We start from the raw sequence: 227561 nt of genomic DNA on the forward strand, positions 1-227561 counted from the left end.
GAGGGCGTAGCCCGAGCGGGGGTCGCCAACACCCGGATTGTCATTTCTGTCAGGGGTTGGGGCGTGCTTTTCGTGCCTGGCTCTGGGCCAGACGATAGCTCTCGCCATTCATTTCCAGGATGCTGACGTGGTGGGTAAGCCGGTCGAGAAGCGCGCCGGTCAGGCGCTCGGAACCGAACGTTTCGGTCCATTCGTCGAACGGCAGGTTGCTGGTGATCAGCGTCGAGCCACGCTCGTAACGCTGCGAGATCAGTTCGAACAGCAGTTCCGCGCCGGTCTTTGACAGGGGAACGAACCCCAGCTCGTCGATGATGAGGAGCTTGTATCCGGCCATCTGCTTTTGCAGGCGCAGCAGGCGGCGTTCGTCGCGTGCTTCCATCATTTCGCTGACCAGCGCGGACGCGGTGGTAAAACCGACTGTCAGACCCTTCTGGCAGGCCGCGAGGCCCAGGCCGATCGCGACATGGGTCTTGCCGGTTCCTGACGGGCCAAGGGCGATGACGTTCTCGCGCCGGATGATCCATTCGCAGCGCGCCAGTTCGAGCACCTGCATCTTGTTGAGCTTCGGGATGGCGGTAAAATCGAAGCTGTCGAGGCTCTTGGCCGCCGGGAACCGCGCGGCCTTGATCCGGCGCTCGACCATCCGCCGTTCCCGGTCGATCAGTTCCAGTTCGACAAGCCGGGCAAGATAGCGGACATGATCCACGCCCTCTGCCGCGCATTGCCGGGCCAGCTTGTCATGCTCACGCAGGAACGTCGGCAGCTTGAGCGTCTTGAGGTGATTGGTGAGCAGCAGTTCGGGAGCCGGGCTGCTCATGCCGCGTCCTTCGTCTCGCCCGACAACAGCCGCATGTACGAGCGCGCCGATGTCGTCTCCACCCTCGTCCTGGGCAGGTAGGGATAGATCGCCATATCCAGTCTGGGCACCCGGCGTTCAACCCGGCACAATACAAGGTGCTTCACCGCATCGAAGCCGATCGCGCCCATATCAAGGGCCTGCTTCACCGCGGCATGCAGATCGGCAAGCGTGAAGCTTTCCAGCAGGCGCAGCACCTGCACATACTCGCGCCGGCCATGCTTGCCCCCATGACGGTTCAGGCGCGCTTCCATCAGCCGGCGCAGCGTCACAAACGCCTCGGGCAGGTTCCAGCCTTGCAAGGGCGCGGCCTGATCGAGGGCATTGATCTTCTGTTCGATCAGGGGAAGGTAATGGACCGGATCGAAGGTCACGTCTTCGCGGCTATAGCTGCGGGGATGACGGGCAATGACCTCGCCCCGGCAGCCGATCACCACCTCGCCGACATAGCCCCTGATCCATACTTCCTGGTGGCCGAAGCGTACCGGTACCGAGTAATCATTGGTCCGGTAGCGCACCAGCGCCTGCGACGAGACCTGGCCGCTGGTCTGGTCACAGGCCTCGAACGGCGATGCCGGAAGGTCCTGCATCGCCGCCAGATCGCGTTGCAGTCTCTCGCCGATCGTCTCGTTCTCGCCGCGCAGCCGATCGTTCTGCCGTTTGCGGCATTGCTCCTCGAGCCACAGGTTGAACGCCTCCCATGTCGCGAACCGGGGGATCGGGACCATGAAGTTGCGGCGGGCATAGCCGACCAGACCTTCCACGCTGCCCTTGTCGTTCCCCTTGCCAGGGCGGCCGTAACGATCGCGGATCAGGTAGTGCGACAGAAAGGCGCTGAACAGCCTCGCGCGCCGCCGCGTGCTGTCAGGAAGGATCTTAGAGACCAGGCAGCGATCGTTGTCGTAGACGATCGAGAGCGGTACCGCGCCGAAGAACGCGAAGGCATGAACGTGGCCGTCCATCCACGCCTCGGCAACGGCCGCCGGATAGGCCCGCACGTAGCAGGCATCGCTGTGCGGCAGATCGAGCACGAAGAAGTGCGCCTTCTGCTCCACACCGCCGATCTCAACCAGAGCCTCGCCGAAATCAGCCTGTGCGTGGCCGGGGGCGTGCGCCAACGGCACGAACATCTCCCGGCTGCGCTGAACCCGCTCCCGGATGTAATCCTTGATGATCGTGTAACCGCCGGTGAAGCCATGCTCTGCGCGAAGGCGGTCGAACACACGCTTCGCCGTATGGCGCTGCTTGCGCGGAACCGACCGGTCCCCTTCCAGCCAGCCATCGATGATCGGTATGAACGCTTCCAGCTTCGGTCGCCGCACCGGGGCGCTGCGACGGTAACCGGGCGGCACCGAATACGACAGCATCTTGCGAACCGTGTCGCGCGATATGTTGAAATGCTTCGCTGCCTCGCGCTGGCTCATCCCTTCAGAACACGCCAGACGAACCCTCAGGTAAAGTTCCACGGTGTAAATCCCTCATCCCTCCTCGCCAGCTTCGCGAAAAGGGAAAAGTGGACGACTTTTACGCCGCCCGCAGCAGCACTGCGCCGCCGCTACCGTGGCCTAATTTTGCACCGCCGTTCTCACCCGCATCGAGGCCATGGACCTTGATGCGCTTCGTGCGGAATGGAGGCAGCGCTACGGCGCGCCTCCTGCACTCCGGTCCGAACCGAGCCTGCGCATGCTGCTTGCCTGGCGCGTCCAGGCCGAGACATTCGGCGGGCTCGACAAGGAGACCCGGCAAGCACTGTCGCGCTCTGGCCCTGTTCAGGCCGAAGGCCGGCATCTTGGCATCGGTGCGACACTGACCCGCAACTGGAAGGGCCGAAAGGTTACGGTAGTGGTCGAAGAGGACGGTTTCAGTTGGGAAGGCCAGCTCTTCCCCAGCCTGTCAGCTGCCGCAACCGCGATCGCCGGGAGCCGCTGGAACGGTCCGCGGTTCTTCGGGCTGAGGCAGGAACCATGAGCGCTAAGCCAAAAATCCTGCGCTGCGCGATCTACACCCGCAAAAGTTCGGAGGAAGGGCTCGACCAGTCCTTCAACAGTCTCGATGCCCAGCGCGAAGCGAGCGAGGCCTATGTGAAGAGCCAGGCCAGCGAAGGCTGGACCGTCCTGCCTGCCCATTACGACGACGGCGGTTATTCTGGCGGGACAATGGATCGGCCCGGGCTGCAGCAGCTGCTGTCCGATATCGAGGCCGGCCAGATCGACATCGTCGTCGTTTACAAGATCGACCGGTTGACCCGCTCGCTCACCGACTTCTCGCGTATCGTCGAGATATTCGAGAAGGCCGATTGTAGCTTCGTCTCGGTCACCCAGTCCTTCAACACCACAAACTCGATGGGTCGCCTGATGCTGAACGTGCTTCTCTCGTTCGCCCAGTTCGAGCGCGAGGTCACCGGCGAGCGCATCCGTGACAAGATCGCAGCGTCCAAGGCAAAGGGCTTCTGGATGGGTGGCAATCTGCCCTTGGGCTATGACCTCCCGGTGGCCGGAACACGTAAGCTCGTCGTCAACGAGGCGGAGGCCGGAACGGTCCGCCATATCTTTCGGCGCTATCTCGAACTGGGATCGGTCCACGCGCTGCAGCGCGATCTGGATGCAGCCGGCATCCGCTCCAAGCAGCGCGTGACGATCTCCGGCAAGACGGTGGGCGGCAACAGCTTTACCCGTGGCCCGCTCTTTCATCTCCTGCGCAACCGCATCTACCTCGGCCAGATCGTGCACAAGACCAAGATCCATGAAGGCGAGCACGCCGCCATTGTTGGTGCCGATCTCTTCGAGCAGGTTCAGGCCAAGCTCGATGCCAATGCGCGGCGGTTCCACAAGGCGGCGCAGCATCGCATGGTGAGGGCGCCGCTTGTCGGCAAGCTCTTCGATGCCGGCGGCGATGCGATGAGCCCGACTTTCTCACGTGGGAAGTCGGGACGCTCTTACCGCTACTATGTCTCCGCTTCGCTGCAGAAGGGTGCGGCCAGCAACCGCGATGGCAAGGTTCTGCGGCTTCCTGCACCTGCCATCGAAGCTATCATCGCCGGCCTTCTGCATCGCTGGCTGCCGTGTGAAGACAAGCCAAACGACAAGCTGCGCCAAGTGCGGCTTTGCGACGGTGGGCTTGCAATCACGCTTGCGGGCGTGAAGGTGTCCGATCTGGCGATCCACCTCGATGAGGAGGAGCGGCTTATTCACCAGGAGCGATCGGGGTGCACGATCCAGCTTCCGATCGCACTGCCATTGCGCGGTGGGCGCAGCCGCATGACGTCCGGGACCAAATCCAGCAGTGCGCCGAACGAGAAACTGATCGCAGCGCTGCGGCGTGCCCATGGCATGCTAGGGCGCGATCGGGGAATGCCGATCTTGCAGTCCGCGCCCGTCTCTCCCTACGAGCGCAAGATCCTCCGGCTTGCGTTTCTGGCTCCCGACATCCAGCGCGACATCATCGCCGGCCGCCAGCCTCCGCACGTAAACCTGGAAAGACTGGTCAAGACGGACATCCCGCTTGCCTGGTCCGAGCAGCGCAGATCACTCGGTTGGCCGGGTGCCAATTGATCCCTGTTATGGCTGATTAGCTCCCCTGATATCGCCGATAGAGGCCCCTGTTACGGCGATTAAATACCCTGTTCCGTCGAAGAACAGGAAAACGGGCAATAGATGCCCCTAACCCACGGAAAACCGCAGACTATATCCAGGCACCTTCCCTTCAGATCGCCTCACGTGGTCTGTTTTTCGCCTCGAATTCGCAATTTTCCCTGTTCCTGCCCTGTTATGCAGGGAAACCGAACCGATGCTGGTTCGCGCAGAGACGCCCTGCGCAAAGCCGGCCTGTTCCCGAGGATGAGACACACAGATCACGCGCCCCACGACGGATTGGGCCGCGCAAAGCCGCTTGTTCCGCGGGGTTGGCGCGGGGCCCTGTTCCTAGAGACAAGTGCTGGGGGTAGGTGGCGGAGCGAGAGGGATTCGAACCCTCGATACGGGTTACCGTATACACACTTTCCAGGCGTGCGCCTTCGACCACTCGGCCACCGCTCCGCATGCCTGACGGCAGAGGGGCGAACTAGCGCTACGCGCGAGACAAGGCAAGGCAATCATGACGCTTTTTGCGCCATGCCCTGCCCCGCCCCCGATCCGTCCTAATCAGATCACCGCAGCGCCGTTGTCGAGACGGTCGAAATAGGCCGCCATGGCGGACGCAGCCAAGTCGCTCAGTTCGATGAAAGCGCGGCGGCGGTCCTGCGGATCGCGGACGCGGTCGAGCAATCCGGATTCGGTCATCTGCCCGATCCAGCGCAGCGCCGTGGTCGGCGGCACGCAGGCCGCGATGCACAGGCTGGACACGCTGACCTGCTGACCCTCGCCCTTTGCCGCGGTAAGGTCGAGCAGGATATCCCAGGCAGGATCGGCAAAAAGTTCGCCTTCGAAGAATTGAGCGCGAAGCTGACGCTGGCGAATGATTTCACGGACGAGGACCGGCGAAGGAAGTGCCGGGTTGGTACCGGCAGCTGGCGCCCTCTTTTGGCTTGGTGGTGCCATATAAGACAGAACCGGCGAACGGACGCTGAAACTTTCATCCTCAAACTCGTCGGCGAGCTTACCGCCCTGTGCGACAAAACCGTCCATCTTGCGTGCCAGCATCTGAACCTGTTCGGTGAGGCGGAGCAGCGCAAGGCGGTCTTCCCCGCTCAATTCGTTGACGGTGCCCACCGGCATCCGCGCCAAGGCATTACCGAGCGCCAGTGCCCGCTCCGCCTCGGAAGGCGACACGAGGATCTGGGCCGAGGACTGGTCCACGCAGCCGAACACGCTGTCGAGTGCCTCTGCCGAAGTCGATACGATCATCTCGCACCCGCTGCGCGCGGCGCGCATGTCGAGGCGAGCAATCGTGGCGAGAAGCTCGGCATCAATCACCGGCGCATCGATGATGACGATATCGCCCAGCACCAGTGCTTCCCCGCCCGTCAGCCGCGAAAGCGGTTCTGACTGTCGCAGGACGAGGCCCACTTCCAACGCGTGATCGCACAAGGTCGAGCGAAGCGCATCGCGGCTGGCGAAAATGGAAATGCTGGCCGCGGCGGAACGCGAAGGGCGCTCAGCCGGGGACGCATCATCGAACCGGAACGCTTCTACAACTTGTGCCATGGACCTGTTTTCCCCTGCTCCATACGCGGAACAAGGTGAGAACAAATTGAAAACAAGTCAAGTATGTTTCTGATCCGTTCCGGATCGAAAGCTCCCTTCCTCAGTCCATGAACGGATCCCGCACGAGGATCGTGTCCTCACGCTCGGGGCTGGTCGAGACCAGTGCGACGGGTGTTTCGATGAGTTCCTGCACGCGCTGGATGTACTTGATCGCCTGTGCGGGAAGCTCGGCATAGGAACGCGCACCCGCCGTCGTCGCCTGCCAGCCTTCCATCTCTTCGTAGATGGGCTCGACCCGTGCCTGATCGCCGGCGTGGCTGGGCAGGAAGTCGAGAATCTTGCCGTTGAGGCGGTAGCCGGTGCAGATCTTCACGGTCTCGAACCCGTCGAGCACGTCGAGCTTGGTCAGCGCGATGCCGGTGACGCCCGAGATCGCGCAAGTTTGGCGCACCAGCACGGCATCGAACCAGCCGCAGCGACGCTGGCGGCCGGTGACGGTGCCGAATTCATGGCCGCGCTCGCCAAGGCGCTGGCCGTCGGCGTCTTCCAACTCGGTGGGGAACGGGCCCGATCCGACGCGGGTGGTGTAGGCCTTCACGATGCCCAGTACGAAGCCGGTCGAATTGGGGCCAAGGCCCGAACCGCTCGCCGCCGTGCCCGAAACCGTGTTCGAGCTGGTGACGAAGGGATAAGTACCGTGGTCGACATCGAGCAGAACGCCCTGCGCGCCTTCGAACAGGATGCGTGCGCCGGCCTTGCGGACCTTCTTCAGACGCTTCCACACCGGTTGCGCATATTGCAGCACGAAAGGCGCGATTTCCCTGAGGTCTGCGATAAGCTGCTCGCGGTCGATCGGGTCCTGCCCGAAGCCTGCGCGCAGAGCGTCGTGATGGGCGCAGAGACGGTCGATCTGGGGTGCCAGGTCGTCAACATGATCGAGATCGCAGACGCGGATGGCGCGTCGACCGACCTTGTCTTCATAGGCAGGGCCGATACCGCGACCGGTCGTACCGATCTTGCCCTTGCCCGCGGCCTGTTCGCGCAGTCCGTCGAGGTCGCGGTGCAGCGGCAGGATCAGCGGGCAGTTGTCGGCGATGGCGAAATTCTCGCCATTGATGTCGACGCCCTGGCCTTCCAGCTTCTCGATCTCCGCCTTCAGGGCCCAGGGGTCGAGCACGACGCCGTTGCCGATCAGCGAAAGGGTGCCGGTGACGATGCCCGAAGGCAGCAGCGAGAGTTTGTACACCTTTTCGCCGACGACGAGCGTGTGGCCCGCGTTGTGGCCGCCCTGGAAGCGGACGACGGCGTCGGCGCGGCTGGCCAGCCAGTCGACGATCTTGCCCTTGCCTTCGTCGCCCCACTGGGCGCCGATCACGGTCACATTTGCCATGGATAGAGTCCTTCCCCCTGCCCGGTGGATCCGCTTCGCGCCCTTCGACAGGACTCGGCGCGAGGGATGGACGGTAGGAGGCAAAAAAGAACGCCTCCGGATGCGCCGCGCGCGTTAGAGGCAGGGGGCGCATCTAGTCAAGCAGCAAGCGCATGATCGCCTCGTTCGGGAGCGGTAAAGCTTTGCCCTTCTATCGAGTGCGCCATGCGTATCGCTGCACTCACTCTCGCCCTCGGCGCGCTTGTCGCTGCCCCGCTTGCCACCTCGATCCCGGCGCGACCCGCCGCTGCGGCCACTGCGACGACGATGCCGGGCGAAGTCATCGAATACGGCTCGCACCCGTTGCAGGCGATGGATTTCTATCCCGCGTCAAAGGATTTCTCGGGGCCCCGCCCGCTCATCGTCTTCGTCCACGGCGGCGCTTGGGCGGGCGGTGACAAGTCCGATTCGACCGGTGCGGCGAAAATCCGGCACTACACCCAGAACGGCTATGCACTGGCCAGCATCAATTACCGACTGCTGCCCGAAGTCGACATCGAGGACCAGGCCCGCGACGTTGCCGCCGCCATCGCGCGGCTTCGCGACAGTTCGGCAGACTTGGGCGTCGACAAGCGCCGCATCGTGCTGATGGGGCATAGCGCGGGTGCGCATCTGGCTGCACTGGTGGCGACCGATCCGCAGTGGCTCGACAATGTCGACATGCGCCCCGGCGACATCGCGGGCGTCGTCCTGCTCGATGGTGCAGCCTATGATGTGCCGGTTCAGATCCGCGATGCCGGGCCGCTCTTGGGCTTTGCCTACCAGATCGCGTTCGGCAGCCGGCCTGCGCGCCAGGACCAGCTTTCGCCGACCTATCACGCGGGCGGAGAGAACGCGCGCAGGTTCCTCCTCCTCCACGTCGAGCGCGCCGATGCGAAGCGGCAGGCGGAGATGCTGGGCGAGGACCTGAAAGCGGAGGGCACCGACGCGCAAGTCATGGCTTTTCCCGGTCGCGGAATGGAGGGGCACAACCTCATCAACGCCATGCTGGGCCGCAGCGATTCCCCTGCGACCGTGCCGGTTGACGAGTGGCTGGCCGCCACGGTTGGGAAGGCGCACTGATCGTCGCCATCGGGCCGATCTTGGCTTCGAAGGCGGTAAAACGGTTGAAATTCAACGATCGAGGGCCAGCTAGAAAAGCGAACCCGGCGTTTCAGGCGGCAATCGCCCCTGCGCCACCTATCCACGATCCATTGGAGTCTTGATGCCTCAGCCAGTTCAGACAGCTTTTCCCACTGCAATCCTCAACGACGGTCGCGAGATGCCGCAATTCGGTTTCGGCACCTCCGGCATCGACAATGATCAAGCCGAAGACAAAGTCGGCGAAGCCATCAAGCGCGGCTATCGCCTGATCGACACCGCGGCGATGTACGACAACGAGGAAGGCGTAGGAAAAGGCGTCGGTTCGCGACACGACATCTTCCTGACGACCAAGATCTGGAACGACCGACAGGGCCATGCCGAAGCCAAGGCCGCATTCCGCGAGGCACTGGCCCGCATGGGTCGTGACGAAGTCGATCTCCTGCTCATCCACTGGCCCGCGCCGGGCAAGGATCTTTACGTCGACACGTGGAAGGCTCTGATCGAACTGCGCGAAGATGGCCGCGTGAAGTCGATCGGCGTGTCGAACTTCATGCCCGAGCACATCGATCGCCTGATCGCCGAAACCGGCGTGACGCCGGCGGTAAACCAGATCCAGGTCCACCCGATGTGGCAGCAGCGCACCGTGCGCGCCTACAACCGCGACAAGGGCATCATCACCCAGTCGTGGAGCCCGCTTGGTTCCGGGCAGCTGTTGCGCCATCCGGTGCTGACCCAGATCGCAGAGGAGCTGGAAGTGCCGGTGGCCTCGGTGATCCTGCGCTGGCATCTGCAGCACGGCCTTGTGCCGATCCCGAAGACGGAAACGCCCGAGAGGATGAGCGACAACCTCGATGCCATGCGCGTCGTGCTGAACCGCGATCACATGGCGCGGATCGACGCGCTCGATCATCCCGAAGGCAGACTTGGCCCGGACCCGATGGTCCACGGCAACGACGCCTGATCCTGCAGACACGAAAAAGGGGCCGTTTTCTCGGCCCCTTTTTTCTTGTGCCGCCGGTGCAGCGCGCGTCACAGAGCGCGCGGTTCCTTGCCGTCGAGAACGTGGGTGCAGCCCAGCGCCCTGGCATCGTCCGATGCGTCCAGCGCGGCCACGGTCTGCCAGCCGATAGTGCGCAGGCGCAAAGCCGCGTCGCGGTCGTGGCCCAGTGGCAGGAACAGGCGTTCGATCTTCGCGCTGCCCGCCCCGCGCGCAATGAGGGGATCGGGGTATAGCGAGAAGCCGGTCGCGACCTCGTCGTGCCCGCCCTCGCTGGTGATCCGATAGGTACCGCCACGGCCCAGCGCGCCGCGCACGCCCGAGGCGTAGATCGTGAAGCCGAACCACGACTGATATTCGAAACCGTGACGCTCGGTCGGATCCAGCGTCAGGCGCGCCGCACCATCGATGTGGGCGGCGATTTCCTTCAGGCCTTCGATACGCGATGCAACGGCATCGCCCGCGTCGAGAGCGGCCAGCTTTTCGATCGCGGTCGCGAATGGCCCGGTAGCATAGAGCAGCGGCAGGTAAGCTTCGCCCCCTGCGGCGACCAGCGAACCTGCGTCTTTCGCGTCGAGCTCGCGGCGCACGGCCGGAACGGCTGCCTCAGGTAGCGGCAGGCTGCTGGCGGCCAATGTGTCGACAAGGTCGGGCAGCGTAAAGTCGACCGAAATATCGCGCGCGCCTGCGGCCTTCAGCGCCTCAATCGCAAGCGAAACCGATTCGGAAGCGGCGGCGACGGTGTCGTTGCCGATGATTTCCGCGCCTACCTGCAGCCGCTCGCGTTCGGGTTCCAGCCCGTTGCCCTTCAGGAACAGCACCTGCCCCGCATAGGACAGGCGCAGCGGGCGGGCCGCATCCTTGAGACTGGTGGCGGCGATCCGGCCGACCTGCACGGTCATGTCCGAACGCAGCGCCAGCGTGCGCAGCGAAGCGGGATCGACGAAGCGGACCATTCGGTTGCGCTTCGTCCCTGCCATGCGGCTGGCGAGCGAACGTTCGAATTCCACCATCGGCGGCTGGACCGGATCGAAACCGTGACCTGCCAGAACATCATTCATCGCGCGCGTCACGCGCAAAGCTTCGGCCGCCAACGGCGGCAGGCGGTCTGACAGCCCCTCGGGCAGCAGGTCGGGATCGGCCTCTTCGAACATCGCGGCTTCGCCTAGATGGCTATGGGGGGAGAGGCAAGCACCCCTCCCCCGATTTGGGTCAGAACGGTTGTGGTTAGAACGAAAGAGCCTTCACGGTCTTCACGCCCGGGCAGTCGCACGCGGCCTTCAGGACTTCCTGCGGGATTTCCTGGTCGACCGAGAGCAGCAGCACCGCCTCGCCGCCGGTTTCGCGGCGGCCAAGGTGGAACGTGCCGATGTTGATGCCCGCTTCGCCAAGAAGCGAACCGATGCGGCCGATAAAGCCCGGCGCGTCCTCGTTCACGATGTAGAGCATATTGCCGTCGAGGTCGGCCTCGATACCGATGCCGAAGATGTCGACGAGACGCGGCTGGCTCTTGCCGAACAGGGTGCCGGCAACGGTGCGTTCGCCCGCATCGGTATCTACCTTGATGCGGATGAGGGTGCTGTAGGCGCCTTCACGCTCGTTGCGGATTTCGCGAACTTCCATGCCGCGTTCCTTGGCGATGAACGGTGCGTTGACCATGTTCACGGTGTCCGAATAACGGCGCATCAGGCCAGCCAGCACCGCGCCGGTGATCGGCTTGATGTTGAGCGTCGCAGCATGGCCTTCAACCTCGATGCCGATGCGCTTGAGGTTGCCGTGCGCCAGCTGGCCGACAAGGCTGCCCAGCTTTTCGGCCAGCGCCATGTAGGGCTTGAGCTTCGGGGCTTCCTCTGCCGACAGCGACGGCATGTTGAGCGCGTTGGTGACGCCGCCATTGACGAGGTAGTCGGACAGCTGTTCCGCCACCTGCAGCGCGACGTTGACCTGCGCCTCTGTCGTCGAAGCGCCGAGGTGCGGGGTGCAGATGAAGTTCGGCGCGCCGAACAGGACGTTTTCCTTGGCCGGTTCGACAGCGAACACGTCCAGCGCGGCACCGGCGACGTGTCCGTTGTCCAGCATTTCGCGCAGCGCAGCCTCGTCGATCAGGCCGCCGCGAGCGCAGTTTACGATGCGGACGCCCTTCTTCGTCTTGGCGAGGTTTTCGGCAGACAGGATGTTCTTCGTCTCTGCCGTCAGCGGCGTGTGCAGCGTGATGAAGTCGGCACGGGCGAGAAGCTGGTCAAGCTCGACCTTCTCGACACCCATTTCGACGGCGCGTTCGGCCGACAGGAACGGATCGAAGGCGATGACCTTCATCTTGAGGCCCTGCGCGCGGCTGGCGACGATCGAACCGATGTTGCCCGCACCGATGAGCCCAAGCGTCTTGCCGGTCACTTCGACACCCATGAAGCCGTTCTTCGGCCACAGGCCCTGCTGGGTCTGCGCGTTCGCTTCGGGGATCTGGCGGGCCAATGCCATCATCATCGCGATCGCGTGTTCGGCCGTCGTGATCGAGTTGCCGAACGGCGTGTTCATCACGACGACGCCTTTGGACGAAGCGTAAGGGATATCGACATTGTCGACGCCGATACCGGCGCGGCCGATGACCTTCAGGTTGGTCGCGGCGTCGAGCACTTCCTTCGTCACTTTCGTGGACGAGCGGATGGCAAGACCGTCATAGTCGCCGATGCGGGCGATAAGCTGTTCGGGGGTTTCGCCGGTGATGACGTCGACGTCACAGCCGTTCTCTTCGAAGATACGGGCGGCGTTGGGGTCCATCTTGTCGGAAATAAGAACGCGGGGCTTGCTCATGGTAGCCTCCTTCAATCGAATAGCGTTTGGAAAATGTGGGCGGACCCCGCGCGCACGAGGTCCGCTCCTGTCAGCGGATCAGGCCGAAAGTTGGGTGTATGCCCAGTCGAGCCACGGGCCGAGAGCCTCGATGTCCGCTGTGTTAACAGTCGCGCCGCACCAGATGCGCAGACCCGCCGGGGCATCGCGGTAACCCGCGATGTCATAGGCAGCGCCTTCATCCTCGAGCAGCTTGGCGAACTTCTTGATGAAGTCCGCGTCCGCACCCGCGACGGTGAGGCAGACCGAGGTGTTCGAACGGATCGAGGGATCGGCCACAAGGTGCCCCAGCCACTCACGCTCTTCCACGATCTTGTTCAATGCGGCGGCGTTGGCGTCGGCACGGGCGCGCAACGCGGCGGCACCGCCAATTTCCTTGCCCCATTCCAGTGCGAGGATCGCGTCCTCAACTGCCAGCATCGACGGAGTGTTGATCGTCTCGCCCTTGAAGACCCCTTCGACCAGCTTGCCGCCCTTGGTCAGACGGAAAACCTTCGGCAGCGGCCACGCAGGCGTGTAGCTTTCAAGACGTTCGACAGCGCGGGGACCGAGGATGAGCACGCCGTGCGCGCCCTCACCGCCCAGAACCTTCTGCCAGGAGAACGTGGCGACGTCGATCTTGGTCCAGTCGATGCTCTGCGCGAAGACCGCGCTGGTCGCGTCGGCGAAGGACAGGCCTTCGCGGTCCGCTGCGATCCAGTCGGCATTCGGGACGCGGGCGCCCGAGGTCGTGCCGTTCCAGGTGAAGAGAACGTCGCTGCCCCAGTCGACCTGCGAGAGGTCGGGAATTTCGCCATAGGGCGCTTCCATCACGGTCGGATCGACCTTGAGCTGCTTCACGGCATCCGTGACCCAGCCCGAACCGAAGCTTTCCCACGCCAGCGTCGTCACCGGACGCGCGCCCAGCATCGTCCACATCGCCATTTCGAAAGCGCCGGTATCCGAACCCGGCACGATGCCGATGCGGTGCGTTTCGGGCAGTTCCAGCAGTTCGCGCATCAGGTCGATGCAGTACTGCAAACGTGCCTTGCCGATCTTGGAGCGATGCGAGCGCCCAAGCGATGCGGTATCGAGCTTTTCGGGAGTCCAAACCGGGGGCTTGGCGCAGGGACCGGACGAGAAATAGGGACGCTCCGGCAGCGTCGGTTTTGTATCAGTCATTTAAGACTCTCCTTGCAGAGAGCACGCGCGGCGTTGGGACCGCGTGGCCCGCCGGCCGCTCTAAAGATGGCGCGCGCAGTGTCAATCGATCTTTGGGTCCAATCGCGCAACTTTCGAAAAAGGTTGGACGATTTCGTGAAGGGATATGTGCCGCCTGCCATTTGGCGACGGCGGCACGGACCCGTAGAGTGCATATATGTCGAACCGAATCCGGCGCCTTCCGTTCCACCGCCTGCCGCGGTGCAGCACCGCAGTGACGGTTCCGGTGCTTGCCCTGATGCTGGCGGCCTGCGCATCGGACCGTCCCACCCCGCCCCGCACTACGACCAGCGCGCCCGCCGCCCGCCCCGTCACCACGGCAGAGGCGCGGATATGCCGGCGTGAACTGGCCGAACAGGGCGCGGATTTCGTGCCGCTGGACGACCTGCTGACAGGCGGCGGGTGTTCCAGCACCAATGCGGTCACGCTGTTCCACCTTGCGGGCGATAATGGCCGTTTCGAAGTGACGAACGCGAAACGCATCGCCTGCCCGCTGTCGCAGACGGTGGCGGCTTGGGCGCGATACGGCGTGGATCGCGCCGCGCGCCAAATGCTGGGCAGCGGGATCGTGCGGATCGAGACGTTCGGATCGTACAACTGCCGCAACGTCGCCGGATCCTCGCGCCGGTCGGCCCATTCCAACGCCAATGCGCTCGACGTATCAGGCTTCGTGCTGGCCGACGGGCGCCGGATCACGGTGAAGGACGATTGGGACGGCGGGACCGAGATGGAGCGCCGTTTTCTCCGTGTCGTGCAGGCCAGCGCCTGCAAGCGGTTCGGCACCGTGCTCGGCCCCGAATACAACGCCGCGCACGAGGATCACTTCCACGTCGAACTGGGCGACGGAAGCTTCTGCCGCTAGGTCAGCAGGGTTCTTCCCACGTCCGCGAATGATCGTCCGACTGGTTGAGCATGACGCAAGGCTCTCGCGTCAGGTCCAGCACCAGATCGGCCGAGGCCAGCGTGATGCGATCCTTTCCCGAGCGGTAAACGGTTGGACTGCTGGCAAGGAGATCGGCCAGTTCAGTGCCCGAAAGGCCCGGCATTGAAAATCCTCCCGTCAGATCGCCGCATGCCTTGCGGATCGCCGCAGCATCGGCGCCGCCGGTCCGTTCCAGCCGTCCATCTTCGGTGTAGCGCGTCGTAACGGTGGCCTCGGCACAGCCGGACAAGGCAAGCCCGGTATCGCCGATCACGACCCTTTCCGCCAATCCGGACAGCCCGATGCCACGGATTCCGCCATTATCCATCTTCATGAAGCTTTCGGCCCGCCATGGCCCTGAAATGTCGTCCATCGTCGGCAATGTCGCGATGCGGACCTCCTCCACTCTCGCCAGCAGGAGTTCACTATCCCCCGCCCGCATAAGAAGCCTTCCGTCGGGCCTGATCTCCATCGTGGGGTTTTTGCGGAAAAAGCCGAAATAGGCGCTATCGCGCTTGTTCTTTTCGGGACCGCAACTCATCGCCGTCTGGCCTTGCGGAGGCGCATCTGCGGGATAATTGAAACGACCGTCCGCAACCTGGCCCGCCGCGCCCGACCAGTTGCACTCAAGCCTGAGGCCCACCCCGCCTTCAAATGCGAAGCTGGCAAAGGCATGGGGTCGCGGATGGACATAGACAGGCGGCTCATAGCCGTCGAACGACAGGACCTGCCAGTCGCCGAGAACCTGCATGACATCGGTAACTGGGATCGGGTCATCCGAGACTGCGACCGGCGTGCCGGCCTGCGATGACGCCGGTGTTTCGGCCGTGCCGCAACCGGTCGCAAAGGCAGCCAGCATCAAGGCCGAGATCATCAACAGCCGCATCGTCGTTTCCCCCGCCCCGTCTTAACCTGGCGCCTGATACTTGTCTCTTGATCGACCGCACCGAGTTAATCGTGCTTGAATAGCGCGCCTGCCCCCGCTACCTCCCCCACGTCATCCGGGGAGTAGCCACCCGCGCTTCATAGCGCGGGCCCGCCGTCGACATACTGGGCCGAGAGGCTCCGGCGCGTGGGGAATGAATTCCGGCGAGACTGCGTGACACCGAACCCCCTGTCCGGCCGGGCGGGGGTGCGGTGTTGCCCATGTCTGCTGCGAATGCCCGGCCCGGAGAATTTTTTATGGAAGCCCTCCTAACCTCCACCGCCGTCGTCGCGCTGGCCGAAATCGGCGACAAGACGATGCTGCTCGCCATGTTGCTGGCCGCGAAATATCGCCAGCCGGTGCCGATCGCGTTCGGAATCCTATTGGCGACGCTGGCCAACCATTTCCTTGCTGCGCTGATCGGCGCGCAGGCGGCAGCATGGTTTGACGGCGATCTGTTCCGCTATCTCGTCGCGGCGGGTTTCGTCGTAATGGGGCTATGGACGCTGATCCCCGACAAGTTCGAGGAAGACGACAAGCCCAGGTCGCGCGGCGGGGCTTTCCTGACAACGCTGGTCGCGTTCTTCCTGGTCGAGATCGGCGACAAGACGCAGGTCGCGACGATTGCGCTGGGCGCGCGGTTCTCCGACGCGGTCATGGTCACCATCGGGACGACGATCGGCATGATGCTGGCCAATGCGCCGGTCCTGTGGCTGGGCGACAGGCTGGCCAACCGGTTGCCGCTGGCGAAGATTCGCATCGCGGCGGCGGCGCTGTTCGTGATAGTCGGCCTGTGGCTGGCCGCGGAAACGGCAGGACTGCTGGGCTGAACCGGATCGGGGCTGAAAGAACAGGGGAATGCCCGCCGCGACTTGGACACAGTGTCGCGACGGGCCCCCACCAGGTCCCAACCGGACCATCTGCGAAATCAGTGCAACCAGTCGCCTATCGATGCTTCGAGGCGCAGGCGAACCGCCTCTGCCGCGTGGCGCGCACCCAGCTTTTCCATCATGTTGCCGCGGTGGATTTCCACCGTGCGCGGGCTGATGTCGAGGTCGCGGGCGATTGCCTTGTTCGAACAGCCTTGGGCCAGCCGGTCCAGCACTTCGCGTTCGCGGTTCGACAGCATCGAAATCCGCGTCCGTGCATCGAGCGACCGCTTGCGGATTTCCACCTGCGTCGCCGCTTCGCGCGCGACGCGTTCGATTGCCAGTTCGAGCGCCGGGGGGTGTAGCGGCTGCGGCAGGTAATCGAACGCGCCCGCGCGCATCGCGGAAACGACGTGATCGATGCAGGGCCGGTCGGCCATGGCAATGATCGGCAGCCACGCGCCCTTTTCGGCCATGGCATCCATCAGTCCCGCGATGCCGCCCGTCGACTGGTCGTCACGGGCAAGGACGATCCCCTTACGCGGCATGTGCGAAGTCAGTTCGAAGACGTCGTCGTAGACTTCGGCGTGATGCCCCATCTCGAACACGGCGCGGGCATATTGCGCCCGATTGCGCGGATCGACGTCAACGATGTGGATGATGCTGCGCTTTGCCATGGGCGCGACAATGCCCCGGAAAACTGCGTAAGTGCCATTAAGGACGATTCCGAAACGGATATATTGAAGTCGTTAACCAGTTGAATCCGCAGCGATCTTCGGAGGAATAGACCCATTTTGGAGCTAGGACACCTGGCCCTTTACCCTAAGAGTCATTCCGCAGTCGTGGTCTTGTCCAGCGAATAGGACGGCAGCGAATGGAACGCGGTGCGCAGCGCCTCGCTCCACCCAGTAGAGATCGACTGGAAGAACGGATCGCTGGCGTGAATGCGCCTCTCATGCAACGGCTCGAAGTTGTCGCGTTCAATCACCATGAGGTCGAGCGGCATACCCACCGACAGGTTTGCCGCGAGCGTCGAATCCATCGACACCATGAGCAGCTTCACCGCATCCACGAAATCCATGTCGCGGTTGTAGGCGCGGATGATGATCGGGCGGCCGTACTTCGTCTCGCCGATCTGGAAGAAAGGCGTGTCCATCGACGCCTCGATGAAGTTGCCTTCGGGGTAGATCAGGAACAGGCGCGGCTCCATCCCCGCGATCTGGCCGGCGACGATGATCGATGCGGTGAACTTGGGCCCGCCCGACATGTGATCGTTCGATTCCTGACGCTTGCGGATGGTTTCGGACAAAAGATCGCCGATCATCGTGGCAACGCGGAACATCGTGGGCGCGCGAAGGATCGATGGTTCGCGGTCTTCGGGTGCCTTGGTGCGTTCTTCCAGCAGGCTGATCACCGCCTGCGTCGTGGCGAGGTTGCCCGCAGTCATCACGGCGATCACCCGCTCGCCCGGTACGGACCAGCTGTGCATCTTGCGAAAGACGGAGATGTTGTCGACGCCCGAATTGGTGCGGGTGTCGCTCATCAGCACCAGCCCCTTGTCCAGCATCATGCCGACGCAATAGGTCAAGAATTTTGCCCCTTCATGGCTTGTCCGCGCAGGTTCGAAGCTGTTCGCTCCACCGCGATTCCGCCTCGCTTAGCGCAAGTGGCGCCTATTGTTCCACTGTCTGCTGCGAAACTTCGAGTTCGACGCTCAGGCTGTCGCCAGATCCGCCGAAGCTGATGCCGGTGATCGGCGCCGCTTCGGAATAGTCCTTGCCCGTCGCGACGCGGACATAGCGGGCATCGGGACTGATCCCGTTCGATATGTCGAACCCGACCCAGCCGAGATCCTTGATGAACGCCTCGGCCCAGGCGTGACCGGCCTCTTGCATGACGCGGTCTTCCATCATCAGGTAGCCCGACACGTACCGCGCCGGAATGCCGAGATGGCGCGCGCAGCCAATGAAGATGTGCGCGTGATCCTGGCACACGCCGTGCCCCGCCTCTGCCGCTTCCTCCGCAGTCGTTTCGCTGGTCGTGCGGCCCGTTTCGTAGCGGACCTTGTCCAGCACCTTGGCGGACAGTTCGTGAAGCATGTCCAGGCGGTCGTCGCTGTCAGCCATGCCGGAAACGATTGCCTTCATGGCAGAGCCCGGCTTCGTCATCTTCGACTGGCCTGCGAAATGCCAGATCGGCAAATGTCCTGCATGGCGACCGATCACGCCGGCGTTGTCGTTGGTATCGACCAGCCCGCGGCATTCGATTTTCACCTGCTGGATGCCGGGTTCGACAGCGACCAGCGTGGTCGTGTTGCAGTTGTGGTCTTCATACTCCAGTTCGCGGTGTGCGCCTTCCATGTTCATCGACCATTCGATGATGGACTGCCCGCTGGTGCTCTTGGGCGTGAGGCGCAGGCGTTGTAGCGCGTGGACGACCGGCTCTTCGAAATCGTACCGGGTGCGATGGGTGATTGCGATGCGCATGGGCAGCTCCGGTCAGTCGGTAAAGCGGTAGTCGGTTTCGACGGCGCGGGCGATGTCGTTGTTGCACGCGATGAAGTCGCTCAGAAACTCGTGCAGCCCCATGTCGATGACGAAATCGATATCCCTGTCCTGCAGCTTGAGATCGGCATTGCGCATGACCTCGTGCGCGCGGACTTCCCCGCCGTATTGTAGCGCCAGGCTATGCAGGTTCGAACGGATCTTCGAATAGCAGAACGACAGCGAGCGCGGGAAACGTCCGTCGAGGATCAGGAAATCGGCAATACCGCGGGCATCGAGTTGCCCTGCATTGAGCCAGCGATAGGCCCGCTCCGCCCCCAGCGAGCGCAGGATGGTTTCCCACTGCACGTTGTCGAGGCTGGACCCCACGTACGACAGCGAGGGCAAGAGAACGTAGTATTTCACGTCGAGGATACGGGCCGTATTGTCGGCACGTTCGATGAAACTGCCGATGCGCGCGAAGTTGTAGATGTCATTGCGCAACATCGACCCGTCCATCGCGCCGCGCACCAGAGTCGATTCGCGCTTCACGGTGTTGATCGCGTCGGCAAGGCCGGACTGGTTGACGGGGCGGGCCAGCAGGTCGTTGAGCTGGAGATAGCTCTCGTTCACCGCCTCCCACAGCTCGCTGGTGATAACGTTACGAGCCGATCGCGCATTGCTGCGCACCGCCCCGATCAGAGAGCGGATCGAGTTGGAGTTTTCGCGATCGCGCAAGATGTGGTTCCACACCTGTATGCCGGTGTAGGTGCCGTGCTGTTCCTGATAGGAATCGCGCATTCCCGCAGTTTCGATGACCGACCGCCATTCCTCTTCGGCAGTAAGGTGGTCGCGGGTAAGTGCCATGCGAAAGCCGGTATCGAGCAGGCGGGCAAGATTCTCCGCCCGCTCAAGATAGCGGAACATCCAGAACACGGCGTTGGCTGAGCGTCCGAGCATCGTCCTTACTCCTCCAGCACCCAGCTGTCTTTCGTGCCGCCGCCCTGGCTGGAGTTAACCACCAGGCTGCCGCGTTTCAGCGCGACGCGGGTGAGGCCGCCGGGGGTAATCTCGATACCGTTGGGGCTCATCAGCACGAAGGGACGCAAGTCGACATGGCGCGGGGCGAGTCCCTTCTTGGTCAGGATCGGAACGGTGGAAAGCGAGAGCGTGGGCTGCGCGATGTAATTATGCGGGTTGGCCTTCAGCTTCTCGGTGAAACTGGCAATCTCTCGCCGCGAGGACGTGGGACCGATCAGCATCCCGTAGCCGCCCGAACCATGCACTTCCTTCACGACCAGATCAGCGATGTTGTCGAGGACGTACTTGAGCGCGTCCTCCTCCATGCAGCGATAAGTCTCCACATTGGGGAGCAACGGTTTCTCGCCCGTATAGAACTCGACGATTTCGGGCATGAAGGAATAGAGTGCCTTGTCATCGGCAATGCCGGTGCCCGGCGCGTTGGCGATCGTGATGCCGCCTGCGCGATAGACGTCCATGATGCCGGGCACGCCCAGCATGGAATCGGCCCGGAACGTAAGCGGATCCAGGAAATCGTCGTCGACTCGGCGATAGAGCACATCGACCGGCGTGAACCCGCGCGTCGTGCGCATCTGCACCCGCCCGCCCATGACGCGAAGGTCCGATGCCTCGACCAGTTCCGCACCCATCTGGTCGGCAAGGAAGGCATGTTCGTAATAGGCCGAATTGTAGATGCCCGGCGTCAGCACCGCGACGACAGGGCGGCCTTCGCAAGCCGGCGGGGCGCAAGCGGCAAGGCTGCGGGCAAGGCGGCGCGGATAGTTCGAAACCGGCGCGACCTTTACCCGCGTGAACAGTTCGGGGAACATCGCCATCATCGTTTCGCGGTTTTCCAGCATGTAGGAAACGCCGCTGGGCGTGCGGGCATTGTCTTCCAGCACGTGAAAGTCGTTGGGGCCGGTGCGAACAAGGTCGATGCCGGTGATGTGGGTATAGACGTTACCGGGCGGGGTGAAACCGCTCATGTGCGGCAGGTATGCCGGATTTCCGCGCAGCAGCCATTCGGGCACTCGGCCCGCCTTGATGATTTCCTGGCGGTGATAAAGGTCGTGAAGGAAGGCGTTGAGCGCCCTCACCCGCTGCTCGATCCCGCGCGACAGGCGGCGCCATTCCTGCGCGGTGACGATGCGGGGCACCGGGTCGAACGGGATCAGCCGTTCCTCGGCATCTTCCTGGCCATAGACGTTGAAGGTGATGCCGGTCTTGCGAAAGAACGCCTCGGCTTCCTGGTGCTTGCGCTTCAGCCCTTGCGGATCCTGCTCGTCATACCAGTCCCTGTACCCTTTGTAGGCAGCGCGTACCCCCCCTTCGGCGTCGATCATCTCGTCGAAATTGTCGGGGCTATGTGCGCTCATGCCTTGTCCGTTTGCTGAGTGTCGGGAATGTCGGGATTGTCGAGCTCGCAGGGCGGATCGGCGAGAACGCCGGCCACCGCCTCGATCGCGGCGGGGTGCCATGCAAAACCCATGTGCGTGCAGCGCACGTGGAGCGCGAGATCGCGCTCACCCGGGCGGCCGCAGGCGCAGTGGCGATGGACGATACCGTCCTGAGCGCTCCACAACGCGACAGTCGGCACAGCGGGCTTGGCCGCGAAATCCTCGCCCACGGGCGGTTCGTCGACCGGGTGGCCGACCAGCCAGTGATAGATGCGCCATGCATTGTTGCCGTGCATGTCGCCGGAGAAGGGCGAGCCCATCGTCACAACCATTTCGACATGATCGGGCAGCCGCTTTGCCACTTCGCGCGCGAATACGCCACCAAGGCTCCACCCCACGAGGGTTATCTTGCGGCCCTCGGCGCGCGACACGCGCTCGATACGGGACAACAAGCGGTCGAAACGGTCCTCGCTCGCTCCCAGGTTCCAGCCTAGGCCCCAGTCCGTCACCGAGTGCCCCGCCTTCTTCAACGCGTCGCGCATAGCGGCCATACGCCACGGGTGCGACCCGAAGCCGGGCAAGAGCATGACCGAGCGCGGGCTGGTCACTTCGGCGATCTTCGGCTTGCCGTGGATCGCGGAATAGAGATGGGGAAAGGCCAGTGAGGCGAATTCGGAGATCAGCAGGCGCGAAGGCGGCGTCGACACGCCATCGGGCTGCGGGCGCGAGGCCAGCGAATGACGACGGCGGAATTCGGCGAGGAGCAGGCTGAAACCGCGGCCCGGCTTCTTCGGCCCCTTTGCCGTGTCCAGAGCGGGGTTCCGACCATCGGGCAGCCGAGCTTCGATCACGGCCTGTGCGCCGTGTTCAGAAACCTTGCTGTCATGCGTGGTTGCCATGGTCATCCCGTCAGTCTTAGCAAAACACTTCGCAGGTGCAAAATGATTGAACTGCAGTTGCGAAATTGCCGCCCTGTCCTCCCAACGCGCCGGATTGGCAGTGGTTTCCGCTTTTCCCGATCAGCCCGCTTCCAATCAACCGGGGCAGTCACCCGTCCGCTTGCTGGTCACGTGCATTTTCATGGCCATGCGGCCGCCCGGCAGATTCGACGACGTCATGTCCATCGCCATGTCCATTTCCGAGCCCGTTTCCGTGCCGGTCCCGCTCATCGTCATCGTGCCGCGGGCATCGTCGTTATCGCAGCTCATCTTGCCGACGAACTTGCCGCCGTCGACCTTGAAGCTGTCTACCGTGCAGCCTTCCTGCTGCGCCTTGGCCAGTTCCTCGAAGCCTTTTTCAGCCTCGTCCGGCGTCAGGCACCGACTGGTGGTGCGCGACAGCGAGGCGACCATCATGTCCTTCATCTGCTTGGCCTGCGCTGCCGGAATGCCGGGAACGTCAAGTTCGACGAGTTCAGCGCTCGACGTGTACTGCCCGGGTTTCGGCCGGACCGCCTTTTTCATCTCGGCCTCGATCTCATCGTTGCTCATGCCTTGGGGCGCGGTCAGCGCGTCTTGCGCTGCTGCATCGGACTGCTCTGCCGGTTCGTCCGAACCGCAGGCGGCCAGCGCAAGCGGCGCAAGGCACAGGACGGCAAGCCTCGACACGGGGCGGATGTTCATTTCGTTTCTCTCCGAAAGACGAGACTGTCTTTGATGCTGAATTTGACCGGGGTGCACGCTAGACCACGCCCCCGCGATTGCAACAGTCGGCAGGTAAAGTCGCGCCAGGGAGAGAGGGAGGAAGGCTGCGCAGCGCCCGATCAGGAAAAACCCGGCCCCGACGTCACGATCGGTTTCTGCTGAAGGAGCAGCGTCTCCGCCTCACGCGAACGCGACATCGAGATCACGTGGTCGACGCCCGCGATGGTCACCGCGATCGTGCCCTGCTCGGTCACTTCGATGAAGCCCTTGTTCTTCAGGTACCAGACGTGGAATTCGAAGTGGTCCTCCGAACAGCCGAGCATTTCCTGCAGCAGCCAGCCGATCACACCCGCGTCGGACGCGTGTTCGCGGCGGCGCTTGTACAGGAATGAAAGGATCTTGGCGTGCGTCTCCGCATCGGAGAGAGCCGACTTCTCGTCAATGGCCAGCTCGTCGCTTTGCGGAAACTCGTACGCCGGACCCGCGCCGCGCTTGTAGGTGCGGTCGTAGGCCGCGCGCTTTTCGGGGTCGCGCAGGACACCATACGCCTCGATCGTTTCTGCAAAGCGGTCCGGATCGGCGGTTGCCGAATTGTCCGGGTGGTACATCTTGGCAAAGTAGTGGTACGCAAGTTCAAGTATTCTTGCGTCGCAATCGGGGTTTACTTTCAGAACCTTGTAGTAATCGGTATATCGGTGCCCATGCTCCATGGCCTGAAAACCCCCTTGGCACCCATCGACGATCGGCGAAAAATCGACGGATGCGCTGCCCCACCAGCCCCGTCAACCACAACGGGAAGCGTTACGCTTAACGCACAGTAATTGTCACTTTATTAAGCCCGTCTGTCAAAGCGCCCTCCGCAGGAATTCGGCGGGTGTGGGCAAGTAAATGACAACACGTTAAAAGCCGGCGACTGCCGCGCCAGCCCGCGATTGAATCCGCGAAGCTTCGCACCCATATTCGCGCCCATGGCAGAACTCGTGATCCGTCGCGGCCTTGAAGAGCCGGATACTTCAGAAGGCTTCGTCCCCCACAAACCGCAGCGCCCCGAAAAATCCATGCCGGGCAAGCGGTTCCAGCTTGTTTCCGAATATCAGCCCGCCGGCGACCAGCCCACCGCCATCGCGGAACTGGTGCAGGCCGCAAAAGAGGACGAGAAGACACAAGTCCTTCTGGGCGTCACGGGTTCGGGCAAAACCTTCACGATGGCCAAGGTGATAGAGGAGATGCAGCGCCCCGCGCTCATCCTTGCGCCGAACAAGATTCTTGCCGCGCAGCTCTATGGCGAATTCAAGAGCTTCTTTCCGAACAACGCCGTCGAATATTTCGTATCCTACTACGATTATTACCAGCCTGAGGCCTACGTCCCCCGGTCCGACACCTATATCGAGAAAGAAAGCTCGGTAAACGAGGCGATCGACCGGATGCGCCACTCCGCCACGCGCGCCCTGCTCGAACGCGACGACGTCATCATCGTCGCCTCTGTCTCGTGCCTCTACGGCATCGGCTCGGTCGAGACGTATTCGGCCATGATCTTCGACATCAAGAAGGATGAGACCGCCGACCAACGCGAGATCATCAGGAAGCTGGTCGCCCTTCAATACAAACGCAACGACGCCGCCTTCGCCCGCGGAAATTTCCGCGTGCGCGGTGACAGTCTGGAAATTTTCCCTTCGCACTATGAAGACATGGCCTGGCGCATCTCGTTCTTCGGAGACGAGATCGAGGAGATCAGCGAGTTCGACCCCCTGACGGGCAAGAAGGGTGCCTCGCTGGACAAGGTCCGCATCTACGCGAACTCGCACTACGTGACCCCCGGCCCGACGATGAAGCAGGCGAGCGAGGCCATACGGTTCGAATTGTCGGAGCGGCTGAAGGAGCTGGAGGCGGAGGGCAAGCTGCTGGAACACCAGCGCCTTGAGCAGCGCACCAATTTCGACCTCGAGATGATCGCCGCCACGGGCAGCTGCGCCGGGATCGAAAACTATTCCCGCTTCCTGACCGGCCGTCTTCCGGGCGAGCCGCCGCCGACCCTGTTCGAATACTTGCCCGACAATGCCCTGCTGTTCGTCGATGAAAGCCACCAGACCGTGCCGCAGATCGGTGCGATGGCGCGGGGCGACCACCGGCGCAAGCTGACGCTGGCCGAATACGGATTCCGCCTGCCCAGCTGCATCGACAACCGCCCGCTGCGGTTCAACGAATGGGACGCGATGCGCCCGCAGACCATCGCCGTATCCGCAACGCCCGGCGGTTGGGAGATGGAGCAGACCGGCGGCGTCTTCGCCGAACAGGTCATCCGGCCCACCGGCCTCATCGACCCGCCGGTCGAGATCAAACCGGTCGAGGACCAGGTCCAGGACTGCATCAACGAATGCAAGGCGACCGCGGCCAAGGGCTACCGCACGCTCGTCACAACGCTGACCAAGCGCATGGCTGAAGACCTGACCGAATTCATGCACGAGGCAGGCGTGCGCGTGCGCTACATGCACAGCGACGTAGAGACGCTGGAACGTATCGAGTTGATCCGTGATCTCCGGCTTGGCGTATATGACGTGCTGGTCGGCATCAACCTGCTACGCGAAGGGCTCGACATTCCCGAATGTGGCCTCGTCTGCATTCTCGATGCCGACAAGGAAGGCTTCCTGCGCAGCGAAACATCCTTGATCCAGACCATCGGCCGTGCCGCACGTAACGTCGACGGGCGGGTGATCCTCTATGCCGACCGCATGACCGGTTCGATGGAGCGCGCGATCGCCGAAACCGACCGCCGCCGCGCCAAGCAGGAGGAATACAACCTCGAACACGGCATCACGCCGCAGACGATCAAGCGCAACATCCACGACATCGTGGCCGACACCGCCAGCAAGGACGGGGTCACGGTCGATACCGGCGATGACGAGCGCAACAATCTCGTCGGGCACAACCTGCGCGCCTATATCGAGGACCTTGAAGCGCGGATGCGCGCCGCGGCCGCCGATCTCGAGTTCGAGGAAGCGGGACGCCTGCGCGACGAGATCCGCCGGCTGGAGAACGAGGAACTGGGCCTGCCCGATGGCGAGAAGAAGGCTCCGATCGTGGGCCGCTCGAACGAAGGCAAGCCGGGCACGCGCAAGACGCGCTATGGCAAAGTCCAGAAGAAGTGGAAGCGTTAAGCCGGTTGCCGCGAATGTAACGGCTTGGCATATCGCGCCGATGCGATTTCATCTGAAACCGGTTTGCACCGCGCCCGCACTGGCTTTGGCCCTTGGCATCCTTGCCGCTCCCGCCGCCGTATCCGCCGCCGACAAGGATGATGAGAAGGCCGCAAAGCCTGTGACCGACTATACGCCGCTTTCTTCGGAAAGGCAGCTTAGCGGTACGTTCGGCGGCCAGCGGATCGACTATACCGCGCGCGTTGCCGAAACCGTCCTCAAGGCCGAAGACGGCACACCCAAGGCCGCGATCGTCACCACCAGCTATGTCGCCAAAGGCAATGACCGCAATCGCCCCGTGACCTTCCTTTTCAACGGCGGGCCGGGTTCGGCCTCGCTCTGGCTGCAGATGGGCGCTTTCGGACCCAAGCGCGTCGACACGCCATCCGATGCCACCGACGACGGCGCACCGCCCTTCCCCATCGTCGACAATCCGGATTCGCTGCTCGACGTAACCGATCTCGTCTTCATCGATCCCGTCGGCACCGGTTTCTCGCACACCATCGGCGAGACCGAGGGCAAGGAATACTGGGGCCTGCAGCAGGATGCGAAGTCGATCGCCGAGGTCATTCGCAAGTGGCTGACCGAGAATGGCCGCTGGAACAGCCCCAAGTATCTGGGCGGCGAAAGCTACGGTACGACCCGCTCGGCCCTTGTCGCGTCGGAACTGGAAAGCGGCTGGAACGACGTTGCACTGAACGGGGTGATCCTGATCTCGTCGATCCTCGACTTCCCTACCGTCTGGGGCGGCGGTGAGGACGGGAACGAACTGACCTACCCGATGTACATCCCCTCGATGGCCGTGACCGCGGCCTATCACGGCAAGCGCACCGGCGGGTCGCCCGCCGAGGTTGCCGAGGAGGCGCGGCAGTGGGCGCTTGGCCCCTACATGACGGCTCTGCTCAAGGGCCAAGACCTGCCCGCCGACGAACGCGCGAAGATCCGCGCGGAAATGTCGCGCCTGACGGGACTTTCGGAAGAGTACATAGAACGGGCGAACCTGCGCGTGACGCCGGGCCGGTTCTACAAGGAACTGCTGCGCGACCGCGGGCAAGTCGTGGGGCGGTTCGATTCCCGCTATCTCGGCGACGATTTCGACGACGCGGGAGAAACGCCCGACAACGATCCCTCGGGCTTCGGCATCGACGGGGCCTATACGGCCGCCGCGAACGACTGGCTGCGCCGGTCGCTCGGCTTTGACACCGAGCGCGACTACGTGCCGCTGGGCGGAGTGACCGAATGGGACTGGCGGCCCGAAGGTGAAGGCAGCGTCGCGCCCTACCTCAACGTCGCGCCCAAGCTGGCGCGGGCAATGCGCGAGAATTCGCAGATGCGCGTATTCGTCGGTCAGGGCTGGTACGATTTCGCAACGCCCTTCTTCGCGGCGGAATATTCCATGAACCGCCCCGGATTCCCGCAGGACCGCATGACGTGGAAGTACTACGACGCGGGTCACATGATGTATCTGCGCGACGAAGACAGGACGAAGCTTTCGCGCGACGTACGGGCGTTCATAAAGGCGCGATAGGGCTACCCCCGCGCGCGGGGCGGTGTTAGCGCATCGCCCCATGATCCGGTCGCTTCCCCGAACCGCCGCGATGGCGGCCATTGTCCTTGCCGCCAGTGCCTGTTCCTCGAACTCCGAACCGGAGGGCGCGCCGAACGAGCCGGTGACCAAGTTCTCCCTGCCGCACCACGACCAGGCGGAGCTGGATGTCGAACGCAAGATCACCGAGGCCATGCCCGGAAAGATCGACCCGCCCGACGCCACCTGGCGCGAAACGAAGTCGGGCGCGATCTATGGCGAGCCGGATCGGAAGCCGCTGATCGAGATGGCCTGCAATGACGGTATGGTCGACGTGACGCGCAACGTCGCGTCCGACGACGGGGCCAAGGCGCTATTCGCCTTCGTCGGCTATCGCGGGATCCTGCGGCTCAAGGTCGAGAACGACGGCGCGGCATGGCACGGCAGCCTGCGCAGCGACGATCCGCTGTGGATCGCGGTGACCGGCGGCCCGTTCTACGCGACCGTCGCGGGCGGCGGCAAAGTGATCTCGCCGGCAAGCTCGATCGCCTCGTCGGTCATTACCGGCTGCAAGCCGGAGGCCGACGCGACGATCAAGGGCGCGGCAGTCGATACCGACGAGACCGCCTGACGCGCGTTAAAGCTTTCCGAACCTTTCCTCGTACCCAGCGGCATCACCCTCGGCGAGGAACTTTGCCTGCGTGCGCCAGTCGTCGCGCGTGATACGGCCCTTGAAGCGGCCCAGCCGCTCGTCGATTTTCTGTACGTCGTCATCGCTCCACGCCGCGATCTGGTCGAAACGCGAAATGCCCATGTCGCCCAGCATGGCGACCAGCTTCGGCCCAAGCCCCTTGATGCGCGAGAGATCGTCCAGCCCTTCGCCGGGGTGATCGGCGGCATCGATCTTCACCGCGGCGGCCACGGCCTGCGCATCGCGCGCATTTCCGGGCATGTGGTCTTCCTCGGCCACCGCAGCCTTTTGCATTTCCTCGTCATGCTCGAGCGCGGCAGCCGCAACCGCGATGCCGACCCCGCCCATGCCTTCGGGCGTCGCGGGCGGTTCGTGTTCGTGAGTGACGCCAGAAGCCGCAGGCGCCGAATCGATCAGCGCCTGATTGCGCTTGGCCGGGCCAACCCCTTCGTCCAGCACGTCGGGACGGTGGCTGCGCACGCGTTCCTTCTTCGGGCGGGCCAGCAGCCACAGCGCGATGATAACGGCCAGGACCGCGACGATCGCGAAGGCCACCCAGTTCGCCTGGATCAGTTCCACCATTTCAGCTTTCCTCTTCTAGTCTTTCCGCCCGGCGAGCGGCGCGCAGATTGACGAGGTTGCGGAACCTCACCCTGCGCGAAAACCAAAGCAACGCCAGCGACAGGACCGCGCCATAGACGATCAGCAACGCGACGAGCAATTCGATCCAGAGCGGCATGTCCGTCTCCCTACCCTGCGTCCGGCGTATCGACCGGCGTCGGCACTTGCGGCGCGATCGAGATGACCGAGAACTCGATACGGCGGTTGGCCGGATCGGTCGGGTCCAGGCCTTCGACCGGCCGGGCCGAGCCGTAACCTTCGGCGCGCAGCGATGCGCGCGGTAGCCCGCGTTCCACCAGCGCATCGCGCACGGCATCGGCGCGTTCGCGGCTGAGGCGCAAGTTCACTTGTGCATCGCCCACGGAATCGGAATGGCCGGCAACCGCGATGATCGATCCGCGGCACGGCTTGAGGGCCTCTGCCACTTCGTCCAGCAGCAGATCGCTATCGTCCTCGATCTTCGCGCTGCTCTGCGCGAAACGGATGACGCGCACGGCAAGCAGTGCTTCGACATCGCGCTGGCAATGATAAGGGCCGGGTTCGACTGTTTCCACGGTTTCGACCGGTGGGCGCGAGCCCTTGGCCCAGTGGACTCCGCCGACACCCCGAACCGCGGCAACGGCGCGGGCAACGCGCCGGCGGGTGTCATCGTCCAGCGTCTCGCCCCCGCTCAATTCCGGGTGCCTTGTCGGCCAGCCCTGATCGGTGCGGAAATCGGCAACGATGCCGGTGCCGCCCTGCCGCTCGATCGCGGCTTTCGCCTCGTTCTCCAGCCGTGCGATCGTGTTCTCGCTCGTCATGTCCGAGGCGATCAGCGCGATCACGACAACGCAGGCTGCGCCAATCAGCACCTTGAGCCACGGGGTAAGCGAGAGAATTGCCTTCATGCGCAAAGTCGATAGCGAAGCTAACCCTCTGGCGGAAGGGCGGCTGTGTCCTTCTTGCCCGCCTGCCGGAAAAGCACACGATCTTCCTCGCCAAAGCCGCGCTTCCAGATGACGTAGCCATAAGTCGCGAGGATGGCCGGAATGCCGATGGCAAGCTCCATCCATTCGGGCAGGTAAGTGAAGGCGAAACCGACGACGACGGCCGGCGCAATCGCCCAGACAAGCGGCCAGCGGAAGTTGTTGATCCGCTCTCCCAGAATGCCCGCGAGCACGCGCGACTTGGTAAAGCTGGCAAAAGCGAGCGCGAGACACAGCGAAATTGCAGCGCCCGCTGCCTGGAACAGTTCGCTGAACCCCAGTTCCTTGATCGCGAAGATCACGCCGACCGTCAGCAGCCCCTGCAGCGTGATCGTCGCGAACGAGATCGCGAGGTTCTTCAGCCGAGCCAGATAGATCAGCGCCGCTTCCGAAACGACCGCGGTCGACGCGACCACTTCCGCCAGCAAGAGGAACGCCAGCGCGCCGTTGCCGTAAATGAACTGCGGCCCGACAAGGCCGAGCACGCCTTCGCCCGGAATGCCCAGCGCCAGCCCGATGCCGGTCTGCGCGGCGATGATCCAGAAACCTGCCTGGCAGACCTGCCGGGCGATCGCGGCATAGTCCTTTTCCTTCAGTTTGCGCACGATGACGGGGCCAAGGATCGGCTCGAAACTGGTCTTCAGCTTTTGCGGCAGGCTCGCCACCTGCACCGCGACGTAATAAATGCCGACTGTCGCCGGACTGACGAAAATACCCAGGATCGCAATGTCGAGGCGGCGTGTCCCCCACTCGATCGCGTCGGCCAGCGCGAGCGGGAAATTGTCGCGAGCAATGGCGGCAAGGTGGATCAGGTGCGGCTTCCATCCGTGCGGCCAGCCGTAACTGCGCAGTAGCGGGATCAGCGCGGTCAGCGCCGCCGCGATGACCGAGAACAGGTACGACAGCGCCAGCCCGCCTTCCTGCGTCGCGGGGATGAAATAGAACACGCCCGCCATGATTGAGAGCGACCACGGCTCCACGATGGAACGGCTGCGCACGGTGGCCGCGATGTTGTATCGGTAGGCGAGCGCAGCCAGCATCACTTCGGTCAGCGCCAGCATGACGATCGCGATGGGTAGATAGAGGTCCCACCCGCTGTTCATCCCGTTGGGGAACATCGGGGCGGGAAACACGAACAGGATCGCGGCAAACAGCGAACTGGTGATCAGCGAGAGCAGCAGTCCGTCGGTGATGACGTGGGTCTCGTCCCGCTTCTCGTTATGCAGCTCCTTGGCAAGCCCGCGCTTGAGGCCCAGCGTCGCGATCTGGCCCGCGATCTCGATGACGATCAGGGCCGAGGCAAAGCGCCCCAGCTGGTCCGCGCCGTAAAGGCGGCCCGCGATGAACAGGAACGGCAGACGCGCGGCAAGACGCAGCAGGAAGCCGAGAAAATTGGTCCTGCCACCCTTGGCAAGAGCGGCAAGATCCTGACCCGGCTGTCCGGAGCCATCCGGCGCGGGCTGGCCACCCGATGCGGGCGGCGCGGGGTTTGTCACCGGGGCTGCTCCGAAATCTCTTCAGGTACTTCCTGCTTCAGCGGGCGGGCCAGCAGCGCATCGACCATTTGCGAGGCGGTGACCTTGCCTTCCAGCAGCGCGCATACCGCGCCGGTGATCGGCATTTCGATGCCCATGTCGTGTGCAATGCCCTGAAGCACGGGCGCGGTATGCGCGCCTTCGGCCACGGTGCGGCGATTGGCCATCAGGCCGACAGGATCCTCACCCTGCCCCAGCGCGGTGCCGAGCGAGAAGTTGCGGCTGGAAGTCGAGGAACAGGTCAGCACCAGATCGCCCAGCCCGCAAAGGCCCGAAAGCGTTTCGGCCTGCGCGCCGCGGGCAAGGCCGAAGCGGAGCATTTCCGCAAATCCGCGCGCAATCAGCGAGGCGCGGGCGTTCTGGCCAAGCTCCATCCCGTCTACCACGCCGCAGGCGATGGCGAGAACGTTCTTCACCGATCCGCCGATCTCGGCCCCGACGATGTCGTCGGAATAATAGGGGCGGAACTCGGTGCGGGCGACGGCTTCGGAAAGACGCTCCCACTGCTCCTCGCCGCCCTCGCAGGCGAGCGTCACGGCGGTCGGCAGACCTGCGGCGACTTCGTGCGCGAACGTCGGACCCGACAGCACGGCAAGCGTGGCGTTCGGGCAAGCGTCGCGCGCGACTTCGGCCATCAGGCGGTTCGTGCCCTTCTCGATCCCCTTGCAGCACAGCACCAGATCGCCCGAAAACTGCGGAAGCCCAGACATGACGCGGTCAAGATGCTGGGCAGGCGTCACGGCCAGCAGCACGTCGAGATTGGCGAAATCGGCAAGATCGCTGCTCGCGCGGATCTTTTCCGACAGATGCGCGCTGGGCAGGTAAGTCGCGTTGCGGTGTTCGTCGTTGATGCCGGTGACGACGTCCTCCTCGAACGCCCAGATCAGGACATCGCGTCCGTCGCTGGCCAGCATCTGCGCAAGGGCGGTGCCCCATGCGCCAGCGCCGATCACGCCGACGGTCGATATCTTGCTCATGCTTTCACTCCTGCTCCGCGTGCGGGTTCGGCATCTGGGTCGAGCGGCCAGCGCGGCCGCGCCGCGACGTCCAGCGGATCGCCACCTTCGGCCACCAGCCCCGCGGCCAGCCGTTCCTGCCCTGCCCATGCGATCATTGCGGCATTATCGGTACAAAGCTTCATCGGCGGTGCAACGAAGCCGAGACCGTTTTCCTCAGCAAGTGCCTCCAGCGCTGTGCGAAGCGACTTGTTCGCCGCGACACCGCCAGCAACGACCAGCGCGCCGACCTCGCCCGCATCGGCCAAGGCGCGTGTCGTGCGGTCGATCACGCAGTCTAGCGCGGCCTGCTGGAAACTGGCAGCGATGTCGGCCTTTTCGTACTGCCCGCTTTCGAAAGCGCGCAGGACCGCGCTTTTCAGTCCCGCGAAGGAGAGATGCGGTTCGGCAGAGCCTTTGAGCGGACGCGGCAGCGGCACGGCTTTCGGGTCGCCTTCTGCTGCCAGCCGCTCGACCGCCGGGCCGCCCGGATAGCCGAGACCCAGGATCTTCGCGGTTTTGTCGAACGCCTCGCCCAGCGCGTCGTCGATCGTCGTCGCCAGCCGCCGGTATTCGCCGACGCCGCGCACTTCCAGAATCTGGCAATGCCCCCCGCTTGCCAGGAGCAACAAATAGGGAAAGGCCAACTCGCGGTCAGCAAGACGCGGGCTCAGCGCATGGCCTTCAAGGTGGTTAATCGCAATCAGCGGCCTGTCGCCCGCCATGGCCAGCGCCTTGCCGGTGACGAGACCGACCATGACCCCGCCGATCAGCCCCGGCCCTGCCGTCGCGGCAATCGCATCGAGATCGGCCAGTTCCATGCCCGCCTCGGCCAGAACCTGTTCCACCATCGGGCCCAGCACTTCGACATGCGCGCGGGCCGCAATTTCGGGCACTACGCCGCCGAACGGGCGATGCGCTTCGTCCTGAGAGGCGATGGCCTGCGCGACGATCGTCCCGTCCGCAGCCACGACCGCAGCCGCGCTTTCGTCGCAGCTGGACTCGATACCGAGCACCAACGGGCGCGAAAACTGTGAAACCTTCGGATTTGTGGCACTCATGGCGGGTTTCCCTGAACGCTTTGCGCCGCTAGCACAACCCGCGATGCCCGACGTCACGCAAAACCCGCTGCCCGCCCCTGAACGCCCGCTTCGCCTCGGCACGCGCCGTTCCCCGCTCGCCATGGCACAGGCCCACGAGGCCCGCGACCGCCTGTGCAAGGCGCACGAGTGGCGCGAGGACGCTGTTGAGATCGTCCCCGTGCTGGCCAGCGGCGACAAGGTGCAGGACCGCCCGCTTGCCGAAATCGGCGGCAAGGCGCTGTGGACCAAGGAACTCGACGGCTGGCTGATCGAGGGGAAGATCGACTTCTCCGTCCACTCGATGAAGGACGTGGAGACGATCCGCCCCGAACAGATCGCGATTGCCGCCCTGCTGCCCCGCGCCGACGTGCGCGACGTGCTTGTGGGCGCAAGTTCGGTTGCCGCGATCCCGCCGGGCGCGCGTGTCGGCACAAGCGCGCCGCGCCGTGCAGCCCAGATGTTGAGCTTGCGCCCCGATCTTACCGTCGTGGGCTTCCGCGGCAATGTCGCGACGCGTCTTGCCAAATTGCAGGCGGGCGAGGCGGATGTGACGCTGCTTGCCGCCGCCGGTCTCGAACGCCTTGGCGAAACGGGTGTCGGCCACCCGCTCGAAGCGGCCGAGTGGTTGCCCGCGCCGGCGCAAGGCGCGATCGGCATCGAATGCCGCGCCGACGACGCTTTCGTTAAGCAGGCGCTGTCCGCCATCGACCATGCGCCGACGCGCGCGCAGATCATGGCCGAACGCGAACTGCTGCTGGCACTGGGCGGCAATTGCCATAGCCCCATCGCGGTGTGGACGCGGGGCGACAGCGAACTGACCATGACCGCACGGCTCTACAGCCCCGACGGATTGGTGAAGGTGGAAGGCGAAGCCACCTTTTCCGCCAACTCCGACGGGGCCAGCGTCCTGGCCCGCCGGCTTCTGGCCGATGCGCCCGAGGCGGTTGCCGTCCACTTCGCAGGCCCTCCGGCTTGAAACCCATCATCACCATCCGTCCCGCGCCCGGCGATGCCCGGACAGTGGCGCTGGCGAGGGAAATGGGCATCGAAGTCGCAAGCCACCCGCTTTTCGCGGTGGAGCCAGTGGCATGGGCCTGCCCCGATGCAGGCGCGTTTGACGCGATCCTGATCGGTAGCGCCAATGTCCTGCGCCACGGCGGTGATTGCCTGTCCGGCCTGACCACACTCCCCGCATGGTGCGTAGGCGAAGCCACTGCCAAGGGTGCGCGCAAAGCGGGTTTTACGGTCGCGGGCAGCGGCACGGGCGGCTTGCAGTCACTTGTCCCGATGGCCGAAGCCGCAGGTCACCGCCGCCTGCTGCGCGTGAGCGGTGAAGCGCACGTCCCGCTCTCCCTGCCAGCGGGGATGAGCGCCGATACCCGCACCGCCTATCGCGTCGCGGCCTACCAGATCCCGCCCGAACTGGCCTGCATGCTGTGCGAACCCTGCGTGGTCCTGCTTCATTCGGGCGAGGCCGCCGCCCATTTCGCGGCCGAAGTCGACCGGCTGGGCATCGCGCGCGGCAATATCGCGCTTGCATGTCTTGCGCCGCGGATCGCGGACAGCGCGGGTTCAGGGTGGATGTGTCTATCCACCGCTCCGCTTACCGACGACGGGGCACTGCTGGCCTTGGCCAGGCAAATGTGCCAAGCCTGAAGCTGAAAAACTAACCAGAGATGTAATGGAAGCGACAACCCCCAACGCGACCTCGATTTCGGATCGTTCCGGCAGCACCAACCGCATGCGCGCGATGGCGACTGCCGTCCTGATCGCGTTCAGCGTCGGCTGCGCGCTCGCCTTATATCTGGCGTGGAGCTACGGTTTGACTTCTTCTGAAGAGGCACCCACCGAAACCGCGCAGACCGCCGCCGCGCTTCCCGGCGATGCCGAACTGGCCGCTGCCGTCCCCACCAGCATCCCGACAACCGCGAACGAGACGACGATGGGCATGCGCCTCGAAGATCTCGAACGCCGCTTGAACCGGCTGGACCTGCAGGCCGAGGCCGCATCGGGCCACGCCGCCCGCGCCGAAGGGCTGCTGGTCGCTTTTGCCGCCCGCCGCCTGATCGAACGCGGCGCGCCGCTCGGCTATCTCGAGAATCAGCTGCAGCTTCGTTTCGGCAATGCCCAGCCGAACGCGGTGCGCACGATCATCAACGGGTCGCGCAATCCGGTCACGCTCGACGCCCTGCGGCTGGAGCTTGAGGAAATCGCCAACGAGGCGGTGAACGAGCCGGACAATGCCACCGGCTGGGAACGCGTGAAAGCGGAAGCCTCGCGCCTGTTCGTGCTACGCAAGTCGAGCGCGCCTTCGCCACAACCGGAACTGCGCGTCGACCGGGCCCGCACCCTGCTGGACGATGGCCGCGTCGAAGCCGCCGCCGCGCTGGTAGAACGCCTGCCCAACCGCGAACGTGTCGAACCGTGGCTGGCCGAGGCCCGCCGCTATACCGCGATGCACGATGCGCTCGACCTGATCGAGACCGCGGCCCTGCTCGAACCACGCCAGCTCATCGACGGTGAAGGACAACCCGTGCGCCAGCGCAGCCCTGCCGCGCCGACGCCGACGCCGTCACCCGAACAGACGGCTGCTGCCGAATAATCAGTCCTGAAGCAGGGCGGGAAGCGCGCCGGATACGCCGCGCGCTTCGTCCATGAAGAAGGTCTTCAAGGGGGCGAACTTCTCGATCGCGCTCATCCCTGCGCGGCGCACCAGGCTTGCCGTCTTTCCGGGGACCCCGAAGATCCAGGTCAACCCGTCAGTCGCCAGTGCCACGCTGAAATCGTCGAGCGCGCGCCAGTCCTGATACCGCTTCAAAAGCTGCGCATCCCCCGGCTCCAACCCCAGCCGCATGCCATCGCCCAGCACTTCGGCCAGTGCCGCCGCATCGCGCAGGCCAAGGTTCAGTCCCTGCCCCGCGATCGGGTGAATGCCGTGCGCCGCATCGCCGACCAGCGCCAGCCGCTCCGCGATGATCGTCGGCGCGTGATGGAAGCCCAGCGGGAAAGACGTGCGCTGACCGTCGAGAGCGATTTCGCCCAGCACGCCGCCCATGCGCTTTTGCGCTTCGGCCACAAAAGCCCGCTCGCCCAGCTTCAGCCAGGCATCGGCTTCCTTCTCGGCCACGGTCCAGACCAGCGCGGTGCGGTGGCGCCCCTGATCGTCGTCAAGCATCGGCAGCAGTGCGAAGGGCCCTGCCGGATAGAAGATTTCCCAAGCGACGTTGCCGTGCGGCTTTTCATGGGTCAGCCCGCAGATCAGCGCGCGGTGGCGATAGTCCCACTTGGCGACCGTCAGTCCAGCCTCTTCACGCGTTGGCGAACGGCGTCCCTCGGCAGCGACCAAAAGGCTGCCCTCGAAACGGGCACCGTCCTCGCGGATGGCGGCGACACCGAATTCGCCGCGTTCGCGTGCGACGATCCGGCTCTTGGGATGGAATGCGATTTCGGTACGTTCCTTCGCCGCTTCAAACAGGGCGATGCGAAGCTGGCGATTGGCGAACATGCGGCCGAGCGACCCTTCGCCCGGTTCGGGGCGGAAGTGCAGTTCGCCCGGCTTCAGCTGGTCCGACACGGCGATCGCGTCGATCGGACAACCGTACTTTTCCAGCCGGTCGGCGATGCCGATGTTGGTGAACAAGTTCCAGCTTGCCGTCGAAATGGCAGAGGCGCGGCCGTCGAAACCTGCGGCCATCTGCGCTTCGGGATCGGCGGCGTCGAGGACGTGGCTGGTAATGCCCAGTTCCGCCAGTGCGAGGGCGAGGCTCATGCCCACCAGTCCGCCGCCAAGGATCACCACGTCGCGCCGTTCCATCTCGATCTCGCCGCTCACCCGATAATCTCCGCCTGCTTGCCGAACCGGCCCTGATCGCGCTGTTCTGGACAGCACCTGTTGCTGCCCCTAAACGCTTCAACCATCAGATGGCGGTGCGGCGCCTGCCATGCAAGCCCCGCCTGCCCGCAAGCGAACCGGACACGATGCCCCGCGCCTTCAATCCCGCATTCCGATACAGCCGCACCATCGCCGCCCTGCTGCTGGCGATACTAGCTGCTTTCGCCGCACTTCCCGCGCTGGCCAACAACATCGAGACGCGGCTTGTCGTCGAAGGGCCGGTCGCGCCGGGTGGGACGGTGACGCTCGCCATCGCGCAGCAGCCCAAGCCCACGTGGCACGGATACTGGCTCAATCCGGGCGATGCCGGTTTTGGCATGGATACGATCTGGACGCTCCCCGAAGGCTGGTCGGTGGGTAGGGCGGAATACCCCGTCCCCGAACCGCTCGTCATCGGCAATTTGATGAATCACGTCTACGAAGGGCCCTACGCCATTCTCGTGCCCCTGACCGTTCCGGCCGATGCGAAAGCGGGCGAGACGATGCAGATCGGTCTCGAAGCCAACTGGCTGGCCTGCACGGACGAGATATGCGTACCCGAAAAAGGCACGTTCACCGCGCAAGTGACCGTCGCCGATGCGGATAGCGAACCGCCGTACGATCCGCAGTTCGACGAATGGCGCGCGCACCTTCCCGCGCCCCTCGCTGAAAAGGGCCGCTATGCCCTTAACGGAGAGACGCTGCGCATCGCGGTTCCGGTCGCGCCCGGCGCGGACGTGACTTCGCCGCATCTGTTTCCGGCCGCCGACGGGTTTGCCAAATACATCGCGCCGCAGAGCTTTTCGCGCAACGGCAACTGGCTGATTGTCGAAACCGGCGCGGACGACGGCGCGGCCTCGGGTGAACCTTACGATGCCGTCCTGCGCCTTGGCGACGGCACCGGCCTTGCCGTCACGCTGGAGGCTGGCGACGTGCCTGCCGCGGGCGAGCCGATAGCGGGCCTTCCCGCATCGGGCGGTGCGCTGCCGGGTCTCGCCTGGTTGCTGGTGCTGGCCTTTGCGGGCGGCGTGATCCTCAACGTCATGCCATGCGTATTCCCGATCCTCAGCCTCAAGGCGATCTCGCTGGCCAAGGCGAACGAACAAGGCGCGCACAAAGATGCGCTGGCCTATACGGCGGGCGTTATGGTCGCGGTCCTGCTGCTGGGCGCGGTGCTGCTGGGCCTGCGCGCGGCGGGCGAGGAAGTGGGCTGGGCCTTCCAGCTTCAGGAACCGGCGACGATCGTGCTGCTGCTGATTCTTGCCTGCGCGATCACCGCCAACCTTGCCGGCCTGTTCGAAATGATGCTGCCCATCGGCCGGTCCAGCCACGGCAGCGGCGCTTTCCTGACAGGGCTTCTCGCCGCCTTCGTCGCGACCCCGTGCACCGGACCGTTCATGGCTGCCGCGATGGGTGCGGCACTGCTGCTCCCCGTGCCCGATGCCTTGCTGCTGTTCGCGGCGCTTGGACTGGGCCTTGCCTTCCCCTTCCTGCTGATCGGCTTCGTTCCCTCGATCCGGCGCCTGCTGCCCAAACCCGGTGCGTGGATGAACACGTTCCGCCGCATCATGGCTGTCCCGATGGGTCTCACCGCGCTGGCGCTCGTCTGGCTGACCTGGCGCATCGGCGGAGAGGCGCTGCTTGCGCTCGGCCTCGTTGCCACCGCGCTTGTCCTGATGCTGTTGTTCGAAACCGGGCGCAGGCAGAAGCTCGGCCTCTATGCCAAGGGCGCGGTCCTTGCCGCATTCGCGCTGGCACTTGTCGCCACCGCGATTGCCGCGTCGATGCAAACCGATGCCCCGGCGGTCGAGGACGAGCTTGGCGCGACCGAATACAGCGAGGCCGCGCTCGCCGAGGCGCGGGCCAGCGGCAAGCCGGTTTTCGCCTATTTCACTGCCGACTGGTGCGTGACCTGCAAGGTGAACGAGGCGACCGCCATCAACCGCGAGGATACGAAACTGGCCTTCGAAAAGGCTGGTGTCGTCGTGATCCGCGGCGACTGGACGCGGCGCGATGCGACGATCACGCGCTATCTGGAAAGCCAGGGCGCGGCGGGTGTGCCGCTATACGTTTGGTACGCGCCGGGCAGGGATGGCGAAGTCCTACCGCAGATCCTGACCGTCGATGCACTGACCTCGCTGGCATCCGGCGATTAGATGCAAGACTATCATTTGTCATAATGGCGGGAACCCGATCGGACCCGCGCGGTTCTCGCTATGGATAAGCGGTCGATGTCGATCGTATCTGGTTATTAACCAAACGACTGTAGGATCGGACTAGCAGTTCGCAAGGGTGCAAAAAGGCATGGCAGACTGGGGCTATGAAAAGGCGGGTTTCGAGACGGCGGGAAGTACGCCCGTGGTCCTGCTTGTCGAGGACGAGATGATCATCGCCTTCGACATGGCAGATCAGCTTGCCTGCAACGGGTTTACCGTCGACGGCCCCTATCCCAGCAACGCCAAGGCACTTGCCGCGCTCGACGGTGACAAGCCGAATGTCGCGATCCTCGACGTTCAGCTTACCGACGGCGACGTCTATCCCGTCGCTGACAAGCTTCGCGATATGGGCGTTCCCATCGTTTTCCATTCGGGCCACGCCGATCCTCAGGAATTGCGCCGCGACTATCCCGAAGCCATCGTGTGCACCAAGCCCTGCCCCAACGACCAACTAGAAGACGCGATCCGGCAGGTCCTCCAGGCCCACGCCTGATCTCCGCTCACCGAACCGATCGGCGACCACCGATCCCTACGATATTGCCATGAGAGTCCGCTGCCCCTAATCCCTTGGGCGTTGGCGCACCTTTGCGCGATAGGGGAACACCGGCGCGCGATGGCCTTGATCACGATTCTGAACGGACCGAACCTCAACCTGCTCGGCAAGCGTGAGCCGGAGATTTACGGTCACGCCACGCTGGACGACGTGAAGGCGCTCTGCGGCGCGCGGTGCGAGGCCTTGGGCCACGACATGCGCTTCCTCCAGTCCAATGCCGAACATGAGCTGATCGACTGGATCCACACAGCGCGAGACGAGGCCGCGGCCATCGTCATCAACCCCGCCGCCTTCACGCATACCTCGGTTGCGCTGCGCGATGCGCTTTCGGCGTTTGAAGGTCCGATTGCGGAAATCCACATCTCCAACGTCCACGCTCGCGAGGAATTCCGCCACCACAGCTATGTCTCGGCAATCGCCGACACGGTGATCTGCGGGGCAGGCATCGCCGGTTACGGCTTTGCGATAGAGGCTGTCGCCGCGAAGATCTGAGCGGCCATTTACCTCTCGTCGCGCGCGGATTTCGCGCCGCCGCAGAAGGCGGAACCAAACGATTGCAGGACCGTCGGTCGAGCAAAGAGGCAGCGCATCTGGCGCACCCAAAACACTCGAAAGACAGGATTTATAATGCAACGTTTTCAGGACAAGACCGTCATCGTCACCGGCGCAGGCTCGGGTATCGGCAAGGCCACGGCCAAGCGCTTCATCGACGAAGGCGCGACGGTCGCGATGTTCGGCAACAGCGACAAGGTGGAAAAGGCGGCCGGGGAATTCCTCGAGGGCAAGGCGATCCCCGTCCGCGTAGATGTCCGCAATTCCGAAAGCGTGAAGGCTGCGATCGACATGATCGCGGAAAAAACCGGCCGCATCGACGTGCTGTGCAACAATGCAGGTGTCGCCGTCATGGCCGACCCGGAAGACCACAGCGATGAAGACTGGCACAAGGTGCTCGACACTAATGTCGACGGCATGTTCTTCTGCGCCCGCGCCGCGATCCGGCATCTTGAAAAGACCGGGGGCAGCATCGTGAACACCAGTTCGGTTTCCGGCACCGGAGGAGACTGGGGCATGGTGGCCTACAACACGTCGAAGGGCGGCGTTTCGAACATGACCCGCGCGCTGGCGCTCGACCTTGGCAAGAAGGGTATCCGCGTCAACGCGGTTGCGCCCTCGCTGACCGACACGAACCTTGCCGAGGGGATCATGGAAGACAAGGACAAGCTGGCGAAGTTCGAAGAACGTATGCCGCTCGACCCGCCGGAACAGCCCGAAGATATCGCGGCGGTCATCGCGTTCCTGGCGAGCGACGATGCCCGGATGGTGACAGGCGCGGTCCTGCCGGTCGACGGCGGCGTCACGGCATCGAACGGCCAGCCACCCATCGGCTGATCCCGTTCCCTTCTGACCGGAAAACGCTCGCGGCTATCCCGCGGGCGTTTTCGTATCCGCTTTAGCCGGGGTTTGCCCGGAATTCGACATAGATAAGATCGGATACGGATACGACTTGCCTAACCGCCTGCCCGCTCCCGCTCCTAGAATGGGCGGGGAAAAGGCAGGGGACGGACGAGAATGAGCGCGCAGCGCAGCTTGGCAATCGTTATCGCGGCATTGGCCCTGCCGTGCTCCACACCGGCGCTGGGCCAGTCGGTCACGCGCGCGATCTCGTTGGAGGAGATCGGCCTTCGCAATGGCGTGGAATTTTCCGGCATGGACGGTTCGCGCACTTTGCACTTTCCGATCGGCGATCCCTCCGACGTGCAAAGCGCGGCGCTGACGCTGCCGTTCGAGACGCAGACCGCCTTTCCCGCCAACCGGCAGGTCACCTTGCGCGTTGGAGGGCGCGCGCTTGCGACGAGGCGCTTTGCTGATAGCGAAAGCGGCGTCTGGCGCGTGCCGGTTCCCGCCTCGCTGATGCAGGGCCGCTACCTTGCCGCGACTCTCGAATATTCCGGCTCTCGCATCGGGGCGCAGTGTGTCGACACGCGGATCGGCGGCGACTGGATCCGGTTCGGCAGCGCGGCAGAGGCGAAGATCGTCTATGCCCGTTCAGCCATGAAAGGCGCCGCCCGTGCGCTTGGCCATGCGCCGGGATCGCTGGTCATCGAACTGCCCGCGCTGCCCAGCGAGGCGCAGGTCGCGGGCGCTTTGCTACTGTCCGCAACCCGCCCGTCTCGCTTCGGACCGTCCGACGACACCGGCGACTGGCGCGAAACGCGGGTCGTTTTCGCAAACCGTTCGAACTCCGCCCTCTCCGTCATCAACGGCCCCCGCCCTGCATTCGCGATCGGCGACCCGCTGGCTGCTCCGCGCCTCTTCGCCCGCACTACCGACTATCGCGGCGGCGCGATGCCCACCGCTACTGCCGCATTGGGCGAAACCTCTACTGACGACCGCGCGGCCATCTCGCTCGGCACTCTCGATGCCGACCTTGCTCCACGCCTGATATCCGACCGAGGGGGGTTGACTGTCCCTCTCCCTGCCACCCGCGTCCCTTCGGGTCGGGCGCTCTCCGGGCTCGTGGCCGATCTCGTTCTCGCTGACGATGGGGAAGATGCCCCCGCCATTGTCACGATCGCGTTGAACGGTCTCCTGCTCGCAAGCCGGCCAGCGATGCCCGGAGAGCGCAGCCACCTTTCCGTCTCCATTCCCGAGGGGCTGGCGACGACCGACAACCGCATCGATGTCAGCGTCCTGCGGCAGGAACGCGGCAGCGATTGCAACACGCTCCCCATCCGGCAGGAAGCCCGCCTCCTGGGGTCGAGCCACGCGGTTCTTGCCAAGGCCGATGCCGTGGCGGATTTCCATGACCTGCCCGCCACCTTTGCCGGCGGAGTGACCCTAGTCCTGCCGGCGCAGCCAGACAGCGAGAAAGTCGCGGCCATCGCGGGCCTCCTTGGCGGAATGCTGTCTGCTACCACGCCCCTGTCGGTACAGTTCGGCGGCGCGATGCCGGAGGGCTCCGTTATCTGGCTCTCGGACTCACCGCCACCCGGAACCCGCGCACCACTCGACCCTTCATCGAGAACACGGATCACGGCCGTCGACGGGACGCCGATGGTCGATGCGGCAACGCTTGCCGATGCCTCTGTCGTCCAGCTGCTGGCGCAAGGCGGTCGTCCGGTGCTCTGGATCCGCCCCGGACGCGAATTCACAAAGCTTGCCGGAATGAGCTCTGCCGCACGCCTCGGCTATGGCGACATCGCGCTTTACGACGGATCGGGCCGCCTGTTCGCCATGCATTCGGAGCGCGAGAAACTGGTCGACATCCAGACCGAGGGCGATGTCGACCTTGCCGACTGGATGCGTGAGAACCGCATCTGGCTGGTGCTGGGGGCATGGCTGCTCGTGTCCGCCCTGTTCGCATGGTTGCTGCGCCAGACCTACCTCTCGCGCGATCGCGGCGACGACGGCGATGGCTGACATTTCGAACACCGATGCGTGGACGGGCGATCACCTCGTCGATCAGGGGATCATCTCGCTTGCAGAGCTTGACGCGGCGTGGGCGCTTTCGCGGCGCTGGCAGATGCCGCTGCCCGACGTCCTCATCGCGCGCAGCTCGGTCGATAGCCGCACGCTTTACCGCTCGCTCGCCGATCGCTTCGGGCTCGACCATGTCGACCTGATCGAAAATCCGCCCGACCTCGCGCTGCTTAATGAAAGCGAGGCGGAGGAATATATGCGCGAGCTGACGGTGCCGTGGCGGGTCCGTGACACCGCGAAAGGCAAGCGGCTGACCGTCGCAACCGCGCAACCCGGCCCGCAGGCCATGCTGCATATCCGCCGCCGGTGGGGCAGCGAAGTCGAAGTCGTCATCACATCCCGACGCGCGCTGCGGCAGGCGGTGCAGCACGCCTTTTCGAAAAGCTGGACCCATCGCGCCGTTTATGACCTCGACGACCGCGATCCGGTGATGAGCGCGCGGACGGTTTTCACCCCGTTCCAGCTCCTCGTCCTATGGGCCCTGGCCAGCGCCTGCGCCATCGGCGCGGTGCTCGCCCCCATCGTGACGCTGATCGTGCTGAACGCTTTGATGAGCGTGTTCTACCTCGGCAATTTCGCATTCAAGGGACTGGCCATCTGGGCTGGCGGCGTGGACCTCGTCGCGCAGCGGAGGGAGATCGACGCGGCCATCGGGTTGCTTTCGGACGAGGACCTGCCCGTCTATACGATCCTCGTCCCCATGTTCCGCGAACCCGACGTGCTGCCGATCCTGGCCGGCGCATTGCGGCGGCTCGACTATCCGGCCGCGAAGCTCGACATCAAGATCGTACTGGAAGAAGGCGACACTGCGACAATCGAGGCGGCCCGCGCTTTGAAGCTGGAAGAAATCTTCGAGATCGTTCTCGTCCCGCCATCACACCCGCAGACAAAGCCCAAGGCCTGCAATTACGCCTTCCGCCTCGCGCGCGGCGAATTTTGCGTGATCTACGACGCGGAGGACAAGCCCGAGCCGGACCAGTTGAAGCGCGTCGTAGCCGCCTTTGCCCGCGCGCCGCAGAACGTGGCCTGCGTGCAGTGCCGCCTCAACTATTACAACCGGGACGAAAACTGGCTGACCCGTCTCTTCACGCTCGACTATTCGCTCTGGTTCGACCTGATGCTGCCGGGGCTGGAGCGGATGGGCGTGCCGATCCCGCTGGGCGGAACGTCTAACCATTTTCGCACCGATGTCCTGCGCGAACTGCACGCGTGGGACCCGTTCAATGTGACCGAAGATGCCGATCTCGGCATTCGCATGACGCAGAAAGGCTATCGCACCAAGCTGGTGGAATCGACCACGTTCGAAGAAGCGAACGTCAGCGTCGGCAACTGGATCCGTCAGCGTTCGCGCTGGATCAAGGGCTATATGCAGACGCTGCTGGTCCACTTGCGGCGTCCCGGACAATTCGCGCGGCAGGTGGGTCCGCTGGGCGTGCTAGGATTCTTCATGTTCATTGGCGGAACAATGACGTCGGGACTGATAAACCCGGTGTTCTGGGCAGTGTTCGTGGTCTGGGCGCTGACGCAGGCGGCGGGTTTCGACATCTTCTTCCCGCCGGTTCTGCTGTACGTGTCGCTATTCAACCTCCTGCTTGGCAACGGGATGCTGATCTTTCTGATGATGCTGGCGCCGTTCCGTCGCAACTGGCTGGAACTGACGATCTGGGCGCCGACGGTGATCGCATACTGGGTGCTGATGTCGATTGCGGCCTGGAAGGGACTGTTCCAGCTGATCACGCGGCCGTTCTATTGGGAAAAGACGACGCATGGGTTGTCGAAAATGACCGCGTTGGAACGGGCACAGGCCGACAGCCACGGTGAAGCGGCATGAACGCGCCTGCCTGGCCGCTGGTAAATGTCCGCGCACTCGTCTCGGCGCCGGTGCCTGCTGCGACAGGGCAGGCCCACCCCTCGGCTACGCTTGCCGCGTTGGCCATGACATCGGCTCTGCTGTGCCTGTTGCTGTGGCTGCAGGATGCCGGTTATGCCTCGCAGGCTTCGCTGGAGCTTTGGGGACAGGCGCTGCTGGCATCGGACGGCGCGGTTGCCGCGCCCTCGATCATCGCCGCCTCGCCGCCGCTCCCCTATTTCGCAACGATCGTTGCCGAACTGGCGATGCCTTCGTTCGGGATGCGTATCCTGCCGCTCATCACAGCTCTGTTCTTTGCGCTGATGATCGCGGGATGGCTGCGCGCGTTCCGGTCGGCGCGACTGTCGTGGTCCGTGGCGCTGGGGGCGGCGATGCTGCTGGCATCCAACCCTGTCCTGATGCGCAGCGTTGCCGAGGGGCCGGGCTGGGCCAGCCTCCATGCGGGACTGTCGATGCTGGCGGTGGGCCTGTTCAACTTGCGCCGCGATCACCGGATCACCGATGTCATCCTCGTCGCGCTGTCGCTGCCGCTGATCCTCATGTCGCAGCCAGTGGGCCTCGTCTTCGTGGTCGCCGCGGTACCGTTCATCGCGCTCTGCGTGCCCGAGGCGCAGATGCGCCGCTCGATCAGCGGGGTGATGATAACGCTGCTGTTCCCCGCAGCTTTCGTGTTGGGCGGGTTCGCTTACGTGAACTGGATCTTCAACGGCGATGCCTTCGCTTTTCTCGGCCAGTTTGCCGACATTCCGATCACGCCGCCGCTACCACCTTCCGCACTGCTGATCGCGCTGGCAGGCATGGTGGCGAGCGCGCCTATCCTGCCCGCCATCGTGGTGCGCGCACGCAGGCAAATCGGCGTGCGGCGCGCGTCAATGGCGATCGGCGGATTTGCGCTTGCCTGTGCGGTTCTTTGCTGGCTGACGCAAACGATGCCCGAACCGGTGCAGGTTGCCGCGCTGGCGATCCCGATGGCAATGGCCGCGGCAACGCGCTGGCCGCGCAATCGCGCGCGTTCGGAAACGCTGGTCCTTGCCATGCTCGCGCTCGGCTGGGTCGGCGGCGCGGTCACCTTGTGGCAGGCCCGCGATATCGAAAGCGCGAACTTGCGCGCCGTGCTGACGGGTCGCCCGACGGTCGCCGTAGATGGCGAACTCGCCGCGCTGGGCCTTGCGCTTCAAGGGCGCGACGACATCCTGTTCGACGCCGCTGCCGCCCCTGCCGCCATTGCTCACCGCGGCAGCGCAAAGGGTATCGCAGCGGCCAGTTCCATCCGCTTCCGCCTTGCCGGAATGCGGCAGGATGCGAACGCAACGATACAGGTCGTGCGCGATACGCGCTCGCCGCGCGGGGCCGATGCGATGGGCCGCACGTTCCCGGATCTCTACGAACGCGGCCTGCCCGGCTACCGCATCCTGCACGAAGGTCCGCACTGGCGCGCATGGATCAGGGAGAACCAGCCATGAACCAGCTATCCAACGCCTCCGCCATCGAACACGGCAACAACGAGGGGCCGCGAGTCCTCATCGTCGACGACGATGCGGATTCGGCAGAGATCACGGCCCGGATGCTCACCAATGGCGGCGAAGATTTCCGCATCCGCTGCGTCGCAAGTGCAGAAGAAGCCTATGTCGCGCTCTCGCTCGTCGGCGGTACCGGGCAAAGTGCCCGCATGGCCTATGACATCGTTATCATGGACATCATGATGCCCGGCGTCGACGGGATCGAGGCAACCGCCGCCATCCGCACCACAAAGCGCGGGTCTTTCGTCCCGATCCTGATGCTGTCGGGTCGCCGCGATCTCGACGCGCTGGGACAGGCCTTCATGGCAGGGGCCAGCGACTTCGTTACCAAGCCCATCGAGCCGGTCGAACTGCAGGCCCGCGTGCGCACCCTCCTTCGCCTGAAGCGCGAACAGGAACGGCGACAGGCGCGCGAAAGGCAGTTCGAAGAAAGCAACCGCGAACTGCAGCAGTCGGTGATCGACGGCACCCTGATCGACCGCGCGACCGGAATGCCGTCGCGCGCATGGGCCGAAATGGTCCTGCGCGAATGTCGGGGCAGCGGTGTTCCGCTGGCCGCCGCGATGGTGCAGATCGAAGAACTGGACGCCTATTCCGCCCTTCACGGCGTGCGTGGGGCCGAACGGCTTCATGCCGACATCATGCGCCGCCTGACATCCGTCCCCGCCCCGCTGGGTGCGACCCTGGCCTCTTGGGATGAAGGACGCTTCATCGTCCTGCTCCCCGGCATGAAGGATAGCGCCCGTGTCGCGGCGCTCTGCACCGGGCTGCAACGCGCGGTCGAATATCCGGCAATGCCCCACGGCAATGCCCTGCACCATGACCGCGTCCGCGTATCGACCGCCAATGGCTGGCGCCCTGCCCCGCAGGCGGCGGAGCTGCCGTCGGCCCTGATCGCCAGCCTTGCCGAAGAAAACTTCCGCGGCCACCGCAACGTCGAAAACGCCTGACAAGAAAAGGGCCGGGCCTCCCATGCGGAAGCCCGGCCCCTTTTGTTTCCGATTTACGGCGTCAGAACTCGCTGGCGTCGCGGTATTCGATCGGCATGTCGATTGTCTTCAGCTGATCGTCGATCTTCGAACGGTCGCCGACGACGATGATCGTCAGGTTGTCGGGCGTCAGATATTGCGCCGCCGCCCCGTTGATCGCTGCGGCATCGACGCCGCGATAAATCGTGGGAAGCTGCTTCTGATAATCCGCCGGACGGCCCAGACGCTCGTTCGCGAGCAGTGCGCCCAGCACCTGACCGTTGGTCTGGAAGCTGTTGGGCAACCCGCGAATGTTGCCGTCGGTGACGCGCTGCAGTTCGACATCGTCGACCCCGCGCGAGCCGTCGGAAAACTCCTTGACCCGATCGAGGATCAGCTTGATCGAATCGGCAGTCCGGTCGGTCTGGACGGGCGTGTAGATGGAGAACGTGCGCGGTCCGACATCGCCTGCCGAAACCGAACTGCGCACGCCGTAGGTCCAGCCCTTGTCTTCGCGAAGGTCGCTGTTGAGACGCGACAGAAAGCCTGAGCCGACCACCTCGTTCGCGATGTCCAGCGCTTCCATTCCCTGCGCCGTGCCTTCGAGCGGAAGGACGCGGGCAAGCAGCAGGTAGGACTGCGGCGAGTTGGGACGGTCGATCACGACGATCCGGCTCTTCGCCTCGGGCACGGCGGCGTCGAGGGTCTTGGCCGGAACTGCGCTGGCAGGCGCGCTCCAGTTGCCGAAGGCAGCCTCCAGCGCGGGCTTGAGCTGTTCCATCGTGATATCGCCGACAACCGTGATCGCGGCATTGTCGGGCCGCAGCCACGTCTCGTGAACCGATTCCAGCGCCGCCGGGGTCAGCGGCTCGATCGCGGAGACGAGACCTGCCGAACCGACCGAACCGTAAGGGTGGTTCTCGCCAAAGATCAGCGGGCCGATCGCGCGCGATGCGATACTGCCCGGTGTTGCCTGCTGCTGTGCGATGGCGGCAAGGCGCTGGCCTTTCACGCGCGCGACCTCGGCCTCGTCGAAGGCGGGATTGCGCACGATGTCGGAGAACAGATCGAGCGAGGGTGCAAGGTTCGCGGTCAGTGCGGTAAGGTAGACGACGCTGCTATCGGTCGTCGTGCCCGCGTTGATCGAAGCGCCCAGACGTTCCTGCTCGGTCGCGATGTCGAGCGTGGAGCGCGTGTCGGTCCCTTCTTCCAGCAGGCTCATCATCAGCGACTGCGTACCGGCATTGGCGCTGCCGTCGGCGGCGTTACCGGCATCGAACGTCATCGCCATGCTGATCTTCGGGATAGAGGTGCGGCGCGCCAGCGTGACCGGAATGCCGTTCGACAGCGTCGCGGTCTCGACCGTCGGGAAAACGAGTTCGCCGACCGGCGCGACCGGCGGGAATGCGCGCGGCGGGCCCTGGTCAATAGCGGCAACGGGTTTCTTCGCGTCGGGCGCAGGCGGCGCGACGGTGCCTTCATCACCCCAGCCGCCCATCAGCGCGCCATCCTCGGTCCGCTCACCCGGCTTCACCACGAGCGTATAGCTGGGGCGCGAGAGCCAGGTGTTCATCGCACTTTGCACTTCGGCGGGGGTGAGTGCGGCGATTTCGGCAAGGTCTTCCTTGTAGGTCGCCGGATTACCCGAATAGAGCAGCCCTTCGGCCAGCGTCGACCCCTTGCCACCGAACCCGCCGACCGCTTCGAGAGAGCCAATCTGCGAAGACACGAACTGCGTCGCGGCGCGGGTCAGTTCATCCTCGCTCGGCCCTTCGGCCATGAGCTGTGCGATCACTTCGTCAAGGCGCTTTTCCGCGACTGCGGTGTCCACGCCCGGCTTCACGTCCATCGTCGCCTGCAGGAACGAGGCATTTTCGAACGGCAGCATGTAGGCCGAAACGCTGACCGCAAGCTGTTCGTCCCGCACGAGGATATTGTCGAGCCGCGAAGAGCTGAGCCCACCCAGAACGGCCATGCCCATGCCCAGATCCGCCGCCTGCGCGTGGTTGAGGCCAGGGCCGCTCCACACCTTGTAGACGCGCGTCACCGGCACCTGGTCGGTCATTTCCTCGCGCACCGGCGCGGCCAGCGTTACCAGCGGGGCGTCGGGCTGTACGACTTCGGGGCCGCGCGGGATGTCACCGAACCACTTTTCGACCATCGGGCGCGCGGTCGCGGCATCGATGTCGCCGGCAAGCGCCAGCACGACGTTGTTGGGCGCGTAATTGTCGGTGAACCACTTGCGCACGTCGGTCAGGCTGGCCGCGTCGAGGTCGGCCATGGAGCCGATCGTCGCGTGGCGGTAGGGATGGCCGATCGGGTAGAGCGCGTCGGCGATCTTGTAATCGGCAAGGCCGTAGGGCTGGTTGTCGCCTTGGCGCTTTTCGTTCTGGACGACGCCGCGCTGCTTATCGAGCTTGTCCTGCGTGACCGCGCCGAGCAGGTGGCCCATGCGGTCGCTCTCCATGAAGAGCGCCAGGTCGAGCGCCCCGGTCGGCACCGTTTCGACATAGTTCGTGCGGTCGTACCACGTCGAACCGTTGGTCGAGGTCGAACCGGCCGCTTCCAACGGAATGTCGAAGTTCTCGACGTTTTCGGAACCGCCGAACATCAGGTGTTCGAACAAGTGAGCAAAGCCGGTGCGGCCGCGCGGTTCGTGCTTCGAGCCGACACGGTAATAGGTCGTCACACCCACGATCGGCGACTTGCGATCGGTGTGGACCAGAACGGTAAGCCCGTTGTCGAGCGTGAAGCTCTCGTAAGGGATGTCGACTTCGGAAACGAGCTGCGAAAGCGGGGCCACGGTCGCAGCAGGAGCGGGGGCCGCGACTTCTACCGGAGCGGGCTGGTAGGCGCAGGCAGCAAGGGCGAGAGACAGGGAAAGCGAGACCGGAACGGTTATACGGCGCATAGAATTTCCAGCTGATCTTTAAGGATGCAGCAAGGACTAGCACGGCGTTTGCCGCTTGGCACTACCTTGATATCGCTGACTTATGACACAGGCGCGAAGGCGCGCGGACAGCCAAGGTCCGGCGCAGATTCCAGCCGATTTTCCAGGGAGGATGGTGGAGCCGAGGGGAATCGAACCCCTGACCTCGTCATTGCGAACGACGCGCTCTCCCAACTGAGCTACGGCCCCGTTCCATCCGTTCGCCCGCCACCGGGCGAGGCGGGTGGTTAGCAGCGAGACCGCAGGCTTGGGAAGAGGGAAATTGCGTCCCCCCTTCCCCGCAAGCCTCAGCTGCCGGAAGCAACCACGCCGGTGTCGGTCGACGCCGAAGTCTGCGGCAGGCTCAGCGTCTGTTCGGGAGCCAGCGGATCGGTCGCCTCTGGCGCGAGCGGGTTGCCGCCCGGACGGCGATAGGGAACCCCGTAAGTCGCAAGATAACGCGCATCCCACGCGGTCGCGGCAACGCGGTATGCCTCGTATTCCGAGAAGAACTGGAGGAACACGCTTTCGAGCTGCGGCAGGAGCGTTGCCGCGGCAACGTCGAGGTTGCCCTTCTCCACCGTGGTCAACTGGTTGCTGACCGAAAGCGCAGCGGCACAGAAGCGGTCCAGCGCGGGCGGCAGCGCGAAGTAGTTGTAGACCTGCGTCATGTACTTGTCGCGCACGTCCTTGTAGCCCGGCCCGTACTTCTGGCGGAACTCGCTGTCGAGCGCGCGGTTCGTGGCCGAAAGTTCGCGCGTGTGGGTCTTCAGGAATTCGCCGTACTGAGCGGCCATGGCGGCATGTTCCGGCCCCTGGCAGTTGAGCGCGGCGACGTTGTAGGCAGAACGCAGGTTCCACGTCGTCTGCGCCGAAGTCAGGCCGGTATTCACCGTCTGGCGAATGCCCATCGCGTCGGTTGCCGGGACGGCGAGATTCTCCTGCGCGTATCCGGGCGCGAGCGGGCGCGCGGGGAATGCCTCGACTACCGGCGGCGGCGGCGGCGGGGGTGCCGGCGGCGGCGGTGGCGTACAGCCCGCCAGTGTTGCCACGCCCACGATGGCGCATGCCTGCACGATTTTCACGACTTTAGAAGTCACCGACCCGAACCCTCTTTCCCGATGTTCCAAACTGATTGCGCGCAGTCTGCATGAACCCGGCTTTCGGCAGGATTAAGGCGGCGCGGCAAGCAGGCCCCTTCATGCCCGCACGTTAACCACAGCGCATCCCGGCATTGGGGACAGTCCACAAGGAATGCGACGAGCGGACCATGCGGCGTGGACGAGCCGAAAACGCGAAACGCCCGATGCGGGGATACCGCACCGGGCGTTCGTATTCGTAGCGGGCCGGGCGGGGAGTTACTCCCCTTTTGGCCCTGCCCTGTCTGGTCAGTCGCGCTGGCCCATGAAGGCGAGCAGGAACTGGAACATGTTGATGAAGTCAAGGTACAGCGACAGTGCGCCCAGGATCACGGCCTTGCCGATGAACTCGGTGCCGGCGAGGTGATAGTACTGGGCCTTCAGGCGCTGCGTATCGTAGGCGGTGAGGCCTGCGAAGATCAGGACGCCGAGGAAGCTGATCGCCCAGTAAAGCGCGCTCGACTGGATGAAGATGTTAATGACCGAAGCGATGATCAGGCCGATCACGCCCATGATCAGGAAGCTGCCCATGCCGGACAGGTCCTTCTTCGTGGTGTAGCCGAACAGCGAGAGACCCGCAAAGGCGCCTGCGGTGGCGAAGAAGGTCGCGGCGATCGATCCACCCGTATAGACGAGGAAGATCGTCGACAGGCTCATGCCCATCAGGACCGCAAAGGCCCAAAACAGGATCTGGAGCGTGCCCTGCGAGAAGCGGTTGGCACCAAAGCTCATCGCGAAGACGATAGCGAGAGGCGAGAGCATCACAAGCCACATGACCGGCGAGCCGATCATGCCCTGCGTCATTCCACTGTTCGCCATCAGCACCGCCACGATGCCCGAAAGCAGCACGCCCGAGGCCATGTAGTTGTAGATCGACAGCATGTACTTGCGCAGGCCCGCGTCGAAACCGGCCCGCGTGCTCGGCACGCTCGGATTAAGGCCCGGAGCCGCGCCGAAGCCCTGTCTCGTGGGCTGGGGGTCGTTCCAGTTTGCCATTGTCTTTCTTAACTCCTCTTGGCCCTCACCATGCGGGGCCGTCCAAGGCAATATCGCGATTGAATCGCATCAATTCAAGCAAAACCGGCCCGTCAGTCCACGGACAGGCCGGTTGCGACAAATTGTTACAATGCGCGGCAGACGTACAAGGCGCGGCAGACAGGGCGTTCAGCCCTTGGCGCGGGCCTCCTGCGACATTTCGGCGCTGCGGGCAGCCGCATCGCGCAAGGTGTCGGTCATTAGCTTGAGCAGGCGATCGTCCGCATCCAGCGTGTCGAGCCCGGCCTGTGTCACGCCGCCCTTTGATGCAACGCGCCGTGCCAGTTCGCCCGGCGAATGTTCGCTACGCATGGCAAGCGCGGTCGCGCCGTCGACAGTCGCGACGGCAAGCCGGTTGGCCTGTTCCTCGGGCAGGCCGAGCGAGGCCGCGGCCTTGCCCAGCGCATCGATGAAGCGATAGACGAATGCAGGACCCGACCCGGCCAGCGCGGTGGTGAGGTCGAACGTATCCTCACCGATCCACTCGCCCTGACCCAGCATGTCGGCCAGCGTCTTGACGGTGTCCTTCTGCGCATCGCTCAGGCCCTTTCCGGCCAGCGCCACGGGCGATTTGCCCAGCTTGGCCGACAGGTTGGGCATTACGCGTACAACGCCGCCCGCACGCGGGAACCGTTCGGCCAGCGTGTCGAGCTGAACCCCCGCCAGAAGCGAGAGCAGCACCGTATCGGGACCGATGATGGGTTCGATGGCGGGCGCCGCCTCGGCAAGGCCCTGCGGCTTTATGCCGAGCAGGACGACATCGAATTGCTCGTCAGGTTGGGTGCGGGTCAGGCGCACGCCTTCCGGTACGGACGGGATCATGGGATCGAGAACGGTGAAGATGGCAGGGTCCGCGGCTGCGGCCAGCCAACCATCCAGCATGGCGCCTCCCATGTTACCGCAGCCGATCAGCAGCATCTTGTTCGGCAATGTCATTCTAGGCTTCTCCGGCAGCGTCGATGAGCGCGGCGTCTAACGCGTCCTGAGGCTGACGGCCACCCCACAGCACGAACTGGAACGCCGGATAGAAGCGGTCACACTCTTCAACCGCGTGTTCGACGGCCATCTGGGCCTGCATGATGGACAGCAATCCGTCGTCACCCAGCATCATGCCGTGACGGTACAACAGGACCGAGCCCGACGACCAGAGATCGAAGTGGCCCAGCCAGATCTGTTCGTTGACGAGGCTCAGCAGTTCGAACATCGCCGTGCGCTTGTCGTCACCGACCCGCACTTCGGGCAGGCAGAGCAATTGCAGAACATTGTCCTCACGCCGCCAGATCGCGCGCATCTGGTATTTGGCCCAGGCGCCCTGGACTTCGCCCGAAAGCTCGTCCTCTCCGATCAGTTCGTAAGGCCAGCCCCGCGCCTCGAACAGCGCGACCAGCGTATCGACCGGTGCGGAATCATCTTCGCCCGTGTCGGTGTGCCGGTCTGTTATCATGTGCGTGTCCGTCCAGCGTTTGGGGTTGATTGTCCTTTGGCACCCCTGATGAATCTTTTCACCCCCGTGACACAATCACCCCCGCCCCCGCTTGCTGGGCATAAGTCGACACATTTGTGCAGAGCTTGTGGACAAGCACGGGACAGCCTGTGGAAGCCGCTGTTCGCGCTGCTTCGGGCCAGTTCACTCGCCGGCTCACTCGCCCGGTCAGTCCCCGGGTCGGCGGCGCTTGGCGCGCTGTGCTTCGGCGGCGGAATTGCCGGCCTGTGCAAGCGAGGGAAAGATGCCCAGATTGGCCGCCGCAGCCTGCTGCGCGCGGGTCAGGTTCGGCATCTGCAACAGGTAGGGTGTCAATTCGGCGGCGACGTCGGATGGCAGGATGCGGTTCAGCACTTCAACCGCCTCGTCCCCGCGCCCGTTGATCGCCAGCATGAAGGCCTGCATCCGCCACGCCGGACGATCGCCGATATTGAGCAAAGGCTTCAGCATCGCCGCGCCCGTGTCGTAATCACCGATGATCGACAGGCTGAGCGCATAGCGGCGCAGCGTTTCGTCGTTCGGGTTCAGGCGGTTGGCTATGGCGTAGTAGTACTGTGCCGAAGGCTGGTCGCCGAGGAGATCGTAGCCGAGCGCACGGTCCGAAACGAAGACGTTTTCGGGCAATCCCGCCATGTCGGCCTGCTCGAACAGAGCCAAGCCCTGCCGCGGGCGGCCACGGTGAATCTCGATCGCGCCGCGCGCGGCGGTGATATGCGCGTCGCCCGGCGCAAGCTGTTGCGCCCGTTGGGCATAAGTGGCGGCAAGGTCGATGCGGCCCAGTCGCATGGCGGCCTGCACCCCCTCGCGAAGGGCACGCAAGTCCGAAGGATCGCGGCTCAACTGGTCGCGGGCGCGTTCAAGGGCGCGTTCGTTCGCATCCATCGCGGTGCGAACCGCCTGCGCGGCGGCGGGCGGAGAGTGCAGCTGCACCCCGCCAGCAAGCAGAACCGCCGCCGCGACGAATGCGCGACGGCGGTTCTTCGACTTCGTGTTCCGGTTAACGGTTATGCCGTCCCAGGAAACGCGGGATGTTGAGCTCCGCGCCGTCGTCATCATCATCCTCGCGGGTTGGCTGCTCGTCACGCGGGCGCGACAGGCTGGCCATGCGTTCGAACAGCGTGCTGCCGCCCGAAGAAGCGGGCGCCGCCGGAGCGGGTGCTGCCGGACGGGGCGTCGGCGCGGGCTGCTGCCAGCCGCCGGTCACGACCGAATCGGACTGTGCGGCAGGGCGCTGCACGAATTCGTCGCCCAACACCAGTTCGTCCGAATTGTCCGATACCTCTTCGCTCAGTTCCAGGGGCAGGTCGAGCGGTTCGTCGTTGGCCGAACCGAAGCCCCCGCCCACGATCTTGTGCTCGCTGTCATCAGCCGGATCGTCGATGCCGCCGCGCGGATCGGTGGTATGGTGATCGGGCGTCGGAGCGGCTGCGGCAGGCGCCATGCCCGGGCGCATCGGCGCGCGGCCCGAACCGAGCGAGAACGGCTGCGCACCGCCCTGCGGCTGCACCTGTTCGGTCGACTGGTCGATGCCGGTGGCGACAACCGAGACGCGGATCTTGCCCGCAAGGTCGGGATTGAAGGCCGACCCCCAGATGATGTTCGCATCGGGATCGACAAGTTCGCGGATGTGGTTCGCGGCTTCGTCGACTTCCATGAGGCGCATGTCCTCGCCGCCGATGATCGAGACTATGACGCCCTTGGCGCCGGCCATCGAAACACCGTCCAGCAGCGGGTTGGCGATTGCCTTTTCCGCCGCTTCGAGAGCGCGGGAATCGCCTTCGGCCTCGCCCGTGCCCATCATCGCCTTGCCCATTTCGCCCATCACCGAACGCACGTCGGCAAAGTCCAGGTTGATGAGACCCGGCATGACCATGAGGTCGGTGATCGAGCGCACGCCCTGCTGCAGCACTTCGTCGGCCAGCGCGAAAGCTTCCTTGAAGGTGGTATCGGGGCTGGCGACCAGGAACAGGTTCTGGTTCGGAATGACGATCAGGGTGTCGACGTGCTTCTGCAGTTCCTCGATGCCCGCATCGGCATTGCGCATGCGGCGGCTGCCTTCGAACATGAAGGGCTTGGTCACGACGCCGACGGTCAGCACGCCCTTTTCGCGCGCGGCCTTGGCGATGACGGGGGCCGCACCGGTGCCGGTGCCGCCGCCCATGCCGGCAGCGATGAAGCACATGTGGACGCCGTCGAGCATCCGGTCGATCTCGTGCAGGGTTTCCTCTGCCGCGGCGCGGCCAACCTCTGCCCGCGAACCCGCGCCCAGACCCTGCGTGATTTCAGGGCCGAGCTGGATGCGATCTTCGGCGATCGAATTGTTGAGGGCCTGCGCGTCGGTATTCGCGACGACGAAATCGACCCCCTCGATCTCCGCCTGAATCATGTTGGCGATGGCGTTGCCACCTGCGCCACCGACACCAATTACGGTGATGCGCGGCCGCAGTTCCTCGACTGCCGGTGGACCGATATTGATGCTCATGAACGTCTCCGCAAAATCGCTGCGTCCAGCGTGCCCCTGAATTTGACTCTCTTTGTGCCACAGAACGAATCACCGGAGCAAAGCATTCTCATAGATTTCCACACCTCGGTTAGGGCAGGAAATCGGCGATTCGCGACGAAGCGGCCCGCTTTGCCGACCAAGCGAAAAATCAGCCGTGCGCGGCTTTCCACGCGCCCATCGAGCCCAGGTAGATATCCAGCTTTTCGAACCCCTTGGAGGCAAGCAGTCCAGCCGCGACGCTCGCTCGCATTCCGCTGGCGCACATGACGGTGTAATGCGTGTCCTTGTCCAGGTCGCGCCACTTTTCACCCAGTTCGCCGACGTAGATGTGCTCAGACCCCTCGATTGCGGCCTGCTCCCGCTCGTCCGCGTCGCGCACGTCGAGCAGTTTCCAGCCCGTCTCGCCCTCGTTCAGACGTGCTTCGACTTCTTCGGTGACAACTGTCGGCACCCGCGCCATGTCGCGACCTTGCGCGGCGGCAGGGACGATGCCGACGTAGCCGCCGACCACGTTGTCGAGCGCGATGCGGACCAGATGCTCCATCGCGGTCGCGATCTGGCTGTGATCCGATCCGACGAGCGCAATGCTTTCGCCCTCGCCCACGAACCACCCTGCGAAGGCCGATATCATGCCAACGGGAAGGCACAGCGCACCGGGGAAATGCGCCGAAGCCCATGCCAGCGGCTCGCGCACGTCGATGACGTGATCGACATCCAGCGCCTTGAACCGGTCTAGCGACAGCACGGGCGGGGCGATGACAGGCGGGGCCGGATCGCCGCCTTCGAGGTTCAGCCGCTCCATCAGCCGGAAATAGGGCGGCTGGTAATGGTTCTCGGCAACCTTGGCCTCGACGAAGGCCTCGCGGTTCAGTTGCAGGCGCGGGTTGTTCGCACGCTCGTGCCCGATGGTCGAGAATTCGCGTTCCGCCATGCCCGATCCGCAGACCGAACCTGCCCCGTGGGCGGGATAGAGAAGCGTCTGGTCGCCCAGCGCCAGCAGCTTCTGCAGGCTGTCATAGAGCATGCCCGATACCTCGCGCGCGCGGTCGGGGAAGAAGTCTGTCCGCCCCACGTCACCGATGAACAGCGCATCGCCGGTAAAGACGGCGACCGGCCCCTCGGGATAGGCAGTGTCGTGCAGGACATACGCAAGATGGTCGAGCGTGTGGCCCGGTGTTTCCAGCACCTCGATCCGCAACTGCCCGATATCGAAGCAATCGCCCTCGCCCGCGATTTCTGCATAGGCGACCTTGCCCGCCGCATTGGGGCCGTGGAGCACTTTCGCGCCGGTCATCGCGGCAAGGATCGGCGCGCCGGAGACAAGGTCCTCGTTCCGATGGGTTTCGAAGATGTGTGTGACCTCGAGCCCCTCTGCGCGGGCCTTTTCGACATAGATCGCGCAATCGCGACGCGGGTCGATCACCGCCGCCTTACCGCCCGCGCCCAAGATGTAGGACAAGTGCGAAAGGCCGGGCGTCCTGATTTTCTCGAGCAGCAATTGATCCTCCTTCGTACCTTTAAGATACGTGGAGGATCAGCGCGGGTTCCGGATCAGAAATACTCGCGGATCGCCCGCATGACGCGCGCGGGCAGATTCATCCTGCCAAAGCGCGATGTCGTCTGCCATGCCGAACCGTGGGTGCGGATGTCGACCGGATCGGCCGCGGCATAGAGCACCAGTCCTGCCAGCGCTGCAAAACCGGGGCGCGCGTGCGCTTCGGGAAGGCCGGTCATCTGTGGCGGGCGACCGGTTCGCACCGGCTTGGCCAGCGCCTGCTGGACATAATCGGCAAGACCGGCGAGTTCCGCGCCGCCGCCGGTCAGTACGATCTGCCGCCCGCTGCCGCCGCGCCCGGTTACGAAACCCATGCCTTTCAAAGCCTTGGCCACGTCCTCGGTCCAGCGGCCAAGCTGGCCGTTGATGACGCTGATCAGTTCCGCGCGCTGCACTTCTTCGCCGCCGTGCTTGCCTTCCGCGCCCAGCGGGATCATCTCGCGGTGGTCGGTCGGGCTGGCGATGGCAGAGCCATAGACGCACTTCAGCCGTTCCGCCTGCATCCGGCGAATACCGAAGGCAGAGGCGATGGCATCGGTCACGTCGTTCGAGCCGTAAGGCAGGACCGAGACGCCCACCAGCATCCCGCCGACGTGGACCGAAACGTGCGTCACTTCCGCGCCGAAATCGACGACCGCGACGCCCAGTTCCTTTTCCTCGTCGCTAAGGCAGGCATGGCCACTGGCCACCGCCGCGCCGACGACACCCTCAACCTCCAGGTGCGCGTTCTGCACCGCTTCCATCAGGTTGCGGAGCGGGCCTGCCTCGGCCTCCATCACGTGGACGGCAACGGCAAGACGCTGCGCGTGAAGGCCGCGCGGGTTCGACACGCCCTGCGCGCCGTCAAGGATGTAGTGCGCGGGCTGGGCGTGCAGCACGACGCGCGGTTCGCCCACTTGCGGCACAATACGGTCGCGGGCTTCTGCCAGCAGGTATTCGACGTCGTCCTGATCGATGCGCCGGCCGCCGGTCTCGATATCGACTTCGCGGATTTCGCTCATCAATCCGGCGTTCGCACAGCCGATCCAGACGGAAGAGACCTGCGTGTCGGCGGCCCGTTCGGCGCGTTCGATCGCGTCGCGGATGGCGTGGCTGGCCGCGTCCATGTCGGTGACATAGCCGCGCCGGATGCCGTCCGCCGCGCGGTGCCCCGAACCCAGCACGATCATCTCTCCGTCCGCCGTCAGCCCGGCGATCATCGCCGAAATGCGGAAAGACCCGATGTTGATCGCGCCGAAAACCTTTTCGATCCTGAGGTTCGCCATAACCCTTAGCCCCCGTTGTCCCGCGCCGCTTCGGCGGCGAGACGCTTTGCTTCTTCGCGTGCCTTCGCCTCGTCCTGCGCGCGTCCGGGAACGCGCATGTAGACGCGGCTGGGATCGCGCATGTCGAACACCGCGACCTTGCCGCCCAGAAGGCGGTTCATGCCGTCCATCTGCGCGAAGGCCACCAGCGCCTCTGCCGACTGGTCCTCACCTTCGGGCAAGGCCACGACTTGCCCTGTCGAGAACGTCAGGTTCCAGCGGCGATTCCCGATCCATTCGGCCCCGCGCACCTGATTCTTCAAGGCAGGCGCAGCTTCCAGCAGGATGGCAAGATCGGCGGCCCGTTCGGCCGCGCCGTCGCCCTTCAGCACCAGCATCTTTTCCGCCTTGGCAGGCGCGACCGGTTCCAAACGATGGCCGGTCGGGTCGATAAGGACGAAATCCTCACCCTGCTGCAGCACCGCGTGGGGCGTGCGTTCGATGATGTCGATGACCAGCGTGTCGGGTAGCTGGCGCGACACGCGCGCGTCGGACACCCATGCCAGCGAGACCAGCTCTTCGCGCAGGTTCGCCACATCCAGCTGAGTTATCGGTTGGGCCTGTGCTGCGATGGCTCGGCTGTAGATCTCTTCCTCGTCCATGCGCTCCACGCCGTGGACCTCGACACGGCGAACCGCAAAGCCGGTGTCGGCGGCAAACTTGCCGATCGTCTCGTCCGCGAAAGTCGGGAAGCCTGAAATGACCGCAATGCCCCAGATCGCCGCGCCCGCAACGATGACGATGAGGCCGGTGAACGTCTTTTGCAGCGCGCTTTCGGATAGCCCCAGTGCGCCGATCATGCGCGAAAACAGGCCGCCGGTCCTTGCCTTGGCTCCAGCGACTGCGCGCTTCTTGCCTTTTGCCGATGCCGCGCGGCGAACCCCCTTGCCTCCGCGCTTGATCGTGGTGCTCATACCCCCGGCTCCACCTTGGTCGCGCCGAACTTGCCGACGCGGCGGATTTCCCATTCGAGCGTCACGCCCGACTTGTCCTTAACCCGGCGGCGTACTTCCTCGCCCAACATCTCGATGTCCGCGGCGCTCGCCTCGCCCCGGTTGATGAGGAAATTGGTGTGCTTTTCGCTGACTTGCGCGTCGCCGACGATCAGGCCGCGGCAACCGGCTTCGTCCACCAGCTTCCACGCCGATGTGCCGTCGGGGTTCTTGAAAGTCGACCCGCCCGTCTTGGTACGCAACGGCTGCGATGCCTCTCGCGCCTCGGAAATGCGGTCCATCTCGGCCTGGATCGCGGCAGGTTCGCCCGGTTCACCGCGCATCGTGGCCGATACAACGATCGCACCTTCGGGCAAGTCGGAGTGGCGATAGGTATAGCCCATGTCGGCCAGGCCAAACGTCTTGCGCGTCCCGTCGCGCAAGACGACGTCGCATTCGGTCAGGATGTCCTTCACCTCGCGGCCATAGGCGCCGCCGTTCATCCGCACGAAACCGCCGACGGTGCCGGGGATGGACTTAAGGAATTCCATGCCGGCAATGCCCGCATCGCGCGCGGTGGAACTGGCCAGCACGCCCGGCGTGCCGCCGCCGAAGCGCACGGTCGTCTTGTCCAGAACCTCGGTATCGAAGAACGGCTTGCCGAGGCGAATGACCACGCCCGCAACGCCGCCATCACGCACGATCATGTTGGAGCCAAGCCCCAGCCCCATGACGGGAACATCAGCAGGAAGCGCGGCAAGAAATGCGGCCAGATCGTCGGCGTCCTCGGGCTCGAACAGCAGTTCGGCAGGACCGCCGGTCTTGAACCAGATCAGCTTCGCCAGCGGCGCATCGGCAGTCAGGTCGCCCCGCGGCGCAGGCATTGTGAAGGTCCCGCTTTCCAGCGTGACCTCCAGCGTGTCGCCATTCCGGACGATTGCCGCCATCAGCCTGCGGTCCGTCCGTTCACGGCATCGGCAAGGCCCGCCGCCCATTTGGTGATGTCGCCGGCACCAAGGCACACGACCTGGTCGCCCGGTTCGACCACTTGCGCCAGGGTGTCGGCAAGATGGTCGACATCTTCGACCACGCTGACGGTGCGGTGTCCGCGATCCTTCAGCCCCGCGACAAGCGCGTCGGCATCCACGCCTTCGATCGGCTGTTCGCCCGCCGGATAGACCGGGGTGACATAGACGATGTCGGCATCGTTGAATGCCTGCTGGAACTCGCTCATATGGTCGCGCAGGCGAGTGTAGCGGTGCGGCTGCGCCACGGCGATGACGCGCCCCCCTCTCCCGCTACTGCCCGCCCCTTCGCGCGCGGCGGAAAGCACGGCGCGGATCTCTACGGGGTGGTGGCCATAGTCGTCGATGACGATCGCCGGCTCGGCTCCCGTCGCGATCTCGCCCACCTTCGTAAAGCGGCGCTTCACGCCCGAGAAGCGCGAGAAGCCATCAGAAATCGTCCCGTGCGGGCACTGCATTTCAAGCGCGACGGCAATCGCGGCCAGCGAGTTCTGCACGTTGTGGCGGCCCGCCATCGGCAGGTCGACGCCCTCGATCTTGTCGACATGGCCATCGCGGTGGCGGATCGACACGTCGAACCTGTTGCCACCGGGATAGGGCTGCACATTCTCGCCGCGCACGTCGGCCTGCGCGGAAAAGCCGTAAGTGACCACGCGCCGGTCGCGGATTTTTGGCAGGATCGCCTGAACCTCGGGATGGTCGATGCACAGCACCGCCGCGCCGTAGAAAGGCACGTTCTCGATGAATTCGACGAAGGCGTCCTTCACCGCATCGAAGCTGCCGTAATGGTCGAGATGTTCGGGATCGATATTGGTGACGACCGCGATCTGCCCGTCGAGACGCAGGAAGGACCCGTCGCTCTCGTCCGCTTCGACGACCATCCAGTCGCTCTCACCCACGCGCGCGTTCGAACCGTAGGAATTGATGATGCCGCCGTTGATGACCGTCGGATCGACCCCGCCCGCGTCAAGCAGCGCAGCGATCATCGAGGTTGTCGTCGTCTTGCCGTGCGTGCCCGCAACCGCGACCGTGCGTTTGAGGCGCATCAGTTCGGCCAGCATTTCCGCGCGGCGCACTACGGGGATGCGGTTTTCCAACGCATAAACCACTTCGGGATTGTCGCGCTTCACCGCGGTCGAGGTGACGAGGACGGCGACCCCTTCGAGGTTCTCGCCCTTCTGCCCGATCATCACCGGGATGCCCTTCTTGCGAAGCCCCTCCACGACGTAGCTTTCGTTGATGTCCGACCCCTGCACCGAATAGCCCAGGTTGTGCATCACTTCGGCAATGCCGGACATGCCGATGCCGCCGATGCCGGCGAAGTGGATCGTGCCGATGTCGGTCGAAACGCCCTTCATGCGCCTGCTCCTGCGGTCTGGGTGGAAGTTTCGGGCGCTGCCGACTTGCCGACGCGGATCACGTCCATCAGCGGCGCGCCGCCGAAGCTTTCCACCAGGTCGGCCAGGTCCTTTGCCGCATTTGGGCGGCCGCAGTTCCAGGCCATGTGCGCGGCATTGCCCAGCGTTTCGGGATCGGCTGCCATCGCCTCGATCTGGCGGGACAGTTCCTCGGGCGTGAACCTGTCCTGCCGGATGGATCGCGCGCCGCCCGCTTCTGCCATGTCGCGCGCATTGGCGGACTGGTGATCGTCCATGGCACTGGGCAGCGGGATCAGGATCGCGGGGCGGCCCACGGCGGTCAGTTCGGCAATGGTCGATGCGCCCGCGCGGCCGATGAACAGGTGCGCGTCGGCAAGGCGTTCGGCCATGTCCTCGAAATAAGTGCCCAGCTCGGCGGGAATTTCGTGACGCTGATAGGCCTCGCGCACCGTATCGATGTCAGCGGCGCGGCACTGCTGCGTCACCTGCAACCGGTGCCGAATGCTCTTGGGCAATTGCGCCAGGCCGTCGGGAACGACCTTGGACAGCACCGTCGCGCCCTGGCTACCGCCGGTGACGAGCACGCGCAGAAGGCCATTTTCGCTGAACGCCGGATAAGGGCGGTCGCGCAGCTTGAGCACTTCGGCACGGACGGGATTGCCGACGAGGTGGATCTTATCCGCCGTGCCCGCAGGCATTCGTTCGATCTTTTCGTAGGCTGTGGCGATCGCCGCGACGCTACGGGCAAGGAAACGGTTCACGCGGCCCAGCACCGCGTTCTGTTCGTGGATCACCGACGGCACTTTGGCGGCGCGCGCGGCAAGCAGCGTGGGAAGTGCGGGGTATCCGCCGAAACCGACGACGGCGCTCGGCTCGATCTCTTTCAGAAGGCGCAGCGCCATGCTCCGCCCATTCCAGATCGCGATCAGGGCCTTGACGCGGGCCAGCAGTCCGCCCTGCATCCGGCCCGCGGGCAGGACGTGGACCGACAGGCCGTCGGGCACGCCGGGTATCGCCTCGCCCCGGCTGTCGGTGACAAGCGCGACCTGGTGCCCGCGCGCGAGCAGCTCGCTCGCCAGCGCGAATGCGGGGATCATGTGCCCGCCGGTGCCCCCGGCGGCTAGTACGTAATGGCGCGTGACGCTCATCGCCTCAGCTATCGTCCTTCTATCGTCTCGGCCCCTTGGGGAGCCCATCGCGCGTCAGATACGGGTTGCGCCGCGTAACCGCCAGTAGCAGCCCGACGGTAAGGCACAGCGCGATCATCGAGGAACCGCCGTAGGAAATCAGCGGCAGGGTCATGCCCTTGGACGGGAACAGTTGCAGGTTCACCGCCATGTTGATGAAGGCCTGCCCGCCAAGCAGCGCCGCAAGACCCGTACCGGCCAAAAGGGTGAACAGGTCGTCCTCCCCCGCAAGCCGCCACAGGACGCGAACAACCAATGCGCAAAACAGCAGGGCGATCCCGGCAACCGCGATCAGGCCGAATTCCTCGCCGATGACCGACAGGATATAGTCGGTATGCGCCTCGGGCAGGGCGTTCTTGCGTTCGCCCATCCACAGCCCCCGTCCGAACCAGCCCCCGTTGGTCAGCGTCTTGTTGGCAAGGTCGACCTGGCTGTACGCCTCCGTCCCGCCGAGGAAGTCGTCGATACGGCGGCGCGCGTTGTCATAGAAGAAGTAGGCCGCCACGATCAGAGCGACGATCCCGCCCATCGCCCAGCCCACGCGCTGCAAAGGCAGGCCGACGGTGACGACCAGCACGAACCACACGCCGCACAGCAGCATCGCGGTGCCGAAGTCGGGCTGAAGCATCAGCAGGCCGACCGACACCGCAAGCACCGCGCCCGAAAGGACCATGACCGGAAGCTGCGGATCGCGCACGCGCCACGACAGGATCCACGCCATCATGATCGTGAAGGCGGGCTTGTAGAATTCGGACGGCTGGAAGGATGCACCCAGCCTGATCCAGCGGCGCGCGCCGTTGATTTCAGAACCTACGAAGGGCACCGCGATCAACAGGATGAACATTCCCGCCCCAAGCAGGATCGATAGCCTGCGCGCGGATTCGCGCGGCAGCAGGCTGGCCGCGAACATCGTGGCGATGCCCATGACCAGCCAGGTCAGGTGCATCCAGAAAAAGTGCAGGTCCGACAGTTTCGTTTCCGCCGTCGACAGGCGATGCGCGCTGGCCGCGCTGCCCGCGGCGACGCCGATGATACCCGCCGTCATCAACAGGGCGACGATGGACAGCAGGACCTTGTCGATCTCGCGCCACCAGACGGTGAGTTCGTGCCAGCGGCCATTGCGGCGGGTGGTCGAGCGGCGGGCGATATGGACGCCGCCCGCGCCGCTCTGGAAATTGCCGCCTTCGAATTGCGGAGCAAGGCTCACGATGCGTCTCCCCCCAATGACCGGACGATGCTGACAAAGGCCTCCCCGCGCTTTTCGTAGTCGCGGAACTGGTCGAAACTCGCACACGCGGGGCTGAGCAGGACGACATCGCCCTCACCCGCAGCGGCGGCAGCGGCGCACACCGCCTCTGCCATCAGTTCGGCACGTACGACTTTGGGCACGCGGCCGTCCAGAAGCTGCGCGAACATGGGCCCTGCCTCGCCAATGGTGTAGGCGGCCGCGACATTGCCAAGGTGCGGTTCGATTTCGGCAAGGCTGTCGCCTTTGGGCAAACCGCCGACGATCCAGTGCACGCGCGGCTTGCCGGCGATCGGCGGAAACGCGGCCAGCGCGGGGGCGGCGGAGGCGGGATTGGTCGCCTTGGAATCGTTGACGAACAGCGCGCCGCCGACAGTATCCACCCGCTCCATCCGGTGCGGGAGACCGGGGAAGCTTTTCAGCCCCGCCTCGATCTGGTTGTCGGTCAGCCCCATGCGCCGCGCGGCGGCGACGGCGGCGGCTGAATTGCCCATGTTGTGGGGGCCTTGCAGCGCGGGCCAGTCGGCCTGGTTGCCGGGGATCGTCACGTCCTCGATCACCACGGGCGCGCGGCCATCAAGCGCGCGGGCGACGGGGCGGATCTGTTTAAGCGAGTGCCGGTCGACGATGGCAAGCCCGCGCCCGTGCTGCATCTCGAACAAACGGGCCTTCGACGCGGCATAGCCGGGGAAGCCCTCGTCGTAGCGGTCGAGGTGATCGGGCGAAATATTCAGAAGGATCGCGATGTCGGCTTCAAGGCTGCGCGTCAGGTCGATCTGGTAGCTCGATAGTTCCAGCACATAGACCCCGCCCTCGGGCAGCGGCTCGGTACCCAGGATCGGAATACCGATGTTCCCGCCAAGCCGCGCCACGCGCCCCGCGTTTTCCAGCAGGTGGTGGATCAGCGCGGTCGTCGTCGACTTGCCGTTGGTGCCGGTGATGGCGACCACACCATGCGCGGGCAGCGCCTTGCGGGCCGCGGCGAACAGTTCGATGTCGCCGATCAGCGGTACGTTGGCGGTGCGCGCGATGTCGGCGATGGGGTGGCGGTTTATCGGCACGCCGGGCGATACGACGATGCCCTTGCAGCCCTTCACCGTTTCCGGCGTCAGTTCTGCGACGGTGCAGGCGCCGAGGGCATCGGCGAATATCGTCTCCGCCTCTTCGCGCGCGCTTTCGTTGCGGTCCCACGCCACGACGCTGGCGCCTGCGGCGCACAGCGCACGCACGGTGGCAAGCCCGCTGCGTGCCAGCCCGAGCACCGCGTAGCGCGATCCGTCGAAGATCGCGCGCGGCAGGATCGAGGCCGGCTGCCCGTTCACCGCAGTTTCAGCGTGGCAAGGCCGATCACCGCAAGCACGATGGCGACGATCCAGAAACGGATCACGACAGTGCTCTCGGCCCAGCCCTTCTGTTCATAGTGGTGGTGGATCGGCGCCATGCGGAAGATGCGCCTGCCCGTCCGCTTGAACCAGAAGACCTGCACGATGACCGACACGGCTTCCAGCACGAAAAGCCCGCCGACGATGGCGAGCACGACTTCGTGGTGCGCGGCGACGGCGATCACGCCCAGCGCGCCGCCAAGGGCCAGCGAACCGGTATCGCCCATGAAGACGGCGGCGGGAGGTGCATTGAACCACAGGAAGGCAAGCCCCGCCCCGATGATCGCGGCGCACAGGATCGCCAGTTCGCCCGCGCCCTCGACATAAGGAATGCCCAGGTATTCGGCAAAGTCTGTGCGACCGACCAGATAGGCGATGATCGCGAAAGTGCCCGATGCGATGATGACCGGCATGATCGCCAGCCCGTCGAGCCCGTCGGTCAGGTTCACGGCATTGCCCGCCCCTACGATCACGAAAGCGGCAAATACGTAATAGATTGGCCCCAGCGGGATGCCGAAAGTCATGAAGGGCAAATAGAGCGTGGTGTCATCGACCACGAGCCACGCGGCCAGCCCTGCAATCAGGAATTCGAAGAACAGGCGCACCTTGCCCGACAGGCCCTTGTGCGAACGCTTCGTCACCTTGTCGTAATCGTCCAGGAAACCGATCAGGCCGAAACCGACCGTCACCGCGATGCAGGCCCATACCATGAAGCTGGTAAGATCCATCCACAGCAGCATCGAGATCAACAGCGAGGTCATGATCAGCAAGCCCCCCATCGTGGGCGTACCGCGCTTGGCAAGGTGCGTCTGCGGGCCGTCGGCGCGGATCGGCTGGCCTTTGCCTTGGCTGACCCGAAGGTAACCGATGAAGCGAGGACCGATGATCATGCCGATGGTCAGCGCCGTCAGCAGGCAGGCGCCTGCGCGAAAGCTCTGGTAACGGACAAGGTTTGCCAGTCCCTCGAACTCGAAAAACTGGGCAAGCAGGTAAAGCATCGGCGCTCCTCAGCGGTGCTCTGGACAATGGCGGGCGGGCGCGAAGCCCGAACCGGAAAACGCGTAGTCCTGCCATGCGCGAAGCGGCCCGCCTTGTGAAGCGGGCCGCTGTTCATTTCCCCAGTGGGGCCGGGGAAACGGCGGCCTCAGACTGCGACCGTCCCGGGCAATGCACGGTCCGTCGAACCGGCGGATTGCAGCACGAGCGCGGCGCATCCCATCGAGGCCCCTGCGGCACGCATCGCGCCGAACACGGCAAGCGAGGCGCAGGCGTCGCCGAAATGCTGGCCGAGCGAGAAGCACATGCGCTGACCCATGATCTCTGCCGTTACCAGCCATCCACCGTCGAAACCGCCAACGGCATCGAGCAAGCAGATGTCGGCGCTGGCCTTGCGGCCATAGCCGAAAACCTGCGCGCCGGCATCGAGTGCTGCGGCGCGCCAGCAGGCGAAGTCGGGATGGTCGGCGGGAAGCACGGCGGCACCGCCCGACTGGAGCGCTGCGCCTGCGCGCATGCCCTCGGCCCGCGAAAGTTCGCGTCCGCCGACAAAGATATGCGGGCGAAGGCGTTCGATCGAGGCGCATTCGTCGATGTTGAAGACCGCGTGGCTGCGATCGGCGGCAAGGCCCGAAAGCGCGGCATCAAGGCCGTCTGCCATGTTAGCCTTCAGCGCAAGACCGCGGCTTGCCATGTTGAGCGCGGTGAAGATGGAGCGGCCGACCGGCGTTCCGGCCATACCGGCATGCGCGACGATCGTGGCGCGGGCGCGCGACCGGGCGGCGCGGGCAAGGCGGGCCAGCGCCTCGTCGATGTCGGCGACCAGGATATGGGGACCGCGCACCGGGCGCGTAGTGACGACGCCGACCGCGCCGCGCGCAAGGGCGGCAACCGCGTCGACTTCGCCGCGCGCGAAATAGAGCGCGCCGGGTTCGACTTTCGCGGGACTCATCGCGATGGAATGGGCCGCGAAGTCGCCATGCGCTTCGCCGCCTGTGGACAGGGCGACCGTGTGGGCGCGCCACAAGGTGCGATAGGCGGTGCCGTCGCTTTCCTCGATGATGGCGCGGCGGGTGGCGGTAGGTACTGGCTGAGCGCTCATGCTGCACATTCCCTGGCTACGGTTACGTCGTCGAAAGGATGGACCCGGGCATTTTCCCCGCGTCCGATGATCTGCCCCTGTTCATGCCCCTTGCCGGCGAGGAGGACGATGTCGCCCCGGCCCGCCTGCTTTATCGCGGCGGCGATAGCGTCACGCCGGCCCGCAATTTCCGTGATGTTGTCCGCGTCGCCTGCCCCGGCGACGATGGCTGCCCTGATGTCCGCAGGGTCTTCGCCGCGCGGGTTGTCGTCCGTCACGATGGCGACGTCCGAGTGGGCGGAAACGATCTCGCCCATGGGCGCGCGCTTGCCAGTGTCCCGGTCTCCGCCCGCGCCGAATACGGTGATGAGCCTGCCCTTCACATGCGGGCGCAACGCGAAGATCGCGGCCTCCAGCGCATCGGGCGTGTGGGCATAGTCGACATAGACCGGCGCGCCCGCGCGGTTGATCGCGGCACGTTCCAGACGCCCGCGCACCGGCTGAAGCCGGGAAAGCGCGTCGAACACCTCTTTGGCGCCCGGCCCGGCCTCTTCCGCCGTCGCCAGCACGAGACCCGCCGCGACAAGCGCGTTCGCGGCCTGATAGGCCCCGATCAGCGGCAAGGAGACCTTGTATTGCTCTCCCATGAAGGAAAGCTTCAGCACCTGACCCAGCTCGGTCGGTGTGCGTTCGAGCAGGCGGATCCCGTAATCCGCGGCATCCGCCTGCTCGCCCACTTCGAACACGCGAAGACCCCGCCGTTTCGCATGTTCGCAGGCCGCGCCGGAGCGCGGATCATCCATCCAGATCACGGCCGATCCACCATCCGAGACGACCTCGTCGAAGAGGCGCATCTTGGCGGCGAAATAGGCCTCCATGTCGGCGTGATAATCCAGATGGTCGCGGGAAAGGTTGGTGAAGGCGCCGGCTGCGACCTGAAGGCCTTCGTTGCGATACTGGGAAAGACCGTGGCTCGACGCTTCGTAGGCGACGTGGGTCACGCCTTCGCGCGCCAGGCCGGTCATGTTCGAAAGGAACGTCACGATGTCGGGCGTGGTAAGTCCTGTCGAAACGCTCGCATCGGGCGTGGTGACGCCCAGCGTGCCGATGGACGCGGCGGAGTTGCCGCACATGCGCCAGATCTGACGGGTCATTTCGACCGTGCTGGTCTTGCCGTTGGTGCCGGTGACGGCCACCACGGTGCGCGGCGTGGGGGTGAAGAACTGTGCGGCCAGCTTGGCAAAGGCGCGGCGCGGATCGGCATCGGCGATGTGGATCGCGCCCTCGACCTTCGCTGCGGGGCGTGCGACGACGGCGATCGCGCCGTCCTTTATGGCGGCAGGAATGAAATCCTCACCGTTCACCGTGCTGCCCTGAAACGCGCCGAACACGGTGCCGGGCGCGACCTTGCGGTTGTCGATGGCAAAGCCGGTGACATCGGCATCGCCCGATACGGTCAGGCCAGCGCGCTGAGAGAGGGTGGAAAGCTTCATCAGTGCGCCCCACCCTTTTCGATCAGGGGGCGTACGTCGGACAGGTCGATCTCGCGGTTTTCGTCCGGATAGACACCCAGCATCGGGCCGATGCGCGGGACGATGCGGCCGACGGCGGCTGCCGCGTTCCATGCGGCGGTACGCTGATAGCTTGTGGCCGCGGTGCCCTTGGGCTCGTCATACATCGTGATGACGACATAGCGCGGATTGTCCATCGGGAAGGCCGATGCGAACGTGGTGACAAGCGAAGTGCGCCTGTAGCCGCCTTCGCCCGGCTTTTCGGCCGAACCGGTCTTGCCGCCAAGTCGGAAGCCCGGCGCGTCAGCCTTGCGGCCCGTGCCGTCGGTGACGATCAGGCGCAGCAGCTGGCGCATGCGGGCGCTGGTCGATTCCTTGAAAACGCGTCGGCCTTCGGGGACTTCGTTCGGAGCCAGCTTCTTCAGCGTTGCCGGACGCCACACCCCACCATTGACCATCGCGGCATAGGCGCTGGCAAGATGCAGCGGGGTCACCGCGATGCCGTGGCCATAGGACACCGTCATCGTCGTCAGGCGCGGCCATTCGCCGCTGCGCCAGATCGGGAAACCGCGGGCGGGCAGTTCGATATAGGGACGTTCGTTGAAGCCGAGCCGCTCCATCGTCGCCTTCATCCGCTTGCTGCCCAGTTCGTCGGCGATCTGCGCCGTGCCGATGTTGGACGAGTGAATCAGGATTTCGGGAACGTTGATGTTCTGGCCGATGGTGTGGCTGTCGCGAATGCGGAACCGACCCACCTGCAGCGGCTTGCCGGCGGGGTAGGTCTTGGCAAGGTTGGTCACCACGCCTGCATCGATCGCGGCGGCAACGGCCAGCGGCTTGAACGTCGAACCGAGTTCGTAGACCTGGTTGGTCACCCGGTTGAACATCAGCTCCATGCCCTTTTCGTCGATGTGATTGGGATCGAAGCTGGGCAGCGAGGCAAGCGCGACGACTTCGCCGGTATCGACATCGAGCACGATGCCGCCTGCGCCCTTGGCCTGCGAAAGGCCCATACCGCGCAGCAGTTCGTCTTCAAGCGCGGCCTGAACGCGCGAATCGATGGCAAGAACCTGTTCGGTGCCGCGGGTCGACGGGTCGGTGAGCGAGGTGTTGAACACCTCTTCCATGCCGACGCGGCCCTTCCCGTCCGCCCCGACATAACCGAGGACGTGGGCGGCAAGGTTGCCTTCGGGGTAATAGCGGCTGGGCTCGGCAGGGGGCGACAGGGCCGGTTCGCCGATCTCGAAGACGCGGTTCGCCTCTTCAGGTAGGATGCGGCGGCGCAAGTACTGGCCCTTGCCCGATGCAAGGCGTTTTTCCAGGTCCGCCTCGTCCATGTCGGGGAAGATCGCAACCAGCTTCTTCGCCACTTCGCGCGGAGACCGGGTCAGCGGGTCGCCGCCTTCCATCGCCTTGGGATTGAACCACAGGGCATAGGACTTGAAGTCGCGGGCCAGCGGCACGCCGTTGCGATCGACGATCATGCCGCGATCGGGCAGCAGCGCGTCACCAGCCGGCGTCAGCCCGCCCGAACCGCCGAAGACGCCCATCATCGCGACGCGCAGCACCAGGACGGCGGTCGCCAGCGCAAAGACGAAAGCGATCAGCGCGACGCGCTTGCGCGCCATCGTCAGGGTAGAAGCGCGAAGATCCGCACGGCGCCCGGGCGATGCCTGGGATGCCTGCGGAGTTGCCTGCCGTGCGCGGTGCCGGTGGGCGGGCCCGGTCAGGCCCTGGGCCGTTCCGAGCGGTATCGATGCCATTAGCGCTTTTCCCCGATCACGGAGTCGATATCGAACCGCTCTGCAAAGGAAGCGGCGCGTTCGGCCTTAACTTCCTTGGCGGCGGGTTTTGCTGTTTCCCGAGCCGTGTCGCGAGCGACGAGCTGGCGCATCATCCTGGGCGCTTCGGCAGCGGCAAGGCGGACAGGAAGATCTGCTTTCGCCTTTTCGGGATCACCCTTCAGCTTGACTGGCCCTGCAACCTCGGCGCTGGCCATGCGGACGGGAGCGGGTGCTTCCTCGCCCTCGGCCACGACTTCGGCGGCATCGGCCATGCGGATCGGCGCACTTTCGATGATGTCGACCGGCTTGCCCAACATGGCAAGCTGTGCCTGGCCGTCGAGGAACTGGCTGGCCTTGGGGGCAACATAGCCGAATTCGACCTCGTTCCAGCGGACCAGCTGCTGCTGACGCGCGCGGGTCTGGAATTCGGTTTCGAGCACCGCGATGCGCTGTTTCGTGGCAAGGATCGACTTCTCCGTCTCCGCGATCTGGCTGTTCACGGCCTTGACTTGCAGCGTCAGCGCCAGCGCGAGTGCAAGGGCAAACGCCACCGCACCTGTCCAGAGCAGGGAATGCAGGCGGGCGCGGTTGGTCATGCTGAGATCCTCTCGGCTTCAGGGCGGGCGGGTGCGGCGGTGCGGATGGCGGAGCGCAGCACGGCAGACCGTGCGCGCGGATTGCGGTCGAGTTCGGCCTTGCCGGCGCGGACCGCCTTGGCAGGCTTGCGGAAGACCGGCTGATGCGCGGTGCCGACATCGGGCATGTGGCGCGAGGGCGCCGCGCCCGAATTGGACGCATCGCGCAGGAACCGCTTCACGATGCGGTCTTCAAGACTGTGAAAGCTGACGACGGCAAGGTGGCCGCCGTCCTTCAGGAGCGCTTCGGACGCGGACAGCGCGGCTTCGAGTTCGTCGAGTTCGCCGTTCACGTGGATGCGGATTGCCTGAAAGCTGCGGGTCGCCGGATCCTTCGGCGCGCCGGGACGATAGCCGAGTGCCTTGCGAACGACATTTGCCAGCTGACCGGTCGTTTCCAGCGGCCGCGCGGCGACGATGGCGCGGGCGACGCGGCGCGACTGGCGTTCCTCGCCGTACTGGAACAGGACGTCGGCGATCGTTTCCTCTGCCGCCGAGTTCAGGAAATCGGCCGCGCTCTCGCCTTCCTGGCTCATCCGCATGTCGAGGGGGCCGTCGGACGAGAAGGCAAAGCCCCGTCCGGCCTGGTCAAGCTGCATTGAGGAGACGCCGATATCCATGACGACTCCATCCACTGCCGCCACACCAGATTCGTGCATTGCGTCCAGCATTTCGGAAAAGCGACGGGGATGGAGCACCAGACGCGGGTTATCCCCGGAGGTTTCTTCCCACTGGCGCGCGGCGGCGATCGCGTCGGGATCGCGGTCGAAGCCGTGGACGGTGGCCCCGGCATCCAGCAGCGCGCGGGTATAGCCGCCCGCACCGAATGTCGCGTCGATGATGACGCTGCCGGGTTTCGGATTGAGCGCCTCGACCACTTCGTCGAGAAGCACGGGAATGTGCGGCGCGCCGGTCACTTGCGGCCTCGCTTCGGCTTGTCGGCATCGGCCATCAGCGCCTTGCACGCAGCCTTTGCCGCCGCCCAGTCGTCGCCCATTTCCATGAGCTTTGCCGGGTTCCAGATTGTGAAGAACGCGCCGCCGCCCTGAAAAAAGACCTGCTCGTCCAGCGCACCAAGTTCGGCGAGGTATTCGGGCACGATGAAACGGCCCGAATCGTCGAACGGCACTTCCATGAAACCGTAAAGCTGGGCCGAACGGGTATCGCGGTCGAAGTCCTTGTCGAGGCGGATCGCGCGTTCCTCCTCGCGGTCGAGCTGTTCTTCAAGCTCGTCCATGCGGGACAGACCAAATCCGGTCAGGCAGTCCCAGCGTTCATGCTTGGCGATGCAGAGGATCTTGCTGTCGTGCGAGCTGTCGCGGACGACCTTGCGGAACGCGGGAGGCAGCACGAGACGACCCTTTTCGCCGCGAAGCGAAAAGCCCTGCCCCCGATAGCTGAATGGCCGTCCCGCCACGTGATCCCCAAAGGTCGAAGTTGGTCCCCGCGGAACACACGTCTCCCCCGCACCGGGCCGCGTTCCAGCGCTGCCCGGCACGCCCCCTGCGGGCGCGGCAAATCATGCGTTCCATGAATGATGGAAGTAATACCTCGGTCTTATCGGGGATGAAAGGGGAAATTACGGGAAAATGCGTTTCAACCTGTGGAACCGGTGGAAATCCGTAGTTCGCGTGCCCTTTTCATGACGGCAGAATCGCCCATCGAGGCCCCCGATTCAAGCGCAATCCCGTGTTTTCCCGTGAGAATCACCGCGCTTACCCGCTCTATTCCCGCATCGTCCCCGAATCGTGGGCCCCGGCCCGCGCATTCCCCGGATCAGGGTGCCTTGGGCGGCGTCGCGGCGGCTTCGATCAGGCCGAGAAGCAGCGCATCCCCGCCCTCTCCCGCATGATCCCCGTCGGCAAGGAAAGTCGCATCGGCCAGCAGCATAATCTTGCCTGTTCCGACATTGCACCTTGCGACCAGCCCTTCGCCATCGAGGTGGCAGCGGCTTTCGTGACCCGTATCGGTCAGTTCGAACAACCCGCCTTCCTCCACCGGGAAAGTGCGGCCTTTCCATTGGCCCGCGTAAGCCTCGCGCCCGTCATGGACCAGCTTCAGCCCCCAGCGACCAAGGATCGGCGACAGCATGGCAATCGCCTCGGGCCGCCGCCTGTCGCCAAAGCCGTAGGAGGAATGAACGTCCAGCATCGGATCGACGATCAGCACGACCCTGCCGCCGCCCCGCACGAAGTTGTCGAGCGCGACGTTTTCGTCACCCGACAGCGCGCGTGGCTGCGCCATCAGCAAGACGCCGCTTTCGGGAAGCGAAGTCAGCGTATCGAGCGGCTTGAGATCATACCGCGTTTCCAGCGCGGTCCGCGCCCAGTGCGTTTGCGCATTACCCGACAGCATGTCTCCCACGCCGCCTTCCGACCAGTAGATCGGCAGGCTGGTGAACAGCAGCAGCTCCTCACGCTCGGAAACCGGCGTGCTCGTTTCGCTCGCATTCGGGGACCGCGCGGGATCGTCCGGCTGGGCCGAACAGGCGACCAGCGCGAAAGCGGCGAGAACGGGCGTCAGCTTCACGTGTTGTAACCCGATTTCACTGGTCGGCTTCGGGCATGGTCTCGTCAATGGCCTCGGGCGGCATCTGCTCTGCCGGAAGGTCGGGGACGATGATCGGCTTGGCCTGATCGCCGGAAAGTTCGGGCGCGACACCGATATCGACCAGCGGATCCTTGGCCGGTTCGTTGCCTTCGTCCTGCGCCATCTGTCGGGCGGGATCGTCGGCCTGCTGCGCGGTCTGCAATATGGAACTGGCAATCGCGACGATCAGCAGCACGATCAGCAATCCGCCCACACCCACCTTGAGCCGGTACATCGCTTCTTCCCGCGTACCCATCAGGCCCGACGGCTGGGGAGTGGTAATGCGTGCCACGGTCCTTCCCCTTACGCCTTCAGCCAGGGAAATACGGGCAGGCCCTTCTTCTCCAGCCACTCGGCATTGTAGAGGCTCGACAGATAGCGGAAGCCGGTGTCGCACAGGATCGTGGCGACGCGCGCCGGGCGGCCATGCTTCTCGGTCAGCATGCGGCCCAGCATGACTGCGCCCGCGACGTTGATGCCGCTCGACAAACCGAGGCACAGACCTTCTTCGGACAGCAGGCGGCGGACCCACTCAAGCCCTTCCTCGTCCGAGATGCGGAACTGTGTGTCGACCGGCGCATCTTCGAGGTTCGCGGTGATGCGCCCCTGCCCGATGCCCTCGGCCACCGAAGACCCTTCGGACTTCAGTTCGCCATGCGCGTAATATTCATAGAGCGCCGCGCCGTGCGGGTCGGACAGGGCGATGGTGACGTTTTCGTCCTTTTCCTTCAGCCCCATGCCCACGCCCGCCAGCGTGCCACCCGTGCCGACCGCACAGGTAAAGCCGTCGATGAGGCCTTCCATCTGCTCCCAGATTTCGGGCGCGGTGGAATCGATGTGCGAACGGCGGTTGGCGATATTGTCGAACTGGTTGGCCCAGACCGCGTTCTCCGTTTCCTCGGCAATTCGGCGCGAGGTGTGGACGAAGTGGCCCGGATTGGAAAACGGCGCGGCTGGCACCGTGACGAGCTCCGCACCAAGGGCACGCAGCGTGTCCATCTTCTCGCGGCTTTGCGTTTCGGGCATGACGATGACCGTCTTGTAGCCCAATGCATTGGCGACGAGTGCGATGCCGATGCCGGTATTGCCGGCCGTGCCTTCGACGATAGTGCCGCCGGGCTTCAGCACGCCGCGCTTTTCCGCGTCGCGCACGATCCACAGCGCCGCACGATCCTTCACCGAAGCGCCGGGGTTAGCGAATTCGCACTTGCCGAAGATGTCGCAGCCGGCAGCTTCGCTAGGCCCTGCAAGACGGACGAGCGGCGTATTGCCGATAAGGGAAAGAGTATCAGGTAGCGTGTTCATTATGCCGCGAGAGGTAGGACGCCAAACCTGTCGGGGCAATGAAGAAAAGCTTGGGATGCCTATTCGGCGCTTACTCCCGGGCCGCGCGCAGCGCCGCGCCCGCGGCAAAGGGGCTCAATGCCACGAGCACGAGACTGGCCGCACCGGTGAGGGCAAGCCCGCCCTCACCACCCGTGGACAGGCTGCCCGCCCCGAAGATCAGCAGCGGCACGGCCAGCGGCAAAATGAGCAATCCCGCCAGCGCCGCCCCGCCGCGCAGGCCCGCGGTCACGGCCGCGACCGCCACGCCAAGCGCCGCCAGCCCCGGCGTGCCCGCCAGAAGGCCGAGTTCGAGCGTCAGCAGCTGCTCACCCGAAAGCCCCAGCAGAACCGCCGCGATGGGCGTCGCCAGCATCAGCGGCACGGCAAAGCACAGCCAATGCGCGAGGATGCGAATCGCGCAGATCCATTCCTCGGCCAAACCGCGCAAGGCCCACTGATCGAAGAACCCCGCCTCCAGATCAGGCTCCACCAGCCGGTCCAGCGGCAGGATCGCGGCCAGCAGCGCTGCCACCCAGACCACGCCGCCGCCCGTGCGCGCCAGCAATTGCGCATCCGGCCCCACGGCAAAGGGATAAAGCATGGCGACGGCAAGAAAGAACAGGATCGGCAAGAGCGCCCCGCCCCTGCGGCCACCTCCGAGCAGGAGCACTACGTCGCGTTTCAGGATCGCCCAGATCATACGACGAACTCGGCCAGTTCGAGCCTTTTGAGCCCCGGCACCGCGACCGGCTGGTGCGAGGCGAGCACGCAGACCCCACCATCGGCGCAGTGCTGCGCCACCAGCTTCTCCACCACGGCGACCGACGCGGTATCGAGCCCGTTCAGCGGTTCGTCCAGCAGCCAGATCGGCGAACCTTGCGCGATCGTGCGGGCCAGCGCCGCGCGCTTCCTCTGCCCCGTCGACAAATACCGCACCGGCACGTCGAGCAGGTCCTGCAGACCCACGGCGGCCAGAACCGTGTCCAGCCGCTCTGCCGGTGTCGCATCGACCTCTCGCCAGAAATCGAGAGCACGGCCAAGCGGCAGATGCGTGTCGAGCGCGGGCCTTTCGTCCAGCAACGCCATCGCGCCTTCGCGCTCCACCTCGCCTGAAAAGGGGCGCATCAGGCCGGCAAGGATGCGCATCAGGCTGGATTTGCCGATGCCGTTCGCGCCTGCAAGGTGCAGCACCTCGCCCGCCTCGACCGCCAGCGACAGGCGCGCGAACAGCAGCCTTTCGCCCCGGCGGCAGGCAATGTCGGTGGCCCGAAGATAGGCGTGGCTCGCATTCATCGAAACGCTGCCCTATGGGATCGCGCGAGGCCTGCCAAGTTGCAGGATGGAACAAGAAACAGCGGAGCAAGACCATGGTGGCACGGATCGAAGGCGAAGCACTGCACGCGGCAGTGGCGGACCTTGACGGCTGGGAACTGCGCGAAGACCTGCTGGCGATAGAGCGCAAGTTCAAATTCGCCGACTTCGTCGAGGCTTTCGGCTTCATGACCCGAGTCGCGATCCTGGCCGAAAAGGCGGACCATCATCCCGAATGGTTCAACGTCTACAACCGCGTCGAAATCACGCTCACCACGCACGATGCCGACGGCGTTTCGCAGCGCGACATCGACCTTGCCAACGCAATCGAGGGCCTGCTCTGATCGGGCGCGATTTGCGCGAAGGCCAGTAATCTGTTCCACTCACCCCTGAATAGGGGGGAAGTGGACCATGCATCGCATCATCATCGCATCGCTATTGGCGCTGTGCCTGGCCGCTTGCAGCGCGCCTGCGCCTGAGCAGGACGAGCCTGCACAGAACGTCCTTGAACTGGATGTAGAGGGGCTGAAGTTCGTCGGTCCCGACACGATCAAGTCTGGCTGGACGACGGTGCGGATCAACAACGGCGGCGGGATGACGCACCATGGGCTGGTCTATCGCCTGCCCGATGGCGTGACAGCGCAAATGTTGGACGAAGAGGTCGTGCGCCCGATCCAGGCCAGCCTGACCGCGATGATCGAAGGCGACGGCGAAAAGGCCGCGCAGATCGCCTCGACCTTCCCCGCGTGGCTGGGCGACATCAAGTACCTCGGCGGGCCGGGCATGATGTCCGACGGAGTGACCGGAGAGGCGACGATGTTCCTTGAGCCGGGCAACTACATCGTCGAATGCTACGTGAAGTCGAACGGGGTGCAGCACAATTTCAACCCCACGCCGGGCGAACTCGGCATGGTCCTGCCGTTGACGGTCCTTCCAGAAGACGGCGGCATGGCGGAGCCGCAAGCCAACGTGACGCTGGCGATTTCGAATCAGGGTTACGAGATTACCGACGGCGCTTTCGTACCGGGCAAAAACACGGTGCGCGCCGAATTCGTGCAGCAACAGCTTTACAACGACTTCGTCGGCCACGACGCGCACGTGTTTCGCATCGATGCCGACACCGATGTGGATGCCGCTGCGCGCTGGCCCGACTTCTTCCCCGTCGATGGCCAGCAGACGCCTGCGCCCGCGAAATTCGTGGGCGGCATTCACGACATGCCCGAAGGCTCGACCGCCTATTTCACCGTCGTTCTGGAAGAAGGCGAATACGGGATCACCGCCGAAGTACCGGATGCGCAGGCGAAGGGCCTGTTCACAAGGATAACGGTAGCTGGAAGCTGAGCGCGTGGCCGGGCCTTGCGGGATTCAGTTCCTGTGCACTCTCCCTGCGCACTCTCAAGGCGAGCGGAGTGACATGATGTAGGCCGTAGCAATCTCGGCCTCGTCCTCTTCAAGCAGGATCGTCATCGCAAACGGATCGTCGTGCCCGTCGAGAAAGAACTCGCGCAGCCTTTCGGGAGTGAAGTCCATCTCGTTTGCGACCGCCACGAAGCTGGGCGCCTGCGGATTGGGCGGTTCGATGCCCGGCTCTACCGCATGGCATCCGCTGCATTTCGCAGCAACAAACGCATGGCCACGCGCAATCTGTGTCTGTTCGGCCTTTGCAGGAGCGAGTTGCGAGTTTGCAGCAGGAGGATCGCTGACGGTGTGCCCGCACGCGCACAACAGGGCGGTGGTCAATGCAGCGATCGATCGGCAAAACGGCATGGCGGGCCTTTCTAAGGTCGAGGGCACCGAAGCCAGATTAACCTACATCCCGCATCAAGGCCAACCTTGCCGCGCCCGACCCTTTCGCCAATACCAAAAAAGGCGCCGCCCATGGGCAGCGCCTCTTTATTGCGTCGGTAACGCGGGTGCGGCTTAGCAGTTGCCTTCGACGCCGTCAGCGCATTCGCCGACCGATTCCACGTCTTCGCCAAGACCCTTGACGGTGTTGCAGGCCGAAAGGAGCACCATCGAGGTGCCGAGGGCCATGACGGTCAGAAGTTTCTTCATAGTCTTTCTCCGGTGCAGCGGCCTGAGAGGGAGCCCGCCAGGATGTTGATAATGAACGCAACGTTACCGGTCACAGTTGGTTCCGGAAGGCCCGCGCGGAACGCGACAAGACGAGGCTGGATGCCGAGCTTGTTCGCCACCATCACAACCGATGTTCTGGCGAAGGCCGGGCAGCGTCTCGCCCACACCCAGCGAACCGGCCCCGAATGCGAGGCGAGAGACGACAAGGCCGCTGTTGCCGAGGGTGGTGTACTGCAAGCGCGCTCTCCGAACCGGTTGATGGTGTCGGGGCCATGAGAACACAGGTTAACGCGCCCGTCGGATGCGAAGCGCGCAATGGCCGCTTGTCGGGGACAGAAGGAGCCGTAGAAAGCCCTGTCCTACATCGCGGCACGTCGTCATGGTGCGCGCCGCTGTTTCAGATCGTCGTTTCCCGCCGCAATGCGTCACCCTGACCGATGACTCGCGAATGGCTCAACTCTGCGCTTTTTCGGGAATAGCGCAGGGTGACAGGGTGTCACCTTTGTAACCCGCGGCAATATCAGATCCCTGTCAGGGTTCGCCGAAAAACGTGGCGCGATGAGACCCGGAGCGCAGCGTACTTCAGTACGTGAGCACCGGAAGCGCGCCGCGACGCGATTTGCAGGCCACCATGACGCGGATCAGAGATCAGAGCGCCGGGTTCTGGTAGTAGTGCCAGATGAACACCGCCGCCGCGCCGCGATGGGGGCGCCACGGTTCGGCCAGCTCGCGCGTTTCCTTTTCGCTCGGCCTGTCGGGAAGGTCCAGCAGTTTGCCCATGCCGACCTGCACGGCGAGGTCTCCGGCCGGCCAGATGTCCTCTCGCCCCTCGGCGAACAACAGGTAGATTTCGGCCGACCAGCGCCCGATGCCCTTGATGCGGGTCAGCGCAGCAATCGCTTCCTCGTCATCGGCGGGCAGGTTTTCGAAATCGACCTCGCCCGCCGTCACCAGCTCGCAGAGCGAACGCGCATAGCCCTGCTTCTGCCGCGACAGTCCGCAGGCGCGCAGGGCGTCGAATTCGCTGGCCAGAAGCTCCTCGGGCGGGATCGTCTCGCCCAGCAACGCTTCGAGTTTGCGCCATACCGAATCGGCTGCCGCGACCGACACCTGCTGGCCCACGATTGTGCGCAGCATGGTGCGATAGCCCCGGTCGCGGATGCGTTCGTCGGGATAGCCGACCGCCTCGATCGCCTGCGCCATCGCGGGTTCGTGTGCGGCAATCGCATCAAGGCCGGCCTTCAACTGCTTTCGAGATAATCCCAAGATCGCACCCTTTGCTTGCCGGATATTTCACTGACCACTTGCCAATTGCACTTCCAGCCAGTAGCAGCCCCGCCAGAGTTTAAACGGATATGCCCGCCAGGCGATCCGTAAGCGAAGGACAAGCGAGAACCAATGCCCAAGCTGATCGTCGTGAACCGCGAAGGAACCGAGTCCACCGTAGAGGCGGACGATGGCCTGACGGTCATGGAAGCGATCCGCGACAACGGTTTCGACGAACTCCTCGCGCTGTGCGGCGGCTGCTGTTCGTGTGCGACCTGCCACGTCTATGTCGACCCCGCATTCAAGGACAAGCTTCCGGAAGTGAGCGAGGACGAGGACGATCTGCTTGACAGTTCGGACCATCGCAACGAGAACTCGCGACTGTCCTGTCAGCTGCCGCTCAACGCGGAGACTGACGGCCTTAAAGTTACCATCGCGCCGGAAGACTGAGCGCGACGCGGCAAACTGGCCGCATACGAGTTCGGAGAGGAGAGAAGCCCCGGTGCCGCGCAGCGCCGGGGCAATCTCTTTTCTGGGGCCCGGAAAACGCCTTACCCGGCCCCATTTTCATCACATGTAGGGCGGGCTGTGCAGGCCCTTCGGACTCTCGGTAAAGATCTCGCAGCCGTCTTCGGTAATGCCGATCGAATGCTCGAACTGGGCCGAGAGCGAACGGTCCCGCGTCACGGCCGTCCAGCCGTCTTCCAGCAGCTTCACCGACGGCTTGCCGAGATTGATCATCGGCTCGATCGTGAAGAACATGCCGGGCTTCAGTTCGGGGCCGGTGCCGGGGCGCCCTGCGTGGATCACTTCGGGCGCGTCGTGAAACAGGCGGCCAAGGCCATGCCCGCAGAAATCGCGCACGACGCCATACCGGTGGCTTTCGGCGTACTTCTGGATAGCTGCACCGATATCGCCCAGCCGGTTGCCCGGCTTTGCCTTCTCGATGCCGATCATCAGGCATTCGTAAGTCACCTCGACAAGGCGCTTTGCCTTCAGCGGTGCCTCGCCCACGATGTACATCCGGCTCGAATCACCGTGCCAGCCATCCAGCATCGGGGTGACATCGATGTTGAGGATGTCCCCTTCCTTGAGCGTCTTGGCCCCCGGAATGCCGTGGCAGACCACGTGGTTGATCGAGATGCAGCACGAATGGGCATATCCGCGATAACCCATCGTTGCCGGCACCGCCCCGCCCTGAAGCGTCAGGCGGCGTACTTCGTCATCGATCTGCGCGGTGGTGACGCCCGGCTTGATCAGCGGGACCATCGCGTCGAGGATTTCGGCCGCAAGGCGCCCGGCCTTGCGCATCCCTTCAAAGCCCGCCGGGCCGTGCAGTTTGATCGTGCCGTCGCGCGGCAGCATGTCGTGTTCGTCGACTGTCATGTATTCGGTCATGACAGTGCATGTAGCGCCCCTTCCCCCGATTTACGAGGGGGAGCGAAGCATATCAGCGCAACTGGCCGAGCTTATCAGCGCACTTGGAATGCGCGGACATATTCGGGCTTCACCGTGTCGAGCAGCGCAGGCGTGACCGGCAGCGTCACTTCGTAGGTCCCTTCCGCATAGGGCCCCGCATTATAGGCCGGGATCAGGAAGCCCACGCGGTCGAACCCCTGCTTGCCGGCAGAGCCCAGAATGACGGTCGAATTGGCGACCGGCGCGATGCAGTCGTAGAAGGGATCGCCATTGCGCTTCACCGGCCCGCCACGCTTTCTTGCCCGCGCCTTGTCGAGATGGTCGCAAAAGTCGTCCTGCACCGCCGCATCCAGAACCTGCGTGTTGCGGAACATGTCGATCGGCTTGATCGCGACCTCTTTCTCGCGGTCCCAGACAAGCGCATCGTAAACGGTCATCCCATGCGCGCCGCCGGTATAGGAATAGACGCTGGCCGAAAGCGAGAGATAGCGCGGCAGGTCGGTCACGACGCTCCACTCCTTGTCATAGCCACGACTTCTGCACGATACGCAGTCGGCCATGACGGTGTCCTCCTGCGCCTCGTCCCATTCGCCCCGCCAATTGGCATAGGCGGCCGCGCGCTCGGCATCGAAGCGGGCGACAAGCGATGGAACGGCCGAGACTTGCGCGGGCCACGAATATTCGAACTGGAACCGGCCAGTCTCGCCGCCCGCGTTAACCTTCTGCGAAAAGCCTTTCGCGTCCGCGCTGTCAGCAGTCGCTTCTGCGGTCGGGCCGCCCTCGCCCGCATCGGCCATTGCGACCGCGCCGGCAGCAGGCTCCTCAGGCGGAGCCTCGGACGACGGGCCGCAGCCACCAAGGAACAGGAAGGGGGCCAGTGCCGTTCCGATGAGCACAGATTTCACTCGCATATCTCTTTCCCGAAAGGCTACTGCCACGGTCATGACCGACAAAGACGCACTTATTCAGCCCGATCGCGGGCAGGACGCAACCCCGATCCACCTCGTCGACACAGATGGCTTCGACGACTGGTCGAAAAAACTGACCGCTTCGCAGCGCGCAAACCTCGCCGCGCAGAAATTCACCGGCAAGGGATACCAGACGGCGGTCGTCCCCGATGGCGATGCATGGTTTGCGGTCGGCGGCGTTGCCGACACCGAAAAGCTTTCCGCCTGGTGCCTTGCCAAGCTGGCCGAAGTGCTGCCTGCCGGAACCTACCGCCTTGCCACTGGCGATGCGGGCGCGGCGCTTTTCGGCTGGCAGAGCGCGCAATATGCCTTCACCCGCTACAAGGACGACAAGGACGCCGAAGGCCCGCGCATGCTCCTTACCAAGGACGTCGCCGCGATCGACGGCATGATCGCCGAGGCCGAGGCGGTGAACTTCGTTCGCGACCTTGTGAACACCCCGTCCGAAGATATGGGGCCCGAAGCGCTTGAGGCCGAAGCCGCGCGCCTTGCCAAGAAGTTCGATGCCAAGCTGACCGTCACGCGCGGCGACGCTCTCGAAAAGGGTTATCCCATGGTCCACGCCGTGGGCCGCGCCGCTGCGCGCAGCCATGCCCCGCGCCTGATCGAGCTGGAATGGGGCCCTGCCGATGCGCCGCGCATCGCCATCGTCGGCAAGGGCGTCTGCTTCGATTCGGGCGGGCTCGACATCAAGCCGACCAGCGGAATGGCGCTGATGAAGAAGGACATGGGCGGTTCGGCCCATGCCTTGGCCCTCGCCTCGCTCATCATGGGTCAGCGGCTGAAGGTCCGCCTGCACCTGTTGGTCCCCGCTGTCGAGAACGCGATTTCGGGCAACGCCTTCCGGCCCGGCGACGTGCTGGCCACGCGCAAGGGTTTGACGGTCGAGGTGACAAACACCGACGCCGAAGGCCGCCTGGTGCTGGGCGACGCCCTGACGAAGGCGAGCGAGGACGGCGCAGGGCTCATCATCGATTTCGCGACGCTGACGGGTGCTGCTCGCGTTGCGCTGGGGCCCGACTTGCCCGCGCTGTTCACGCGGCAGGACGACACGGCAGATGCGCTTCTCGAAGCGGGCCTTGCGTATGACGATGCCTGCTGGCGCCTGCCGTTGCACGACGGGTACCGCGAGATGCTGAAGAGCGACATCGCCGACATGGTGAATTCTGCCAGCGGCGGTTTCGCCGGTGCAACGACGGCGGCCCTGTTCCTCGACCGATTTGTCGCAGAGGGCATAGAATGGGCCCATTTCGACACGTTTGCATGGCGTCCGGCGGCAAAGCCGGGCCGTCCCAAGGGCGGCGCGGCGCTTGGCCTGCGCGCGGCGTGGCAGATGCTGAAGAAGAGGTACAACGGTTAAGGCGTGCCAGTCGGCAGCTGCGGCCAACGCTAAAGCGCGACCCAACGGTCGAAGGTCGCGGCCTGCCCCATCCTCACGCCACCCTTATCCACAAGGTTCCAGACCGTCGCTGCCTCGATGCGGAAGCGCTGGCCGGTGGATGCGATGCGCACGCCTCTATAATCGTCGATGAAGCCCCGGTCGCGAACTTGTGCCAGCAAGCTCTCCCGCTCGCCCCTCTCCGGCATTTCGGCGGACAGGCGCGAAGGCATGTCCAGCAACTGTTCACCGGTCAGAGCGAACAGGTCGAGCGCGGCGCGATTGGCATAGAAGAACAACGGATCGTCCTCGGTCCCATGTGCCAGCACGACGGCAGGCAGATGCCACAGCGCATGGGCGAAGTCGGTGCCGTCCGGCACGAGCGGCTTTCCCGTCACGCGCAAGTGGCTCGCCGCGATCAGCGCGATGCGCGGCAGGCCCGCGTTCGCCTCGATCACGCGGCGATCCGCATCGCGGTCGTAATTGCACTCCATCGTGTTTCAATCGCCCCTTAAGCTATTTCTGCGACCATCTGCCGGGTTGCCCTTCCCGATCACGCGGTTTAAGCGCCGCGGTTCGAACCACACAAGAATTACCAGACCATTGTCCAGCCAGTATACCGATAGCCCCGCGATCCAGAGCTTCGCCCTTGCCGGTCCGTCGCGCCACGAGCGCGGCACGGTCCTGCCTGTGCGCGGCGATCTTGCGCATATCCGGCTGGCTGGCGAAGTCTTCGTGCCGCACTACGCGGTGCCGATGCCGCACAAACTGGCATCGGATTGCGCGCTGCTGTCGGCCGCGCGGGACGATGCCGAAGTGCTGGGTCAGCTTTTCGAAGGCAGTGCCTTCGACGTGCTGGACATGGCAGGCGGATGGGCCTGGGGCGTTGTCGATGGCGACGGCGCCGTGGGCTATGTCGCGCTCGATCAGCTGACGCAGGCCTGAGGTCATGGGCGCCCGCGTTTTCATCGACGGCGCTGCCGGTACGACCGGACTGGAAATCGCCGAACGGCTCGAAAGCCGCGACGACTTTTCTGTCATCATTCTTCCCGACGAACTACGCAAGGACGACAGTGCCCGCGCCGACGCGCTGAACGCGGCGGATTTCGCGATCCTGTGCCTGCCCGACGATGCCGCACGCGCCTCTGTCGATATGCTGCGCGACGACAGCACGCGCGTGATCGACGCATCGACCGCGCATCGCGTTGCGGAGGGATGGACTTACGGCTTCCCCGAAATCGTCGGCGCCGAGAATGTGCGTAATGCTCGCCTCGTCTCCAATCCGGGGTGCTACCCGACTGGCTTCATCAGCCTCGTCGCGCCGCTGGTGCGGGCAGGGCTGATCCCTGCCGACTGGCCCTATGGCTGCCACGCGGTCTCTGGCTATTCTGGCGGCGGCAAAGCCATGATCGCCAGGTACGAGGGTGAAGAACCGGCCCCGGCCTTCCTCGGCTATGCGCTGCACGGCGGGCACAAGCACTTGCCGGAAATGGCGGCGCACGCAGGGCTGGTACGCCCGCCGCTTTTCTCGCCTGCCGTCGTGCCGACGTTCCGCGGCATGATCGTCGAAGTCGCCCTGCCGGCGTCGGCCTTCCTCGGCTCGACGCCAGATGACCTGCGCGATGCGCTGGCCAGCTTCTACGAAAGCAGCGCGATCGTAACGGTAAAGCCCGAGATGGCAGAGATGACCGAGATCACCCTTGCCGGCGATACGCAGCCTTGGGACGGGCTCGACATCCATGTCTTCGGCGGCAAGCAGGGCGAACAGGCCCGGCTCGTCGCCGTGCTCGACAATCTCGGCAAGGGGGCAAGCGGTGCGGCGCTGCAGAACCTCAACGTCATGGCAGGCCTGCCGGGCGCGACCGGGCTTCGTCTCGACCGCTGAAAATCGTGCCTGATTTTTGGGCAAAGCCTCAATTTTGGGCACGAAGTTGCCGGTTTCGCGCAACTAGCTGACGGATCGTTTCGCACCAGCGGCAAAACGCGCAGCAAAAACCTTCGCAATCGCCGCAATACCCCTTTCGCCCCCCTATTCCATCGCCTAGGTTGCCGCACATCAGAGAGGTGGCACGATTCTTGTTTAACGGCTCGGTGCATGTTGCGCGCCGCTCCGTTCTGGCGGGAACGACCACCGGCGTACCGGATGGAATGAAAGTTACCGGTCGCGCCATGCACACGGATCGAAGCGCGGGGGCGTAAGAAGTACAGACGTGAAAAAGATCGAAGCGATCATCAAGCCGTTCAAGCTCGACGAGGTGAAGGAAGCGCTGCACGAAGTGGGCGTCACCGGCATCACCGTGACCGAGGCGAAGGGCTTTGGCCGTCAGAAGGGCCACACCGAACTCTACCGCGGCGCGGAATACGTCGTCGACTTCCTGCCGAAAGTGAAGCTTGAAGTCGTCGTCACGGCAGACCTTGCCGAACGCGTGATCGAAGCGATCGCTGGCGCTGCCCAGACGGGCCGCATCGGCGACGGCAAGATCTTCGTCTCCCCGATCGAGACCGCAATCCGCATCCGTACCGGCGAACGCGACGCCGACGCGGTCTGAGTTAACCCACGGGCCTGACAGGGCCCGATCCGTATAGTGCCATCCCCCGGAAATGACACCGGGACACACCAATCGAAAGGGATGAAAATGGCCTCTGCAAAGGACATCCTCAAAAGGATCAAGGACGAAGAGATCGAATGGGTCGATCTCCGCTTTACCGACCCCAAGGGCAAGTGGCAGCACCTCCAGATGTTGGCCGAGCCGCTTGGCGAGGACGAGCTGGAGCAGGGCCTGATGTTCGACGGTTCGTCGATCGAAGGCTGGAAGGCCATCAACGAATCGGACATGATCCTCAAGCCCGACCTTGACGCTGCCTACATCGATCCGTTCTCGGCAACGCCGATGATGGTTCTGTTCTGCGACATCGTCGAACCCTCGACGGGCGAGCTCTACTCGCGCGATCCGCGTTCGACCGCAAAGCGTGCAGAAGAATTCCTCAAGTCGACCGGCCTCGGTGACACCGTGTACGTCGGCCCCGAACCGGAATTCTTCATGTTCGACGACGTGAAGTTCTACGACGGCTACGACGGTTCGGGCTTCAAGATCGACGACATCGAACTGCCCGGCAACACCGGCAAGGACTACGAAGGCGGCAACCTCGGTCACCGTCCGCGCGCCAAGGGCGGCTACTTCCCCGTCCCGCCGGTCGACAGCTGCATGGACATCCGCGGCGAGATGGTTTCCACGCTGGTCGAAATGGGCCTGCCGATGGACAAGCACCACCACGAAGTGGCCGCTGCCCAGCACGAGCTTGGCATCACTTTCGGCACACTGACCACCACGGCCGATCGCGTGCAGATCTACAAGTACGTCGTGCAGATGGTCGCCCAGGCCTATGGCAAGACCGCGACCTTCATGCCCAAGCCGATCCGCATGGACAACGGTTCGGGCATGCACACGCACATGTCGATCTGGAATAACGGCAAGAACACGTTCGCGGGTAACGGCTATGCCGGCCTTTCGGACACCTGCCTCTACTACATCGGCGGCGTCATCAAGCACGCTAAGGCCATCAACGCCTTCACCAACCCGACGACGAACAGCTACAAGCGTCTCGTCCCGGGCTTCGAAGCGCCGGTTCTGCTGGCCTACTCGGCCCGCAACCGTTCGGCTTCGTGCCGCATTCCGTATGGTGCAGGCGAAAAGGCGAAGCGCGTCGAATTCCGCTTCCCCGATCCGCTGGCGAACCCCTACCTCGCTTCGGCTGCCCTGCTCATGGCAGGCATCGACGGGATCAAGAACAAGATCCACCCCGGCGACGCCATGGACAAGAACCTCTACGACCTTCCGCCGGAAGAGCTCGCCGAAGTTCCCACCGTCTGCGGCTCGCTGCGCGAGGCCCTGGAATCGCTGATGGCCGACCACGACTTCCTTCTCGAAGGCGGCGTGTTCACCAAGGATCAGATCGATGCCTACGTCGAACTGAAGTGGGAAGAAGTCTACCGCTTCGAACAGACGCCGAGCCCGGTCGAGTACGACATGTACTATTCGTCCTGATCCTTCGCGATCAGACGACAGCGAAAGGGCGTCCGGGAAACCGGGCGCCCTTTCTCTTTGGCGGTACGCAGGCGTGTGTTGCAATGCAGCATGAACGCGCCATATTGCAGGCATGGCAAAGGCTGAACCGAGCGCCGAAGAAAACGTCCTCGTCCTGCAGGGCGGCGGCGCACTCGGCTCCTACCAGGCGGGCGTTTACGAAGCACTGGCCGAATGCGGCACCACCCCGAACTGGGTCGCAGGGATATCGATCGGGGCGATCAACTCCGCGATCATCGCAGGCAACCCGCCAGAGCGCCGCGTGGAACGGTTGCGCGCCTTCTGGGACCTTGCATCCTCGCGGGTCACGTTCCCCTCCCCCAGCCGGGATGGCGAAGCTCGCCGCTGGTTCAACGAATTCTCCGCCGCAGTCGTCGCCGCAACCGGTATTCCCGGCTTCTTCCACCCGCGCCTGATCCCGCCCGGCGTGTTCTGGCCCGACGAGCCACAGTCGCTCAGCTATTATGACACCGCGCCGCTGAAAAAGACGCTGCTCGAACTCGTCGATTTCGACCTCATCAACGAGCCCAAGGGGCTGCGTCTCAGCGTCGGGGCGGTCAATGTGCTGACGGGCAACTTTGTCTATTTCGACAACCGCGAACGCACGATCGGGCCCGAACACATCATGGCCAGCGGCGCACTGCCGCCCGGTTTCCCGCCAGTCTTCATCGACGGAGAACCGTACTGGGACGGCGGCATCGTATCCAATACGCCGCTGCAATACGTGCTGGACACGACGCCTTGCGGCGGGCTCACCATCTTCCAGGTCGATCTGTTCAGCGCGCGCGGGCGGATGCCGGTCACGATGCCCGATGCGCTCCAGCGCGAGAAGGACATCCGCTTTTCCAGCAGGACGCGCCTCAACACCGATCTCAACAAGCATCTGGAGGAACTGCGCGACGCGGCCCGCCGCCTGATGGCGAAGCTCCCGCCAGAGCTTTGCTCCGATCCTGATGTGCAGATGCTGGCGCAGTTGCCCACGCATGGCGGGGTCTCGGTGATGCACCTCATCAACCGCAGCGAAATGAGCGAGAGCCATTCCAAGGACTACGAGTTCTCGCGCTACACGATCGACGAACACTGGCAGACCGGCCACCGCGATGCGCACCTTTCGCTGCACGATGATCGCTGGACGGGGCGTGAGCGTGGGGTCGGGGGTATCAACACTTTCGACCTGACCTCCGAACTCTACTGAACGGCAGCTAAACGGCCGGTTAAGGCCCCTCTGCCCGTCGTCTCAACTCTTCGCCCTGTCCCGCCTTGGTGCACCGCTTGCCGCGCGTCAGGAACGGCGCAGCGTCAGGGCCGTTGGTGGCGAAAGGAGTTTTGACATGCGAAATTTTGTGATGGGCGTTGCTGCTATCGCTCTCGCGGCCGGCGGGGCCTATGCCCAGCCCGGAAATGGCAATGGCGGCGGCAATGGTAATGGCAAGGGCGGCGGTAATTCCGCCGCTGCGGCCAAGAACAACGGCGGCGGTAATGGCAATGGCCAGGCGAACCGCGGCAACGGCAATTCCGGTGCCAAGGTCGCGCAGGCCAATGGCAATCGCGGTAACGGTAACGGCAACGCGAAAAACGTCGCCGTTCGCGGCAACGGTAACGGTAACGGTAACGGGAATGGCAACGGCAATGCCGGGAACGCCAACCGCGGTAACGGCAATTCGGCCGTCAAGATTACCGGCAACGGCAATGCCAAGGCTGTCGTGCGCGGTAACGGAAATGGCAATTCGGGCAACATCCGTATTGCCAACCGCGGGAAGGGTAACGGCAGCGATGGCTATGAAGTCATCCGCTATTCGTTCCGCGACAAGATCGCCCGCGATTACGGCCTGATCGATGGCTGCCCCCCGGGGCTGGCCAAGAAGAACAATGGCTGCAACCCGCCCGGCCTCGTAAAGCGCGACTATTACGATTACGACCGGGCCAACTGGTGGGGCCTCCCGGGCCTGATCGACGGTCGTTATCGCTATTATGACAATAATCTCGTTCGCCTGTCGAGCGCGGGCACGATCCTCGGCTACTATCCGCTTTTGGGCGGTGCGTTGTCGACGGGTAACGTCTGGCCCTCGTGGTTCGATTACCAGCCGGTGCCTTCGTACTACGAAAGCTACTATGGCCTCGGCCCCACGGGCAGCTATCGCTATGCCGACAATGCTCTCTACCGCGTCGATCCGGAAACGGCCGCGATCACTTCGGTCGCCGCACTGCTGACAGGTGACACCTTCACGGTCGGGCAGCGGATGCCGATGGGCTACGACGTCTACAACGTGCCCTACGGCTACCGCGACCGTTACGTCGACGGCCCGAACGCTATGTATCGCTACAGTGATGGCTACGTCTACGAAATCGACCCGACGACCCAGCTCGTCGCGGCCGCGATCGAACTGCTGATCTGAGGAGACTGACGTGAGCAAGTTCAACCGCAAGGGCGGTCTCCTGATCGCCGCATCACTCGCCTTCGCGCTTCCCCTCGCTGCCTGTTCGGGCAGCGAGGAAGCGGCGACCGGCGAAACCGTAAGCAACGACACCCTCGCCAGTCAGCTGGCCAGCGCAGACTCGCTGTCGAGCGCAAGCAGCGCACTCAACGAAAGCGGCCTCGCGCAAATCTTCGACGGCACGGCAAACTACACGCTTCTCGCGCCCGATGACGCCGCGTTCGAAGCGGCCTCGTCGCTCCAACTCGACGATCCGGCGAACCGCGCGCTTCTGGCCGAAGTGCTGCGCGATCACATCCTGCCCGGCGCGATGTCGGGCAACGATATCGGCAAGGCCATCGACGACACCGGCGGCCCGGTCGAAATGAAGACGATGGGCGACACGACGGTCACTTTCGCTAAGGCAGAGGACGGTTCGATCACCGTCACTTCGTCCGACGGCAGCGAAGCGCATTTCGCAGGTGACGCAGTGATGACGAGCAACGGCTCGGCCATTCCGATTGACACGATCCTTCGCAAGATCTGACCTTCAGAACTGGCGACGTTTGACGCCGGTCCCTTCGGGGGCCGGCGTTTTCGTTGCACACTCAGTAGTCCTTGGAAATCTCGGCCTCGATCCCGTTGCCGCCGATCGAGGATATCGTCGCCAGCAGCGAGAGCCATGCGGTAACGCGGTATTCGAGTTCCGTCGCGCTATAGCCCTGCCCGTCGGTGACAAGCTCGACATAGAGATCGCGGCCAAGGTATTCGCCCACCGCCACGCTGGTTCCGCGGCCCAGCGCCTCGTCCGCGCCGACGACGCGCAGGCGATCCAGCCCGATGGCGCTGCGTAGCTTGTTGATGGGGTCCAGCCCACCGCCGCCGCCGCCCTGAAGCGAGGCCAGCGCCGCCCCCAGCTGCAGCGCTTCGGGCGCAGAGATGTTCGAGATCGAATCGCCGAACAGCAGACGCGAAAGCACCTCTTCCTCGGGCAGCGCGGGGATCGAGCTGAATGCGATCTGCGGGGCGAGCGCGGTACCGGTGATCGAGATCGTCGCGTTGATATCCTCGATATCGGCCTGCGCGACGACATCAAGACGCGGCGCGGGCGGGCTTTCGCCCGAAAACCGGATGCGCCCGCGCGTCAGTTCGAAACGCTTGCCCGCAAATTCATAACCTCCGCGCACGAGGTTCGCCTCGCCCAGGATGCGCGGCGCGGCGGTCGTCCCGCGAACCTGGACGTCGGCGGACCATTCGCTGTCGAGCCCCATGCCGGTGACGGTGAAGCGGTTGTTGGCGTTGACGTTGATCAGGTAACGCCACGGCGCGGATGCTGCGGCACGTTCCTGCCTGTCGGGCGGGGTGTTGAGCTCTCGCTTGGCGACATTGGGCAGCGTCGCTTCGGCAGAGGCATTGTTGAGCTTCCACCGCCCGCTGATCACGTCGAGCCGTCCGGCGATCGTGCCGCGATTGTTCTTCGCCACAATACGCAGCGGACCGGTGACTGTTGCGGCCATGTCGTCGCGATTGAGCAAACGCGCGTCACGCGCGGCGACGCGGATGTCCATGCCGACGCCGTTCGTGGCGATGTCCGACATGTCGATCGACCCGCTGCCCGAAACCGAACCGCCGTTCGACGCCGTTCCGGAAAAACGCGAGAGGCGCAGGATCGAACCGTCGAAACTGCCGCGCGCTGAAATGCCGGTCACGTCCGTGCCCGTAAGCGTCGATTGCAGGCGCATGTCCTCTGCCTTCAGCGTGCCGCGCACTACCGGGTTGTCGAGCGTGCCGGTCACGTCGCCTGCGACCTCGATCGGGCCGGTAAGGTCGAAAACCTCGATGGCTGCAAGGCGCCAGAGCGAGTCCGCCGGACCGGCATACCGCATCTGCCCGAACAGCCGTCCTGCGCGCAGACGTTCGACCAGTCCCCCGCTCGGTGGGAGAGCGGAGATACGCGCCTGCAACCTGCCACTGCTGTTGCCGTCTTGCTTGAACAGGGCACGGGTCTGCAGGTCCGTAGCGCTAAGGTTCGCGGCCATGAGAATGTCGATGGGCCGCGAGGTCAGGACGAGGCCGGAGCGAGTCAGATCGTCGAACTTCAGCCGCGCATTGCCCGTCGCCAGACGACCTGGCGCATCGTCGAATTCGACCACGCCCGAAACCGAGCCGCCAAGGCCGAGGTCGGGCATGAACAGGTCCGCGATATTCAGGGGCATGTCGGCGACTTTGACGGTCATCGCGTTTGCATCCCCGAATTGCCCTTCGGCAAGGATCCCGCCGCCCGCGAAATTGAGCTGTGTGCGCTCGAGCGCCCAGCCGCCGTCGATCTTGTTGAGCACCGCACGGCGCGGCATCGTGATGCGTTCGCCCGCATAGCGCCCGCGCGCACCGACCGAAATGCGTTCGGGCGAGACATCGCCCACGACGCGCAAGTTGAACCGCTGTGTCCGGCGACCGGCAAGGCGGGCGTTGAAGCTGCCTATGCCGTCGCGCATTTCGCCTTCTGCCGCGAACCTGCCAATGAACAAATTGCCGCGGGAGATCCCTTGCGCGTTCACACCCGCCTTGATCGTGGTGGCATCGCCGATCGTGCCATTGGCAACAATATGCGCGGCACGCACTGTAATCGCGGGTTCGCCTTCGAATCGCGCATTGCGCAGGATGACGTCGGCGTTCACGCCCTGCCCCTCGGCATCGGGGGCAAGGCTAATGGTACCGTCCACACCACCGCCGGTCATGGCAAGGTCGCCGGTCGCCCCGCCTTCGCCAAGCGTGAGCGAGCCGGTCACGTCGGTATTGGTCACGGTCAGCCGGTCGATGTCGATCCTTGTCGGGCCGTCTGCGGGAATGACGACGAAAGCCGTGCCGTCGAACGGGCCAAGCATCGACTGACCCTCGGTATCGATTTCGAACCCGTCGTCGGTCGGATCGATCGCCACGCGCACATCGCGCAGCCCTGCGGAGGGCACCGGCTCTGCAAATACGAGAACGGCGTGCGGCCCCGCGCCGTCGATCGTGCTGTCGACAGTGAAGGCGCCGTAGCTCGCCTGTTCGCCGCTGCCGGTCAGCGTCACGGTGCCATCGACCGCCCGGCGGCCGGACACGTTGAGCTTGAGGTTCTTCGACGATACCCGCGCCGAGCGGACCAGCACCGGCGCATTGCCCGCCGCGCTGATGTCTGCCCGCACCGCGATGGCCGGACCGGCAAGGTTCGCAAGTGTCGCGTTGGTCACGTTGGTCAGCTTGCCGTCGAGGTCTGCGGTAACCGACCAGCCCTGCGGCCCGCCGATCACGGCGCGCAGGTCCGCGAGCACGTTGGCGCGGCCCATACCTTCAAGCTGCACGCCCTGCATCGCGATCGGTCCGGCGAGCGTGTAACGGCCCGCGTTCGTATTGCCGAGCAGGGTCATTTTCGCATCGACACCCGGCGCATCGAAGACCAGTTCGTCCGATGCCACACGACCATCGCCATAGGTGATCGTGCCCGTCAGCGCCGCACCTTCCAGCCTCGGGTCGAGCAGGGCGACACCCGTCGCGATGCGGTCCGCCCGTGCGTTCAGCGGCAGGGTCAGTGTCTTGCCGTCCCACTTCGCGTCACCGCTGGCGAGAAGCCCCGCGACTTGCGTTTCACCCGCCGCGATGCGGGTCGAACGGACGCGGTAGCCGATATCGAGATCGTCGAAATCACCGTCGAGGTCGAGGAATGCGCGCAAACCCTCGGCCCGCATGCCCAAAAGCATCGGGTCCTTCACGCGCGCCTGCACCGCCATTTGGTCGAACAGGTTGTCGGCAAGGTCGACGGTGCCGTCGGCCTGGACCCAGCCGCCTTGTCCGACCAACATAGCCTTGCCGTCGAAGACGCTCTCCTCGAACTTCGTCGCCAACCGAACCGACAGCTTTTCGCCCACGGCGCGCGCCGGAATGCCGGTCAAGTAGCCATCGGGCACGACTTGGCCGAGCGCGGTGTAGACATCGTCCTTCTTGCCCAGCTTGAAGGCCGCGAACGTGGCCCCGCCCTGACGGATGTGCAGCTTGCCATCCCAATCGGTCCAGGTGCCGTCGCCGAATATGATCGCGTCGACATCTTCCTCGGCACCGACCAGCCCCGCAAGGAACCCGCCCACTGGCGCGTTGTAGCGGGCCATCAGGTCGAGCCGATCGTCCTTTTCCGACGCATCGAGTCTCAGGAAAATGTCATCTTCTTCGCCAAGGTCGCTGATGACGTTGAGCTTGGCCCGACCGCTCGCAATGTCGGCGCTGGCCTTCAGGTCAACGTAGCGCCCGATGCCGGCAACCGCCTCGTCGACGTAAAGCCGGTCTATCTCCAGCCGGTCCACGCGTATCGGAAAGTCGGGCAGGAGCGGCGCGTCCGGATCGCCGGGATTGAGTGAGGGCAGGCGGCTCAGTGTGCCGCGATGCAAGACGAGCTTGCGCACGTCGAGCCCGCTGGTGAACCATTCGAGCGGGCGCCAGTCGAGCTCGACCTCGGGCACGGAGAGGAACTCGCCCTCAAGGTCATAGAACCGCACGTCGTGCAGCGTCGCCTGCGACAGGACCGAACCCTCGATCCGCCCGACCTTGATGCGAAGGCCCGATGCCGGCGCAAAGGATGCAAGGCTGTTGGTGATGAAGCGGTGGCCGATCGAACTGTCGAGAAGCAACGCGCCAGCCCCCAGCAACAGGACGAGACCGAGAAGCCCCGCGGCGATGCGCCTGCGCCAGTACTTGCCCCAGTCGCGCTTGGGCTTCGCGGGCGCAGCCTCTGGTGCCGGCGGTTGTTCGGGCACGGTCATGTCGGTCTCGTCCGCCATCAGAACGCCTGACCCAGCGCGACATAGACCGCGATGCGGCTGTCACCCGGACGCCGGTTGATGGGCGTTGCAAGATCGACGCGCAGCGGTCCGAAGTTGGTGTGATAGCGGATACCGATACCCGCCCCGAACTGCAGATCCCGCAGGCGCGGTGTCGTGGTCGTGTCGACCGCGCCTGCATCGACGAACGGTACCACGGAGATCGCACCGTCCATGAAACCGGTGCGCACGCGGGCTTCCATCGAAAGCTCGGTCAGCGAACGCCCGCCGCTCGGATCGCCGAGGCTGTCCTTGGGGCCGATCTGCTGGTAGCCGTAGCCGCGAACCGACCCGCCGCCACCGGCATATAGCCTGCGCGAAGGCGCGATATGATCGAGCGCGGTGCCCTGGATCGTGCCGACCTTGGCGCGCGCGGCCAGCACGATCGAATCGCTGACCGGCTGGTAATAGCGGCCCTCGACATAGCTGCGCGCATAGAGCGATTGCGTGCCGTTGTTGCGCGAAACTTCGGGCGAGACCCAGCCTTCGAGGCGCCAGCCATTCGTGGGATCGAGCAGGTCGTCGCTTTGGTCCAGCAGCACGCGGCCCGGCAGCGCGGCGACGAAATAGGTCTCGCGCGGGCCGACCTGTCCATCCAGCGTGCCTTCGCGTTCCTGCGTTGCGACCAGTTCGAGGCCGATCGAGTAGGACAGTTCCTTTTGGAAGATCAGCGTCGAGAGCCGTTCGTACTTCGCGATCGCCGAAAGGGTGCGCGCCTCATAGGCGTCGCGGTCGATCGTGTTGGCAAAGACGTCGAGCGAGATGACCTTGTCGCGCCCGTGCCAGTTGTTGCGGCGCACCGTCGCGCCCAGCAACTGCTCCTGCGTACCCGCGATGGCCCGGACGCGCAGCATTCCCTCGGGCGGGAAGAAATTGCGATGCTCCCAACTCGCCTCGGCGCGGAAACCGTCGGTGCTGGCATACCCCAGCGATCCGGCAATCGTGCGCAGCGGGCCTTCTGTCATGTCGACGTCGAGTTCGACGACGCCGGGTTCGCCATTGGCAGGTGCCTGCACTTCGCGCGGTTCGATCGAGAGCGTTGAGACCAGGCCCGTCGCAAGGATCGCGCGGCGCAGGTCCTCGACATCGCTTTCCTTGTAGACGTCGCCTGCGTCGAAACGCGAAATTTCGGCAAGGTGCTTGCCCGACAGGAATTTGGGCAGCGTACTGACAACCGAGCCGAATACGTACTTGCCGCCCGGTGTGACCGGCAGGGCAAGGTCGCCCTCGTCGCGCGCATGGTCGATGGTCAGTTCGGGCGCGCCGACTTCGGCAAAGGCGTAACCGTTTTCGCCCAGCGCCACATCGAGGTCGATACGTTCGAAGACGATCGTGTCTTCGTTGATATAATCGCCGGTGTCGATCTCGAAGGCCGAGCGCAACGTGTCGTAATCTGCGCCGACCGCGCCCAGTTCGCCAAGGTCGATTGCGCCGAACTTGTAGCGCGGCCCCGGATCGATGGTGAACGTGAAGCGCGCGTCGCTCGCCTGGATCGTGCCGTTTTCGCCGCTGCCCTCACCCTCGCGCGGGGTCTGCACGCGCTGCGTCACGCTGCCGTCGTAGTAGCCATAGACCGACAGCAGCGTCTGCAGCAGTTCCATGTCCGCCTTCGCGCGGTTGGCAAGCTGGGCAAGGTTGTCGTCCTTGTCGGCCAACAGGATGATGTCGGACAAGTCGCGGAAACGCTGTTCGAACTCGTCGATGTTCTCGAACTCGGCGAAGCTCGACGGATAGCGCAGCGTAATGCGTTTCGAGACTTCGTTGCTGACCCGTTCGGCCTCTTCCTCGCTCTCTTCCTCGGCCATTTCGGGAAGCGCGATATCGGCGGCAGGGCGCGGCGCGCGGCGGGACAACGCCTCGGTCAGCTCGGGGTCTTCTTCGAGCGGCTCGAAGGCGACGTCGAAATCGTCGTCGGGCCAAGGCAGTGTGAACTCGCCCTCACCGTCCAGCGGCGTGTCGGGATCGGGGCCGCTATCGTCGGGCGTTTGCGCGGCCTCGGTCTCCATCGCCCACCCCTCGGGGTCTGCGACGGCTGCATCGGGGATGAGATCCTCAAGCTCTGCATCGGCGGATTGCGCGAAAGCAGGGTTGATCGTCAGCGAGGAAAGGACAAGCGCCATTGCTCCGCCGACGAGGGCGGTCCGCGACGCGCGCGTGATGAAAAGCTCAGTCCTGCGGAACGGTGTCGGGATTTTTAAGCGACCGCTGATCGACGATACCGTCCTTAGACAGTCCTTCGCCTTCGCGGCTTTCGCCGGGGCTGGCGAAGACGCCGGCGATGAGGGAGCTCTGCCTTTCGGCGTCGAAACGCTCCCACCCGTCCGCACCGAGCCGTTCGAGCGGACGGAAGCGGATCTTGTACTGCATCCGGGACGATCCCTCGATCCAGTATCCGAGATAAACGTAGGCGAGCCCTGCCGCGGCAGAGCGCCTGATGTGGTCGAGGATGATGTAGTTTCCAAGCCCTGACCGGTTCTCGTGCTGCGGGTCGTAGAACGAATAGATCATTGAAAGACCATCGTTCTGTCGGTCCGTCAAGCATGCTCCGACGAGCCGACCGGGCTTATCGCCTTCGGACGGTTCGCGATATTCGACGATATAGCTGGTGACGGGCGTCTGCTCGACCATGTCGGCATAGTCCATCTCGTCCATTGCGGACATTCCGCCGCCGGGATGACGCGATGCCAGGTACTTCTGCAAAAGCTCGTACTGTTCGACCGTCGACCACGGCCGGCAGGCGGTGGCGACAAGGTCGGAATTGGCCTTCAACGTGCGGGCCTGCGACTTCGACGCCTTGAATTCGCTTGCCACGACTCGCACCGAAACGCAGGCATTACAGCCCGCGCAGGACGGGCGGTAGGCGACAGTCTGGCTGCGACGGAAACCGATTCGGCCAAGGGCATCGTTGAGCGCGTCCGCATCGGGGCCGCCAAGCTCGGTAAAGACCTTCCGTTCCTGTCTGCCCGCAAGGTACGGACACGGCGCGGGCGCGGTCACGTAGAAGCGGGGGAAACGAACCGGGGCGGTCACGAAGCTACCTTGTTACCTCTTGTTCTTCATAGGGAGGGGCCGACCCGGGGCACTGGGCCGGCCATCCTGCCGCTTGCGCCGGTGGGCGAACCAGGAAAGCCGCCGCCGAACGCGTGACCTCCTTATGCCTCACAAGGCGAAAGTGTTAAAGACCATTAACCACGATGAGGCCATTTGACACAAAACGGGCCAACCCGTTCCGGGCCATCCAGCACCACCGCAAGTTATACGCCTTCCCCCTCAGGCGAGTTCCGCCTCACGCACGGTATATCCCTGGCTGGTGAGCGAGGCGATGAGGGCCTCGATCTGCTTGCGGTCGCGCGCCTCGCACTCGATGTCAGTGATCAGACCCTTGGCCGGCAGCGTCGTGAAGATGCGCTGGTGATAGATCTCGATGATGTTGACGTTGTGCTGGTCGAAGGCGTGCATCACCTTGAACAGTGCGCCGGGACGATCCTGCAACGTGATCTGAAGCCTTGCGAGACGGCCCGACCGCGCCAGATCGCGCAGCAACACGTTGGCCAGCAGGCGCGTGTCGATATTCCCGCCGCACAGAACGAGGCCGATCTTGCGCCCGGCAAAACGGTCACGGTGGCTCAACACGGCAGCAAGCCCTGCCGCGCCCGCGCCCTCGACCACGGTCTTTTCGATCTGCAGCAGCAGCGAGACCGCGTTTTCCAGCGCGGCTTCGTCGACGAGCAGGATGTCGTCGACTAGCGCCTTGATGACCTGCGAGGTGATCTCGCCCGGTGCCTTCACGGCAATGCCCTCGGCCAGCGTGTCGCCGCCGCAGGGCAAGTCTCCGCCCTTGATGCGCGCGAACATCGACGGGTAGAGCTTGACCTGCACGCCGATGATCTCGATATCGGGATTGATCGATTTCGCGATCGTGGAAATGCCCGAGATCAATCCGCCGCCGCCGATCGGCACGACCAGCGTGTCGAGTTCGGGCACGTCGTCCAGCATCTCGAGGCCCACGGTCCCCTGCCCCGCCGCGACGACCGGATCGTCGAAGGGGTGCACGAACGTGAGGCCCAGTTCCTTTTCCAGTTTGCGAGCGTGGGCGTACGCCTCGTCGAAAGTTTCGCCTTCGAGTACGACCTTGCCGCCCACGCTCTCGGTCTGCATGACCTTCACCGTCGGCGTCGTGCGCGGCATGACGATGGTGACGGGCACGCCAAGGCGGGTGCCGTGATAGCTTAGCCCCTGCGAGTGATTGCCCGCCGATGCCGCGATCACGCCCTTGGCGCGCTGTTCGTCGTTCAGCTGCAGCAGCGCATTCAGTGCGCCGCGCTCCTTGTAGGCGGCAGTGAACTGCTGGTTTTCGAACTTCAGCCAGATGTCCGCGCCGGTAATCTTGGACAGCGTCTGCGAATGGAGAATGGGCGTGCGCACGACCTGGCCGGCAATATTCCTTGCCGCCTGCCGAACGTCATCCGCATTGAAAGGCAGGCCCGCCTGGGCTGCCAGGGTCGTCGCTGTGCTGTCCTGTGTCATATGATGCGGCCCCTATCGGATATGGCGCGCAATGGAAATGCCGTTTAAGCCGTGCGCCATGACTGGTCGCACCGTGAAATTCCGCCATCTCGTTCTCTCCACTGCCGCTCTTGCCGCGATTGCGGCGCCTGCGGCCCATGCCGATACGCTGGTCGACAACGTCGACGGTATCCGCGTCGATGCCGAAGGATCGGTTCAGCGATTCGGCGCGATGCTGATCGATGACGACGGGCGGGTGGAGAAACTCTACCGCCGCGGCGCAAAGCTGCCCAAGGATCCCGACTACCGCGTTGACGGCGAAGGCCGCGTTCTCCTCCCCAGCTTTATCGATGGGCACGTCCACGTCTCTCGCGTGGGGTTCAATGCCATCGGGCTGGACCTGTCGGGCGCGAACACGATGGCAGAGGCGCTGAACCGAATTGCCGACTATGCCCGCCGCAACCCGAACAAGCCGTGGATCGTCGGGCGCGGCTGGAACGAAGTCAGGTGGGGCCTTGGCCGCCTGCCCACCGCCGCCGAACTCGACGCCGCCGTGCCCGATCGCCCGGTCTGGCTCGTCCGCGCCGACGATCACGCGGGCTGGGCCAATAGCGCCGCGATGGAGCGGGCCGGTATCACGGCCGCGACCAAAGCGCCCGACGGCGGCCGGATCGAGCGTGGCAGCGGTGGCAAGCCCAGCGGTGTCTTCATCGATTCGGCACGCCAGCTGGTCGAGGCGAAACTGCCCGCTCCGCTGCCAGAGGAACGCGACGTCGCTTTCCTGCAGGCGCAGGACGTCTTTCTGAAACGAGGGATCACCGCCGTGGCCGACATGGGCACGACCCTGCTCGACTGGCAATCTATGCGCCGGCAGGCCGACATCGGCCGGATGCAACTTCGCGTCGTGTCCTACGCCCACGGCGTCGATGACATGGTGACGATCGCCGGTCCCGGCCCGACGCCGTGGCTCTATGGCGACCGGCTCAAGCTGACCGGCCTCAAGCTCTATCTCGATGGCGCGCTCGGTTCGCGCGGGGCGTGGCTGTCTGCGCCATATGCCGATGCGCCGGGTGACACGGGGCTGCAGATGCTTTCCGGCACGCAGCTGCGCAACCTGATGAGCCGCGCAGCGATGGACGACTTCCAGGTTGCCGTTCACGCCATCGGCGATGCCGCCAACGCGGAAGTTCTCGATGCGGTGCAGGAGATGAAGGACAATTACCCCGGCGACCGGCGTTGGCGGATCGAACACGCGCAGATCGTGCAACCTTCCGACTTGCCCCGTTTCGGCAGCCTTGGCGTCGTCGCCTCGATGCAGCCGCACCACCAGGTTTCAGACCGCGTCATGGCCGAAACACGCCTTTCGCCCGATGGGCTTGCCGGTGCCTACGCATGGCGCTCGATCCTCGTAGGCGGAGCGAGGCTTGCCTTCGGTTCGGACGCGCCGGTCGAGACTCCCGATGTGTTCGAGGGGCTGGCCGATGCCATCACGAGGCAGGACGCGAACGGCGAACCTTTCGGCGGTTGGCAGCCACAGGAAGCGATCAGCCGCGAACAGGCGCTGGCCGCCTATACTGCGGGCGCGGCTTACGCGATGGGCGCGGACGGGAAATTCGGCACGTTGGCGGAAGGCGAGTGGGCCGACTTCGTCTTCGTGACGGTGGACCCGCTGCTGGCTGCCCCGGCCGACCTTCGTCAAGGGCGCGTGCTGTCGACGTGGATCGCCGGGCGCAAGGTCTGGTCGGTGCAGGGCAACGTCGCTGCCCCTGCCTCGGAACGCTAGGCGTCCTCGACCACGGCGGGGACCTTCGGGTCCTCGTTCTTCTTCTTGCGGTCGCTGAACCACATCAGGATGAGCGAACCTTCGAAAAGCAGGATCAGCGGCGCTGCCAGCATCAGCTGCGAGACGACGTCGGGCGGCGTGATAATGGCGGCCACGGCGAAAATGCCCACGATCAGATAACGCCGCGCCTTTGTCATCTGCTCACGGCTGACGATGCCTGCGCGGTTGAGCAGCAGCAGCAGAACGGGAAGCTGGAAGCTGATCCCGAAGGCGAGGATGAACTGCATGACGAGGCCGAGATATTCGCCCATCGCCGGCAGCGCTTCCTGCTGCAGTCCGCCGGTCATGCCCTGAAAGCCGAGGAACCATTTGAACGCCGTCGGCATGACGACGAAATAAGCAAGCGATGCGCCCGCGATGAACAGGATCGGCGATGCGAAGAGGAAAGGCAGGAAAGCCTTCTTCTCTTTCGCGTAGAGCCCCGGCGCGACGAAGGCCCAGAGCTGGTTCGCGATGATCGGGAACGACAGGAAGAACGCCGCGAAGATGGCGACCTTGATCTCCACGAAGAACGCTTCGTAAAGCTTGGTATAGACCAGCCGACCCTGCCCTTCGGGAAAGGCCAGCGTAAGCGGACGGACGAGAAATCCGAAGATCGTGTCGGCCAGCGGCAGGCAGATCGCAAAGCATACGATCAGCGCGATCACCGCGCGGAAAAGCCGCGTGCGCAGCTCGATCAGGTGCTCGAGAAGCGGGGCCTCTGTCTCGTCGAGATCGGAAATCTTGAATGCCACCGGTTCAGTCCTTCGCCCGGTCGGCCATGTCTTCGAACAAAGGCAGCGTGTTGCCCTTGGGCGAGGGCTTCGGCTCTGCCGCGGCGTCGTTCACCAGCGACTTGGGCGCAGCGTCGGGTTCGACCGTCGCATCGGCCTTTTCCGCCGCGGGCGATGCTTCGTCAGCAGGCTTGTCCGCAGCAGGCGCTACTTCGGCAGAAGCGTCCGTCAGCTGTCCGGTCTCGGCGCTGGCATCAGGGTGCTTCTTCATGATCTCCGCGTTGCGGCGATCCCACTCCTTCTGCATGTCCTCCATCTCGGCCTCGCGCACCATGGCGTCCAGCCCTGCGCGGAAATGGCCGGAGACCTTGCGCAACTTGCCGATCCAGCGCCCAGCGGTGCGCAGGGCCATGGGCATGTCCTTGGGGCCGATGACGAGGACCGCCACGACGATGATGAGCAGGAGTTCGGTTGCGCCGATATCGAACATGGGCGGTTACGGCCGGTGCAGCGCGATGGCGCGCCGCGACGAGGCGATCAGGCCTTCTTTTCGCTTTCCTTGACCTCGGCGGTCTTGGTTTCGGTAGCGGCAGGGGCCGCGTCGGCGGACTGTTCAAGGCGCAGGTCCTTGGCCATGTCCTTGCCGCTTTCGTCGTTCATGCCCTGCTTGAAGCTCTTGATGCCCTTGCCGAAGTCACCCATCATTTCCGAAATCCGGCCGCGCCCGAAAAGCACGAGGATAACGAGGGCAATGATAATCAGCTGCCAGGGGCCAACGTTCACTTGGGATTCTCCTTGAAGGTCAGCCCCTCTCTAGGCGCTTTCGTCGCCCATATCCAGTGATCGTACGTCGTCGTCTGTCGCTTCTTCCTCGGTATGCTCGCCTGCATCGCCGCTATCGGCAGCATTTTCTGTCGCACGGCTGTCAAGCTCGCGCTCCATCGCCTCCTCCACCGGTTCCAGAAGGCCCGCTGCGCGCAGTTCGGCAAGGCCGGGCAGGTCGCGGCGGCTTTCAAGACCGAAGTGCGACAGGAAGTCGGCAGTGGTCGCGTAGATCACCGGCCTTCCGGGCACTTCGCGGCGCCCCGCGGCGCGGACCCAACCCGCTTCCATCAGCACGTCGAGCGTGCCCTTGGCGGTCTGCACTCCGCGAATCGATTCGATCTCCGCGCGGCTGACAGGTTCGTGATAGGCGATGATGGCAAGACACTCGGTCGCGGCGCGCGACAGGCGGCGCACTTCCTCGCGCTCGCGCCGCAAAAGGTTCGCCATGTCGGGCGCGGTCTGGAAATGCCAGAGCTTCCCCCGCTTCACGAGGTTCACGCCGCGCCCGTCGTAATGTTCGGAAAGGTCAGCAAGCGCATCGCGCACGTCCGCGCCGCCGAGATGCTCCGAAATCTCGTCTCGGGTCATCGGATTTTCGGCTGCGAACAGAACCGCTTCCACGGCGCGGGTGAGGTCGTCGGGCGCGCTCATTCACCCTCCCCCCGTTTCATCGAACGCAGGCGCAGCGGGCCGAATGTCTCTTCCTGAGCCAGTTCGGCCTTTCCCTGCTTGGCCAGTTCGAGCGCCGCCACGAAACTTGAGGCGAGCGCCGACTTCTTCAGCTTCGGATCGGCGTGGGGCGGCAGGAACTGCCTCAGCTCCATCCAGTCGATCGCGACGCCCAGCATGGATGACACGCGCGACAGCGCACTTTCCAGCGTCATCACCATACGCTCGCGCACCATGTGGACAACCGGCGCAGTGCGAGCCTTCACCTGTCCATAGGCCTGGACAAGGTCGAACCACTCGCACTCCCACGCGCGCTTCTTCAGCACGCGCAGGCCTTCCGGTGCGCCGCGCACGAAGACATCGCGTCCCAGCCTGTCGCGCGCCATGAGCCGCGCCGCAGCCTCGCGCATTGCGGCCAGCCGTTGCAGGCGCAGTTGCAGGCGCAGGGCCAGCTCCTCAGGGCTCGGGTCTTCCTGCTCTTCCTTGGGCAGTAGCAGCGCGGATTTGAGATAGGCCAGCCATGCCGCCATGACGAGATAGTCGGCGGCCAGTTCCAGCTTCATCTCGCCCGCGCGGTCGATGAATTCGAGATACTGGTCGACCAGTTCGAGGATCGAGATCTTGCGAAGGTCCACCTTCTGCCGCCGCGCAAGGTCGAGCAGGATGTCGAGCGGACCTTCGTAGCCGTCGACGTCGATGTAGAGCTTGGCCGGATCGTCGCGCGCATCCTCGACGTGGGCTTCCCATGCCTCCTCGTCGAACGGCAGGGTCGCGGGCGGCAGGTCGGGCACGTCGTCCGGCGCCCCTGTCGCGCCGTCGTCCCCGCCCCCGGCCATCACGCAATCGGCCCCGTCATGCAGTCACGCCCGCCGCGGCCAGAAGCTCGTCACGCTTGGCGATAACCGCCTCGCGCTCTTCCGCGCGTTCGAAGGGGCAGGCAACGTTCGCCCCTGCCATTGCGGTGTCCAGCCTTTCACGTGCTTTCGCGGTCATTTCGGGCAGCACTTCGGCGATGCCTTCCATGTCGTCCATCTTCGCCCAGCAATTGAGCACGACATCGCAGCCCGCGGCGATGGCGGCGGCCGAACGTTCCGGAATCGTGCCCGAAAGCGCTTCCATGTCGATATCGTCGGTCATCAGCAGGCCATCGAACCCGATGCGCCCGCGAATGATGTCCTCGATCACGGTGGGCGATTGGGTGGCGGGGTGTGCCGGATCCCATGCCTCGAACACGACATGCGCGCTCATCGCCATGGGCGCATTCCTCAGGGTCTCGAACGGGGCGAGATCGGTGGCGAGTTCTTCCTCGCACGCGCAAACCCTCGGCAGGTCCTTGTGGCTGTCGCACAGCGCCCGGCCATGGCCGGGCATGTGCTTGACGATGCCGACAACGCCCGCATCTGCTAGCCCCTGAAGGCATGAACGCCCCAATGCCGCGACGCGCGAGGGTTCGTGGCCATAGGCACGGTCGCCGATGACGTCGTGCGCCCCTTCCTGCCGCACGTCGAGCAGCGGAAGTGCGTCGGAGGACACGCCCGCCTCGGCAAGATCTAGCCCGATGGCGCGGGCGTTGCAGCGCACCGCCTCCATCGCCGAGATCGGGGCGACGTCGTAAAGCCGGTCGAACACGCCCTGCGGCGGGTATTTTGGCCAGACGGGCGGCTTCATGCGCGTGACGCGGCCGCCTTCCTGATCGATCAGGATCAGCAGGTCATCGCGCCCGTGCAACGCGCGCAGTTCGTCGGTCAGCGCGCGCATCTGCGCAGCGCTCTCGCAGTTGCGGCCGAACAGTATGTACCCCGCCGGATCGCTGGCGCAAAAGAAAGCGCGCTCCGCGTCGGTCAGGCTCAGGCCGGACATGCCGAAAATCGATGGCGTCATAGATTCGCAAGGTTTGGCCAACCAGTCGCCAAGCGCAAGGGGCAGAGCGCCATCATGCCCCGATTCAAAGCGCTAGTCTCAACTCAGACGAATTTGCTCCGGGTGGGTCGAGGATGGTGAGTTTCCGTGAATTAGAGCGCAGCGTACTTGCCGTACGTGAGCACCGGAAGTGCGGAAAATCGCCACTTGCAGGCCGCCCAAGGCAAAATCCCCGCAGGTCAGCGCTTCACTTGGCACTCGATGCCATTGCGGCGCATGTCGTCACACAGTGCGAACGCCCCTGCCGTGTTCGGCGCAACCGCCTGCAGGCGATAGACCGTCCCGATGTCGGCGCGGCCCTGCACGATGCGGCGGTCATAGTTCTTCAGCGGCTCGTAACGCTGACGGATGAGGTCCCAACCTTTGCGCGCGTCCGCTTCGGTCGAATAAGCGCCGACCTGTACGGCAACGCCTGTCAGCGGCGGCTCGGGCGTCGCGGTGGGCGTCGGCGTGGCCGATGCGGTGGGCGTCGGTTCGGGTGTGGCGGTCGGCTTGGGCTGGGCCAGGCTTGCCTCGTTGTCGACGCCTTCGCCCACCTTGTACGAGGTATCGCCCGTACCCGCGACCTTGGTGCCGCCCGGATCGGCGGGGCGCACCTTGTAAGGTTCGTCCGGTGCCTCGATCAGCGAGCCGTCGCCTTCGGGAGGTCGGTTCAGGTATTCGCGCCCGACGAAGATAGCCATCGCGGCCATGACCAGCAAAAGCGCGACCACGGCGGCGAACTTGCCGATGCGGGACCAGTCAAGCCCCTCGTCCAGATCCTCGTCCGCCGATTCGAGCCACGGCAGGCGCATTTCCGGCTCCTCCAAAGCGAGGCGGCCGTCCGCTTCTCCTGCCTGGCTGTTCACGTGCGCGATCCCTTTAAAGCTGCTCCGCAGCCTCGACACCAAGGATGGCGAGACCGTTGCGGATCACCTGTCCGATACGTTCGGCCAGATAGAGCCTTGCGCCGGAAAGGTCGGCATTGTCGGCCACGACGAAACGCTTGTCGAGACGGTCGTTGCCGATGTTCCAGTAGGCGTGGAAAGCTGCCGCCAGATCGCCGAGGAAAAAGGCAATGCGGTGCGGTTCGCGGGCCCGCGCCGCGGCCTCGACCTGGCGCGGAAACTGGGCCGCGACCTTGACGAGATCCATCTCTTCTTCGCCCAGCAGACCCAGATGTTCGGCGCTCGGCGTAAAGCCCGCGTCAGCGCCCTTCTTCAGGGTCGAACAGATGCGTGCGTGGGCGTACTGCACGTAGAAGACCGGATTGTCCTTCGACGCTTCGACGACTTTCACGAAGTCGAAGTCCATCTGCGCCTCGGGCTTGCGGGTCAGCATCGTGAAGCGCACGACGTCCTTGCCCACTTCCTCGACCATGTCGGCGATCGTGATGAAGTTGCCCGAACGCTTGGACATTTTCGCCGGTTCGCCATCGCGCAGCAGTTGCACCATCTGCACCAGCTTCACATCGAAGGGCTTGGCCCCGCCCTCATCGCCCTCGGTCAGGGCGGCGACGGCGGCCTTGATGCGCTTGACCGTGCCGGCATGGTCCGCACCCCAGATGTCGATCAGTGCGTCTGCCCCTTGCGCCTTCTGATAGTGATAGGCGAGGTCGGCACCGAAATAGGTCCAGCTGCCGTCTGACTTCTTGATCGGGCGGTCCTGATCGTCACCAAACTGCGTGGAACGGAACAGCGGCAGTTCGACCGGCTCCCAGTCCTCCGGCGTCTTGCCCTTGGGGGCTTCGAGAAGGCCGTCATAAACAAGACCCTTCTCGCGCAGGAACGCCTCTGCCGCCTCGGGCTTGCCCGCGGCCTGAAGCTCCGCCTCGGACGAAAACAGGTCGTGACGGATGCCGAGCGTGGCAAGGTCGTCGCGGATCATGTCCATCATCGCGGCAACCGCCTTGGTGCGGAACAGCGCGAGCCATTCGCTCTCGGGCTTGCCGACGTAGGCATCGCCGAATTCCTCGGCCAGCGCCTTGCCGATCGGGATCAGGTAGTCGCCGGGATAGAAGCCTTCGGGAATCTCGACCGTTTCGCCCAGCGCCTCGCGGTAACGCAAGTGGACCGAGCGGGCGAGCGTCTGGACTTGCGCGCCTGCGTCGTTGACGTAGTATTCCTTGACGACCGCGAACCCTGCGAACTCCAAGAGGCCCGCCAGCGCATCCCCGACGACCGCGCCGCGGCAGTGGCCCATGTGCATCGGGCCGGTCGGGTTGGCCGAGACATATTCGACGTTGACCGTCTGGCCCGCACCCATCGCGCTGCGGCCATAGGCATCGCCAAGTTCTGCAATGGCAGCAAGTTCATCGCGCCATGCACCGTCCGCCAGCCGCATGTTGATGAAGCCGGGGCCGGCAATCGTCGCCTCGCTAACCGCCGGGTGCGCCGAAAGCTCGGCCACAAGCGCTTCGGCAAGGGCGCGCGGATTGGTCTTTGCAGGCTTGGCAAGAACCATCGCCGCGTTCGTCGCAAGATCGCCATGCGAAGGATCGCGCGGCGGTTCGACCGCGACGTTGGCGCGATTGATACCGTCCGGCAGCGTGCCAGCGGAAACGAGCGCATCGAGCGCGCTGTCGACGGCACGCGTCATCGCGCCGTGGATGGTCTTGGTCTCGGACTTAACGATTTCGGTCATGGCCGCGCGCCTAGCCGAACACGGGGCCAAGTGGAAGGTGGGATTGTTTGTTGGGGGTGTCCGAATGCCAGAGCTGTGGCTCCGCGGTTTTTGTTTTAGCCCCTCAGACGCCGGGCGGGGTGCATCCGCACCCCTTGGCTTCGCCGCATAAGCGGCGGCGGCCGTTCGGCCTTGCGGGAGTCGCTGACGCGCCCCAGGTCTCTTTTTGATGGCTTGTGCCTTTCCGGGCGCGAAGCGACACCGGCAAGCGCGAACGCGCGCTCGAGCTTATGCGAGGCCAGCCAAGGGGCCGGATGGCCCCGCCGGCGCTTGAGGCTAAACAAATAATCCCCCGCCGGCGTTCGAGGGACTAAAAAATCAACGCGTCGCGTTATACGCCAGCTGGTCCTGCGTCAGCTGGAAGCCGATCAGCATCTCGAAAGTAGAGCGGGCGATCGCCGCTTTCACTTCGGGATCGGCCAGCGGGTCGAGCGCTGCGTCGATGTCGCCTGCCTTGCGCTTGCGCGTGATGCGTTCGCGCACGTCGGCGGGAAGCGTCGCAGCAGCCGCATCGACATAGGCACCAGCGCGGGCCGTGGTCGAAGCGCGGGTTTCACCGGCGGCAAAGTCGAGACGGACGGTGCCGACGCGCTTGGTAACGACGGCGGTGCCGCCCTGCAGGACGGTGACGAAATAGGGCAGTTCCACGCTACGCGCAGCGCCCGCATCGCGGCGGGTGCCGAGGACGTCGAAAGTCGCTTCGGAATAGACTTTCGCGCCGCTTTCGTCGCACGCGGGGCGTACGTTGGTGATGACCGCCGTCACGTCGAGCGCGGATTGCGTCTTCGCGCCTGCCTGCGTGAACGTGGTCACATCGCCAAGGTAGTCGGGCACGCCGACCGCGGGGCAGAGCGAGCGGATCGCGGTGATGCCAACGCCCTGGTTGACGACGATGTCGCCTTCCGACTTGCAGGCCCCCAGCGAGGCGGCAGCAAGGGCCAGCGTGATCGCGGCGGCGGGGCGGATACGGAAAGTCATCGTCGGCAAGAACCCATCGTTGTGCAAATCGCGCGCCAGCCCTAGCCCGCACGAGCCGGTTGGGCAATGCGCTGCGGCAATCTGGCCACGATTGAAGCCGCGAACCTTTCTCCAGCATTTACGGCGCCACCGAAATAGCCTTGCGCGCTTTACCTTGCCGCCCGTCGGGAGCTAAAGGGGCTCGCAATGCCGAACCGAACCGTGATCCAGTCCGCCCCGCCTGCCAGCGACAAGCCGCTGCGCCTGCTGATCGCTGCCCCGCGCGGCTTCTGCGCCGGGGTCGACCGCGCCATCGAGATCGTGGAAAGGGCGCTCGATCGCTATGGTGCGCCGGTCTACGTCCGGCACGAGATCGTCCACAACCGCTTCGTCGTCGATTCGCTGAAGGCCAAGGGTGCGGTCTTCGTCGAGGAACTGGACGAAGTGCCCGATGGCGTTCCCGTCGTCTTTTCCGCGCACGGCGTGCCGAAATCGGTCCCGGCAAATGCCGAGGAACGCGGCCTCGACTATCTGGATGCGACCTGCCCGCTGGTCAGCAAGGTCCACCGCCAGGCCGAACGGCAGGTGGAGCATAATCGCCACATCCTGTTCATCGGCCACAAGGGCCACCCCGAGGTCATCGGCACTTTCGGACAGGTGCCCGAAGGCCGCATGACGCTGGTCGAAACGGTCGAGGACGTGGCGAGGCTGGACTTCCCCGAAGGCACCGGCCTTGCCTACCTTTCGCAGACCACGCTCTCGGTCGACGACACCACGCAGATCATCGAGGCGTTGACACAGCGTTTCCCTGACATCGTAGCGCCCAAGGCAGAGGACATCTGCTACGCCACCAGTAACCGGCAGGCCGCGGTCAAGGCAATCGCGGGCGAGTGCCAGCTGCTGCTCGTCATCGGCGCGCCCAATTCCTCGAACTCGCTGCGGCTGGTCGAAGTGGCGGAGCGCATGGGCTGTGTGGCGAAACTGGTCCAGCGCGGGTCGGAAATTGATCCGGCATGGCTCGACGGGGTAGACACCATCGGTCTTACCGCAGGGGCATCCGCCCCCGAAGTGCTGGTCCGCGAAGTGGTCGACAGGCTCGCCTCGATGCGTCCGCTGACCGAGGAAGTGGTCCGCACTGCGCAGGAGAGGATCACGTTCAAGCTGCCCCGCCAGCTGCAGGACTGATCACAGGTGGCCGTCTATACCCGCATCGGGGCCGAGGCGATGGATGCGCTGATCGCGCGCTTCGACGTCGGCACGCTGACCAGTGCCAAGGGCATTGCCGAGGGCGTTTCCAACAGCAACTGGATCATCGAGACCACAGGCAAGAGCGGGGGCGGCGCGCGCTTCATCCTCACCGTCTATGAAGAGCGGACCGAGGTTGAGGAACTGCCCTTCTTCCTCAACCTGCTCGACCATCTTTCCGCCGCGGGCTGTCCGGTGCCGCGCACGATCCACGACGTGGACGGCGCCCCGTTCCGCGAATTCGTTACCGATGACGGCGAGACCAAGCATCTCGCCCTGATCGAATTCCTGCCCGGCGTGTCCGCCGACAACCCGACCCCAGGGCAGGCCGAGGCCGTGGGCCGCGCGCTGGCGGGCATTCATCTTGCCGCGCTGGACTATCCGGCGCAGCGCAAGAACACGATGGGCCATGCCGCATGGCGCGGGTTCGTCGCCGATTGCGAAGGCCGCTGGGGCGAGATCGATAGCGCGCTGGAAGTCGTGCCCACAGCGGTCGAGGACGTGATCGCCCGATGGCCGCGCGGCCTGCCGCAATCGGTGATCCATGCCGACCTGTTCCCCGACAACGTCCTACTTGTTGGCGACAGCGTTTCGGGCCTCATCGACTTCTATTTCGCCTGCACCGGGCCGATGGTCTACGACGTCGCCGTGACCCACGCGGCGTGGAGCTTTTCGGGTGACGGCAAGCGGCACGACCGCGCCGTGGGCGATGCCATCCTGCGCGGCTACGAAGCGGTCCGCCCGCTTTCGTCCGAGGAACGCGCCGCCCTTCCCATCATGTCCGAAGGCGCATCGCTGCGCTTCCTTTTGACCCGCGCCTACGACTGGCTGTTCACGCCCGCCGGCGCGCTGGTGACGAAGAAGGACCCGCTGGCGTTCAAGCGCCGCTACGACTTCTACCAGCGCGAGGGTGCAGGGGCGTTCGCGTGACCCGCATCGAAATCTACACTGACGGGGCCTGCAAGGGGAATCCCGGCCCCGGCGGCTGGGGCGCGTTGCTGCGCATGGGCCAGACCGAGCGCGAGATTTCGGGGCGCGAAAAGCACACGACCAACAACCGTATGGAACTGATGGCCGTGATCGAGGCGCTGCGCGCGCTGAAGCGTCCGTGCGAGATCGACCTGTTCACCGACAGCAAGTACGTGATCGACGGAATTACCAACTGGGTACACAGCTGGATCAGGCGCGGCTGGAAAACGGCCGCGAAGAAGCCCGTCATCAACGACGACCTGTGGCGCGACCTGCTGGAAGCATCGGCCCCGCACACGATCCGCTGGCACTGGGTGAAGGGCCATGCCGGTCACCCCGAGAACGAGCGTGTGGACGCACTCGCCAGCGAGCAGGCCCTGCTGGCAAGCGCGTCCTGAAACTCGCTTATTCGACGGTAGTATCGACGACTTCGGCGTTAGGACCGTTTTTGAGGATCGATTCGATCGCGTTCTTGGCGCTGGCCTTCGAGGAATAACCCTCGGTCCAGAACATGGTCTCGCTGTTGTAGACGAAATAGGCGACAAACTCGCCCTTCTTGTTCTTACGAATCTCGAAACGATGCGCCATGTGCGGCCTCCCTTGTTGTGCGAGCACCGAACCTAACGCGCCGCCAAAAGGGCGCAACCCCGTAGCTTAGTCGAACCTTTCGGGCGCATAAGCCGCAGGATCGATGCCGTCGGCGATGGGTGAGACTGCACGGTCCAGCAAGAGCGAGGCGGCAAGCGCGGCTGCGGCAGGCGCGGTCTGGATGCCAAAACCGCCCTGCCCCGCGCACCAGAAGAAGCTATCGCGCGCCGTGTCGAAACCATAAACCGGCAGCCGGTCCGGCGCGAAACTGCGCAGCCCTGCCCACTTGCGCTCCACCGCCTCGACCTTCCAGTCGACCGCGTGTTCCATCCGGTCGATCGCGATCGCGACGTCGAGTTCTTCGGGCGCGGCGTCACAAGGCTCGCTCGGCGTCTCGTCATAAGGGGTCAGCCAGATGCGGCCGCTTTCGGGCTTGAAATAGAACTGCTCATTGATGTCGAGCACCAGCGGCATGTCCGCAGGCACGGCAGGCGAAGTGCGAAGCTGCGCGACCGTGCGGCGCAGCGGCGTGATGCCGAGCGGGCGGGCACCGGCGATCTGCGCGACCTCGTCGGCCCAGGCACCGGCGGCATTGACTAGCGTGTCGCAGACGAGCGTGCTGCCGTCCGCGAGGTTAAGCGTCCAGCGTCCTTCCCCCCGCTCTGCCGATTGCAGGCCCGCCCGCGTCAGGACTTCAGCCCCTGCCTTCGCCGCCAGCGAAAGGTAGTGCGCGTGCAGGCCCGCGACGTCGATGTCTGAGCAATCGGGCTCCCACGATGCACAGGTCCATCCAGGCAGAAGGCCGGGCACCATCCCGTCCATCGCTTCCCGTTCGAGCAGTTCGATACCCGCACCGAGATCGGCAAAGTTGCGGACGAAAGCCTCGACCTTGTGGCGATCATCCTCGCGGCCGATGTTGAGCGCGCCGCGCCGCGTCAGGAAACCGTGTTCGCGCAGATAGGGCCCTGAAGCCATCGTCAGCGGGAATACGCCGGGGCCGCCATAGGTCTCTTCCCAGAACGCCGCCGACCGGCCCGTCGCATGGTACCCGGGGCGTTCCTCTGCCTCCAGCAGGACAACCCGCGCGTGGGGCGCGACCATCGCGGCAAGGCTGGCTCCTGCCATCCCCGCGCCGACGATGGCGATATCGGCCCTGGCGGTCATCGAGACGGTCATCGGGCGTTCTCGTCAAAGAAGCGGGTGATCGCATCGAGCGCCCTGTCGCGCACCGGATCGGCCTCGCGCAGGATCTCGTGCGCCGATTCGGGGCCGAACTCCACAAGCTCGGCATCGGGCAGAAGTTTCGCCGCCTTGCGAATCGCGCTGGGCGACACCAGCCGGTCTGCAGAAGTCGAAAGCAGCAGCACCGGCAGCCTCACTTGTCCCAGCGCATCGGGTGCCATGACCTTGCGCATCGAGATCACCGACTGCTCCAGCCAGCCCCAGCTTGCCGGACCCATAACGAGCTCGGGCCGCTTTTCGCGCCACCAGCTTTCGTCGGCATAGCGCGTGTCGTCATGGGTCAGCAGCTGCTGCCTGCCCGCCGGAAGCGCGCCGGGCTTCTCGCTCCATTTCCAGGCCGGGCGGCGAGGATCGCCCAAGCTGGCGCGCAGCCGCCCGAAGGCGCGCAGCAGCCAATAGGGCAGCGGCACGCCCGCAAAGCCCAGCATCGGCGCGACCAGAACGGCGGCGGCAGGGTCAATTCTTTTCTCGGCCAGCGTGCGCAGGACAAGATGCCCGCCCATCGAGTGCCCGACGATGACGCGCGGCTTTTCGTGATCGCACTCCCACTCGGACCAGAAGGCTGCGAGATCGTCGACCCAGTGGGCAAAATCGTCGACATGGCCGGTCGTCTCGTCGAAACCCAGCCGCCCGGACCCGGCCTGCCCGCGCCAGTCGAGCGCGGTGACTTTCCAGCCCTGAAGATAGAAGTGGTGCAGCGTCTCGAGGTATTTCTCGTAGGCGTCGCCGCGGCCCGGCATGAACAGCATCGATCCGCGATTCCTGCCCCCGCCGCCTGCAGGCCAGTCGATCCGGCGCAGGACATGGCCGTCGGGCGCTTCCCATGTCGATTCGGTCGCGGCGTCGGGAATGGCGCGGCGCGCTTCGCCCGGAAGCTGGTGGGCAGACCTCTGATCGACAGGCGTGCCGGTCATCCCTGCGCGGCGACCTCAGGCGCAAGACCCTTCGGCTTGGTTACTGTTTGGTAAGCCATCCTGCCTAGACCGGCCCTCAGCAAGGTAAATATTTCTCAACGCAGCGAAGGGCCCGCAATGGACGCCGCACTGGTCACTTACGGACTGCTCGCCGGATTGGCAATCGCAGTGGTCTATGCCGCTTTCACCGACATCCGATCTCGCCGGATCGCGAACCGTCTGACGTTTACCGTCGCGGCCTTCGCACCCGTGTTCTGGTGGGCATCGGGCCTGTCGATCTGGCCCGGCGTCGCGGTGCAGATCGCGCTGGCGGTCGGCATGTTCTTCTTCGGCGCGCTGATGTTCCGTTTCGGCCAGATGGGCGGCGGCGACGTCAAGCTGCTCACCGCGATCGCGCTCTGGCTGCCGCCGACCGCATTTTTCGTACTGATGCTGATGATTTGCATCGTGAACGGCGTGCTTACCGTCTTCATGATCAAGCGTCATCGCAAGGCCCGGCGCGCAGGTAAGGCACCGGAAAAGCTGCAGATTCCCTACGGAGTCTCGGTCGCGCTGTGCATGCTTGCCCTGCTCGCCGTTCAGTACGGCGCGCAGGCTTCGGAAACGCTGGCCACGAATTCGATGTGGTCTTGACCTGATTTTAACCATTGCCCGCGAGTCTGGCGGGACAACGCGGGTGAGCCGAAAGAATCGCAAGGCCATCCATAGGGACATGACGAAGGGGCGACTTGAGCCATGGACAAGAAGAAGATGATATTGCTGGTTGTCGCGCTCGTCGTGGCGGTAGGTACCGCCCTGATGGCACGATCCATGTTCGCAGGCAGCGCCACTCCGAAGGTTGCCGCCGCCACTGCCGAGCCGGAAGGCCCGCGCGTGCTTGTCGCGACCCGCAAGCTTCCGATCGGCACGATCATCACGGCCGATGCGCTCCAGTTCAAGCTGTGGCCCAAGGAAATGGTCCAGGACGCCTACTTCGTCGAAGGCAGCGCCGACATGAACCAGCTGCTCGGCACGGTTTCGCGCTTCCCCATCACGGCAGGCCAGCCCGTTACGCAGGGCGCGCTCGTCATGCCCGGTGACCGCGGCTTCCTTGCAGCGGCGCTTGGCCCCGGTATGCGTGCCGTCACCATTCCGGTGTCGGCCAAGACCGGCGTTGCCGGCTTCATCTTCCCTGGTGACCGCGTCGACCTTCTCCTGACCCAGGCCGTCGGCGGCCGCGGCCAGGAAAGCTTCTCGGCCTCCGAAACGGTTCTGCGCAACCTGCGTGTTCTTGCCACCGACCAGCGCACCGACAGCAATGTCGTTGACGGCAAGACGACCGTTACGAAGACCAGCCTCGTCACGATCGAAGCCACCCCGCGCATCGCCGAAAAGATCGCCGTCGCCCAGAAGCTGGGTTCGCTGAGCCTCGCTCTGCGCCCGCTGGCCGACACCCGCGCCGAACTCGACCGTGCCATCGCCCGTGGCGAAGTGGTCGTCCCCGAAGGCGCGACGGCCGAGGAAGAGGAAGAAATCCTGCGCCTCGCCATGAACAAGCCGCAGGAAGGTCGCACGACCTACCAGACCGGCGGCGACGTCTCGCGCTTCCAGTCGCGCTTCAACGGCCCGGTTTCGAAGGCTCCGCCTGTCGCCATCGGCGGCGGGAAGTCCGACGGCCCGAGCAACATGCCCAGCGGTCCGGTAGTCCGGATCAGCCGCGGCAACGCCACCCAGGCCGTCACGGTCGCCCGCTAAGCCCTACCCGAGAAGGACAAGCGGACCATGATCAAGAGCAATCATTCCCAAGGGGGAACCAAGATGAAACGCATGCTCGCCAGCATCGCCTTCGCCGCCACCGCACTGGCGCCCGTAGGCCTGGCCGGAACGGCTACCACTGCCGCAGCGCAGGCTGCCCGCCCGGCCAACGACATCGTCATCTCGATCGGACGCGGCCAGCTGGTCAACGTCAGCGGCCGGATGACCGACATCTTCATCGCCGACGAAGCCGTCGCCGATGTCCAGGTGAAGGCCACCAACCAGATCTACCTGTTCGGCAAGAAGGCGGGCGAGACCACGGTCTATGCCAGCGATTCGGCAGGTAACATCGTCTGGTCGGCCAACGTCCGCGTCGGGAACAACATCGACAGCATCGACCAGATGCTGGGCCTGGCGATGCCGGAAGCGAACATCACCACCGCGACGATGAACAACACGGTCCTGCTGACCGGCACCGTCGCCGCCCCCGAAGACGCGGCAGAGGCAGAACGCCTCGTCTCCGCCTTCGTCGGCGAAGGGACCAACGTAATCAGCCGCCTGCGCCTGACGACGCCGCTGCAGGTCAACCTGCGCGTCCGCTTCGCCGAAGTGAGCCGCTCGCTCGTCCGCGTACTCAACGCCAGCGTCAACACCTACGACGGCACCGACGGCTTCAAGTTCGGCGTCGCGCAGGGCCGCGGCGATTTCCTGCCCGCATGGACGGTCGGAACCGGTCTGTTCACCGGCGGCACACAGGCCGGCGGCTCCACGCTGATCGGCCAGGGCGCTGCCACCACGCTTGGCGGCGTCGGCAAGTTCCTCGGTCTCGACCTGGCCGGCGCACTTGACGTCGGCGAGACCGAAGGCCTCGTCACCACGATCACCGAACCGAACCTGACCGCCCTTTCGGGCGAAACGGCCGACTTCCTGGCGGGCGGCGAATACCCGATCCCGATCAGCAGCGGCCTCGGCTCGACTGCGATCGAATACAAGAAGTACGGCGTCAGCCTGTCCTACACCCCGACGGTGCTCGCCAATGGCCGCATCTCGGTCCGTGTCCGTCCGGAAGTGTCGGAACTGTCGAGCTCGGGTGCGATCACGCTCGGCGACGTGCAGGTCCCGGCTCTCACCGTGCGCCGCGCGGAAACGACGATCGAACTCGGCTCCGGCCAGAGCTTCATGATCGCCGGCCTGCTGCAGAACTTCAACAACTCGACGATCGACAAGACCCCGGGCCTGGGTGACATTCCTATCCTGGGCAACCTGTTCCGCTCGAACTCGTTCCGCAAGGGCGAGACCGAGCTGGTCATCGTCGTGACGCCGTATCTGGTGAAGCCGGTCGACGCGAAGGACATCGTCCTGCCGACCGACGGCTACGCCACCCCCGGCGAGATCGAGCGCCTGCTGCTCAACAAGTGGAGCAAGGACACCGGGATCAAGCGCCCGATGCCCACCGCCGTCGACACGCAGGTAAGCCCCGGCATCAGCGCCGCTTCGCCCGCACAAGGCACCCCGTCGAGCCAGCCGGTTCGCAGCGCCGATGCGACCGGTTCGAACCCCGGGTTCTCGTTCTGATTTGCCGAGGAGCAAGGTAGATGACCATGAACACGAAACATAAGACCGCCCGGCTTCGGCAGATCCGCCCGGTCACGCTGGCTATCGTTGCCGCTCTCGGCCTGTCGGGCTGCGCCGGCGGGGTTGCGACCAACCAGTCGCTCTACTCGCTGAACCAGCCGGTCGTATCGCGCACCAACTACGTCTTCGACGTGCAGACGAACGCCTCGGGCGTCCCGTCGAGCGAGGAACGCCGCCTGACCGACTGGTTCGAGGCTCTCGATCTCGGATATGGCGACAAGGTCTCGCTGGACTCCAGCATGATCTCCATCGCGGCCCGCGACGACCTGAAGTCGATCGCCAGCCGTGAGGGCTTCATCATGACCGATGGCGCACCGGTTACCGAGGGCGCAGTCGGTGCGGGCATGGCCCGTGTCGTCGTGACCCGTTCGGTCGCATCGGTGCCGAACTGCCCGAACTGGTCGGCAAATTCGGACTCCAACCCCAACAACGCGACCAGCCCCGGTTACGGCTGCTCGATCAACGGCAACCTCGCGGCGATGATCGCCGATCCCGAGGACCTGCTGCGTGGTCAGCGCGGTTCCGGCGAGACGGTCGTGATGAGCTCGACCAAGGCGATCGAAGCTTATCGTGACGCCCCGACCACCGGCAAGGGCAACACGGTCAGCGAAGTCGCGTCCGACGAATAAGGCAGGAGGATAGAACGATGAATGCTCCCTGGAATCCCGGATCGGGCTCCGACCGCGACGCCTTCGCCGCCTTCGTTTGCGACGAGGCCACCATCGATGTCGTGCGCAACACCGCGTCCGAACTCGGCATGCCGCATGAAAAGTGCCACAAGGGCGGACTTCGCAACGCGGTCCAGACCCTGTCGGTCTCGGCAAGCCCGTCGATCCTTCTGGTCGATCTTTCGGAATGCGGCGACCCGCTGAGCGACATCAACGCGCTCGCCGAGGTTTGCGAACCGGGGACCGTCGTTCTCGCCGTTGGCCAGGTCAACGACGTACGCCTTTATCGCGACCTCGTCGCCAGCGGCATCCAGGACTACCTGATCAAGCCGCTGACCGAGGAAATGCTGCGCGATGCGCTAATCCAGGCGCAGACCACGTTCTCGGCGCCCCGCTCGTCGAGCGACAGCAAGGCCGCGCGCGATCACGTGATGACCGCTGTGGTGGGAACGCGCGGAGGCGTCGGCGCTTCGACCATCGCGACTTCGCTGGCATGGATGTTCTCGACCGAGCACAAATTGCCGACCGCCCTCCTGGACCTCGACGTCCATTTCGGCACCGGCGCGCTGACGATGGACCTTGAACCGGGCCGCGGCCTGACCGATGCCATCGACAACCCCAGCCGCATCGATGGCCTGTTCATCGAACGTGCCATGGTGCGTGCGAACGATCACCTCGCCGTCCTTTCGGCCGAAGCGCCGATCCACACGCCGCTGATGACCGACGGATCAGCCTTCGTGCAGCTTGAAGACGAGTTCCGCCAGGCCTTCGACATGACCGTCGTCGACCTGCCGCGCAACATGCTGATCAACTTCCCGCACATCCTGAACGGGGCGGACGTCTTCGTCCTCGCGACGGAACTGACGCTGGCCTCGGCCCGCGACGCGATCCGCATTCTGTCGTGGGTGTCGAGCCATGCCGAACACATGCGCCCGATCATCGTCGCCAACCGCGTCGCACAGGGCGCTGGTGAGATCAGCCGCGCAGACTTCGAAGCCTCGATCGAACGCAAGATCGACTACGTGATCCCGGCCGACGTGAAGGCCGCCGTTCACGCGGCCAAGCTCGGCCAGGTTTTCGTCGAAGCCAACCGTTCGAGCAAGGCCACTGCGGTCCTGCGCGATCTGGGCAAGTCCATCGCGGCACACGGCACCGATGCCCCGGTCGCAAAGGGCGAGGCGAAGGGTTCGCTGATGGACAAGTTCAACCTCGGCTCGATGCTTGGTTCCAAGCAGAAGGCGTAACGCCTTCGATCCGAAACTGAACGACGTAGATTAGACTTGTAAGGACCAGGACGATGGACATCGCGCAAATCGGCGTAATCACCCTTGGCTTGTTCGCGATCATGTTCATCGCCTACGTCCTGCTTTACGGGTCGGCTGCCAATCGCACGCAGAACCGCCGTCTTCAGCAGATGCGCCTGCGCCATTCGCAAAACGGCGAGGCCAAGGTAGAGGCGCAATTCAAAAAGGCGATCGCGGCCCGTCGCTTCAAGCCTCACACCGCGGCCGGTGCGGATTCGAAGATCGCGGCGCTTGCGCTGCGCCTGGAACGCACGGGCAAGGAATGGACGGTCCAGCAGTATTTTTACGCATCGGGCGGCATCGCGCTGGCCGTCGCGCTGCCGATCATACTCAAGTTCGGCGCGCCGCTGCTTGGCCTTGCCGTCGGCGCAGCACTGGGCGCAGGGATTCCGCATCTTGCCGTCAAATACCTCATCGGCAAGCGCACGAAAGCGTTCAACACGAAGTTTCCCGACGCCATCGAACTGCTGGTCCGCGGCCTGCGTTCTGGCCTTCCCGTGACCGAGACGCTTGGCGTCGTCGCCAAGGAAGTCCCCGGACCCGTGGGCGAGGAGTTCCAGGACGTCGTCGACAAGGTCAAGGTCGGCAAGACGCTGGACGATGCGCTGCAGGAAACGGCCGACAAGCTTGACCTTGCCGAATTCAAGTTCTTCTGCATCTCGCTCGCCATCCAGCGCGAGACTGGCGGTAACCTTGCCGAGACGCTGTCGAACCTTGCCGACGTGCTTCGCAAGCGCGCGCAGATGAAGCTCAAGATCAAGGCGATGAGCTCGGAAGCCAAGGCATCCGCCTATATCGTCGGTGCCCTGCCCTTCATCGTGTTCACGCTCGTCTACATGCTGAACCCGGAATACCTGGGCGGCTTCTTCACCGACGACCGCCTGATCGTGGCCGGCCTGGGCGCCATGGTGTGGATGAGCATCGGCGGCTTCATCATGTACAAAATGGTCAGCTTCGAGATCTGATCGGGAAAGGCACGAACAATGGTCAACAACCCCGCCGGTCCCACGCTTCTCGGTTTCGACGTCATCTTCGTCGGCACCGTCCTTGCAGGCGTCGCTGCCCTTGCCATGATGATGGCAGTCTATGCCGCGGTCACCGTCCGCGACCCGATGGCCAAGCGCGTAAAATCGCTCAACGCCCGCCGCGAAGACTTGAAGGCAGGCCTGATGGGCACGGTCAACGTGCGCCGCTCGATCCGCCGCAAGACCGATGTCACGAACAAGATCCGCGACGTCCTCGGCTCGCTCAAGATGCTGCAGGATTCGCAGATCAAGGACATCGAGCAGAAGCTGATGCAGGCCGGTATCCGCCGCAAGGAACTGGCATACGTCGTCGTCGCTGCGCGTCCCATCATGATGATCGTGTTCGGCCTTGCCGGCGCAATGGTCTGCTACTGGTCGAACATGTTTCCCGAATGGGGTTCGCTACGCCGCTTCATGACGTTCGCGGGTATCCTGATCTTCGGCTACAAGGCGCCGGACATCTACCTGAAGAACATCATCACCAAGCGCACCGACGCGATCCGCAAGGGCCTTCCCGACGCGCTCGATCTTCTGGTCATCTGCGCCGAGGCCGGTCTCACCGTCGACAGCGCCTTCGGCCGCGTCGCCAAGGAACTGGGCCGCGCCTATCCCGAACTGTCGGACGAATTCGCGCTGACCTCGATCGAGCTGTCGTTCCTGTCCGAACGCAAGATGGCCTTCGACAACCTGGCCTATCGCGTTAATCTGGAAGCGGTGAAGGGCGTGACCACCACGATGGTCCAGACCGAACGTTATGGTACCCCGCTGTCGAGCGCGCTGCGCGTCCTTTCGGCGGAATTCCGCAACGAACGCATGATGCGCGCCGAGGAAAAGGCCGCCCGCCTGCCCGCGATCATGACCGTTCCGCTGATCATGTTCATCCTGCCCGTTCTCTTCGTCGTGATCCTTGGGCCGGCGGCCTGCTCGATCTCCGATGCCTTGATGGGCGGCAACAACCCGGCCACCAAGTAAGGTCCAGAGTTTCGGAACCGACAACGGCGAAGGGCGCCGGGCTAGCGAAAGCCCGGCGCCCTTTCCTTTTCCCAGAAGCGATGTGCGAAAAGCGCCTTAGCTGATGTCGGTGTCGCGGACCTGTGCGAAAAGCTTGTCGAGGATTTTCCGCAAGTTGCGTTGCTCCGCCGCGGTCAGGCATTCGAGCAGGCGTTCCTCCATCCCCATCGCCAGCGGCATGATCTGACCATGCATCTCGCGGCCCGATGCGGTAAGTTCGAGAATATGCGAGCGTCCGTCGCTGTCGTTAGGCCGCCGTTCGACGAGGCCTCGGTCGACCAGCACCTTGCAGGCGCGGTTGACGGCAACCTTGTCCATGAACGTCGCACCGACGAGCTGTCGCTGCGTCAAAGAGCCGACGTCGCCCAGGACCGCCATGACCCGCCACTCGGGAACATTGACCCCGAACCGCGCGCGATACTCGACCGCGATGCGGTTGCTCACCGCGTTCGAAGTGACCGAAAGACGGTACGGAAGGAAGTCGGCAAGGCGTGCATTATCACGGGGCATGTGGAGCGTGATACGAAATGCGAAGTCGAGTGCCAACAAAAAGTAACAACCGAAATGCACTGTTGCATGTGGACAACATAAGATTCCAGTTTGACGGGCATCCGGCATAAAGTGGTTTCAAGCGTAAGGAGACATCACGAGGGCGCACCGCAAACGCCCTTGTCCTTCCGCTACGTTTTCCCAAGATTCCACCCGATCACAAGGCGTTGACAGATCGCTTGTGGGCAGGCCGTGACTCGCGATCGGAATCGTCCCGACCAGGGTTGCCGGCGCCCTTATTGTTGCGAAGGCGCAACACCCCCCGCTCAAATGTTCCAGATGCAACTATCGGGTTTTGCAAATGACACGCCGATGATGGATGTCCGGCAAATTCCCGTCGCGCGAGCAATTCGCGGTCGGGTACCGATCCCGACCTTTTTATCCGGTCGGGACACATTGCGAAGGGACTACATTCACAATGAAGACTAGCACGATCATGAAGCGCGCCCTTGTGGGCACCGCGCTGTCGGCGATCACGCTGACCACCATGGCTGCGCCTGCTTTCGCCCAGGACGACGAATCCGATGCACCGATGGCCAACACCATCGTCGTCACCGGTTCGCGTATCCAGAGCACGGATTTCGAAACCGTTGCTCCGGTCCAGGTCATCGATGAGCAGTCGATCGAAGCCACCGGTGCGGTGAACATCCAGGAAACGCTGCTCCGCAACCCGGTTTTCGGTACGCCGACCCTGTCGCGTACGAACACTTCGTTCTCCACCAGCGCAACGGGCATCTCGACCATCGACCTGCGTAACCTCGGTGTTAACCGCACCCTGGTCCTCGTCGACGGCCGCCGCTTCGTTTCGGGTCTCCCCGGTTCGTCCGCGGTCGACCTCAACGCCATCCCGACCGCGCTCATCGAACGCGTCGACATCCTGACCTCGGGTTCGGGTTCGGCAATTTACGGTTCGGACGCTGTCGCCGGTGTTGTCAACTTCATCACGAAGAAGGACTTCGAAGGCGTCCAGGCAGAAGCTTCGGCCGGTATCACCGAAGCGGGCGACTCGGAAGAGTACACCCTCGGCCTGCTGGTTGGCGGCAACTTCGCCGACGGCCGCGGTAACGCCACGGTTCACGCAGGTTACACGTACGAAGGCGAAGCCTTCCTGCGCAACCACAAGACCGAAGCCGGCCCGTCCGAGCAGGACAGCCTCTCGGAACTGTTCTTCGGCGGTGACTACCAGACCCCGGTCGAGCCGTTCCTGTCGAGCTACTCGCCGTTCGGCACCTACTTCACCGACAACTATGCGTTCACGTATGCGCCCGCCGGTGTCCTGCAGCCCTGCACGACCACCAACGGCACGTCGTGCTCGAGCGCACTTGGTACCGGTACGGGTCCGACGGGCTTCAACCGCACCTTCTATCGTTACCTCGCCGCCCCGACCGAACGTTTCTCGCTGTCGCTGAACGCGAACTACGAACTGTCGGAATCGGCCAACGTCTTCGTTCAGGGCACCTATGCCTCGACGAGCGTGAACTCGAACATCGAACCGTTCCCGCTTGCTTCGGAAGATATCTGGGGCGACGGCCAGATGCCGATCGAAACCTATCTTCCCGATGGTACGATCTTCCGCAACCCGTACGTTCCCGACGCGATCTACAACGACGCATCGGACACCAATGGCGACGGCCTGCGCGATCTGTTCTTCACGAAGCGTCTGACCGACTTCGGTCCGCGTGCTTCGTCGGCGGATCGTGACACCTTCCGCATCGTCACCGGTGTGAACGGCGAATTCGGTTCGGCGTGGAACTACGAAGTCTTCTTCAACTACGGACGCACCAAGCAGACCCAGCTGGGCAACGGCCAGATCAACACGCCGAATGCCCGTCTTGCTGCCCAGATCGTTCCGGACGGCAACGGCGGCTACATGTGCGCCGATCCCGACGCGGTTGCACAGGGCTGTGTTCCGACCAACTGGTTTGGCCAGAACTCGATCACCGGCGACTCGCTTGCATACCTCGCGGCTCCGACTACCTTCAACGCGAAGGTCAGCCAGATCCAGACCGGTGCATTCGTTGGCGGCGATCTGTTCTCGCTCTACGAAGGTGCCGACCCGATCCAGGTCACTGCCGGCGTCGAATACCGCAAGGAAAAGTCGTCCGACATCTGGGACGTCCTTTCGCAGCGCGGTCTGAACGCAGGTAACGCCCTTCCCCCGACGAGCGGTTCGTTCGACGTCAAGGAAATCTACGGTGAAATCAAGGTCCCGCTCGTGCAGGACAGCTTCATCTATGATGCCTCGGTTCGTGCGGCAGCCCGCTACTCGGACTACAGCACCGTTGGTGGCACCTTCAGCTGGAACGCTGGCGGTGAGATCGCTCCGGTTCGCGACATTCGCTTCCGTGCGATGTACGCCGAAACCGTCCGCGCTCCGAACATCAGCGAACTGTACTCGGGCCTGAGCCAGACCTTCCCGACGCTGACCGACCCCTGCTCCGCCGTGAGCCAGGACGGTTCGGCCCTCGCCCAGAACTGCTTCGCCGATCCTGGCGTCCAGGCGAACGCTGCGCTTAACGGCGGCGTGTTCACCCTGAACGGCACTTCGGACACGCAGGGCGTGACCGGCTTCGACGGTGGTAACCCGGATCTTTCGGAAGAAAAGGGCAAGACCTTCACTGCCGGTGTGGTCATCGCACCGACCTCGATCGATGCGCTCCGCAACATGAGCCTGTCGGTTGACTACTACAACGTGAAGATCAGCGACGCGATCGTTCTGACCCCGCGCCAGTTCATCCTGAACCAGTGCTATCAGAGCGGCCAGAACGACTTCTGTCAGTTCGTCACGCGTCGTCCGACCGCCATCGGTCCGTACTCGGCCGGTTCGCTTGATGAAGTGAACACCGGTCCGACGAACTCGGGTGGTTACAAGGCCGAAGGTATCGACGTGAAGTTCGCCTACCGCACCGACCTGCCGTTCCTCGGCGAAGATGCGGGCCTGAACTTCACGCTGAACTACTCGCACCTGCTCGACGGTTACCTGATCCCGCTGACGGCTCAGCCGGAAAGCAAGGACCCGTTCGTGGGTGAAGTCGGTGCTTCGAAGGATCGCTTCACGGCACAGGCATTCCTGGACTTCGGCAACGTCAGCTTCGCGGCAACCGGCACCTACTTTGGTCCGGCTTACCTCGATGACCAGCTGACCGGCGTTGGCAAGGGTGACGAAGGCTACGAAGACTACCGTTGGCACGACGAGTTCTATCTCGACCTGCAGACGCGCTTCAAGGTCGCCGATCGCTACGAGTTCTTCGTCGGCGTCGACAACGTCCTCGACAACGATCCCGTCTATGCCGGTGGTCTCGTGACCACGGGTATGGAAACCGACACCGGAACCTACGATCCGCTGGGTCGCCGGTTCTACGCAGGTGCCAAGTTCACCCTGTAAGATCGGTCACAACCGGAAAACGGAAAGGGCGGGGAGCAATCCCCGCCCTTTTCTTATGCACTTCGTCAGCGGCACAGCCCCCTGCCCCGCACGATGCGCACAAAATAGGGCGCCGGAAGCAGTTTGCGACGCCCTTCGTTCTGACTGGTCGGGAATCAACCCTCGGCGAGCGACCCCAGCGCCTCGCGCAGCGGATCGAGCCACTTCGAATAGGGCTTCCACACTGCCATGCCGTCGCGGTTCAGCGGGCGACGCACCTGCTCGCTACTAGGCGTGCGGACCGATCGTTCGAGCTTGTGATATTCGAGCACCGCAGGATCCCATTCGACGCCCACATGGTCCAGCGCAGCGCGCAAGATCGGCTCCGGCTCCTCGATCAAATGGGTATAATCGATGTGGTGGACCAGCCCCGGCGCGGCCTCGTCGAAGTGCGCCATGTAGTCGACGTAATCGACATAAGTGCGCCCGATATGCTCCAGCGCGAATGACGATGAGTGCGCGTCGGTGAACGACTGCGTGAAGTTGGCAAAACAGCAGTCCATCGCCGGGCGGCGGATGTCGATGATCTTCGCCTGCGGCAGGATGCGGCGGATCAGGAACACGTTGCTCCAGTTGTGGGGCAGCTTGTCGATGAAAAACGGATTCGCGCTCTGCCGGTGCAGGGCCGCGCGGCGCAGATAGTCCTGTCCCATCGCCTGCGCCTGGTGGTCCGTGAGCGAAGCGACGAGCTGCGGCACCGTCATCTTCTGCCGCATCGTCGCCGCCTCCAGCATTGCACGAAGGATCGCTGGCACGTACTGCAATTCGCCCACGGCCTCGATCTGGTGGTGCGAGCCGAGCATCTGTTCGAGCAAGGTGGAACCCGAACGGGGCAGCGACACGATGAAGACCGGCGTCACGTCGCCAACCGGTGCATCGGGGAACGCGGCAATACACTGTGCCGTCGCGATCTGGCGGGTCTGGGCCACTTCCTCGCGCAATTCGGCCGCGTCATAACCGATGCTTTCCGCGCGCAGCCAGTTGCCCTTTTCGTAGTGGGCAAAGGCCCCTTCGTAGTCGCTTCGTTCGTGCAGTGCGCGAGCCAGCGCGAAATGGACCGAGGCGGCATTTCGATCCTCGCGCGCGTGGGCGACGAGGCGCTTTAGCTGCATGACCTCGTCGTCGGTCAGCACCTTCTTGCGGATCGAGGCCAGCGCCCACCACGCATCGCCAGCGCCTTCTGCCAGGGCTATGGCCTTGCGGAAAGTCTCCACTGCCTCGTCAACTCGCCCGGCGGCGCGCAAGTTGTGGCCCAGCGCGATCTGGTGCTGTGGATTCTTCGGATCTGCTGCCGCCAGTTCCTGCTGCAGTTCCAACGCTTCGTCGCTGCGGCCGATCTTGGTCAGCACGCCGCTGTAGAGCGTGCGGAAGTTGTCTTCCCCGCCCTGCTCGATCGCCTTTTCCAGAAGCGCCAGCGCCTCCGGCACCTTTTCGCGGCGCAGGAGCACGGTGATGAACGCACTGCGCAGTTCGGGCGTGTCGTACCCTGTCGCCAGCGCCTTGCGCATGAAATGTTCGGCCTGCCCCAGGGCGCCGATCATCGCGGCAGTCTGGCCCAGCATGGCCAGCCCGCGGGGTTCGTCCTTGTGCTGGCGCAGGTGCGCCATGATCGCCTGCGCGGCTTGTTCGGGGCGCTGTTCGTCCAGCAACGCCTGCGCCTGTGCAAGGCCGGGGAATGCGGCAACGCTTGCCATCATGCTTCTCCGTAACCGAGCAGGTGGCGAAGGCCGGGAACGTGGTAATCGACCAACGCCTTGTGACGCGCAGACAATTCATCAGGTAAATCGAGGCCGATACCTGTCAGGTTCTCGCGCGCGGTGCCACTGTTTTCAGGGGCCGAACCGACGGCGACACGTTCGCGCCAGTCTTCGGGCAGCGCCAGGCCGGAGGCGTCGAACAGACTTTCGAAGAAGCCTTCGGCCCGCTTGCTGGCAAGGTCGCCCACGGCCTCGCGCAAGTCCTCGAACCGGATGGGGTAGCAGCGCGCACCCAGCCAGGCGGCGGCGTTCATTTCGTAGATGTCGCGCAAGCTCGGCGCCTTTCCAGGCAGGCCGAAGATCATCATCGTGATCAGTTCGTCCGCGCTCAGCTTGCCGCCCTTGATATGGTCGAGATTGCCGGAAAACTGGTCCGACACGAAGAACCGCGCGCGGGCGAGCACCCAATCATAGGGGTCGCGGTAAAGCAGGATGCGGCGCGCCGGCGCGGTCTCTATCGCCGAGGCATCGGCGAGAAACAGGTGCCCCCAGCTCAGCATCGGGTTGGCCGGGTCGAAGGCCTTCAGGTGCTGCTGCATGTTGGCCCACTGGATGAAGTCGGCCTTGTACTGCTGCTCCACCGGAACGAACATCCGCATGATGTTGCGCAGCAGGTGGCTCCCGCTCTTGGGAACCGAATTGAGGAAGACCGGCACTTCCAGCCGGGTCTGTTCGAAGCGCCCGTTCGCCTCGTCGAGGTTGTCGGATTTCACCCAGATGCTGGCCATGGTCTCTCTTTGAAAAATGTTCGGGGGATTTGCCTGCCCCGGATAGCAAACCGGGCGACATGTCGCCATGCCGCCCGGTTCTTGTTCAGCAGTCGTGTTCTGACGCGAAGATCAGAACTTGGCCGCCACGTTGATGAACGCGCGGCGTCCGACCAAGCTGTATTGCGAGGCGGCGACGACCGGGCCGATCATCGATATCTGGCCACCGTTCAGCACCGACACGCGCGGCGGGCGGGTGTTGAACAGGTTGTTTACGCCCAGCGTGATGTCGAACGCATCGTCCACCGTCGCCGTTACAGAGGCGTTGTGATAGAACGTCGTCGGCGTCGTGAGATCCGGGCAGTAACGACCGTAGATCGTAGAATCGATACACGTGTCGCCACCGTAGTCGTCCTTAAAATCCGAGACGTTAGACGTGCTGCCGATCAGGTTGATACCATAGAAGAAGCTGAGATTCCCCGGCGTGTTCCAGTTCGCGCGGAAGTCGGCAACCCATTTGGGCGAGCCCGCCTCTCCGTTGTCCGACTGCAGGGGTGAACCCGGCAGAAGACGCGTATCGTCCTTGATCTGGTACGTTGCATCGGCGGTAAACGACAGGGTTCCGGCACTGCCGAGATCCTGGCGAACGTCGAGTGCGAAATCGAGGCCGGTGTTACGCTGCGTCGCGATGTTCACGAATTTGTCGTAGACGACCGAGATATTGTCCGCGTTTGCAGTCTGGCCGCGTTCGAACAGCGAGCAGAGCGGATCGTTCGGGAAGTTTTCCGAATCATAGCAGCCGAACAGGATGTTCGACGCACCCAGCTGCGCGATTTCGCCCTTAACCTTGATGTCGAAGTAGTCGACAGAAAGGCTGACACGCGTCCCGGCCGGCATCTGCGGGGTAAGAACACCGCCGACGACGAAGGCGCGTGACGTTTCCGATTCCAGCTGGCCGAGACCACCGCTCGACACGCCCGTTGCCGTAACGCCAGCACCCAGGTGCGTAGGCGGGACGCCGTCGGCCGCGCAGTTGTCTGCCACGCGCTGGGAGATCGCACCGGTGGCAAGGGCATTGCCCCATTGGCGGCACGGGTCGGCACGCTGGCTGACCGAGAAGGTCTCGTCCGCCAGGAACTGTTCGAACAGCGCCGGTGCACGGAACGAAGTGCCATAGGAACCGCGGAAGCGGAGCCAGTCGGTCGTCGCCCAATTGAGACCCAGCTTGTAGGTGAAGTTGCCGTTGTCGGAATCGCTCACGCCGTCCGATTTGCGGGTCGCCTTCACATTGGTCAGGCGGCCAGCAGCCGAAAGGGTCAGTTCCTCGAAGAACGGACGGTCGGCCAGGATCGGGACGTTGATTTCCGCAAAGGCTTCGGTCGTCAGCGACTTGCCCGCCGTGATACCCGAAGTGGAGGTACCCCATGCGTTACCCGAACGGGTGATCTCGCCCGGGATGTCATTGATCTTGTCTTCACGCGCGTTGACGCCGAACGCAACGCCCAGCGGGCCTGCAGGCAGATCGAACAGCTCGCCCGAAAGCGATGCTTCGACGGTCTTCTGCGTGTAGGTCGTCTGGCCTTCTTCCCAGTCGAACAGGAAGTCGATTTGTTCGGGGGTCAGCTGACCTGCAAGGAAATAAGGGTCGGTCCACGGAATATCGACGCAGTTCTTCCCGCCGACCGGAGTGACAGTACCAACGCACGAACCGAGCAGGCCAAAGCCCTGATAGTAACCGATGTCGTACGAATCCTGCAGGATCTGCTGAGTGCGGTACTTGCCCTTCGACCGCGAATACTGACCGTAGATTTCATAACGCCAGCGGTTATCGGCGAAATCGCCGCGCAGCCCCGCAACGCCGCGGTAGTAGTCGACCTTCTGGCTCGAATCCGACTGGTCGGTGATGGCGGTCGGGCTGATGTAATTGATACCCTGCCAGCCGTCGCCCCAGGTGTTCCAGTAGTTGCCTGCGCCCGTCGAATAGAGGTCGCCGGTGTAGCCAAAGTTCCAGAACTGGCGCCAACCGTTCTGATAGGTCTCGCGGCGGTTGAACAGGAACTCACCGAACAGTTCGACCGAATCCGAAATTTCATACGATGCGTCCGCATATGCGGTGTAGAGATCGGTTTCCGGAATGATCGTCTGCTGTTCGACGAACGGATGGTAGCTATTCAGGACGGCCTGCGAAGCAGTGTCATATCCAACCGGGTACCACCCTGCCGGAGTGCCGAAGTCACCGCTGCCAAAAGCGGGCGTGCCAAATCCCGGAACGCCCAGCGTCTCACCCGGATACTGGTACTGCATCAGCACGGTCGCGCCGTTGGGCGACGTGTTCGTGCCATCGGGCAGATAGAGGTTGTCGACGAGGTTGTAGGTCCACACGTGGCCCCAGGGAAGGTCTTCGCACTTGTAGTTGCCGGTGCGCGGATCGATAAGATCGGCACGGCTGCCGTCTTCGCGGAACGTGTAGGCTTCCGGACATGCCAGGTAACCGCGATCGCCGCGCTTCAACTCGTTGGTATGCGAATAGTCACCCGCGATCAGGATGTGGCCGCGATCGAAGGTTTTGCCGAAGATGCCGCTGAGGCGGTAGTCCTCACCACCGCCTTCGAGCGGGACCGACGAGCTGAAGTTCAGCTCGACACCGTCGGTGTCGGTCTTGGTGATGATGTTGACGACGCCGGCGACCGCATCCGAACCATAGACCGACGAAGCGCCCGTCTTGAGGATCTGCACGTTCTGGGCCAGCGACTGCGGCAGAACGTTGAGGTCGAAGGACGACACGCCGCCACGGGTACCGGCCGGACCGGCACGGCGGCCGTTCAGCAGGACGAGCGTACGGTTCGGGCCAAGGCCGCGAAGGTCGATCGTCTGGGCACCAGGACCGCCGCTCGTCACGAAGTTGGACGAGATCGCAGCGGTGATCTGGGTGGAGCCTGCCGCGATGGGCGAGCTCTGCAGAGTGGAGGCGAGGTCGAGCTTGCCTTCACGGCGTGCGACTTCCGGTTCGATCACGGTGATCGGATCCGGGCTGTTGAATTCGTTGATGCCGCCAATGCGCGAACCGGTCACGACAATGACCCCGTCGCTTGCCTGGGCGTCTTCGACAGTTTCTTCCACGTCTTGGGCAAGTGCTGCAGAGGGCAGGCCCATCGCGATACCTGCCATGGCCACAGGATATAGCGCGCTCGATCCGAGCAGGCTGAGTTTTTTCATTTTTCAGTCCCCGTTAGGTTCACGAAACAAACGCCATCGCAATCCCGTGCAAGACGAACGTTTCATTTCCAACTAAATCGTCGTGCAACACGCGTTGCAAGTGCGAATGGATAAAAAAGGGCCTCGGGCAATGACTTGTGCCCCATAGGCAACACCAACGAGGAGAATTGATGGCAAATTGCTGCGATTGCGCCAGTTGGATGTGATCGTTCCCACTGGAAATGGCGCGCCTGACGGCAAGCCGATTAACATATTTCAATCGTGTTGCGATTCGGACACGATCGTTAGGGAATATCGTTTGTAACGTAACTAGTTTCTCGCTTTCGGCCCGTTAAAGCGGAATACCTGCAACCAAGGTGCGCTCGTCATGTCGCTTGTGCCGGCGCGCTGTTGGGACCGGGGTGTGACCACCTCGCAAGCGTAGGGACTGAATTCCATGCTCAAGCACGATACGGCGCGGCGCGCCCTGTCCGCCACGACCGCTCTTACCGGCTTTGCCGCAATTTCACTGTCGATGATCGCCACCCCCGCCTTCGCCCAGGCCGAAGAGAGCGAAGAGGAAATCCTCGACATCACCACGCCGCAGGCTGCTGAAGAAGACGGCGCCATCGTCGTCGTCGGTTCGCGCCTTCGTCGTACCGAATTCAACAGCCCCGATCCGATCCAGATCATCTCTCCGGAACTGGGCATCAAGAAGGGTCAGGCCGACGCTGCCGACCTTCTGCAGAACTCGCCTCTGGCGGCCGGTTCGACCCAGATCACTTCGACGCTTTCGTCGAACTTCGTCACCGACGGCGGTGTCGGCGCACAGACGCTGTCGCTGCGCGGCCTCGGCGCCAACCGCACGCTCGTTCTGCTGAACGGCCGCCGTGCCGGTCCGGCCGGTACCCGCGGCGCGGTCTCCTCGTTCGACCTCAACGTCCTGCCGATCTCTATCATCTCGGACGTCGAAATCCTGAAGACCGGCGCATCGTCGATCTACGGATCGGACGCGGTTGCCGGCGTGGTGAACATCAAGACCCGCCAGGACCTCGACGGCTTCGACGTGTCGCTGTTCGCATCGCCCACCGAAGACGGCGGCGGCGAATCGTACCAGACCAGCCTTGCCTGGGGTAAGGTGTTCGACCGCGGCCACATCATGTTTGCCGGCGATTACTACCGCCGCAACGAACTGGAACGCCGCGACCGCGACTACCTGTCGTGCGACGAGGACTACATCGTCAACGAAGCTGGCCAGCGTGCCGACATCACCGATCCGCGCACCGGCCAGCCGTACTGCAACGGCACGATCGGCAACCTGATCTTCACCTACGACTACATCGGTCTGGTTGGGGGCGCGTTCGGTATCCCGACGCCGAGCAACCTGTTCACGCCGGGCGGTCAGGCCATCCAGATCATTCAGCCGGACCGTGGTGGCGATCGCCTGGGCGAATTCCTGCCCGCGCTTTCGCCTGCGACGCAGTTGTTCCAGTTCAGCGCGCCGTCGAACTACTTCCCCGTCAACTTCGACGGTCCGTCGACCGGCCTGCTGAACCTTTATCCCGAGGCTGAACAGAAGGAATCGGTCATCCCGAAGACCGACCGCTACACGCTCTATGCGAACGGCGCCTACGAGATCACCGACAACGTCGAGCTCTACGGCGAAGCGCTCTACAACAAGCGCAAGACCCACGTCGACGCATCGCGCCAACTCTTCCCGACGATGTACACCGGCTACTCGGCCCTTCCGTACTTCTTCGGTGACAGCGAAGCGCTCTTCTCGGGCGACCCGCTGAACGACGAATTCGAGGGCGAAGTCCTGCTGCAGCCGATTATCGTGACCGACAAGTTCGATCAGGACATCGAGGTCGACTACTATCGCGGCGTTCTCGGCGCGCGTGGCGACTACGGCAGCATGATCCCGAACTGGAGCTGGGACATTTATGGCCAGTTCAGCCGTTCGGACGGCAGCTATACCAGCGACATCATCTTCAACGATGCGTACGAAACGCTGAACTACCGCACGCAGTTGTGCGAAGGCACCGTGACTTCGGTTCGCGGCGTGCCCTGCGTCGACATCGATGTGACCAGCCCCGAAACGCTGGCCGGCAACTTCACGCCCGAAGAGGAAGCCTTCCTGTTCGGCCGCGACACCGGCACGACCCGCTACGACCAGTGGAGCACCGAGTTCTTTACCTCGGGCGACCTGTTCAAGCTTCCGGGCGGCATGTCGCAGCTTGGTGTCGGCGTCCAGTTCCGCCGAGACGAGATCACCGACACGCCCGGACCGGCAACGCTGGCCGGCAACTCGTGGGGCCTGACCAGCGCGGGCATCACCGCCGGCAAGTCGGACACCTACGAAGCGTTCGGCGAACTCGAACTGCCGATCTTCGGCGGCGTGCCCTTCGTGGAAGACTTCACGATCAACCTTGCAGGCCGCTTCACCCGCGTCGATGCCGAACGTTCGTCGGATGGCGCGAGCGACAGCGACGAGGACTTCACCTACAAGATCGGCGCCAATTGGCAGGTCACCGACTGGCTGCGTTTCCGCGGCTCGTACGGCACCTCATTCCGTACGCCGGCCCTGTACGAACAGTTCCTGCAGGACCAGACCGGCTTCCTCGACCAGCTTTCGGTCGACCCCTGCATCCGCTGGGGTACGGGCCTTGCCAACGGTGCGGTCACGCAGCGCCTGGCAGACAACTGCGCCGCAGCGGGCGTTCCGGCCGATTACAACGGCGTCGGGTCGAGCGCGCAGACGATCTCGGGCGGCGGTATCGGTGTCCTCGACTCCGAAACCTCGCGCGCATGGTCGGGTTCGGTCATCCTGACCCCGCAGCTGTGGAGCGGATCGGACTTCAGCCTTGCGGTCGACTACATCGACATCAAGGTTAAGGGCGAAGTCACCCAGCTGGGTGCCGGCAACATCGTGTCCTCGTGCTATAACTCGGAGTTCTACCCGAACGATCCGCTTTGCGACCAGTTCGTTCGCGACAGCGATCCGAACAGCACATCGTTCAACAACATCCTCACGATCCGCAACCCGTACCTGAACATCGACAGCCAGCGTAACCGCGCCGTCGACGTCACGCTCCAGTTCTCGCAGGACCTGGGCAACATGGGCGAACTGGGCCTCCTGGCGCAGATGACGTGGCAGCTTGAGGACAAGTTCGGCCTGTTCGACAACACGATCAGCGACGACAACGGCGAAGTGGGCGATCCGAAGTGGGTCGGCGACTTTGCAGTGTCGTGGGCCCGCAAGGCCGTGACCGTGCTGTGGAGCATGGACGTCATCGGCAAGACCTCGGACAAGGAAGACGTGCTCGACACTTACGGCACGCTCTGCCCGCGCAGCGGCTTCCGCGGCGGCAACGTATGCCCGGACTATACGCTGGGCACGACGTTCTACCACAATGCCTCGGTCAACCTCGAAGTCGCCAGCGACTTCGATCTGACGCTGGGCGTGGCCAACATCTTCGACACCGCACCGCCGCGTGCGTCGAGCGTGTTCTCCACGATCAGCCACATCGGTCAGGCACCGACCATCGGCACTTACTACGACTACCTCGGCCGCCGCGCGTTCGTTCGCGCCCGGGCGCGGTTCTGATCCTTCAAGATCAGGTAAGCCAAAAAGAAAGGGCCCCGGGAAACCGGGGCCCTTTTTCGTTGCAGGTTGAAAAGAGGGTTCAGGCGACCTGCATTTCCAATGCGCCGTCGCCCTCGTCGATCTTCACCGTGCTGCCGTCGGGTATTTCGCCTGCCAGCAGCATCTCGGCCAGCGGATCCTGCAGGTAACGCTGCACCGCGCGCTTCAGCGGCCTTGCGCCATAGACAGGATCGTAACCGACCCGGCCCAACCACTTCTTCGCACCGTCCGTTAGGTCGAGCACGATCTTGCGGTCCTTCAGCAGCTTTTGCACGCGGCCCACCTGGATCTCGACGATCGGGGCCATGTGCTCTGCCGCAAGGCGGTGGAACAGGATGATCTCGTCCAGACGGTTCAGGAACTCGGGCCGGAAATGCCCGCGCACGACTTCCATGACCTGCGGCTCGACATCCTCGACCTTCTGGCCATCGTCCATGTTGGCCAGATACTGGCTGCCAAGGTTCGAGGTCAGGATGATCAGCGTGTTCGAGAAATCGACCACTCGGCCCTGCCCGTCGGTCAGGCGGCCATCATCCAGCACCTGCAAAAGCACGTTGAACACGTCCTGATGCGCTTTCTCGACCTCGTCGAACAGCACGACCTGATAGGGCCTGCGCCGGACCGCCTCGGTCAGGACGCCGCCTTCCTCGTACCCGACATAGCCCGGAGGCGCGCCGATAAGGCGGGCGACGGCGTGCTTCTCCATGAACTCGCTCATGTCGATTCGCACCATCGCGCTGTCGTCGTCGAACAGGAATTCGGCGAGCGCCTTGGTGAGCTCGGTCTTGCCGACGCCCGTCGGGCCGAGGAACAGGAAGCTGCCCAGCGGCCGGTTCGGATCCTGCAACCCTGCCCGCGCACGGCGCACGGCCTTGGATACGGCGACGACGGCCTGTTCCTGGCCGATGACGCGCTTGCCGATCACGTCTTCCATGTTGAGGAGCTTCTCGCGCTCGCCTTCCATCATCTTGTCGACGGGAATGCCGGTCCACTTGGACACGACACCGGCGATGTCATCTTCGGTCACTTCCTCGCGCAGCAACGCGTTCTCGGCCTGCCCCTGCGCTTCTTCCAACTGCTTTTCGAGCTGCGGAATCTTGCCGTAGGAAAGCTCGCCCGCCTTGGCGAGGTCGCCTGCACGCTGCGCCTGTTCCAGCTCGATGCGCGCTGCATCAAGTTCTTCCTTGATCTTGCCCTCGGCGGCGATCTTGTCGCGCTCGTTCTGCCAGCGGGTCGTCAGTTCGGACGACTGCTGCTCAAGATTCGCCAGTTCCTCGCGCAGGTTCGCAAGGCGATCCTGCGAGGCGGTGTCGGTTTCCTTCTGGAGTGCCTGCTCCTCGATCTTGAGCTGGATGATGCGCCGGTCGAGGTTCTCGATCTCCTCGGGCTTGGATTCCACTTCCATGCGGATGCGCGAAGCCGCCTCATCCATCAGGTCGATGGCCTTGTCGGGCAGGAAACGGTCCGAGATGTAGCGGTTCGACAGCTGCGCGGCAGCAACGATCGCACCATCGGTGATGCGCACGCCGTGGTGAAGCTCGTACTTTTCCTTCAGGCCCCGCAGGATCGAGATCGTGTCCTCGACCGTCGGTTCGCCCACGAAGACAGGCTGGAACCGCCGCTGCAGCGCGGGGTCCTTCTCCACGTACTTCTGGTATTCGTCGAGGGTCGTCGCGCCGATGCAGTGCAGTTCGCCGCGGGCGAGCGCGGGCTTCAAAAGGTTGCCCGCATCCATGCTGCCCTCTGAGGCACCTGCCCCGATCAGGGTGTGCATCTCGTCGATGAACAGGATGATCTGCCCCTCGGCGCCCTTCACCTCGTCGAGGACGGCCTTCAACCGCTCCTCGAACTCGCCCCGGTACTTCGCGCCCGCGATGAGGCTGCCCATGTCGAGCGCCATGAGCGTGCGGTCCTTCAGGCTGTCGGGCACGTCGCCATTGGCGATGCGCAGGGCAAGCCCTTCGGCGATGGCGGTCTTGCCGACGCCGGGTTCGCCGATGAGAACGGGGTTGTTCTTGGTACGACGCGCAAGGATCTGCACGGTGCGGCGGATTTCCTCGTCACGGCCGATAACGGGGTCCAACTTGCCCTCAAGGGCTGCCGCCGTCAGGTCGCGCGCGTACTTCTGCATCGCCTCGTAGCTTTCCTCCGCGCTCGCGGTATCGGCGGTGCGACCGCCGCGTAAGGTCGTGATCGCGGCCTCAAGCGCCTGCGGCGTGAGGTTCGCAGCCTTCAGCGCCTGTCCGGCAGAAGTCGTCGTCGCCAGCGTAAGCGCGAGCAGGAGGCGCTCGACAGTAACGTAGGCATCGTTCGACTTGGTGGCGAGCTGTTCGGCCTGGTCCAGAACGCGCACGGCGTCATTATCCAGCCCCGGCGTCTGCTGCGCCCCGCCGCCCGACACCGCTGACACCTTGGCCAAGGCCTTGTCGACTTCGGCTTGCGCAAGTGCGGCATTGCCACCGGCGCGCTGGATCAGGCCCGATGCCATGCCTTCGCCGTCTTCCAGCAAGGCCTTCAGAATATGGTTGGGCGAAATACGCTGATGGTTCATGCGGATGGCCACGGTCTGCGCGGCCTGCAGGAAACCTTTCGCCCGGTCGGTGAACTTTTCGAGATTCATCGCTGATCCTTCCCTGAGTACCGACTTCAGATAGTGTTGCAATTTTACAACACAAGGACTGACCGCACGAAATTTTGCCTATTGATCGTGCGCCATCTTCACCCGTGCCCGAAACATAGGATCAAGCCGGCGCAATGCAATTGATGCAGAACAACCCGCGGGTTAGACCACGCAATACGCAGTCGAGAGGAGCGCGAGAATGTCGGTAGGCGGAACCTACGAAGTCACCACCAAGACCCCGATGGGCGACCAGTCGGGCACGTTCACGGTCGTTCCGGGCGATAACGGCAAGACCTTTGCCGGGAAGTTCACCGGCCCGATGGGCTCGATCGATATCGAGGACGGGGTGATCGACGGCAACGACCTGACATTCAAGGTCACGATGACCGCGCCCATGCCGATGACGATCGACGGCAAGGCGACCGTCGATGGCGAAGCGATCAATGGCGAGATGACCACACCCTTCGGCGCGATGGCGATGACCGGCAAGCGCATGGGCTAAGCCCGCGGACCATATGCAAAAAAGGGGCCGCAGGTTGAATGCCTGCGGCCCCTTTTTTGCGTGCCTTTCGGGCGAAGCGTCCGAATCAGCCCAGCTTCGCCTTCAGGATTTCGTTGACGACGGCCGGGTTACCCTGCCCCTTCATGGCCTTCATCGTCTGGCCGACGAAGAAGCCGAAGAGCTTGTCCTTGCCGCCGCGATATTCCTCGACCTTGTCGGCATTGCTCGCAAGAACCTCGTCCACCACCGCTTCGATCGCGCCGGTGTCGCTGTTCTGCTTGAGGCCTTCGGTCTCGGCGATTTCCTCCGGTTCGCGGCCGGTCTTGAGGACGATCTCGTAGATCTCCTTTGCCTGACCGCCCGAAACGGTACCCGCAGCCGAAAGGGCGATGATGCCCGCATTGGCAGCGGTCGTGTCGTTCGCCTCGTCCGCGTCCTCGGTCGCGTTCTTCACGCCTGGCGCGACCGAGAGAACCCAGTTCGCGACTTGCGTGGCAACATCGCTTTCGGACTTGCCGACTTTTGCAGCCGTCGCGGCAAGGATCGCCTCGTAACGCTGGTACACGTCAACGTCGGCGGTCAGCTGTCCGGCATTATAGGCTGAAAGGCCCAGCTCGTTCTCGTACCGGTGCCGCTTGGCATCGGGCAGTTCGGGCAAGGATTCTCGGCATTCGGCGATGAAGGCATCGTCGAGTTCGAGCGGCAGCAGGTCCGGATCGGGGAAGTAGCGATAGTCGTGCGCGTCTTCCTTCGAACGCATCGTGCGCGTCGTGCCGGTGTCGGGGTCGAACAAACGGGTTTCCTGGTCCACCGTGCCGCCGTTCTCGATCACGTCGACCTGGCGGTTCGCCTCGTACTCGATGACCTGCATGACGAAGCGGACCGAGTTCACGTTCTTCGTTTCGGTACGCGTGCCGAACTCGTCACCCGGCTTGCGCACGGACACGTTGACGTCGGCGCGCATGGAGCCTTCCTCCATGTTGCCGTCGCACGATCCGACATAGCGCAGGATCGAACGCAGCTTGCGCACATAGGCACCGGCCTCTGCTGGCGAACGCATGTCGGGCTTCGACACGATTTCCATCAGCGCTACGCCGGAACGGTTGAGATCGACGTAGCTCATCGTCGGGTGCTGATCGTGCATCAGCTTGCCCGCGTCCTGTTCGACGTGAATGCGTTCGACACCGATTCGCTTGGTGTTCTCGGGGTCCTTGTCGTCCAGCGCGATGTCCAGATACCCCTCACCCACCAGCGGGTGGTAGAGCTGGCTGATCTGGTAGCCCTGCGGAAGATCGGCGTAGAAGTAGTTCTTGCGGTCGAACCGGCTCCACTTGTTGATCTGCGCGTCGATGGCCATGCCGGTGCGGACGGCCTGACGGATGCACTCGCGGTTGGGCACGGGCAGCATGCCCGGCATCGCGGCGTCCACAAGGCTGACCTGCGTGTTCGGTTCGGCACCGAAAGCGGTGGCGGCGCCCGAAAACAGCTTGGCCTTCGAAGTGACCTGCGCGTGAACCTCGAGGCCGATCACGACCTCCCATTCGCCCGTCGCGCCCTGGATACGATATTCGCTCATCACTTCCACCATGCTTCGGGCTTGGCCGTGAACCCGGCGCGCTGTTCGATTGCGAGACCGGCGTTCAGAACGCCCTGCTCGTCAAAGGCCTTGCCGATGATCTGCAGGCCAAGCGGCAGGCCCTCGCTGTTGAGGCCCGCGGGCACGCTCATCGCCGGAAGGCCCGCCAGCGAGGCTGGCACGGCGAAGACGTCGTTGAGATACATCGACAGCGGATCGCTTGTCTTGTCGCCAAGCGCGAAGGCCGCGCTGGGGCACGTCGGGGCGAGGATCACATCGCACTGCGACCATGCCTGTTCGAAGTCGCGGGCGATCAGCGCGCGGACCTTCTGGGCCTGGTTGTAGTAGGCGTCGTAGAAACCGGCCGACAGCACGTAAGTGCCGATCATGATGCGGCGCTTCACCTCTGGTCCGAAGCCGTCGGCGCGGGTCGCGGCGTACATGTCCTGCAGGCCTGCCCCTTCGGGCAGGTCGCGAAGGCCGTAACGCACGCCGTCATAGCGCGCGAGGTTCGACGAAGCCTCGGCAGGCGCGATGATGTAGTAGGCGGGAAGCGCATACTTCGTATGCGGCAGCGAGATATCGACAACCTCTGCGCCTGCATCCTTCAGCCACGCGATACCGTCGTCCCACGACTTCAGGATTTCGGGGTCCATCCCGTCCATCCGGTATTCGCGCGGAATGCCGACCTTCTTGCCCTTCATGTCGGGGTTGAGGCCCGCTTCCCACTCGGGAACCGGCAGATTAAGCGAGGTCGAATCCTTCGGGTCGAAGCCCGCCATCGCTTCCAGCATGATCGCGCAGTCGGTGACGTCGCGCGCCATCGGGCCTGCCTGGTCGAGCGAGGAGGCGAAGGCCACCACCCCCCAGCGCGAGCAACGACCGTATGTCGGTTTGATGCCCGAAATGCCGGTAAAGGCCGCGGGCTGACGGATCGAGCCGCCGGTGTCTGTGCCGGTCGCTGCCGGGCACAGCCGCGCCGCCACGGCAGATGACGAACCACCCGACGAACCGCCGGGGGCAAGGTCCGCGTTGCCGCCATCCTTGCGGCGCCACGGGCTGATCACGTTGCCGAAATAGCTCGTCTCGTTCGACGAACCCATGGCGAACTGGTCGAGGTTCAGCTTGCCCAGCATGCCTGCTCCGGCATCCCACAGCTTCTGCGACACGGTCGATTCGTACTGCGGAACAAAGCCTTCCAGCATGTGGCTGGCCGCCGTGGTCTGCACGCCGTTGGTGGCGAACAGGTCCTTCATGCCGATCGGCACGCCGCCCATCTTGCCAAGGTCCTGGCCCTTGGCACGCTTGGCATCGACGGCCTGTGCGGCCTCGACCGCCTTTTCCGGCGTCGCGACGATGAAGGCGTTGAGCTGGCTGGCCGCGGCGACATTGGCGTTGAACGCTTCTGCCACTTCGACGGCGGTGAAATCGCCGCCTGCAACACCCGTGCGGATGGCAGCGACGGTGAGTTCGGTAAGTTCGGTCATTCTACGTCATTCCCGCGAATGCGGAAATCCAGAGCGGTAGGTCGCCCAGATTCCTGTTTCCGGATTCCCGATCGGTCGCTGCTGCGCAGATGTCGGGGATGATCGAATGTTGCACGCATCATTCGATCACCTTGGGCACGCCAAAGAAACCGTGTTCCGGCGCGGGAGCGTTGGCGAGGACCTTGTCGCGCACGCCGCCGCCAGTCAGCGGATCGGCATCGACGACATCATCTCGCAGGCGGAGCGTGTTGGGGATGACGGCCGTCATCGGCTCTACACCGGTGACGTCGACTTCACCCAGTTGCTCCACCCAGCCCAGGATCTGGTTGAGTTCAGGGACCATCGCGTCGCACGCCGCGTCATCCATCCGGATGCGTGCGAGCGAGGCGATCTTGGCGACCGTTGCTTTATCGACAGACATGGCGCGCGGGTTAGCGCGCGCCCGTGCCCTTGCCAAGCGGGAGAGTGGGCCTTCACCCCTCTCCCACGCAAATTTATTCGGCTTGGGCGCCTTCGGGGGCACCGGGCATGCCGGGCATGCCGCCGGGCATTCCGGGCATGCCGCCCATCTGCTGCATCTGGCGCTGCATTTCCTCAAGCTGCGCCTGGGTGCGGAAGTCGATCAGTTCGACCGTGAAATAAAGGTCGCTGTTCGGCGGGATCGTGCCGCGGGTCTGCGCGCCGTAGCCGAGCTGCGAGGGAATGAAGACCTCGTAGCGGCCGCCCTTCTGCATCTTGACCAGCGCTTCGGTGAAGCCGGGGACGACGCCGTTCACGGGGAAAGGCACGCGCTCACCCGAATCGAAGACCGTGCCGTCGGCAAGACGGCCTTCGTAGTTGACGAGGACGATGTCCTCTTCAGCCGGGCTGGGCCCTTCGCCGGCCGACAGGGTGTCGACGGTAACACCCTTGTAGCTGGTGGCCCAGGCGGCGCCGGCGGCCAGCAGGATCGCGACGATCACGCCCAGCCACAGCTTGCCGAGAATGCCCTTGCCGATCGGCTGCAGGGGAACGCGGGTGACTTCGGCCATGATCGTCCTCTTCGATTCGCCCCACGCGGGCGGTTAGGCAGGTATCGGGCAGCAAAAAGGGCGCCCGACAGGTGTCAGGCGCCCCTTTGGCTCAAGCAGAGGGGCGCGGCAAGTGCCTTTGCGCCCGCAAAGCTATCAACGACCGTTCTTAACGAACGCCGTCGCGTTCCATGCGCTTGCGCTCCAGCTTGCGAGCGCGACGAACGGCAGCGGCCTTTTCACGGGCGCGCTTCTCGCTCGGCTTCTCGTAGTGGCGGCGCAGCTTCATTTCGCGATACACACCTTCCCGCTGCAGCTTCTTCTTGAGAGCGCGGAGGGCTTGGTCGACATTGTTATCGCGAACCATGATCTGCATAAAAAGCTTCTACCTCAATTCGGTTGTGGCGGCGGCAGGCCGGACAGATGGCTGCCGCACGCAGTAAATAAAAATGCAAGAAGGCCGAATCCCCTCAACGTGAATCGGGGCGGAATCGGCCAGACCGGCGGCGCGGCTACCAGCGATAGCTGTGAAAAGCAAGCGCGCAGGCCCTTTCGAACGTTGCCTAGATACCACAGTAAGGTACCCTTTCGCAAATCGCACCGGCCTTGTAGGGAGCGCCGATGATCCTTCCCAATGCCCTGCCTGCATCTCTTATGGTCGCCCTTGGCGGCGGAACGGGTGCCCTGCTGCGCTTCCACCTCGGGCGCGTCGTGGGCAAGCTGTTCCCTGTTGCGGCCACTGCATTCCCGTGGGCGACACTGACCGCAAATGTCGTCGGTTCGCTGTGCATGGGCCTGCTGGCGGGGTGGCTGGCACGTCATGGCAGCGATGAAGGCATCGGGGCCGAAGGCTGGCGCCTGTTGCTTGGCGTGGGCCTTCTGGGCGGGTTCACGACGTTTTCGTCGTTCAGCCTCGAACTCGTGCTCCTTTGGGAGCGCGGGGCGCCGGGGCTTGCCTTTACCTATGCGCTTGTCTCGCTGGCCGCGGGCGTTGCCGGTCTTTTCCTCGGCCTTACAATTATGAGGATCGCGGCATGAGCGATAACGAATCCGAAGTCCGCCAGTTCATCGTGGGTCGCGACGACGACGGCGTGCGCCTCGACCGCTGGTTCAAGCGGCACCTGCCGCAAATCGGCTTTGCCACGATCAGCCGCTGGGCCCGTACCGGCCAGATTCGCGTCGACGGCAAGCGCGCCAAGCCCGAGGACCGGCTGGAACCGGGCCAGCAGATCCGCGTCCCGCCCGGCGGCGCGACGCCGCAGAACGCACCGCGCCAGCGCGTGCCGCTGACCGAGGAGGAGCTGGAACAGGCCGATGCCATGCTGCTCCACCGCGACCGTGCGGCGATCGTGCTCAACAAGCCTCCGGGTCTTGCGACACAGGGTGGCACCGGCACGAACGTCCATGTCGACCGCCTGCTCGACGCCTACGTCAATTCCGAACGCGACCCGCGCCCACGCCTCGTCCACCGGCTGGACAAGGACACCTCCGGCGTCCTGCTGACGGCGGCGACGCCGGGCAGCGCCGCGTTCTTCTCCAAGCGGTTCTCGGGCCGTTCGGCGAAGAAGATCTACTGGGCGCTGGTCGTCGGCGTTCCCGACATCGCGGCGGGCACGATCGACCTGCCGCTGGCGAAACAGCCGGGGACGGGCGGCGAGAAGATGATGCCGGACGACGAAGGGCAGCCCGCGAAGACCCGCTACCGTGTGGTCGACCGTGCAGGGAACCGGGCCGCATGGGTCGAACTGGAACCACTGACGGGCCGCACGCACCAGCTGCGCGTCCACCTTGCCGCGATCGGACACCCCATCGTGGGCGACGGCAAGTACGGCGGTCAGACAGCGTTCCTGACCGGTTCGATCAGTCGCAAGATGCACCTGCACGCGCGCCGCCTGATCATCGACCACCCCGATGGCGTGCCGCTGGACGTGACCGCGTCGCTGCCCGAACACTTCGCGGCAAGCATGGAGCAACTCGGCTTCGACGAGGGGATGAGCGATGCCGAGCCGGAAACCGGCCTGCCGCCGTTGACGCGCGAGGACAAGAAGCAGGCCGCCAAGCGCCATGCCAAGGACGTGCGCAAGGCCCGCCGTGGCGAGCGCCGGACCCGAACGACCTCTGCCCCGCGCAGCAAGAGTGGGGGAAAGTCGGCTGGCGGCAAGCCGGGCGGTGCAAAATCGGGTAAGGCAGGGGCCAAGGGCGGACAGCGCGGCAAACCGCGTGGCGCCGGACCAGCCGGCAAGGCGCCCGCGAAAAGGGGGCCTGCGAAAAACGGGCCTGCCAGCAAGGGACCGGGGAAAGGGCGTAAGTGAGGCGACTGGCGATCTTCGACTGTGACGGCACTCTCGTCGACGGGCAGGCCAATGTCTGCGTCGCGATGGAAGAGGCCTTCGAAGCGTCGGGTCGCACGCCCCCGCCCCGTCCGCTGATCCGCCGCGCGGTGGGCCTGTCGTTGCCACAGGCGATGGCGATGCTGCTGCCCGAAAGCACGGCGGAAGAGCAGGATGCGCTGGCTGAGCGCTATCGCCTCGCGTTTCGCAGCCACCGCGAGGCGGGCAAGGTCTACGAACCTCTGTTCGAGGGGATGGAAGAGCTGCTGCGCCACTTGCACGCAGCAGGCTGGACGCTGGCGGTGGCCACCGGCAAGTCGGACCGGGGGCTAGCTCACTGCCTTGCCGAACACGGCATCACCGAACTTTTCGCCAGTCTGCAGACCGCGGATCGGCATCCGTCGAAACCACACCCCTCGATGATCGAGCAGGTGCTGTTCGAAACCGACCATACGGCCGATCAGGCGGTGATGATCGGCGACACCACGTTCGACATGGTCATGGCCGAGGCGGCGAAAGTCCGCCCCATCGGCGTTGACTGGGGCTATCACGGCGCGGACGAACTGGTTGCCAGCGGCGCGATCGGCGTTGCCTGCGACATCGACGAACTGCGCCGGATGCTGGAAGCCGAATGAGCAAGACACGTGATCCTGCCGCCGCCAAGTGGGCCGCGATACAGGCGATCCGCGTTTCCGGCATCGTGATCTTCATCTACGGCGTGGCCGCGGCCGGCGGGAAAGCGCCGTGGTTCAGCGGCGCGCCGACCGAATGGGCCTGGGCCCTTGCCCTCGTCGGGGCAGCCGATGCCTTCCTGATGCCCCTCCTCCTCGCCCGCCTGTGGAGCAGCGACAGATAATGAAACGCTTCTACAAGGAAGTGACCACCGCCCCGGTTGAGGGTGGCTGGCAGGTCTTTCTCGATGGCCGCGCCATGAAAACGCAGGGCGGCAAGCCGCAGGTCTTGCCTGCCAAGGCGCTGGCCGAAGTGCTGGCCGCCGAATGGCGCGCTCAGGGCGAGGACCTGGACCCCGCCACTTTCCCGATGCGCGACATGGTCGACTATGGCCTCGACCGCGTCGCCGAAAACCCGGCCGAGGCGATCGACGCGATCGTCCCTTATGGCGACACCGACACGCTCTGCTACCGCGCCGACGAAGGCGATTCCCTGCGTCAGCGTCAGGACGAAGCGTGGGAACCCATGCTGGCCGCGGTCGAGGACGAACATGGCGTCACGTTCGCCCGTGCGGGCGGCGTGCTCCATGCCCCGCATCCCGAAGAGACGCTGCCGAAACTGCGCGCCCACCTCGAGACGATGGATCCGCTGACGCTGGTCGCGCTGCAGAACATGGCGGCGCTCGCCAGTTCGCTGTGCGTCGCGCTGGCCGCGCTCAAGCCCGATGCCGACATCGACGACCTGTTCGGTCGCGCCAATCTGGAAGAAGACTGGCAGGCCAAGCAGTGGGGCTGGGACAATGACGCCCTTGCCCGCCGCGATGCGCGGCTGGCAGGTTTCAGGCTGGCGGCGAAACTCGCGCAGCTGGTGCGCGAATAGAACCCTAGCCGGTTACCCAGGCGGCGACTTCGCCCGCCACGGCATTGGCGGCATCGTTCAGCGCAGGGGCCACGAACGCCGCCTCTGCCGGAAGCCCGTCCACCCGGTTCACGAACCGGCGCTGGCGCACTTTGCCGTCGGGCGAGACCGCGACCGCATCATAGATGATCGACACGGATGAAGAGCGCGCGTCATACCCTGCTTCGATGATACGGCCATAGAGCCGCGTACGCACGGCTACGCCCGGGTCCTCGCCGCTGATGACAAGGCGGCCGGTGCTGGCGCGGATCGTTTCGGCCAGGAGGTTCTGGAACAGGCGCGCCGGTCGGTCGACGTATGTCGCGTCCTTGAGGTAGGCGATGCCTGAATCGCTGACCTGAACCGGCACGCGATTGACGTCGAGACGGTCCTCGACCTCGGGCTCGAACACCATGATCGCATCGGTCACTTCGCCGGACGCACCCGTGCCGGCGGGGGCCATGGTGGTGGGGCTGAAGGTGATTAGCTGTTCGGGCACTTCGGTCTTGGGGCCGATGCTGACGCAGCCTGCCAGCAGCGCGAAAAGCGCCAGCGGGGCCATGATCTTGCGGGTCATCTGGTGGTCTCCGTTCACGGCTCGTAATCGGGCAAGGCCGGACCGCCGATCAAGCCGCCTGCGCCCTTGTCGTCGATCTGTTCGGTGATGTTGCGAAGCGCGCGCGTGGTGGTGCGCAGATCGCGGATCGCAGCTTCGGCGGCAGGGATCGTCGATTCCGACAGCTGCTGCGCCGCCGGACGCGCGTCCTTCAGCGTGCCTTCAAGCTCGTTCGCCGCGCGTTCCGCCGCGGTCAGCGTATCGCGCATCTGGTCGGCCAGCGAAGCGCCCTCGCCGTTGATCAGCTGGTCGGTCGACGCCGCGACCTTCTGGAATTCGGCAAGCGTCATGTTTGCCTGCCGCAGCGTTGCCTGAAGCTCGGCCATCGTCGCCTCGACCTTGGGGGTCGCGTCGGCAAGGTCGCGCGTCATGCGATTGGTGTTTGCGAGGATACCCTCGATCGATTCCTGGTTCTTGTCGGACAGCACCATGGTCAAACGCTCGGTCAGCGTTGCCAGCCGCTCCATCAAAAGCGGCGCATTGGCCAGCAGTTCGCCCAGCCCGCTTCGCTTGGTCGGGATGACGGGCACGCCTTCAGGCCCGATCTTGGTAAGCAGCGGCGCGTCCTTGTCGGTGCCTTCCAGCTGGATCGTCGACACGCCGGTGAAACTGCCCTGGATGTAGGCCGTGGTCAGCGTCGTCACGGGCACGTCGGACTCGATGGAAATGCGCACCCGCACGAATTGCGGATCCTTGGTCCACAGCTCGATCCTCTTCACCTGCCCCACCGGAACGCCGGTAAAGGCCACTTCGGATCCGCGGGCAAGGCCGCTGACCGACTGCTTGAAGAAGATGTCGTATTCCGACTGCGAACCTTCGTTGAGGCGCGCGATCCAGATGATGAATGCCGCCAGAATCGCCAGCAGCGCCAGCGTTACCGCACCCACCCAGAGATGATTTGCCCGCGTTTCCATGCGCCCCGTCTATGCCCCGCCCTTGCTGTCTTTGTCCATTGTGCCGCTCATCGAACGGGTATGGGTCGCCTCGGCCGCGCGTCCGCGCGGGCCGTTGAAGTATTCCTGTATCCACGGGTGATCGGTGGCCAGAAGCTCCGGTATCGTACCCACGGCAATCACCTTCTTGTCCGCCAGCACGGCCACCCGGTCGCAGATGGCGTGCAGCGTATCGAGATCGTGCGTGATCAGGAAAACGGTAAGTCCCAGCGTCTCGGCAAGTTCCCGCGTAAGGCGATCGAAGGCCGCCGCGCCGATCGGATCGAGGCCTGCGGTCGGCTCGTCCAGAAACAGGAGTTCGGGGTCGAGCGCCAATGCACGGGCAAGGCCTGCGCGCTTTTTCATGCCTCCCGAAAGCTCTGACGGATACTTGCTCGTCGCTTCCTCGGGCAGGCCTGACAGGCGCACCTTGTAGCGGGCGATTTCCTGCCGCAGTTCGTTCGACAGTTCGGGATAGAACTGTTTGAGCGGCACTTCGACGTTTTCCGCCACGGTCAGCGTGGAAAACAGCGCGCCGCCCTGAAACAAGACGCCCCAGCGCGAACGAATATCGATGTCGCCGTCTTCCTCGGCATCGGTGATCGACTGGCCGAGCACCTCGATGCTGCCCTCGGACGGGACTTGAAGACCGATGATCGAGCGCATCAGGACCGACTTGCCGGTGCCCGAACCGCCGACGACGCCCAGGATCTCGCCGCGCTTTACCTTGAGCGAGAGATTGTCGTGGACCACCTGTTCCCCGAAGCGGTTGGTGATCCCCTCGACCACGATGGGGTATTCGCCGGTGAATTCGGGAGGAGTCGACTGCGCCTCGCTCTCGGCCTGCTCGATCAGCTCTTCTGCGCGTTCCGATCCCATCAGGCCCACCCGATTTCGGTGAAGAACACGGCGAAGAAGGCGTCGAGCACGATGACCATGAAGATCGCCTGCACCACGGCCAGCGTCGTGCGAAGCCCCACTTCCTCGGCATTGCCGGATACCTGCATCCCCTGATAACACCCGCTCATCGCGACGATCAGGCCAAACACTGGCGCCTTGACGAGACCCACGTAAAGGTCGGTCATCGGAACGACTTCACGGATGCGCGACAGGAACGTCCAGAACGGAATGTCGAGCGCGAAATTGGCGATGAAGGCGCCGCCCACGATGGCGATGACGGCCGAGTAGAAACCGAGCAGCGGCATCATCAGCACCGCGGCCAGCACGCGCGGAACGACCAGCCGTTCCATGGGCGACACGCCGATGGTGCGCATCGCATCGACCTCTTCGGTCAGCTTCATCGTGCCGATCTGCGCGGCAAAGGCGCTGCCCGAACGGCCCGCGACCATGATCGCCGTCATCAGCACGCCCAGTTCGCGCATCGTCAGGCGGCCCGTCAGGTTGATCGTGTAGATCTCGGCCCCGAACTGCTGCAACTGCACCGCGCCCTGCTGCGCGACGACGATGCCGATGAGGAAGCTCATCAACCCGATAATGCCAAGCGAAGACACGCCGACAAGTTCGATCTGGCGGATCACCGCCAGCATCGGGAAACGGCGGGGATGACGGACCAGCGCGCCGAAGGCGGCGATGGTAAGCCCGAGAAATCCGACCATGTCCTTCATGCCGACCAGCATCCCGCTGACCTTGATGCCCACGGCCTCGGGCACGCGTTCGAGCAGGCGGGAACGGGGCGGCGTGATCGCGGCGGTGTTCTCCGCAGCCTTCACCGCCTCGATCAGGCGGGTCGCCTTGTCGCTGGCGCCACGAACCTCGGCATCCATTCGCATGGCAGAGCGCCAGACGGTCCACGCGCCGACGGTGTCGATCGCCGTGATCCCGGCAATGTCGATCGCGGCAATGTCGTCAAGTTCGCGAAGGCGCGTGTCCAGCGGGGCGATACCGGCCACGGTAAGCGGCCCGCTGACCCGCAGAACGGGGCCACCTTCCCCCTCAACCAGTTCAAAATCCGCCCATTCGCGCATGACAGGCCTCATGGGCGAAAAAGGCCCGCCCTACAAGCGCCTGTGCATGACCCTGTCCCGAGTGAGGGCAATTGCGGCGCGCAGCCTCTTGCCCATCACCTGTGGCGCTGGCAAAGGCCGAGCCATGAGCGAGACCAGCAATACGAATGCCGAAACCGGCAGCGATACGCAGATGGCCAAGACCTTCGACCCGGCCGGGATCGAGGCAAAGTGGTACGCCCATTGGGAAAGCGAAGGGCTGTTCCGCCCCGAACGTCCCGATGCAGCCCCCTTCACGATCGTGAACCCGCCGCCGAACGTCACCGGCAGCCTCCACATCGGCCACGCGCTGGACAACACGCTTCAGGACATCGTGATCCGTTATGAACGCATGCGCGGCAAGGACGCGCTGTGGGTCGTGGGGACCGACCATGCGGGCATCGCGACGCAGATGGTGGTGGAGCGCAACCTGAACTCGCAAGGGATCAAGCGCACCGACATGACGCGTGAGCAGTTCCTTGACCATGTCTGGGAATGGAAGGGCCAGTCGGGCGGTACGATCACGCGCCAGCTGCGACGTCTGGGCTGTTCGATGGACTGGAGCCGCGAACAGTTCACGATGGACCCGCACTTCACGAAGGCCGTGCTCAAGGTCTTCGTCGACCTCTACAACAAGGGCCTGATCTACCGCGACAAGCGGCTGGTGAACTGGGACCCTGCGCTCAAGACCGCGATCTCCGACCTCGAGGTCGAAACCCGCGAGGTCCAGGGCGGCTTCTGGCACTTCAAGTACCCGCTGGCCGATGGCGTGCGCCTAGATAACGGTCAGGACTACATCGAGGTCGCCACGACGCGTCCCGAGACGATGCTGGCCGACATGGCCGTGGCGGTTCACCCTGACGACGATCGCTACAAGTCGGTCATCGGCAAGGACATCCTCCAGCCGATCACGGGCCGCCGTTTCAAGGTCGTCGCCGACGAACACGCCGATCCCGAACTGGGTTCGGGCGCGGTGAAGATCACGCCGGGGCACGACTTCAACGACTTCGACGTGGGCAAGCGCGCCGGCATCGCGCCGGGCGAAATGCTCAACATGCTCGATGGCGATGCGCGCGTGGTGCAGACAGCAGACGGGCTGATCCCGGAAAACTACCTCGGCCAGGACCGGTTCGAGGCGCGCGACATGGTCGTGGCCGAAATGAAGGCGCTGGGCTTCCTAATCCCTCATGTCGTGAAGGACAAAGAGGGCAACGAGACCGAACACGACGCCGAACCGCGCACGATCCAGACGCCCTATGGCGACCGTGGCGGCGTGGTCATCGAACCGTGGCTGACCGACCAGTGGTACGTCGATGCAGAGACTCTGGCGCAGCCGCCGATGCAGGCGGTGCGCGACGGGCGTATCGAGATCGTGCCCAAGACCTGGGAGAAGACCTTCTTCAACTGGATGGAAAACATCCAGCCGTGGTGCGTCTCACGCCAGCTGTGGTGGGGCCACCAGATTCCGGCGTGGTATGCCGAAGACGGCGAAGTCTTCGTCGCCGAAAGCGAGGAAGAAGCGCAGGCGCTTGCCGGCAACAAGTCGCTGACCCGCGACCCCGACGTGCTCGACACGTGGTTCTCCTCCGCGCTCTGGCCTTTCGCCACGCTCGGCTGGCCCGACGATACGGCGCTTGTGAAAAAGCACTACCCGAACGACCTGCTCGTCTCCGGCTTCGACATACTGTTCTTCTGGGATGCGCGCATGGCGATGCAGGGGATGGAGTTCATGGGCAAGGTTCCGTGGAAAAAGCTCTATCTCCACGGCCTCGTCCGCGCGGCGGACGGCGCGAAGATGTCGAAGTCCAAGGGCAACGTCGTCGACCCGCTGGGCCTGATCGACCAGTACGGCGCGGATGCGCTGCGCTTCTTCATGGCCGCCATGGAAAGCCAGGGCCGCGACGTGAAGATGGATGAAAAGCGCGTCGAGGGTTACCGCAACTTCGCCACGAAGCTGTGGAACGCGGCTCGCTTCTGCCAGTCGAATGGCATCGGCGCGTCGGAAACGCTGGCCGCTCCTGCTGCGAACAGCGCGGTCAACAAGTGGATCGTTGGCGAAGTCGTCGAAACCGCGGCGGCGCTGGATCAGGCGATGGCCGACCTGCGCTTCGACGCGGCGGCGAACACGATCTACCACTTCGTCTGGGACCAGTTCTGCGACTGGTACATCGAACTGGTGAAGGGCAACTTCGACGACGAGACGAAGGCCGTCGCTGGCTGGGTGCTCGACCAGATCCTCGTCATGCTGCACCCGTTCATGCCGTTCATCACCGAAGAACTGTGGCACGCGCAGGCCGCCGCTTCGGGCACGCAGCGCCCCTACGAACTGATCGTCGCCAAGTGGCCTGAACCGGACGCCAGCATCGATGCGGACGCCAAGGCCGAGGTCGAGTGGCTGATCGCGCTGACCTCTGCGTTGCGCACCGCGAAGAACGAACTGGGCCTCGCGCCGGGCGCCAAGCTTGAGGCTTGGCTGACCAGCACGGCAGGACCGGCCCACGGCATCATCGAGCGCAACTTCCCCGCGATCGACCGCGTGGCGCGGCTTTCCGCCGTCCACTTCGGTGAAGCACCGGCAGGGGCCGCGATGCAGGTGAACGTGGGCAATGACATCTTTGTCGTCCCGCTCGAAGGCCTGATCGACGTGGAGGCCGAAAAGGCCCGCCTCACCAAGGCGCGCGAGACTTCGATGAAGGAGGCCAAGTCGCTCGAAGGTCGCCTTTCGAACCCCAAGTTCGTCGAAAAGGCCAAGCCCGAAGCGGTCGAAAAGGCCCGCGCCGACCACGCGCATCATGCCGCCGAAGTCGAACGGCTGGGCGCGGCGCTGGCACGGCTGGGTTAAAGGCAGATGTCTCTCACGCTCGCCACCGACGATACGGGCGGGCCGGAGATTTTCGCCTCGCTGCAAGGCGAAGGGCCGTCGGTCGGGCGGCCCGTCGCTTTCGTGCGGCTGTCGCGGTGCAACCTTGCCTGCCAGTGGTGCGACACGGCCTATACGTGGCGCTTCGAAGGCGACAATCGCCCGCACCGGGACCGTGTCGCGTTCGAGCGCAAGGCCAATCAGGTCACGCTGGACGAGGCCGAAGTGGCGGAACGCATCGCCGCGCTGGGGCAGGACCGGCTTGTCATCACCGGCGGTGAACCGCTGCTTCAGGGTTCGGCGCTGGCGAAGATGCTGGAATACCTGCCCGACATCCAGGTCGAGATCGAGACCAACGGCACGGTAAAGCCCCCTGCCCGCCTCGACGTGCGGGTGGACCAGTACAATGTCAGCCCCAAGCTGGCGCATAGCGGCAACCCTGCGGAACTGGCGCTCATCCCCGAGATGCTGAATTTCTGGGCCGACGACCCGCGCGCTTTCCTGAAGTTCGTGGTGGCCGAGCCGACCGACCTCGACGAAGTCATGGCGCTGATCGAAAGGCACCGCCACCCCAGGGCCCGCGTCTATGTCATGCCCGAAGGCACCGACAGCAAGACCCTGCGAGAGCGCGAGAAATGGCTGTCAGCCGCAGCGCTGGAGTGTGGTTTGAGGATGACGGACCGACTCCATATCCACCTTTATGGCGATACGCGGGGGACTTGATGGCGCCAACTGTCTGCTGACCATCCGATTGCGAAAATTCGACCAGAAGCGCCAACAGCGACCTGGGCCACATTAAAGGTCAGCCACTTTTATTGGGTGGAAATGGAATGAGCGCGGATTTTCTGATTGACAATTTGCGGGTAACGGACCTGCCGTCTGTGCTTTCGATCCAGTCCGAGAGTTATCCGGGATACCTTGTCGAGAGTCGGCAGGTTTTTCTCAGCCGTCTTTCGTTGAAAAACTCCTGCTGTCTGGCAGCAAGGGAAGGCGAGTTATTGCTTGGCTACATGATAGCCCATGGCTGGCAGGCAGATGATCCCCCTCCTTTGGGAATTGTGGTCGAGATGGCCGAGCAAAGCGATGTGCTGTTCATCCATGACCTTGCTGTCTCAAACTCTGGGCGAGGCAGGGGTATCGGCAAAAAGCTTGTAGAGCACGCGTTCGATTGCGCGCGCAGCAAGGGTATGACGGTCGCTCAACTAGTCGCCGTCGAGGGTGCGACTCGCTATTGGCGCGGCCTCGGCTTCACAGAGGCACAAACTGCAGGCAATTTACGCGCGAAAGTCCGGGAGTACGGTGCAGATGCCCGATGGATGTCGCGCCTAATCCCAGCCGGTAGCACCAACAGCTAGAAAGGTCAGGTCAGGTCCGCCTCCCGCCCCATAACAGGCAGCATTCAGCAACGCGAATTCAGCTCTCCTACACGCCCTGATGCCGCCACGATGCGCGCCGTTCTTTGCCATCGTCGGTCGAAGGCAACCTGTCATCCTGACCGGTCGCGCCGAACACCAGCATTTCCGGCGGTTTCACGCTGAGACGCAGGGTTACAGGGTGTCATCTTTGTCACCCATGCCCGTTGCCTCGCGATCATTAGAGACGTTTCAGCTTTGCTCACCCCTCGCAAAGAGGTATCGTTGGCCTAGCCCCTTCTGTGTAACCGGATGGAATTGCAGCAAATGAACGATACAGGTTCTTCGGCAGAAACGCGGACCCGCAAGTGGGTGCGGCCGAAGCTCAATCACGTGGGCACGCTGCGCGACGTGGGGTCTATCGTGAAACGACCCGGATTCGACACCCGGAACAATCACGGATCGTAACGACGCGCCCGTGACGGGCCTTGCCTGAATGATCGCGCTGCACCTTCGCTGGGGCGATGCCCCGCCGCCTCGCGACCGTTTCTCCCAGGCTCTATCATCAGCGCGCCATACGCTCGCCCGATCGGTGACGATCGGCAACGCCGTTCTTGCAATCTCGACGCTGGGCGACACACCGGCGGCGAGCGCCGTGAAGCTGCGTGATGGAAGCGTCCTGCTGTTCGACGGGCACCTCGACGACCGGGCGGCGTTGGCCCGTTCGCTCGGCGTCCATGCGGCGGACGATGCGACGCTCTATGGCGAGGCGTATCTCAAGCATCTGGACGAAGTCGACGCCCGTATCTGCGGCCAGTACGCAGCGCTTATCGTGGCGCCATCGGGCCAGATCGTGAGGCTGGCCAGAAGCCCGCTTCGCGCACCTCCGCTGCATTATTGGCAAAGCGATGACGAACTGATCGTCGGCTCGGCACCGCGCCTGCTTTTCGCCACGGGCCGGGTGCCGCGCGTGCTGGACGACCAGAAGATCGCCGACAGCCTGGTCCTCAACTACAACGAGGAACGGCGCAGCTGGTTCGCCGGCATCCGGCGCGTACCGATCGGCACGATCTGCCATTTCTCTCGCGGGTGGGAGCAAAGCCGCCGCTTCCACGATCTTGCCAGCCTTCCCCCGACGCTACTTGGATCGACCGGGGAATACGTCGGACAGGGACGGGCCATGCTGGAAGACGCGGTCAGATCCTCGCTGGGCGGTTTTGCAAGGCCAGCGATCAGCCTGTCGGGAGGGCTCGATTCGCAGGCTGTCGCCGCCTTCACGGCCGAAGCACTTCCCGTGGGAGGGCAGATAAAGGGCTTCACGAGCATCCCCGACAGCCCTGTTTCATCGGACGCTCTCACCAACGAACTGCCCTATGCGAAGGCACTTGGCCGAATGTATCCGCAACTGGACGTCGAGGGCGTCCTGTCGGGAGAGCTCTGGTTCGATTACCGGCTGGACGAAATCTTCGAATTTGCCGGCGTCGTGCCGCGCAATACCGCCAACCTGCACTGGAACCACCGCATCTGGGAAAAGGCCAGCACCGAGGGGCACGACGTGATCTTCACGGGAAGCGCGGGTAACTTGGGCTTCAGCCTCGACGGTCTCTGGGGCTTCGGCGAATGGGTGCGGACTGGCCAATGGGGCCGCTTGCTGCGCGAGACGAGGCTCGCCAAGGCGCCCGGACAGACTCTCCTGCGCGCGCTCTATGCTCGAGTCGTCGCGCCGCGCCTGCCGGAACCGGCGTGGTCCGCCATGCAGAAGCTGGCGGGGCGCCAGCACGCCGATCCTTTCGCCACGTGGTCGCCGATCGATCCCAAGTGGGCTAAGGAGATGGACGTGGCTGACCGCGCCGAGGCGATGGGGCACGACATGCTCTTCCGCTTCCCCTCAGAGGTTTCGGCCTACCGCCGCGATTTCGGCGGGGGCGAAGCTGGCGACATCGACCAGGCGTTCCTGCAGATCCACGGTATGCCCGAACGCGATCCGCTGGCCTACCGCCCCCTTGTAGAGTTCTGCCACTCGATCCCGGTGGAACAGTTTATCGAAGGCGGCGAAACGAGGCTGCTCGCCCGCCGCATTTTGACAGGTAAAGTGCCTGAGGAAGTCCGCACCGAGCAACGCCGCGGCGTGCAGGCCAGCGACTGGCGGCAGCGGCTTGCGCGCGCGAAGGCGGCCCTCTCCCGCGAACTCGCCGATCTTCAGCGGGACGAGGTGATCACAGGACGCATCGCCATCGCGGACCTGAAGCGCACGCTCGATAGCTGGGACGACAGCGCGCCTGCCGACCCCGTGGTCGACAGCCGCCTGTCACTCGCCATGCCGCGAGCGATCGCCACCGCCCGCTTCATCCGGTGGGCCGGGCGCAGCGAAGCACCCGGGCCCGCGGACTGACGCCACCGATCAGCGGTGCTGCGCGCGCCAGCGGGTGACGATGCGCTCGACAGCTTCTTCCTCGCCGCCGGTTTCGTTCCACAGCTCGCTGAAGCTCGGATCTTCGGATGCCGGGCGCTTGCGTTCTTCAAGGTCGTCGAAGGTCACGCGCATCGGGATCGCCGTACCCTCGCCGCAGACGATGCATTCGCGGTTGCGAAGCGCCGGGATCGTGTCGAGGAATCCGCGCGCGCCTTCGGGCATGGCAGCCTTCACGAAGTCCTGGTCGCGTTCGTTGTTGAGACGCATCGAAAGGATCGTGCCGCACTGGGAAAGCACGCCTTCGGCCAGGTCCGACGGACGCTGCGTGATGAGGCCCAGCGAGATACCGTACTTACGGCCTTCCTTGGCAATACGCGAAAGGATGCGGCCCACGCTCGACCTGTCGGCGTTCTTCTCGTTCGGCACGTAACGGTGCGCTTCTTCGCAGACCAGCAGGATCGGGCGCGTCTTTTCGTCACGGCCCCAGATCGCGAAGTCGAACACCATGCGCGACAGCAGAGCGACCACGGTGCTGGTGATTTCAGACGGCACGCCCGACACGTCGACGATCGAGATCGGCGAACCGTTGCCCGGCAGGCGGAACAGGCGCTGGATGACTTCCTGCATCGTGTCGGCGACCAGCATGCCGGAGAACATGAACTGGTAGCGCGGGTCGGCCTTGATCTCGTCGATCTTGGTCTTGACGCGAAGGAACGGCGCGGTGTTCGTCGCCTTGTCTAGCTTGCCCATCTCGTCCTGGATCGCACCGGTCAGGTCCGACAACAGATAGGGTATGGGCGAATCGACGGTGAGGCGGCTCATGCCTTCGGCCATGCGGTTCTTCGAACGCGCCTTCAGCAGACACTTCGACAGGATGTCCATGTCGGCCTGGCGGTCGGTGCCTTCGTTCGTGATGAAGACTTCGCAGTGTTCCTCGAAGTTCATCAGCCAGTACGGCACCTTGAGGTTGCCGACGTCGAAAATCTGGCCCGTTCCGCGGAAGGCGGCCGAATATTCGCCGTGAGGGTCGACCATCAGGATGTGACCCTCAGGCGCGGCTTCGCAGATGCGGTGCAGGATCAGCGCGGCGCTGGTCGACTTACCGGTACCGGTCGAACCCAGCAACGCGAAGTGCTTGCCCAGCATGGCATCGATGTAGAGTCCGGCGCGGATTTCCTTGGTCGGGAAGACCTTGCCGATCTGGATGTTGGAACGCCCGTCAGAGGCATAGACCTGCGCGAGGTCGGCGTTGGTCGCGGCAAATACTTCGGCGCCCGGCACCGGGTAGTGCGTGATACCGCGCGTGAAGTTGCGGATGCGGCCGGTCAGCTTCTCTTCCGAACCTTCGCCGAGAAAGTCGATTTCCGCGATGATCTCGCCGGTTGCGCGGTCCAGCGTCTGGGTGCGGACCGACGCGAGCAGCCAGACTTTGCCGACGCGGACCTTGATCTGCGAACCCACAAGGCCGGCAAGCTGCACCGACGGATCGGCATCCTGCTGACATTCGACAAGGCGCTGTGCGCTGAGGCGGGCCTGCGACGAAGAACCGGCGATCTGCAGCACTTCACCGATGGCCTTGTGCGATTCGGAACGGCGGCTTTCGGGCTCTTCCTCGTCGTGCGAGACGGCTTGCTCTTCAACCTCGGGCTCAGGTTCCGGAACGCGGGCGACAGGCGGAGATACGGGCGCTGCAGGCGGGTCAATCGGACGTCCGTCCATGGTGACATCGCGCGCAGGTACATCGCTGATGGGTGCGAACTCACTCGGCGGCGCGGGCGGCGCGACGGGGCGATCCACGGGCGCTTCGGCCCCGACCGGATCTGGCGCCGCTTCGGCAGCAGGTGCGGGGGTTTGCGGCGGGGCAGGCGGCGAGACGGGGCGACCGCCGCCGAAACCGGACGGCGGTGCGCCTGCGCCAAAGCCCGAAGGCGGCGCGCCTGCACCGAAATTATTGGCGCCAAACCCGCTCGGCGGTGCGGGCGGTTCGATGCTGGGCGGCGGCATGTCGGGCGGCGATGCGAAGCGGGCCTCGCCAACGGGCTTAGGAGCCTGTGCCTGCTGGGCGGCGTCCTTCTCGTCACTGATCGAACGACGTTCGCCGGGTCCTACCCGTTCGAACGGCTTGCGAAAGGGGTGACCACCCGGAAACCTGCTGCCCATATCGTTCATGAACGCGCCTCATATGCCATCGTGCGAGATTTATCCTCGCGCAGGCATCCTAGGGCGACAGGGTTAACAGGCCGCTAAATTCGCGCCCCGACTTGATAAGGCCGGATCAGCCGTTGGCGAACAGGCGGCCCGCGATCCAGCCCATCGAGACCGACAGGATCACCGCGATCAGCCCGTAGATCACTGGATCATCCTGGCTGTAGACTTCGACCGAGCGTTCGAAACCGCGCTTGGCGACGACGATGTCGCTGGTGGCAGATGCAACGACGCGGCCCTTTGCAAGCGCGAAAGTCTCCGCCGTGTAATTGCCGGTAATCACGCTCGACGGCAGGGGAATGCGCGCCTGGTAGAGCACGCCCTGGCTGATCGTGACGCCGCTTTCGTCCTGGCGATAAAGACCGCTCGACACGCGCTTGTCGACGAGGCCGCGCGCGAAATGGTCCTGCTGCTGCTGATCGATCCCGCCGATGGGCGACAATTGCAGCCAGTCGAGCCCCAGTTCGTAGATCGCGCGGGTCTTTTCATCGGTAATGTCGTCAAGCGGGCGCGAAGAAGCGAGAGCATAGAACGACGGCGCAGAGCGGAACGATGCGCTGTCAGCGTTGATCCACATGCCCAGCCGGCGACGCTTTTCGCGCAAGGTGATCGGCTGGCTCGGCCCCTTGAGCACGACGATGACGTCGTAGCTCGCACTCTCGCTCGCCCGAGTGCCGTCGGGCTGAAGCACCGCGCCGTAGAGCAGCAGGTCGGCCCCGGTGAAGCCCTGCCGCACGACGACTTCGTGCTGCGAAACTTCGGGCACGAGGATAGGATCGCGCTGCGCCGTTGTGCAGGCGAAGATGCCCAGAAGGGCCGAGATGCGAAGGACAAGGCGGCCGCGCCGCGTCATAGCGGGACTACCGTGAAGATTTCCTCCGGACGGTAGGTCAGCCCCACCGCCATGCGGATCGCGATCATGAGGACGAGCATGGCAAGGATGAAGCGCAGCAGTTCGGGCCGCACGTCCGAGGCAAAGCGCGCCCCGATCTGCGCGCCCGAAACCGAACCCAGAAGCAATAACGCGGCCAGCACGGCATCGACGGCATTGGTGGTCAGCGCGTGCATCATGGTCGTCGCGATCGTCGTGAACAGAATCTGGAACAGCGACGTGCCGACCACGACATTCGCGCTCATCCCCAAAACGTAGAGCATCGCTGGCACGAGCAGGAAGCCGCCGCCGATGCCCATCAGCATCGTCAGCGTGCCGACCGCCATGCCCAGAAGCAGCGGCGCGAGCGGCGAGATATAGAGACCCGAGCGATAGAACCGCCAGCGCAGCGGCAGGTTGGCGACAAGCGGGTGGTGGCGGCGCTTCACCGGCGTCTTGCCAAGCTTTGCCAGCCGCCCGCTGAACAATTCTGGTATCGCCTCGCGCGCCATGATCACGCCGACGCTGCCCAGCACGACGACATAGAGCACGCTGATCGCGACATCGATCTGGCCCAGGGCGGTCAGCAGCTTGAACAGCAGCGCGCCGATGCCGGTGCCGATGACCCCGCCCGCGACCATGACCGCACCGATCTGGAAATCGATGCCGCCGCGCTTGTGCTGGTAGATCGCGCCCGAAACGCTGGCACCCGTCACCTGCGTTGCAGCAGAAGCCGCGGCGACAGTTGGCGGGATGCCATAGAAGATCAGAAGCGGCGTCGTCAGGAACCCGCCGCCGACGCCGAACATGCCGGAGAGCAGACCCGTCACCCCGCCCAGAAGGACGATGACGAGGCCGTTGACCGAAAGGTTGGCGATGGGAAGGTAGACGTCCATGACTTCCCGGCGGTTAGGCTGATCGCACAGTAATGCAAGAATCTTGGGCCGCTGTCTGCCCATAGAGGCCGGTTCTGCCCCGATCGTTCGTGAAAAACCCGGTCAGAACCCTGCCGAAACGGTAAGGACCGGCCCCGAATCGGGTTCGGCGCGCCCGGCAATCCTCTGTCGCCAGTCGAGCCCTGCGCGCGCAAACAACCCACCGCCGAGCGGAAAGCGTGCCGCGACAGTCGGGCCGACGTCGAGCCGCTCCACGCCCTTCTGCGCCCCGCCCCATGAGCCAAGGCCAGCCTCGATACGAAAGTTTTCAGGCCCGCTTGCCTCGGCCACCACGCGAAGCTGGCCATCGGCGAAAGGGGTGTCCCCCTTCCCGCCGACATAGCCGACTTGCGCATATACCTCGGCCCGCGCGCCGAGCGGGAGCTGGATCGGAGGCGGCCCGATGACGGCCATCGCGGCAGGCCGGACGCGGGTCTCGCCGGTCCGCAAACGGGGATCGCCTTCGTAGCGCAGGACCCTCCCTTCGGCGAGGAGGTCCACTGGCAGGGTTCGTACCGGACGCACGGCAATGCCTGCCGCGGCCTCGTGTTCGGGATCGCCGGACAGGACCGTCGTGACGCGCAAGTAGGCGCGCGGATCGAAGCTGCTTTCGGGCGCGATGCGATAGCGCAGGATCGCACCCGCTTGGCTGCCGCCATATGTGCCCGACCCGACCAGCGCGGCGCTGGGCGATGCGCTGTCGCGCCAGAGCACCCATGTATCGGCGGACCAGCGCCGCGATGCACGCACCTGTGCCGGAACCGCGCCGAACGGCACCGGCGCGGGCGGCGGCGTGACTTCGCGAACGACAGCCGCAGGAGGCGCGGGCGGCAGGGGCGTGGATGGATCGGACATCGGAACTGGCCCGGCCATGCGCAGCGCGATCGGCGCAGGCGGGGCAGTGAATGCCGGCGCGGGGTGCAGTGGTTCGGGCGGAGCCCTCTTCTCGGTTACAGGTGCTGGCGCGGACTTAGGGGTAGCTTCGCTCGCCATCCTCGCGGGGGCAGGCTCCGGCTCGACGCGCCCGACTACGGTCGGCGGCAGGGGCAGCGGCGCTTCGAGCAGGGCATCGACCGGCCCGAACGCCCTTGCCGCGACCCAGAGCAACAATACGCCCGCCAAGGCGAAAAGCGGCTGTCCTCGTCGCGGCATCACGCTCATGCCGCCTGCGCCTCACCCTGCTGCACCCCGTCCTGCTGCGCATCTAGATGCGGGTGCCGGTCATGCTCGGTCTTGTCCCAACGCGCAGGTTCGCCCCGCAGCGTCCTGATGTAGCGGAATACCGCGATGCGCGTGGCGATGATGGCGATGACATTGCCTACGGGGATGCGCAGCACCGCGGGCAGGGCCTCGCCCCAGCCGTATTCGCGGCCCACGACGACGGCGCGGACAACGGATCTCCACGCGAAAGTCGCGGTCGTCGCGATCAGCACCCAGTAGACCAGGACCGGCAGGCGTCCGGCGGGATACCAGCCCATGGCGTCGGCCAGCCAGAGAATGCCGGAAATCACAACGAGCAGGTATGCGGCCGACAGCACCAGGGCGGCCAGCGGCCCACGCCGGTCGCGCAGCCGCATCCACAGTTCAACAGGCTTCGCGTTCCATCCCAGCTGGTCCCAGCCGTCGAAGGCAATGCCATGCACCCAGCGTGCTTTCTGACGCACCGCAGTTGACAGCGTGCCTGGAAAATAGGCCCGCGTCGCGACCAGCGACCCGTCGCGGGCCCGTACGCGCAGGAACTGTCCTCCCTTGCTCCCCAGCCAGTCGCCGCGTCGCCCGATCAGCATGCCAAGCTCGTAATCCTCGGTCATCGCCGCCGGATCGAACGGTTCGCCCAGCTGGTCTCCGCTGCGCTGCTTCGCCACGTATTCCAGCGCGTCGCGCCCGAAAGCGCAGCCGACTCCGGCAGCCGGCAGACCCGCGCCAAGACGGTCGCGCACGACCATCTCGCGTGCGTGAGCATCGGTGAACTCGTCGGCGTAGTGATTGCCGACCCAAGGAGAATCGGCCTGAAGTTCGGGACGAACCGGGACCTGCACGAAATCGGCGTCGTCCAGAGCGCGATCGATCAGCGTCAGCGCGTCGGGATGAACGAGATCTTCTGCATCGTGGAGCAAGACGGCACGGAACCGCGTGCCGGTTCGCGCCTCGTCCTCCTGCATCGCGCGGTAAAGGCGGTTGAGACACTGGCCCTTCGTCGTCGGACCCGGCACTTCGTTGACGACGATGGTGACACGCGGATCGCCGCCGCCGCCCGCTTCCATCGCGGCGCGGGTCTCGGGATCGTTGACGTAGCACCCGGCATAGACCCGCAGGTTCCGGTGCGGCCATCGCGCCAGTGTCGCGCGGAGCATCGGGGCGATCACTTTCGCCTCGCGCCATGCGGGGACGAAGAGCGCGATCGGCGCGCTCAGTTCCTCGCGAGCCGGTTCCCGAAGCCGCGGCGAGCGCGCCTTGCCGGTCAGGAGCAACCAGAACCAGACGAGATCGACCAGCAGTTCATCGAGCGCACCGAGCACGAACCAGAACCCTGCAAACAGCAACAGTTCAAGGCGCACGCCTTCCAGCAATGTGAAGAGCGGGACTACCAGTCCCTGGGCTGCGACCCCCATTTAACCCCCGTTATACGCACCGCGTTCCATTCGATGCGCGACTTAAGTCCATAAGGGGGGCCTGGGCGGCTTGCAACCGGTGGCAAATTGGGGAAAAGGGTGGCCCTATGACCGAGGCGAACCTTATCCCCATCCGCGTGACTGTTTCCGCCCTTCCGGCCAGCGCGGAGGCAAAGGCATGAAAACCGCGGCAAAATCGATTCACATGACCTTGAAGGCCTTCTTCGACAACGAGGCGGCCTCGGGCATCATCCTCATCTTCGTGGCCATCCTGGCGATGATCGTGGCCAATTCGGGCCTCGCGCACCAGTATCACGACCTGTTCCATGACCGCCTGCCCTGGACGCCGATCCCCAAGCTCTACAATCTGCACTTGTGGATCAACGACGGTCTGATGGCGATCTTCTTCTTCGTCGTCGGGCTTGAGATCAAGCGCGAGGTCGTGGACGGCGCCTTGTCCGATCCGCAGGCCCGCCGCCTTCCCGTCATCGCGGCAATCGCGGGCATGGCCGCACCGGCGCTGGTCTTCATGGCCATCGTCATGGGCGAGAACGCACCCGAACTGCACCGCGGCTGGGCCATTCCGGCCGCGACGGACATCGCGTTCGCGATGGGCGTGATGGGCCTTCTGGGCAACCGCGTCCCCGCCTCGCTGCGGCTGTTCCTGCTGACCGTCGCCATCGTCGACGACCTTGGCGCGGTGACGATCATCGCGCTGTTCTACACCGCCAATCTCAAGCTGATGTGGCTGATCGCATCGCTGGGCGTGCTGGCGGTCATGATCGGGCTCAACCGGTTCCGCGTCGACCGCTGGTGGGCCTATGCCCTGCTTTCACTGCTTCTGTGGTTCACCGTGCTCAATTCGGGCGTTCACGCGACCATCGCGGGCGTGCTGGCGGCCTTCACCATTCCGATGCGTCTCGACAGCCATGGCGACAGCCTGCTGCTGCGCTTCGAACATGCGCTGCTTCCGTGGAACGCCTATCTGGTCGTTCCCCTGTTCGGTTTTGCCAACGCGGGCGTCGCGCTTGCGGGCATCGGCCTTTCCGCCGTTCTCGATCCGCTGCCGCTGGCTATCGCGGGTGGTCTTGTCATCGGCAAGCAGGTGGGCATCTTCGCGGCCATCATGGGTGCCAACAAGCTGAAGCTGGCGCCCAAGCCGCCGGGCGCAACGTGGACCCAGATCTGGGGCGTAGCCATCCTGTGCGGCATCGGCTTCACGATGAGCCTTTTCATCGGCGCACTCGCCTTCCCGGGTTATCCGCTTCTGATCGAGGAAGCGAAGATAGGCGTGCTGCTCGGCTCGCTGATCTCGGCCCTGCTCGGCTTTGCGGTCCTGCGCTTTGCGAAGGGCAAGGACGACGAGGACGAGGCAGCGCCCGCCGCGGCCTGATCGCTCCTCAAGCCAATATAAAAAGGGCGCGCGTTCATCCCAACGCGCGCCCTTTTTCTTGGTGGTGCCGGGACTGCCTTACCAGCTGCCGGTGTTCTCCATGCTCGCCCACGGTTCCTGCGGCGGCAGGTGGCCGTCCTGCAGCAGTTCTACCGAAATGCCGTCAGGCGTCTTTACGAAGGCCATGTGCCCGTCGCGCGGCGGACGGTGGACGGTGTGTCCCGCATCCATGATCGCCTGGCACGTCGCGTAGATGTCGTCGACCCTGTAGGCGAGGTGCCCGAAATTGCGGCCGCCGTCGTATTTCTCTGGCGCGCTGCCGTCTTCGGCGGGCCAGTTGTAGGTCAGCTCGACCTCGGCGTCCTCCTGCCCCGGAGGGGCGAGGAAGATTAGCGTGAAGCGCCCTTTCTCACTTTCCATGCGGCGGGTTTCTTCCAGCCCGATGAGCTTGAAGAAGGCGATGGTGGCATCCGGGTCGGTGACGCGGATCATCGTGTGCAGATACTTGGTCATGCCCTCAAAGGTAGGCGGACCTTGGCGGGGCACAAGCGCCAAAACGCAAAACGGCCCGCACTCGGTGAAGAGTGCGGACCGCCCTGCGAAATCAGGCCGTCCGGCGCGGGTGCGCCGAACGCGTGAAATCAGAAGCTTGCCGAGAGGCTGGCGACGATGGTGTCGTCGATGCCGTGCACGTCGGGACCTTCGACGCCGATGTACGACAGGCCGAGGTCGAGACCCATGAAGCCGACCGAACCGCCGACCGACCAGTCGAAAGCCGTGCCGTCAGCCGACGGAGCGAGAACGCCGTCAGTGTAGCCGAGGTGGCCCGTGAACGAGACGGGGGTTTCGGGGATGCCGAAGCCGACGTCGGTGTACAGGTACAGGTTGTCCTGGTCGCCAAGAGCAGCCTGGTCGAAGGCGTAAGCGACGCCGACGGTCACTTCGGCCGGGCCGACAGCGCCGGTCACCGAGGCGTAGGGCTCAAGGTAGTCGCTGGCGAAGTCATCGACATCCGAAGCATTGGGGTAGATGTAGTAGAGCATGCCGACGTCGAACGACAGGCTGTCGGTCAGCGCGGCGCTGTAACCTGCATAGAGGTCAAGCTCGGTGCTGCCGAAGTCGCCGTCTTCAAGCGACGATGCCCACGCACCGACGTAAAAGCCGCTCGAGTGGCCGATGTCGACGCCGCCCTGCACTGCGAAATCCTCGTCCGAGAACGAGACGCCGCGGAAGCGGTAGTCGCTGACCATCGCGACGTTGGCCGAAACCGAGATGTCGCTCTCGTCCTGGGCCATCGCCGGAGCGGCGGTCAGAGCGGTACCAGCGAGAACGGTGGCAGCGAAAAGGCTGCGGAAAGAAACGGTCATAATATATCCCTCATTGTTTCAAGGACCCTCTCCCCTTGAAACACCTCCACCGAAACAACGTTCGTTGCGCGCTTCTGTGCAAGTGCGTAATAAAACTGCTTTGGATTGCTGCACCGCACAAGTCCAATCGTACCGTTCCGTGAATTCGGATGATATTGTGTTGATTTTCTGCAACGGTGTCGTTGCCGCATCGCAACCGCCGCTAGCGCTGCGATACGGCAAAACTTGAGATCGCACCTCGCCTGCCATAAGTGGCGGTTCCCCGCCCCAGGAAGTGATATTGCCCCGCGTGTTCAAATCGATCGGCAGCCTGCTCGGCCTGAAGCGTCCGGATGGCGGCGGCGCTTCGCTGCGTCCCCGGCTGCCAGAGGGCCGGCGCATCTATGCCATCGGCGACATCCATGGCCGGCTGGACCTTTTCGAGCAGATGGTCGCGCAAATCGAGGCTGACGACACAAATCGCGGCGATGCCGATACGCTTGTCATCCTGCTGGGTGATCTCGTCGATCGCGGGGCCGACAGCGCCGGCGTCATCGCCGCAGCGCGCGCCTGGCAGAAGACGCGACCGGTCAGGATGCTGATGGGCAATCACGAGGAAATGTTCCTGCGCTCGTTGAACGAGGAAGCGGCGATGCGCCAGTTCCTGCGCGTCGGCGGGCGGGAAACGGTGTTGAGCTTCGGCCTGACGCGCGAGGAATATCGCACCCTTTCGCATGATCATGTCATCGCCCGGATGCGCGAGCTCGTCCCCGCCGATGTCGTGGCATGGCTGCAATCGGCCGAGGACATCATCGCCGAGGGCGACTATGTCTTCGCCCATGCAGGGATCGACCCTGCCGCCGCGATCGACGCGCAATCGCCCTCCGATCTTCGCTGGATCCGCGAACCTTTCCTCAGCCACGGGGAGAAAATGGCCGTGTGCGTCGTTCACGGCCATACGATCCGCGATGAGGTGGAAATACGCCGTGTTTCGGGCTGGCCCAACCGCATCGGCATCGACACCGGCGCCTTCCGGACGGGGCGGCTGACCGCGCTCGGCTTGCAGGGAAGCGAGCGGTGGGTCATGGAAGCGTCGCAAGACTGACCTAATCCGCCCCCATTAGGGCGCAGACCAATCCTGCCGCGATCACAGCGCGGCCTCAGATATCCTTTGCGGAGGCAATTGCATGAAGATCGCGATGGTGGGCTCAGGCTATGTCGGCCTCGTGTCCGGCGCGTGTTTCGCGGATTTTGGTCACGATGTCGTGTGCATCGACAATGATCCGAAGAAGATCGAGGCGCTCGAAAAGGGGGTCATGCCGATCTACGAGCCCGGCCTTGCGGACCTTGTCGAGACGAACGTGCGTGGCGGGCGCCTGTCGTTCTCCAACGATCTCGGCTCCGCGATCGAAGGCGCGCAGGCGATCTTCATCGCCGTCGGAACGCCCAGCCGCCGCGGCGACGGCCATGCCGACCTCACCTATGTCTACCAGGTCGCAAAGGAAATCGGCGAGAAGCTGTCCGGCCCCGCGGTGATCGTCACCAAGTCGACCGTACCCGTCGGCACCGGCGACGAGGTCGAGCGCATCCTGTCGGAAAGCGGCACGCCGCACAAATTTGCCGTCGTCTCGAACCCGGAATTCCTGCGCGAAGGCGCAGCCATCGGCGATTTCAAGCGCCCCGACCGCATCGTCATCGGCGCCGAGGACGACTTTGGCCGCGAAGTCATGAGCGAGGTCTATCGTCCGCTGTTCCTGAACCGTGCGCCGATCCTGTTCACCGGCCGCCGGACAAGCGAACTGATCAAGTACGCGGGCAACGCCTTCCTCGCCACCAAGATCACCTTCATCAACGAAATGGCGGACCTTTGCGAAAAGGTCGGTGCCGACGTCCAGGACGTGGCGCGTGGCATCGGGCTCGACAACCGCATCGGCGCGAAGTTTCTGCACGCAGGGCCCGGCTATGGCGGCTCATGCTTTCCCAAGGACACGCTTGCCCTCTTGAAGACGGCGGAGGACTTCGACAGCCCGGTCCGCATTGTCGAGGCCGTGGTCAAGGTGAACGAGGCCCGCAAGCGTGCGATGGGCCGCAAGGTCATCGAGGCGCTGGGCGGTTCGGCCGAGGCGCGCGGCAGGAAAGTCGCGATGCTGGGCCTGACCTTCAAGCCGAACACCGACGACATGCGTGATTCGCCCGCGATTGCCGTGGCGCAGGCGCTGGACGATGCCGGTGCTATCGTGGCGGCCTACGACCCCGAGGGCATGGAACTGGCCAAGCCGCTGATGCCCTGGGTCGAGATGAAGGCAAACGCATACGAAGCGATCGACGGGGCCGACGCCATCGTCATCGTGACCGAGTGGGACGCATTCCGCGCGCTTGACCTGAATCGCGTGAAATCGATCGCCAACACCCCGCTGATGGTGGACCTGCGTAACGTCTACGATCCGGCGGACATGGCCGAAAAGGGCTTCACCTACATCGGCGTCGGGCGCGGCTGACCGCGCGCCGAACTAGTCGACAAGCCCGGAGCGCACGTTCGCCTTGCCGAACCGCTGGGCCGTGACCGGTCCGGCGGCATCGACCAGCTTGCGCGCGCCGCCCTGCCCTTCGACCGCGTCGTCGCCGATGCCGGTCAGGCCGAACGAACTGTCGGACGTTGCCGCGTCGAGCGATACGCCCGCGTTCCAGGCACCTTTCGGGCCAGAAACCATCGGGGCCACCGTGCTTTGCGCCACGCCCTTCAGTTCGACCGCGCTGCGCCCACCGCCGCCGCTGCGTCGCACGAGCGGGGTGAGGTGCAGGAGCTTCGAATTTTCCGCGCTGACGCCGACGTCGAAGTCGCGGCAGGCAAGTCCGCGTACCTGCACGCCGGACGACCGCGTAATCCGTATCCCCCGCGTTCCGCCCCGCTTGCTGGAAATGAAATCGCCGCCGTCGATTGTCACCATGCCGGCGCAGTTTTCGACCACGATACCGTCACCGCCGCCCGCCATCGCGCCATAGTTGCCACGCGCCTGAATGCCAGCGCCCTCGTTCAGATTGCGAAAGGTGAGGCAAGCGGTCCTCACAGCATCGAGGATGCAGTCGTTCACCCGCACGTCCTGATGCGCGGAATAGGCACCGATCGTGTGGCCCTGCCGGTCGGCCCCGTCGACGTAAATGCCAAACTCGAGCTGGCTCATCTCGAACTTCTCGACCCAGGTGTCGCCGATATAGCCATACAGATACATGCCCACCCGGCTGGCATCGCCCGCGCTGCCCCCTGCGGTGGAGCAGTGTTCGACAGATAGGCTGGCGTTCGCTCCGATGAAGCCGAAACTTGGCGAATGGCCACCGATGCAGAACGCGGTGTAGAAATCGGGTGCGCCGCCCCCGCCCGCCTTGGGCCGGACACCTCCGCACCGCAGCAGCGTGCAGGCAACCGTCGCATCGACCTTGTAGTGGATCGGGCTGCCGAAATCGAAGCAGTCCTCGATCCGGCTTTCGTACCAGCCCGCAATGTTCCAACCGGGCACCGCGTCTTCACGCCTGCCGCTGGATGCCGTGCGGATCGCCCCATCGCGCACCGTGTTGATGCCCGATACATTCAGCCTGCGCGCACAGGACAGCACCTTGGACCGTTCGCCCGTGCCAAGCTGCACGACCGGACTGCTGGCCGTGGCAGGCCCTGCAAGGATGATCCGCGTGCCGCCCGCCCCTTCCGCGCTTCCGCGAGAGCCGACGACCATGCGGTGCGACCGGTCGAGCATGACCGTTCGCGAAACGGTATAGTCGCGCGGGCCCAGCCGGGCGACGTGGAAGATGCGATGGCAGGTCTCGATCGCATCGGCATCGGTGCCGAACCAGTCGACCCAGCCTTCGGGCGTCGCCTTGGGGTCGATGGCGATCGAGGCGCTGTCATAGCCGAAGAACACCTGCCGTCCGGGCGCAGCGTCGATGCCGGCTGCAAATTCGATCCTTCCGCCAGAACGCTCGATCCGTGCGCCGGGCATGAAGCGCACCGGCTGTGTAAAGCGAACGTCGCCGCCAAGCCGGTAGGTGCCCGCAGGCACGACCATCGGCAGGTCGGACGCGGCGGCGGCGCGGAAAAAGGCGGACAGATCGATCTGCGATTCTCCCTCGCGCACTTTCGCCCGTTCGGCAAAGGGGACAAAGTCCATGACCGTCGGTGTGTCGTCGAGAACGTCGGCAACCGTGCGCGCCATGGCGCCCGCCTTCCCGCGCACCCACGCGACCAGGCCTGCGCCGCGGCCCGGCCCGGGCTGGGCCAGCGCCTGCGACAATTCGCTTTCGTTGATCGGCGTCACCGGGCTGGCCTGTGTGCCGGCGACCATGCTGCTGCTCTGCGCAAGCGCGGCGGGGATGCCCGCGGCACCGGCAGAGGCGAGGAAGGATCTGCGTTTCATGATGGCCATCCGGTTGCTTTGCGTGAAGGCCGGCGTCGGTCCGGCAACTAGGACAAGGGCTGACAGAGATGGGCCCAGCTGCCAACCCTGGCGCACGCGAACAGACGCCGCGCGGAACCGGGCCATCCTAGGCGCGGAACCTTGCGCTGGCCCGAACGGGCGGATCCGACAGGGTTCAGGTAATGGATAATCGCACCGAGGGGCCTGTAAGCCGGGTTCTGTGACGTGGACGGTATGCCATTACGGCACCGTATCCCCGCCGGCAGCCATTCCTCTCGGCCCTGCGTTGCCGCAGGGCTCCAGCAGCCAACCCGGACGATCACGGGGCGAAACACCCCTGCCCTGCACCTTACGGTCGGGCGCGCCGTCCCTATTCGGCCTTGCTCCGGGTGGGGTTTGCCATGCAGCTTCCGTTGCCGGTCGCCCGGTGCGCTTTTACCGCACCCTTTCACCCTTGCCTGTGACCGCCATGCTCCGAAGAGATGGGGTCCATCGGCGGTCTGCTCTCTGTGGCACTGTCCCTTGACGGTCCGAAAACCGCCCGGCGGGCGTTACCCGCCACCCTTGTTTCGTGGAGCCCGGACTTTCCTCGGCACCCCCGTGGGAGGATGACGCGGCTGCCCGGCCCCCCGGTGCGATGTCCTATCTAGCGAGACCCCGGTCGCGTTCCAAGAGCAATCCGAACAGGATGGCGCGAACTTCGCCATCGACCTCGCCGTCGATGCGCACGGGGCGGAAGCGGCGCTGGAATGCCTTTACCGCCGCATGGCCATCGGAAATGTCGTATCCGAAGCGTTCGAGCGCGAGGTAGAACGACCCGTCGTTGTCGAACGGGTCGCCCAGTTCCAGCTTTTCGGGACGGGCCAGTGCCAGCCGGTGTTCGGCCAGCCGCTCCCAGTCGAATTTCTCGCCCGGATCGTCCTTACGCTGCGGGGCGACGTCGGAATGGCCGACGACATTGGCGCGCGGGATGTCGTGACGCTTCACGATGTCGTTGAGGAGGCGCAGGAGGACCTGCATCTGCTCCTCGGGGAAGTCCTCGTAGCCATGGGTGTGGCCCGGATTGTCCAGCTCGATCCCGATGCTGGCCGAGTTCACGTCGGTATGCCCGCGCCAGTAGGAGCGCCCTGCGTGCCAGGCGCGTTTCTCTTCCTCGACCATCTGCACGACCTTGCCCTCGCGGGTGATGCAGTAATGCGCGCTGACCTTGCTGTCGGGGTTGCACATCTTGTCGATGGCTTCGCGCACGTCCGGCATGTCGGTGTAGTGCAGCACGACCATTGTGATCGGCAGGTTGCGTTCGTCGAAATTGGGTGACGGGCAGGCCCAGTCGACGTCTACGCGCGGGCGGAACCGACGCCGTTCGGCCATGGGATCAGGCATGAGGCAGAACCGCACCAAGGACGAGGGCATTATCGCTTTTCGCGTGCTGCACCCCTCCGCCGCAATCGGTTGCGACCAGCCGAACCAGTTCGGCAGGCGCGGTATGCGCATTGAGATCATTCATAGCGATGTCCCCATCCAGTGCCCGACCCACGTCCGCATCGAAGGCGATCCGCGTGCCTTCGGATCGGATGGCGATTTCGTGCGCGCTGCCGCTGTCCTCGACCGCGATGGTCACCGTGCCGCCGCGCGGCAGCGCCTCGATCGCGAGCAGCGCGAAATTGAGCAGGACCTTGACCGCCGCCTTGGGCAGCCCTTCGACCCCGATGGTCCACTTCACCTCGATGTCGCGGCCTTCCGCGGCCAGCGCATCGACCAGTTCGGTAAGGTCGTTGATGGGAAGCTGGGCATCGAACCCGCCGGCCGCGCCGAACGCGAGGCGGAAGAACCGCAGCTTCGTCGCGGTGCGCCGTGCGCCCTGGGCCAGCAGTTCGATGCACTGTTCGCGCATCGCCGGATCGGTTTCGTCGGCCAGAAGCTCGATCCCGTTCGACATGCCGCCAACGGGCGACAGCAGGTCGTGGCAAAGGCGCGAACACATCAGGTTGGCCAGCTGGACCGGATCGCTCATCGCGCGATGCCCCCGTCGTCGGGATACCGAAAGCGATTGGGGTTGCGGCGCGAGGCGGATCGGATCGATGTCGTAATCATGTGGCGATATTCCATAGCGCCGCCATCGAGGCTAGGAAAGCCGGGTAAGGAAAGCCTTTTACCGGCTCTCAACCATGTCCTGTGTACTATTGCCAGACAGGATCGCGGAACTTTCGGGGGGAAGATTTCGATGCGCTTCAAGATTGCACTGGCGACTACGGCAGCCGCGTTCCTGCTTTCCGCATGTGGCGACAGCGCAGGGATGGAGAGCGAACGGCTCGACAACATGAACCTCACGCCCGAGCAGCGCGAAGTGGCGCAGGCCTTCGTCATCGGCATGAAGAAGGACACAGGGATGCCCATGCTGTGCGGACGGGACTACGGGTTTGCGGGGTGTTACGCCAAGCGGGTGCAAATGCCCGTCAACCTCAAGCGCGCGCACATCGCCTACCTCTCCGATTATGCGGCGGCCGATAAGGATTACTACGCCTTCTTCGCGCGCATGAATGTCGGCGAGGAAGCGGCCTGGGACCTGTTTCAAAGGTACGAGGCGGCGGAACAGCAGTGCTCTGCAGGGGCGATGGTGAAGCAGCTGCTCGACTAGGCACAGCGGCAAGCGGTGCGCTGCTTGCGCCCAACCGAAAGTTTCCACTCTATATCAGATAGTTGTGCCTGAAATACCGCGCGACGAAGCGACGCAGCAATGCGCCCGGCAGTGGACCGATTTGCCTGCCCGTCCGTTAATTGGATGTACACGCCCCGCAGGGGGCAACGGGCCCGGCAAACGCTGTCTGCCGCGCCCGATGAATTTCGAAAGGCAGCTTTCGAGGAGAACTACCATGGCAGACCGTTATGAACGTCGCCCCCAGTACAATGACTATGAAACCCGTCAGGCCCAGCAGTTCGATGAACGCCCGATGAGCCAGGCAGGCGAAACCGCCACTTACGATCGCGACGACTATCGCGGGCAGTATGGCGGTTCCGATTACCGCAATGATGACCGCCGCACCGAAATGCGTCGCCAACGCGCCCGTGACGATTACCGGACGGATATTCGCGATTCCGACACCCAGACCGTCGGCTACACCGGCGACAGGTATCGCAATCGCGGTTCGGAATATGGCCGCTTCACCAGCGAGAGTTACGGCGGACGCGATTACGCCTATTCGACCGACCCATACTATGCCGCAGGCTCGACCATGGGCTATCCGGGCGCAGCCGCAGGGTCCGGTTATGGACACGACTACCGCGATCATGGCTACGGCAACGAACGCGGCTTCTTCGAAAAGGCCGGTGACGAGATCGCGAGCTGGTTTGGCGATGACGATGCTGCCCGCCGCCGAGAGATGGACCACAGGGGCGTCGGCCCGCAAGGTTATACTCGCTCGGACGAGCGCATTCTGGAAGATGTCTGCGACCACCTGACGCAGGACCGCTATATCGACGCAAGCGACATCACCGTGACGGTCAAGGACCGCGAAGTCACGCTTGACGGCACTGTTGACAGCAAGGGCGCCAAGCGCCGCGCAGAAGACCGCGCCGATTACGTGACCGGCGTCGGCCATGTGCAAAACAACCTGCGCGTGTCGAGCCGTGCGACGTACGAAACCACCGAACGCCAGGAAATGAACTCGTAATTCGCGAGACATGACCAAGAACGAGAAGAGGTCCCTTTCGGGGCCTCTTTTCTTATGGGCAGAGCGGTTTGAACCCGTCCGCGCAGGCGCGCCACCACCCGATGCGCCCACCCGCAGCGATGGCCCAGACCCGCCCGTCGCCTGCTGCCATCGCGCGATCGGTCGCAGACGGTTCGGCATAGCCGGTGGGATGCGAATGGTAATAGCCGAGAACCTGCAGCCCGCCCGCCCGCGCTGCCTTGTGCGCGGCGATGAGCGCAGAAGGATCGATCTCGAAATGACGCGCCGGTTCTGGGTGGACGTTGGCGCAGGGAACCGCATTCTCGATCCGCCCATCAATGCCCAGCAGGATGCCGCAGCACTCGTGCGGGTGCGCAGCTGCCGCTTCGGCCAGAATGAGGTCGATCACCTCGCTTGCGACTTCGATGCCCATTACCCATCTAGCTAGCCATGGGGGACGACAATGTCATTCGCGGCGTTATCGAGGACGGAGGGCAGCGGCTGGACAAGGCGCTGGCGGACCTGACCGACCTCTCGCGCGAACGCATCAAGGCACTGATCGGTGAAGGCCGTGTAACCGTCGGCAAGTCGCTGGCGAAAAGCACTTCGATGAAACCTGCTGCCGGAACCTCCTTCAAGATCGACGTGCCCGAGGCCGCGCCTGCCGAGGCAGTGGCGCAGGATATCCCGCTGAACGTCGTATACGAGGATGACGACCTGATCGTCATCGACAAGCCCGCAGGCATGGTCGTCCACCCCGCTGCCGGCAACCCCAACGGCACGCTGGTCAACGCCCTGCTCCACCACTGCGCGGGGCAGCTCTCGGGCATCGGCGGCGTCGCGAGGCCCGGTATCGTACACCGCATCGACAAGGATACCTCGGGGCTTCTGGTGGTGGCCAAGAGCGATGTCGCCCACGAAGGGCTGGCGAAACAGTTTGCCGAACACTCTCTCGAACGCGCCTACAAGGCGGTGGTGAAAGGCCATCCATCGCCGGCTTCAGGCACGATCGCGGGGATGATCGGGCGCAGCGATCGCGACCGCAAGAAGATGGCGGTGCTGGACGACAATTCGAATCGGGGTAAGCGCGCGGTCACGCATTTTTCGACGCTCGCCCGTCTCGACGGGGCGGCGCTGGTCGAATGCAGACTGGAAACCGGCAGAACCCACCAGATCCGCGTTCACATGTCATCAATCGGCCATGCGCTAATCGGGGACCCTGTCTATGGACGACCCGATTCGCGCCTTCGCCCGCTTCTCCAGCGGCTTTCCTTTACCCGACAGGCGCTTCACGCGGCCATTCTTGGCTTCATTCATCCCGTGTCTGGCGATCGATTGCATTTTTCCAGCGACATACCGCCAGACATGCGGGAACTGATCGACGCTCTCGGTTTTAGAGATTGAGAGAATGATCAACACTTCACATGCAAACGGGTCTATAAGGAAAAAACGTGACCTGCACGTGCGGATGCCCAGCAGGGGTCGGCAAAACGTAGGTCGACGGTAGAAAGGTTCGGTAAGAGAAGTGAGCACGACAACCAAGACCACCATCCCGGCACTCGGCGGAGAGCAGAGCCTCAACCGCTACCTGGCCGAGATCAAGAAATTCCCGGTGCTTAAGCCCGAGCAGGAATACATGCTCGCCAAGCGCTATCAGGAACACGAGGATCCCGAGGCCGCGGCCCAGCTCGTGACGAGCCACCTGCGTCTCGTCGCCAAGATCGCCATGGGCTATCGCGGCTACGGCCTTCCCGTGTCCGACCTCATCTCCGAAGGCAATGTCGGCCTGATGCAGGGCGTGAAGAAGTTCGAGCCCGATCGCGGCTTCCGCCTCGCGACTTACGCGATGTGGTGGATCAAGGCTTCGATTCAGGAATACATCCTGCGTACGTGGAGCCTCGTGAAGATGGGCACTACTGCTGCCCAGAAGAAGCTGTTTTTCAACCTGCGCCGCATGAAAAAGAACCTCGAGGCTTTCGAGGACACCGACCTGCACCCTGACGACGTCGCCAAGATCGCGACCGACCTCGGCGTGCCCGAGCAGGAGGTGGTCAACATGAACCGCCGCATGCTCATGGGCGGCGATGCCTCGCTCAACGTGTCGATGCGCAGCGACGAGGAAGGTTCGGGCCAGTGGCAGGACTGGCTGACCGACGATCGCCCGCTGCAGGACGAAACCGTCGCCGATGCCGAGGAAAAGCAGGTCCGCCACGACATGCTGGTTGAAGCGATGGACGTCCTGAACGACCGCGAAAAGCACATTCTGGCCGAGCGTCGCCTCAGCGAGAACCCGCAGACGCTGGAAGAGCTTTCGCAGGTTTACGACGTTAGCCGCGAACGCATCCGCCAGATCGAGGTGCGCGCCTTCGAAAAGGTGCAGAAGGCGATGCAGCGTATCGTCGGCGAAAGGCTGATGCCCGCAAGCGCCTGATCGGCATGGCAAACGCAAAATCGGGGCGGCGGCGATGGATGATCGCTGCCGCCCTTGTTGCGTCTGCCTTCTGGCCGCGCCTTTTCGATTTCGACAGACTGCCGTCAGAGGCGCCATCCGGCTTTCGCCAAGAGGCCCTGACGACCTTCTGGCTGATGCACGACAATCCCGTCGAACAGGCCTGGTTCGGCTTGGCGGCGCAGAATTTCGTGCTCCACGACTGGCGGATCGAACCGGGCAGCTGCGAGGGGGGAAGCACGACCTGGCCGGCCTTGCGCGATGCACGCGTCACGCTGACCGTGCTGGGCCCGTGGGGCATACCCATCGCCCGCGATGCGATCACTTGCGGCGGCGCGGGATGGCACCGCGACGCCGATTTCGTTGTCGAACCGCCCCCCTTGCCATCATCCCGACATGGCAATGGCGAAGAGACATCGGATCCGCCCACGCCACCGCCCTTGCCCCCTCCGCCACCAGCAGGCTGATGCAGGCCGGGAACCAGAGCGCGGTTGGCCGGTAAGACGTCTCATGGACGGTTCTCTTTTTGGCATTTCCCCATACCACGTTCTTCTCGCCGGTTGCGGGATCGTCATCATCCTTGCCTTCTGGATCCCGCGCTTTCTGCGGGATCGCGAACCATCTTCGTCAGGCCTGCTCATTCTCGGCGGGTTGGCCGTGTTCGGAATTCTGCCGGGCGTGCCCGAAGTGTTTTCTCCCATGGAAAGAACCGGCTTCTGGGAACTTGCGTCGGAATTTGCCGTCATTGCGGCGCTGTTCGGCACGGGGATGCGGCTCGACCGGGTGATCGGCAAGGGCCTGTGGTCTCCGACGATAAGGCTTCTCGTGATCGCGATGCCGCTTTGCATCGCCGCGGTCTTCACGCTTGGCTATATGCTCGGCCTCACGGCGGCTGGCGCGATCCTGCTCGCCGCGGTGCTCGCCCCGACCGACCCGGTCCTAGCCGCCGACGTACAGGTAGGCCCGCCGGGCGAGGGCGGCGAACATCCCATCCGATTTGCACTGACGACCGAGGCGGGCCTCAACGACGGCCTGGCCTTTCCTTTCGTCTACCTCGCGCTGTTCGTCGGGACGATGGGGCTCGACGTTGCCAGCTGGGGCTGGGAATGGTTCGGGTTCTACTTCGTTTACAAGATCGTAGTCGGCGTGCTCGCAGGGATCGGAGCGGGCTGGCTTCTGGGCAAGGTCATCTTCTCGTTCCCGAACCACAATCCGCTGTCGAGTTCGGGCAGCGGCGTCATCGCGCTGGCCGGCCTGCTGTTCACTTACGGGATCACCGAACTGATCGAAGGCTATGGCTTTATCGCGGCCTTCATCATGGGACTGACGCTTCGACGGGTAGAGGCGGAACATGAATATCATTCGCGCCTCCACGCCTTTTCCGTGGCGCTGGAAGACGGCGTCACCGCCATTCTTCTCGTCCTTTTCGGCGGGGCGCTGCCGGTTCTCCTTCCCTACCTGTCATGGCAACACGCGCTGATCGGCGTTGCGCTGGTGTTCCTGATCCGACCTGCGTTCGGGATGCTGTCGCTGATCGGAACGGAAATGCCGTTGAAACACCGGGGCGTCGTGGCGTTTTACGGCGTACGCGGCATGGGTTCGATATATTACCTCGCCTATGCCGCCGGGACGCTGCAGTTCGTGAACGAAGGGGATCTTTGGGCCGCGATCGCCTTCACCATCCTGCTGTCCACGCTGGTCCACGGGTTCAGTGCAGGATCCGTCGTCCACGCCGCGACGCGCGGCGAAGAGGCCGCGAAGGAGGCGAACTGACCGTGCCGAAGGATGCCCGGCGACGCGTGCGGCTTTGCATGAGGACAGCTGTTGGCTAGTAAGCCCCGCATGGCCAAGGCAAAATCGCGCGGGCTGGGTGCGCGGCTCTTCATTTTTCTCGTAAAACTCTCCCTCGCGCTTGTCGTGTTCAGTGCAGCGTGGGTCCTGCTCTATCGCATCGTGCCGGTTCCGGTGACGGCGACGATGCTGATGGACGAGAACGGCATCACCAAGGACTGGGAGCCGCTTTCCGACATAGACCGCAACATGGTCCGCGCCGCCATCGCGGCAGAGGACGGCAAGTTCTGCGAACACGCGGGCTTCGACCGCGAGGCGATCGAAAAGGCGATGCAGCGGAACGCTGAAGGCGGACGCATCCGCGGCGGATCGACGATCAGTCAGCAGACGGCAAAGAACGTCTTCCTGTGGCAGGACGGCGGCTATTTCCGCAAAGGGCTGGAGGCATGGTTCACTTTCCTGATCGAGAACCTTTGGGGTAAGCGGCGGATCATGGAAGTCTATCTCAACGTAGCCGAAACCGGCATCGGCACTTACGGGGTCGAGGCAGGGGCGATGCGGTATTTCAACCATTCCGCCGACCGTCTGACGACGACCGAGGCGGCGCGCATGGCCGCCGCGCTACCGCTGCCCAAGAAACGGTCGGTCAAGAACCCATCGGGCTGGCTTGCCCGCCACGGCGACACGATTCGCGCGCGGATCGGCGTCGTCGCACGTGACGGCCTCGATTCCTGTGTCTACGAGTGACACCATGGGCGCAGGACATCACCATTCGCACGGGCATGGGCATTCGCACGGGCACGATCACGGGCCGGCCGACTACGGCAAGGCCTTCGCGATCGGCGTTGCGCTCAACACCGGCTTCGTCGTCATCGAGGCGCTGGCAGGTTTTCTCTACGGCTCGATGGCGCTGGTCGCCGATGCCGGGCACAACCTGTCCGATGTCCTCTCCCTGCTCATCGCCTGGGGCGCGAGCGCGCTGGCCAAGCGGCCGCCTTCGGCTCGGTTCACGTATGGCCTGAAGTCCAGCTCGATCCTTGCCGCGATGGCAAATGCCGCACTGCTGCTGGTCGCGCTGGGCGCGATCACGGTGGAAACGCTGCGCCGCCTGTTCGATCCCGCACCGGTAGAACCCGGCCCGATCATGATCGTGGCGGCCATCGGCATCGTTATCAACACGGTCACCGCGCTGATGTTCATGCGCGGGCGCAAGGGCGATCTCAACATCCGCGGCGCCTACCTGCACATGGTGGCCGATGCTGCCGTTTCGGCGGGCGTCGTCGTGGCCGGCCTGCTGATCTGGTTGACCGGCATGGCCTGGATCGATCCCGTCACCTCGCTCGTCATCGTCGCGATCATCGCGGTGGGTACTTGGGGCCTTCTGAAGGACAGTGTGAAGATGGGGCTCCACGCCGTTCCCGACGGGATCAACGAGAATGCCGTGCGCGACGAACTGGCCGGAATGCCCGGCGTTGCCAGCGTCCACGATCTCCACATCTGGCCGATGAGCACAACCGAGACCGCGCTGACCGCGCATCTTGTCATGCCCGCGGGTCATCCGGGTGATGCGTTCCTGCACGAAGTGGCAGAGCGGCTGCACGACCGGTTCGGGATCGAACACGCAACAATCCAGCTCGAAATCGACGAGGAAGCCTGCGCGCTGCACCACGATCACGTGGTCTAGTATTTAACGGTCATGACAAATCCTGCCATCATCTTGCGGCAGGTTTGCCACTAACGTAAGTTAATCCCCGTTCCGGCAGGCTTTTCCCGGAACAAGGGGGGATATGAAAAGCGACCGAATAAAAGACATCGCTATGCGTGTGGCTGTTGTCATGGGCATTATCGCATTGCTGCTCACGATTCTGGTGAATCTCGCATCGCTGCGCTGTTTCAATGCCATCTTCGATTCCGTCTGCCACGTATCCACCACGCGCAACGTCGTCGCCCTCACGTTTTCCGACGGTCCTGACGACGCCACCGTGAATGCCGTGCTGCCCGTTCTGGCCAGCCGCGATGCAAAGGCGACATTCTTCCTGTCGGGCCAGAAGATCGAAAACGCGATGCCCGCGACGAAACAGATCGTTGCCGCAGGGCACGAGTTGGGCAACCTCGCCTATTCGAACCAGGTGATGGAAGACCGCCCGCAAGAATTCCACAGGGCGGAAATCGCACAGACCGACAAACTACTGCGCGATGCCGGCGCTGAAAACCCGAACCTGTTCCGCCCGCCATTCGGCATACGGTCAGTGGGCCTGCTGTGGGAACTGCACTCGGCCGGTTACAAGCTGGTGATGTGGGACGTGTCGGATAACGGCAAGCGCGAGGCGCCGCCCGAATCGCTGGCCAACGCAATCGTGGCGCAGGCAGCGCCGGGATCGATCATCATGCTCCACGCGCTCGACGCAGGCGACGACAACACGCGGGCAGCCCTGCCGCTCATTCTCGACGGCCTTGCCGAAAAGGGGCTGAAGGTCGTGACGGTCAGCGAGCTGTTGGAAGCCAAGGGCAAGTAGACCCTTTTTCCGGACTTCCAAATGCAAACGGCGCGCCCCGATGGGACGCGCCGTTCGTGTTTCAATAGATAGCGCCAGCGCTTAGGCGGCGGCTTCCTTGCCCTTGTGAACCTGTACGGGTTCCTTGCGGCCTTCAACCACGTCCTTGTCGACGACGACTTCGGTAACGCCTTCCAGCGTCGGCAGGTCGAACATCGTGTCGAGCAGGATAGCCTCGACGATGGAACGCAATCCGCGTGCACCGGTCTTGCGCTTGATCGCCTTCTGGGCAACCGCTTCGAGCGCGTCGTCGGTGAAAGTCAGGACGACGTCCTCAAGCTCGAACAGCTTCTGGTACTGCTTGACCAGCGCGTTCTTCGGCTCGCTCAGGATCTTCACCAGAGCCGCGACGTCAAGGTCTTCCAGCGTGGCGATGACCGGCAGACGGCCGACGAATTCGGGGATCAGGCCGAACTTCAGAAGGTCCTCCGGCTCTGCCTTGACCAGCAATTCGCCGATCTGGCGCTTTTCGGGATCGGCGACATGCGCACCGAAACCGATCGAACGCTTCTGCAGACGATCGGAGATCAGCTTTTCCAGCCCTGCGAACGCACCGCCGCAGATGAAAAGGATGTTCGTCGTATCGACCTGCAGGAATTCCTGCTGCGGATGCTTGCGCCCGCCCTGCGGTGGAACCGAGGCGGTGGTGCCTTCCATCAGCTTCAGCAGGGCCTGCTGCACGCCCTCGCCCGATACGTCGCGCGTGATCGAGGGATTTTCCGCCTTGCGCGTGATCTTGTCGATCTCGTCGATATAGACGATGCCGTGCTGCGCCTTCTCGACGTTATAGTCGGATGCCTGAAGCAGCTTCAGGATGATGTTCTCGACGTCCTCGCCCACGTAACCGGCTTCGGTCAGGGTCGTGGCGTCCGCCATCGTGAAGGGCACGTCGAAGGTGCGCGCCAGCGTCTGGGCCAGCAGCGTCTTGCCCGAACCGGTCGGACCGACGAGCAGGATGTTCGACTTCGCCAGTTCGACGTCGTTCGACTTTCCCGAGTGCTTAAGCCGCTTGTAGTGGTTGTGCACCGCGACCGAGAGCACGCGCTTCGCGCGGTCCTGGCCGATGACATAGTCGTTCAAGGTCGCGAAGATTTCCGACGGAGGCGGCACGCCGCCATCCTTCTTGCCGGCGATACCGGCCTTGGTTTCCTCGCGGATGATGTCGTTGCAAAGCTCGACGCATTCATCACAGATGAAGACGGTCGGCCCCGCGATCAGCTTGCGCACCTCGTGCTGCGACTTGCCGCAGAAGCTGCAATAGAGAGTGCTCTTGCTGTCAGTTCCACTGACTTTGGTCATATTCCATCCTGAAGCGCCCGGACTCGGGCGACTTTATCGAATTTACGCGCGCAGGGTCGAGAATCAACCACTACGCAAAAGTGCTCCGACACACGGTGCATAACTGCAACGTCCTGTCGAAGCGGTTAATCATGTGAGGCGGCGCCCCTGCCCCATACGGGACAGATGGCGCAGCACTGCCATGCCGGAAGGTTAAGGCCGCTCAGCCTTCGCCGCTTTCGGCGTCGGTCCGGCTCACGAAGACCTTGTCGACCAGGCCGAATTCCTTGGCTTCGTCCGCTTCGAGGAACGTGTCGCGGTCCATGGCCTTCTCGATCGTGTCGAGGTCCTTGCCGGTGTACTTCACGTAAAGGTCGTTCATCCGGCGACGGATGCGCAGGATTTCGCGGGCCTGGATTTCGATGTCCGACGCCATGCCGCGTGCACCGCCCGAGGGCTGGTGAATCATGATGCGCGCATTGGGAAGCGCGATGCGCATGCCCGGTTCGCCCGCGGCGAGAAGGAAGCTGCCCATCGATGCAGCCTGACCGATGCAAACGGTGGAAACGCGCGGCTTGATGTACTGCATGGTGTCATGGATCGCCATGCCCGCCGTGACGACGCCGCCCGGCGAGTTGATGTACATCGAGATGTCCTTGGTGCTGTCCTCGGATTCGAGGAACAGCAGCTGCGCGACGATGAGCGAGGCCATGTTGTCTTCGACCTGGCCGGTCACGAACACGATGCGTTCGCGCAGCAGGCGCGAGAAGATGTCGAAGCTGCGTTCGCCGCGGCTCGTCTGCTCGACGACGACGGGCACGAGAGCACCGGTTGCGGGATCGATTTCGAATTTGCCCTGGGCGGATTCGGAGCGGGTGCCAAACAGGTCGAGCATGGAGGTCCTCATGATGTTGCCAGCCCTATGTCGCCACTCACCCCTGCTTGTTCAAGGGCATTAATCCTTGTCTGGATAAGTCGTATCAGGGCAGAAGGTTACACATGAAAGCATCCCCTTTTCGCACTGCGCTGCCGCTTACCCTCGCCCTCCTCGCCGCCAGCCCCGCCGGCGCGCAGGAGCAGGCCCAGCCGGTCGTCGACCTCACGCCGACGCTGCGCGAAACCGCGGCGAAGTTGCAGGTACAGCGGATCGCGGCCTTCGATGATCGCGGGCCGCGTATCGGGGCGGTGATGATCCATGCCGACGATGTGGAAGCGCAAGTCGAAAAAGCTGCGCGCAGCGGTCTGCCGCTGGCCGGATACACGGTCATGGTGAAGGACAATATCGAGACCCGCGAATGGCCAACCACTGCGGGTAGCCTTGCACTCGCCGAAAACATGACCGGGCGCGATGCCCCCATCGTCGCCCGCCTGCGCGCGGCAGGGGCCGTGATCGCGGGCAAGGCCAACTTGTCCGAATGGGCGAATTTCCGCTCCTCGAACTCGACCAGCGGGTGGAGCGCGGTGGGCGGGCAGACGCGCAATCCGCATATCCCATTCCGCAACCCCTGCGGCTCGTCATCGGGCAGCGCGGCGGCAGTGGCAGCTTTAATGACCTCGGTCGCACTCGGCACCGAAACCGACGGGTCGATTACCTGCCCCGCGAGCGTCAACGGCGTGGTCGGCTTCAAGCCCACGCTCGGCCTCGTCAGTCGCACGTATATCGTACCACTTTCGCATTCGCAGGATACCGCCGGACCGATCACGCAGACCGTAAGCGAGGCGGCCAGGGTCTTGACCGCGATTGCCGGTACCGACCCGCTGGATTCCGCAACGGCCGAGGCCGATTCGCGCAAAGTCGACTACGCCAGGGGCCTCGCCAGCGCCTCTCTCAAAGGCCTGCGCATCGGTGTCATGCGCAAGCAGGTGGGTGGGCGCGAGGACGTGGCCGAACTGTTCGAGGCCGCGCTGGTCGATATGGCAAAGGCCGGAGCCGTGCTGGTCGAAGTCGACTACGAACCGCAGGACGAGATGTTCGAGGACGAGTTTACTGTCCTGCTCTTCGAATTCCGCGAGGATCTGGACGCATACTTGCGCGCCTCACCCGCCGATATCCCGGTTCGCAGCCTTGCCGACGTGATTCGCTTCAACAAGGCGCACGCGGACACCGAACTGCGCTGGTTCGGCCAGGATCTGATGGAACAGGCGCAAGGCACCGTCGACCGGCAGGCTTACGAAGAGGCGCGCGCCGATTCGCTGCGCATGGCCAAGGACGAAGGGGTCGACCGGCTCCTCGCCGAATACGAGGTCGACATTCTCGTCGCGCCGACGATGGGCCCGGCCTGGTCGACCGACATCATCTATGGCGACAATTTCTCGGGCGATATCGGCATCGGCTCGATCGCCGCGATCGGCGGGACGCCGCACCTTACCGTGCCGATGGGCGCGATAGAAAAGCTGCCCGTCGGCCTGTCGTTCATGGGCGCGAAGTGGGACGATCTCGGCGTGCTGAAGGCAGGTGCGGCCTATGAGAAGGTGCGCAGTGCCGACCTCGCGACGGTGCGCTTCGCATCCGATCCGCGGTTCCTTGAAAAAGTTATGCGCCCGGCGGGGGACTAAGCCGCCGGGCGCATACGCAAGGGTCGGTGATCATTGGGGTATCCCCAAAGATCAGGTCGCGACTCCGACCGTTGCGACAGCTGTATATCCTGCGCTTGCCGATTTCGTGGCAGTCACCGTCATCGCTTCCTGCTGGGCGGCGATGCCCGGCGGCGATCTACCGCGATACGCTCCATCGTGGCTAGGTCGCGGACAAGCTGTTGTCCGTCGTGGTCGTGTGTGCCGGCAAGTGCCATGTGGGGGTGCAGTCCCTAGAATTCGTGGAGTTCGGTTCGTCTGTGAACCACGGAAAACCACGACTTTGCGGGCCGCGCAATTGGCCGGCGGGCGCTTGAGACACTCTGCGACAAAGCTCTACATCGCGCTTACGCCGGGGGGATTCCTGATACTCCGGCAGGGCATTTCCGCGTGTCCGGACTGCACAAAAAGATAGGGCCGGGGAGAGCCTTGCGCTCTCCCCGGCCCTGTCGGCCTGTCGCGAATCGCGTGCCCGATCAGTCGGCCTTGGCGGCCTTCTTGGCGGGAGCCTTCTTCGCAGCGGCCTTCTTTGCCGGTGCCTTCTTGGCAGGAGCCTTTTCGCCCTCTTCCTTGTCGGCGGCAGCCTTCTTGGCCGGAGCCTTCTTCGCCGGAGCCTTCTTGGCAGCGGGCTTTTCCTCCGCTGCGTCGTCGGTCTTGGCGTCGGCCTTCTTGGCGGCAGCCTTCTTCTTGGCCGGGGCCTTCTTGGCGGGCTTTGCTTCGGCCTCGGCGCCTTCTTCGGCTTCGATTGCGGCCTGCAGCTCTTCCTTGGTCACTTCACGTTCGGTCACTTCGGCCTTGTCGAACAGGAAGTCGACGACCTTGTCCTCGTAAAGCGGGGCCCGCAGCTGGGCAGCGGCCATCGGCTCGTTGCGGACATATTCCATGAACCGCTCACGGTCTTCCGGGCGATACTGCTGGGCAGCCTGCATCATCAGCATCTGCATTTCCTGGTTGGAAACCTCGACGCCGTTCTTCTGGCCGATTTCCGAAAGCAGCAGGCCAAGGCGCACGCGGCGCTCTGCAATGCGCTTGTAGTCGTCCTTCTCGGCCTCGATTTCCTTCATCGCGGCTTCGGGATCTTCCTCGCGGGCAGCTTCCTGCTCCAGCTGGGCCCAGATCTGCTGGAATTCGGCGTCCACCATGCTCGGCGGGACGGCGAAGTCGTGACCGTCGGCCAGGACGTCGAGTAGCGAGCGCTTCATCTGGGTGCGGGTAAGACCGGCGGTCTCCTGCTCCAGCTGGCCCTTCAGAAGCTCCTTGAGCTTGTCGAGGCTGTCGAGCCCGAGGTTGGTGGCGAATTCCTCGTCGACCTTGGTTTCGGTCGGCGACTTCACTTCCTTGACGGCGATGTCGAAGGTCGCTTCCTTGCCCTTCAGGTTCTCGGCCGGATAGTCTTCGGGGAAGGTCACGGTGATGGTCTTTTCATCGCCGGTCTTCGCACCGACGAGCTGTTCCTCGAAGCCCGGGATGAAACGGCCCGAACCGATTTCCAGCGCCGCGTCCTCGGCCTTGCCGCCGTCGAATTCGACGCCGTCGAGCTTGCCGACGAAATCGATGATCAGCTGGTCGCCTTCGGCGGCCTTCTTGGTCTTTGCAGCCTTCTTGAAGGACTTCTGCTGACCGGCCAGCTGTTCCAGCGCCTCGTCGACCTGTGCGTCAGTGACGGGAACGACCAGCTTTTCAAGCTTCAGACCGTCAAGCTCGGGCGCCTCGATTTCGGGCAGCACTTCGAGTTCGACGGTGACTTCGGCGTCCTTGCCCTGCTCGTAACTTTCGCCGAGCGTGACCGACGGCTGCATTGCGGGGCGCAGCTTGTTCTCGGTCATGACCTTGTCGACGCTTTCGCGGACGGCCTTCTGGAGAGCGTCGGCGTGGATCGCCTCGCCGTGCATCTTCTTTACGAGATTCGCGGGAACCTTGCCCGGACGGAAGCCCGGCATGCGGACCTGCGGTGCGATACGCTTGATCTCGTCAGCGACGCGCGAATCGATCTCGGAAGCGGGAATGGTTACGGCGTAGGCACGGGCCAGGCCGTCGTTCTTGGTTTCGGAAATCTGCATTGGTATCCCTTCTAAGGGTATCTCTCTCGTCTGGCGGTAGTCGGATCTGCCGCGTGGCTGGTCCGGGTCTACCGCCGTTTCGGTCTGGTGCGGGCGAAGGGACTCGAACCCCCACATCTTGCGATACCAGAACCTAAATCTGGCGCGTCTACCAGTTCCGCCACGCCCGCGGCGACCTTCACCTGCCATATGGCATGAAAAATCGGCTCGCGCGCCTCTATCGAAGCCCTGCCAAAAGCGCAAGCGCCACGGGATACTGCGGCCTCGATGTGCGTTTTATCGACATGGCCAGCAATCCAGACCCCAAGCCCGACACGATCGAACCCGCCGCGCCGCCAGAGACGCCGCCGGTGATCACCCCTGACGAACAGCCCCAGATCGATCCTACGCCGGGCCCCGGCGAAGTGACCGAACCTGCGCCCGACATCGCCGACCCCGGCGGCAATCCCATGGAAACGCCGCCGCCGGATTGACCTGAGGCCGAGATCTGACGGTCAGTTCGCGAAAAGCATTTCCGCCGCGCGCAGCCAGCGCGGCGCGTCCGCCTGCACCGACAGGAGCCGCGCCGGAACCGGACATGTCGTGCAACGCGCCTGTATGGTCGGGCGGGCGATCATGCTCTCCACGTCCTCCACGACCGAGGAAAGCCGCGCATTGCGATGCGCGACCAGCAGTTCAGGAAGCCCGACCCGCACAGTTTCCTCCTTTGGCGCGGTCAGGTCTTGCACGAACATCGTGAAGGGGTCGGGCTTTTCCTTAAGATAGCTTGCATGCCACTCGCCATCGTCCAGACCCGCCTCCTTGGCCGCATAGGCCAGCGCGTCGTCGAGACCGCCCAGCCGATCGACAAGCCCGACCTGCCGCGCGGCCCCGCCGGTCCAGGTCCGCCCTTCGGCCAGCGTCAGCGCCTTGGCGCGGTCGATCTTGCGCGATTCCTGCACCAATTCGAGGAACGTGTCGTAGGAATGCGTGACTTGCGCCTGCAGCACCGCGTCCATCTGTTCGGAGAAACCGCCGAACACGTCGGGCTGGCCCGATAGCGGGGTCGTACCCAGCGAATCGGTGCGTACCGAGAATCGGCCGAGCGTGTTCTCGAACGAGGGGATCGTCGCGAAGACGCCGATGGAGCCGGTGATCGTCGAGGGTTCGGCAAAGATCGCATCGCCGGGCGTTGCCACCCAGTAGCCGCCGCTTGCCGCGATATTGCCCATCGACACGACGACCGGGATGCCCGCTTCCTTGTGGCGCAGGATCGACTGGCGGATGACTTCCGATGCCGTGACCGACCCGCCGGGCGAATCTACGCGCACGACAAGAGCGGCCAGATCGTCGTCCAGCGCATCGTCGAGGATTTCAGCGATACGATCGCCGCCTGCCGTGCCGGGGCCTGCATCGCCGTCGACGATAGTGCCGGCGATGGTGACGACGCCAATCGACTTACCCGGCTTTTTCGCGGGGCTGGCGCGTAGCCACGTTTCATAGCTCGTATGCGCGAAGGCCGCCGGATCGCCGGGCAGGTCATCGTCCTCGCCCACGATGGAGGCGACGTGCGCGCCAAAGTCCTTGCGGCTGCCCAGCTTGTCGACCAGCCCGCTCTTCAGCGCGGCCTTCGCCGGATCGCCGCCCGCATCGGCAATCGCGCCTGCAGGGTCGGAGATCAGCTTGTCGAGCTTGGCCTTGGGCCGCACGCGGGCGACTTCGCCGCGCCACTGCTCCCACAAGGAATCGAGCGCGCCGCCGATGTCGCTGCGCGCGTCGTCGGAAAAGGAACTGCGCGAATAGGTTTCGACCGCGCTCTTGTACCGCCCTGCACGGTAGATGTGGACGTTGACCCCGTACTTGTCGGCCGCCTCGCCCCAGAACAGGTAAGTCCCGCCCGGCCCTGCCAATAGAGCGCCGCCCATCGGGTCCATCCAGACCTCGCTTGCATGGGCAGCAAGCTGCGCGCTGTCAGCGGAATAGGCGATGGCGTGGACCAGCACCGGCTTCTTTGCGGCACGGACCTTGTCCATCGCGCGGCCGATGTCGGACAGCGTAACCTGCCCCGCGCCCAGGAAATAATCGAGATCGAGCGCCACGGCCTTGATCTTGTCATCGCTCGCCGCACCCTCGATCGCGCGGATCACGTCGGCGGCTCTGTGTTCGCGGGTCGCGGCCTGCATCGGCACGATGAGAGAGAGCGGGTCAATCGCCTGCGGCTCTTCCACGACGACGCCGTCCAGCGTGACCAGCAGCGCGCCTTCGGTGACCGAGGCGGGCGTCGGGCGATAGCTGAGCGCGGCATAGAGCAGGCCGAAGAACATGAGCAGCATGAGAAGGACGAGCCCGTCCTTCACGGCGACGAGGAATTTCCAGACCTTGCGGGCGAACGACATCGGGTATCCTGAAACTTGAGGGATTAGCGGCCAAGCTAGTGGCCCGCCCGCCAAAGGGCAAAGGACAAAAACCGTGAGGCTTTGGCTGGCGCACGCTTGCCCTATGACGCGAAGGTGAATAGGGCACAGTCCCTAAGATGAGCGACACGCCCCCTTCCCCCTCCACCCGATACCCCGCCGGTGGCCAGGCGTTTCCCCACAAGGACCTCACCGGCATTTCCGATCTGCCCCCCTGGCAGATCCTCTACCTGCTGGACGAGGCGGAGCAATGGGTCGCCCTGAACCGCCAGCGGAACAAGCACGTCGATGTTCTGGCGGGTCTTACCATCATCAACGCCTTCTTCGAAAACTCGACCCGGACGCTTTTGTCGTTTGAGATCGCTGGCAAGCGGCTGGGCGCGGACGTCGTCAATATGCACGCCGCGCAGTCGAGCGTGAAGAAGGGCGAGACGCTTATCGATACGGCCACCACGCTGAACGCGATGCGCGCCGATGCCATCGTGATCCGGCACGCTAGTTCGGGCGCGGTCCGGCTGATCGCGGACAAGGTCGACTGCCCGGTGCTGAACGCCGGTGACGGTCGGCACGAACACCCGACACAGGCACTGCTCGACGCGCTGACCATGCGGCAGTGGATGCGTTCGCGCGGGAGCGAGGAGTTTACAGGGCTCAAGGTCGCGATCTGCGGCGACATCCTGCACAGCCGCGTGGCGCGTTCGAACGTGCTGCTGCTGACCGCGCTGGGCGCGGATGTTCGGGTCTGCGCGCCGCCCGCGCTTATGCCCGCCGCCATCGAACAGATGCGCGTGTCCGCCTACACCAATTTTGACGAGGCAATCGACGACGTCGACGTCGTCATGATGCTGCGCCTCCAGAACGAGCGGATGAGCGGGCCTTTCATCCCCTCGGCGCGCGAGTATCGCCACCTTTATGGCCTTACCCAGACGCGGCTGAAACGCGCCGCGCCCCATGCGCTCGTCATGCATCCCGGCCCGATGAACCGCGGCGTGGAAATCGATAGCGACGTTGCGGACCATTTAGAGCGCAGCGCCATCACCACGCAGGTGGAAATGGGCGTCGCGATCCGCATGGCCTGTCTCGACGTGCTGACCCGCCGCGCCCGCGGGATCGAAGGATGGGAGGCGCTCTCGTGAAGCCGATGGCTCCTCTTACGATCACCGGCGGAAAGCTGCTGACCGGATCCGGCGAACCGACTGCGGGTGCGATCCGCTGCGAAGGCGACCATATCACGGCAGTCGGCGACGTCGCCGCGCAGGACGGCGACCGTACGGTCGATGCCAAGGGCAAAATCGTGATGCCGGGGATCATCGACCTCGGCGTGTTCGAAATCGACAAGCCTGCATTCCATTTCGGCGGAGTGACGCGCGCCGCGCTCATGCCCGATCAGCCGCCGCCGCTCGACTATCCAGCGCGCGTCCGCTTTGCGGCAAGCTTCGGCAAGCCCGATTTCTGGGTCCACCCCATCGCCGCGGCAACGCGCGGGCTGGAAGGCAACGAACTGCCCGAACTGGGCCTGATGAAAGATGCAGGCGCCAAGGCCGTGTCGTCGGGCCGCAAGTGGATCACCGATTCAGGCGTCATGCTGCGCGTCCTGCAATATGCCGCGATGCTGGGCCTGCCCTTCATCTCGCACGCCGAGGACGCAGGGATCGCAGGCGGCGCGGTCGCCACCGATGGTGAAACCGCGACCCGGCTTGGCCTTGCCAGCGCTCCGGCTGAGGCAGAGGCTCTCGCCGTCATGCGCGACGTGACGCTGGCCGAGATGGCGGGCGCACATCTGCATATCCGGCAGGTCACGACTGCCGCCGCGCTCGACATCGTGCGCAAAGCCAAGGATCGCGGCGTGCGCGTGACTTGCGGGGTTACGCCTGCGCACTTCATGCTGTCCGACATCGCGGTGAACGGCTTCCTGACGTTCGCCCGCCTCTCCCCGCCACTGCGCGCCGAAAGCGACCGTCGGGCCGTGTTGGCGGCTCTTGCAGACGGCACCATCGACGTGGTCGCGAGCGGGCACGACCCGCGCGGGCCCGAGGACAAGCGCCTGCCGTTTGCCGATGCCGCACCGGGCATGGCAGGCGCCGAAACGCTGCTCCCGCTGACGCTGCAACTGGTGCGCGACGGCGTGATCGACATGACGCGCATGGCGCAGCTACTCTGCGTCAATCCGGCGAAGATTCTGGGCGTTCCGGCGGGGCGTCTGGAAGCAGGTCTCGAGGCCGACATCGCGATCGTCGATCCCGACCGTCCGTGGATCGTCGATTCGGACCGTATGGAAGCGCAGGCGGGCAACACGCCTTTCGACAAGCAGCCGGTACAAGGCCGCGCGCTGGCCCTCTTCAAGGGCGGGATGGACGTTAAGGTCTAGTTCCGCGCCTCTTCGGCCAGCGTCGTATCCGACGGGCCGGGGATCGTCCATATCCCGACGTTGAGCGCCATGATCACGGCGAGCACGAGCATCAGCCCGGCGCGCTTGCGATCGCCCTTATTCCAGGCAAGCCACGCTCCCACGCACATCGCGATGGCGCCAAGGACGAGGAGGGAGAGGGCAATGTCGCTCACGTCGCGATCCTTAGCTCCCTGTTCGCGGCGCGCCTAGTCCCCGCCCGCACGCTGCCCACCACTTGCCGCTTTTGCCGGAACCGTTCGCGCTTTCGACCGCTGACCCTGCAACGACGCGCCCGCCGCTGCGGGCCGAGCGAGACAGGAACCAGTTTCATGAGCATTTTCGGCAAGATCAAGGATGCCATCTTCGGCAAGAAGAAAGCCGACCACGACGTGCAGATCAGCGTCGACGGCAAGACCGTCAGCCCGGATGGCAATCTTCGCCCGACACCTCCGGGCGGCATGCCTTCGCCTACGGCGACGACCAGCAATGGCGGCGTGATGTCCGACGTCGATGTCGAGAAGCAACTCGCATCAATGGACGGAGCAGACCGGCTTAACTGGCGAACCTCGATCGTCGACCTGATGAAGCTGGTCGGCATCGATCCCAGCTACGAGAACCGCAAGGAACTGGCCCACGAACTGGGCGACACCGACTATTCGGGGAACGCCGAAGAGAACATCGCCCTGCACAAGGCGGTGATGAACGGCCTTGCCAGGAACGGCGGCAAGGTGCCCGCATCGATGCGAGACTGATCCAGCGGCCAGAATGCGAAAAGCCCGCCGGCTCCATCATGGAACCGGCGGGCTTTTTCGTACCCGAAAGTGCTTTCAGCCGATCAGGCCGAAAGAACCTTCTTGGGATTGACCCGATTAAGCAGGCAGAGCCTGCTTGGCCTGGGCGATGATCGCACCGAAAGCGGCGCTTTCGTTCATCGCGAGGTCGGCCATGACCTTGCGGTCCAGTTCGATGCCGGCGAGCTTCGCGCCGTGCATGAACTGCGAGTAGGTCAGGCCTTCGGCGCGGACAGCGGCGTTGATGCGCTGGATCCACAGGGCGCGGAAGTTCCGCTTCTTAACCTTGCGGTCGCGATACGCGTACTGACCGGCCTTTTCGACGGCCTGGCGAGCGACGCGGATCGTGTTCTTGCGGCGGCCGCGGTAACCCTTGGCCTGATCCAGAAGACGCTTGTGCTTGGTGCGGGTGGTAACACCCCTCTTGATGCGTGCCATGTGTCGCTACTCCTCAGTTCAGCCCGTAGGGCGCCCACTTCTTGATCGTCTTCGCGTCTGCGTCGCTGATCACGGTGGTGCCGCGGTTCTGGCGGATGTACTTGCCGTTGTGGCTGATGAGGCGGTGGCGCTTGCCGGCGACGCCGTGCTTGACCTTGCCGTTGGCGGTGATCTTGAAGCGCTTCTTCACACCGCTCTTCGTCTTGAGCTTGGGCATTTTCATCTCCTTGTCAGAAGACACGTCCGAACCAGCCCTGGCAGCCCTATTAGCCAGGCCGGCGGTTGAATCACGTGTCGTTGAAGTGCGCGCGCCTACAGAACGCGGCGCGGTTTGGCAAGCGCTGTGTGGGTAGCGCGCCCTAATCCATCGAATAGAGGATGAACCACGCAAGCCCCGTGCCGCCGATGAACAGCATCCACGAAAAAGGGAACGCAACCGAATATACGGTGAGACGATGCACGTAGAGTGCACCGCCGGTCGTGCCGCCGTTCATGAGCACCATCGACACGATCCACGAAAAGAGCGCGCCCGGCACAAGAGATTTATAGAACGATACCATCATGCGACTTCGACCCCATGCCCTCCTTGCAGGTCGAAATCACCTTGCGCGCGCAGGGTTAAGTTTCGCCTAACGCGTGCTGCATCTGCGCAAATAAATCAGGCATCGTACTGCATGAGCCGGGTCATCCCGCCATCGACGACAAGCTGCTGGCCCGTCACGAAACCCGATTTCTCGCCTGCGAGCCAGTCGATCGCCTCGGCAATATCCTCGACACGGCCGATTCGGCCCACGAGGTGCTGTTCCTTCGCGCGCTTCGAATGGTCGGGGTCGGTGCGATCCGCTTCCTTCTGCCAAGGTCCGGTCTCGATCCATCCGGGCGCGACGGCGTTGACGCGGATATCGGGGCCAAGCGTCACCGCCATCGCATGGGTCAGCGCGAAGAGCCCGCCCTTGGCCGCGGCATAGCCGTAAGTCTCCGGCTCGGACTGAAGCGCGCGGCTGGACGTGACGTTGACGATAGCGGCAGGCGCGCGCTTCCTCAGCATGGCGACAGCGGCGCGGCTGCACAGGAAAGCCGACGTCAGGCTGGCGTCGATCCAGCCCTGCCACGCCTCCAGCGTCAGGTCTTCCAGCGGGCCGGATTTCGGGTTCGCGATCCCTGCATTGTTGACGAGGAGGTCGAGACCGTCGGTCCAATCCGCGATGCTCTCGAACGCGTCCCTCACCGGGTCCTCCTTGCCGACATCGCACTCGATCGCAAGCAGCCGGCCTTTGGGCAGCAGCGCCAAGAGTTCGGCCAGCGCCTTTGCGTCCTTGTCTAGCGCGGCGACTTTCCAGCCCCTGCCCGCGAAATGCAGCGCAGTGCCGCGGCCTATGCCTGCCCCGCCACCGGTGATGACGACGGCGGGCGTGTTCTTTTCGGTCTTGTCGGTCATGCCCCCATAACGCGGGGAACGCGATCAGGTGCCGTTGCGCTGGGAAAGGATCGGCAGGCCGGTCTTCTTCAGCCATGCCATGAAGTCGTCGCCTTCGATCAGCACCGATTCCTCAGACGGCGGAACGGTCCAGACCCATCCTTGCGCCGAAGACATCCCTTCCGAAGTCCGCACGCGCAGGACGATGCGGCGATATTCGCGGCCTTCGTACCGGTCGAGCTTCATGAGATCGGCCCGCGTCAGTTCAAGGTCGGCGAGCACGCCCTTCACCCGCCCCTGCCCCGGAACGAGCGCGGGGAACCAGCCCCTTGCCGAGGGAATGGCGAGCAGCTTCCCCGGCGCATCGGCCTCCAGCGAGGACACGACGCGTTCCTGAACGAAGTGCGCCATCGGCGTGTCGGCATGGCCCATCAGCGTGCCGTAGAGGAAGAGCTTTTTACGCATTCGGAAGGCTCAGTGATGACAGGCCAGCGCCTCGACCACGTCGTCGAGCCGTGCCGGATCGCCAAGCGCGATGACGTGGCCATCGCTTCCTGCGTGAAGCGGTTCGCCGTTCCAGTCGGCCATAGTTCCGCCCGCGCCTTCGACCACGGGGATCAGCGCGGCATAGTCATACAGCTTCAGCCCCGCTTCGCACACGATGTCGAGCTGGCCCGAGGCGAGCATGGCATAGTTATAGCAGTCGCCGCCCATGACCATGCGGCGATGGTCGGTCTTGGCTGCAAGGCCCATGAAATGTTCGCCTTGGTGATCGTCGAAGTAGTGGGGGCCGGTCGTGGCAAGCGTCGCGTCGGAGAGTTCGCGGCACGGGCGGCAGCGCACTTCCTCTCCATTCAGCAGCGTCGGCAGCCCCGCGGCGCCGACCCAGCGTTCGCCGGCGATCGGCTGGTCGATCACGCCCAGCACCGGCCAACCGTCGACCATAAGCGCGATCAGCGTGCCAAAGATCGGGCGGCCCGCAAGGAAACCCGCCGTCCCGTCGATGGGATCGAGGACCCACTGGCGGCGCGCTTCGCCGCGCTCGTTTCCGTATTCCTCGCCGATGATGCCGTCTTCGGGCCGCGCCGTGCCAAGAATCGCGCGCATCGCCTTTTCCGCCTCGCGGTCGGCGACCGTTACGGGCGAGGCATCGCCCTTGCGTTCGGGGCCGACGATCTTGCGAAAGTGCGGACGGATGGCATTGCCAGCCGCATCGGCGAGGCGCTGCGCGAGTGCGATGTCGTCTTTCAGATCCATGTCGTCCGCACTTGCCGCAGCGCGCGCGCCGGTCAAGCGAATTGCGGCGCTATTCGGCGGGCACGCTCGCTTCCTCGCGCGGGACTAGCACGCGTTCGGGCTGGTCCTTCACGTGGACGCGGAAGACGATGGCCCGCGCGCCCTCCGGCCCGCCAATCGGTTCGTGGATGCGGCGCGGGGCGATGACGTAGCTGTCGCCCACGTTCAAAGGGCGGTCCGGCTGGCCTTCCTCGACATGGGTCGCGCTCCCCTCGATCACGTAGAGGAACTCCTCGCCGGGGTGATAATGGCGCGGCACCTGCGCGCCAGCGGGGATCACCACGTCCGAGATGATGACTTCGAGATCGGGCGCGCCCGACAGCGGGGCGCGCAGCATCTCGTTCGAACCGGCGGGCATTTCGTGGTCACCCCCCGTCAAATCATCATGCGCCAGAGCGGGCGACGCGCAAAGCGCCGCCGCGGCAAGGCAGACCTGCCCGATTGCCTTTTTCATGGAACTCTCCCCTTCCCAAGGAAAGGGAGAGGCTATCCTCAATCGAAGAGCGAGGAAACCGAGCTTTCGTCGGCAATACGGCGAATGGCTTCGCCAATCAGCGTCGCGATCGAAAGGACGCGGATCTTGTCCGATTCCTTGGCCGCCTCGGTCGGCTGGATCGTGTCGGTGATGACCAGTTCGGTCAGCGCCGAGTTCGACACCTTGGCCACCGCGCCGCCCGAAAGCACGCCGTGGGTGATGTAGGCGACAACCGACTTGGCACCCTGGTCCAGAAGGGCCTGCGCCGCGTTGCACAGCGTGCCGCCCGAATCGATGATGTCGTCGATCAGGATGCAGTGACGGCCTGATACGTCGCCAATAATGTTCATGACTTCCGATTCGCCGGGACGGTCGCGGCGCTTGTCGACGATGGCCAGCGGCGCATTGTCGAGACGCTTGGCCAGCGCGCGGGCGCGGACGACACCGCCGACGTCGGGCGAGACGACCATCAGTTCCTGATCGCCGTAGCGGGCCTGGATGTCGGCCGCCATCGCGGGCGCGGCGTAAAGGTTGTCGGTCGGGATGTCGAAAAAGCCCTGGATCTGCCCTGCGTGCAGGTCGACGGCCAGAACACGGTCGGCACCGGCGCGGGTGATGATGTCGGCGACCAGCTTGGCCGAAATCGGCGTGCGCGGACCGGGCTTACGGTCCTGGCGGGCGTAACCGAAGTAGGGAACGACGGCCGTGATGCGCTTGGCAGACGCGCGCTTCAGCGCATCGATGCCGATCAGCAGTTCCATCAGATTGTCGTTGGCCGGAAAGCTCGTCGACTGGACGATGAAAACGTCCTCGCCGCGCACGTTCTCGTGGATCTCGATGAAGATTTCCTCGTCCGCGAAGCGGCGCACCGATGCGTCCGTCAGCGGAATTTCAAGGTAGGCTGCAATGGCGCGTGCCAGCGGCAGGTTGGCATTGCCCGACATGATCTTCATCAAACGACTCCCGAAATGTCCCGATTCCCGTCGCGACGGGCCTTAGCGGGGAGTCCCGCAAATGCAACAATGCCAAGGGCCCAACCGGTGGACGAAGGCGGCATTTTGCCCACCTAGCGGCCTGCCCGCGCCAAGACGTAGTCGGCAAAGTCAGCCTTGGCAGCGCGGTATGCCTCCATGTCCTTGCCGTCGAATCGGCGCTTGATCGCGTTGTATTCGCCGACCAGGACATCATCGGCGCAAAGCGCGTCGCGGAATGCGGTGAACACGTCCCACTTGCCGCCCGCAATGGTCAGCTGCACACCCAGCGGCGGATCGCAGGTGCCGTCCTCGAACGATGCCATGTCCTCAAGCGAGGCATTGTCGTCGTTACGGGGATAGAGCGCGGCCAGCGTGGCTTCGGCCCCGGCGTAATCGGCGCGGGGCGCGCGCACATTGATGTCAAGATCGCCCTTGCCGAGACAGCCGGGCACCGAAGTCGCGCCGACGTGGTGGATCTCACACGTAACGGGCAGGACCGCGCGCAAGTGCGCGGCGATCGTCTCGAACGCCGCGTCGGCGCGGTGCCGCGCCACTTCGGCATCGGGGACAAGCGTGAGGATCTCCTCGCTCACGCCCGCTTCCCGATAATGCCTTCAGTCGCCGGTGTGGTGCTCGCCGCGGACCCAGCGGACCGTGCCCGAGGAGGCGCGCATCACGACGCTCTCGGTCGTGAACTTGCCGCCCTTCAGATGCTTCACGCCGTCGAGCAGCGAACCGTCGGTCACGCCGGTCGCGGCAAAGATGCAGTCGCCCTTGGCCAGATCGCTGAGATTGTAGATCCGATCGAGATCCTCGATGCCCCACTTGCGCGCACGGGCGCGTTCATCGTCGTTGCGGAACAGCAGCTTGCCCTGGAACTGGCCGCCGACACAGCGCAGCGCCGCGCAGGCCAGAACGCCTTCCGGCGCACCGCCCGAACCCATGTAGATGTCGATCGTCGTTTCGGGATCGGTGGTGGCGATAACGCCCGCAACGTCGCCGTCGGGGATCAGCACGATGCCGCAGCCCAGTTCGCGCAGTTCGGCGATCATTTCGGCATGGCGCGGACGATCCAGCACGCAAGCGATGATCTGGTGCGGTTCGACACCCTTGGCCGCGGCCAGCGAACGCACGTTGTCACTGGCGCTCTTGGTCAGGTCGATCGTGCCTTCGGGATAGCCGGGGCCGATCGCGATCTTCTGCATGTAGACGTCGGGCGCATTCAGCAGGCACCCTTCTTCGGCGGCGGCCAGAACGGCCAGCGCATTGGGGCCGGCCTTGGCGGTGATCGTCGTGCCTTCCAGCGGGTCGAGCGCGATGTCGATCTTCGGGCCCTTGCCGATCGCGCCGCCGACCTTTTCGCCGATGTAGAGCATCGGGGCCTCGTCACGCTCGCCCTCGCCGATGACGACAGTGCCGTCCATGTAAAGTTCGTCGAATGCCTTGCGCATCGCTTCGACGGCGGCAGCGTCTGCCGCCTTCTCGTCGCCGCGACCGATGAGGTAGGAGGCCGCGATGGCCGCCGCTTCGGTCACGCGGACCATTTCGAGGACGAGGACGCGATCGAGGACGTCACTGGCTTTAGGCAATTCTTTTCCCCCGGAAGGATCGTTGGCAATTTTGCAGTTGCGAAGGGACTAGCCGCAGCCCCCCGCAATGTCGAGACGATCGCGTCGCTGCATCGCCGCCGCGGATAGGTGCGGTGTGTTGCAGCCTCGCGGCAATACGGTACCTACTGGCGAAGGATGTGCATCACCAGCGGCTCTGCCGTGATGCTGTCGCTGTCGGCCAGAAGTTCCAGCGCGCGGGTGACGCAGCCCTCCTCGCCTTCGTGCGTGACCATGGCGACCATGACCGACCCGTCGTCGGAGCCCGAATCCTTGGCGCCCTTCTGGATCAGGCTCTCGATCGAGACATTGGCATCGCGCATCGCGGCGGTCAGTTCGGCCAGCACGCCCGGACGATCGTTGACCATGAAGCGCAAGTAGGCCTTGCCCCTGTGGTTGCCGGTTTCGGCAGGGACATTGGCGTCCAGTTCGCTGACGGGGATCGAGAACGGCGGATCGATTTCGTTCTCGCTCTCCCACAGACGCGCAATGTCGATGATGTCGGCAACGACCGCGCTGGCCGTGGGTCCGTCACCGGCGCCCGCCCCCTGGAACAGAAGCCGGCCCACGAAATTGCCTTCGGCGACGACCGCGTTCGTCGCGCCATCGACATGGGCAAGCGGGTGGTCCTTGGGCACGAGATAGGGGTGTACGCGCTGGAACAAGTGCTTCACGCCGTCGGCGCTCGGCTCTACCCGCGCCATGCCGAGCAGGCGGATGACATAGCCCAGCGAATCGGCCTGTGCGATGTCAGAAGCCAGAACGCGGCGGATGCCGTCGGTGGTTACAGCCGCGAAATCGAGTTCGGTTCCGAACGCGATGGAGGCAAGGATCGACAGCTTGTGCGCGGCATCGATACCGTCGATGTCGAACGTGGGGTCCGCCTCCGCATATCCCATGGCCTGCGCCTCGGCGAGGACCTTGGAGAAGTCGGCGCCCGTGTCCTCCATGGTGGAGAGGATGTAATTGCAGGTGCCGTTGAGGATGCCGTAGACGCGCTCGATCTCGTTCGCGGCCGCGCCTTCGCGCAGGCCCTTGATGACGGGAATGCCGCCCGCGACCGCCGCCTCGAAACGTACCGGCACGCCAGCGCTTTCCGCATCGCGCGCAAGACCCAGACCATGATGCGCGATCATCGCCTTGTTGGCAGTAACGAAGGCCTTGCCATTGGCGACCGCCTTGCGCGCCAGGGTCAGCGCCGGACCGTCCGACCCGCCGACCAGTTCGACAATAACGTCGACATCGTCACGCTCGGGCAGCGCGGTCATGTCGTCTTCCCAGGCATAGCCAGACAAGTCGACGCCGCGATCCTTGCCGCGGTCGCGCGCGCTGACGGCGACGATTCGCAAGGGACGCCCGCAGCGCCGCTCGATCAGGTCGGCATTGGTCTCGATGAGGCGGATCACGCCTGCACCGACGGTTCCAAGGCCCGCCAGGGCCAGGCGCAGGGGCTCGGTCTTCATCGCTTCGCTCACGGTCTCGTCTTTCGCTGTTCGCCGCGCCCGTTAAGCGACAGCGACGCGATTGGCCAGAGGCTAGCGCAACTAAATGGTCACGAACCGGCTCTCACGCGCAACGAAATGGCGCGGGTTTCGGCGCAGGGGTGGGGTTTGGCGCAGGCAAGGTCAGAAGACGCGCTTGCGCCCGCAGTTGCCCAGTTGTTCGATGACGACGGCGTAGTCCTGCGCGGCCGCACGGCGCAGCGACGGATCGGTCGCGATCTGGGCCGATGCCGGAAGCTGTGCCGGAAGCGCGCAGGCCAGACGATACCACGCCAGCGTACCCTTCGCAGGCGGGCGGGCATCGGGATTGACCAGTTCGCCCGTCGACAAACCCCAGCGGACGGGGTGGTTGGGGCTGCGGATTACGGCGATCGAGGCAGGCGAGTCGTCCTCTGTCTTCAGAAAGATCTGCGTCTCTCCCTCACCGGCAAGGTTGCCCGGCGTATGCAGCGCGTCGCGAACACCCGTCACGACAGGCGCGCCATCGGGGGTGACAAGCTCGCCCAGAAGCGTACGCAGGCGGGTATCACCGACGATCTCGATCGGCACTTGCGCGTCAGGCGCGACCAGCTGGACCTCGCCGGGCTTGCCCGCGACGGGGCGGGCGAACAGCACCATGTCGCGCTTCTTGATCTTCGCCATGCGGCCCTTTGCGTCCAGGGGAATGTCGGCGAGGTACTTCACCTTGGCCCCGATCGGAGCATTCCCCGAAAGCAGGCTTTTCGTGTCGGCCTCGACATAGGCGCGGGTCCAGCCGTTGCGGACAGGTCCGGTGCGGTCGGCGTCGAGCTCGACCGCCTTCTTGACGGTGACGACGGCAACCAGCTGCGCCGCATCGGCCAGATCGGCGAGGTCGGCATAAGGCATCAGCGCCTGCGAATCGACAGTCCCTTGCGCACTTGCCGCCACCGGCACGAAGGCGCCCGCACCTGCCCCTGCCAGCATCGCGGCGGCCAGAACCGGAACCAGTTTGCGTGCCTTCACCATCGAATTCTTACCTCGCCATTGTCATAGGTCGGCCGCATGCATTCCTTCGGGAGACTGCGGCGCGCTGCAAATTGCACAACCAATTCCATGAAACGAGAAAGTTCGTGAATCGGTCCTTAATCGACAAAGCAATTGCACGTAGGGCCCAAGCCCGCTAACAATCCAAAAAAAAGAGGCTGGGCACTGACCCGGCCACATTCGAATGCGCGTTCAACGGTGAGTTTTTTCGCTATGCGGTCAAAAAACCTTACCGGCAGTGTGCAATCCGGAACTTCCGGCAGGGTGGAAAAAAATTGGGGCGATACGGTTCGGCATCGGCTGTGCCGGATCGTGCGTTTGTGAGGGTGCGCCTGCAAGGGCAAGCCTGTAAGTTTATTGGAGTGATCCGTCTGAATGGCCTACGCTGACCAACAGATGAGCGGTAGCAAGGTTACCGCGATTATCATCGTTGCGCTGATTCACATCGCGGTTCTCTATGCTCTTGTCACCGGACTCGCCTACGAGGCGATCGAGAAGGTGAAAGAGACAGTGACTGCGGTTAACATTTCCGAGCCGCCGCCGCCGCCGCCACCGCCGCCGCCGCCGCCGCCCGACAATGTGCCAGTGCAGCCGCCGCCGCCCGTGGCTCCGCCGCCGGCCGTCTCGATCACGCGGCCTGCTCCGCAGATCCAGACGATCCCCAACATCCCGCCGCCGGCTCCGCCCGTGCTGCAGGTCCCGCCGCCGGCTCCGCCGCCGCCGCCCGCGCAGCCTTCGAAGGCCCGTGGCGTGTCGCCTGACGGTCAGTCCCGCTGGGCCCGCCGTATTCAGGAAGCATACCCGAGCCGTGCGCTTCGCAATGACGAGGAAGGCCGCGTCGGCGTCCGCGTCACCATCGGCACCGACGGCCGCGTAAGCGGTTGCTCGATCACCAGCTCCAGCGGCTCCAGCTCGCTCGACGAAGGCGCCTGTGACGGTATGCGTCGCTACGCCCGGTTCAACCCGGCTCTCAACGACGCCGGCAACCCGATCACGTCGCAGTGGAGCACTACGATCGTCTACCAGCTCAACTGATAACGGTGCGGGCCCAATCCCTCGGGCCCGCCACCACCCCACGAATTTAAAGCTATCAAGCCAATTTTGTTGAAGGATATCCCGTAATGCTCATCGAAATCATGGCCGCGGCCGCCGAGGCCCCGCAGAACAAATTCGGTTTCGCCGAAGCTCTGGAACAGGGCGGTTTCATCGCCTACGCCACTGTTGCCATCCTTGGCGTCATGTCGTTCGGCTCGTTCTACATCCTCTTCGTCAAGTGGATCGAACAGAACAAGATCCTGCGTCAGGGCAACGAAGTCCGCACTTCGTTCTGGCGTGCAGGTTCGCTGCGTGAAGGCGCAACGAAGCTCGAAAAGAACTCGGCCTATCGCCAGATCGTCGACGACGGCATCGCCGCCGAAGAACAGCACGCCAAGATGACCGACAGCCTCGAAGCCCACGACTGGCTCCACGGCTCGCTCGCTCGTTCGGAAGCTGCCATTAACGCCAAGCTCGCTGGCGGTCTGCCGTTCCTTGCAACCGTCGGTGCGACGTCGCCGTTCATCGGTCTGTTCGGTACGGTTGTCGGTATCTACCGCGCACTGATCGCCATCGGCATCGCCGGTTCGGCCTCGATCGACAAGGTCGCAGGTCCGGTCGGTGAAGCACTGATCATGACCGCGCTTGGCCTGCTCGTCGCAGTTCCGGCCGTGCTTGCCTACAACTACCTGCAGGCTCGCAACAAGAAGATCGCTGCGCAGCTCTCGGGCTTCTCGACTGACGTTCTCGCGAACATCAACTCGAAGGGCGCCGTGAAGCCGGCCGTTGCTGCTGCTCCTGCCAAGAAGCCTGCTCCGGCGACCACCGCTGCCGGCGCACAGGTCAAGAAGTAAGCATCCGTTCCGCCTGGCGGGGTTCGCCTCGCCAGGCACGGATTTCCCGCCCCGCGGGAAGTCGGCCCGGAATGCTCCGGGCAGTCGCAAGAGCAATTACGAGATAGGATGAGAATATGGCGATAGCGATGGGATCCGGTGGCGACGAAGCCCCGATGTCCGACATCAACACCACGCCGCTCGTCGACGTGATGCTGGTGCTGCTCATCATCTTCCTGATCGCGGTTCCGGTCGCGATCCAGTCGATCGAGCAGATGAAGATGCCCGTGTTCGCGTCCGAGGAATCCAAGGACAAGGTCGAGAACCTGGTTGTGTCGATCAGCGCCACGGATGCCAATGGCATCAGCCCCGGCGAACCGGGTTATTCCGGTGCCAGCCGCGATGGCCAGTGCCGCATCTACCTGGGCGCAACTCCGGTGAGTTCGGAAGAACTCTATGACCGTTCGTTCAATCGCCTTGACGCGATCATCGAACGTGCAGGCGGCCCCGATGCTTTGGTCGACGATCCGGACAAGATTCCGCAGGTTCACATCCGCGGCGACGTCAACACGCCGTGGAAGTGTGTTGCCGGCACGATCTATCAGATCCAGTCCGCGGGCTACCCGACGGTGGGCTTCATTTCGACCCCGGTCGATCCGAACGCCTGATCGCGGCAAGCAAGATAAAGGAGACATTCAATGGCAATGTCAGGCGGCAGCGATGATGGCTCGCCGATGATGGAAATGAACACGACGCCGCTTATCGACGTCATGCTCGTTCTCCTCATCATGTTCATCATCACGATCCCGGTCGCGACTCACGCGGTCAACATCGATCTCCCGGCTCCCAGCGACGTTCCCTCGAACGTCGATGTGAACCCGATCAAGAACAAGGTCGTGCTCACGCAGGACGGCCAGATCCTCTGGAACGGCACTCCGCTGAACGAAGGCCAGTTCGTCGCAACGCTTCAGCAGTCGCTGGCGCTTCCGGTCGAACCGGAACTCCAGTTCCAGCCGGAAGAATTCGCGAGCTATGACCTCTCGGCTTCGGTCCTGCGGATCATCAAGAGCTCGGGCGCTACCAAGTTCGGATTCGTCGGTAACGAACAGTTCCGTGAATTCGAAGCAGGCCCCAAGGGCGTGAACCCCACGACAAGCACCCGGTAAGGGAAGCACAAGGGGAAACCAGATCAGGGGCGGGCCGCAAGGTCCGCCCTTTTTCGTTTCATAACAGGTGTTTTTCACAGATCGGCAATTCGGTGGTACGATTCCCGTCCAGCAAGAGTGGGAGTGAGACCATGGCCCTGAGCCTGAATGCCGACTCGCAACCGATGATGGAAATGAACACGACGCCTCTTATCGACGTCATGCTCGTCCTCCTCATCATGTTCATCATCACGATTCCCATCGCGACACACCAGGTACCGATCGACCTGCCGGGGAAGAGCGCCCCCGTTATCGGTCCCTTGTCACCGGTAAAGAACAAGGTCGTGCTGACCAGTGACGACCGGATCCTGTGGAACGGCACCGAAGTAACCCGCGAGGGTCTTGCCGCGACGATCGACCAGTCGCTCCTGCTCAACCCCGAACCCGAACTTCAGTTCGAACCGGCCGAGGCCGCAAGCTATGACGCGTCGGCCAAGGTGCTGCGCACCATACGACAGTCGGGCGCGACGAAATTCGGCTTTGTCGGCAATGAACGCTTTCGTGAGTTCGAAAGCGGACCCAAGGGCGTCAACGCAATGGTGAGCGCCAACTAGCCTCGAAGGCTATCCGCGGACCGGATCGTCGGGACGCATGGCGACACCGCCAAGCGTCTCGGCCTCCAGCAACAGTTCGTCATCGGCAGAGCCTGCGGGAAGAGTCTCGCGACCGATGACGACCATGACCGGTACGGCCAAGGGACTCACCCGTTCAAGCTGCACGTGGACGGTCTGCTCCGCCGCGCGGTCGAGCACGCCCGCCAGCCTGCCGATATCGGTCATCCGCGTCCGCGCTTCGGCCCAGGCGGCTTCGATCAGGACATGGTTCGGTTCGTACTTCTTCAGCACATCGTAGATCAGGTCGGTCGAAAAAGTGACCTGCTTGCCGGTCTTGCGCTTTCCCGGCTGCTGGCGTTCGACCAGCCCGCCGATCACGGCGGCTTCCCTGAATGCGCGGCGCAGCAGGTGCGATTCCTGAACCCAGTCGACGAATTCGTGGGCAAGGATGTCGGGCGATAGAATCGACGCCGGGTCCTCGATCGGTTTCAGCCCCCAGACCGCGAGCGAATAGTCGTTCGCCACGAAGCCCAACGGCGACAGCCCCCTGTCCTCCATCCGCCGCGTGATGAGCATACCCAGCGACTGATTCGCGTTCCAGCCCTCGAACGTATAGAACACGCTGTACTCGCGCTTGGCGTGGGGGAAGCTTTCGACCAGCAGCTCGTCCGGCTCCGGCAGGTGCGAACGCCAGTCCTGCACTTCCAGCCACTCGCGCACGTCATCCGGGAACCGCGACCACCCCGGCCGGTCGACCAGCATTTCGCGCACGCGATCCGCGAGATGGGTCGTAAGCGGCATGCGTGCACCGCCATAGGACGGGATCATCACCGACTTCTTGGAGCCGCGAACGATCACTTCGCTCTCCTTCAGGCTTTCGACCTCAAGGCTTATGCCCGCGAACTGGAACGTGTCGCCGGGGCGAAGGGCGGCGGCAAAGCGTTCCTCAACCTTGCCTAGAGAGCGCCCGTTGCGAAACCGCACGGTCAGCATCTCGCCATCGATAATGATACCCGCATTCAGCCGGTGCCGCGCGGCCTGTTCGGGGTGCGTCAGGCGCCAGACGAAACCGCCTTCCCCGTCTGGCTCACGCGTGATGCGTTTGAACCGATCATAGGCGCGCAGGGCATAACCGCCGTCGGCCACGAAATTGACGACGCGGTCGAACAGAGTTTCGTCCACCCAGGCATAGGGGTGGCACGAGCGTATCTCGCGCAGCAGGTCCGTTTCACGAAACGGCGCCGCACAGGCGCAGCCCATCACGTGCTGGGCGAGGACATCGAGGCTGCCGGGGCGGAAATCCTCACCATCGCGCACGCCTTCCTCGACCGCGTCCTTGGCCGCCTGCGCCTCGAGGAACTCGAACCGGTTGCCGGGGACGAGAATCGCGCGGCTCGGCTGGTCGAGCCGGTGATTGGCGCGCCCCACGCGCTGCAACAGGCGCGAGGAGCCTTTGGGTGCGCCCATCTGGACAACGCAGTCAATATCGCCCCAGTCCACTCCAAGATCGAGACTGGCCGTCGCGACAAGCGCGCGCAGCTCACCGCGCGCCATGGCCCCCTCGACCTTGCGGCGTGCCTCTACCGAAAGCGAGCCGTGGTGAATGCCGATCGGAAGGACATCCTCATTCACGTCCCAAAGCAGCTGGAAGATGTATTCGGCCAGAAAGCGCGTGTTGGTGAAGATCAGCGTGGTCCGGTTACGGCGGATCTCTTCGTAAAGTTGCGGCACGGCCCAAGCCGCCGCGTGCCCACCCCAGGGAATGCGCTCTCCCTCGGGCAGAAGGATCTCGATCACAGGCTCCGCGCCAGGCTCGCCGATCACTTGGCTGACAGCGTCGATGTCGCCCCAAGGGGCCAGCCATTCGCGATATTGCTCGGGATCGGAGACCGTCGCAGAGAGCCCGATACGGCGCATGTCCGGTGCGATCGCTTCCAGTCTTGCGAGCGCCAGCGCAAGCAGGTCTCCGCGTTTGCCGGTGGCAAAGGCGTGAATCTCGTCGATGACGATGCGCTTCAGCCCCGCGAACATTACGAAGCTTTCAGGATAGGACAGGAGCAGCGACAGGGATTCCGGTGTCGTCAACAGGACGTGCGGCGGCTTGGCCCGCTGGCGCGCCTTGCGCTGCGATGGCGTGTCGCCGGTCCGGCTCTCTACCCGGATGGGTAGTTCCATCTCCTCGATCGGGACAAGCAGGTTGCGACGAACGTCGGTGGCAAGCGCCTTGAGCGGCGAGACGTAAAGCGTATGCAGCCCGTCATCGGGCGCGGCGCCATCCAGCCTTTCGGGCGTGAAGGCTGCCAGCGTCGGCAGAAAACCCGCCAACGTCTTGCCCGCGCCGGTATCGGCGGTCAGCAGCGCGCTCTGCCCCGCATCGTCGGCATCGAGCATTTCGGCTTGGTGCCGGCGGATACGCCAGCCACGGCCTTCGAACCATGCTTCTATGCTTTCGGGAATCGCCATCGTCCCACCTTAACGAACGAAGGGGGAAATCAGTGCCGCAAAGGTTTGCAGGCAAAGAAAAAGGCCCGGTGGACAAGCCGACCGGGCCATGAAGTTTTGGGAGAGGATGCCTGAAAGGCAGGATCTTTGTGCACTGCAGCGAGCCTTCTCGCAACTGCAAAAATAGCTACCGGACTTTCGTTTTTTGCAACGATGTCAATAAGCGTTCCCGATCAGTCACTTAGAACATGAATCATTTTTCATCTTGTTCCAACATACTGACTTTTTGGGCTTTGAATCGCCCCTGTCCTGTCAAGCGAGACCGCCACAAGCCCGAATCACCATTCAGGCCCCCTGATTTGTGAACGATATCAGTGAGAGGCCTGCGGGCCGCGTTTCAGGCCCGAAAGCGCCAGCTGATCGTCGATCTGCGCCATCAGGCGTTCAAGCCCCGCCTCACTGTCGCTTTCCGCGCGGGCGACCAGAACGTCCTGCGTGTTCGATGCGCGCAGCAGCCACCAGCCGTCGTCGTTCGTAACGCGAACGCCGTCAGTGTCGTTGACGTCGTCGGGGCTATCGGCCAGTCGCTCCTTCACCTCGTCGATTACCGCGAACTTGCGGCTCTCGTCCACCTGGAAGCGCATTTCCGGCGTGTTGATCATGTCGGGCATGTCGCCGCGCAGCTGCGTCACCGACTTGCCCAGCCGCGCGCTCGCCACGAGCAGGCGCACGCCTGCGTAGAGCGCATCGTCGAAACCGTAGTATTCGTGCTTGAAGAATACGTGCCCGCTCATCTCTCCGGCCAGCGGCGCACCCGTCTCCTTCATTTTGGACTTAATCAGCGAGTGGCCGGTCTTCCACATTAGCGGCTTGCCGCCATGCTCGGCAATCTGGTCGTAGAGCGCCCGGCTGGCCTTGACGTCCGCTATGATGGTGGAGCCGGGGACGAGTTTGAGGAGATCCTCGGCGTAAATCATCAGGAGCTGGTCGCCCCAAATGACGCGCCCTTTCCCGTCGATCGCACCGATACGGTCGCCGTCGCCGTCGAAAGCCAGTCCGAAGTCGAGATGCTTCTCCGCGACAAGGGCCCTGAGATCGGCGAGATTCTTCTCCTCGGTTGGGTCAGGATGATGATTAGGAAAATTCCCGTCGACATCGGTGAAGAGGGTAAAGTGCTCCCCTGGGAGCTTGGGGACCAGCCGTTCGATTGCCGGCCCCGCCGCGCCGTTCCCCGCGTCCCAACCGATCCGAAGAGTGGACAGCCGATCCTTCCCGGCAGCGTCCAGCCCGGCGATGGGTTCGAGGAGTCTCTCGATATATTCGGCCATGATCTCCCGGGTCTCGACCGAACCGGACCCGTCAAGCCAGTCACCGGCCGCGGCCATTGTCCCGATCTCGAGGATGTCGGCCCCAAAGAACGGCCGACCCTGAAATACCATTTTGAAACCGTTGTAATTGGGGGGATTGTGGCTGCCAGTTATCTGAATGCCGCCATCCACATCTTCGGCTGAGGCTTCGGCGTAATAGAGCATGGGCGTCGGCCCCATGCCGACGCGCACGACGTCGCACCCAGTAGAGGTCAGCCCCTCGCACAGCGCATGCTCCAGCATGGGCGAGGAGACGCGCCCGTCATACCCGATCGCGACCTTCTTGCCCCCTGCCCGGCGCAGCAGCGTTCCGAAGCTGCGCCCGATTGCGCGTGCGTCGTCGGGGCCGAGAGTCTCTCCGATGATACCCCGAATGTCGTATTCGCGCAGGACGGTCGGATCGAAGGTGTGGTTCATGGATGGCCTTTCGGTCGTGATGGTCGCGGGTTCGCGCCGGGGCAGCAGGACACTGCACCCTATGCTTCTGCCCTATAAGTCGTTTTTGCGCCGACTTTGTTCCAGCAGCAAGTCACGCGCATTGTCGATCGCGTGAACGGCATCGCTCGATCCGCCGCGATCGGGGTGCGCGTCCTTGATCGCGCGGCGATGCGCGGCAAGGATATCCTCCGCGCTCGCATCGCGCGAAACACCCAGCAAAGTGCGGGCCTGCGCGCGTTTCTGGCTCTTTTCGGACTCGGCCCACATCTGCCAGGGCCAGATTCCGAAAAGCATCCGGAAGGCAATCCCCGCCACCACGACGAGGATGACGAATTTCATCATGCGGCCTGATCCACCGCATCGCCCTTGGCCTGCGCGTTTGCGGTTTCCGGCATCGGCAGGTTCAGCCCCTTCACCAGCGCACGCAGTTCCTGCCGCGCGACGAGGTGGCTGGTGGCCAGATCGCCCAGGTGCCCCTTGTCGAGCAGCGTCAGCCCCGAAGGAAACAGTTCGCGATAGATGACGCGTTCGGACAGGCCCGGCGCAACGCGGAAACCGACCCGGCGCGACAATTCGGTCAGGGCCTCGTCGATACGGCGCATGTTGCGCGCCTCGACGTGCTGTACGCGGTTGCGCAGCACGATCCAGTCCATCTCGCGCTTGCCTTCAGTGACCGTGGCCATCCCGCGTTTCTTGCGGGTTTCCCAGATCAATTCGGCATAGAACGACAGCTTCTTCACCTTGAACGTTTCCGCATCGACCTGCCCGATAAGGTCGAAGTCGACGAAACTGTCGTTCAAAGGCGTGACCAGCGTATCGGCCTGCGTCGCGACGTGACGCGCATATTTGTCGTCGCGGCCCGGCGTGTCGAAGATGAGGAAATCGAGCCCTTCGCTGATTTCCGCGACCATTTCGTCGAGAGCCTCGACGCTCGGCCCGCCAAACACGCCTACGGCAGCGCCGGGCAGTTCAATGTCGCGGCGTTTCTCGGTGTCCAGCCGGTTCTCGAAATAGCGGTAGAAGGTACGTTGGCGCGGATCGAGATCGATCGCGCCGACTTTTGCGCCCTGATAGGCAAGGGCGACCGCGACGTGGACGGCGGTGGTCGATTTACCGGTTCCGCCCTTTTCGTTCGCGAACACGATCTTGTGAGGTGTGGTCATCTGTCCTCGCAGTGATTGATGCGCCGCCGGGTTTGCCGGGTTGCCCAACGGCGGGCGGACGCTACAGCTTGCGCAGCAGTTTACCGGAAGGGCTGAAGTTCATGCAAACGATCCGCGCGCTCAATCCACTACGGGAGACGACCGCCGCCCTTCGCCGCGCCGCGGGCAAGGGGGCAAGGCTGGCATTGGTGCCGACCATGGGGGCGCTTCACGACGGCCATCTGACGCTGGTGCGCCGTGCCCGCGAACTGGCGGACATCGTCGCGGTGTCGATTTTCGTGAATCCGAAACAGTTCGGCCCGAACGAGGATCTGGACGCCTATCCCCGCCAGTTGGAGCGGGACAGCGAGCTTCTGATCTCCGAAGGCGTGGACCTGCTCTGGGCGCCTGAAGTGGGCGAGATGTATCCCGAAGGCTTCGCCTCGAACATTTCGGTCGAGGATGTAAGCGCGGGTCTTTGCGGCGCGGACCGGCCCGGCCATTTCGACGGCGTGGCGACCGTGGTGTGCAAGCTGTTCAACCAGGTTGCGCCCGATATCGCGCTGTTCGGGGAAAAGGACTGGCAGCAGCTTGCCGTCATTCGCCGCATGGCCCGCGATCTCGATCTCTACGCCCCGATGCCAGAGGCGATCATCGGCGTACCCATCGTGCGCGAAAAGGACGGCCTCGCCATGTCCTCGCGCAATGCCTACCTCTCGGCGCAGCAGCGCGCTGCGGCGGTTACTTTGCCGAACGCGATGCGCGATGCGATCGAACGGCTGGAAAACGGCGACGCGGCCGCGCAAGTGCTGGACGACTTACGCGCCGCCTTGCTGGCGGGCGGCTTCGACAGCGTCGACTATGCCGAACTGCGCGATGCGGCCTCGATCGAGCTGCTGGACGAACCGAACGAAAACGCCCGCCTTTTCGTCGCGGCGCGCATCGGCGGGACGCGGCTGATCGACAACATGGCGGTGTAAGCCGCCTCAGTCGTGGTGCAGGATGCGCTGTTTCATCGACCGGATCGCCAGCCACATCGCAGCGACGACAAACGGGGTCAGCACCGCGATGATCACGCCCGACGAGATGTCGTGGTCGAACTTCTCCGCGCCTTTCAGCATGTAGCCGATGAGGCTGATCGCGTAGTAGCTGAGCGCCACGACCGACAGCCCTTCGACAAGGTGCTGCATCCGTAGCTGGGTCGAGATCGATTTCTCCATCGAGTGGAGCAGCCGCCCGTTCTGGTTCTCGATCCGCGTTTCGACCCGCGTGCGGAACAGCGACACGAACTGCGCCGTGCGCGCGGCCAGCGTCTCGGCCCGCCGTCGGTGCGCGGCGCAAGTGCGGATCGCGGGCAGAAAGCGGCGCTGGGTGAAATCGGCAAGCGACTGGAAGCCGGGCACGGGTTCGATGCACAAGTCCTCAAGCCGCTCCTCGACAAGAACGGCATAGGCCTCGGTCGCGCTCAGCCGGAAATCGGAGGACGCGGTCTGCGTCATCAGCTGCATCGACAGGTCCGTCACTTGCTTCAACAGCTCGTCGTCGGACACGTCGCTGCGCGCAACGCGGGTGCCGAGGGTGGCCAGTTCCGCCTCGATCCCGTCGAGTACTTTCCACCCGGCCTGCGCCACCGGCAGGCCGAGCAGCGCGAGGTTGCGGTAATTGCCCAGTTCCTGAAGCCGCTGGACCGTGCGCGACAGGTCGCCGGGCGGAAGCCCGTTCGCGGCGACCAGCACCGCGCCGAAACCATCCTCGCGCAGGCGGAAGTCCGACCAGATCCGCGCCCCGCCCGCGATGTCGCAACTGACGAGGTCGAGCGGCTCGAACGCAAAACGCGGAAGCAGGGCAGCGGCCTCGGTCATATCGGCCACGATCGCGATTCGGGTCGCGCGCACGATCTTGCCCGGCAGGCTGTCCGCCCAGTCGAGCGCGCGGGACACCGCCTCGTCCCCTTGCGGGTCGAGCGCGATGCCTGCTCCGCGTGAGATGAACAGCGTGGTCGCACTCGCCTCGCTGTGCCGTTCCCAGCCGAAATCGATCCCTTCGCCAAAGCTCCCCTGAACGTGGCGCGGGTTGGGCGAGGGTTCTACCGCGCCGCCTTCGGGCAGGCGGGCGAGCGATTCCTGCTCTATCTCGCGCTCCTCGTCCGCGACTTGCCGCAGGACCTGGATCACCGTCATCCCCGGCTGCAACTGCGGCCAGCGCCGCAAGTGCATTTCGGCGACGACCGATTTCCGCAGTTCGTGTTCGTTACGCATCATCGCGTCTTGTCCCGTCCGAGAACCTGCGCCGCCGTGACCGCCGGAACCAGTCTGTGATTCACCGGCTCCAGACCTGCGGCGCGCCGTTGCCTCGACAGGTTGTGCCTCAGAACACGGGTCTGAAGCACCCCACCTGAAAGGATGACGCCCGGCTATTTCTGCGCGGCAAGATCGGCCGCAGTCTCCCGCCACACGCATTGTGACGCAGCGCAGTATGGGGAAACATGGGGGCGGCGGGCGACTGCAAAAGGTCGTCCGCCGCCGCGTCCACGTGGCAATAACGCGCGATGCCAGAGACCGTCCTGGCCATGAGCGCAAACGGCATGGCATCGCGCGCCTTGCGACGACGCAGTTCGTGAACGGCCTCCGCGTTCCGCGCGTCACAAGAGAGGTAAGAAACCTCCAAGCCCTTGATTGCGGTTATCTTTCCATTCCGCAACAGCCGCGCGGTTTCAGCCACAGGTTCGTTTGCATCGGCACCCAGTCTTTGAACTCACAGGCGCGGCCCGCAATGGGCGCGGTGGCCGAATGCATATCGTTGCCGGCAATCCGAAAATAATCCTGCCATTGGCCCCGCGCAGCCAGTGGCCGAGCGGCCAGTGATCGGTGGAGGCCGCCAAAGTGTCGATGGCGGCCAGCCAGCGCTCCATCGCCGGAACGACAAGCGCAAGTTCGAGCATACCGGCGGCGATCCGCGCCTCCACACTCACCCCGCCGAGCCGCACGATGTCGCGAAGAAACGGATGACCCGCAACAAGCTGGCGTGAAATCCGATGTGTGCGGGGCAAACTTACCGGCAGATGCGCGATCAGAATGCGGAAGCGCGCTTTCCGGTCATTCGGCAACCTACAAGGGGCCGAAGCCCCCGCCCAGCGCCACGAACAGCGACGCTCGGTTCTGCAATTCGGCCCGGCGCGTCGCGATCAGCAGTTGGCGCGCCTCGAACAGGTTGCGCTCGGCGTCCAGCACTTCGAGATAGTCGGCCACGCCCTCGCGGTACCGCAGGCGGGCGATGCGGGCGATCTTTTCCTGCGCGGTCACGGCGCGGTCCAGCGTCGCGACCTGTTCAGCTAGGTAACGCCGCGCGGCCAGCGCGTCGGCGACTTCGCGGAAGGCGGTCTGCACGGCGAGGTCGTAGTTCGCCACTTCCTCGACCTCCATCGCCTTGGCCAGATCGAGGTTCGCCTCGCGCGCGCCGAAGTCGAAGATCGGCAGCGAAATGCTGGGGCCGAAGCTCCAGCCAAGGCTGTCGGACGAAAATAGGTCGCTGAGGTCGTTCGAAGTGAAGCCCGCGCTGCCGGTCAGCGAGATTGTCGGAAAGAACGCCGCCCGCGCCGCGCCGATATTGGCCCGCGCGGCACGAAGCTGTTCTTCCGCCGCGACGATGTCGGGACGAGCCAGCAGCAGGTCGGATGGCAGGCCCGCATCGAGGCGGCGCGCATCGAACTGTTGGGTCAGCGGCTGGCCCGCAGGCAGATCGACGGGAATGGTCCCGCCGACCAGCACGGCAAGCTGGTTACGCAGCTGTGCCCCTGCCAGCTTCTCGCTCGCCAGTTGCTGTTCGGCCTGCGTCAGCAGGGTTTCTGCCTGCCGGAAGGGCAGCGCGGACGTGACGCCCGCATCCAGACGGCGCTGCGCGATGCGAAGGCCTTCGCGGCGGCTCTGCGCAGTCGCTTCGGCAAGGGCAATCTGTTCCTCGGTCTCGAGAATCTCGAAATAAGTCGTCGCCGTATCGCGCACGAGCGAGAGGTAGAACGAACGCTGCGCCGCGACGGTCGCGAGGTATTGCGCCCGTGCCGCTTCCGACAGGTTCGCAACGCGGCCCCAGAAGTCGAGTTCGAACCCTGTCACGCCAACGCCGACGTCATAGCGATCAAGCGTGAACGGATCGGTCTGCATTCCGCTGATGTTCGACACGCCGGTGCGCGTGCGCGTCGCGCTGCCATCGGCGGCCACGGTCGGCAGCCGGTCGCTGCGCTGGATACGGTACTGCGCGCGGGCCTGTTCGATCCGTGCCGTGGCGGCGACGAGATCGCGGTTGTTGGCCAGCGCACTGGCGATCAGCGCATCGAGGCGCGGGTCGGTGAACCAGTCCCTATACGAAAGCTGCGATGCCGTAACCGTGCCGTCGGGCGCCATTTCCGCATCGTAGGCAGGCGCGCTGGACAGTTCGGGACGCACGTGATCGGGCGCGAAGTTCGCGCAGCCCGAAAGGGCAAGGGTGGCAGCGGCCAGAAGCAAGCCGAATTGCAGGCGGATCATCATGCCGGTTCCTTTCCGGCTGCATCGTGGGGTTCGATGTGCCCTGCGGCATGCGGCATACCGCGGCTCAACTTGCGGCGGACCAGCAGGTAAAGAACCGGGATGATGAAGATGCCGATGGCTGTCGCCGCGATCATGCCGCCCATCACGCCGGTGCCCACCGCGATGCGGCTGGCAGCACCCGCGCCGCTGGCGAAGACCAGCGGGACCATGCCCATCGTAAAGGCGAGCGAGGTCATGATGATCGGGCGCAGGCGCAGGCGCGCGGCCGACTTCACGGCATCGATGCGCCGCTTGCCCGCAGCCTCTTCCTCGATCGCGAATTCCACGATCAGGATCGCATTTTTCGCCGCCAGACCGATGATCGTGATCAGGCCGACATTGAAATAAACGTCCGCCGAAAGGCCGCGCAGCATGGAAAACAACACTCCGCCAAGTACGCCCATCGGCACGATCAGAAGAACCGCAAGCGGCACCGACCAGCTTTCGTAAAGCGCGGCCAGCAGCAGGAAGACCACCACGACCGACAGGCCGAGCAGCAGGCCGATCTGGCCGCCGGCCTGCTTCTCTTCATAGGACACGCCGGTCCATTCGAACGCGATGCCTTGCGGCAGCTGCGACGCAAGCTGCTCCATCTCGTCCAGCGCGGCGCCCGAACTTTCGCCCGGTGCGGCCATGCCCGACAGGGTCATCGCCGGATAGCCGTTGTAACGTGCCAGACTGACGGGCGCTGCGGACCATTCGACCGTGGCAAAGGCGCCGAAGGGCACCGGTTCGCCCGATGCGTTAGGGATACGCAGCGCCAGCACGTCTTCGGGCGTCATGCGGTGCGGCGCATCGGCCTGTACGAGCACGCGCAACACGCGGCCGTTGTAGTTGAAGTCGTTGGCATAGGCCGACCCGAAGTTGATCGAGAGCGCGTTGTTGATGTCGGTCATCGAAAGGCCGACGGCACGTGCCTGAAGCCGGTCGATGTCGATATCGATCGTCGGGCTGTCGCCCTGTTCTTCCGGTCGCAGGTTCACGATCAGCGGGCTTTGCGATGCCATGCCCATCAACTGGTTGCGCGCATCGAGCAGCGCCTCGCGGCCTAGGCCCGCACGGTCTTCGATCTTCATCGTGAAACCGCTGGCCTGACCCAGCGACTGGATCGGCGGCGGCTGGATGACGAAGGCGATGCCGTTTTCAAGCTGGGAGAACACACCGCTCGCCTTGGCGAGAAGCGATTCCGCGCTGCTTTCGCTGGACGTGCGCTCGCTCCAGTCCTTGAAGGAGGTGAACATCATCGCGTTGCTCTGGCCCTGGCCGAAGAAGCTACGGCCGCGCACGACGACGATGTCTTCGACTTCTTCCTGCGAAGTCCAGAATTCCTTCATCGGTTCAACCGATTCGTTCACGCGGTCACGCGTCGAACCGGGTGCCGACTGCACCATCGAAATCAGGTAGCCCTGGTCCTCGTTCGGCAGGAACGCGGTCGGCAGGCGCATGAACAGCAGCAGGGTCACCGCGCCCAGTGCGATGAAGACCGCAAAGGCCCGCATCGGCGCGGCGAGGATCCTGTCGTTCGCGCGTCCGTATTTTCCGGTCATCTTGTCGAACCACTGGTTGAACCGGCCGAACAGGCGCTTGGCGCGCCATTGCAGGACAGCCAGCCTTCCGCGCCATCCCTCGCCCTCGGGAGGAGTGTCGGACAGGTGTTCGCCTTCGTGCTCCTCCGCCTTCAGGAACGTCGCGCACAATGCGGGCGTCAGCGACAGCGCGAGCACGGCGGAGAAGAAGATCGAGATCGCCAGCGTGACCGAGAACTGACGGTAGATGCCGCCGGTCGACCCCGGGAAGAACGCCATCGGCAGGAACACCGCGACGAGCACCAGCGTGATGCCGATGATTGCGCCGGTGATCTGATCCATCGCCTTGCGCGTCGCCTCCAGCGGGCCAAGGCCTTCTTCGCGCATGATGCGTTCGACGTTCTCGATCACGACGATCGCGTCGTCGACAAGAATGCCGATCGCCAGCACCATGCCGAACAGAGACAGCACGTTGATCGAAAACCCGAAGAGCCAGAGGCCAAGGCAGGCGCCCGCCAGCGCGATAGGCACGACGAGCGCGGGAATGATCGTTGCGCGCCATGACTGCAGGAAGAGGTACATGACGAGGAAGACGAGGATCATCGCCTCGACCAGCGTCTTGATGACTTCCTCGATCGAGGCCTGCACGAAGGGCGTGGTGTCATAGGGGACAGCCCAGTTCACACCTGCGGGAAGCGAGCTTTCCAGTTCGGCAAGGCGCGTCTTAACGCCTTCCGCAGCGTCCAGAGCATTGGCCCCTGTCGCAAGCTGGATCGCCATGCCGGCCATCGGCTTGCCGTTCCATTCGGTCGTGACCGAATAGTCCTGCGCGCCCAGTTCGACGCGCGCGACATCGGCAAGGCGTACGACCGCACCGCCCGTATTTGCGCGAAGGATGATGTTTTCAAACTCCTCGACCGTGGTGAAGCGGCCTTGCGAGGAAATGGTCGCGGTGATCTGCTGGCCTTCCACGGTCGGCAATTCGCCGATCGCGCCGCTGGCATTCTGGGAGTTCTGTTCCTGCACCGCGGCAAGGACCTGTGCCGGCGACAGGTCGTAGGACGCCAGCGCCTGCGGATCGAGCCAGATACGCATGGCATATTGCGAACCGAACAGCAGGACGTCGCCAACGCCGTTCACGCGGCGCAGTTCATCGACCACACGCTCGGCGGCGATGTTGCCGAGATCGGTCGTCGTCATGTTCGGATCGTCCGAGGACAGCGCGACGATCATCAGAAAGCTGGAATTGGCCTGGCGGACACTGATGCCCTGTTGCCGCACGGATTCGGGCAGGCGCGCCTCTACTGTGGAGAGGCGGTTCTGCACCTCGGTCTGGGCGATATCGATGTCGGTGCCCGATTCGAAGGTCAGCGTAATGCTTGCCGTGCCGTTCGAAAGGCTGGACGAGGCCATGTAGAGGAAACCCTCCACCCCGTTCAGCTGCTGCTCGATCACCTGGGTGACGTTGCTTTCCAGAGTTTGGGCATCGGCACCGGGATAGACGACCGAGATCGTCAGCGACGGCGGGGCGACTTGCGGATACTGTTCGACCGGCAGCGTTCGCAGCGCAAGAACGCCGGCGAGCAGGATACCGAGCGAGACGACCCATGCGAAGATGGGCCGGTCGATAAAGAAACGGGCCATGGCTTATTCGGCCCCTGCCTGTGCAGCGGCCTTTTCGGGCTTCGTCGCGGCGGTTGCGGGCGCCTTGTTGCCGACCGGCGTCTCAACCGGCTTGACCGGCGCGCCGGGGCGGATCTTCTGCAGGTTCGACACGATGACCTTGTCGCCAACCTTCAGCCCGCTCTTCACGATCCACTGTTCGCCCAGCATCGCGCCCAGCTTCACCGGGCGCATCTGGGCAAGCCCGTCCACATCGACCACGTAGACCGAGCCGCCGTTCTGGTTCACCGTCACCGCGCGCTGGGGAACGGCGATGCCGTTGCTGATCGTCCCCACGGAAATTTTTGCGCGCACGAATTCACCGGGAAGCAACACGCCATTGCTGTTCGGGAATTCGGCGCGGACTTCGACTGTGCCCGTTTCTTCGTCGACCGAAAAAGCAAGGAAGTCGAGACGGCCAGGTACGTCGTAGTCCGTCCCGTCAGCGAAAGTAAGACGCACTTCAGCGGTCTCGCGACCGGCGTAGTCGATTTCGCCTGAATTGATCCTGTCGCGAACGGCCAGAAGTTCGCTCGCCGACTGGTTGAACGTGACATAGACCGACGACGTCTGCTCGATCTTCGTCAGCAGCGTGCCTTCGCTCTGGCTGACCAACGCACCTTCAGTGACCTGTGCACGCCCTGCCCGACCGGAGATCGGCGCGCGAACGGTCGTATAGCCTAGTTGAAGCCCGGCTGCATCGAGCTGGGCGCGGATCTCGGCGACACTGGCATCGGCCTGTCGCGCGGCGGCAACGGCGGCGTCGTATTCCTGCGCGCTGATTGCGTTCTCCTCAACCAGCGGACGATAGCGGTCGACAACCGCGCGGGCGTTGGCGGCGGTTGAACGGGCGCGTTCGAGGCTGGCCTGCGTCTGCGCATAGCTGGCGCGCAATTCGCGCGGATCGATGCGGAAAAGCGGCTGTCCGGCGCTGACGTAGGTGCCTTCCTCGTAAAGCCGCTGCTGAACGATACCGGTCACGCGTGCGCGCACTTCGGCCGTCCGCACCGGCTCGACCCGTCCGGGCAGTTCGATCACGTTGGGCAGGGTGGATTCCGCGACCGTAATCGTGCGAACAGGGACTGCAGCGGGAGCCGCAGCCTCGTCAGCGGGGGAACAGGCTGCGAGAAGCAGGGCGATGGACCCGGCCAGCAAGGCTCTCATCAAGAAGGGGCTTTCAATTCCATTGTGCAAGTGCGAAGGTGTAATAGTCATTACACGTTGCATCGGCAAGACGCTTTCGAAGAAGATTTCCTATCGATGAACAAGATTTCCGAATGCTGCAGGCTCGACCGGCGCCGCCAGGCTATCCTTGAAGCTGCCCGCGAGCTCTTCATTTCAAAGGGATACGAGCAGACGACGCTGGGCGATGTGGTCAAGGCCGCAGGCGGCTCGCTGTCGACGATCTACAAGCTTTTCGGCAACAAGGACGGCCTCCTCGATGCGGTCGTGTTCGCCAAGGTGGTGTCGGGCGCCGAGATGATTCGTCAGGTTGTCGACACCGAACCCGATCCGGTGAAGGCCTTGTCGCGTATCGCGCGCGAGCTTTATCACACCCATCTCGAAGCCGAGGCCGTGGCGCTTGTGCGCGTCGTCATCGCCCATTCCATCCGCGACAAGAGCTTTGCCGAACGCTTCTTCACCACGACCGCAATGCGCAGCCGCGACGCGGTAGAAGCCGCCTTGCACAAGTGGCGCGCGGAAGGGTTGAAGTTCGTCGGCTCACCTTCGGAACTGGCCGACATGTTGCTGGGCCTGATGGTGGTGGACATGCAAACCCAGGCGATCAGCCACGGCCTGAAGGGCGTCGTCGACGATGCCGACATTGACTATCGCATCACGTTCTTCCTGCGCGGCGCAGGGCTTTTGCAGGCCGACTCGGCGGGCTGACTTGTCCGGGTGTATCGCGGGGAGAGTTTGGAGCGGGTAAGGGGAATCGAACCCCTCTAGCTAGCTTGGAAGGCTAGAGCATTACCACTATGCTATACCCGCTCACCAGGTGCGGATTTGCGCTTGCCACCGCTCGGGCCGTCTCGTCAACGCCTTCTTGCATGGCACCCTTCCCTTTCCGCCAGTTTTCATCGCCACCTGCACGGGGTTAGCCATGCCGCTCAAGAAATCGAACGGGAGTGGAGAGATGCAGGTAATTGTCGCAGGTTGGATCCGGATGGAGGGCGAGGCCGCTCCCACGTTGTTGAGCGCGCAAGGGCATATTGATGCAGCGCTCGCCGAGAAAGGGTGCATCGCCTACGAATGGGCGGTCTATCCCGGTAAGACCGACACGATTTTCGTGTTCGAGCAGTGGGAGACGATCGACGACCTTATCGCCCATCTCAACGCCGAACCCTATTTCGCGATGGGCGGACACCTGGAGAATGCCGGAATCGCCGGGGCTGAGGTGCTCTGCCACTCGGTAAATAAAAGTCAGAACATCTACGGCAACGACGGGCTGATCGCGGAAGAGATCTTCGGTATCCGCACCCGCTGACTTACGCGGCCAAGGGTTAAACGGGCAAACGCGCAAAGAAAAAGGGCCGCCGGTTCGATCCGGCGGCCCTTTTCGTATTCGGTTATCGAAAACCTCAGTGCTTCTCGTTCCGCCAGACGTTGCGGTAGGCAAGGTATGCCAGGACCGTCGCGATCAGCAGGAAGAGCACCACCGGCCAGCCCGTTGCGTGGCGCTTGGCGAGCGTGGGCTCTGCCGTCCACACGAGGAACGCGGCAACGTCCTGCGACATCGAATCGAGATCGTTGGGCGAACCATCGTCGAAGTCCACTTGGCCGTCCACCAGAGGCTGCGCCATGGCGAGGTTCAGGTTCGGGAAGTACGGGTTGTAGTGCAGCCCGTCTGGGGTCTTCGCCTCGGGGAATTCGGCCAGCAGTTCCGCAGGCTGATCCTGATAACCGGTCAGCAGCGAATAGACATAGGCGTCGCCGTTGTGTCGGGCCTTGGCCATCAGCGAAAGATCAGGCGGAATCGCGTTGTTGTTGGCAGCGCGAGCGGCGACATCGTTCGGATAGGGCTTGGGGAAGTAGTCGGTAGGCAGGGCGGCACGCATGGTGTCTTCGCCCGTAACCGGATCGATGCCCGGAACCATCCAGGTCGCGGCTTCGGCCTTAACCTGCGCTTCGGTGTAGCCCAGCTGTTCCAGGTCGCGGAAAGCGACGTGGCGCAGCGAGTGACAGGCCGAGCAGACTTCCTTGTAGACCTTGTAGCCACGCTGGACCTGCTGAAGGTCGAAGTGGCCGAAGGGGCCGTCGCTGGCAAGGTGCAGCGCCTTGGGGTGTTCGTGGAACACGTGCTCGGCCGTTTCGACCTTGGGCTCGCTGGCCCAGGTGAAGAAGCCGACCGCGAGGGTCACGAGAAGCCAGCCGCTGAAGAAGATGCCGACGAGGATGCCGATTAGACGGACCATTTGTCTGTTTCCCTATTCCGGCCGGTTATTCGGCTGCCGCTGCGCCGTTCTTGGCGAGCACAGCTTCAGTGATGGAGTTCGGCAGAGGCTTGGTCTTCTCGATCATCGACACAATGGGCAGGATGATCAGGAAGTGCGCGAAGTAGTACGCGGCGGCCAGCTGGCTGAACATGACGTAGGGTTCTTCAGCCGGTGCGCCGCCCAGGTAGAACAGCGCGGCCATGCAGGGCACGAAACCGAACCAGATGAACTTGCGCAGCATCGGGCGGTAGCGGGCCGAGCGAACCGGCGACGTGTCGAGCCAGGGCAGGAAGAACCAGACCAGGATGGCTGCGAACATCGCGAGCACGCCGAGCAGCTTGGCGGGCACGAAGAAGAAGTCGAACGTGAAGGCACGCAGGATCGCGTAGAACGGCCAGAAATACCATTCCGGAACGATGTGCGCCGGCGTCGAGAGCGGGTTTGCCGGGATGTAGTTGTCCGGGTGACCCAGAGCGTTCGGCATGAAGAACACGAACGCGGTGTAGATCACGAGGAACGCGGCAAGCCCGAAGCCGTCCTTCGCGGTGTAGTAGGGGTGGAACGGAACCGTGTCCGATTCCTGCTTCACTTCGACGCCCGTCGGGTTCGACGAACCCGGGATGTGCAGCGCCCAGATGTGGAGGATGACCACGCCCAGGATCACGAAGGGCAGCAGGAAGTGCAGCGAGAAGAAGCGGTTCAGGGCGGCGTTATCGGGGGCAAAACCGCCGAGAAGCCAGATCTGAAGCGGTTCGCCGACCAGCGGGATCGCGCCGAACAGGCCGGTGATGACCTTGGCGCCCCAGAAGGACATCTGGCCCCACGGCAGGACGTAGCCCATGAAGGCGGTTGCCATCATGAGAAGGAAGATCACGACGCCCAGCAGCCAGATCATTTCGCGCGGCGCCTTGTAAGACGAGAACAGGAAGCCGCGGAAGATGTGGGTGTAGACCACGACGAAGAACGCGGACGCGCCGTTCGCGTGGGCGTAACGCAGCATCCAGCCCCAGTTGACGTCGCGCATGATGTGCTCGGTCGAATCGAATGCGACCAGCGCGTTGGGCGCGTAGTGCATCGCGAGGATAATGCCGGTGACGATCTGGATCATCAGGCAGAAGCCGGCAAGAACGCCGAAGTTCCACCAGTAGTTCAGGTTACGCGGGACCGGATAACCGGCGCCGATCGCGTTGTAGACGAAACGGGGAAGCGGCAGCTTCTCGTCCATCCACCGCATGAACGGGTTGGTCGGCTGGTAGTGGTTCGCCCAGGGGAAGCTCATCGTCTCTTATCCTCAGCCGACTTTTACGGTGGTTTCGGAGGTGTACTCGTATTCCGGAACCTGCAGGTTCAACGGAGCGGGCCCCTTCCGGATGCGTGCGGCGGTATCGTAGTGCGAGCCGTGGCACGGGCAGAAATAGCCGCCGAATTCGCCCTTCACCTCGCCTTCGCCCGCGCCCAGCGGGACGCAGCCGAGGTGGGTGCACACGCCCATGGTGATGAGCATGTCTTCATGCCCTTCCTTGGTCATTTCAGTGAGCGTCGCCGGATCGCGCAGCGTCGATACGTCGACGGCGTTGGCTTCGGCGATTTCCTTTTCCGTCAGGCGGCGCACGAAAAGCGGCTGCTTGCGGAAGACGGCCTTCACGGCCTGGCCCGGCTGGATCGCGGAGATATCGACTTCGGTCGAGCTTTCGGCGAGCACGTCCTTGGACGGCGCCATCTGGCTGATCAGCGGGTAGAGGGTCGCAAGCGCACCCACGCCGCCGAAGCTTACCGCAGCGATTTCGATGAAGTCGCGGCGACGAACGCCACCTTCATCGCCATCCGCAACCGCGGTGTTGTCGATCGTAGCCTCTGCCATGCGTGGCCATCCCTGATCTGGCCGCCCGGCTGATTACCGGGCAGGAAGGTTTTCAGACTTTCCGGAAAGCTGCCCGCCTCCGGACCCGAACGGAATCGTGACAGCACGAGGCAATTCGCCCCGCACAGGACCCGTCTTGGCGCGCCTCATAGACACGGTGCGCGAAATTTCCAACAGGCATTTTACGCTGTTTCCGCAACTGCGAAGCCTGCACCTTCGGGCCATGCCGAACTGCGAAGGGCGATAACCTTGAACAGATCGCCCATCTGATCGGGGTCGACGAGGCGTTTCAGCGCCTCCAGAACGTCACCCGCATTCGCCGGATTCGCCCGTGCCAGCGCGCCTGCACGCTGCCCGATGCCCAGCGCCATCAGGAACGCACCCTGCGGGCTCATGCCGGTGACGGCCAGTCCTCCGTCTCGCGCAGCCTCTGCCAAAGCGGTAAAATCGACGTGGGCAGTAAGGTCCGCCGTACCGGGTGCTTCGAACGGATCGGCGCGTTCGTGGCGGGCGACGGCTTGGAAGGTCGATCCGGTGCGCGGCGCAAGGTGGCCGTAATCAATCGCGAGAATCGCCCCGCCTTGCCGCGCGACGCGTTCGGACAACTCGCGCATAATCGCGGATGCGGCAGGGCAGGTTTCGACGACCGTGCCTTCCGCCTTGTCCCGCAAATGCGCCGGAACAGCCGCATCCATCGGCTTGTCGCCCGGTGCCGGAACGAATCGGTCACCGGCGAGCGCCACGGTCATTTCGCGCCAGCCGCTTTCCGTTCGAACCAGTTGCCGGATTGGCAGCGCGTCGAAGAATTCGTTGGCGACGACCAGCAGCGGACGGTCGTCAGGCAGGGTCGAGACATCGTCGTGGAACTGCGCGCCCGCCAGCAAGTCGCCCTGCGCCCCGCGCAAGGCGGGCGATCCTTCGACAAGGTGCGCGCGCGGCACGCCGCCCGTCATGCCCAGCACGCGTAGCGCATCGCGCGCCAGCGTCCCGCGCCCGGGCCCAAGCTCGACATAAGCCGCAGCCGAAGCATCGGGCAGGCCCGCAGCCACCGCCCTTGCGCGCGTGTCGGCAAGCCAGCCGCCGATCATCTCGCCGAACATCTGGCTGATCTCGGGCGCGGTGATGAAATCGCCCGCCGCGCCCAGCGGATCACGCGGGCTGTAATAGTGCGCGTTCGCCTCTGCCATGTACTGCGCGAGCGATATCGGCCCGAAATTGCGAATCAGGTCGGCGAAATGGTCCGAAAGGTCGCGCCGCGCCATGAACGCCCGCTCAGGCCGGATCGGCGACCGGAGCTTTCGCCTGCTGCCCGATGGCGGGCCGCGTCAGCGACCAGATCACGATGCCGACACCCACCGCGATCATCGGCAGGGTCAGCCACTGACCCATCGACAGGCCGGTGCTGGCCGCGAATTCGGCCAGCTGCTCGTCCGGTTCGCGGAAGAACTCGACCGTGAAGCGGGCCAGGGCGATACCTGCGGTGAACACGCCGACAAGAAAACCGGGGCGATAGCGCGCCCGCGTCAACCAGAAGAGCGAGAGCATGATGACAATCATCGCAAGGCCTTCCAGCCCTGCTTCGTAAAGCTGGCTGGGATGACGCGGCAGCGGTCCTGCGCGCGGGAAGACCATGCCCCATGCGACGTCGGTGGGGCGGCCCCACAGCTCTCCGTTGATGAAGTTCGCGATGCGACCGAGGAACATCCCGAAAGCGACGTTGACCGAGATGTAATCGCACATGCGGATGAAGTTGAGGTTGTTGCGCCACGCCACCCACGCGATCGCCAGCAACACGCCCATCACGCCGCCGTGAAAACTCATCCCCCCGTTCCACAACTGCACCAGCTGGTCCGGATTCGCCCAGAGCGAGGGTTCGTAGAAGGTCGCATAACCGATGCGCCCGCCAAGGATGATGCCCAGCGTGCACCAGAAGAACAGGTCCTCTGCATGACGCTGTGCCATCGGGGCGCCGGGCTGCTTCAGCATCTTGATGAGGTGGAAATACCCCAGCACGATGCCCGCCAGATAGGCCAGCGAGTAGAACCGCAGCGTGAAGAAGCCGAGGTCGATTCCCGGTCTCAGGCCAAGGTCCGCCCAGTGGATCGGGGCGTTCGCCGTCTCGGCGGCGGCAGCAAGCATCTCAAGCAATCGACAAAACTTTCCGTCTGGGCCGGGGGAACCCCGGCATGTCGGGCGCGCTTTTGGCACAGGCGGCGATGCGATGGTAGGGGGCTGGATAAAGGTCGCCGCGTTATGCCAACTGCCGGTTCCCCCGCTCTGTTCTGGGGCGCTGTTCACTTGTTTGGTCGCGCCGCCCATATAAGAGTTTGATTGATGCGCGTGTGCATACCGCGCGCGAAGGAAGGACCGGACTTGCCCGCACCCCGTATTGCGAACCAGCGTGCCATCATCGACCGCCGCCGCGTCGTCGCAAAACTCGACGCGCTGGTCGAAGGCATGGACAGCTTCGACCGCAAGCCGATCGTGAAACTCCTGCGCGGCGCGCTCGACAAGGGCCGCGCGGAAATCGCGGACCGGCTGGTGGAAGAACCTGCCGCCGGGCACAAGGCAGCCGCGGCGCAATCGTTCCTGATCGACCAGCTGGTCCGCATCATCCACGACCACGTGATTACCCACGTCTATCCGCTCGCCAACCGTTCACGCGGGGAGCGGTTGGCGATCCTTGCCGTGGGCGGCTACGGGCGCGGCGAGATGGCGCCGCAGTCCGACGTCGACATCGGATTCGTCACGCCGATGAAGAACACGGCGTGGTGCGAACAGGTGGCAGAGGCCATGCTCTACTACCTGTGGGACCTTGGCCTGAAAGTCGGCCATTCCAGCCGCACGCTGGACGACATGGTCCGCATGGCAAAACAGGATCTGACGATCCGCACTGCCCTTCTGGAGGCGCGCTTCCTTTGGGGCGACCAGGACCTTTACGACGAGGCGCGCGAACGGTTCTGGAAGGAAGTGGTCAAGGGGACCGAGCGCCAGTTCGTGGCCGACAAGCTGGAAGAACGCGACGCGCGCCACAAGCGCATGGGCGATTCGCGCTATGTCGTCGAACCCAACGTGAAAGAGGGCAAGGGCGGCCTTCGCGACCTCCACACGCTCTACTGGATCGGCAAGTACATCCACCGCGTGCAAAGCGCGTCGGAACTGGTGGGCGCAGGGCTGCTGTCGCAATCCGAATACCGCGCCTTCCGCCGGGCGGAAAACTTCTTCCTCGCCGTGCGCTGCCACATGCACATGATCACAGGGCGCGAGGAAGACCGCCTGACATTCGACCTGCAGCGCGAAGTGTCGGAACGGATGAACTTCGTAGACCGTCCGGGCAAGAGCGCGGTCGAACGCTTTATGCGGTTCTATTTCCTCCAGGCGAAGCGCGTCGGATC

The 227561-nt window shown here is 64.2% G+C and carries 210 protein-coding genes, 4 tRNA genes, 1 other RNA gene and 1 riboswitch (1 of these 216 running past the window's edge); of the genes, 82 read left to right on the forward strand and 133 right to left on the reverse strand.

All coding sequences use genetic code 11. The features are described 5' to 3' along the window. Positions 1-49: 49 nt before the first annotated feature. Positions 50-817, reverse strand: coding sequence for an IS21-like element helper ATPase IstB (gene istB / locus A9D15_RS14245; RefSeq protein ID WP_066761576.1), 768 nt, complete (start codon positions 815-817; stop codon positions 50-52). Continuing rightward, a complete protein-coding gene (gene istA / locus A9D15_RS14250) occupies positions 814-2322 on the reverse strand; it encodes an IS21 family transposase (RefSeq protein ID WP_082924210.1) in 1509 nt (502 codons plus the stop codon). The genes istB and istA overlap by 4 nt, the downstream gene beginning before the upstream one ends. 127 nt (positions 2323-2449) lie before the next feature. Here istA and A9D15_RS14255 point away from each other — a divergent pair, with 127 nt between their 5' ends. Then, the gene (locus tag A9D15_RS14255; protein ID WP_268237085.1) at positions 2450-2824 is read left to right on the forward strand and encodes a DUF2924 domain-containing protein; all 375 of its coding nucleotides are present in this window, start codon (positions 2450-2452) and stop codon (positions 2822-2824) included. Continuing rightward, entirely contained in the window at positions 2821-4407 is a 1587-nt protein-coding gene (locus tag A9D15_RS14260; RefSeq protein ID WP_066766193.1) for a recombinase family protein, read from the forward strand. Before A9D15_RS14255 ends, A9D15_RS14260 begins: the two co-directional genes overlap by 4 nt. Before the next feature lie 393 nt (positions 4408-4800). On the opposite strand, the gene A9D15_RS14265 is transcribed toward A9D15_RS14260, so the two are convergent. The 3 genes from A9D15_RS14265 to A9D15_RS14275 all read right to left on the reverse strand — a co-directional run bounded on the left by A9D15_RS14265 (position 4801) and on the right by A9D15_RS14275 (position 7387). Continuing rightward, positions 4801-4890 (reverse strand) — tRNA-Ser (locus A9D15_RS14265). Between the two features lie 105 nt (positions 4891-4995). Then, on the reverse strand, positions 4996-5997 hold the full coding sequence (locus A9D15_RS14270; protein ID WP_066766194.1) for a helix-turn-helix domain-containing protein: 1002 nt from the start codon (positions 5995-5997) through the stop codon (positions 4996-4998). A 100-nt stretch (positions 5998-6097) separates the two neighbouring features. Beyond that, the gene (locus tag A9D15_RS14275) at positions 6098-7387 is read right to left on the reverse strand and encodes an adenylosuccinate synthase (RefSeq protein ID WP_066766195.1); all 1290 of its coding nucleotides are present in this window, start codon (positions 7385-7387) and stop codon (positions 6098-6100) included. A gap of 204 nt (positions 7388-7591) precedes the next feature. Between A9D15_RS14275 and A9D15_RS14280 the strand changes: the two genes are divergently transcribed. Next, the gene (locus A9D15_RS14280; RefSeq protein ID WP_082924512.1) at positions 7592-8488 is read left to right on the forward strand and encodes an alpha/beta hydrolase; all 897 of its coding nucleotides are present in this window, start codon (positions 7592-7594) and stop codon (positions 8486-8488) included. A 142-nt stretch (positions 8489-8630) separates the two neighbouring features. Beyond that, complete coding sequence (locus A9D15_RS14285; RefSeq protein ID WP_066766196.1) at positions 8631-9470, forward strand: aldo/keto reductase; 840 nt, start codon at positions 8631-8633, stop codon at positions 9468-9470. A gap of 68 nt (positions 9471-9538) precedes the next feature. On the opposite strand, the gene A9D15_RS14290 is transcribed toward A9D15_RS14285, so the two are convergent. From A9D15_RS14290 to A9D15_RS14300, 3 genes are all read right to left on the reverse strand, one after another. After that, positions 9539-10660 (reverse strand): ATP phosphoribosyltransferase regulatory subunit, encoded by a 1122-nt coding sequence (locus tag A9D15_RS14290; protein ID WP_066766198.1) that lies wholly within the window; start codon positions 10658-10660, stop codon positions 9539-9541. A gap of 73 nt (positions 10661-10733) precedes the next feature. After that, positions 10734-12317: a phosphoglycerate dehydrogenase gene (serA, locus tag A9D15_RS14295; protein ID WP_066766201.1), complete on the reverse strand. Its 1584-nt coding sequence runs from the start codon at positions 12315-12317 to the stop codon at positions 10734-10736. A gap of 78 nt (positions 12318-12395) precedes the next feature. Then, positions 12396-13517 carry a phosphoserine transaminase gene (locus tag A9D15_RS14300; protein WP_066766202.1) on the reverse strand — a complete coding sequence of 374 codons (1122 nt, stop codon included), beginning with the start codon at positions 13515-13517 and terminating at the stop codon, positions 12396-12398. A gap of 196 nt (positions 13518-13713) precedes the next feature. Between A9D15_RS14300 and A9D15_RS14305 the strand changes: the two genes are divergently transcribed. Then, positions 13714-14418, forward strand: coding sequence for an extensin-like domain-containing protein (locus A9D15_RS14305; protein ID WP_082924513.1), 705 nt, complete (start codon positions 13714-13716; stop codon positions 14416-14418). Position 14419: 1 nt separating this feature from the next. Here A9D15_RS14305 and A9D15_RS14310 read toward each other — a convergent pair whose 3' ends face one another. Continuing rightward, positions 14420-15364, reverse strand: a complete 945-nt coding sequence (locus tag A9D15_RS14310; protein WP_066766205.1) for an META domain-containing protein — start codon at positions 15362-15364, stop codon at positions 14420-14422. Positions 15365-15468: 104 nt separating this feature from the next. Beyond that, positions 15469-15643: riboswitch (yybP-ykoY riboswitch) on the forward strand. 17 nt (positions 15644-15660) lie between these two features. On the opposite strand from A9D15_RS14310, the gene A9D15_RS14315 reads away from it, so the two are divergent. After that, positions 15661-16233, forward strand: coding sequence for a TMEM165/GDT1 family protein (locus A9D15_RS14315; protein ID WP_066766207.1), 573 nt, complete (start codon positions 15661-15663; stop codon positions 16231-16233). A 98-nt stretch (positions 16234-16331) separates the two neighbouring features. Here the strand turns inward: A9D15_RS14315 and A9D15_RS14320 are convergent, their stop codons facing one another. The 8 genes from A9D15_RS14320 to A9D15_RS14355 form a co-directional block, all read right to left on the reverse strand. Then, positions 16332-16949, reverse strand: coding sequence for a response regulator transcription factor (locus A9D15_RS14320; RefSeq protein ID WP_066766209.1), 618 nt, complete (start codon positions 16947-16949; stop codon positions 16332-16334). A gap of 152 nt (positions 16950-17101) precedes the next feature. Beyond that, positions 17102-17860, reverse strand: coding sequence for a proteasome-type protease (locus tag A9D15_RS14325; protein ID WP_066766211.1), 759 nt, complete (start codon positions 17858-17860; stop codon positions 17102-17104). A gap of 85 nt (positions 17861-17945) precedes the next feature. After that, positions 17946-18758, reverse strand: a complete 813-nt coding sequence (locus A9D15_RS14330) for a transglutaminase family protein (protein WP_066766213.1) — start codon at positions 18756-18758, stop codon at positions 17946-17948. Between the two features lie 12 nt (positions 18759-18770). Then, positions 18771-19715 (reverse strand): alpha-E domain-containing protein, encoded by a 945-nt coding sequence (locus A9D15_RS14335; protein WP_066766215.1) that lies wholly within the window; start codon positions 19713-19715, stop codon positions 18771-18773. A gap of 5 nt (positions 19716-19720) precedes the next feature. Beyond that, the gene (locus A9D15_RS14340) at positions 19721-21151 is read right to left on the reverse strand and encodes a circularly permuted type 2 ATP-grasp protein (protein WP_066766216.1); all 1431 of its coding nucleotides are present in this window, start codon (positions 21149-21151) and stop codon (positions 19721-19723) included. Next, complete coding sequence (locus tag A9D15_RS14345; protein WP_244881985.1) at positions 21148-22077, reverse strand: alpha/beta hydrolase family protein; 930 nt, start codon at positions 22075-22077, stop codon at positions 21148-21150. The genes A9D15_RS14340 and A9D15_RS14345 overlap by 4 nt, the downstream gene beginning before the upstream one ends. Before the next feature lie 129 nt (positions 22078-22206). Continuing rightward, the gene (locus tag A9D15_RS14350) at positions 22207-22794 is read right to left on the reverse strand and encodes a DUF3617 domain-containing protein (RefSeq protein WP_066766218.1); all 588 of its coding nucleotides are present in this window, start codon (positions 22792-22794) and stop codon (positions 22207-22209) included. Between the two features lie 140 nt (positions 22795-22934). Continuing rightward, the gene (locus tag A9D15_RS14355) at positions 22935-23525 is read right to left on the reverse strand and encodes a DnaJ domain-containing protein (RefSeq protein WP_066766220.1); all 591 of its coding nucleotides are present in this window, start codon (positions 23523-23525) and stop codon (positions 22935-22937) included. A gap of 258 nt (positions 23526-23783) precedes the next feature. Between A9D15_RS14355 and uvrB the strand changes: the two genes are divergently transcribed. Genes uvrB through A9D15_RS14370 form a run of 3 tightly spaced genes read left to right on the forward strand, consistent with a single transcriptional unit; the run spans position 23784 to position 28165 of the window. Beyond that, on the forward strand, positions 23784-25970 hold the full coding sequence (uvrB, locus tag A9D15_RS14360; protein ID WP_066766223.1) for an excinuclease ABC subunit UvrB: 2187 nt from the start codon (positions 23784-23786) through the stop codon (positions 25968-25970). A 40-nt stretch (positions 25971-26010) separates the two neighbouring features. Then, on the forward strand, positions 26011-27537 hold the full coding sequence (locus tag A9D15_RS14365; RefSeq protein WP_066766227.1) for a S10 family peptidase: 1527 nt from the start codon (positions 26011-26013) through the stop codon (positions 27535-27537). 40 nt (positions 27538-27577) lie between these two features. Then, the gene (locus A9D15_RS14370) at positions 27578-28165 is read left to right on the forward strand and encodes a hypothetical protein (protein WP_066766229.1); all 588 of its coding nucleotides are present in this window, start codon (positions 27578-27580) and stop codon (positions 28163-28165) included. 6 nt (positions 28166-28171) lie between these two features. On the opposite strand, the gene A9D15_RS14375 is transcribed toward A9D15_RS14370, so the two are convergent. From A9D15_RS14375 to tsaD, 6 genes are read right to left on the reverse strand one after another with little or no spacing between them, the layout of a single operon-like run. Next, a complete protein-coding gene (locus tag A9D15_RS14375) occupies positions 28172-28807 on the reverse strand; it encodes a hypothetical protein (RefSeq protein WP_066766230.1) in 636 nt (211 codons plus the stop codon). A gap of 1 nt (position 28808) precedes the next feature. Continuing rightward, a complete protein-coding gene (locus tag A9D15_RS16640) occupies positions 28809-28964 on the reverse strand; it encodes a hypothetical protein (protein ID WP_156521806.1) in 156 nt (51 codons plus the stop codon). 10 nt (positions 28965-28974) lie between these two features. Next, positions 28975-29733: an OmpA family protein gene (locus tag A9D15_RS14380; protein WP_066766231.1), complete on the reverse strand. Its 759-nt coding sequence runs from the start codon at positions 29731-29733 to the stop codon at positions 28975-28977. 20 nt (positions 29734-29753) lie between these two features. Beyond that, the gene (locus A9D15_RS14385; protein WP_066766233.1) at positions 29754-31307 is read right to left on the reverse strand and encodes a lipopolysaccharide biosynthesis protein; all 1554 of its coding nucleotides are present in this window, start codon (positions 31305-31307) and stop codon (positions 29754-29756) included. Further along, complete coding sequence (locus A9D15_RS14390; RefSeq protein WP_066766235.1) at positions 31304-32323, reverse strand: NAD(P)H-dependent glycerol-3-phosphate dehydrogenase; 1020 nt, start codon at positions 32321-32323, stop codon at positions 31304-31306. Before A9D15_RS14390 ends, A9D15_RS14385 begins: the two co-directional genes overlap by 4 nt. After that, positions 32320-33402, reverse strand: coding sequence for a tRNA (adenosine(37)-N6)-threonylcarbamoyltransferase complex transferase subunit TsaD (gene tsaD / locus A9D15_RS14395; RefSeq protein ID WP_066766236.1), 1083 nt, complete (start codon positions 33400-33402; stop codon positions 32320-32322). The genes A9D15_RS14390 and tsaD overlap by 4 nt, the downstream gene beginning before the upstream one ends. 43 nt (positions 33403-33445) lie before the next feature. Between tsaD and hemC the strand changes: the two genes are divergently transcribed. The 3 genes from hemC to A9D15_RS14410 are packed head-to-tail and all read left to right on the forward strand — an operon-like array spanning position 33446 to position 36025. After that, complete coding sequence (gene hemC / locus A9D15_RS14400; RefSeq protein WP_082924514.1) at positions 33446-34399, forward strand: hydroxymethylbilane synthase; 954 nt, start codon at positions 33446-33448, stop codon at positions 34397-34399. Further along, complete coding sequence (locus tag A9D15_RS14405) at positions 34396-35079, forward strand: uroporphyrinogen-III synthase (protein WP_066766238.1); 684 nt, start codon at positions 34396-34398, stop codon at positions 35077-35079. The genes hemC and A9D15_RS14405 overlap by 4 nt, the downstream gene beginning before the upstream one ends. A gap of 25 nt (positions 35080-35104) precedes the next feature. Next, positions 35105-36025 carry a hypothetical protein gene (locus A9D15_RS14410; RefSeq protein ID WP_066766240.1) on the forward strand — a complete coding sequence of 307 codons (921 nt, stop codon included), beginning with the start codon at positions 35105-35107 and terminating at the stop codon, positions 36023-36025. Here A9D15_RS14410 and A9D15_RS14415 read toward each other — a convergent pair whose 3' ends face one another. Continuing rightward, positions 36026-37237: a UbiH/UbiF/VisC/COQ6 family ubiquinone biosynthesis hydroxylase gene (locus A9D15_RS14415; RefSeq protein WP_066766916.1), complete on the reverse strand. Its 1212-nt coding sequence runs from the start codon at positions 37235-37237 to the stop codon at positions 36026-36028. It abuts the gene before it with no gap. Positions 37238-37401: 164 nt separating this feature from the next. Between A9D15_RS14415 and A9D15_RS14420 the strand changes: the two genes are divergently transcribed. From A9D15_RS14420 to A9D15_RS16795, 8 genes are all read left to right on the forward strand, one after another. Then, on the forward strand, positions 37402-39450 hold the full coding sequence (locus A9D15_RS14420; RefSeq protein WP_066766919.1) for a protein-disulfide reductase DsbD family protein: 2049 nt from the start codon (positions 37402-37404) through the stop codon (positions 39448-39450). 148 nt (positions 39451-39598) lie between these two features. Continuing rightward, positions 39599-40003, forward strand: a complete 405-nt coding sequence (locus tag A9D15_RS14425; protein ID WP_066766241.1) for a response regulator — start codon at positions 39599-39601, stop codon at positions 40001-40003. A gap of 120 nt (positions 40004-40123) precedes the next feature. Continuing rightward, entirely contained in the window at positions 40124-40555 is a 432-nt protein-coding gene (aroQ, locus tag A9D15_RS14430; RefSeq protein ID WP_066766243.1) for a type II 3-dehydroquinate dehydratase, read from the forward strand. A 135-nt stretch (positions 40556-40690) separates the two neighbouring features. Next, complete coding sequence (gene budC / locus A9D15_RS14435) at positions 40691-41452, forward strand: meso-2,3-butanediol dehydrogenase (protein ID WP_066766245.1); 762 nt, start codon at positions 40691-40693, stop codon at positions 41450-41452. Between the two features lie 180 nt (positions 41453-41632). Then, positions 41633-43483: a cellulose biosynthesis cyclic di-GMP-binding regulatory protein BcsB gene (locus A9D15_RS14440; protein ID WP_066766247.1), complete on the forward strand. Its 1851-nt coding sequence runs from the start codon at positions 41633-41635 to the stop codon at positions 43481-43483. Then, positions 43476-45374: a glycosyltransferase gene (locus tag A9D15_RS14445; protein ID WP_066766248.1), complete on the forward strand. Its 1899-nt coding sequence runs from the start codon at positions 43476-43478 to the stop codon at positions 45372-45374. Before A9D15_RS14440 ends, A9D15_RS14445 begins: the two co-directional genes overlap by 8 nt. Further along, positions 45371-46876, forward strand: coding sequence for a hypothetical protein (locus A9D15_RS16790; protein WP_066766253.1), 1506 nt, complete (start codon positions 45371-45373; stop codon positions 46874-46876). The genes A9D15_RS14445 and A9D15_RS16790 overlap by 4 nt, the downstream gene beginning before the upstream one ends. Then, on the forward strand, positions 46873-47883 hold the full coding sequence (locus A9D15_RS16795) for a response regulator (protein WP_066766256.1): 1011 nt from the start codon (positions 46873-46875) through the stop codon (positions 47881-47883). The genes A9D15_RS16790 and A9D15_RS16795 overlap by 4 nt, the downstream gene beginning before the upstream one ends. Positions 47884-47944: 61 nt before the next feature. Here A9D15_RS16795 and A9D15_RS14460 read toward each other — a convergent pair whose 3' ends face one another. From A9D15_RS14460 to ccmA, 28 genes are all read right to left on the reverse strand, one after another. After that, a complete protein-coding gene (locus A9D15_RS14460) occupies positions 47945-50812 on the reverse strand; it encodes a M16 family metallopeptidase (RefSeq protein ID WP_066766258.1) in 2868 nt (955 codons plus the stop codon). A gap of 152 nt (positions 50813-50964) precedes the next feature. After that, positions 50965-51040, reverse strand: a tRNA-Ala gene (locus A9D15_RS14465). A gap of 98 nt (positions 51041-51138) precedes the next feature. Then, positions 51139-51930, reverse strand: coding sequence for a hypothetical protein (locus A9D15_RS14470; protein ID WP_156521807.1), 792 nt, complete (start codon positions 51928-51930; stop codon positions 51139-51141). 288 nt (positions 51931-52218) lie between these two features. Further along, positions 52219-52965 carry a Bax inhibitor-1/YccA family protein gene (locus tag A9D15_RS14475; RefSeq protein ID WP_066766263.1) on the reverse strand — a complete coding sequence of 249 codons (747 nt, stop codon included), beginning with the start codon at positions 52963-52965 and terminating at the stop codon, positions 52219-52221. Between the two features lie 168 nt (positions 52966-53133). Continuing rightward, entirely contained in the window at positions 53134-53940 is an 807-nt protein-coding gene (locus A9D15_RS14480) for a pyrroline-5-carboxylate reductase family protein (RefSeq protein WP_066766264.1), read from the reverse strand. Position 53941: 1 nt separating this feature from the next. Beyond that, positions 53942-54448 (reverse strand): type III secretion system chaperone family protein, encoded by a 507-nt coding sequence (locus tag A9D15_RS14485; RefSeq protein WP_066766265.1) that lies wholly within the window; start codon positions 54446-54448, stop codon positions 53942-53944. Positions 54449-54655: 207 nt separating this feature from the next. Beyond that, positions 54656-55546 carry a tetratricopeptide repeat protein gene (locus tag A9D15_RS14490; RefSeq protein WP_172807536.1) on the reverse strand — a complete coding sequence of 297 codons (891 nt, stop codon included), beginning with the start codon at positions 55544-55546 and terminating at the stop codon, positions 54656-54658. Then, the gene (gene ftsZ / locus A9D15_RS14495) at positions 55485-56969 is read right to left on the reverse strand and encodes a cell division protein FtsZ (protein ID WP_066766269.1); all 1485 of its coding nucleotides are present in this window, start codon (positions 56967-56969) and stop codon (positions 55485-55487) included. The genes A9D15_RS14490 and ftsZ overlap by 62 nt, the downstream gene beginning before the upstream one ends. A 169-nt stretch (positions 56970-57138) precedes the next feature. After that, positions 57139-58488: an MBL fold metallo-hydrolase gene (locus A9D15_RS14500; RefSeq protein ID WP_066766271.1), complete on the reverse strand. Its 1350-nt coding sequence runs from the start codon at positions 58486-58488 to the stop codon at positions 57139-57141. Between the two features lie 53 nt (positions 58489-58541). After that, positions 58542-59810, reverse strand: coding sequence for a cell division protein FtsA (gene ftsA / locus A9D15_RS14505; protein WP_066766273.1), 1269 nt, complete (start codon positions 59808-59810; stop codon positions 58542-58544). A 5-nt stretch (positions 59811-59815) separates the two neighbouring features. Continuing rightward, positions 59816-60763 (reverse strand): cell division protein FtsQ/DivIB, encoded by a 948-nt coding sequence (locus A9D15_RS14510; protein ID WP_066766275.1) that lies wholly within the window; start codon positions 60761-60763, stop codon positions 59816-59818. Beyond that, a complete protein-coding gene (gene murB, locus A9D15_RS14515) occupies positions 60760-61665 on the reverse strand; it encodes a UDP-N-acetylmuramate dehydrogenase (RefSeq protein ID WP_216634400.1) in 906 nt (301 codons plus the stop codon). Before murB ends, A9D15_RS14510 begins: the two co-directional genes overlap by 4 nt. Before the next feature lie 62 nt (positions 61666-61727). Continuing rightward, on the reverse strand, positions 61728-63164 hold the full coding sequence (murC, locus tag A9D15_RS14520) for a UDP-N-acetylmuramate--L-alanine ligase (RefSeq protein ID WP_066766280.1): 1437 nt from the start codon (positions 63162-63164) through the stop codon (positions 61728-61730). Further along, the gene (murG, locus tag A9D15_RS14525) at positions 63161-64333 is read right to left on the reverse strand and encodes an undecaprenyldiphospho-muramoylpentapeptide beta-N-acetylglucosaminyltransferase (RefSeq protein WP_066766281.1); all 1173 of its coding nucleotides are present in this window, start codon (positions 64331-64333) and stop codon (positions 63161-63163) included. The genes murC and murG overlap by 4 nt, the downstream gene beginning before the upstream one ends. A gap of 19 nt (positions 64334-64352) precedes the next feature. Beyond that, a complete protein-coding gene (locus tag A9D15_RS14530; protein WP_308419914.1) occupies positions 64353-65579 on the reverse strand; it encodes an FtsW/RodA/SpoVE family cell cycle protein in 1227 nt (408 codons plus the stop codon). After that, positions 65576-66940, reverse strand: coding sequence for a UDP-N-acetylmuramoyl-L-alanine--D-glutamate ligase (gene murD, locus A9D15_RS14535; protein WP_229660337.1), 1365 nt, complete (start codon positions 66938-66940; stop codon positions 65576-65578). Before murD ends, A9D15_RS14530 begins: the two co-directional genes overlap by 4 nt. Further along, positions 66937-67998, reverse strand: a complete 1062-nt coding sequence (gene mraY, locus A9D15_RS14540; protein ID WP_066766283.1) for a phospho-N-acetylmuramoyl-pentapeptide-transferase — start codon at positions 67996-67998, stop codon at positions 66937-66939. The genes murD and mraY overlap by 4 nt, the downstream gene beginning before the upstream one ends. 146 nt (positions 67999-68144) lie before the next feature. Further along, entirely contained in the window at positions 68145-69098 is a 954-nt protein-coding gene (locus A9D15_RS14545; RefSeq protein WP_066766285.1) for a hypothetical protein, read from the reverse strand. Then, the gene (locus A9D15_RS14550; protein ID WP_066766287.1) at positions 69095-70570 is read right to left on the reverse strand and encodes a UDP-N-acetylmuramoyl-L-alanyl-D-glutamate--2,6-diaminopimelate ligase; all 1476 of its coding nucleotides are present in this window, start codon (positions 70568-70570) and stop codon (positions 69095-69097) included. The genes A9D15_RS14545 and A9D15_RS14550 overlap by 4 nt, the downstream gene beginning before the upstream one ends. Beyond that, positions 70570-72216, reverse strand: coding sequence for a peptidoglycan D,D-transpeptidase FtsI family protein (locus tag A9D15_RS14555; RefSeq protein ID WP_229660341.1), 1647 nt, complete (start codon positions 72214-72216; stop codon positions 70570-70572). The genes A9D15_RS14550 and A9D15_RS14555 overlap by 1 nt, the downstream gene beginning before the upstream one ends. Positions 72217-72350: 134 nt before the next feature. Next, positions 72351-72968, reverse strand: coding sequence for a hypothetical protein (locus A9D15_RS14560; protein WP_066766288.1), 618 nt, complete (start codon positions 72966-72968; stop codon positions 72351-72353). Continuing rightward, positions 72965-73924, reverse strand: a complete 960-nt coding sequence (rsmH, locus tag A9D15_RS14565) for a 16S rRNA (cytosine(1402)-N(4))-methyltransferase RsmH (RefSeq protein WP_066766289.1) — start codon at positions 73922-73924, stop codon at positions 72965-72967. The genes A9D15_RS14560 and rsmH overlap by 4 nt, the downstream gene beginning before the upstream one ends. After that, complete coding sequence (locus tag A9D15_RS14570; RefSeq protein WP_066766290.1) at positions 73921-74424, reverse strand: division/cell wall cluster transcriptional repressor MraZ; 504 nt, start codon at positions 74422-74424, stop codon at positions 73921-73923. The genes rsmH and A9D15_RS14570 overlap by 4 nt, the downstream gene beginning before the upstream one ends. Positions 74425-74783: 359 nt before the next feature. Then, entirely contained in the window at positions 74784-75536 is a 753-nt protein-coding gene (locus A9D15_RS14575) for a Gldg family protein (RefSeq protein ID WP_066766291.1), read from the reverse strand. Between the two features lie 16 nt (positions 75537-75552). Next, positions 75553-75888 carry a hypothetical protein gene (locus A9D15_RS14580; RefSeq protein ID WP_066766292.1) on the reverse strand — a complete coding sequence of 112 codons (336 nt, stop codon included), beginning with the start codon at positions 75886-75888 and terminating at the stop codon, positions 75553-75555. A gap of 11 nt (positions 75889-75899) precedes the next feature. Beyond that, positions 75900-76901 carry a cysteine synthase A gene (locus tag A9D15_RS14585; protein WP_066766294.1) on the reverse strand — a complete coding sequence of 334 codons (1002 nt, stop codon included), beginning with the start codon at positions 76899-76901 and terminating at the stop codon, positions 75900-75902. Between the two features lie 70 nt (positions 76902-76971). Next, positions 76972-77622 (reverse strand): heme exporter protein CcmB, encoded by a 651-nt coding sequence (gene ccmB / locus A9D15_RS14590; RefSeq protein WP_066766296.1) that lies wholly within the window; start codon positions 77620-77622, stop codon positions 76972-76974. Continuing rightward, the gene (ccmA, locus tag A9D15_RS14595; RefSeq protein WP_066766298.1) at positions 77619-78215 is read right to left on the reverse strand and encodes a heme ABC exporter ATP-binding protein CcmA; all 597 of its coding nucleotides are present in this window, start codon (positions 78213-78215) and stop codon (positions 77619-77621) included. The genes ccmB and ccmA overlap by 4 nt, the downstream gene beginning before the upstream one ends. 74 nt (positions 78216-78289) lie before the next feature. Here ccmA and A9D15_RS14600 point away from each other — a divergent pair, with 74 nt between their 5' ends. Both A9D15_RS14600 and A9D15_RS14605 read left to right on the forward strand, forming a co-directional pair. Then, the gene (locus tag A9D15_RS14600; RefSeq protein WP_066766928.1) at positions 78290-78577 is read left to right on the forward strand and encodes a 4a-hydroxytetrahydrobiopterin dehydratase; all 288 of its coding nucleotides are present in this window, start codon (positions 78290-78292) and stop codon (positions 78575-78577) included. 67 nt (positions 78578-78644) lie between these two features. Continuing rightward, positions 78645-79574 (forward strand): hypothetical protein, encoded by a 930-nt coding sequence (locus A9D15_RS14605; RefSeq protein WP_066766300.1) that lies wholly within the window; start codon positions 78645-78647, stop codon positions 79572-79574. 54 nt (positions 79575-79628) lie between these two features. Here A9D15_RS14605 and A9D15_RS14610 read toward each other — a convergent pair whose 3' ends face one another. The 3 genes from A9D15_RS14610 to A9D15_RS14625 all read right to left on the reverse strand — a co-directional run bounded on the left by A9D15_RS14610 (position 79629) and on the right by A9D15_RS14625 (position 81575). Next, on the reverse strand, positions 79629-79973 hold the full coding sequence (locus A9D15_RS14610) for a cytochrome c (protein WP_066766302.1): 345 nt from the start codon (positions 79971-79973) through the stop codon (positions 79629-79631). Positions 79974-80153: 180 nt separating this feature from the next. Beyond that, entirely contained in the window at positions 80154-80288 is a 135-nt protein-coding gene (locus A9D15_RS14615; RefSeq protein WP_066766303.1) for an entericidin A/B family lipoprotein, read from the reverse strand. Between the two features lie 669 nt (positions 80289-80957). After that, on the reverse strand, positions 80958-81575 hold the full coding sequence (locus tag A9D15_RS14625; protein ID WP_066766311.1) for a DNA-3-methyladenine glycosylase family protein: 618 nt from the start codon (positions 81573-81575) through the stop codon (positions 80958-80960). A gap of 132 nt (positions 81576-81707) precedes the next feature. Between A9D15_RS14625 and A9D15_RS14630 the strand changes: the two genes are divergently transcribed. Further along, the gene (locus A9D15_RS14630; protein WP_066766313.1) at positions 81708-82025 is read left to right on the forward strand and encodes a 2Fe-2S iron-sulfur cluster-binding protein; all 318 of its coding nucleotides are present in this window, start codon (positions 81708-81710) and stop codon (positions 82023-82025) included. A 120-nt stretch (positions 82026-82145) separates the two neighbouring features. Here A9D15_RS14630 and map read toward each other — a convergent pair whose 3' ends face one another. Together map and A9D15_RS14640 are read right to left on the reverse strand one after the other, a co-directional pair. Continuing rightward, positions 82146-82973 (reverse strand): type I methionyl aminopeptidase, encoded by an 828-nt coding sequence (gene map, locus A9D15_RS14635; RefSeq protein WP_066766315.1) that lies wholly within the window; start codon positions 82971-82973, stop codon positions 82146-82148. A gap of 74 nt (positions 82974-83047) precedes the next feature. Then, positions 83048-83899: a PdaC/SigV domain-containing protein gene (locus A9D15_RS14640; protein ID WP_172807537.1), complete on the reverse strand. Its 852-nt coding sequence runs from the start codon at positions 83897-83899 to the stop codon at positions 83048-83050. Positions 83900-83936: 37 nt separating this feature from the next. On the opposite strand from A9D15_RS14640, the gene A9D15_RS14645 reads away from it, so the two are divergent. Then, positions 83937-85322, forward strand: coding sequence for a leucyl aminopeptidase family protein (locus A9D15_RS14645; protein WP_066766318.1), 1386 nt, complete (start codon positions 83937-83939; stop codon positions 85320-85322). A 29-nt stretch (positions 85323-85351) separates the two neighbouring features. Here the strand turns inward: A9D15_RS14645 and A9D15_RS14650 are convergent, their stop codons facing one another. Next, positions 85352-85834 (reverse strand): MEKHLA domain-containing protein, encoded by a 483-nt coding sequence (locus A9D15_RS14650; RefSeq protein ID WP_066766319.1) that lies wholly within the window; start codon positions 85832-85834, stop codon positions 85352-85354. Positions 85835-85943: 109 nt separating this feature from the next. Between A9D15_RS14650 and A9D15_RS17020 the strand changes: the two genes are divergently transcribed. From A9D15_RS17020 to A9D15_RS14685, 7 genes are all read left to right on the forward strand, one after another. Beyond that, positions 85944-86285, forward strand: coding sequence for an SH3 domain-containing protein (locus A9D15_RS17020; RefSeq protein ID WP_229660336.1), 342 nt, complete (start codon positions 85944-85946; stop codon positions 86283-86285). Between the two features lie 4 nt (positions 86286-86289). Then, positions 86290-87225: an N-acetyl-gamma-glutamyl-phosphate reductase gene (gene argC / locus A9D15_RS14660; RefSeq protein ID WP_066766320.1), complete on the forward strand. Its 936-nt coding sequence runs from the start codon at positions 86290-86292 to the stop codon at positions 87223-87225. Positions 87226-87550: 325 nt separating this feature from the next. After that, positions 87551-87889 (forward strand): P-II family nitrogen regulator, encoded by a 339-nt coding sequence (locus A9D15_RS14665; RefSeq protein ID WP_066766322.1) that lies wholly within the window; start codon positions 87551-87553, stop codon positions 87887-87889. A gap of 87 nt (positions 87890-87976) precedes the next feature. Beyond that, on the forward strand, positions 87977-89386 hold the full coding sequence (gene glnA / locus A9D15_RS14670) for a type I glutamate--ammonia ligase (protein ID WP_066766935.1): 1410 nt from the start codon (positions 87977-87979) through the stop codon (positions 89384-89386). A 112-nt stretch (positions 89387-89498) separates the two neighbouring features. Continuing rightward, the gene (locus A9D15_RS14675) at positions 89499-90620 is read left to right on the forward strand and encodes a patatin-like phospholipase family protein (protein ID WP_066766324.1); all 1122 of its coding nucleotides are present in this window, start codon (positions 89499-89501) and stop codon (positions 90618-90620) included. A 136-nt stretch (positions 90621-90756) separates the two neighbouring features. Beyond that, on the forward strand, positions 90757-91821 hold the full coding sequence (locus A9D15_RS16860) for a hypothetical protein (protein ID WP_066766325.1): 1065 nt from the start codon (positions 90757-90759) through the stop codon (positions 91819-91821). A gap of 10 nt (positions 91822-91831) precedes the next feature. Then, complete coding sequence (locus tag A9D15_RS14685; RefSeq protein WP_082924517.1) at positions 91832-92386, forward strand: fasciclin domain-containing protein; 555 nt, start codon at positions 91832-91834, stop codon at positions 92384-92386. A gap of 61 nt (positions 92387-92447) precedes the next feature. Here the strand turns inward: A9D15_RS14685 and A9D15_RS14690 are convergent, their stop codons facing one another. The 4 genes from A9D15_RS14690 to A9D15_RS14705 all read right to left on the reverse strand — a co-directional run bounded on the left by A9D15_RS14690 (position 92448) and on the right by A9D15_RS14705 (position 101216). Then, positions 92448-96650 carry a translocation/assembly module TamB domain-containing protein gene (locus A9D15_RS14690; protein WP_066766327.1) on the reverse strand — a complete coding sequence of 1401 codons (4203 nt, stop codon included), beginning with the start codon at positions 96648-96650 and terminating at the stop codon, positions 92448-92450. Further along, the gene (locus tag A9D15_RS14695) at positions 96650-98809 is read right to left on the reverse strand and encodes an autotransporter assembly complex protein TamA (protein ID WP_066766329.1); all 2160 of its coding nucleotides are present in this window, start codon (positions 98807-98809) and stop codon (positions 96650-96652) included. The genes A9D15_RS14690 and A9D15_RS14695 overlap by 1 nt, the downstream gene beginning before the upstream one ends. Before the next feature lie 46 nt (positions 98810-98855). Then, positions 98856-99719 (reverse strand): arginyltransferase, encoded by an 864-nt coding sequence (locus tag A9D15_RS14700; RefSeq protein WP_066766331.1) that lies wholly within the window; start codon positions 99717-99719, stop codon positions 98856-98858. Between the two features lie 240 nt (positions 99720-99959). Continuing rightward, positions 99960-101216 (reverse strand): threonine ammonia-lyase, encoded by a 1257-nt coding sequence (locus A9D15_RS14705; RefSeq protein ID WP_066766333.1) that lies wholly within the window; start codon positions 101214-101216, stop codon positions 99960-99962. 58 nt (positions 101217-101274) lie between these two features. On the opposite strand from A9D15_RS14705, the gene A9D15_RS14710 reads away from it, so the two are divergent. Continuing rightward, the gene (locus A9D15_RS14710; protein ID WP_066766335.1) at positions 101275-102978 is read left to right on the forward strand and encodes an amidohydrolase; all 1704 of its coding nucleotides are present in this window, start codon (positions 101275-101277) and stop codon (positions 102976-102978) included. Here A9D15_RS14710 and tatC read toward each other — a convergent pair. The 9 genes from tatC to A9D15_RS14755 form a co-directional block, all read right to left on the reverse strand. Beyond that, positions 102975-103772: a twin-arginine translocase subunit TatC gene (tatC, locus tag A9D15_RS14715; RefSeq protein ID WP_066766337.1), complete on the reverse strand. Its 798-nt coding sequence runs from the start codon at positions 103770-103772 to the stop codon at positions 102975-102977. The two genes, A9D15_RS14710 and tatC, sit on opposite strands and share 4 nt — an antisense overlap. 4 nt (positions 103773-103776) lie before the next feature. Beyond that, a complete protein-coding gene (gene tatB / locus A9D15_RS14720; RefSeq protein WP_066766339.1) occupies positions 103777-104241 on the reverse strand; it encodes a Sec-independent protein translocase protein TatB in 465 nt (154 codons plus the stop codon). A gap of 47 nt (positions 104242-104288) precedes the next feature. Next, the gene (gene tatA, locus A9D15_RS14725) at positions 104289-104534 is read right to left on the reverse strand and encodes a twin-arginine translocase TatA/TatE family subunit (RefSeq protein ID WP_066766341.1); all 246 of its coding nucleotides are present in this window, start codon (positions 104532-104534) and stop codon (positions 104289-104291) included. A gap of 30 nt (positions 104535-104564) precedes the next feature. Next, entirely contained in the window at positions 104565-105227 is a 663-nt protein-coding gene (gene scpB / locus A9D15_RS14730; protein WP_082924518.1) for an SMC-Scp complex subunit ScpB, read from the reverse strand. Then, positions 105224-106081: a segregation and condensation protein A gene (locus tag A9D15_RS14735; RefSeq protein WP_066766343.1), complete on the reverse strand. Its 858-nt coding sequence runs from the start codon at positions 106079-106081 to the stop codon at positions 105224-105226. The genes scpB and A9D15_RS14735 overlap by 4 nt, the downstream gene beginning before the upstream one ends. Positions 106082-106097: 16 nt before the next feature. After that, complete coding sequence (gene nagZ / locus A9D15_RS14740) at positions 106098-107126, reverse strand: beta-N-acetylhexosaminidase (protein WP_066766345.1); 1029 nt, start codon at positions 107124-107126, stop codon at positions 106098-106100. A 218-nt stretch (positions 107127-107344) separates the two neighbouring features. Then, the gene (locus A9D15_RS14745; protein WP_066766347.1) at positions 107345-108013 is read right to left on the reverse strand and encodes an SPOR domain-containing protein; all 669 of its coding nucleotides are present in this window, start codon (positions 108011-108013) and stop codon (positions 107345-107347) included. Positions 108014-108026: 13 nt separating this feature from the next. Then, positions 108027-109742 (reverse strand): arginine--tRNA ligase, encoded by a 1716-nt coding sequence (gene argS, locus A9D15_RS14750; protein ID WP_373283489.1) that lies wholly within the window; start codon positions 109740-109742, stop codon positions 108027-108029. 402 nt (positions 109743-110144) lie between these two features. Next, the gene (locus A9D15_RS14755; RefSeq protein ID WP_066766349.1) at positions 110145-110804 is read right to left on the reverse strand and encodes a hypothetical protein; all 660 of its coding nucleotides are present in this window, start codon (positions 110802-110804) and stop codon (positions 110145-110147) included. Positions 110805-110990: 186 nt separating this feature from the next. Between A9D15_RS14755 and ispH the strand changes: the two genes are divergently transcribed. Genes ispH through rnhA form a run of 3 tightly spaced genes read left to right on the forward strand, consistent with a single transcriptional unit; the run spans position 110991 to position 113395 of the window. Next, on the forward strand, positions 110991-111968 hold the full coding sequence (gene ispH, locus A9D15_RS14760; RefSeq protein ID WP_066766351.1) for a 4-hydroxy-3-methylbut-2-enyl diphosphate reductase: 978 nt from the start codon (positions 110991-110993) through the stop codon (positions 111966-111968). Positions 111969-111974: 6 nt separating this feature from the next. After that, complete coding sequence (gene thrB, locus A9D15_RS14765; protein ID WP_066766353.1) at positions 111975-112958, forward strand: homoserine kinase; 984 nt, start codon at positions 111975-111977, stop codon at positions 112956-112958. Then, positions 112955-113395, forward strand: a complete 441-nt coding sequence (gene rnhA / locus A9D15_RS14770) for a ribonuclease HI (protein ID WP_066766355.1) — start codon at positions 112955-112957, stop codon at positions 113393-113395. Before thrB ends, rnhA begins: the two co-directional genes overlap by 4 nt. Before the next feature lie 7 nt (positions 113396-113402). Here the strand turns inward: rnhA and A9D15_RS14775 are convergent, their stop codons facing one another. From A9D15_RS14775 to A9D15_RS14785, 3 genes are all read right to left on the reverse strand, one after another. Continuing rightward, on the reverse strand, positions 113403-113585 hold the full coding sequence (locus A9D15_RS14775; protein ID WP_066766357.1) for a YegP family protein: 183 nt from the start codon (positions 113583-113585) through the stop codon (positions 113403-113405). A 66-nt stretch (positions 113586-113651) separates the two neighbouring features. Further along, positions 113652-114761 (reverse strand): NAD(P)/FAD-dependent oxidoreductase, encoded by a 1110-nt coding sequence (locus A9D15_RS14780; RefSeq protein ID WP_066766358.1) that lies wholly within the window; start codon positions 114759-114761, stop codon positions 113652-113654. Continuing rightward, positions 114758-115741 carry an alpha/beta fold hydrolase gene (locus A9D15_RS14785; RefSeq protein WP_066766359.1) on the reverse strand — a complete coding sequence of 328 codons (984 nt, stop codon included), beginning with the start codon at positions 115739-115741 and terminating at the stop codon, positions 114758-114760. Before A9D15_RS14785 ends, A9D15_RS14780 begins: the two co-directional genes overlap by 4 nt. A 117-nt stretch (positions 115742-115858) precedes the next feature. Here A9D15_RS14785 and A9D15_RS14790 point away from each other — a divergent pair, with 117 nt between their 5' ends. The 7 genes from A9D15_RS14790 (at position 115859) to A9D15_RS14820 (ending at position 123079) form a co-directional block, all read left to right on the forward strand. Beyond that, positions 115859-116374: an A24 family peptidase gene (locus A9D15_RS14790; protein WP_066766360.1), complete on the forward strand. Its 516-nt coding sequence runs from the start codon at positions 115859-115861 to the stop codon at positions 116372-116374. Between the two features lie 102 nt (positions 116375-116476). Further along, the gene (gene cpaB, locus A9D15_RS14795) at positions 116477-117475 is read left to right on the forward strand and encodes a Flp pilus assembly protein CpaB (protein ID WP_066766361.1); all 999 of its coding nucleotides are present in this window, start codon (positions 116477-116479) and stop codon (positions 117473-117475) included. Between the two features lie 63 nt (positions 117476-117538). Next, positions 117539-119050: a type II and III secretion system protein family protein gene (locus A9D15_RS14800; protein ID WP_082924519.1), complete on the forward strand. Its 1512-nt coding sequence runs from the start codon at positions 117539-117541 to the stop codon at positions 119048-119050. A 26-nt stretch (positions 119051-119076) separates the two neighbouring features. Then, positions 119077-119739, forward strand: coding sequence for a CpaD family pilus assembly protein (locus tag A9D15_RS14805; protein ID WP_156521808.1), 663 nt, complete (start codon positions 119077-119079; stop codon positions 119737-119739). Positions 119740-119756: 17 nt separating this feature from the next. Beyond that, the gene (locus A9D15_RS14810; RefSeq protein WP_066766367.1) at positions 119757-121022 is read left to right on the forward strand and encodes a pilus assembly protein CpaE; all 1266 of its coding nucleotides are present in this window, start codon (positions 119757-119759) and stop codon (positions 121020-121022) included. A gap of 53 nt (positions 121023-121075) precedes the next feature. Then, positions 121076-122047 (forward strand): type II secretion system F family protein, encoded by a 972-nt coding sequence (locus tag A9D15_RS14815; RefSeq protein ID WP_066766369.1) that lies wholly within the window; start codon positions 121076-121078, stop codon positions 122045-122047. Positions 122048-122065: 18 nt separating this feature from the next. Continuing rightward, entirely contained in the window at positions 122066-123079 is a 1014-nt protein-coding gene (locus A9D15_RS14820; RefSeq protein WP_066766370.1) for a type II secretion system F family protein, read from the forward strand. A gap of 96 nt (positions 123080-123175) precedes the next feature. Here A9D15_RS14820 and A9D15_RS14825 read toward each other — a convergent pair whose 3' ends face one another. After that, on the reverse strand, positions 123176-123628 hold the full coding sequence (locus A9D15_RS14825; protein ID WP_066766941.1) for a MarR family winged helix-turn-helix transcriptional regulator: 453 nt from the start codon (positions 123626-123628) through the stop codon (positions 123176-123178). A gap of 457 nt (positions 123629-124085) precedes the next feature. On the opposite strand from A9D15_RS14825, the gene A9D15_RS14830 reads away from it, so the two are divergent. After that, on the forward strand, positions 124086-127052 hold the full coding sequence (locus tag A9D15_RS14830) for a TonB-dependent receptor domain-containing protein (protein ID WP_066766372.1): 2967 nt from the start codon (positions 124086-124088) through the stop codon (positions 127050-127052). A gap of 155 nt (positions 127053-127207) precedes the next feature. Here A9D15_RS14830 and A9D15_RS14835 read toward each other — a convergent pair whose 3' ends face one another. The 3 genes from A9D15_RS14835 to A9D15_RS14845 form a co-directional block, all read right to left on the reverse strand. Next, positions 127208-128788, reverse strand: coding sequence for a tetratricopeptide repeat-containing sulfotransferase family protein (locus A9D15_RS14835; protein WP_066766374.1), 1581 nt, complete (start codon positions 128786-128788; stop codon positions 127208-127210). After that, positions 128785-129576 (reverse strand): hypothetical protein, encoded by a 792-nt coding sequence (locus tag A9D15_RS14840; protein ID WP_066766375.1) that lies wholly within the window; start codon positions 129574-129576, stop codon positions 128785-128787. Before A9D15_RS14840 ends, A9D15_RS14835 begins: the two co-directional genes overlap by 4 nt. Before the next feature lie 111 nt (positions 129577-129687). Continuing rightward, positions 129688-132771, reverse strand: coding sequence for a TonB-dependent receptor domain-containing protein (locus A9D15_RS14845; protein ID WP_066766377.1), 3084 nt, complete (start codon positions 132769-132771; stop codon positions 129688-129690). A gap of 436 nt (positions 132772-133207) precedes the next feature. On the opposite strand from A9D15_RS14845, the gene A9D15_RS14850 reads away from it, so the two are divergent. Then, positions 133208-136357, forward strand: coding sequence for a TonB-dependent receptor domain-containing protein (locus tag A9D15_RS14850; RefSeq protein WP_082924521.1), 3150 nt, complete (start codon positions 133208-133210; stop codon positions 136355-136357). 79 nt (positions 136358-136436) lie between these two features. On the opposite strand, the gene clpB is transcribed toward A9D15_RS14850, so the two are convergent. Further along, entirely contained in the window at positions 136437-139016 is a 2580-nt protein-coding gene (gene clpB / locus A9D15_RS14855) for an ATP-dependent chaperone ClpB (RefSeq protein ID WP_066766947.1), read from the reverse strand. A 199-nt stretch (positions 139017-139215) separates the two neighbouring features. Between clpB and A9D15_RS14860 the strand changes: the two genes are divergently transcribed. Beyond that, positions 139216-139518 carry a hypothetical protein gene (locus A9D15_RS14860; protein WP_066766379.1) on the forward strand — a complete coding sequence of 101 codons (303 nt, stop codon included), beginning with the start codon at positions 139216-139218 and terminating at the stop codon, positions 139516-139518. A gap of 85 nt (positions 139519-139603) precedes the next feature. Here the strand turns inward: A9D15_RS14860 and gatB are convergent, their stop codons facing one another. From gatB to rpsU, 5 genes are all read right to left on the reverse strand, one after another. Further along, a complete protein-coding gene (gene gatB, locus A9D15_RS14865) occupies positions 139604-141094 on the reverse strand; it encodes an Asp-tRNA(Asn)/Glu-tRNA(Gln) amidotransferase subunit GatB (protein ID WP_066766950.1) in 1491 nt (496 codons plus the stop codon). Next, the gene (gene gatA / locus A9D15_RS14870) at positions 141094-142581 is read right to left on the reverse strand and encodes an Asp-tRNA(Asn)/Glu-tRNA(Gln) amidotransferase subunit GatA (protein ID WP_066766381.1); all 1488 of its coding nucleotides are present in this window, start codon (positions 142579-142581) and stop codon (positions 141094-141096) included. Before gatA ends, gatB begins: the two co-directional genes overlap by 1 nt. 118 nt (positions 142582-142699) lie before the next feature. Beyond that, complete coding sequence (gene gatC, locus A9D15_RS14875) at positions 142700-143002, reverse strand: Asp-tRNA(Asn)/Glu-tRNA(Gln) amidotransferase subunit GatC (RefSeq protein WP_066766383.1); 303 nt, start codon at positions 143000-143002, stop codon at positions 142700-142702. Between the two features lie 73 nt (positions 143003-143075). Then, on the reverse strand, positions 143076-143612 hold the full coding sequence (locus A9D15_RS14880; protein ID WP_066766388.1) for an FKBP-type peptidyl-prolyl cis-trans isomerase: 537 nt from the start codon (positions 143610-143612) through the stop codon (positions 143076-143078). A 148-nt stretch (positions 143613-143760) separates the two neighbouring features. Continuing rightward, positions 143761-143967: a 30S ribosomal protein S21 gene (gene rpsU / locus A9D15_RS14885; RefSeq protein ID WP_066766390.1), complete on the reverse strand. Its 207-nt coding sequence runs from the start codon at positions 143965-143967 to the stop codon at positions 143761-143763. Between the two features lie 245 nt (positions 143968-144212). On the opposite strand from rpsU, the gene crcB reads away from it, so the two are divergent. Genes crcB through A9D15_RS14910 form a run of 5 tightly spaced genes read left to right on the forward strand, consistent with a single transcriptional unit; the run spans position 144213 to position 147472 of the window. Next, on the forward strand, positions 144213-144629 hold the full coding sequence (crcB, locus tag A9D15_RS14890) for a fluoride efflux transporter CrcB (protein ID WP_066766392.1): 417 nt from the start codon (positions 144213-144215) through the stop codon (positions 144627-144629). After that, the gene (locus tag A9D15_RS14895; protein WP_066766394.1) at positions 144626-145903 is read left to right on the forward strand and encodes an RluA family pseudouridine synthase; all 1278 of its coding nucleotides are present in this window, start codon (positions 144626-144628) and stop codon (positions 145901-145903) included. Before crcB ends, A9D15_RS14895 begins: the two co-directional genes overlap by 4 nt. Further along, complete coding sequence (locus A9D15_RS14900; RefSeq protein ID WP_066766395.1) at positions 145900-146556, forward strand: HAD-IA family hydrolase; 657 nt, start codon at positions 145900-145902, stop codon at positions 146554-146556. Before A9D15_RS14895 ends, A9D15_RS14900 begins: the two co-directional genes overlap by 4 nt. Next, on the forward strand, positions 146553-146777 hold the full coding sequence (locus A9D15_RS14905) for a hypothetical protein (protein ID WP_066766398.1): 225 nt from the start codon (positions 146553-146555) through the stop codon (positions 146775-146777). Before A9D15_RS14900 ends, A9D15_RS14905 begins: the two co-directional genes overlap by 4 nt. Beyond that, a complete protein-coding gene (locus A9D15_RS14910; RefSeq protein WP_066766399.1) occupies positions 146777-147472 on the forward strand; it encodes an ATP12 family chaperone protein in 696 nt (231 codons plus the stop codon). Before A9D15_RS14905 ends, A9D15_RS14910 begins: the two co-directional genes overlap by 1 nt. A gap of 4 nt (positions 147473-147476) precedes the next feature. Here the strand turns inward: A9D15_RS14910 and A9D15_RS14915 are convergent, their stop codons facing one another. The 4 genes from A9D15_RS14915 to A9D15_RS14930 are packed head-to-tail and all read right to left on the reverse strand — an operon-like array spanning position 147477 to position 151023. Next, positions 147477-148067, reverse strand: coding sequence for an ABC-type transport auxiliary lipoprotein family protein (locus tag A9D15_RS14915; RefSeq protein WP_066766402.1), 591 nt, complete (start codon positions 148065-148067; stop codon positions 147477-147479). Positions 148068-148081: 14 nt separating this feature from the next. Beyond that, a complete protein-coding gene (locus tag A9D15_RS14920; protein WP_066766404.1) occupies positions 148082-149020 on the reverse strand; it encodes an MlaD family protein in 939 nt (312 codons plus the stop codon). 9 nt (positions 149021-149029) lie between these two features. Beyond that, positions 149030-149917 (reverse strand): ABC transporter ATP-binding protein, encoded by an 888-nt coding sequence (locus A9D15_RS14925; RefSeq protein ID WP_082924522.1) that lies wholly within the window; start codon positions 149915-149917, stop codon positions 149030-149032. Next, entirely contained in the window at positions 149917-151023 is a 1107-nt protein-coding gene (locus A9D15_RS14930; protein ID WP_066766405.1) for an ABC transporter permease, read from the reverse strand. Before A9D15_RS14930 ends, A9D15_RS14925 begins: the two co-directional genes overlap by 1 nt. 124 nt (positions 151024-151147) lie before the next feature. Between A9D15_RS14930 and A9D15_RS14935 the strand changes: the two genes are divergently transcribed. The 5 genes from A9D15_RS14935 (at position 151148) to A9D15_RS14950 (ending at position 157645) form a co-directional block, all read left to right on the forward strand. Then, positions 151148-153883 carry a valine--tRNA ligase gene (locus A9D15_RS14935; RefSeq protein ID WP_066766410.1) on the forward strand — a complete coding sequence of 912 codons (2736 nt, stop codon included), beginning with the start codon at positions 151148-151150 and terminating at the stop codon, positions 153881-153883. 6 nt (positions 153884-153889) lie between these two features. Continuing rightward, entirely contained in the window at positions 153890-154624 is a 735-nt protein-coding gene (locus tag A9D15_RS14940) for a 7-carboxy-7-deazaguanine synthase QueE (RefSeq protein ID WP_066766412.1), read from the forward strand. Between the two features lie 107 nt (positions 154625-154731). Continuing rightward, positions 154732-155256, forward strand: coding sequence for a GNAT family N-acetyltransferase (locus A9D15_RS14945; protein WP_066766414.1), 525 nt, complete (start codon positions 154732-154734; stop codon positions 155254-155256). Positions 155257-155580: 324 nt separating this feature from the next. Next, the gene (locus A9D15_RS16645; protein ID WP_156521809.1) at positions 155581-155721 is read left to right on the forward strand and encodes a hypothetical protein; all 141 of its coding nucleotides are present in this window, start codon (positions 155581-155583) and stop codon (positions 155719-155721) included. Positions 155722-155749: 28 nt separating this feature from the next. After that, positions 155750-157645 carry an asparagine synthase-related protein gene (locus A9D15_RS14950; protein ID WP_066766415.1) on the forward strand — a complete coding sequence of 632 codons (1896 nt, stop codon included), beginning with the start codon at positions 155750-155752 and terminating at the stop codon, positions 157643-157645. Between the two features lie 9 nt (positions 157646-157654). Here A9D15_RS14950 and A9D15_RS14955 read toward each other — a convergent pair whose 3' ends face one another. The 5 genes from A9D15_RS14955 to A9D15_RS14975 form a co-directional block, all read right to left on the reverse strand. Next, positions 157655-159385: an ATP-binding protein gene (locus tag A9D15_RS14955; RefSeq protein WP_156521832.1), complete on the reverse strand. Its 1731-nt coding sequence runs from the start codon at positions 159383-159385 to the stop codon at positions 157655-157657. 556 nt (positions 159386-159941) lie between these two features. After that, positions 159942-160724: a TIGR02186 family protein gene (locus tag A9D15_RS14960; protein WP_066766416.1), complete on the reverse strand. Its 783-nt coding sequence runs from the start codon at positions 160722-160724 to the stop codon at positions 159942-159944. Then, entirely contained in the window at positions 160721-161638 is a 918-nt protein-coding gene (locus tag A9D15_RS14965; protein ID WP_066766418.1) for a sulfite exporter TauE/SafE family protein, read from the reverse strand. Before A9D15_RS14965 ends, A9D15_RS14960 begins: the two co-directional genes overlap by 4 nt. 102 nt (positions 161639-161740) lie before the next feature. Next, complete coding sequence (locus A9D15_RS14970) at positions 161741-162838, reverse strand: hypothetical protein (protein ID WP_156521810.1); 1098 nt, start codon at positions 162836-162838, stop codon at positions 161741-161743. Then, positions 162835-164289, reverse strand: a complete 1455-nt coding sequence (locus A9D15_RS14975; protein ID WP_066766422.1) for a glycosyl transferase family protein — start codon at positions 164287-164289, stop codon at positions 162835-162837. The genes A9D15_RS14970 and A9D15_RS14975 overlap by 4 nt, the downstream gene beginning before the upstream one ends. A 205-nt stretch (positions 164290-164494) precedes the next feature. Here A9D15_RS14975 and nhaA point away from each other — a divergent pair, with 205 nt between their 5' ends. Next, positions 164495-165682: a Na+/H+ antiporter NhaA gene (gene nhaA, locus A9D15_RS14980; protein WP_066766955.1), complete on the forward strand. Its 1188-nt coding sequence runs from the start codon at positions 164495-164497 to the stop codon at positions 165680-165682. Positions 165683-165760: 78 nt separating this feature from the next. Here nhaA and A9D15_RS14985 read toward each other — a convergent pair whose 3' ends face one another. Together A9D15_RS14985 and A9D15_RS14990 are read right to left on the reverse strand one after the other, a co-directional pair. Beyond that, positions 165761-166195: a VOC family protein gene (locus tag A9D15_RS14985; protein ID WP_066766424.1), complete on the reverse strand. Its 435-nt coding sequence runs from the start codon at positions 166193-166195 to the stop codon at positions 165761-165763. A 128-nt stretch (positions 166196-166323) separates the two neighbouring features. Then, positions 166324-167049: a TorF family putative porin gene (locus tag A9D15_RS14990; RefSeq protein WP_066766425.1), complete on the reverse strand. Its 726-nt coding sequence runs from the start codon at positions 167047-167049 to the stop codon at positions 166324-166326. Positions 167050-167338: 289 nt separating this feature from the next. Between A9D15_RS14990 and A9D15_RS14995 the strand changes: the two genes are divergently transcribed. Together A9D15_RS14995 and A9D15_RS15000 are read left to right on the forward strand one after the other, a co-directional pair. Continuing rightward, positions 167339-168133: a metallophosphoesterase family protein gene (locus A9D15_RS14995; RefSeq protein ID WP_066766427.1), complete on the forward strand. Its 795-nt coding sequence runs from the start codon at positions 167339-167341 to the stop codon at positions 168131-168133. Positions 168134-168215: 82 nt separating this feature from the next. Further along, positions 168216-169526, forward strand: a complete 1311-nt coding sequence (locus A9D15_RS15000; protein ID WP_066766429.1) for a UDP-glucose dehydrogenase family protein — start codon at positions 168216-168218, stop codon at positions 169524-169526. A gap of 12 nt (positions 169527-169538) precedes the next feature. Here A9D15_RS15000 and A9D15_RS15005 read toward each other — a convergent pair whose 3' ends face one another. From A9D15_RS15005 to A9D15_RS15020, 4 genes are all read right to left on the reverse strand, one after another. After that, entirely contained in the window at positions 169539-171434 is a 1896-nt protein-coding gene (locus tag A9D15_RS15005; protein ID WP_156521811.1) for a hypothetical protein, read from the reverse strand. A gap of 191 nt (positions 171435-171625) precedes the next feature. Next, an RNA gene (gene rnpB / locus A9D15_RS15010) (RNase P RNA component class A) lies at positions 171626-172067 on the reverse strand. Between the two features lie 9 nt (positions 172068-172076). Continuing rightward, positions 172077-172805: an N-acetylmuramoyl-L-alanine amidase gene (locus A9D15_RS15015; protein WP_066766958.1), complete on the reverse strand. Its 729-nt coding sequence runs from the start codon at positions 172803-172805 to the stop codon at positions 172077-172079. 4 nt (positions 172806-172809) lie between these two features. Next, complete coding sequence (locus tag A9D15_RS15020; protein ID WP_066766433.1) at positions 172810-173448, reverse strand: histidine phosphotransferase family protein; 639 nt, start codon at positions 173446-173448, stop codon at positions 172810-172812. Between the two features lie 210 nt (positions 173449-173658). On the opposite strand from A9D15_RS15020, the gene A9D15_RS15025 reads away from it, so the two are divergent. Together A9D15_RS15025 and A9D15_RS15030 are read left to right on the forward strand one after the other, a co-directional pair. Then, entirely contained in the window at positions 173659-174072 is a 414-nt protein-coding gene (locus A9D15_RS15025; RefSeq protein WP_066766435.1) for a hypothetical protein, read from the forward strand. Positions 174073-174307: 235 nt separating this feature from the next. Next, on the forward strand, positions 174308-175105 hold the full coding sequence (locus A9D15_RS15030) for a BON domain-containing protein (protein WP_172807539.1): 798 nt from the start codon (positions 174308-174310) through the stop codon (positions 175103-175105). 52 nt (positions 175106-175157) lie between these two features. On the opposite strand, the gene A9D15_RS15035 is transcribed toward A9D15_RS15030, so the two are convergent. After that, positions 175158-175538: a M67 family metallopeptidase gene (locus A9D15_RS15035; protein WP_066766437.1), complete on the reverse strand. Its 381-nt coding sequence runs from the start codon at positions 175536-175538 to the stop codon at positions 175158-175160. Between the two features lie 17 nt (positions 175539-175555). Here A9D15_RS15035 and A9D15_RS15040 point away from each other — a divergent pair, with 17 nt between their 5' ends. The 7 genes from A9D15_RS15040 (at position 175556) to A9D15_RS15070 (ending at position 181861) form a co-directional block, all read left to right on the forward strand. Then, positions 175556-176509, forward strand: coding sequence for an RluA family pseudouridine synthase (locus tag A9D15_RS15040; protein WP_066766439.1), 954 nt, complete (start codon positions 175556-175558; stop codon positions 176507-176509). A gap of 184 nt (positions 176510-176693) precedes the next feature. Next, a complete protein-coding gene (rpoH, locus tag A9D15_RS15045; protein ID WP_066766964.1) occupies positions 176694-177536 on the forward strand; it encodes an RNA polymerase sigma factor RpoH in 843 nt (280 codons plus the stop codon). Positions 177537-177541: 5 nt separating this feature from the next. Continuing rightward, positions 177542-178021, forward strand: a complete 480-nt coding sequence (locus tag A9D15_RS15050) for a hypothetical protein (protein ID WP_172807540.1) — start codon at positions 177542-177544, stop codon at positions 178019-178021. Positions 178022-178064: 43 nt separating this feature from the next. Further along, positions 178065-179327 (forward strand): cation:proton antiporter, encoded by a 1263-nt coding sequence (locus A9D15_RS15055; protein WP_066766443.1) that lies wholly within the window; start codon positions 178065-178067, stop codon positions 179325-179327. Positions 179328-179396: 69 nt separating this feature from the next. After that, positions 179397-180092 (forward strand): monofunctional biosynthetic peptidoglycan transglycosylase, encoded by a 696-nt coding sequence (mtgA, locus tag A9D15_RS15060; RefSeq protein WP_066766445.1) that lies wholly within the window; start codon positions 179397-179399, stop codon positions 180090-180092. Between the two features lie 4 nt (positions 180093-180096). Beyond that, complete coding sequence (locus A9D15_RS15065) at positions 180097-181029, forward strand: cation diffusion facilitator family transporter (RefSeq protein WP_066766447.1); 933 nt, start codon at positions 180097-180099, stop codon at positions 181027-181029. A gap of 133 nt (positions 181030-181162) precedes the next feature. Next, on the forward strand, positions 181163-181861 hold the full coding sequence (locus A9D15_RS15070; protein ID WP_172807541.1) for a polysaccharide deacetylase family protein: 699 nt from the start codon (positions 181163-181165) through the stop codon (positions 181859-181861). An 81-nt stretch (positions 181862-181942) separates the two neighbouring features. On the opposite strand, the gene clpX is transcribed toward A9D15_RS15070, so the two are convergent. Then, on the reverse strand, positions 181943-183199 hold the full coding sequence (gene clpX, locus A9D15_RS15075; protein WP_066766453.1) for an ATP-dependent Clp protease ATP-binding subunit ClpX: 1257 nt from the start codon (positions 183197-183199) through the stop codon (positions 181943-181945). A 202-nt stretch (positions 183200-183401) separates the two neighbouring features. Further along, on the reverse strand, positions 183402-184073 hold the full coding sequence (gene clpP, locus A9D15_RS15080; RefSeq protein ID WP_066766456.1) for an ATP-dependent Clp endopeptidase proteolytic subunit ClpP: 672 nt from the start codon (positions 184071-184073) through the stop codon (positions 183402-183404). A gap of 104 nt (positions 184074-184177) precedes the next feature. Here clpP and A9D15_RS15085 point away from each other — a divergent pair, with 104 nt between their 5' ends. Next, positions 184178-185734 (forward strand): amidase, encoded by a 1557-nt coding sequence (locus A9D15_RS15085; protein ID WP_066766459.1) that lies wholly within the window; start codon positions 184178-184180, stop codon positions 185732-185734. Positions 185735-186228: 494 nt separating this feature from the next. Here the strand turns inward: A9D15_RS15085 and tig are convergent, their stop codons facing one another. Then, positions 186229-187812 (reverse strand): trigger factor, encoded by a 1584-nt coding sequence (tig, locus tag A9D15_RS15090; RefSeq protein ID WP_066766461.1) that lies wholly within the window; start codon positions 187810-187812, stop codon positions 186229-186231. 85 nt (positions 187813-187897) lie between these two features. Continuing rightward, a tRNA-Leu gene (locus tag A9D15_RS15095) sits at positions 187898-187982 on the reverse strand. Between the two features lie 24 nt (positions 187983-188006). Here A9D15_RS15095 and A9D15_RS15100 point away from each other — a divergent pair. Beyond that, positions 188007-188285 (forward strand): hypothetical protein, encoded by a 279-nt coding sequence (locus A9D15_RS15100; RefSeq protein ID WP_082924526.1) that lies wholly within the window; start codon positions 188007-188009, stop codon positions 188283-188285. Positions 188286-188306: 21 nt separating this feature from the next. On the opposite strand, the gene sppA is transcribed toward A9D15_RS15100, so the two are convergent. Then, positions 188307-190187 (reverse strand): signal peptide peptidase SppA, encoded by a 1881-nt coding sequence (sppA, locus tag A9D15_RS15105; RefSeq protein WP_066766464.1) that lies wholly within the window; start codon positions 190185-190187, stop codon positions 188307-188309. Between the two features lie 137 nt (positions 190188-190324). On the opposite strand from sppA, the gene A9D15_RS15110 reads away from it, so the two are divergent. Together A9D15_RS15110 and A9D15_RS15115 are read left to right on the forward strand one after the other, a co-directional pair. Beyond that, positions 190325-191341, forward strand: a complete 1017-nt coding sequence (locus A9D15_RS15110) for an aspartate carbamoyltransferase catalytic subunit (RefSeq protein ID WP_066766466.1) — start codon at positions 190325-190327, stop codon at positions 191339-191341. 5 nt (positions 191342-191346) lie between these two features. Continuing rightward, entirely contained in the window at positions 191347-192573 is a 1227-nt protein-coding gene (locus A9D15_RS15115) for a dihydroorotase (protein ID WP_066766970.1), read from the forward strand. On the opposite strand, the gene A9D15_RS16650 is transcribed toward A9D15_RS15115, so the two are convergent. Continuing rightward, a complete protein-coding gene (locus tag A9D15_RS16650) occupies positions 192570-192767 on the reverse strand; it encodes a hypothetical protein (RefSeq protein ID WP_066766468.1) in 198 nt (65 codons plus the stop codon). The two genes, A9D15_RS15115 and A9D15_RS16650, sit on opposite strands and share 4 nt — an antisense overlap. Positions 192768-192923: 156 nt before the next feature. Between A9D15_RS16650 and A9D15_RS15125 the strand changes: the two genes are divergently transcribed. Next, the gene (locus A9D15_RS15125; protein ID WP_066766471.1) at positions 192924-193346 is read left to right on the forward strand and encodes a DUF3597 domain-containing protein; all 423 of its coding nucleotides are present in this window, start codon (positions 192924-192926) and stop codon (positions 193344-193346) included. A gap of 117 nt (positions 193347-193463) precedes the next feature. On the opposite strand, the gene rplT is transcribed toward A9D15_RS15125, so the two are convergent. The 12 genes from rplT to A9D15_RS15185 form a co-directional block, all read right to left on the reverse strand. Then, complete coding sequence (gene rplT / locus A9D15_RS15130) at positions 193464-193823, reverse strand: 50S ribosomal protein L20 (RefSeq protein WP_066766473.1); 360 nt, start codon at positions 193821-193823, stop codon at positions 193464-193466. 13 nt (positions 193824-193836) lie between these two features. Next, entirely contained in the window at positions 193837-194040 is a 204-nt protein-coding gene (gene rpmI / locus A9D15_RS15135) for a 50S ribosomal protein L35 (RefSeq protein ID WP_066766972.1), read from the reverse strand. A 142-nt stretch (positions 194041-194182) separates the two neighbouring features. Then, positions 194183-194386 carry a hypothetical protein gene (locus A9D15_RS15140; protein WP_082924527.1) on the reverse strand — a complete coding sequence of 68 codons (204 nt, stop codon included), beginning with the start codon at positions 194384-194386 and terminating at the stop codon, positions 194183-194185. A 95-nt stretch (positions 194387-194481) separates the two neighbouring features. Beyond that, a complete protein-coding gene (locus tag A9D15_RS15145) occupies positions 194482-195261 on the reverse strand; it encodes an SDR family NAD(P)-dependent oxidoreductase (protein ID WP_066766475.1) in 780 nt (259 codons plus the stop codon). A 24-nt stretch (positions 195262-195285) separates the two neighbouring features. Next, on the reverse strand, positions 195286-195705 hold the full coding sequence (locus tag A9D15_RS15150) for a gamma-glutamylcyclotransferase family protein (RefSeq protein ID WP_066766477.1): 420 nt from the start codon (positions 195703-195705) through the stop codon (positions 195286-195288). 9 nt (positions 195706-195714) lie between these two features. Continuing rightward, positions 195715-196497 (reverse strand): histidinol-phosphatase, encoded by a 783-nt coding sequence (gene hisN / locus A9D15_RS15155; RefSeq protein WP_066766976.1) that lies wholly within the window; start codon positions 196495-196497, stop codon positions 195715-195717. A gap of 49 nt (positions 196498-196546) precedes the next feature. Further along, complete coding sequence (locus tag A9D15_RS15160) at positions 196547-196990, reverse strand: cupin domain-containing protein (protein WP_066766479.1); 444 nt, start codon at positions 196988-196990, stop codon at positions 196547-196549. A gap of 38 nt (positions 196991-197028) precedes the next feature. Continuing rightward, the gene (locus A9D15_RS15165) at positions 197029-197964 is read right to left on the reverse strand and encodes a ribose-phosphate pyrophosphokinase (RefSeq protein ID WP_066766481.1); all 936 of its coding nucleotides are present in this window, start codon (positions 197962-197964) and stop codon (positions 197029-197031) included. A 113-nt stretch (positions 197965-198077) separates the two neighbouring features. Further along, positions 198078-198578, reverse strand: a complete 501-nt coding sequence (locus A9D15_RS15170; protein WP_066766483.1) for a GrpB family protein — start codon at positions 198576-198578, stop codon at positions 198078-198080. Between the two features lie 21 nt (positions 198579-198599). Next, positions 198600-199574 carry a class II fructose-bisphosphatase gene (glpX, locus tag A9D15_RS15175; RefSeq protein WP_066766485.1) on the reverse strand — a complete coding sequence of 325 codons (975 nt, stop codon included), beginning with the start codon at positions 199572-199574 and terminating at the stop codon, positions 198600-198602. 143 nt (positions 199575-199717) lie between these two features. After that, entirely contained in the window at positions 199718-201055 is a 1338-nt protein-coding gene (locus A9D15_RS15180) for a homoserine dehydrogenase (protein ID WP_066766978.1), read from the reverse strand. 162 nt (positions 201056-201217) lie between these two features. Beyond that, positions 201218-202081 carry a hypothetical protein gene (locus A9D15_RS15185; protein WP_156521812.1) on the reverse strand — a complete coding sequence of 288 codons (864 nt, stop codon included), beginning with the start codon at positions 202079-202081 and terminating at the stop codon, positions 201218-201220. 414 nt (positions 202082-202495) lie between these two features. On the opposite strand from A9D15_RS15185, the gene A9D15_RS15190 reads away from it, so the two are divergent. The 5 genes from A9D15_RS15190 to A9D15_RS15210 all read left to right on the forward strand — a co-directional run bounded on the left by A9D15_RS15190 (position 202496) and on the right by A9D15_RS15210 (position 205726). Then, positions 202496-203134: a TonB family protein gene (locus tag A9D15_RS15190; protein WP_229660334.1), complete on the forward strand. Its 639-nt coding sequence runs from the start codon at positions 202496-202498 to the stop codon at positions 203132-203134. Positions 203135-203220: 86 nt separating this feature from the next. After that, positions 203221-203988 carry a MotA/TolQ/ExbB proton channel family protein gene (locus tag A9D15_RS15195; RefSeq protein WP_066766490.1) on the forward strand — a complete coding sequence of 256 codons (768 nt, stop codon included), beginning with the start codon at positions 203221-203223 and terminating at the stop codon, positions 203986-203988. Between the two features lie 116 nt (positions 203989-204104). Continuing rightward, a complete protein-coding gene (locus A9D15_RS15200; protein WP_066766493.1) occupies positions 204105-204635 on the forward strand; it encodes an ExbD/TolR family protein in 531 nt (176 codons plus the stop codon). A gap of 30 nt (positions 204636-204665) precedes the next feature. After that, positions 204666-205133, forward strand: a complete 468-nt coding sequence (locus A9D15_RS15205; protein ID WP_066766496.1) for an ExbD/TolR family protein — start codon at positions 204666-204668, stop codon at positions 205131-205133. 131 nt (positions 205134-205264) lie between these two features. Next, entirely contained in the window at positions 205265-205726 is a 462-nt protein-coding gene (locus A9D15_RS15210; protein WP_066766499.1) for an ExbD/TolR family protein, read from the forward strand. Positions 205727-205735: 9 nt separating this feature from the next. Here A9D15_RS15210 and A9D15_RS15215 read toward each other — a convergent pair whose 3' ends face one another. The 4 genes from A9D15_RS15215 to A9D15_RS15230 form a co-directional block, all read right to left on the reverse strand. Further along, entirely contained in the window at positions 205736-208189 is a 2454-nt protein-coding gene (locus A9D15_RS15215) for a ligase-associated DNA damage response DEXH box helicase (protein WP_066766502.1), read from the reverse strand. A 350-nt stretch (positions 208190-208539) separates the two neighbouring features. After that, a complete protein-coding gene (pgmG, locus tag A9D15_RS15220; protein ID WP_066766505.1) occupies positions 208540-209952 on the reverse strand; it encodes a phosphoglucomutase/phosphomannomutase PgmG in 1413 nt (470 codons plus the stop codon). A 72-nt stretch (positions 209953-210024) separates the two neighbouring features. Beyond that, the gene (locus tag A9D15_RS15225; protein WP_066766516.1) at positions 210025-210315 is read right to left on the reverse strand and encodes a J domain-containing protein; all 291 of its coding nucleotides are present in this window, start codon (positions 210313-210315) and stop codon (positions 210025-210027) included. Beyond that, positions 210312-211136, reverse strand: coding sequence for a division plane positioning ATPase MipZ (locus A9D15_RS15230; RefSeq protein WP_066766519.1), 825 nt, complete (start codon positions 211134-211136; stop codon positions 210312-210314). The genes A9D15_RS15225 and A9D15_RS15230 overlap by 4 nt, the downstream gene beginning before the upstream one ends. A gap of 101 nt (positions 211137-211237) precedes the next feature. Between A9D15_RS15230 and panC the strand changes: the two genes are divergently transcribed. Further along, positions 211238-212095 (forward strand): pantoate--beta-alanine ligase, encoded by an 858-nt coding sequence (gene panC / locus A9D15_RS15235; RefSeq protein WP_066766527.1) that lies wholly within the window; start codon positions 211238-211240, stop codon positions 212093-212095. Between the two features lie 6 nt (positions 212096-212101). Here the strand turns inward: panC and A9D15_RS15240 are convergent, their stop codons facing one another. Both A9D15_RS15240 and A9D15_RS17175 read right to left on the reverse strand, forming a co-directional pair. Further along, positions 212102-213376, reverse strand: coding sequence for a DUF3422 domain-containing protein (locus tag A9D15_RS15240; RefSeq protein ID WP_308419913.1), 1275 nt, complete (start codon positions 213374-213376; stop codon positions 212102-212104). A gap of 106 nt (positions 213377-213482) precedes the next feature. Continuing rightward, positions 213483-213836 carry a Sua5/YciO/YrdC/YwlC family protein gene (locus A9D15_RS17175; RefSeq protein ID WP_066766529.1) on the reverse strand — a complete coding sequence of 118 codons (354 nt, stop codon included), beginning with the start codon at positions 213834-213836 and terminating at the stop codon, positions 213483-213485. A gap of 124 nt (positions 213837-213960) precedes the next feature. Between A9D15_RS17175 and A9D15_RS16655 the strand changes: the two genes are divergently transcribed. Then, positions 213961-214143, forward strand: a complete 183-nt coding sequence (locus tag A9D15_RS16655; protein WP_156521813.1) for a hypothetical protein — start codon at positions 213961-213963, stop codon at positions 214141-214143. Between the two features lie 79 nt (positions 214144-214222). Here the strand turns inward: A9D15_RS16655 and A9D15_RS15250 are convergent, their stop codons facing one another. From A9D15_RS15250 to A9D15_RS15260, 3 genes are read right to left on the reverse strand one after another with little or no spacing between them, the layout of a single operon-like run. Continuing rightward, on the reverse strand, positions 214223-215641 hold the full coding sequence (locus tag A9D15_RS15250; RefSeq protein WP_082924529.1) for an efflux transporter outer membrane subunit: 1419 nt from the start codon (positions 215639-215641) through the stop codon (positions 214223-214225). Further along, positions 215638-218850 (reverse strand): efflux RND transporter permease subunit, encoded by a 3213-nt coding sequence (locus A9D15_RS15255; RefSeq protein ID WP_066766530.1) that lies wholly within the window; start codon positions 218848-218850, stop codon positions 215638-215640. The genes A9D15_RS15250 and A9D15_RS15255 overlap by 4 nt, the downstream gene beginning before the upstream one ends. 3 nt (positions 218851-218853) lie before the next feature. Next, a complete protein-coding gene (locus A9D15_RS15260; protein WP_066766531.1) occupies positions 218854-220032 on the reverse strand; it encodes an efflux RND transporter periplasmic adaptor subunit in 1179 nt (392 codons plus the stop codon). A gap of 96 nt (positions 220033-220128) precedes the next feature. On the opposite strand from A9D15_RS15260, the gene A9D15_RS15265 reads away from it, so the two are divergent. Further along, the gene (locus A9D15_RS15265; protein ID WP_156521814.1) at positions 220129-220758 is read left to right on the forward strand and encodes a TetR/AcrR family transcriptional regulator; all 630 of its coding nucleotides are present in this window, start codon (positions 220129-220131) and stop codon (positions 220756-220758) included. A gap of 28 nt (positions 220759-220786) precedes the next feature. On the opposite strand, the gene A9D15_RS15270 is transcribed toward A9D15_RS15265, so the two are convergent. Continuing rightward, positions 220787-220860: transfer RNA gene (locus tag A9D15_RS15270), tRNA-Gly, on the reverse strand. Between the two features lie 55 nt (positions 220861-220915). Between A9D15_RS15270 and A9D15_RS15275 the strand changes: the two genes are divergently transcribed. Next, the gene (locus A9D15_RS15275; RefSeq protein ID WP_156521815.1) at positions 220916-221356 is read left to right on the forward strand and encodes a putative quinol monooxygenase; all 441 of its coding nucleotides are present in this window, start codon (positions 220916-220918) and stop codon (positions 221354-221356) included. Positions 221357-221450: 94 nt separating this feature from the next. Here the strand turns inward: A9D15_RS15275 and A9D15_RS15280 are convergent, their stop codons facing one another. The 5 genes from A9D15_RS15280 to lgt form a co-directional block, all read right to left on the reverse strand. Beyond that, entirely contained in the window at positions 221451-222284 is an 834-nt protein-coding gene (locus tag A9D15_RS15280; RefSeq protein ID WP_066766539.1) for a cytochrome c1, read from the reverse strand. Between the two features lie 25 nt (positions 222285-222309). Next, entirely contained in the window at positions 222310-223584 is a 1275-nt protein-coding gene (locus tag A9D15_RS15285) for a cytochrome b (RefSeq protein WP_066766540.1), read from the reverse strand. Between the two features lie 12 nt (positions 223585-223596). Continuing rightward, on the reverse strand, positions 223597-224166 hold the full coding sequence (gene petA / locus A9D15_RS15290; protein WP_066766542.1) for a ubiquinol-cytochrome c reductase iron-sulfur subunit: 570 nt from the start codon (positions 224164-224166) through the stop codon (positions 223597-223599). Between the two features lie 182 nt (positions 224167-224348). Beyond that, the gene (locus A9D15_RS15295; protein ID WP_066766547.1) at positions 224349-225428 is read right to left on the reverse strand and encodes a class I SAM-dependent methyltransferase; all 1080 of its coding nucleotides are present in this window, start codon (positions 225426-225428) and stop codon (positions 224349-224351) included. A gap of 10 nt (positions 225429-225438) precedes the next feature. Continuing rightward, the gene (gene lgt / locus A9D15_RS15300; protein WP_066766549.1) at positions 225439-226305 is read right to left on the reverse strand and encodes a prolipoprotein diacylglyceryl transferase; all 867 of its coding nucleotides are present in this window, start codon (positions 226303-226305) and stop codon (positions 225439-225441) included. A gap of 234 nt (positions 226306-226539) precedes the next feature. Here lgt and A9D15_RS15305 point away from each other — a divergent pair, with 234 nt between their 5' ends. Then, positions 226540-227561 carry the start of a [protein-PII] uridylyltransferase gene (locus A9D15_RS15305; RefSeq protein ID WP_156521816.1) on the forward strand. Its footprint extends 1720 nt past the window's final position, so 1022 of the gene's 2742 nt are visible here — the first part of the coding sequence; its start codon is at positions 226540-226542; its stop codon lies off the right edge, out of view.

It is taken from the genome of Croceicoccus pelagius (assembly GCF_001661915.1).
Taxonomy (GTDB): Bacteria; Pseudomonadota; Alphaproteobacteria; order Sphingomonadales; family Sphingomonadaceae; genus Croceicoccus; species Croceicoccus pelagius.

What these genes read in the sequence shown, in the direction of transcription:
- istB (WP_066761576.1), bottom strand. Translation starts at nt 817, where the DNA reads ATGAGCAGCCCGGCTCCCGAACTGCTGCTCACCAATCACCTCAAGACG.
- A9D15_RS14260 (WP_066766193.1), top strand. Translation starts at nt 2,821, where the DNA reads ATGAGCGCTAAGCCAAAAATCCTGCGCTGCGCGATCTACACCCGCAAA.
- A9D15_RS14270 (WP_066766194.1), bottom strand. Translation starts at nt 5,997, where the DNA reads ATGGCACAAGTTGTAGAAGCGTTCCGGTTCGATGATGCGTCCCCGGCT.
- A9D15_RS14275 (WP_066766195.1), bottom strand. Translation starts at nt 7,387, where the DNA reads ATGGCAAATGTGACCGTGATCGGCGCCCAGTGGGGCGACGAAGGCAAG.
- A9D15_RS14280 (WP_082924512.1), top strand. Translation starts at nt 7,592, where the DNA reads ATGCGTATCGCTGCACTCACTCTCGCCCTCGGCGCGCTTGTCGCTGCC.
- A9D15_RS14285 (WP_066766196.1), top strand. Translation starts at nt 8,631, where the DNA reads ATGCCTCAGCCAGTTCAGACAGCTTTTCCCACTGCAATCCTCAACGAC.
- A9D15_RS14290 (WP_066766198.1), bottom strand. Translation starts at nt 10,660, where the DNA reads ATGTTCGAAGAGGCCGATCCCGACCTGCTGCCCGAGGGGCTGTCAGAC.
- serA (WP_066766201.1), bottom strand. Translation starts at nt 12,317, where the DNA reads ATGAGCAAGCCCCGCGTTCTTATTTCCGACAAGATGGACCCCAACGCC.
- A9D15_RS14300 (WP_066766202.1), bottom strand. Translation starts at nt 13,517, where the DNA reads ATGACTGATACAAAACCGACGCTGCCGGAGCGTCCCTATTTCTCGTCC.
- A9D15_RS14305 (WP_082924513.1), top strand. Translation starts at nt 13,714, where the DNA reads ATGTCGAACCGAATCCGGCGCCTTCCGTTCCACCGCCTGCCGCGGTGC.
- A9D15_RS14310 (WP_066766205.1), bottom strand. Translation starts at nt 15,364, where the DNA reads ATGCGGCTGTTGATGATCTCGGCCTTGATGCTGGCTGCCTTTGCGACC.
- A9D15_RS14315 (WP_066766207.1), top strand. Translation starts at nt 15,661, where the DNA reads ATGGAAGCCCTCCTAACCTCCACCGCCGTCGTCGCGCTGGCCGAAATC.
- A9D15_RS14320 (WP_066766209.1), bottom strand. Translation starts at nt 16,949, where the DNA reads ATGGCAAAGCGCAGCATCATCCACATCGTTGACGTCGATCCGCGCAAT.
- A9D15_RS14330 (WP_066766213.1), bottom strand. Translation starts at nt 18,758, where the DNA reads ATGCGCATCGCAATCACCCATCGCACCCGGTACGATTTCGAAGAGCCG.
- A9D15_RS14335 (WP_066766215.1), bottom strand. Translation starts at nt 19,715, where the DNA reads ATGCTCGGACGCTCAGCCAACGCCGTGTTCTGGATGTTCCGCTATCTT.
- A9D15_RS14340 (WP_066766216.1), bottom strand. Translation starts at nt 21,151, where the DNA reads ATGAGCGCACATAGCCCCGACAATTTCGACGAGATGATCGACGCCGAA.
- A9D15_RS14345 (WP_244881985.1), bottom strand. Translation starts at nt 22,077, where the DNA reads ATGACCATGGCAACCACGCATGACAGCAAGGTTTCTGAACACGGCGCA.
- A9D15_RS14350 (WP_066766218.1), bottom strand. Translation starts at nt 22,794, where the DNA reads ATGAACATCCGCCCCGTGTCGAGGCTTGCCGTCCTGTGCCTTGCGCCG.
- A9D15_RS14355 (WP_066766220.1), bottom strand. Translation starts at nt 23,525, where the DNA reads ATGGAGCATGGGCACCGATATACCGATTACTACAAGGTTCTGAAAGTA.
- uvrB (WP_066766223.1), top strand. Translation starts at nt 23,784, where the DNA reads ATGGCAGAACTCGTGATCCGTCGCGGCCTTGAAGAGCCGGATACTTCA.
- A9D15_RS14365 (WP_066766227.1), top strand. Translation starts at nt 26,011, where the DNA reads ATGCGATTTCATCTGAAACCGGTTTGCACCGCGCCCGCACTGGCTTTG.
- A9D15_RS14370 (WP_066766229.1), top strand. Translation starts at nt 27,578, where the DNA reads ATGATCCGGTCGCTTCCCCGAACCGCCGCGATGGCGGCCATTGTCCTT.
- A9D15_RS14375 (WP_066766230.1), bottom strand. Translation starts at nt 28,807, where the DNA reads ATGGTGGAACTGATCCAGGCGAACTGGGTGGCCTTCGCGATCGTCGCG.
- A9D15_RS16640 (WP_156521806.1), bottom strand. Translation starts at nt 28,964, where the DNA reads ATGCCGCTCTGGATCGAATTGCTCGTCGCGTTGCTGATCGTCTATGGC.
- A9D15_RS14380 (WP_066766231.1), bottom strand. Translation starts at nt 29,733, where the DNA reads ATGAAGGCAATTCTCTCGCTTACCCCGTGGCTCAAGGTGCTGATTGGC.
- A9D15_RS14390 (WP_066766235.1), bottom strand. Translation starts at nt 32,323, where the DNA reads ATGAGCAAGATATCGACCGTCGGCGTGATCGGCGCTGGCGCATGGGGC.
- tsaD (WP_066766236.1), bottom strand. Translation starts at nt 33,402, where the DNA reads ATGAGTGCCACAAATCCGAAGGTTTCACAGTTTTCGCGCCCGTTGGTG.
- hemC (WP_082924514.1), top strand. Translation starts at nt 33,446, where the DNA reads ATGCCCGACGTCACGCAAAACCCGCTGCCCGCCCCTGAACGCCCGCTT.
- A9D15_RS14410 (WP_066766240.1), top strand. Translation starts at nt 35,105, where the DNA reads ATGGAAGCGACAACCCCCAACGCGACCTCGATTTCGGATCGTTCCGGC.
- A9D15_RS14415 (WP_066766916.1), bottom strand. Translation starts at nt 37,237, where the DNA reads ATGGAACGGCGCGACGTGGTGATCCTTGGCGGCGGACTGGTGGGCATG.
- A9D15_RS14420 (WP_066766919.1), top strand. Translation starts at nt 37,402, where the DNA reads ATGCCCCGCGCCTTCAATCCCGCATTCCGATACAGCCGCACCATCGCC.
- A9D15_RS14425 (WP_066766241.1), top strand. Translation starts at nt 39,599, where the DNA reads ATGGCAGACTGGGGCTATGAAAAGGCGGGTTTCGAGACGGCGGGAAGT.
- aroQ (WP_066766243.1), top strand. Translation starts at nt 40,124, where the DNA reads ATGGCCTTGATCACGATTCTGAACGGACCGAACCTCAACCTGCTCGGC.
- budC (WP_066766245.1), top strand. Translation starts at nt 40,691, where the DNA reads ATGCAACGTTTTCAGGACAAGACCGTCATCGTCACCGGCGCAGGCTCG.
- A9D15_RS14440 (WP_066766247.1), top strand. Translation starts at nt 41,633, where the DNA reads ATGAGCGCGCAGCGCAGCTTGGCAATCGTTATCGCGGCATTGGCCCTG.
- A9D15_RS14445 (WP_066766248.1), top strand. Translation starts at nt 43,476, where the DNA reads ATGGCTGACATTTCGAACACCGATGCGTGGACGGGCGATCACCTCGTC.
- A9D15_RS16790 (WP_066766253.1), top strand. Translation starts at nt 45,371, where the DNA reads ATGAACGCGCCTGCCTGGCCGCTGGTAAATGTCCGCGCACTCGTCTCG.
- A9D15_RS16795 (WP_066766256.1), top strand. Translation starts at nt 46,873, where the DNA reads ATGAACCAGCTATCCAACGCCTCCGCCATCGAACACGGCAACAACGAG.
- A9D15_RS14460 (WP_066766258.1), bottom strand. Translation starts at nt 50,812, where the DNA reads ATGCGCCGTATAACCGTTCCGGTCTCGCTTTCCCTGTCTCTCGCCCTT.
- A9D15_RS14475 (WP_066766263.1), bottom strand. Translation starts at nt 52,965, where the DNA reads ATGGCAAACTGGAACGACCCCCAGCCCACGAGACAGGGCTTCGGCGCG.
- A9D15_RS14480 (WP_066766264.1), bottom strand. Translation starts at nt 53,940, where the DNA reads ATGACATTGCCGAACAAGATGCTGCTGATCGGCTGCGGTAACATGGGA.
- A9D15_RS14485 (WP_066766265.1), bottom strand. Translation starts at nt 54,448, where the DNA reads ATGATAACAGACCGGCACACCGACACGGGCGAAGATGATTCCGCACCG.
- A9D15_RS14490 (WP_172807536.1), bottom strand. Translation starts at nt 55,546, where the DNA reads ATGATGATGACGACGGCGCGGAGCTCAACATCCCGCGTTTCCTGGGAC.
- ftsZ (WP_066766269.1), bottom strand. Translation starts at nt 56,969, where the DNA reads ATGAGCATCAATATCGGTCCACCGGCAGTCGAGGAACTGCGGCCGCGC.
- ftsA (WP_066766273.1), bottom strand. Translation starts at nt 59,810, where the DNA reads ATGGCGAACCTCAGGATCGAAAAGGTTTTCGGCGCGATCAACATCGGG.
- A9D15_RS14510 (WP_066766275.1), bottom strand. Translation starts at nt 60,763, where the DNA reads ATGAGCACCACGATCAAGCGCGGAGGCAAGGGGGTTCGCCGCGCGGCA.
- murB (WP_216634400.1), bottom strand. Translation starts at nt 61,665, where the DNA reads ATGCCTGCGCCGCGGGGCGACCTGACTGCCGATGCGCCGCTGGCGAAG.
- murC (WP_066766280.1), bottom strand. Translation starts at nt 63,164, where the DNA reads ATGAAGGGCGTTTCGACCGACATCGGCACGATCCACTTCGCCGGCATC.
- murG (WP_066766281.1), bottom strand. Translation starts at nt 64,333, where the DNA reads ATGAGCGTCACGCGCCATTACGTACTAGCCGCCGGGGGCACCGGCGGG.
- mraY (WP_066766283.1), bottom strand. Translation starts at nt 67,998, where the DNA reads ATGCTTTACCTGCTTGCCCAGTTTTTCGAGTTCGAGGGACTGGCAAAC.
- A9D15_RS14545 (WP_066766285.1), bottom strand. Translation starts at nt 69,098, where the DNA reads ATGAGCGCTCAGCCAGTACCTACCGCCACCCGCCGCGCCATCATCGAG.
- A9D15_RS14550 (WP_066766287.1), bottom strand. Translation starts at nt 70,570, where the DNA reads ATGAAGCTTTCCACCCTCTCTCAGCGCGCTGGCCTGACCGTATCGGGC.
- A9D15_RS14555 (WP_229660341.1), bottom strand. Translation starts at nt 72,216, where the DNA reads ATGGCGCGCAAGCGCGTCGCGCTGATCGCTTTCGTCTTTGCGCTGGCG.
- A9D15_RS14560 (WP_066766288.1), bottom strand. Translation starts at nt 72,968, where the DNA reads ATGACCAACCGCGCCCGCCTGCATTCCCTGCTCTGGACAGGTGCGGTG.
- A9D15_RS14585 (WP_066766294.1), bottom strand. Translation starts at nt 76,901, where the DNA reads ATGAACACGCTACCTGATACTCTTTCCCTTATCGGCAATACGCCGCTC.
- ccmB (WP_066766296.1), bottom strand. Translation starts at nt 77,622, where the DNA reads ATGATCTGGGCGATCCTGAAACGCGACGTAGTGCTCCTGCTCGGAGGT.
- ccmA (WP_066766298.1), bottom strand. Translation starts at nt 78,215, where the DNA reads ATGAATGCGAGCCACGCCTATCTTCGGGCCACCGACATTGCCTGCCGC.
- A9D15_RS14600 (WP_066766928.1), top strand. Translation starts at nt 78,290, where the DNA reads ATGGTGGCACGGATCGAAGGCGAAGCACTGCACGCGGCAGTGGCGGAC.
- A9D15_RS14605 (WP_066766300.1), top strand. Translation starts at nt 78,645, where the DNA reads ATGCATCGCATCATCATCGCATCGCTATTGGCGCTGTGCCTGGCCGCT.
- A9D15_RS14615 (WP_066766303.1), bottom strand. Translation starts at nt 80,288, where the DNA reads ATGAAGAAACTTCTGACCGTCATGGCCCTCGGCACCTCGATGGTGCTC.
- A9D15_RS14630 (WP_066766313.1), top strand. Translation starts at nt 81,708, where the DNA reads ATGCCCAAGCTGATCGTCGTGAACCGCGAAGGAACCGAGTCCACCGTA.
- map (WP_066766315.1), bottom strand. Translation starts at nt 82,973, where the DNA reads ATGACCGAATACATGACAGTCGACGAACACGACATGCTGCCGCGCGAC.
- A9D15_RS14645 (WP_066766318.1), top strand. Translation starts at nt 83,937, where the DNA reads ATGACCGACAAAGACGCACTTATTCAGCCCGATCGCGGGCAGGACGCA.
- A9D15_RS14650 (WP_066766319.1), bottom strand. Translation starts at nt 85,834, where the DNA reads ATGGAGTGCAATTACGACCGCGATGCGGATCGCCGCGTGATCGAGGCG.
- argC (WP_066766320.1), top strand. Translation starts at nt 86,290, where the DNA reads ATGGGCGCCCGCGTTTTCATCGACGGCGCTGCCGGTACGACCGGACTG.
- glnA (WP_066766935.1), top strand. Translation starts at nt 87,977, where the DNA reads ATGGCCTCTGCAAAGGACATCCTCAAAAGGATCAAGGACGAAGAGATC.
- A9D15_RS14675 (WP_066766324.1), top strand. Translation starts at nt 89,499, where the DNA reads ATGGCAAAGGCTGAACCGAGCGCCGAAGAAAACGTCCTCGTCCTGCAG.
- A9D15_RS16860 (WP_066766325.1), top strand. Translation starts at nt 90,757, where the DNA reads ATGCGAAATTTTGTGATGGGCGTTGCTGCTATCGCTCTCGCGGCCGGC.
- A9D15_RS14690 (WP_066766327.1), bottom strand. Translation starts at nt 96,650, where the DNA reads ATGGCGGACGAGACCGACATGACCGTGCCCGAACAACCGCCGGCACCA.
- A9D15_RS14695 (WP_066766329.1), bottom strand. Translation starts at nt 98,809, where the DNA reads ATGGCGCTTGTCCTTTCCTCGCTGACGATCAACCCTGCTTTCGCGCAA.
- A9D15_RS14705 (WP_066766333.1), bottom strand. Translation starts at nt 101,216, where the DNA reads ATGACACAGGACAGCACAGCGACGACCCTGGCAGCCCAGGCGGGCCTG.
- A9D15_RS14710 (WP_066766335.1), top strand. Translation starts at nt 101,275, where the DNA reads ATGACTGGTCGCACCGTGAAATTCCGCCATCTCGTTCTCTCCACTGCC.
- tatB (WP_066766339.1), bottom strand. Translation starts at nt 104,241, where the DNA reads ATGTTCGATATCGGCGCAACCGAACTCCTGCTCATCATCGTCGTGGCG.
- scpB (WP_082924518.1), bottom strand. Translation starts at nt 105,227, where the DNA reads ATGAGCGCGCCCGACGACCTCACCCGCGCCGTGGAAGCGGTTCTGTTC.
- A9D15_RS14735 (WP_066766343.1), bottom strand. Translation starts at nt 106,081, where the DNA reads ATGGCCGGGGGCGGGGACGACGGCGCGACAGGGGCGCCGGACGACGTG.
- nagZ (WP_066766345.1), bottom strand. Translation starts at nt 107,126, where the DNA reads ATGACGCCATCGATTTTCGGCATGTCCGGCCTGAGCCTGACCGACGCG.
- argS (WP_373283489.1), bottom strand. Translation starts at nt 109,742, where the DNA reads ATGACGCGTGCCGTCGACAGCGCGCTCGATGCGCTCGTTTCCGCTGGC.
- A9D15_RS14755 (WP_066766349.1), bottom strand. Translation starts at nt 110,804, where the DNA reads ATGACTTTCCGTATCCGCCCCGCCGCCGCGATCACGCTGGCCCTTGCT.
- ispH (WP_066766351.1), top strand. Translation starts at nt 110,991, where the DNA reads ATGCCGAACCGAACCGTGATCCAGTCCGCCCCGCCTGCCAGCGACAAG.
- A9D15_RS14775 (WP_066766357.1), bottom strand. Translation starts at nt 113,585, where the DNA reads ATGGCGCATCGTTTCGAGATTCGTAAGAACAAGAAGGGCGAGTTTGTC.
- A9D15_RS14780 (WP_066766358.1), bottom strand. Translation starts at nt 114,761, where the DNA reads ATGACCGTCTCGATGACCGCCAGGGCCGATATCGCCATCGTCGGCGCG.
- A9D15_RS14785 (WP_066766359.1), bottom strand. Translation starts at nt 115,741, where the DNA reads ATGACCGGCACGCCTGTCGATCAGAGGTCTGCCCACCAGCTTCCGGGC.
- A9D15_RS14790 (WP_066766360.1), top strand. Translation starts at nt 115,859, where the DNA reads ATGGACGCCGCACTGGTCACTTACGGACTGCTCGCCGGATTGGCAATC.
- cpaB (WP_066766361.1), top strand. Translation starts at nt 116,477, where the DNA reads ATGGACAAGAAGAAGATGATATTGCTGGTTGTCGCGCTCGTCGTGGCG.
- A9D15_RS14800 (WP_082924519.1), top strand. Translation starts at nt 117,539, where the DNA reads ATGAAACGCATGCTCGCCAGCATCGCCTTCGCCGCCACCGCACTGGCG.
- A9D15_RS14805 (WP_156521808.1), top strand. Translation starts at nt 119,077, where the DNA reads ATGAACACGAAACATAAGACCGCCCGGCTTCGGCAGATCCGCCCGGTC.
- A9D15_RS14810 (WP_066766367.1), top strand. Translation starts at nt 119,757, where the DNA reads ATGAATGCTCCCTGGAATCCCGGATCGGGCTCCGACCGCGACGCCTTC.
- A9D15_RS14815 (WP_066766369.1), top strand. Translation starts at nt 121,076, where the DNA reads ATGGACATCGCGCAAATCGGCGTAATCACCCTTGGCTTGTTCGCGATC.
- A9D15_RS14820 (WP_066766370.1), top strand. Translation starts at nt 122,066, where the DNA reads ATGGTCAACAACCCCGCCGGTCCCACGCTTCTCGGTTTCGACGTCATC.
- A9D15_RS14825 (WP_066766941.1), bottom strand. Translation starts at nt 123,628, where the DNA reads ATGCCCCGTGATAATGCACGCCTTGCCGACTTCCTTCCGTACCGTCTT.
- A9D15_RS14830 (WP_066766372.1), top strand. Translation starts at nt 124,086, where the DNA reads ATGAAGACTAGCACGATCATGAAGCGCGCCCTTGTGGGCACCGCGCTG.
- A9D15_RS14835 (WP_066766374.1), bottom strand. Translation starts at nt 128,788, where the DNA reads ATGATGGCAAGCGTTGCCGCATTCCCCGGCCTTGCACAGGCGCAGGCG.
- A9D15_RS14840 (WP_066766375.1), bottom strand. Translation starts at nt 129,576, where the DNA reads ATGGCCAGCATCTGGGTGAAATCCGACAACCTCGACGAGGCGAACGGG.
- A9D15_RS14845 (WP_066766377.1), bottom strand. Translation starts at nt 132,771, where the DNA reads ATGAAAAAACTCAGCCTGCTCGGATCGAGCGCGCTATATCCTGTGGCC.
- A9D15_RS14850 (WP_082924521.1), top strand. Translation starts at nt 133,208, where the DNA reads ATGCTCAAGCACGATACGGCGCGGCGCGCCCTGTCCGCCACGACCGCT.
- clpB (WP_066766947.1), bottom strand. Translation starts at nt 139,016, where the DNA reads ATGAATCTCGAAAAGTTCACCGACCGGGCGAAAGGTTTCCTGCAGGCC.
- A9D15_RS14860 (WP_066766379.1), top strand. Translation starts at nt 139,216, where the DNA reads ATGTCGGTAGGCGGAACCTACGAAGTCACCACCAAGACCCCGATGGGC.
- gatB (WP_066766950.1), bottom strand. Translation starts at nt 141,094, where the DNA reads ATGAGCGAATATCGTATCCAGGGCGCGACGGGCGAATGGGAGGTCGTG.
- gatA (WP_066766381.1), bottom strand. Translation starts at nt 142,581, where the DNA reads ATGACCGAACTTACCGAACTCACCGTCGCTGCCATCCGCACGGGTGTT.
- gatC (WP_066766383.1), bottom strand. Translation starts at nt 143,002, where the DNA reads ATGTCTGTCGATAAAGCAACGGTCGCCAAGATCGCCTCGCTCGCACGC.
- A9D15_RS14880 (WP_066766388.1), bottom strand. Translation starts at nt 143,612, where the DNA reads ATGGCCGAAGTCACCCGCGTTCCCCTGCAGCCGATCGGCAAGGGCATT.
- rpsU (WP_066766390.1), bottom strand. Translation starts at nt 143,967, where the DNA reads ATGCAGATCATGGTTCGCGATAACAATGTCGACCAAGCCCTCCGCGCT.
- crcB (WP_066766392.1), top strand. Translation starts at nt 144,213, where the DNA reads ATGATCCTTCCCAATGCCCTGCCTGCATCTCTTATGGTCGCCCTTGGC.
- A9D15_RS14895 (WP_066766394.1), top strand. Translation starts at nt 144,626, where the DNA reads ATGAGCGATAACGAATCCGAAGTCCGCCAGTTCATCGTGGGTCGCGAC.
- A9D15_RS14905 (WP_066766398.1), top strand. Translation starts at nt 146,553, where the DNA reads ATGAGCAAGACACGTGATCCTGCCGCCGCCAAGTGGGCCGCGATACAG.
- A9D15_RS14910 (WP_066766399.1), top strand. Translation starts at nt 146,777, where the DNA reads ATGAAACGCTTCTACAAGGAAGTGACCACCGCCCCGGTTGAGGGTGGC.
- A9D15_RS14915 (WP_066766402.1), bottom strand. Translation starts at nt 148,067, where the DNA reads ATGACCCGCAAGATCATGGCCCCGCTGGCGCTTTTCGCGCTGCTGGCA.
- A9D15_RS14920 (WP_066766404.1), bottom strand. Translation starts at nt 149,020, where the DNA reads ATGGAAACGCGGGCAAATCATCTCTGGGTGGGTGCGGTAACGCTGGCG.
- A9D15_RS14925 (WP_082924522.1), bottom strand. Translation starts at nt 149,917, where the DNA reads ATGGGATCGGAACGCGCAGAAGAGCTGATCGAGCAGGCCGAGAGCGAG.
- A9D15_RS14930 (WP_066766405.1), bottom strand. Translation starts at nt 151,023, where the DNA reads ATGCGCGAATGGGCGGATTTTGAACTGGTTGAGGGGGAAGGTGGCCCC.
- A9D15_RS14935 (WP_066766410.1), top strand. Translation starts at nt 151,148, where the DNA reads ATGAGCGAGACCAGCAATACGAATGCCGAAACCGGCAGCGATACGCAG.
- A9D15_RS14940 (WP_066766412.1), top strand. Translation starts at nt 153,890, where the DNA reads ATGTCTCTCACGCTCGCCACCGACGATACGGGCGGGCCGGAGATTTTC.
- A9D15_RS14945 (WP_066766414.1), top strand. Translation starts at nt 154,732, where the DNA reads ATGAGCGCGGATTTTCTGATTGACAATTTGCGGGTAACGGACCTGCCG.
- A9D15_RS16645 (WP_156521809.1), top strand. Translation starts at nt 155,581, where the DNA reads ATGAACGATACAGGTTCTTCGGCAGAAACGCGGACCCGCAAGTGGGTG.
- A9D15_RS14950 (WP_066766415.1), top strand. Translation starts at nt 155,750, where the DNA reads ATGATCGCGCTGCACCTTCGCTGGGGCGATGCCCCGCCGCCTCGCGAC.
- A9D15_RS14955 (WP_156521832.1), bottom strand. Translation starts at nt 159,385, where the DNA reads ATGGACGGACGTCCGATTGACCCGCCTGCAGCGCCCGTATCTCCGCCT.
- A9D15_RS14960 (WP_066766416.1), bottom strand. Translation starts at nt 160,724, where the DNA reads ATGACGCGGCGCGGCCGCCTTGTCCTTCGCATCTCGGCCCTTCTGGGC.
- A9D15_RS14965 (WP_066766418.1), bottom strand. Translation starts at nt 161,638, where the DNA reads ATGGACGTCTACCTTCCCATCGCCAACCTTTCGGTCAACGGCCTCGTC.
- A9D15_RS14970 (WP_156521810.1), bottom strand. Translation starts at nt 162,838, where the DNA reads ATGAGCGTGATGCCGCGACGAGGACAGCCGCTTTTCGCCTTGGCGGGC.
- A9D15_RS14975 (WP_066766422.1), bottom strand. Translation starts at nt 164,289, where the DNA reads ATGGGGGTCGCAGCCCAGGGACTGGTAGTCCCGCTCTTCACATTGCTG.
- nhaA (WP_066766955.1), top strand. Translation starts at nt 164,495, where the DNA reads ATGACCTTGAAGGCCTTCTTCGACAACGAGGCGGCCTCGGGCATCATC.
- A9D15_RS14985 (WP_066766424.1), bottom strand. Translation starts at nt 166,195, where the DNA reads ATGACCAAGTATCTGCACACGATGATCCGCGTCACCGACCCGGATGCC.
- A9D15_RS14990 (WP_066766425.1), bottom strand. Translation starts at nt 167,049, where the DNA reads ATGACCGTTTCTTTCCGCAGCCTTTTCGCTGCCACCGTTCTCGCTGGT.
- A9D15_RS15000 (WP_066766429.1), top strand. Translation starts at nt 168,216, where the DNA reads ATGAAGATCGCGATGGTGGGCTCAGGCTATGTCGGCCTCGTGTCCGGC.
- A9D15_RS15005 (WP_156521811.1), bottom strand. Translation starts at nt 171,434, where the DNA reads ATGAAACGCAGATCCTTCCTCGCCTCTGCCGGTGCCGCGGGCATCCCC.
- A9D15_RS15015 (WP_066766958.1), bottom strand. Translation starts at nt 172,805, where the DNA reads ATGGCCGAACGGCGTCGGTTCCGCCCGCGCGTAGACGTCGACTGGGCC.
- A9D15_RS15020 (WP_066766433.1), bottom strand. Translation starts at nt 173,448, where the DNA reads ATGAGCGATCCGGTCCAGCTGGCCAACCTGATGTGTTCGCGCCTTTGC.
- A9D15_RS15025 (WP_066766435.1), top strand. Translation starts at nt 173,659, where the DNA reads ATGCGCTTCAAGATTGCACTGGCGACTACGGCAGCCGCGTTCCTGCTT.
- A9D15_RS15030 (WP_172807539.1), top strand. Translation starts at nt 174,308, where the DNA reads ATGGCAGACCGTTATGAACGTCGCCCCCAGTACAATGACTATGAAACC.
- A9D15_RS15035 (WP_066766437.1), bottom strand. Translation starts at nt 175,538, where the DNA reads ATGGGCATCGAAGTCGCAAGCGAGGTGATCGACCTCATTCTGGCCGAA.
- A9D15_RS15040 (WP_066766439.1), top strand. Translation starts at nt 175,556, where the DNA reads ATGGGGGACGACAATGTCATTCGCGGCGTTATCGAGGACGGAGGGCAG.
- A9D15_RS15050 (WP_172807540.1), top strand. Translation starts at nt 177,542, where the DNA reads ATGGCAAACGCAAAATCGGGGCGGCGGCGATGGATGATCGCTGCCGCC.
- A9D15_RS15055 (WP_066766443.1), top strand. Translation starts at nt 178,065, where the DNA reads ATGGACGGTTCTCTTTTTGGCATTTCCCCATACCACGTTCTTCTCGCC.
- mtgA (WP_066766445.1), top strand. Translation starts at nt 179,397, where the DNA reads ATGGCCAAGGCAAAATCGCGCGGGCTGGGTGCGCGGCTCTTCATTTTT.
- A9D15_RS15065 (WP_066766447.1), top strand. Translation starts at nt 180,097, where the DNA reads ATGGGCGCAGGACATCACCATTCGCACGGGCATGGGCATTCGCACGGG.
- A9D15_RS15070 (WP_172807541.1), top strand. Translation starts at nt 181,163, where the DNA reads ATGCGTGTGGCTGTTGTCATGGGCATTATCGCATTGCTGCTCACGATT.
- clpX (WP_066766453.1), bottom strand. Translation starts at nt 183,199, where the DNA reads ATGACCAAAGTCAGTGGAACTGACAGCAAGAGCACTCTCTATTGCAGC.
- clpP (WP_066766456.1), bottom strand. Translation starts at nt 184,073, where the DNA reads ATGCTCGACCTGTTTGGCACCCGCTCCGAATCCGCCCAGGGCAAATTC.
- A9D15_RS15085 (WP_066766459.1), top strand. Translation starts at nt 184,178, where the DNA reads ATGAAAGCATCCCCTTTTCGCACTGCGCTGCCGCTTACCCTCGCCCTC.
- tig (WP_066766461.1), bottom strand. Translation starts at nt 187,812, where the DNA reads ATGCAGATTTCCGAAACCAAGAACGACGGCCTGGCCCGTGCCTACGCC.
- A9D15_RS15100 (WP_082924526.1), top strand. Translation starts at nt 188,007, where the DNA reads ATGAAAAATCGGCTCGCGCGCCTCTATCGAAGCCCTGCCAAAAGCGCA.
- sppA (WP_066766464.1), bottom strand. Translation starts at nt 190,187, where the DNA reads ATGTCGTTCGCCCGCAAGGTCTGGAAATTCCTCGTCGCCGTGAAGGAC.
- A9D15_RS15110 (WP_066766466.1), top strand. Translation starts at nt 190,325, where the DNA reads ATGAGCGACACGCCCCCTTCCCCCTCCACCCGATACCCCGCCGGTGGC.
- A9D15_RS15115 (WP_066766970.1), top strand. Translation starts at nt 191,347, where the DNA reads ATGGCTCCTCTTACGATCACCGGCGGAAAGCTGCTGACCGGATCCGGC.
- A9D15_RS15125 (WP_066766471.1), top strand. Translation starts at nt 192,924, where the DNA reads ATGAGCATTTTCGGCAAGATCAAGGATGCCATCTTCGGCAAGAAGAAA.
- rplT (WP_066766473.1), bottom strand. Translation starts at nt 193,823, where the DNA reads ATGGCACGCATCAAGAGGGGTGTTACCACCCGCACCAAGCACAAGCGT.
- rpmI (WP_066766972.1), bottom strand. Translation starts at nt 194,040, where the DNA reads ATGCCCAAGCTCAAGACGAAGAGCGGTGTGAAGAAGCGCTTCAAGATC.
- A9D15_RS15140 (WP_082924527.1), bottom strand. Translation starts at nt 194,386, where the DNA reads ATGATGGTATCGTTCTATAAATCTCTTGTGCCGGGCGCGCTCTTTTCG.
- A9D15_RS15145 (WP_066766475.1), bottom strand. Translation starts at nt 195,261, where the DNA reads ATGACCGACAAGACCGAAAAGAACACGCCCGCCGTCGTCATCACCGGT.
- A9D15_RS15150 (WP_066766477.1), bottom strand. Translation starts at nt 195,705, where the DNA reads ATGCGTAAAAAGCTCTTCCTCTACGGCACGCTGATGGGCCATGCCGAC.
- hisN (WP_066766976.1), bottom strand. Translation starts at nt 196,497, where the DNA reads ATGGATCTGAAAGACGACATCGCACTCGCGCAGCGCCTCGCCGATGCG.
- A9D15_RS15160 (WP_066766479.1), bottom strand. Translation starts at nt 196,990, where the DNA reads ATGAAAAAGGCAATCGGGCAGGTCTGCCTTGCCGCGGCGGCGCTTTGC.
- A9D15_RS15165 (WP_066766481.1), bottom strand. Translation starts at nt 197,964, where the DNA reads ATGAAGATCATGTCGGGCAATGCCAACCTGCCGCTGGCACGCGCCATT.
- A9D15_RS15180 (WP_066766978.1), bottom strand. Translation starts at nt 201,055, where the DNA reads ATGAAGACCGAGCCCCTGCGCCTGGCCCTGGCGGGCCTTGGAACCGTC.
- A9D15_RS15185 (WP_156521812.1), bottom strand. Translation starts at nt 202,081, where the DNA reads ATGGTGAAGGCACGCAAACTGGTTCCGGTTCTGGCCGCCGCGATGCTG.
- A9D15_RS15190 (WP_229660334.1), top strand. Translation starts at nt 202,496, where the DNA reads ATGAGCGGTAGCAAGGTTACCGCGATTATCATCGTTGCGCTGATTCAC.
- A9D15_RS15195 (WP_066766490.1), top strand. Translation starts at nt 203,221, where the DNA reads ATGCTCATCGAAATCATGGCCGCGGCCGCCGAGGCCCCGCAGAACAAA.
- A9D15_RS15200 (WP_066766493.1), top strand. Translation starts at nt 204,105, where the DNA reads ATGGCGATAGCGATGGGATCCGGTGGCGACGAAGCCCCGATGTCCGAC.
- A9D15_RS15205 (WP_066766496.1), top strand. Translation starts at nt 204,666, where the DNA reads ATGGCAATGTCAGGCGGCAGCGATGATGGCTCGCCGATGATGGAAATG.
- A9D15_RS15210 (WP_066766499.1), top strand. Translation starts at nt 205,265, where the DNA reads ATGGCCCTGAGCCTGAATGCCGACTCGCAACCGATGATGGAAATGAAC.
- A9D15_RS15215 (WP_066766502.1), bottom strand. Translation starts at nt 208,189, where the DNA reads ATGGCGATTCCCGAAAGCATAGAAGCATGGTTCGAAGGCCGTGGCTGG.
- pgmG (WP_066766505.1), bottom strand. Translation starts at nt 209,952, where the DNA reads ATGAACCACACCTTCGATCCGACCGTCCTGCGCGAATACGACATTCGG.
- A9D15_RS15225 (WP_066766516.1), bottom strand. Translation starts at nt 210,315, where the DNA reads ATGATGAAATTCGTCATCCTCGTCGTGGTGGCGGGGATTGCCTTCCGG.
- A9D15_RS15230 (WP_066766519.1), bottom strand. Translation starts at nt 211,136, where the DNA reads ATGACCACACCTCACAAGATCGTGTTCGCGAACGAAAAGGGCGGAACC.
- panC (WP_066766527.1), top strand. Translation starts at nt 211,238, where the DNA reads ATGCAAACGATCCGCGCGCTCAATCCACTACGGGAGACGACCGCCGCC.
- A9D15_RS15240 (WP_308419913.1), bottom strand. Translation starts at nt 213,376, where the DNA reads ATGATGCGTAACGAACACGAACTGCGGAAATCGGTCGTCGCCGAAATG.
- A9D15_RS15250 (WP_082924529.1), bottom strand. Translation starts at nt 215,641, where the DNA reads ATGATGATCCGCCTGCAATTCGGCTTGCTTCTGGCCGCTGCCACCCTT.
- A9D15_RS15255 (WP_066766530.1), bottom strand. Translation starts at nt 218,850, where the DNA reads ATGGCCCGTTTCTTTATCGACCGGCCCATCTTCGCATGGGTCGTCTCG.
- A9D15_RS15260 (WP_066766531.1), bottom strand. Translation starts at nt 220,032, where the DNA reads ATGAGAGCCTTGCTGGCCGGGTCCATCGCCCTGCTTCTCGCAGCCTGT.
- A9D15_RS15265 (WP_156521814.1), top strand. Translation starts at nt 220,129, where the DNA reads ATGAACAAGATTTCCGAATGCTGCAGGCTCGACCGGCGCCGCCAGGCT.
- A9D15_RS15280 (WP_066766539.1), bottom strand. Translation starts at nt 222,284, where the DNA reads ATGGTCCGTCTAATCGGCATCCTCGTCGGCATCTTCTTCAGCGGCTGG.
- A9D15_RS15285 (WP_066766540.1), bottom strand. Translation starts at nt 223,584, where the DNA reads ATGAGCTTCCCCTGGGCGAACCACTACCAGCCGACCAACCCGTTCATG.
- petA (WP_066766542.1), bottom strand. Translation starts at nt 224,166, where the DNA reads ATGGCAGAGGCTACGATCGACAACACCGCGGTTGCGGATGGCGATGAA.
- A9D15_RS15295 (WP_066766547.1), bottom strand. Translation starts at nt 225,428, where the DNA reads ATGGCGCGGCGCGACCTTTCGGACCATTTCGCCGACCTGATTCGCAAT.
- lgt (WP_066766549.1), bottom strand. Translation starts at nt 226,305, where the DNA reads ATGCTTGCTGCCGCCGCCGAGACGGCGAACGCCCCGATCCACTGGGCG.